Source organism: Microbacterium sp. 4R-513 (assembly GCF_011046485.1).
Lineage (GTDB): Bacteria > Actinomycetota > Actinomycetes > Actinomycetales > Microbacteriaceae > Microbacterium.
In genome coordinates this window covers 1-229,563 of sequence record NZ_CP049256.1, presented here as the reverse complement: position 1 = coordinate 229,563, position 229,563 = coordinate 1, and the positions used below count along the sequence as shown (strand labels likewise).

At 70.1% G+C, this 229,563-nt stretch carries 212 protein-coding genes, 1 tRNA gene, 3 rRNA genes and 8 pseudogenes; 160 read left to right on the top strand and 64 right to left on the bottom strand.

Features of this window, described 5'->3' with window-relative positions; translation table 11 throughout:
* The first annotated feature begins 112 nt into the window (after positions 1–112).
* Positions 113–1,054, top strand: a complete 942-nt coding sequence (locus G5T42_RS01115; protein ID WP_165124280.1) for a hypothetical protein — start codon at positions 113–115, stop codon at positions 1,052–1,054.
* 77 nt (positions 1,055–1,131) lie between these two features.
* On the opposite strand, the gene G5T42_RS01110 is transcribed toward G5T42_RS01115, so the two are convergent.
* Entirely contained in the window at positions 1,132–2,454 is a 1,323-nt protein-coding gene (locus G5T42_RS01110; protein ID WP_165124277.1) for a bifunctional o-acetylhomoserine/o-acetylserine sulfhydrylase, read from the bottom strand.
* A gap of 135 nt (positions 2,455–2,589) precedes the next feature.
* Between G5T42_RS01110 and G5T42_RS01105 the strand changes: the two genes are divergently transcribed.
* A complete protein-coding gene (locus G5T42_RS01105; protein ID WP_206535687.1) occupies positions 2,590–3,375 on the top strand; it encodes an SDR family oxidoreductase in 786 nt (261 codons plus the stop codon).
* Positions 3,372–4,238 (top strand): metal-dependent hydrolase, encoded by an 867-nt coding sequence (locus G5T42_RS01100; protein WP_165124274.1) that lies wholly within the window; start codon positions 3,372–3,374, stop codon positions 4,236–4,238. Before G5T42_RS01105 ends, G5T42_RS01100 begins: the two co-directional genes overlap by 4 nt.
* A gap of 210 nt (positions 4,239–4,448) precedes the next feature.
* Here the strand turns inward: G5T42_RS01100 and G5T42_RS01095 are convergent, their stop codons facing one another.
* Positions 4,449–5,966: an MFS transporter gene (locus G5T42_RS01095; protein WP_241245907.1), complete on the bottom strand. Its 1,518-nt coding sequence runs from the start codon at positions 5,964–5,966 to the stop codon at positions 4,449–4,451.
* Between the two features lie 100 nt (positions 5,967–6,066).
* Between G5T42_RS01095 and G5T42_RS01090 the strand changes: the two genes are divergently transcribed.
* From G5T42_RS01090 to G5T42_RS01080, 3 genes are read left to right on the top strand one after another with little or no spacing between them, the layout of a single operon-like run.
* Positions 6,067–6,579, top strand: a complete 513-nt coding sequence (locus G5T42_RS01090; RefSeq protein ID WP_206535686.1) for a phosphoribosyltransferase — start codon at positions 6,067–6,069, stop codon at positions 6,577–6,579.
* A gap of 4 nt (positions 6,580–6,583) precedes the next feature.
* Positions 6,584–7,276 (top strand): uracil-DNA glycosylase, encoded by a 693-nt coding sequence (locus G5T42_RS01085; protein WP_165124269.1) that lies wholly within the window; start codon positions 6,584–6,586, stop codon positions 7,274–7,276.
* Between the two features lie 10 nt (positions 7,277–7,286).
* Positions 7,287–7,898, top strand: coding sequence for a GNAT family N-acetyltransferase (locus G5T42_RS01080; protein WP_165124266.1), 612 nt, complete (start codon positions 7,287–7,289; stop codon positions 7,896–7,898).
* A gap of 11 nt (positions 7,899–7,909) precedes the next feature.
* Here the strand turns inward: G5T42_RS01080 and G5T42_RS01075 are convergent, their stop codons facing one another.
* The 8 genes from G5T42_RS01075 to G5T42_RS01040 form a co-directional block, all read right to left on the bottom strand.
* Positions 7,910–8,260, bottom strand: a complete 351-nt coding sequence (locus G5T42_RS01075; protein WP_165124264.1) for a protealysin inhibitor emfourin — start codon at positions 8,258–8,260, stop codon at positions 7,910–7,912.
* Positions 8,232–9,308 (bottom strand): M4 family metallopeptidase, encoded by a 1,077-nt coding sequence (locus G5T42_RS01070; RefSeq protein ID WP_165124261.1) that lies wholly within the window; start codon positions 9,306–9,308, stop codon positions 8,232–8,234. Before G5T42_RS01070 ends, G5T42_RS01075 begins: the two co-directional genes overlap by 29 nt.
* Positions 9,309–9,442: 134 nt before the next feature.
* Positions 9,443–10,258: an ATP-binding cassette domain-containing protein gene (locus G5T42_RS01065; RefSeq protein WP_165130018.1), complete on the bottom strand. Its 816-nt coding sequence runs from the start codon at positions 10,256–10,258 to the stop codon at positions 9,443–9,445.
* 41 nt (positions 10,259–10,299) lie between these two features.
* Positions 10,300–11,088, bottom strand: coding sequence for an ABC transporter ATP-binding protein (locus tag G5T42_RS01060; RefSeq protein WP_165124259.1), 789 nt, complete (start codon positions 11,086–11,088; stop codon positions 10,300–10,302).
* A complete protein-coding gene (locus G5T42_RS01055; protein ID WP_165124256.1) occupies positions 11,085–12,068 on the bottom strand; it encodes an ABC transporter permease in 984 nt (327 codons plus the stop codon). Before G5T42_RS01055 ends, G5T42_RS01060 begins: the two co-directional genes overlap by 4 nt.
* Before the next feature lie 474 nt (positions 12,069–12,542).
* On the bottom strand, positions 12,543–13,493 hold the full coding sequence (locus tag G5T42_RS01050; protein ID WP_165124253.1) for an ABC transporter permease: 951 nt from the start codon (positions 13,491–13,493) through the stop codon (positions 12,543–12,545).
* Positions 13,490–15,001 carry an ABC transporter substrate-binding protein gene (locus G5T42_RS01045; RefSeq protein ID WP_165124250.1) on the bottom strand — a complete coding sequence of 504 codons (1,512 nt, stop codon included), beginning with the start codon at positions 14,999–15,001 and terminating at the stop codon, positions 13,490–13,492. Before G5T42_RS01045 ends, G5T42_RS01050 begins: the two co-directional genes overlap by 4 nt.
* 137 nt (positions 15,002–15,138) lie before the next feature.
* A complete protein-coding gene (locus G5T42_RS01040) occupies positions 15,139–16,077 on the bottom strand; it encodes an alpha/beta hydrolase (protein ID WP_165124247.1) in 939 nt (312 codons plus the stop codon).
* A gap of 62 nt (positions 16,078–16,139) precedes the next feature.
* Here G5T42_RS01040 and G5T42_RS01035 point away from each other — a divergent pair, with 62 nt between their 5' ends.
* The 4 genes from G5T42_RS01035 to G5T42_RS01020 all read left to right on the top strand — a co-directional run bounded on the left by G5T42_RS01035 (position 16,140) and on the right by G5T42_RS01020 (position 18,299).
* Complete coding sequence (locus G5T42_RS01035; RefSeq protein ID WP_165124244.1) at positions 16,140–16,616, top strand: carboxymuconolactone decarboxylase family protein; 477 nt, start codon at positions 16,140–16,142, stop codon at positions 16,614–16,616.
* Positions 16,613–17,332, top strand: a complete 720-nt coding sequence (locus G5T42_RS01030; protein ID WP_165124241.1) for a tyrosine-protein phosphatase — start codon at positions 16,613–16,615, stop codon at positions 17,330–17,332. The genes G5T42_RS01035 and G5T42_RS01030 overlap by 4 nt, the downstream gene beginning before the upstream one ends.
* Before the next feature lie 51 nt (positions 17,333–17,383).
* Positions 17,384–17,848, top strand: coding sequence for an SIP domain-containing protein (locus G5T42_RS01025; protein ID WP_165124238.1), 465 nt, complete (start codon positions 17,384–17,386; stop codon positions 17,846–17,848).
* Positions 17,849–17,987: 139 nt separating this feature from the next.
* On the top strand, positions 17,988–18,299 hold the full coding sequence (locus tag G5T42_RS01020) for a hypothetical protein (RefSeq protein ID WP_165124235.1): 312 nt from the start codon (positions 17,988–17,990) through the stop codon (positions 18,297–18,299).
* Positions 18,300–18,347: 48 nt separating this feature from the next.
* On the opposite strand, the gene G5T42_RS01015 is transcribed toward G5T42_RS01020, so the two are convergent.
* From G5T42_RS01015 to G5T42_RS01000, 4 genes are all read right to left on the bottom strand, one after another.
* Positions 18,348–18,815: a Fe-S oxidoreductase gene (locus G5T42_RS01015; protein WP_165124232.1), complete on the bottom strand. Its 468-nt coding sequence runs from the start codon at positions 18,813–18,815 to the stop codon at positions 18,348–18,350.
* Positions 18,812–19,633, bottom strand: a complete 822-nt coding sequence (locus tag G5T42_RS01010; protein ID WP_165124229.1) for an arginase family protein — start codon at positions 19,631–19,633, stop codon at positions 18,812–18,814. Before G5T42_RS01010 ends, G5T42_RS01015 begins: the two co-directional genes overlap by 4 nt.
* Before the next feature lie 97 nt (positions 19,634–19,730).
* On the bottom strand, positions 19,731–20,492 hold the full coding sequence (locus tag G5T42_RS01005; protein ID WP_165124226.1) for a PspA/IM30 family protein: 762 nt from the start codon (positions 20,490–20,492) through the stop codon (positions 19,731–19,733).
* An 85-nt stretch (positions 20,493–20,577) separates the two neighbouring features.
* Positions 20,578–22,620: a TPM domain-containing protein gene (locus G5T42_RS01000; protein WP_165124223.1), complete on the bottom strand. Its 2,043-nt coding sequence runs from the start codon at positions 22,618–22,620 to the stop codon at positions 20,578–20,580.
* A 159-nt stretch (positions 22,621–22,779) separates the two neighbouring features.
* On the opposite strand from G5T42_RS01000, the gene G5T42_RS00995 reads away from it, so the two are divergent.
* The 6 genes from G5T42_RS00995 to G5T42_RS00970 all read left to right on the top strand — a co-directional run bounded on the left by G5T42_RS00995 (position 22,780) and on the right by G5T42_RS00970 (position 29,670).
* Entirely contained in the window at positions 22,780–23,613 is an 834-nt protein-coding gene (locus G5T42_RS00995; protein ID WP_165124220.1) for a DUF3097 family protein, read from the top strand.
* 142 nt (positions 23,614–23,755) lie between these two features.
* Positions 23,756–24,502, top strand: a complete 747-nt coding sequence (gene trmB, locus G5T42_RS00990) for a tRNA (guanosine(46)-N7)-methyltransferase TrmB (protein ID WP_165124217.1) — start codon at positions 23,756–23,758, stop codon at positions 24,500–24,502.
* 126 nt (positions 24,503–24,628) lie between these two features.
* Positions 24,629–25,840 (top strand): MFS transporter, encoded by a 1,212-nt coding sequence (locus G5T42_RS00985; RefSeq protein ID WP_165124214.1) that lies wholly within the window; start codon positions 24,629–24,631, stop codon positions 25,838–25,840.
* Complete coding sequence (locus G5T42_RS00980) at positions 25,841–26,770, top strand: CPBP family intramembrane glutamic endopeptidase (protein WP_206535684.1); 930 nt, start codon at positions 25,841–25,843, stop codon at positions 26,768–26,770.
* A gap of 5 nt (positions 26,771–26,775) precedes the next feature.
* On the top strand, positions 26,776–27,810 hold the full coding sequence (locus G5T42_RS00975) for an NAD(P)-dependent oxidoreductase (protein WP_277601760.1): 1,035 nt from the start codon (positions 26,776–26,778) through the stop codon (positions 27,808–27,810).
* A gap of 261 nt (positions 27,811–28,071) precedes the next feature.
* Positions 28,072–29,670 (top strand): M20/M25/M40 family metallo-hydrolase, encoded by a 1,599-nt coding sequence (locus G5T42_RS00970; RefSeq protein WP_165124208.1) that lies wholly within the window; start codon positions 28,072–28,074, stop codon positions 29,668–29,670.
* A 67-nt stretch (positions 29,671–29,737) separates the two neighbouring features.
* On the opposite strand, the gene G5T42_RS00965 is transcribed toward G5T42_RS00970, so the two are convergent.
* The 3 genes from G5T42_RS00965 to G5T42_RS00955 all read right to left on the bottom strand — a co-directional run bounded on the left by G5T42_RS00965 (position 29,738) and on the right by G5T42_RS00955 (position 31,965).
* Positions 29,738–30,676 (bottom strand): hypothetical protein, encoded by a 939-nt coding sequence (locus tag G5T42_RS00965; RefSeq protein WP_165124205.1) that lies wholly within the window; start codon positions 30,674–30,676, stop codon positions 29,738–29,740.
* 95 nt (positions 30,677–30,771) lie between these two features.
* Positions 30,772–30,954: a hypothetical protein gene (locus tag G5T42_RS00960; RefSeq protein WP_165124202.1), complete on the bottom strand. Its 183-nt coding sequence runs from the start codon at positions 30,952–30,954 to the stop codon at positions 30,772–30,774.
* A 39-nt stretch (positions 30,955–30,993) separates the two neighbouring features.
* A complete protein-coding gene (locus G5T42_RS00955; protein ID WP_165124199.1) occupies positions 30,994–31,965 on the bottom strand; it encodes an SDR family NAD(P)-dependent oxidoreductase in 972 nt (323 codons plus the stop codon).
* A 157-nt stretch (positions 31,966–32,122) separates the two neighbouring features.
* Here G5T42_RS00955 and G5T42_RS00950 point away from each other — a divergent pair, with 157 nt between their 5' ends.
* Complete coding sequence (locus G5T42_RS00950; protein WP_165124196.1) at positions 32,123–32,452, top strand: hypothetical protein; 330 nt, start codon at positions 32,123–32,125, stop codon at positions 32,450–32,452.
* 27 nt (positions 32,453–32,479) lie between these two features.
* Here the strand turns inward: G5T42_RS00950 and G5T42_RS00945 are convergent, their stop codons facing one another.
* Positions 32,480–33,145 (bottom strand): SDR family oxidoreductase, encoded by a 666-nt coding sequence (locus tag G5T42_RS00945; RefSeq protein ID WP_165124193.1) that lies wholly within the window; start codon positions 33,143–33,145, stop codon positions 32,480–32,482.
* Positions 33,146–33,231: 86 nt separating this feature from the next.
* On the opposite strand from G5T42_RS00945, the gene G5T42_RS00940 reads away from it, so the two are divergent.
* Positions 33,232–33,304, top strand: a tRNA-Arg gene (locus G5T42_RS00940).
* An 87-nt stretch (positions 33,305–33,391) separates the two neighbouring features.
* Here G5T42_RS00940 and G5T42_RS00935 read toward each other — a convergent pair.
* Entirely contained in the window at positions 33,392–34,180 is a 789-nt protein-coding gene (locus G5T42_RS00935; protein WP_241245905.1) for an SGNH/GDSL hydrolase family protein, read from the bottom strand.
* A 172-nt stretch (positions 34,181–34,352) separates the two neighbouring features.
* On the opposite strand from G5T42_RS00935, the gene G5T42_RS00930 reads away from it, so the two are divergent.
* From G5T42_RS00930 to G5T42_RS00870, 13 genes are all read left to right on the top strand, one after another.
* A complete protein-coding gene (locus tag G5T42_RS00930; protein ID WP_165124190.1) occupies positions 34,353–35,216 on the top strand; it encodes a transglutaminase family protein in 864 nt (287 codons plus the stop codon).
* Positions 35,217–35,484: 268 nt separating this feature from the next.
* On the top strand, positions 35,485–36,504 hold the full coding sequence (locus G5T42_RS00925; RefSeq protein WP_165124187.1) for a hypothetical protein: 1,020 nt from the start codon (positions 35,485–35,487) through the stop codon (positions 36,502–36,504).
* Between the two features lie 186 nt (positions 36,505–36,690).
* Positions 36,691–38,358 (top strand): arginine--tRNA ligase, encoded by a 1,668-nt coding sequence (gene argS / locus G5T42_RS00920; protein WP_165124184.1) that lies wholly within the window; start codon positions 36,691–36,693, stop codon positions 38,356–38,358.
* Between the two features lie 3 nt (positions 38,359–38,361).
* Positions 38,362–39,186: a DUF2993 domain-containing protein gene (locus G5T42_RS00915; protein WP_165124181.1), complete on the top strand. Its 825-nt coding sequence runs from the start codon at positions 38,362–38,364 to the stop codon at positions 39,184–39,186.
* Positions 39,187–39,350: 164 nt separating this feature from the next.
* Complete coding sequence (gene lysA, locus G5T42_RS00910) at positions 39,351–40,832, top strand: diaminopimelate decarboxylase (RefSeq protein ID WP_165124178.1); 1,482 nt, start codon at positions 39,351–39,353, stop codon at positions 40,830–40,832.
* Complete coding sequence (locus tag G5T42_RS00905) at positions 40,829–42,178, top strand: homoserine dehydrogenase (RefSeq protein WP_165124175.1); 1,350 nt, start codon at positions 40,829–40,831, stop codon at positions 42,176–42,178. Before lysA ends, G5T42_RS00905 begins: the two co-directional genes overlap by 4 nt.
* 5 nt (positions 42,179–42,183) lie before the next feature.
* Positions 42,184–43,275, top strand: a complete 1,092-nt coding sequence (gene thrC / locus G5T42_RS00900) for a threonine synthase (protein WP_165124172.1) — start codon at positions 42,184–42,186, stop codon at positions 43,273–43,275.
* A complete protein-coding gene (gene thrB, locus G5T42_RS00895) occupies positions 43,272–44,234 on the top strand; it encodes a homoserine kinase (RefSeq protein ID WP_165124169.1) in 963 nt (320 codons plus the stop codon). The genes thrC and thrB overlap by 4 nt, the downstream gene beginning before the upstream one ends.
* A gap of 180 nt (positions 44,235–44,414) precedes the next feature.
* A complete protein-coding gene (rho, locus tag G5T42_RS00890; protein WP_241245904.1) occupies positions 44,415–46,511 on the top strand; it encodes a transcription termination factor Rho in 2,097 nt (698 codons plus the stop codon).
* 50 nt (positions 46,512–46,561) lie between these two features.
* Positions 46,562–47,641, top strand: a complete 1,080-nt coding sequence (gene prfA, locus G5T42_RS00885) for a peptide chain release factor 1 (RefSeq protein ID WP_165124166.1) — start codon at positions 46,562–46,564, stop codon at positions 47,639–47,641.
* Between the two features lie 72 nt (positions 47,642–47,713).
* The gene (locus G5T42_RS00880; RefSeq protein ID WP_165124163.1) at positions 47,714–48,115 is read left to right on the top strand and encodes a phage holin family protein; all 402 of its coding nucleotides are present in this window, start codon (positions 47,714–47,716) and stop codon (positions 48,113–48,115) included.
* A gap of 3 nt (positions 48,116–48,118) precedes the next feature.
* The gene (locus G5T42_RS00875) at positions 48,119–48,949 is read left to right on the top strand and encodes an alpha/beta hydrolase (RefSeq protein ID WP_165124160.1); all 831 of its coding nucleotides are present in this window, start codon (positions 48,119–48,121) and stop codon (positions 48,947–48,949) included.
* A gap of 31 nt (positions 48,950–48,980) precedes the next feature.
* Positions 48,981–49,547 (top strand): toxin, encoded by a 567-nt coding sequence (locus G5T42_RS00870; RefSeq protein ID WP_165124157.1) that lies wholly within the window; start codon positions 48,981–48,983, stop codon positions 49,545–49,547.
* Between the two features lie 53 nt (positions 49,548–49,600).
* Here the strand turns inward: G5T42_RS00870 and epsC are convergent, their stop codons facing one another.
* From epsC to cysK (G5T42_RS00855), 3 genes are read right to left on the bottom strand one after another with little or no spacing between them, the layout of a single operon-like run.
* A complete protein-coding gene (gene epsC / locus G5T42_RS00865; protein ID WP_241245903.1) occupies positions 49,601–50,179 on the bottom strand; it encodes a serine O-acetyltransferase EpsC in 579 nt (192 codons plus the stop codon).
* Positions 50,176–51,129, bottom strand: coding sequence for a cysteine synthase A (cysK, locus tag G5T42_RS00860; RefSeq protein WP_165124154.1), 954 nt, complete (start codon positions 51,127–51,129; stop codon positions 50,176–50,178). The genes epsC and cysK (G5T42_RS00860) overlap by 4 nt, the downstream gene beginning before the upstream one ends.
* A gap of 26 nt (positions 51,130–51,155) precedes the next feature.
* On the bottom strand, positions 51,156–52,094 hold the full coding sequence (gene cysK / locus G5T42_RS00855) for a cysteine synthase A (RefSeq protein ID WP_165124151.1): 939 nt from the start codon (positions 52,092–52,094) through the stop codon (positions 51,156–51,158).
* Positions 52,095–52,299: 205 nt separating this feature from the next.
* Between cysK (G5T42_RS00855) and prmC the strand changes: the two genes are divergently transcribed.
* The 13 genes from prmC (at position 52,300) to yaaA (ending at position 63,379) form a co-directional block, all read left to right on the top strand.
* The gene (prmC, locus tag G5T42_RS00850) at positions 52,300–53,181 is read left to right on the top strand and encodes a peptide chain release factor N(5)-glutamine methyltransferase (RefSeq protein ID WP_165124148.1); all 882 of its coding nucleotides are present in this window, start codon (positions 52,300–52,302) and stop codon (positions 53,179–53,181) included.
* Positions 53,182–53,228: 47 nt separating this feature from the next.
* Positions 53,229–53,927 carry an L-threonylcarbamoyladenylate synthase gene (locus tag G5T42_RS00845; RefSeq protein WP_165124145.1) on the top strand — a complete coding sequence of 233 codons (699 nt, stop codon included), beginning with the start codon at positions 53,229–53,231 and terminating at the stop codon, positions 53,925–53,927.
* Entirely contained in the window at positions 53,924–55,078 is a 1,155-nt protein-coding gene (locus tag G5T42_RS00840; protein WP_165124142.1) for an MraY family glycosyltransferase, read from the top strand. Before G5T42_RS00845 ends, G5T42_RS00840 begins: the two co-directional genes overlap by 4 nt.
* Positions 55,075–55,557: a hypothetical protein gene (locus G5T42_RS00835; protein WP_165124139.1), complete on the top strand. Its 483-nt coding sequence runs from the start codon at positions 55,075–55,077 to the stop codon at positions 55,555–55,557. The genes G5T42_RS00840 and G5T42_RS00835 overlap by 4 nt, the downstream gene beginning before the upstream one ends.
* Positions 55,558–55,718: 161 nt before the next feature.
* The gene (atpB, locus tag G5T42_RS00830) at positions 55,719–56,507 is read left to right on the top strand and encodes a F0F1 ATP synthase subunit A (RefSeq protein ID WP_347104449.1); all 789 of its coding nucleotides are present in this window, start codon (positions 55,719–55,721) and stop codon (positions 56,505–56,507) included.
* Positions 56,508–56,551: 44 nt separating this feature from the next.
* Positions 56,552–56,791, top strand: coding sequence for an ATP synthase F0 subunit C (gene atpE / locus G5T42_RS00825; RefSeq protein ID WP_165124136.1), 240 nt, complete (start codon positions 56,552–56,554; stop codon positions 56,789–56,791).
* Between the two features lie 30 nt (positions 56,792–56,821).
* On the top strand, positions 56,822–57,400 hold the full coding sequence (locus G5T42_RS00820; RefSeq protein WP_165124133.1) for a F0F1 ATP synthase subunit B: 579 nt from the start codon (positions 56,822–56,824) through the stop codon (positions 57,398–57,400).
* A complete protein-coding gene (locus G5T42_RS00815; RefSeq protein ID WP_165124130.1) occupies positions 57,400–58,191 on the top strand; it encodes a F0F1 ATP synthase subunit delta in 792 nt (263 codons plus the stop codon). The genes G5T42_RS00820 and G5T42_RS00815 overlap by 1 nt, the downstream gene beginning before the upstream one ends.
* 75 nt (positions 58,192–58,266) lie before the next feature.
* Entirely contained in the window at positions 58,267–59,907 is a 1,641-nt protein-coding gene (atpA, locus tag G5T42_RS00810; protein WP_165124127.1) for a F0F1 ATP synthase subunit alpha, read from the top strand.
* 22 nt (positions 59,908–59,929) lie between these two features.
* Complete coding sequence (locus G5T42_RS00805; protein WP_165124124.1) at positions 59,930–60,823, top strand: F0F1 ATP synthase subunit gamma; 894 nt, start codon at positions 59,930–59,932, stop codon at positions 60,821–60,823.
* A gap of 21 nt (positions 60,824–60,844) precedes the next feature.
* On the top strand, positions 60,845–62,293 hold the full coding sequence (atpD, locus tag G5T42_RS00800; RefSeq protein WP_165124121.1) for a F0F1 ATP synthase subunit beta: 1,449 nt from the start codon (positions 60,845–60,847) through the stop codon (positions 62,291–62,293).
* A 1-nt stretch (position 62,294) separates the two neighbouring features.
* Positions 62,295–62,555 carry a F0F1 ATP synthase subunit epsilon gene (locus tag G5T42_RS00795; RefSeq protein WP_165124118.1) on the top strand — a complete coding sequence of 87 codons (261 nt, stop codon included), beginning with the start codon at positions 62,295–62,297 and terminating at the stop codon, positions 62,553–62,555.
* Between the two features lie 74 nt (positions 62,556–62,629).
* A complete protein-coding gene (gene yaaA / locus G5T42_RS00790) occupies positions 62,630–63,379 on the top strand; it encodes a peroxide stress protein YaaA (RefSeq protein ID WP_165124116.1) in 750 nt (249 codons plus the stop codon).
* Positions 63,380–63,397: 18 nt separating this feature from the next.
* Here yaaA and G5T42_RS00785 read toward each other — a convergent pair whose 3' ends face one another.
* The gene (locus G5T42_RS00785) at positions 63,398–63,955 is read right to left on the bottom strand and encodes a DUF4282 domain-containing protein (RefSeq protein ID WP_165124113.1); all 558 of its coding nucleotides are present in this window, start codon (positions 63,953–63,955) and stop codon (positions 63,398–63,400) included.
* A gap of 171 nt (positions 63,956–64,126) precedes the next feature.
* Here G5T42_RS00785 and G5T42_RS00780 point away from each other — a divergent pair, with 171 nt between their 5' ends.
* The 7 genes from G5T42_RS00780 to G5T42_RS00750 all read left to right on the top strand — a co-directional run bounded on the left by G5T42_RS00780 (position 64,127) and on the right by G5T42_RS00750 (position 75,374).
* The gene (locus G5T42_RS00780; RefSeq protein WP_206535683.1) at positions 64,127–64,948 is read left to right on the top strand and encodes a DUF5684 domain-containing protein; all 822 of its coding nucleotides are present in this window, start codon (positions 64,127–64,129) and stop codon (positions 64,946–64,948) included.
* Positions 64,949–65,066: 118 nt separating this feature from the next.
* The gene (locus G5T42_RS00775; protein ID WP_165124111.1) at positions 65,067–66,053 is read left to right on the top strand and encodes an aldo/keto reductase; all 987 of its coding nucleotides are present in this window, start codon (positions 65,067–65,069) and stop codon (positions 66,051–66,053) included.
* 149 nt (positions 66,054–66,202) lie between these two features.
* A complete protein-coding gene (locus G5T42_RS00770) occupies positions 66,203–67,936 on the top strand; it encodes an ABC transporter ATP-binding protein (protein ID WP_165124108.1) in 1,734 nt (577 codons plus the stop codon).
* A 29-nt stretch (positions 67,937–67,965) separates the two neighbouring features.
* Positions 67,966–69,984: an ABC transporter ATP-binding protein gene (locus G5T42_RS00765; protein ID WP_165130013.1), complete on the top strand. Its 2,019-nt coding sequence runs from the start codon at positions 67,966–67,968 to the stop codon at positions 69,982–69,984.
* A gap of 65 nt (positions 69,985–70,049) precedes the next feature.
* Positions 70,050–70,853 (top strand): protein phosphatase 2C domain-containing protein, encoded by an 804-nt coding sequence (locus G5T42_RS00760; protein WP_206535681.1) that lies wholly within the window; start codon positions 70,050–70,052, stop codon positions 70,851–70,853.
* A gap of 66 nt (positions 70,854–70,919) precedes the next feature.
* Complete coding sequence (locus G5T42_RS00755) at positions 70,920–73,754, top strand: ATP-binding protein (protein WP_165124106.1); 2,835 nt, start codon at positions 70,920–70,922, stop codon at positions 73,752–73,754.
* Between the two features lie 54 nt (positions 73,755–73,808).
* Positions 73,809–75,374 carry an APC family permease gene (locus G5T42_RS00750; protein WP_165124103.1) on the top strand — a complete coding sequence of 522 codons (1,566 nt, stop codon included), beginning with the start codon at positions 73,809–73,811 and terminating at the stop codon, positions 75,372–75,374.
* A 60-nt stretch (positions 75,375–75,434) separates the two neighbouring features.
* On the opposite strand, the gene G5T42_RS00745 is transcribed toward G5T42_RS00750, so the two are convergent.
* The 3 genes from G5T42_RS00745 to G5T42_RS00735 are packed head-to-tail and all read right to left on the bottom strand — an operon-like array spanning position 75,435 to position 77,961.
* Positions 75,435–75,818, bottom strand: coding sequence for a DUF5655 domain-containing protein (locus G5T42_RS00745; protein ID WP_241245901.1), 384 nt, complete (start codon positions 75,816–75,818; stop codon positions 75,435–75,437).
* A gap of 4 nt (positions 75,819–75,822) precedes the next feature.
* Positions 75,823–76,938, bottom strand: coding sequence for an alanine dehydrogenase (gene ald / locus G5T42_RS00740; RefSeq protein ID WP_165124100.1), 1,116 nt, complete (start codon positions 76,936–76,938; stop codon positions 75,823–75,825).
* Positions 76,939–76,971: 33 nt separating this feature from the next.
* Positions 76,972–77,961, bottom strand: a complete 990-nt coding sequence (locus G5T42_RS00735; RefSeq protein WP_165124098.1) for an asparaginase — start codon at positions 77,959–77,961, stop codon at positions 76,972–76,974.
* 54 nt (positions 77,962–78,015) lie between these two features.
* On the opposite strand from G5T42_RS00735, the gene G5T42_RS00730 reads away from it, so the two are divergent.
* Positions 78,016–78,495 (top strand): OsmC family protein, encoded by a 480-nt coding sequence (locus G5T42_RS00730; protein WP_165124095.1) that lies wholly within the window; start codon positions 78,016–78,018, stop codon positions 78,493–78,495.
* 34 nt (positions 78,496–78,529) lie between these two features.
* On the opposite strand, the gene G5T42_RS00725 is transcribed toward G5T42_RS00730, so the two are convergent.
* Positions 78,530–79,243, bottom strand: a complete 714-nt coding sequence (locus G5T42_RS00725; protein WP_165124084.1) for a lysophospholipid acyltransferase family protein — start codon at positions 79,241–79,243, stop codon at positions 78,530–78,532.
* A 175-nt stretch (positions 79,244–79,418) separates the two neighbouring features.
* On the opposite strand from G5T42_RS00725, the gene G5T42_RS00720 reads away from it, so the two are divergent.
* Both G5T42_RS00720 and dxr read left to right on the top strand, forming a co-directional pair.
* The gene (locus G5T42_RS00720; RefSeq protein ID WP_165124082.1) at positions 79,419–80,372 is read left to right on the top strand and encodes an FKBP-type peptidyl-prolyl cis-trans isomerase; all 954 of its coding nucleotides are present in this window, start codon (positions 79,419–79,421) and stop codon (positions 80,370–80,372) included.
* Positions 80,373–80,454: 82 nt separating this feature from the next.
* Complete coding sequence (dxr, locus tag G5T42_RS00715) at positions 80,455–81,540, top strand: 1-deoxy-D-xylulose-5-phosphate reductoisomerase (protein ID WP_165124080.1); 1,086 nt, start codon at positions 80,455–80,457, stop codon at positions 81,538–81,540.
* A gap of 9 nt (positions 81,541–81,549) precedes the next feature.
* Here the strand turns inward: dxr and G5T42_RS00710 are convergent, their stop codons facing one another.
* The 3 genes from G5T42_RS00710 to G5T42_RS00700 all read right to left on the bottom strand — a co-directional run bounded on the left by G5T42_RS00710 (position 81,550) and on the right by G5T42_RS00700 (position 84,820).
* Positions 81,550–83,205: a UDP-N-acetylmuramoyl-L-alanyl-D-glutamate--2,6-diaminopimelate ligase gene (locus G5T42_RS00710; protein ID WP_165124078.1), complete on the bottom strand. Its 1,656-nt coding sequence runs from the start codon at positions 83,203–83,205 to the stop codon at positions 81,550–81,552.
* Between the two features lie 133 nt (positions 83,206–83,338).
* Entirely contained in the window at positions 83,339–84,064 is a 726-nt protein-coding gene (locus G5T42_RS00705) for a DUF1775 domain-containing protein (protein ID WP_165124076.1), read from the bottom strand.
* Positions 84,065–84,178: 114 nt separating this feature from the next.
* Entirely contained in the window at positions 84,179–84,820 is a 642-nt protein-coding gene (locus tag G5T42_RS00700) for a hypothetical protein (RefSeq protein WP_165124074.1), read from the bottom strand.
* Positions 84,821–84,891: 71 nt separating this feature from the next.
* On the opposite strand from G5T42_RS00700, the gene G5T42_RS00695 reads away from it, so the two are divergent.
* The 3 genes from G5T42_RS00695 to G5T42_RS00685 all read left to right on the top strand — a co-directional run bounded on the left by G5T42_RS00695 (position 84,892) and on the right by G5T42_RS00685 (position 87,917).
* Positions 84,892–86,211, top strand: a complete 1,320-nt coding sequence (locus tag G5T42_RS00695) for a M50 family metallopeptidase (RefSeq protein WP_165124072.1) — start codon at positions 84,892–84,894, stop codon at positions 86,209–86,211.
* 93 nt (positions 86,212–86,304) lie between these two features.
* Complete coding sequence (locus tag G5T42_RS00690) at positions 86,305–86,673, top strand: YciI family protein (protein WP_165124070.1); 369 nt, start codon at positions 86,305–86,307, stop codon at positions 86,671–86,673.
* Positions 86,670–87,917, top strand: a complete 1,248-nt coding sequence (locus G5T42_RS00685) for a DUF6596 domain-containing protein (RefSeq protein ID WP_165124068.1) — start codon at positions 86,670–86,672, stop codon at positions 87,915–87,917. Before G5T42_RS00690 ends, G5T42_RS00685 begins: the two co-directional genes overlap by 4 nt.
* A 34-nt stretch (positions 87,918–87,951) precedes the next feature.
* Here the strand turns inward: G5T42_RS00685 and G5T42_RS00680 are convergent, their stop codons facing one another.
* Both G5T42_RS00680 and G5T42_RS00675 read right to left on the bottom strand, forming a co-directional pair.
* On the bottom strand, positions 87,952–89,880 hold the full coding sequence (locus tag G5T42_RS00680) for a chorismate-binding protein (protein WP_165124065.1): 1,929 nt from the start codon (positions 89,878–89,880) through the stop codon (positions 87,952–87,954).
* Between the two features lie 189 nt (positions 89,881–90,069).
* Positions 90,070–91,305: a low temperature requirement protein A gene (locus G5T42_RS00675; protein WP_165124063.1), complete on the bottom strand. Its 1,236-nt coding sequence runs from the start codon at positions 91,303–91,305 to the stop codon at positions 90,070–90,072.
* 87 nt (positions 91,306–91,392) lie between these two features.
* Here G5T42_RS00675 and ispG point away from each other — a divergent pair, with 87 nt between their 5' ends.
* A complete protein-coding gene (gene ispG, locus G5T42_RS00670) occupies positions 91,393–92,544 on the top strand; it encodes a flavodoxin-dependent (E)-4-hydroxy-3-methylbut-2-enyl-diphosphate synthase (protein WP_206535680.1) in 1,152 nt (383 codons plus the stop codon).
* A gap of 155 nt (positions 92,545–92,699) precedes the next feature.
* Positions 92,700–94,500, top strand: a pseudogene (locus tag G5T42_RS00665) (proline--tRNA ligase).
* Between the two features lie 6 nt (positions 94,501–94,506).
* Here G5T42_RS00665 and G5T42_RS00660 read toward each other — a convergent pair.
* The gene (locus G5T42_RS00660; RefSeq protein ID WP_165124061.1) at positions 94,507–95,007 is read right to left on the bottom strand and encodes a pyridoxamine 5'-phosphate oxidase family protein; all 501 of its coding nucleotides are present in this window, start codon (positions 95,005–95,007) and stop codon (positions 94,507–94,509) included.
* Between the two features lie 121 nt (positions 95,008–95,128).
* Here G5T42_RS00660 and G5T42_RS00655 point away from each other — a divergent pair, with 121 nt between their 5' ends.
* The gene (locus G5T42_RS00655; RefSeq protein ID WP_165124060.1) at positions 95,129–96,964 is read left to right on the top strand and encodes a lipase family protein; all 1,836 of its coding nucleotides are present in this window, start codon (positions 95,129–95,131) and stop codon (positions 96,962–96,964) included.
* On the opposite strand, the gene G5T42_RS00650 is transcribed toward G5T42_RS00655, so the two are convergent.
* On the bottom strand, positions 96,924–97,811 hold the full coding sequence (locus tag G5T42_RS00650) for a DUF1206 domain-containing protein (RefSeq protein WP_241245900.1): 888 nt from the start codon (positions 97,809–97,811) through the stop codon (positions 96,924–96,926). The two genes, G5T42_RS00655 and G5T42_RS00650, sit on opposite strands and share 41 nt — an antisense overlap.
* Positions 97,812–98,002: 191 nt before the next feature.
* Between G5T42_RS00650 and nusA the strand changes: the two genes are divergently transcribed.
* The 4 genes from nusA to rbfA all read left to right on the top strand — a co-directional run bounded on the left by nusA (position 98,003) and on the right by rbfA (position 102,692).
* A complete protein-coding gene (nusA, locus tag G5T42_RS00645) occupies positions 98,003–98,992 on the top strand; it encodes a transcription termination factor NusA (protein ID WP_165124058.1) in 990 nt (329 codons plus the stop codon).
* A 45-nt stretch (positions 98,993–99,037) separates the two neighbouring features.
* Positions 99,038–99,310 carry a YlxR family protein gene (locus G5T42_RS00640; RefSeq protein WP_165124056.1) on the top strand — a complete coding sequence of 91 codons (273 nt, stop codon included), beginning with the start codon at positions 99,038–99,040 and terminating at the stop codon, positions 99,308–99,310.
* A gap of 57 nt (positions 99,311–99,367) precedes the next feature.
* Positions 99,368–102,187 carry a translation initiation factor IF-2 gene (gene infB / locus G5T42_RS00635; protein WP_241245898.1) on the top strand — a complete coding sequence of 940 codons (2,820 nt, stop codon included), beginning with the start codon at positions 99,368–99,370 and terminating at the stop codon, positions 102,185–102,187.
* 70 nt (positions 102,188–102,257) lie between these two features.
* Positions 102,258–102,692 (top strand): 30S ribosome-binding factor RbfA, encoded by a 435-nt coding sequence (gene rbfA, locus G5T42_RS00630; RefSeq protein ID WP_165124054.1) that lies wholly within the window; start codon positions 102,258–102,260, stop codon positions 102,690–102,692.
* A gap of 174 nt (positions 102,693–102,866) precedes the next feature.
* Here the strand turns inward: rbfA and G5T42_RS00625 are convergent, their stop codons facing one another.
* Entirely contained in the window at positions 102,867–103,733 is an 867-nt protein-coding gene (locus G5T42_RS00625) for an A/G-specific adenine glycosylase (protein ID WP_165124052.1), read from the bottom strand.
* A gap of 83 nt (positions 103,734–103,816) precedes the next feature.
* Between G5T42_RS00625 and G5T42_RS00620 the strand changes: the two genes are divergently transcribed.
* From G5T42_RS00620 to G5T42_RS00610, 3 genes are read left to right on the top strand one after another with little or no spacing between them, the layout of a single operon-like run.
* Positions 103,817–104,503: a uridine kinase gene (locus G5T42_RS00620; RefSeq protein WP_165124050.1), complete on the top strand. Its 687-nt coding sequence runs from the start codon at positions 103,817–103,819 to the stop codon at positions 104,501–104,503.
* The gene (gene truB / locus G5T42_RS00615; RefSeq protein ID WP_165124049.1) at positions 104,503–105,402 is read left to right on the top strand and encodes a tRNA pseudouridine(55) synthase TruB; all 900 of its coding nucleotides are present in this window, start codon (positions 104,503–104,505) and stop codon (positions 105,400–105,402) included. The genes G5T42_RS00620 and truB overlap by 1 nt, the downstream gene beginning before the upstream one ends.
* Positions 105,399–105,767, top strand: coding sequence for a hypothetical protein (locus tag G5T42_RS00610; RefSeq protein WP_165124048.1), 369 nt, complete (start codon positions 105,399–105,401; stop codon positions 105,765–105,767). Before truB ends, G5T42_RS00610 begins: the two co-directional genes overlap by 4 nt.
* Before the next feature lie 3 nt (positions 105,768–105,770).
* Here the strand turns inward: G5T42_RS00610 and G5T42_RS00605 are convergent, their stop codons facing one another.
* On the bottom strand, positions 105,771–106,991 hold the full coding sequence (locus G5T42_RS00605) for a peptidoglycan DD-metalloendopeptidase family protein (protein ID WP_165124046.1): 1,221 nt from the start codon (positions 106,989–106,991) through the stop codon (positions 105,771–105,773).
* A 193-nt stretch (positions 106,992–107,184) separates the two neighbouring features.
* Between G5T42_RS00605 and G5T42_RS00600 the strand changes: the two genes are divergently transcribed.
* The 13 genes and pseudogenes from G5T42_RS00600 (at position 107,185) to G5T42_RS00540 (ending at position 119,717) form a co-directional block, all read left to right on the top strand.
* Positions 107,185–107,640, top strand: a complete 456-nt coding sequence (locus G5T42_RS00600; RefSeq protein WP_165124045.1) for a hypothetical protein — start codon at positions 107,185–107,187, stop codon at positions 107,638–107,640.
* Positions 107,637–108,602: a bifunctional riboflavin kinase/FAD synthetase gene (locus G5T42_RS00595; RefSeq protein ID WP_165124042.1), complete on the top strand. Its 966-nt coding sequence runs from the start codon at positions 107,637–107,639 to the stop codon at positions 108,600–108,602. Before G5T42_RS00600 ends, G5T42_RS00595 begins: the two co-directional genes overlap by 4 nt.
* A gap of 58 nt (positions 108,603–108,660) precedes the next feature.
* Positions 108,661–109,035 (top strand): hypothetical protein, encoded by a 375-nt coding sequence (locus G5T42_RS00590; RefSeq protein ID WP_165124040.1) that lies wholly within the window; start codon positions 108,661–108,663, stop codon positions 109,033–109,035.
* Between the two features lie 83 nt (positions 109,036–109,118).
* Positions 109,119–110,126: a deoxyribose-phosphate aldolase gene (gene deoC / locus G5T42_RS00585; protein ID WP_165124038.1), complete on the top strand. Its 1,008-nt coding sequence runs from the start codon at positions 109,119–109,121 to the stop codon at positions 110,124–110,126.
* Positions 110,127–110,134: 8 nt separating this feature from the next.
* On the top strand, positions 110,135–111,577 hold the full coding sequence (locus G5T42_RS00580; protein ID WP_165124035.1) for an aldehyde dehydrogenase family protein: 1,443 nt from the start codon (positions 110,135–110,137) through the stop codon (positions 111,575–111,577).
* A complete protein-coding gene (locus tag G5T42_RS00575; protein ID WP_165124033.1) occupies positions 111,574–112,437 on the top strand; it encodes an aldehyde dehydrogenase family protein in 864 nt (287 codons plus the stop codon). The genes G5T42_RS00580 and G5T42_RS00575 overlap by 4 nt, the downstream gene beginning before the upstream one ends.
* A 114-nt stretch (positions 112,438–112,551) precedes the next feature.
* On the top strand, positions 112,552–113,454 hold the full coding sequence (locus G5T42_RS00570; RefSeq protein ID WP_165124031.1) for a glycerophosphodiester phosphodiesterase family protein: 903 nt from the start codon (positions 112,552–112,554) through the stop codon (positions 113,452–113,454).
* A 35-nt stretch (positions 113,455–113,489) separates the two neighbouring features.
* A complete protein-coding gene (locus G5T42_RS00565; RefSeq protein ID WP_165124028.1) occupies positions 113,490–114,128 on the top strand; it encodes a hypothetical protein in 639 nt (212 codons plus the stop codon).
* Between the two features lie 204 nt (positions 114,129–114,332).
* Positions 114,333–116,490, top strand: a pseudogene (locus G5T42_RS00560) (DEAD/DEAH box helicase).
* Positions 116,491–116,599: 109 nt separating this feature from the next.
* Positions 116,600–116,770, top strand: coding sequence for a hypothetical protein (locus tag G5T42_RS00555; protein WP_165124026.1), 171 nt, complete (start codon positions 116,600–116,602; stop codon positions 116,768–116,770).
* Between the two features lie 28 nt (positions 116,771–116,798).
* Entirely contained in the window at positions 116,799–116,996 is a 198-nt protein-coding gene (locus G5T42_RS00550; protein WP_165124023.1) for a hypothetical protein, read from the top strand.
* Between the two features lie 170 nt (positions 116,997–117,166).
* The gene (locus G5T42_RS00545; RefSeq protein ID WP_165124020.1) at positions 117,167–118,195 is read left to right on the top strand and encodes a 6-phosphofructokinase; all 1,029 of its coding nucleotides are present in this window, start codon (positions 117,167–117,169) and stop codon (positions 118,193–118,195) included.
* Between the two features lie 730 nt (positions 118,196–118,925).
* Positions 118,926–119,717, top strand: a complete 792-nt coding sequence (locus G5T42_RS00540; RefSeq protein ID WP_165124017.1) for a hypothetical protein — start codon at positions 118,926–118,928, stop codon at positions 119,715–119,717.
* A 411-nt stretch (positions 119,718–120,128) separates the two neighbouring features.
* On the opposite strand, the gene G5T42_RS00535 is transcribed toward G5T42_RS00540, so the two are convergent.
* Positions 120,129–122,267, bottom strand: a complete 2,139-nt coding sequence (locus G5T42_RS00535; RefSeq protein ID WP_206535679.1) for a S9 family peptidase — start codon at positions 122,265–122,267, stop codon at positions 120,129–120,131.
* A 178-nt stretch (positions 122,268–122,445) separates the two neighbouring features.
* Here G5T42_RS00535 and G5T42_RS00530 point away from each other — a divergent pair.
* The 7 genes and pseudogenes from G5T42_RS00530 (at position 122,446) to G5T42_RS00500 (ending at position 128,737) form a co-directional block, all read left to right on the top strand.
* Positions 122,446–123,682: pseudogene (locus G5T42_RS00530) on the top strand (inorganic phosphate transporter).
* Positions 123,679–124,014, top strand: a complete 336-nt coding sequence (locus G5T42_RS00525; protein WP_165124014.1) for a peptidase — start codon at positions 123,679–123,681, stop codon at positions 124,012–124,014. The pseudogene G5T42_RS00530 and the gene G5T42_RS00525 overlap by 4 nt, the downstream one beginning before the upstream one ends.
* A 43-nt stretch (positions 124,015–124,057) precedes the next feature.
* Positions 124,058–125,029, top strand: a complete 972-nt coding sequence (locus G5T42_RS00520) for a phosphodiesterase (RefSeq protein WP_165124011.1) — start codon at positions 124,058–124,060, stop codon at positions 125,027–125,029.
* Between the two features lie 62 nt (positions 125,030–125,091).
* A complete protein-coding gene (locus tag G5T42_RS00515) occupies positions 125,092–125,499 on the top strand; it encodes a MerR family transcriptional regulator (RefSeq protein ID WP_165124008.1) in 408 nt (135 codons plus the stop codon).
* Positions 125,496–126,473, top strand: a complete 978-nt coding sequence (locus tag G5T42_RS00510) for an aldo/keto reductase (RefSeq protein ID WP_165124004.1) — start codon at positions 125,496–125,498, stop codon at positions 126,471–126,473. The genes G5T42_RS00515 and G5T42_RS00510 overlap by 4 nt, the downstream gene beginning before the upstream one ends.
* Positions 126,474–126,632: 159 nt before the next feature.
* Positions 126,633–128,171: an aspartate ammonia-lyase gene (locus G5T42_RS00505; protein WP_165124001.1), complete on the top strand. Its 1,539-nt coding sequence runs from the start codon at positions 126,633–126,635 to the stop codon at positions 128,169–128,171.
* 92 nt (positions 128,172–128,263) lie between these two features.
* Positions 128,264–128,737, top strand: a complete 474-nt coding sequence (locus tag G5T42_RS00500) for a DUF4190 domain-containing protein (protein WP_165123998.1) — start codon at positions 128,264–128,266, stop codon at positions 128,735–128,737.
* Positions 128,738–128,792: 55 nt separating this feature from the next.
* Here G5T42_RS00500 and G5T42_RS00495 read toward each other — a convergent pair whose 3' ends face one another.
* A complete protein-coding gene (locus G5T42_RS00495) occupies positions 128,793–129,659 on the bottom strand; it encodes a fumarylacetoacetate hydrolase family protein (protein WP_165123995.1) in 867 nt (288 codons plus the stop codon).
* Positions 129,660–129,700: 41 nt separating this feature from the next.
* Between G5T42_RS00495 and G5T42_RS00490 the strand changes: the two genes are divergently transcribed.
* A complete protein-coding gene (locus G5T42_RS00490; RefSeq protein WP_241245897.1) occupies positions 129,701–130,921 on the top strand; it encodes a PrsW family intramembrane metalloprotease in 1,221 nt (406 codons plus the stop codon).
* Between the two features lie 173 nt (positions 130,922–131,094).
* Positions 131,095–131,463, top strand: coding sequence for an FKBP-type peptidyl-prolyl cis-trans isomerase (locus G5T42_RS00485; protein ID WP_133545400.1), 369 nt, complete (start codon positions 131,095–131,097; stop codon positions 131,461–131,463).
* Here G5T42_RS00485 and G5T42_RS00480 read toward each other — a convergent pair.
* Complete coding sequence (locus G5T42_RS00480) at positions 131,460–132,407, bottom strand: DMT family transporter (protein WP_165130005.1); 948 nt, start codon at positions 132,405–132,407, stop codon at positions 131,460–131,462. The two genes, G5T42_RS00485 and G5T42_RS00480, sit on opposite strands and share 4 nt — an antisense overlap.
* 255 nt (positions 132,408–132,662) lie before the next feature.
* Between G5T42_RS00480 and G5T42_RS00475 the strand changes: the two genes are divergently transcribed.
* Positions 132,663–133,229 carry a YceI family protein gene (locus tag G5T42_RS00475; protein WP_165123992.1) on the top strand — a complete coding sequence of 189 codons (567 nt, stop codon included), beginning with the start codon at positions 132,663–132,665 and terminating at the stop codon, positions 133,227–133,229.
* A 63-nt stretch (positions 133,230–133,292) separates the two neighbouring features.
* Here G5T42_RS00475 and G5T42_RS00470 read toward each other — a convergent pair whose 3' ends face one another.
* Positions 133,293–134,624: an MFS transporter gene (locus G5T42_RS00470; RefSeq protein ID WP_241245896.1), complete on the bottom strand. Its 1,332-nt coding sequence runs from the start codon at positions 134,622–134,624 to the stop codon at positions 133,293–133,295.
* A gap of 193 nt (positions 134,625–134,817) precedes the next feature.
* Between G5T42_RS00470 and rpsO the strand changes: the two genes are divergently transcribed.
* Positions 134,818–135,087: a 30S ribosomal protein S15 gene (gene rpsO, locus G5T42_RS00465; protein ID WP_005048780.1), complete on the top strand. Its 270-nt coding sequence runs from the start codon at positions 134,818–134,820 to the stop codon at positions 135,085–135,087.
* A gap of 367 nt (positions 135,088–135,454) precedes the next feature.
* Here rpsO and G5T42_RS00460 read toward each other — a convergent pair whose 3' ends face one another.
* From G5T42_RS00460 to G5T42_RS00450, 3 genes are all read right to left on the bottom strand, one after another.
* Positions 135,455–136,477 carry an isopenicillin N synthase family oxygenase gene (locus G5T42_RS00460; protein WP_165123989.1) on the bottom strand — a complete coding sequence of 341 codons (1,023 nt, stop codon included), beginning with the start codon at positions 136,475–136,477 and terminating at the stop codon, positions 135,455–135,457.
* Between the two features lie 68 nt (positions 136,478–136,545).
* A complete protein-coding gene (locus tag G5T42_RS00455; protein ID WP_165123986.1) occupies positions 136,546–137,352 on the bottom strand; it encodes a DUF2510 domain-containing protein in 807 nt (268 codons plus the stop codon).
* 131 nt (positions 137,353–137,483) lie between these two features.
* The gene (locus G5T42_RS00450) at positions 137,484–138,695 is read right to left on the bottom strand and encodes an acyltransferase family protein (RefSeq protein WP_165123983.1); all 1,212 of its coding nucleotides are present in this window, start codon (positions 138,693–138,695) and stop codon (positions 137,484–137,486) included.
* A gap of 105 nt (positions 138,696–138,800) precedes the next feature.
* Here G5T42_RS00450 and G5T42_RS00445 point away from each other — a divergent pair, with 105 nt between their 5' ends.
* The 3 genes from G5T42_RS00445 (at position 138,801) to G5T42_RS00435 (ending at position 141,702) form a co-directional block, all read left to right on the top strand.
* Positions 138,801–139,685 carry an alpha/beta fold hydrolase gene (locus tag G5T42_RS00445; RefSeq protein WP_165123980.1) on the top strand — a complete coding sequence of 295 codons (885 nt, stop codon included), beginning with the start codon at positions 138,801–138,803 and terminating at the stop codon, positions 139,683–139,685.
* 150 nt (positions 139,686–139,835) lie between these two features.
* Positions 139,836–141,035, top strand: a complete 1,200-nt coding sequence (locus tag G5T42_RS00440) for an LLM class flavin-dependent oxidoreductase (RefSeq protein WP_165130003.1) — start codon at positions 139,836–139,838, stop codon at positions 141,033–141,035.
* A gap of 1 nt (position 141,036) precedes the next feature.
* Positions 141,037–141,702 carry an FMN reductase gene (locus G5T42_RS00435; protein WP_165123977.1) on the top strand — a complete coding sequence of 222 codons (666 nt, stop codon included), beginning with the start codon at positions 141,037–141,039 and terminating at the stop codon, positions 141,700–141,702.
* Between the two features lie 3 nt (positions 141,703–141,705).
* Here G5T42_RS00435 and G5T42_RS00430 read toward each other — a convergent pair whose 3' ends face one another.
* On the bottom strand, positions 141,706–142,524 hold the full coding sequence (locus G5T42_RS00430) for a DNA/RNA non-specific endonuclease (protein ID WP_165123974.1): 819 nt from the start codon (positions 142,522–142,524) through the stop codon (positions 141,706–141,708).
* Positions 142,525–142,587: 63 nt separating this feature from the next.
* On the opposite strand from G5T42_RS00430, the gene G5T42_RS00425 reads away from it, so the two are divergent.
* The gene (locus tag G5T42_RS00425; protein WP_241245895.1) at positions 142,588–143,361 is read left to right on the top strand and encodes a fructosamine kinase family protein; all 774 of its coding nucleotides are present in this window, start codon (positions 142,588–142,590) and stop codon (positions 143,359–143,361) included.
* A gap of 39 nt (positions 143,362–143,400) precedes the next feature.
* Here G5T42_RS00425 and G5T42_RS00420 read toward each other — a convergent pair.
* Positions 143,401–144,083 (bottom strand): annotated as a pseudogene (locus G5T42_RS00420) (response regulator).
* Entirely contained in the window at positions 144,080–145,372 is a 1,293-nt protein-coding gene (locus G5T42_RS00415) for an ATP-binding protein (protein WP_241245894.1), read from the bottom strand. Before G5T42_RS00415 ends, G5T42_RS00420 begins: the two are co-directional and overlap by 4 nt.
* A gap of 141 nt (positions 145,373–145,513) precedes the next feature.
* On the opposite strand from G5T42_RS00415, the gene G5T42_RS00410 reads away from it, so the two are divergent.
* Positions 145,514–146,962 carry a cation:dicarboxylase symporter family transporter gene (locus G5T42_RS00410; RefSeq protein WP_165123968.1) on the top strand — a complete coding sequence of 483 codons (1,449 nt, stop codon included), beginning with the start codon at positions 145,514–145,516 and terminating at the stop codon, positions 146,960–146,962.
* Between the two features lie 53 nt (positions 146,963–147,015).
* Here G5T42_RS00410 and G5T42_RS00405 read toward each other — a convergent pair whose 3' ends face one another.
* From G5T42_RS00405 to G5T42_RS00395, 3 genes are read right to left on the bottom strand one after another with little or no spacing between them, the layout of a single operon-like run.
* Positions 147,016–147,195, bottom strand: a complete 180-nt coding sequence (locus G5T42_RS00405; protein WP_165123965.1) for a hypothetical protein — start codon at positions 147,193–147,195, stop codon at positions 147,016–147,018.
* A 1-nt stretch (position 147,196) separates the two neighbouring features.
* Positions 147,197–147,427, bottom strand: coding sequence for a hypothetical protein (locus G5T42_RS00400; RefSeq protein WP_165123962.1), 231 nt, complete (start codon positions 147,425–147,427; stop codon positions 147,197–147,199).
* Positions 147,428–147,457: 30 nt separating this feature from the next.
* Positions 147,458–147,640, bottom strand: coding sequence for a DUF5302 domain-containing protein (locus tag G5T42_RS00395; protein ID WP_165123959.1), 183 nt, complete (start codon positions 147,638–147,640; stop codon positions 147,458–147,460).
* 303 nt (positions 147,641–147,943) lie between these two features.
* Here G5T42_RS00395 and G5T42_RS00390 point away from each other — a divergent pair, with 303 nt between their 5' ends.
* The 4 genes from G5T42_RS00390 (at position 147,944) to G5T42_RS00375 (ending at position 153,245) form a co-directional block, all read left to right on the top strand.
* Positions 147,944–150,223: a polyribonucleotide nucleotidyltransferase gene (locus tag G5T42_RS00390; RefSeq protein WP_165123956.1), complete on the top strand. Its 2,280-nt coding sequence runs from the start codon at positions 147,944–147,946 to the stop codon at positions 150,221–150,223.
* Positions 150,224–150,509: 286 nt separating this feature from the next.
* The gene (locus tag G5T42_RS00385) at positions 150,510–151,550 is read left to right on the top strand and encodes an aldo/keto reductase (protein ID WP_165123953.1); all 1,041 of its coding nucleotides are present in this window, start codon (positions 150,510–150,512) and stop codon (positions 151,548–151,550) included.
* Between the two features lie 84 nt (positions 151,551–151,634).
* Complete coding sequence (locus G5T42_RS00380; RefSeq protein ID WP_165123950.1) at positions 151,635–152,237, top strand: histidine phosphatase family protein; 603 nt, start codon at positions 151,635–151,637, stop codon at positions 152,235–152,237.
* Between the two features lie 48 nt (positions 152,238–152,285).
* Entirely contained in the window at positions 152,286–153,245 is a 960-nt protein-coding gene (locus G5T42_RS00375; protein WP_165123947.1) for an NADP-dependent oxidoreductase, read from the top strand.
* A gap of 6 nt (positions 153,246–153,251) precedes the next feature.
* On the opposite strand, the gene G5T42_RS00370 is transcribed toward G5T42_RS00375, so the two are convergent.
* On the bottom strand, positions 153,252–153,746 hold the full coding sequence (locus G5T42_RS00370; protein WP_165123944.1) for a GNAT family N-acetyltransferase: 495 nt from the start codon (positions 153,744–153,746) through the stop codon (positions 153,252–153,254).
* Positions 153,747–153,843: 97 nt separating this feature from the next.
* Here G5T42_RS00370 and G5T42_RS00365 point away from each other — a divergent pair, with 97 nt between their 5' ends.
* Together G5T42_RS00365 and G5T42_RS00360 are read left to right on the top strand one after the other, a co-directional pair.
* Positions 153,844–154,656: a dihydrodipicolinate reductase C-terminal domain-containing protein gene (locus G5T42_RS00365; RefSeq protein ID WP_165123941.1), complete on the top strand. Its 813-nt coding sequence runs from the start codon at positions 153,844–153,846 to the stop codon at positions 154,654–154,656.
* Complete coding sequence (locus G5T42_RS00360; protein ID WP_165123938.1) at positions 154,653–155,105, top strand: tetratricopeptide repeat protein; 453 nt, start codon at positions 154,653–154,655, stop codon at positions 155,103–155,105. Before G5T42_RS00365 ends, G5T42_RS00360 begins: the two co-directional genes overlap by 4 nt.
* Positions 155,106–155,116: 11 nt before the next feature.
* Here the strand turns inward: G5T42_RS00360 and G5T42_RS00355 are convergent, their stop codons facing one another.
* The 4 genes from G5T42_RS00355 to G5T42_RS00340 form a co-directional block, all read right to left on the bottom strand.
* Entirely contained in the window at positions 155,117–156,043 is a 927-nt protein-coding gene (locus tag G5T42_RS00355) for a TIGR01777 family oxidoreductase (RefSeq protein ID WP_165130001.1), read from the bottom strand.
* A 19-nt stretch (positions 156,044–156,062) separates the two neighbouring features.
* Entirely contained in the window at positions 156,063–156,488 is a 426-nt protein-coding gene (locus G5T42_RS00350) for an OsmC family peroxiredoxin (protein ID WP_165130000.1), read from the bottom strand.
* Between the two features lie 117 nt (positions 156,489–156,605).
* Positions 156,606–157,145 (bottom strand): DUF4395 domain-containing protein, encoded by a 540-nt coding sequence (locus G5T42_RS00345; protein ID WP_165123935.1) that lies wholly within the window; start codon positions 157,143–157,145, stop codon positions 156,606–156,608.
* The gene (locus G5T42_RS00340) at positions 157,129–157,572 is read right to left on the bottom strand and encodes a thioredoxin family protein (RefSeq protein ID WP_165123932.1); all 444 of its coding nucleotides are present in this window, start codon (positions 157,570–157,572) and stop codon (positions 157,129–157,131) included. The genes G5T42_RS00345 and G5T42_RS00340 overlap by 17 nt, the downstream gene beginning before the upstream one ends.
* A gap of 94 nt (positions 157,573–157,666) precedes the next feature.
* Between G5T42_RS00340 and thyX the strand changes: the two genes are divergently transcribed.
* The 3 genes from thyX to G5T42_RS00325 all read left to right on the top strand — a co-directional run bounded on the left by thyX (position 157,667) and on the right by G5T42_RS00325 (position 160,308).
* Complete coding sequence (gene thyX, locus G5T42_RS00335; protein ID WP_165123929.1) at positions 157,667–158,410, top strand: FAD-dependent thymidylate synthase; 744 nt, start codon at positions 157,667–157,669, stop codon at positions 158,408–158,410.
* A gap of 2 nt (positions 158,411–158,412) precedes the next feature.
* Entirely contained in the window at positions 158,413–159,177 is a 765-nt protein-coding gene (locus G5T42_RS00330) for an SDR family oxidoreductase (RefSeq protein ID WP_165123926.1), read from the top strand.
* Positions 159,178–159,795: 618 nt separating this feature from the next.
* Positions 159,796–160,308 (top strand): DUF559 domain-containing protein, encoded by a 513-nt coding sequence (locus G5T42_RS00325; RefSeq protein ID WP_165123923.1) that lies wholly within the window; start codon positions 159,796–159,798, stop codon positions 160,306–160,308.
* Between the two features lie 109 nt (positions 160,309–160,417).
* On the opposite strand, the gene G5T42_RS00320 is transcribed toward G5T42_RS00325, so the two are convergent.
* A complete protein-coding gene (locus tag G5T42_RS00320; RefSeq protein WP_165123920.1) occupies positions 160,418–161,998 on the bottom strand; it encodes a Na+/H+ antiporter in 1,581 nt (526 codons plus the stop codon).
* 92 nt (positions 161,999–162,090) lie between these two features.
* On the opposite strand from G5T42_RS00320, the gene dapA reads away from it, so the two are divergent.
* The 13 genes from dapA to G5T42_RS00255 all read left to right on the top strand — a co-directional run bounded on the left by dapA (position 162,091) and on the right by G5T42_RS00255 (position 175,136).
* The gene (dapA, locus tag G5T42_RS00315) at positions 162,091–163,068 is read left to right on the top strand and encodes a 4-hydroxy-tetrahydrodipicolinate synthase (RefSeq protein ID WP_165123917.1); all 978 of its coding nucleotides are present in this window, start codon (positions 162,091–162,093) and stop codon (positions 163,066–163,068) included.
* A gap of 79 nt (positions 163,069–163,147) precedes the next feature.
* Positions 163,148–164,824, top strand: coding sequence for a ribonuclease J (locus G5T42_RS00310; protein ID WP_165123914.1), 1,677 nt, complete (start codon positions 163,148–163,150; stop codon positions 164,822–164,824).
* A gap of 44 nt (positions 164,825–164,868) precedes the next feature.
* Positions 164,869–165,363 (top strand): GNAT family N-acetyltransferase, encoded by a 495-nt coding sequence (locus G5T42_RS00305; RefSeq protein WP_165123911.1) that lies wholly within the window; start codon positions 164,869–164,871, stop codon positions 165,361–165,363.
* An 82-nt stretch (positions 165,364–165,445) separates the two neighbouring features.
* Positions 165,446–168,136: a DNA translocase FtsK gene (locus G5T42_RS00300; RefSeq protein WP_165123908.1), complete on the top strand. Its 2,691-nt coding sequence runs from the start codon at positions 165,446–165,448 to the stop codon at positions 168,134–168,136.
* A gap of 2 nt (positions 168,137–168,138) precedes the next feature.
* Positions 168,139–168,717 carry a CDP-diacylglycerol--glycerol-3-phosphate 3-phosphatidyltransferase gene (pgsA, locus tag G5T42_RS00295; protein WP_165129999.1) on the top strand — a complete coding sequence of 193 codons (579 nt, stop codon included), beginning with the start codon at positions 168,139–168,141 and terminating at the stop codon, positions 168,715–168,717.
* Between the two features lie 5 nt (positions 168,718–168,722).
* Positions 168,723–169,277 (top strand): CinA family protein, encoded by a 555-nt coding sequence (locus tag G5T42_RS00290; protein ID WP_165129998.1) that lies wholly within the window; start codon positions 168,723–168,725, stop codon positions 169,275–169,277.
* A 175-nt stretch (positions 169,278–169,452) separates the two neighbouring features.
* Positions 169,453–169,770 carry a helix-turn-helix transcriptional regulator gene (locus G5T42_RS00285; RefSeq protein WP_133545471.1) on the top strand — a complete coding sequence of 106 codons (318 nt, stop codon included), beginning with the start codon at positions 169,453–169,455 and terminating at the stop codon, positions 169,768–169,770.
* A gap of 42 nt (positions 169,771–169,812) precedes the next feature.
* A complete protein-coding gene (locus G5T42_RS00280) occupies positions 169,813–170,037 on the top strand; it encodes a DUF3046 domain-containing protein (protein ID WP_165123905.1) in 225 nt (74 codons plus the stop codon).
* 239 nt (positions 170,038–170,276) lie between these two features.
* Positions 170,277–171,329, top strand: a complete 1,053-nt coding sequence (gene recA, locus G5T42_RS00275) for a recombinase RecA (RefSeq protein ID WP_165123902.1) — start codon at positions 170,277–170,279, stop codon at positions 171,327–171,329.
* A gap of 62 nt (positions 171,330–171,391) precedes the next feature.
* Positions 171,392–172,123: a regulatory protein RecX gene (locus G5T42_RS00270; RefSeq protein WP_241245893.1), complete on the top strand. Its 732-nt coding sequence runs from the start codon at positions 171,392–171,394 to the stop codon at positions 172,121–172,123.
* 85 nt (positions 172,124–172,208) lie between these two features.
* Entirely contained in the window at positions 172,209–173,774 is a 1,566-nt protein-coding gene (gene miaB / locus G5T42_RS00265; protein ID WP_165123899.1) for a tRNA (N6-isopentenyl adenosine(37)-C2)-methylthiotransferase MiaB, read from the top strand.
* A 4-nt stretch (positions 173,775–173,778) separates the two neighbouring features.
* Positions 173,779–174,699 (top strand): tRNA (adenosine(37)-N6)-dimethylallyltransferase MiaA, encoded by a 921-nt coding sequence (miaA, locus tag G5T42_RS00260; protein WP_165123896.1) that lies wholly within the window; start codon positions 173,779–173,781, stop codon positions 174,697–174,699.
* Positions 174,696–175,136 (top strand): GNAT family acetyltransferase, encoded by a 441-nt coding sequence (locus G5T42_RS00255; protein ID WP_165123893.1) that lies wholly within the window; start codon positions 174,696–174,698, stop codon positions 175,134–175,136. Before miaA ends, G5T42_RS00255 begins: the two co-directional genes overlap by 4 nt.
* A gap of 13 nt (positions 175,137–175,149) precedes the next feature.
* Here the strand turns inward: G5T42_RS00255 and G5T42_RS00250 are convergent, their stop codons facing one another.
* Positions 175,150–175,623: a MarR family transcriptional regulator gene (locus tag G5T42_RS00250; protein ID WP_165123890.1), complete on the bottom strand. Its 474-nt coding sequence runs from the start codon at positions 175,621–175,623 to the stop codon at positions 175,150–175,152.
* Positions 175,624–175,651: 28 nt separating this feature from the next.
* Between G5T42_RS00250 and G5T42_RS00245 the strand changes: the two genes are divergently transcribed.
* Both G5T42_RS00245 and dapF read left to right on the top strand, forming a co-directional pair.
* The gene (locus G5T42_RS00245; RefSeq protein ID WP_165123886.1) at positions 175,652–176,032 is read left to right on the top strand and encodes a nuclear transport factor 2 family protein; all 381 of its coding nucleotides are present in this window, start codon (positions 175,652–175,654) and stop codon (positions 176,030–176,032) included.
* Between the two features lie 103 nt (positions 176,033–176,135).
* Positions 176,136–177,008 carry a diaminopimelate epimerase gene (gene dapF, locus G5T42_RS00240; protein WP_165123883.1) on the top strand — a complete coding sequence of 291 codons (873 nt, stop codon included), beginning with the start codon at positions 176,136–176,138 and terminating at the stop codon, positions 177,006–177,008.
* 11 nt (positions 177,009–177,019) lie between these two features.
* On the opposite strand, the gene G5T42_RS00235 is transcribed toward dapF, so the two are convergent.
* The gene (locus G5T42_RS00235; protein WP_165123880.1) at positions 177,020–177,661 is read right to left on the bottom strand and encodes a methyltransferase; all 642 of its coding nucleotides are present in this window, start codon (positions 177,659–177,661) and stop codon (positions 177,020–177,022) included.
* 221 nt (positions 177,662–177,882) lie between these two features.
* On the opposite strand from G5T42_RS00235, the gene hflX reads away from it, so the two are divergent.
* The gene (gene hflX, locus G5T42_RS00230) at positions 177,883–179,400 is read left to right on the top strand and encodes a GTPase HflX (protein ID WP_165123877.1); all 1,518 of its coding nucleotides are present in this window, start codon (positions 177,883–177,885) and stop codon (positions 179,398–179,400) included.
* A 16-nt stretch (positions 179,401–179,416) separates the two neighbouring features.
* Here the strand turns inward: hflX and G5T42_RS00225 are convergent, their stop codons facing one another.
* Entirely contained in the window at positions 179,417–181,327 is a 1,911-nt protein-coding gene (locus G5T42_RS00225; protein ID WP_165123874.1) for a prolyl oligopeptidase family serine peptidase, read from the bottom strand.
* Positions 181,328–181,582: 255 nt separating this feature from the next.
* On the opposite strand from G5T42_RS00225, the gene G5T42_RS00220 reads away from it, so the two are divergent.
* Both G5T42_RS00220 and metE read left to right on the top strand, forming a co-directional pair.
* Positions 181,583–182,545: a methylenetetrahydrofolate reductase gene (locus G5T42_RS00220; RefSeq protein WP_165123871.1), complete on the top strand. Its 963-nt coding sequence runs from the start codon at positions 181,583–181,585 to the stop codon at positions 182,543–182,545.
* Positions 182,542–184,878, top strand: a complete 2,337-nt coding sequence (gene metE / locus G5T42_RS00215) for a 5-methyltetrahydropteroyltriglutamate--homocysteine S-methyltransferase (RefSeq protein WP_165123868.1) — start codon at positions 182,542–182,544, stop codon at positions 184,876–184,878. The genes G5T42_RS00220 and metE overlap by 4 nt, the downstream gene beginning before the upstream one ends.
* Here metE and G5T42_RS00210 read toward each other — a convergent pair.
* The gene (locus tag G5T42_RS00210; protein ID WP_165123865.1) at positions 184,868–186,457 is read right to left on the bottom strand and encodes a hypothetical protein; all 1,590 of its coding nucleotides are present in this window, start codon (positions 186,455–186,457) and stop codon (positions 184,868–184,870) included. The genes metE and G5T42_RS00210 overlap by 11 nt on opposite strands.
* A gap of 176 nt (positions 186,458–186,633) precedes the next feature.
* The gene (lexA, locus tag G5T42_RS00205) at positions 186,634–187,314 is read right to left on the bottom strand and encodes a transcriptional repressor LexA (protein ID WP_165123862.1); all 681 of its coding nucleotides are present in this window, start codon (positions 187,312–187,314) and stop codon (positions 186,634–186,636) included.
* 257 nt (positions 187,315–187,571) lie between these two features.
* Here lexA and G5T42_RS00200 point away from each other — a divergent pair, with 257 nt between their 5' ends.
* The 7 genes from G5T42_RS00200 to G5T42_RS00170 all read left to right on the top strand — a co-directional run bounded on the left by G5T42_RS00200 (position 187,572) and on the right by G5T42_RS00170 (position 193,475).
* Positions 187,572–187,949 (top strand): LysM peptidoglycan-binding domain-containing protein, encoded by a 378-nt coding sequence (locus G5T42_RS00200; RefSeq protein ID WP_165123859.1) that lies wholly within the window; start codon positions 187,572–187,574, stop codon positions 187,947–187,949.
* A 39-nt stretch (positions 187,950–187,988) separates the two neighbouring features.
* Positions 187,989–189,074 carry a histidinol-phosphate transaminase gene (locus tag G5T42_RS00195; protein WP_241245892.1) on the top strand — a complete coding sequence of 362 codons (1,086 nt, stop codon included), beginning with the start codon at positions 187,989–187,991 and terminating at the stop codon, positions 189,072–189,074.
* Positions 189,071–189,673, top strand: a complete 603-nt coding sequence (hisB, locus tag G5T42_RS00190; RefSeq protein WP_165123853.1) for an imidazoleglycerol-phosphate dehydratase HisB — start codon at positions 189,071–189,073, stop codon at positions 189,671–189,673. Before G5T42_RS00195 ends, hisB begins: the two co-directional genes overlap by 4 nt.
* Complete coding sequence (gene hisH / locus G5T42_RS00185) at positions 189,670–190,320, top strand: imidazole glycerol phosphate synthase subunit HisH (RefSeq protein ID WP_165123850.1); 651 nt, start codon at positions 189,670–189,672, stop codon at positions 190,318–190,320. Before hisB ends, hisH begins: the two co-directional genes overlap by 4 nt.
* A 54-nt stretch (positions 190,321–190,374) precedes the next feature.
* Entirely contained in the window at positions 190,375–191,121 is a 747-nt protein-coding gene (gene priA / locus G5T42_RS00180; protein ID WP_165123847.1) for a bifunctional 1-(5-phosphoribosyl)-5-((5-phosphoribosylamino)methylideneamino)imidazole-4-carboxamide isomerase/phosphoribosylanthranilate isomerase PriA, read from the top strand.
* Entirely contained in the window at positions 191,105–191,929 is an 825-nt protein-coding gene (locus G5T42_RS00175) for an SseB family protein (protein WP_165123844.1), read from the top strand. The genes priA and G5T42_RS00175 overlap by 17 nt, the downstream gene beginning before the upstream one ends.
* 91 nt (positions 191,930–192,020) lie before the next feature.
* Positions 192,021–193,475, top strand: a complete 1,455-nt coding sequence (locus G5T42_RS00170) for a pyridoxal-dependent decarboxylase (RefSeq protein WP_206535677.1) — start codon at positions 192,021–192,023, stop codon at positions 193,473–193,475.
* On the opposite strand, the gene G5T42_RS00165 is transcribed toward G5T42_RS00170, so the two are convergent.
* Positions 193,468–193,887 (bottom strand): DUF1844 domain-containing protein, encoded by a 420-nt coding sequence (locus tag G5T42_RS00165; RefSeq protein ID WP_206535676.1) that lies wholly within the window; start codon positions 193,885–193,887, stop codon positions 193,468–193,470. The two genes, G5T42_RS00170 and G5T42_RS00165, sit on opposite strands and share 8 nt — an antisense overlap.
* 240 nt (positions 193,888–194,127) lie before the next feature.
* On the opposite strand from G5T42_RS00165, the gene infC reads away from it, so the two are divergent.
* From infC to pheT, 10 genes and pseudogenes are all read left to right on the top strand, one after another.
* Positions 194,128–194,823: a translation initiation factor IF-3 gene (gene infC, locus G5T42_RS00160; RefSeq protein ID WP_165123842.1), complete on the top strand. Its 696-nt coding sequence runs from the start codon at positions 194,128–194,130 to the stop codon at positions 194,821–194,823.
* 71 nt (positions 194,824–194,894) lie between these two features.
* The gene (gene rpmI, locus G5T42_RS00155; protein ID WP_133545519.1) at positions 194,895–195,089 is read left to right on the top strand and encodes a 50S ribosomal protein L35; all 195 of its coding nucleotides are present in this window, start codon (positions 194,895–194,897) and stop codon (positions 195,087–195,089) included.
* Positions 195,090–195,118: 29 nt separating this feature from the next.
* Complete coding sequence (gene rplT / locus G5T42_RS00150; RefSeq protein ID WP_165123839.1) at positions 195,119–195,502, top strand: 50S ribosomal protein L20; 384 nt, start codon at positions 195,119–195,121, stop codon at positions 195,500–195,502.
* A 123-nt stretch (positions 195,503–195,625) separates the two neighbouring features.
* A complete protein-coding gene (locus G5T42_RS00145; protein WP_165123836.1) occupies positions 195,626–196,432 on the top strand; it encodes an RNA methyltransferase in 807 nt (268 codons plus the stop codon).
* A gap of 81 nt (positions 196,433–196,513) precedes the next feature.
* Positions 196,514–197,306 (top strand): annotated as a pseudogene (locus G5T42_RS00140) (amino acid ABC transporter ATP-binding protein).
* 127 nt (positions 197,307–197,433) lie between these two features.
* Positions 197,434–198,351, top strand: a complete 918-nt coding sequence (locus G5T42_RS00135; protein ID WP_165123833.1) for a glutamate ABC transporter substrate-binding protein — start codon at positions 197,434–197,436, stop codon at positions 198,349–198,351.
* A gap of 76 nt (positions 198,352–198,427) precedes the next feature.
* Positions 198,428–199,075 carry an amino acid ABC transporter permease gene (locus G5T42_RS00130; protein WP_165123830.1) on the top strand — a complete coding sequence of 216 codons (648 nt, stop codon included), beginning with the start codon at positions 198,428–198,430 and terminating at the stop codon, positions 199,073–199,075.
* A complete protein-coding gene (locus G5T42_RS00125; protein ID WP_165123827.1) occupies positions 199,072–200,007 on the top strand; it encodes an amino acid ABC transporter permease in 936 nt (311 codons plus the stop codon). Before G5T42_RS00130 ends, G5T42_RS00125 begins: the two co-directional genes overlap by 4 nt.
* 47 nt (positions 200,008–200,054) lie before the next feature.
* Complete coding sequence (pheS, locus tag G5T42_RS00120; RefSeq protein ID WP_165123824.1) at positions 200,055–201,095, top strand: phenylalanine--tRNA ligase subunit alpha; 1,041 nt, start codon at positions 200,055–200,057, stop codon at positions 201,093–201,095.
* Positions 201,095–203,626, top strand: coding sequence for a phenylalanine--tRNA ligase subunit beta (gene pheT / locus G5T42_RS00115; RefSeq protein ID WP_165123821.1), 2,532 nt, complete (start codon positions 201,095–201,097; stop codon positions 203,624–203,626). The genes pheS and pheT overlap by 1 nt, the downstream gene beginning before the upstream one ends.
* Before the next feature lie 184 nt (positions 203,627–203,810).
* On the opposite strand, the pseudogene G5T42_RS00110 reads toward pheT, so the two are convergent.
* Positions 203,811–204,775 (bottom strand): annotated as a pseudogene (locus tag G5T42_RS00110) (IS481 family transposase).
* Between the two features lie 399 nt (positions 204,776–205,174).
* Here G5T42_RS00110 and G5T42_RS00105 point away from each other — a divergent pair.
* The 16 genes and pseudogenes from G5T42_RS00105 (at position 205,175) to G5T42_RS00035 (ending at position 220,480) form a co-directional block, all read left to right on the top strand.
* Positions 205,175–205,489: a GIY-YIG nuclease family protein gene (locus tag G5T42_RS00105; protein ID WP_165123818.1), complete on the top strand. Its 315-nt coding sequence runs from the start codon at positions 205,175–205,177 to the stop codon at positions 205,487–205,489.
* A gap of 272 nt (positions 205,490–205,761) precedes the next feature.
* Positions 205,762–206,511, top strand: coding sequence for a dienelactone hydrolase family protein (locus tag G5T42_RS00100; RefSeq protein WP_241245891.1), 750 nt, complete (start codon positions 205,762–205,764; stop codon positions 206,509–206,511).
* Positions 206,508–207,485, top strand: a complete 978-nt coding sequence (locus tag G5T42_RS00095; protein WP_165123815.1) for an NAD-dependent epimerase/dehydratase family protein — start codon at positions 206,508–206,510, stop codon at positions 207,483–207,485. The genes G5T42_RS00100 and G5T42_RS00095 overlap by 4 nt, the downstream gene beginning before the upstream one ends.
* Before the next feature lie 243 nt (positions 207,486–207,728).
* Complete coding sequence (locus tag G5T42_RS00090) at positions 207,729–208,862, top strand: NAGSA dehydrogenase family protein (RefSeq protein ID WP_165123812.1); 1,134 nt, start codon at positions 207,729–207,731, stop codon at positions 208,860–208,862.
* A pseudogene (gene argJ / locus G5T42_RS00085) lies at positions 208,859–210,018 on the top strand (bifunctional glutamate N-acetyltransferase/amino-acid acetyltransferase ArgJ). The gene G5T42_RS00090 and the pseudogene argJ overlap by 4 nt, the downstream one beginning before the upstream one ends.
* Positions 210,015–210,917 (top strand): acetylglutamate kinase, encoded by a 903-nt coding sequence (argB, locus tag G5T42_RS00080; RefSeq protein WP_165123809.1) that lies wholly within the window; start codon positions 210,015–210,017, stop codon positions 210,915–210,917. The pseudogene argJ and the gene argB overlap by 4 nt, the downstream one beginning before the upstream one ends.
* Complete coding sequence (locus G5T42_RS00075) at positions 210,914–212,134, top strand: acetylornithine transaminase (protein ID WP_165123806.1); 1,221 nt, start codon at positions 210,914–210,916, stop codon at positions 212,132–212,134. Before argB ends, G5T42_RS00075 begins: the two co-directional genes overlap by 4 nt.
* Positions 212,131–213,054, top strand: a complete 924-nt coding sequence (gene argF / locus G5T42_RS00070; RefSeq protein ID WP_165123803.1) for an ornithine carbamoyltransferase — start codon at positions 212,131–212,133, stop codon at positions 213,052–213,054. Before G5T42_RS00075 ends, argF begins: the two co-directional genes overlap by 4 nt.
* Positions 213,055–213,149: 95 nt before the next feature.
* Positions 213,150–213,485, top strand: a pseudogene (locus G5T42_RS17525) (acyltransferase); the annotation flags it as partial.
* A 23-nt stretch (positions 213,486–213,508) separates the two neighbouring features.
* The gene (locus tag G5T42_RS17520; protein ID WP_241245890.1) at positions 213,509–214,174 is read left to right on the top strand and encodes a DUF418 domain-containing protein; all 666 of its coding nucleotides are present in this window, start codon (positions 213,509–213,511) and stop codon (positions 214,172–214,174) included.
* On the top strand, positions 214,171–215,601 hold the full coding sequence (argH, locus tag G5T42_RS00060) for an argininosuccinate lyase (protein ID WP_165123800.1): 1,431 nt from the start codon (positions 214,171–214,173) through the stop codon (positions 215,599–215,601). Before G5T42_RS17520 ends, argH begins: the two co-directional genes overlap by 4 nt.
* Before the next feature lie 68 nt (positions 215,602–215,669).
* Positions 215,670–216,314, top strand: coding sequence for a SatD family protein (locus G5T42_RS00055; protein WP_165123797.1), 645 nt, complete (start codon positions 215,670–215,672; stop codon positions 216,312–216,314).
* Complete coding sequence (locus G5T42_RS00050; RefSeq protein WP_165123794.1) at positions 216,311–217,228, top strand: hypothetical protein; 918 nt, start codon at positions 216,311–216,313, stop codon at positions 217,226–217,228. The genes G5T42_RS00055 and G5T42_RS00050 overlap by 4 nt, the downstream gene beginning before the upstream one ends.
* A 53-nt stretch (positions 217,229–217,281) precedes the next feature.
* Entirely contained in the window at positions 217,282–218,229 is a 948-nt protein-coding gene (locus G5T42_RS00045; protein WP_241245889.1) for an aldo/keto reductase, read from the top strand.
* Between the two features lie 94 nt (positions 218,230–218,323).
* Positions 218,324–219,610: a tyrosine--tRNA ligase gene (tyrS, locus tag G5T42_RS00040; protein ID WP_241246023.1), complete on the top strand. Its 1,287-nt coding sequence runs from the start codon at positions 218,324–218,326 to the stop codon at positions 219,608–219,610.
* Positions 219,611–219,643: 33 nt separating this feature from the next.
* Entirely contained in the window at positions 219,644–220,480 is an 837-nt protein-coding gene (locus tag G5T42_RS00035) for a DUF4184 family protein (protein WP_165123788.1), read from the top strand.
* Positions 220,481–220,487: 7 nt separating this feature from the next.
* Here G5T42_RS00035 and G5T42_RS00030 read toward each other — a convergent pair whose 3' ends face one another.
* Both G5T42_RS00030 and G5T42_RS00025 read right to left on the bottom strand, forming a co-directional pair.
* On the bottom strand, positions 220,488–221,621 hold the full coding sequence (locus G5T42_RS00030; protein ID WP_206535675.1) for an NAD(P)/FAD-dependent oxidoreductase: 1,134 nt from the start codon (positions 221,619–221,621) through the stop codon (positions 220,488–220,490).
* 56 nt (positions 221,622–221,677) lie between these two features.
* Entirely contained in the window at positions 221,678–223,021 is a 1,344-nt protein-coding gene (locus G5T42_RS00025; RefSeq protein ID WP_165123783.1) for a CoA transferase, read from the bottom strand.
* Between the two features lie 57 nt (positions 223,022–223,078).
* Here G5T42_RS00025 and G5T42_RS00020 point away from each other — a divergent pair, with 57 nt between their 5' ends.
* The 4 genes from G5T42_RS00020 (at position 223,079) to rrf (ending at position 229,508) form a co-directional block, all read left to right on the top strand.
* Complete coding sequence (locus G5T42_RS00020) at positions 223,079–223,714, top strand: UdgX family uracil-DNA binding protein (protein WP_165123781.1); 636 nt, start codon at positions 223,079–223,081, stop codon at positions 223,712–223,714.
* Between the two features lie 533 nt (positions 223,715–224,247).
* A 16S ribosomal RNA gene (locus G5T42_RS00015) occupies positions 224,248–225,767 on the top strand.
* Between the two features lie 416 nt (positions 225,768–226,183).
* Positions 226,184–229,289: ribosomal RNA gene (locus tag G5T42_RS00010) — 23S ribosomal RNA — on the top strand.
* Positions 229,290–229,391: 102 nt separating this feature from the next.
* Positions 229,392–229,508, top strand: a 5S ribosomal RNA gene (rrf, locus tag G5T42_RS00005).
* Together the 16S, 23S and 5S rRNA genes form the textbook arrangement of a ribosomal RNA operon.
* Positions 229,509–229,563 lie beyond the last annotated feature (55 nt).

Below are 229,563 nucleotides of genomic sequence, written 5' to 3'. Positions count from 1 at the left end.
CTCGGCGCAGCGGGATACCGCGCCCTCGACATGGAAGAGGGGATGCCGCGCCCCCTGATACCTGCGGCCGGCGTCGGGGCCGATGTCCCAGCGGGGGAGTACGGTGCACCGCATGGATGTCATCGAGTACCTGATGGACGGCGACCCCGCGATCCGCTGGCAGGTCATGCAGGACCTGTCCGGCGCACCGGCCGACGAGGTCGCGGCGGAGCGCGCCAAGGTCGCCACAGAGGGCTGGGGGGCGAAACTCCTGTCGCTGCAGGCCGAGGACGGGCAGTGGGACGGCGCCGCCTACCGGCCGGCGTGGGCCGACGAGTACGCGACGTTCTTCGACGTGTGGTCCACGACGCACTTCAGCCTCGACTCGCTCGTCGACCTGGGACTCGACCCCGACAGTCCCGAAGCGCGATCGGCGGTCGACCGGGTCGCGGAGAACGTGCGGTGGGACTACAACCAGGAGCTGTACTTCGAGGGCGAGGTCGAGCCGTGCATCAACGGCCGGGCTCTCGCCATCGCCACCTACTTCGGACGCGAGGCGCCCCGCATCGCCCAGACCCTCCTCGAGACGCAGCTCGACGACGGAGGCTGGAACTGCTGGGTCGAGGACGGCAACGGCGTCGGGTCCTTCCACTCGACGATCTGCGCGCTCGAGGGCCTGCGCGACTGGGAGCTCGCGACGGGAGGCACGCCCGAGTCGAAGGAGGCGAGGCTGCGCGGCGAGGAGTACCTGCTCGAGCGCCGGCTGCTCTTCCGGGCCTCGACGGGTGAGGTGATCGACCCGCGATTCGCGATGCTCTCGTTCCCGACGCGCTGGTACTACGACGTCCTGCGCGGGGCCGACTACTTCCGCGTCGCCCGTCCCGACCGCGATCCGCGGTGCACCGACGCGGTCGATCTCATCCGCTCGAAGGCGCTGCCCTTCGGCATGTGGAAGATCGAGAACGAGCACCAGGGCGCCTCGCAGCTGCGGTTCGACCAGGAGGCCGAGGGCTTCCCGAGCCGCTGGGTGACCCTCCGGGCGCTGCGCGTGCTGCGGTGGTGGGACGCTGCCTGACCCGATGAGACGAGGAAGCCTCGACCCGCGTGGGCCGAGGCATCCGTCGTTCCGCCGGCGCAGCCGGTCGGCGTTGGTCAGGCGCGAGCCGCCTCCGAGACCCGGCGCGCGGCCGCGAGCGCCTGCTCCAGGTCGGCCTTCAGGTCGTCGATGTTCTCGAGGCCGACCGAGAGGCGCACGAGGCCCGGCGTGACGCCGGTCGTGAGCTGCTGCTCGGGCGTGAGCTGCGAGTGGGTGGTGGAGGCGGGGTGGATGACGAGCGAGCGCACGTCGCCGATGTTGGCGAGGTGGCTGAACAGCGTGAGGCTGTTGACGAACTCGCGTCCGGCCTCGACGCCGCCCTTGAGCTCGAACGAGAGGACCGCACCGACGCCCTTCGGTGCGTAGTTGTTGGCGGCGGCGTACCAGGGTGAGGTGGGCAGGCCCGAGTAGTTCACCGAGGCGACGTCGGAGTGGTTCTCGAGCCACTCCGCGATCTCCTGCGCGTTCTGCACGTGGCGCTCGACGCGGAGCGAGAGGGTCTCGATGCCCTGGATGAGCAGCCACGCGCTGTTCGGGGCGATGGCCGAGCCGAGGTCGCGCAGCAGCTGGACGCGCGCCTTGATGATGTAGGCCAGTCCGTCTCCGACGGCGGCCGTGTACGAGGCGCCGTGGTACGAGGGGTCCGGAACCGTGAGGCCGGGGAACCTGTCGACGTTCTTCGACCACTCGAAGCTTCCGCCGTCGACGATCACGCCGCCGATGGTCGTGCCGTGGCCGCCCAGGAACTTCGTCGCCGAGTGGATGACGATGTCGGCGCCGTGCTGGAAGGGCTTGATGAGGTACGGCGTCGCGATGGTGTTGTCGACGATGAGCGGCACGCCGCTCTCGTGGGCGATGTCGGCGACGGTGCGGATGTCGAGCACGTTGATCTTCGGGTTGCCGATCGTCTCGGCGAAGAAGAGCTTCGTGTTCGGGCGCACCGCGGCGCGCCACTCCTCGGGGTCGTCCTGGTTCTCGACGAACGTCGTCTCGATGCCCAGCTTGGCGAGGGTGTACTTGAAGAGGTTGTACGTCCCGCCGTAGATCGAGGACGACGAGACGATGTGATCGCCGGCCTCGGCGATGTTCAGGATGGCGAAGGTCGAGGCAGCCTGGCCGCTCGCGAGGAGGAGGGCGCCGGTGCCCCCTTCGAGCGCCGCAAGACGCTCCTCGACGACAGCCTGCGTCGGGTTCTGGATGCGCGTGTAGATGTTGCCGAACTCGGCGAGCGCGAAGAGGTTCGCCGCGTGCTCCGTGTTGTCGAAGACGTACGACGTGGTCTGGTAGATCGGGGTGGCGCGGGCCTTCGTGACCGGGTCGGGCTGCGCGCCCGAGTGGATCTGCTTGGTCTCGAAACGCCAGTTCTCGGGTGCCGACATGACTGCTCCTGCGGGTATGGGGGGCGCGCGGCGGGCGTCGCGGCCTCGTCCGAGAGTAGGGATGCCCAGCGCTGTCAACAACGCGCGGGAAATGTTACGTAATGGACCCGGTGCCACCCCGGCTAGCGTGGAGGCATGACACGACGTGCGGTGGTGACGGGCGCGAGCTCGGGAATCGGTGAGGCGACGGCGCGGGCACTCCGCGCGTCGGGATGGGACGTCGTCGCGGTCGCGCGACGCGCCGAGCGGCTGCAGGCGCTCGAGGCCGAGACAGGCGCCGTGGCCTTCGCAGCCGACCTCACGAGCCCCGCCGACGTCGATGCGCTCGCCGCGTGGCTCGACGAGAGCGGACCCGTGCACGCCCTCGTGCAGATCGCGGGCGGCGCCCGCGGCACCGACCGCATCGAGGACGGAAGCCCCGACGACTGGCAGTGGATGTTCGAGGTCAACGTGCTCAGCAGCCAGCGGCTCGTCGCCGCGCTCCTTCCCCTTCTCCGCCGGGCGGCTGCGGGGGGCCACGCCGACACCGTCTTCGTCACGTCGACGGCGGCGCAGACGGCGTACCCCGGGGGCGGCGGATACAACGCCGCGAAGGCCGCGGAGTCGATGCTCGCCCATGCCCTGCGCCTCGAGCTGAACGGCGAGCCGATCCGCGTCGTCGAGATCGCGCCCGGGATGGTCTACACCGAGGAGTTCACTCTCAACCGCCTCGGGGGCGACCGCAATGCGGCCGAGCGGGTGTACGCGGATGTCGAGGCGCCGCTGACGGCGGACGATGTCGCCGACGTCATCGCCTACGCGCTCAACGCTCCCGGCCACGTGAATCTCGACCTCGTCACGATGCGCCCGGTGGCCCAGTCGGCGCAGCACCTGCTCGCTCGCGGGCCGCTGCGACCGCGCGGTGACGCGGCCCGCCCGTGATCTCCGCCGCCGGAACCTCGATCACCTACCCAGCGGGCGCGACGACGTCGACGGGCACCGTCGTGCACGTCGCCGACGCCGGCCAGGGCCGCTTCGCGGTGCTCCTCGATGAGACCGCATTCCACCCCGTCGACACCGCGTGGCCGGACCAGCCCGCCGACCGCGGGGTGCTCCGGGTCGGCGACGCCTCGTGGGACGTCGTGGACGCCGTCGTCGGTGCGACCCAGGGCGGGGCCCTGCTGCTTGGTCGGGACGTGCCCGTGCGCACCGGGAGCGAGGGCTGGACCTTCGTGGTCGCGCACCTCGTCGAAGGTGAGCCGCCCGCCGAGGGCGTCGCCGCCGAGGTGGTCGTGGACGCCGAGAACCGTGCCGCGCTGTCGGCCGGTCACACGGCGTGCCACCTCGCCTCGCTCGCGCTGGATGCCGCGCTCGCCGGTGCGTGGACGAAGTCCGTGCCGGACGACGCCCTGGGCGCGCCGGCCTTCGACTCCCTCGCGATCCAGGAGTCGCGCATCCACCCCGACGGCTCGACCGACACCTATCGCATCGGCAAGTCCCTGCGCCGCAAGGGGTTCGATCCGGCCGCGCTCGACGACCTCGACGGCCTCGCGGGCAGGATGGACGCGCAGCTCGCGCAGTGGATCGCGACGGGCGGCGCCGTGCGCATCGAGACGTCGGGCGCCGCGCTCGCCGACCGGCGCACGTGGGTGTGCGAGCTCCCCGAGGGGGAGGCGCGGATCCCCTGCGGGGGCACTCACCTCACGTCGCTCGCCGACCTCGCGTCGGCGACGGTTGCGTTCGAGCGCAGTCAGGTCGAGGGTGGCCTCGAGCTCGTCATGAGGACGACGGCCGTCCGAGTCTGAGGCGCCTCGTCGGCTCGGGGCGTTCGTCTCGCTTCGCTCGCTCAACGACCGGGCGGCGGGGGCGGCTCGGGGCGTTTCGTCTCGCTTCGCTCGCTCAACGACCGGACGGGAGGCCGGGCGGGCGAAGTCCCGGTCGTTGAGCGGAGGCGCGAAGCGCCGCAGACGAAACGCCCTGGACCGTCGGGAGCGGCCGGGTGAAGGCATCCGTCCTCAGATGATCTGAGCCTCGCCCGCGGTGGCTTCGGCCGCCCGGTCGGAGTCCGGCCCGTCGGAGTCCGCGAAGGCGACCTTCGGGACGAAGAAGAGCAGGATCGCGGCGAGGAAGCCGCCGCCGGCGCAGATCGCCCACACCGCCATGTAGCCGCCGAGCGAGGCCGCCGTCTGGCTGGCGACGGCCCCCGCCCCGGCCGCGAGGACGACGCCGAACACCGCCGACGCGAAGGTCCCGCCGATCGTCTTCGTCGTGTTCGTGAGGGCCGACGCGATGCCGGTCTGCCCGCGGGGTGCGGCGGCCGCGGCCGCGGCGGGAAGCGCCGCGACGAGCGCTCCCGACCCGACTCCCGCGATCGAGAGGTTGAGCAGCACCTGCCACAGCTCGAGGTGTAAGGGCAGGAAGAGCGTGTAGCCGACGCCCACCAGAGCGCTCGCGCCGATCAGGATGACGCGGGGGTTCGCCCGCCGGGAGGTCACGGCGAAGAGCACGGCGCCGACGATGAGCGAGACGAGATAGACGCCGATGACGTTCGACCGTGCCGTGGCATCCAGTCCCAGACCGTACCCGAGCGACGAATCGGTGCCCGCGTACGTCGACAGGGGTCCCTGCGCGCCGAGCAGGCTGATGCCCACGAGGAACGCCGTCGCCTGCACGGGCCACATCTCGGGCTTCCGGAGCACGCGGATGTCGATCGCCGGGTCGTCCTGGCGCAACTCATAGCGGACGAACCACACGAAGACGGCGATTCCGGCGAGGAGGAGCCCGACGACCCACCACCACGCCCCGGCCCCGAGCGAGAGTTCGCCGATCATGCGCATGTAGACGAGGGCGCCGGTGACGAGGAGGAGTCCCCAGGCGAGGATGACGAAGCCGCCGGTGTCGAGCGTCCGGCCGGGAAGCGGCTCGGACTCGGGCACGCCCAGCCAGATCACGACGGCGATGAGCGTGACGGCGATCGCCGGCACCATGAGCGTGACGGGAAGGTTGCCGCCCGTCGCGGCGAAGATGCGGCCGGCCGCGAGCGCGCCGATGATCGCGCCGGCCTCGAGGCCGACGACGAGGAGACCGGCCGCGCGGCGCGTCGTCGAGACACCCCGGTTCTGCCGGCGCCCCCGCTCGAAGATGAGCGCGATCTCGAGCGGCAGCCACACGACGTAGAAGCCCTGAAGCGCCCACGCGACGAGGAAGCTCCAGAAGTCGCCCGCGAACGCGAGCCACCAGCTGGCCGCCGCGGTGAGGATCGCCGCGGCGAGAAGGATCTTCTTGTGCCCGTACATGTCGCCGAGCTTGGCGAGCACGGGCAGGACCAGCGCCGACAGCAGCAGCTGCGCCGCCTCGAACCAGTTCACGTCGGAGTCGTGGATGCCGAGCTGCGTCACGATGTCGCTGAAGAGGGGGACGTAGAACCCCTGGAGGATGCCGCTCGTCAGCTCGACGAGGATGAACCAGCCGATGAGACCAGCGGTGACGCCGAGCGCGGAGCCGCGCAGGCGTTCGGTGGGCGACGTTGACACGAGGGGGAGGATAACACCGGGATTCCCGCTCCTCGGCGCGGTCGGCACGGGCTGTGGGCGGCGCGGGCGGCCCGCGGCCGCCCGTCCTAATCTGGAGGGCGTGACGGATGCATCGGCTGAGCGCGAACGACTGACGTGGGACGGCTTCGGCGAGGCATCCCGAGACATCGCGCGGGCGGTCATCGCCGACGGATTCAACCCGAAGGTGGTCGTCGCGATCGCGCGCGGGGGCCTTCTGCCGGCCGGCGCGATCGCCTACGGACTCGGGATCAAGAACTGCGGCGCCATCAACGTCGAGTTCTACACCGGCATCGGCACCGTGCTCGACGCGCCCGCCGTCCTGCCGCCCGAGCTCGACATGAGCTACCTCGACGGGCGGCGCGTGCTCCTCGTCGACGATGTCGCAGACAGCGGCCGCACGCTCGATCTCGCGGTCAAACTCCTTGTCGAGCAGGGCGCCGACGTGCGCTCGGCCGTCATCTTCACCAAGCCCACGACGATCGTGCAGCCCGACTACTCGTGGAAGGCGACGTCGCTGTGGATCGACTTCCCGTGGTCCTGGCAGGGCTCTGTCGAGCAGGAGGACGCCGGCGCCGCGGAGAGGTCGGCCTGACGGCATGGCGATGACGCTGCCGCAGCTGGCCGAGGCGGGGCTCGTCGATCCGGACTGGGCCATGGCGCTCGAGCCGGTCGGTCCCGACATCGCCGCGCTGGGCGATCGCCTGCGCGCCGAGGTCGCGGCGGGGCGCCACTACCTCCCCGCCGGCGACCGCGTCCTGCGCGCGTTCCAGCGGCCGCTCCGCGACGTGCGGGTGCTCATCGTCGGTCAGGACCCGTACCCGACACCGGGGCATCCCATCGGGCTGTCGTTCGCGGTCGACCGTCAGGTGCGACCGCTGCCGCGGAGCCTCTCGAACATCTACCAGGAGCTCGACGCCGATCTCGGCATCCCCCCCGCCCCGCACGGGGACCTGTCGGGATGGAGCGATCAGGGCGTCATGCTGCTCAACAGGGTGCTCACCGTCGCCCCGGGCGCCTCGGCATCCCATCGCGGCTGGGGCTGGGAGAAGGTCACCGAGCACGCGATCCGCACGCTCGCCGCCCGCGACCAGCCTCTCGTGGCGATCCTGTGGGGGAGGGATGCCTCGAACCTCCGCCCGCTCCTCGGCGAGACGCCGGTCATCGAGTCGCCGCATCCCTCGCCGCTGTCGGCGAGCCGTGGATTCTTCGGATCGCGACCCTTCTCCCGTGCCAACGCGCTCCTCGAGCAGCAGGGCGCCCCCGGGATCGACTGGGCGCTGCCCGCGTAGGCTGGACGGCATGCTGGAGGAGGAGTACGAGAAGACGCGCCGCCGTCTTCCGCAGCATCTCCAGAAGCCGCCCGAGCCGGAGCGGCCGTTCTCGTACGCGATCCGTCCCGTCGAGGACCGCGACATCCCCGATGTCCGCGAGATCTACAACTACTACGTCACCAACTCGGTCGTGACGTTCGACGAGAAGGCGTGGACGATCGCGCAGTGGCGCGAGAAGCTCGCGCATCTGCGCAAGCTCAAGATGCCGTTCCTCGTCGCCGAGTCGCCCAGCGGGCAGATCCTCGGCTACGCCCTCGTGCAGCCGATGTCGACCAAGAGCGCCTACCGCTTCTCGGTCGAGAACTCGATCTACCTCGGTCAGGCGGCGGCGGGCAAGGGCCTCGGGCGCGCCCTCCTCGAGGCGCTCATCACGGCGTGCGAAGAGGCCGGGATCCGAGAGATGGTGGCGGTGATCAGCGACAAGGGGGCCGAGGCATCCATCGCCCTCCACGAGAAGCTCGGCTTCGTCGAGGTCGGTCGCATGGGCCGCGTCGGATTCAAGTTCGGACGCTGGCTCGGCACGATCTACCTGCAGAAGCACCTCAAGCCCGTCAAGAAGAAGGGCCTCTTCGGGCGCTGAGCGCTGCCGGTTCAGCCTGCGCCGTTGCCGTCGCTCCAGTCGCGCACCGCATCCACGAGCTCCCGCCACGGTCCCGTGAGGGCACGGTCGGGAAGCTCGGCCTCGCGATCCTCGTCGGGACCGCAGCGCGCGTGGATGTTCCACTGGAAGCGGTCCGCTCCGCGCGAGTCGCCATCGACCGGCTCGTCCCAGGGGCAGCGCGAGATGAGGGTGACCCAATCGGATGCCTCGTCCTCGCGCGGCTCGGCGGTCCACTCCTTCGTGAGCCCCGCGAAGCCGCCCGTCCTCTTGACGGCGACCACGAGGAGCGGTGAGCCGGCGGACGATCCTCCGTCACGCCGCGGGCTTCTCGATTCGCTCATCGCCGATGACGCCGACCTCGGTCCACGCGTCGCGGACGGCCGACACCTCCTCCGACTCCACACCGTACTCCGCTTCGGCCGTCGCGATGGTGGCGGCCGCGAAGTCGGCGAAGTCGGCGGTCGGGGAGAGCTTCCCCGACGTGACCGTCTGGTACCAGATGCGGCCGGCGCGCTCCCAGGCGTGGCCGCCGAGTGCGAGCGCCAGCAGCGTGAAGGCACGGTTCGGGATGCCGGAGTTGATGTGCACCCCGCCGTTGTCGTTCGTCGTCTCGACGTAGTCCTTCATGTGACCCGGCTGCGGGTCTTTGCCCAGCACGTCGTCGTCGTACGCCGTGCCCGGGTCCTTCATCGACCGGAGTGCGCGGCCCTGCACAGCGGGCGTGAAGATGCCCTCGCCGATGAGCCAGCTCGCCTCGTCGGCGGTCTGGCCGCGCTGGTGCTGCTCGGCGAGCGCTCCGAAGACGTCGGAGATGGACTCGTTGAGCGCCCCCGACTGGCCCTGATACTCGAGGCCGCCCGAGACCTCGGTCACGCCGTGCGCGAGCTCGTGCGCGATGACGGTGAGCGAGTTGGTGAAGCCGGTGAAGATGTCGCCGTCGCCGTCGCCGAACACCATGCGCTCGCCGTTCCAGAACGCGTTGTCGTAGTCCTCGCCGTAGTGCACGGTGGCGAGGAGCTCGCCGCCGCCATCGTCGATGCTGTTGCGCTGGTAGGCGTCCCAGAAGAAGTCGAAGGTCGCCCCGAGCCCGTCGAACGCCTCGTCGGCGGCCTCGTCGCCCGTGGGCGGGTCGTCCTCGCTGCGGACCCGCACTCCGGGCAAGGTCTCGCGACCCCGTGCATCCGAGATCGTGCGGTCGGGCGCCGGTCCGGTCTCGGCCACGAGGCTGCCCGCCTCGTCGATCGAGAGGCGCAGTCGCGAGCGCCCCGGCCGGTAGTCCCGATCACCCGCGAGCGTCGCCCGCGCAGCCTCGGCGGCACGCGCGAGGTGCGGCTCAGTCGCGGCTGCGATGCGAGCGAGCAGGTACGGCGGGACGATCGCGTGCCTCATGGTCCGAGGCTAACGTTCGGCCACGACATCCCCGCGTGCCGCGCGTCGGAGATTCGCGCGAACCTCGGACGATCCGTGGCGAGCCCTCCGAGGTTCGTGCGTTCCTCCGAGGCTCGTGACGATCAGGAGGAGGGTCAGGATGCCGCAGGCCCGGGGTCGATGATCGGGATCGAGGCGAGGAGCCGGCGCGTGTACGCGACATGGGGCTGCAGCAGCACCTTCTCGGTGGGACCCTCCTCGACGATCCGCCCGTCCTTCATGACGACGACCTGGTCGCAGAGGTTCTGGACGACGCCGATGTCGTGGGACACGAGCACGAGCGTGAGGTCGCTTCGGCGGCGCAGCTCGGCGAGGAGCTCGAGGATCTGCGAGCGCACCGTGACGTCGAGGGCGGACATCGGCTCGTCGCCGACGAGGAGCCTCGGCCGGTGCACGATGGCGCGGGCGATGGCGATCCGCTGACGCTGGCCCCCTGAGAACTCGTGGGGGAAGCGGTCGGCCATATCGGGCTCCAGGCCGACATCGAGGAGCACCTCGTGCACGCGCTCTCGCCGGCCGGCGCCGCCCGGCTCGCCGTCTCCGCCGAGGCCGAGCGCCCACAGGGGCTCGGCGACGATCCGGCCCACGCTCATGCGCGGGTCGAGCGATGCGTACGGGTCCTGGAACACCATGCCCGTGTCGCGTCGCAGCCAGTGCAGCGCGCGGGCGCCGGCCGAGGCATCCACTTGCCGTCCGTCGAACTCCACGGAGCCCGCGGTCGGGGCGTCGAGGGCGAGGAGGAGGCGGACGAGCGTCGACTTGCCGGAGCCGGACTCCCCGATGATGCCGACGGCGCTGCCGGGGAAGACGTCGAGGTCGGCGTCTTCGAGGGCCGTCGAGGTTCGGGCCTTCTCGAAGAGGGTCGCCTTCGGGACCGGGAAGCGCCGGGTGAGGCCCCGTGCGCGCAGCAGCGGTGCCGCGGCGGTCGCGGGGTGATCGGAGCGGAGGGCGGTCACGAGAGGCCCCCCGGTCGCCAGAGGGTCGCGGTCGCATCGCGCAGGAGTCCCTGCGTGACGACGGACGAGGGCGCTGTGAGGAGGGTCGACACCGGCGCCTCTTCGACGACACGGCCGTCCTCGAGCACGATGCCGTGGGTCGCGATGCGCGAGAGCACCGCGAGGTCGTGCGTGATGAACACGAGGGACATGCCGTCGGTCTCGACGAGCGACAGCAGCAGATCGAGGATCTCGGCCTGGATCGTCACGTCGAGCGCGGTCGTCGGCTCGTCGGCGATCAGCAGCCGCGGTCGGCAGGCGAGCGCGGTCGCGATCGCGACCCGCTGTCGCTGCCCGCCCGAGAGCTGGTGCGGATAGCGGGCGACGATCCGCTCGGGGTCGGGGAGGGCGACGCGCCGGGCCTCTTCGACGGCGCGCGCCTTGGCCTCGGCGCGCGTCACGCGCTGGTGGATCCGGACGGACTCCGCGATCTGGCGGCCGACGGTGCGGATCGGGTTGAGGGCTGTCCGCGGCTCCTGGAAGACGATGCCGATGTCGTCGCCGCGCAACTGCGCCAGTTCTCTGTCCGGCAGCCCGAGCAGCTCGCGGCCGTTCCAGCGGATGGAGCCGCCGGCCGTCGCTCCGTCGGGCAGGAGCCCCATGATCGCCAGGGCCGTCAGCGACTTGCCCGAGCCCGACTCGCCGATCAGGCCGACGCGGGCCCCGTCGGGCACGTCGAACGAGATGCCGTCGACGACGCGGCGGTCGGCGATGTCGATCGTGAGGTCGCGCACCTCGAGCGTCACGAGACCACCTCCGGCACGTGCGTGCGGGCCTGTCGCGCCGCACCGCCGCGGCGCGACAGCGTCGGGTCGGTGGCTTCGCGGAGGCCGTCGCCGAGGAGATTGAGGCCGAGCACGGTGAAGGTGATGGCCAGACCCGGCCAGACGACGGAGAGCGGGTAGACCGTGATGAACTGCTGCAGCTCGGCCAGCAGGAGCCCCCACGACGGCTCGGTCACCGGCGCCCCGAAGCCGAGGTACGACAGCCCGGCCTCGGCGAGCACGGCGACGGCCATCGCCCACGACAGCTGCACGATGAAGACGGGCGCGACGTTCGGCAGCAGATGGCGCAGGAGGTTCTGCCACGGCGTGAGCCCCGCCATCCGTCCCGCGAGCACGAAGTCGCTGTGGAGCACCCGGCGCAGCTCCGGCCGCGTGACGCGCGCGATGTTGACGCCGAAGCCGATGCCGACGGACCAGATCACGACCCACAGCGAACCGCCCCAGACGGCCGAGATCATCATCGCGATGATGAGGACGGGGAAGGCGATGAGGATGTCGACGAAGACCGCGACCGACTCCCGCACCCACCGCGCCGTGAGCGCCCCGAGCGCCGCGAGCGCGATGCCGACGACCGTCGCGATGATCCCCGCGCCGACCGCGACGATCACGGTCGTGCGGGCGCCGGCCATGACCAGGCTCAGGATGTCGCGGCCCGACCCGTCGGTGCCGAAGAGGTGGGGGAGGCCGGGGAGCGCCCAGCGCCCCCGGACGTCGACCCTCTGCGGGTCGAACGGCGTCCAGAAGGTGGCGACGATCGCCGTGGCGACGACGACCGCCACGACGATGAGGCCGAACCGGCCCGTCGACAGCGCCCACAGCCGGCCGAGCCACGCCCAGCGTGACGGCCGGCGGCGGCGCGGCCGTCGTCGGGGCCGGGCCGCGGCATCCGTGTCCCGAATCTGGCCGCTGCGGCCCCCGCTTTCCGGCGAACTTCGGGACATGCTCTGGGGGGGCCTGGCCGGTTGGCGCTTGTGTGTCCCGAATTTGGCCGGTTCGGCGGCGGCTTTCCGGCGAACTTTGGGACATGTCATCAGGGGCGGGGACGAGGCCGGACATGCTACCGGGCGCCTGGTCTGTCGGAAGTTCTGTGTCCCGAGTTTGGCTGGTTTGGGGGCCGCTTTCCGGCGAACTTTGGGACATCCTGCCGGGCGCCGGGCCGGTTGGGGGTTGTGTGTCCCGATTTTGGCCGGTTTGGGGGCGGCTTTCCGGCGAACTTTGGGACATGCCATCGGGGGCCGGGCCGAGATCGGGGGCCGGGTCGCGGCCAGGCACAGCGCCGGGGCCGGGGCCGGGGCCGGCATCGCGGCCAGGCACAGGGCCGGGGCCGGGGCCGGCATCGGGGCCAGGCACAGGGCCGGGGCCGGGGCCGGCATCGGGGCCAGGCACAGACCCGGGGCCTGGGACCGAAGGGTCGGTCATGACGCCTCCCGCTGCCGGGGGTCGAGGGCGCGGTGGACGAGGTCGACGACGAAGCCCACGACGAGCACGAAGCCCGTCAGGGCCAGAAGCTCGCCCTGCACCTTCGGCAGGTCGCGGGCGCTCACGTCGGCCACGAGCATCCGGCCGATGCCGGGCAGGCTGAAGAGCTGCTCGATGACGACGGCTCCGACGATGATCCCGGCGACCTGCAGGCCGAGCACCGTGACGACCGAAAGGCCGACGTTGGGCAGCCCATGGCGGATCAGCGCGGCATCCCGGGTCAGGCCCTTTGCGGCGGCGGTGCGGACGTAGTCCTGCCCGACGGCCTGCAGGGTAGCGCTCCGCACGAAGCGGAGGAGCATGGCCCCCTCGACGATCCCGATCGTCAAAGCGGGGAGCACGAGCGCGCGCACCGCCGCGGCGGGGTCGGACCATCCGGCGCGGGGGAAGCCCTGCGCGGGCAGCCACCCGAGCCACACGGCGAAGACGACGACCAGCATCATGCCCGCCCACACGACCGGCACCGCCGCGAGGCCCTGCGAGCCGACGCTGATCGCGGTCCCCGAGGAGCGGCCGCGGCGCATCGCCGAGATGACCCCGAGCGGGAGGCTGAACGCGAGGGCGATCGTCAGGGCGAGGATGCCGAGCGGCACCGTGACCTGTGCTTTCTGCACCAGCTCGTCCGTCACGCTCGACCCGGTCAGCAGCGACGTGCCGAGGTCGCCGCGCAGCACTCCACCGATCCAGTCGACGTACTGTGCGACGAGCGGCTCGCCGAGGCCGAGCCTCTCGCGGATGGCGTCGGCCTGCTCGGGCGTGCTGTTGGTCCCCGCGATGAGCTGCGCGACATCACCCGGAAGCACGCGGAGGGTCAGGAAGATCAGCACGCTGGCGACGAACAGCCCGAGCAGAAGCAGGGCCAGACGCGTCAGCGTGTATCGGATCACCCGTTGCTCTTGGCCAGCTGCGCGAGATTGAGGCGCTCGTTCACATTGATCGAGGGCATACCCGTGATGTTAGTGCCGACGGCCACGACCGAGGCTCCGTTGAAGAGCCAGTCCCCCGCGGCATCCTCCGACACGATCTTGGCGGCCTTCTTGAGGAGGTCTGCGGCCTCGTCGGGATCGGTCGCTGCGACCGACTCCTTGTACAGCTCCTGAACCTCGGGGTTGTCGTAGGTGAAGTAGTAGTCGGGGTTCGCCCAGTTCTCGAAATCACGGGCCTCGGTGTGCAGGACGTAGCTCAGGTCGTAGTCCTTGTTGACGTAGACGTCGTTGAGCCAGGTGGGGAAGTCCACCGAGTCGACCTTCAGCGTGATCCCGACCTCGTTGAGGTCCGAGACGAGGATCTGCGGAATGGTCGTCGAGTAGAAGTTGGGGATCTTCAGGGTCAGCGTCAGGTCGTCGACACCGGCCTCCTTCAGGAGCGCCTTGGCACCCTCGGGGTCGTAGGGCGCGACATCGGCGAGATCCTCGTATCCCGGATCGAGCGAGGGGATCGGACCGTAGAGCGTCTCACCGGATGCCGCGGCCTCGATGAACGCCTCGTGGTCGATCGCCTGGCGGATGGCCTGGCGCACCCGCTTATCGGCGAGCGGTCCCGACGCCTGATTCATCGCGAGCGTGCCCTTGTCGGTCGACTTGCCGAGCACGAGCTCGAAGTCGCCGTTCGCCTCGACCTGGTCCTTGAGGTTGGCGTCGAAGCCCGTCACCACGTCGACCTCGCCGGCGAGGGCCGCATTGAGGGCCGCCTGGTTGTCGGGGATGTAGTCGAAGACGACCTCGCCGACCTGCGCCTTGTCGCCCCAGTAGGCGTCGTTGCGCGCGAACGTGATGCTGTCCCCCTGCCGCCAGGTGTCGAGCACGAAGGGGCCCGTGCCGTTCGCCTTCGTCTTGTAGTCGACGGTGTCGCCCTCTTTGAGGATGAGCCCGGCGCGGCCGGTGAGGTTCCACAGCAGCGTCGAGTCGGGGGCGCTCAGCGTGAGCGTGATGGTCTGGCCGTCCGCCGCGATCGTCTGGACGTTCGCGAGCCTTGCCGAGTCCGACCACTCCGGGGTGTTCTTGCGCGTCGTGAGCGACCAGACGACATCCTGCGGGGTGAGGGGCTGGCCGTCGTGGAAGGTGACGCCCTCGCGCAGAGTGAAGGTGTAGGTCAGGCCGTCGTCCGAGACCTCCCAATCGCTCGCGAGCGCGGGCACGATGTCCTGCTCCGGCGTGCGCGCGACGAGGCCCTCGTAGATGTTGTCGACCAGGATCTGGTCGAGGGCCGCCCCCGCGGTCTGGCGGATGTCGAGGTTGCTCGGCTCGAGGACGAGGCGGATCACCGCCGAGGCGTCCGGGTCCGGGGTGCCCGTGCTGCTCGGCGTGTTGCTCGCGCCGCCGCTCGTGCACGCCGACAGGAGCAGAGCTCCGGCGGCGAGAAGGGCGGTCGCGGCGAGTGCGGTGCGGCGGAGCATGCCTGTCCTTTCGGGAGCATCCGGGATGCGGAGGGACGCGATGTCGAGCGCGTCGGGACGCGATCTCGTGCAAGAGACCAGCCTAGGCAACCCGCGAGCGCCCCGAGCGCGGTGCTACCCACAACGAAACAGAAGCGTTAACCCTTCCCCGCGAGGTCGCGGACCAGCCGGGCGAGCTCGACGGGGCGCTCCTCCTGCACATTGTGTCCGGAGTCCATTTCGACGACGGATGCCGCGGGCACCCGCTGCCGGAACACCTCGGTGTCGGCATCCGTCAGATATCCCCGCGTGCCGCGCACGAGCGTGAGGGGAGCGGTGATCTCGGCGAGGTCTGTCCAGCCGCTCTCGGAGAGAACCGAGGCGAGGGCGTCCTGCTGCACGGCGGCGGCGTCGGCGAGCTCGGGGGAGGCGGCCATGGCGTTCGCGAGGTGCGCGAAGTGGTGCTTCCACTCCACGCGGCCATCGGGCCGGACGCGGCTGTTGTGGTACACCCCCCGCTCCGCCGCCCTGCGCGATCCGCCGAGCCCGAACGCGAGCGCCCGCTCAACCAGCTCATCGCGCGAGGCCCAGTCGGTCGGTCCGGCGAAGAACTCGCGCAGCTGAGCCGCGCCGCCGTCCGGATCGAGCCCCGGCGTGATGTCGACGACGACGACCCCGCGGACGAGTTCGGGACGGGATGCCGCGACCGCCGCCGCCGTGAGCCCGCCGAGCGACTGCCCGACGAGGAGCTGCGGCCGGTCGGTCCACTCCTCGATGCCCAAGGCCACGTCGGGCGCCAGGGTCCCGCCGGTGTACGCGAGGTCGGTGCGCCACGACGAGTCGCCGTGACCGGGGAGGTCGATGGCGAGGGCGGGAATCCCGAGCGCGAGGATCGTCGTGTCCCACGTGTGGGCGTTGAGGCCCGCCCCGTGCAGGAAGGTCACCTCCGGCGACCCCTCGCCGAACCGCAGGGCGCTCAGCGTGCGGCCGTCCGGCAGGGCGAGAGAGAGGCGCTCGCCGGAGGGGATCGGGCCGTCGAGGCCGATGTCGGCGGCCTGGTCGCGGAGGAACGAGAACTCGTCGAGAGGGTCGGTCACCCGGCCATTCTGCCGCGCGGCCGGGGAGCCGAGGCATCCGTCCGCGCCATAGAGTGAAAGACATGAGCGAAGAACGTCGCGTCCACCTCTCGCGCTCCGCCCCGGACGCCTACAAGACGCTCGACGCCTTCTCCAAGACCGTCGGCCGGATCGCCGACGAGGCCGGCATCGAGCCGCGCTTCAAGGAGCTCGTGCAGATCCACGCCTCGCAGCTGAACGGCTGCGCCTTCTGCGTGCGCGTGCATGTCGACCGGGCGGTGAAGGAGGGCCTCGACGCCGACGTCATCGCCCAGCTGGCGACGTGGCGGGACTCCGGCGTCTTCACCGAGCGCGAGCGCGCGGGCCTCGAGCTCGCCGAGGCGTTCACCTTCATCCATGACGGGGGAGTACCCGACGAGGTGTACGACCACGTCGGGGGCATTCTGAGCGAGGACGAGTACGTCGCCCTCAGCTGGATCCTCGTCTCGATCAACGCCTTCAACCGCGTCGCGATCGCCGGCCGCTATCCCGTGCCCCCGCGCGCGAGCGGCAAGGCATGACGGACCCCCATATCCCGGGTGCCGTCAACCTCCGCGACGTCGGGGGTCTGCCCGCGGGCGCCGGCCGCACCCGGTCGGGCGTGCTCTACCGCTCCGGCAACCTCGCGCAGCTCGAGACGCCCGGAGTGGAGGCGCTGGGCGCGCTGGGGCTGCGACGAATCATCGACCTGCGCGACGACGAAGAGGTGACCGCGGCGCCGAGCAGGCTCGGCGACCTCTCGATCCCGACGCAGCGCGCTCCGCTCTTCCTGGGCTCCGTGGCGTCGTTCTTCCAGGACGACATCCCGCTCGACGAGATGTACCGGCGGATCGTCGACGACTCCGCCGAGCGGGTCGTCGACGTGGTGCGTGGCGTCCTGGCCGATCAGCCCGTGCTCGTCCACTGCACCGTCGGCAAGGACCGCACCGGCGTCACCGTCGCGGTGACCCTCGCCGCCGCCGGCGTCGACCTCGACGCGGTGGTCGCCGACTACGCGCGCACCGAGGGCCTCCTTCCCGAGTGGCGCAATCAGCGCATCGTCGAGAAGCTGCGGGAGCTGCACCCCGAGGCCCGGCACCTCGAAGACCTCGCCACGCGGTCACCCGCTCCCGTCATGGCGGGACTGCTCGACGACCTCACGGCGCGGTACGGGTCGCCGTCGGGCTACCTGCTCGCGCACGGGATGACGGATGCCGAGCTCGCCGCGCTGCGCGACGTCCTGGTCGCCGTAGCCTGAGGTCATACTCAGGTTAGGCAACCCTATCCTCACGGTATAGTGGGGACCGAGATGACCGACCAGACCGAGCACAACGCCGCAGCCTGCCGCGCGTCGCGGCACACGCGGGTCCAGCACCTCATCACGGCCGACGAATCGTCGCTCACCGACCTGGAGGCGCTGCTCGCGACGCTTCCGATCTGCTCGACGGGTCGCGTCTTCATCGAGATCCCGGATGCCTCGTGGCACGCGCCGATCACCGCTCCCGCTCGCATGGTCGTGACGTGGCTCGACCGCTCGCTCCGCAGCGGCGATCCGGGCACGGGCCGGGCGTGCGCCCCCGGTCAGGCGCTCACCCGCGCCGTCACCGCCTGGGCCGACGAGATGCTGTGCGCGGACGACGACCACACGCGCATCCACCTGCTGGGCGGCTACCTCGGCACGGCGGACATCGTCGATCACCTCACCGAGCGCCGTGGCATCCCCGCGTCGTCGATCCACGCGCCCTCCGAGTACAACCTCACGAACGTCGCCTGACGGAGGCCTGTCGCCTCTGCGCGTTCGGCTTCGGATCCGGGCCGATGGGGCGGCATCCGCTTGACGCGTTCCACGCACAGGAGTTCGATGGGCGCCGACGGGCGACGATGCCCGCCAACTCATGTGCAAAGGGGAAAACATGCGCAAGAAGTTGATGTTGGGTATTGCCGTGGGGACGATGCTCGCACTCGGAGGCGCCGGCGGCGCTTTCGCGGGCGAGATCGGCGGCAATGGACAGGACACGCAGGGCCCGGCCCATGCGAGGTCTCTGTGCGTGTTCTCGGGACTCGAGGACGGCTCCGAGGGCGGTCCCTCCGGACCGGGCGTCACGCAGAACTGGGGTCAGATCCCCCACGAGATGCGCAAGATGTTCAGCGATCGCGGGGCGGCCGTGGTGAGCACGCCGTTCGGCGAGGAAGGATGCAACGCCCACCTCTTCCCGAACAAGTAGACGTCGAAGGAGGTGCGGCCGGTCTCGACCGGCCGCACCTTCGGCGTTTCAGCGCGAGGTCGGGCGCCGTCGCGGCACGTAGTTCCCCGCTTCGAGTCCGGCTTCGATCTCGAAGCGGTTGCGCAGCGGGTCCCGCCCGGCGAAGAGGTAGAGCACCGGCATGAGGAACCCGTAGCGCCGCCACTGGCGCGCATGCACGGCCTCGTGCTCCAGCAGCCGGTCGGACGGGTTGGCGTCGCCGGTGAGGAAGCATCCGCCGACGCAGACGCCGCCGCGGGCGAACGCCCAGCCGGGCAGCCCGCGGAAGACCCACAGGCCGTTGCGCTTCTCGACCCGACCCGTGCTCCAAAGGGTTCCCCAGATCCAGCCCACCGCCGTGCCGTACCAGTAGCCGACGCGGCTGACGGGGGAGTCCAGGAGGAAGCGCGGGATGCTGCGGTCGAACCGCCGACCGCGGGCGACGGCGAGCTCGGCGCGTCCCTCCCAGCCCGGAGGCGGCGTGGGGATGGGACTCATGCCAGAGCTCCGACGACCCGGAGGATCGCACCGAGGTCGTCGCCTGCGGCCGCGGGCGAGCTCGGCGCGAAGCCCGCGATCGTCGCACCGGCGAGCGGCGCGACGCCGCGCACAGCGCCGATCGCCGCGACGAGCTGGGCGACGGTGAGGCCGAACGGGACGGGAGCGGTGACCCCGGTCAGCGACGACGGGTCGAGCACATCCAGGTCGACGTGGATGTACACGGCGGTCGCCTGCGTCGCCTGCAGCGCGGCGACGAGCGCCTCCGTGCTCTCGAGCTCGGGCGCATCGAGGATGGCGATGCCGACCTCGTCGGCCCGCGTCTCCTCCTCCGCGTCGTAGTCGCGGGCCGCCGCCAGGATGACCCGCTCCGCCGGCACGAGCCCCGGCGCGAGCGAGAGTGCGTCCGGACCCTCGCCCAGGACGGCGCTGAGCGCCATGCCGCCGAAAGCGCCCGAGTGCGACGACGACGACGTGTGCAGGTCGGGGTGGGCGTCGAACCACACGACCGCGAGGCGCTCCTCACGTTCGGCGGCGATCCCGATGGCGCCCACGCTCACTCCGCAGTCACCGCCCACGACGATGACGGGTGCAGCCGCGCCCGAGAGCTCGGCGACGAGCGCGTCGTGGGTGCGGATCAGCGAGCTGTAACGGTGGATGCCGGTCTCGAGCGCCTCGCCCGCCTCGAGCGGGACGTCGATGAGCGTGCACGCGGCGCGGGGGAGATCACCGGCGATCGCCTGGGCGCCGTCGATGAGCTGCATCGCTCGTGCCGACGAGGAGCCCTGCCACTGAGGGACGATCACGAAGCGCGCCATCCTCACATCATTGCCCAGCGCGAGGGCGGAGGCGTCCGCCGTAAGCGAAAGGGCGCCGCGACCAGGTGGTCGCGACGCCCTTTCGAGCGATTTCCGCTTACGGCGTATACGGCGCGCTCGGCGCGTCGATGGCCGCCTGTGCGGGCTGCTGGCCGCCCTTGAGGGCCGCGAGGCGAGCCTCGACCTCGGTCAGCTCGCCGACGTCCTCGAGCTGGTTGAACTGGGCGTCGATGCTGGATGCCGCGAGCTCCTGCTTCCCCTGTGCGAGAGCCTCCTGGCGCCGGATCTTGTCTTCGAAGCGCCCGAGCTCGCTCGTGGGGTCGAGCACGTCGATCGACTTGACGGCGTCGTGCACCTTGATCTGCGCCTCGGCGGTCTTGGCGCGGGCGAGGAGCTCGGAGCGCTTCGACTTCAGCTGCTCCAGCTTCTGCTTCATGCCGTTCAGGCCGTCCTTGAGCTTGTCGACCACCTCGGTCTGCGACGCGATCGTCGGCTCGACGGCCTTCGCCTGGTTCTCCTCGCTGATCTGGCGCTGCAGCGCGATCTTGGCGAGATTGTCGAACTTGTCGGCGTCGGCGGTGTTGCCCTGGCCCCGCAGCTGATCGGCCTTGCGCGACGCTGCGAGGGCCTTGCTGCCCCACTCCGCTGCCGCCTGGACGTCTTCCTGGTGATCCCGCTCGAGGAGCCTCAGGTTGCCGATCGTCTCGGCGATCGCGGACTCCGCGTCGGCGATGCTGTTGGTGTAGTCGCGCACCAGCTGGTCGAGCATCTTCTGCGGATCCTCGGCGGAGTCGATGAGCGCATTGACGTTCGCTCGGACGAGCGTGGAGATGCGACCGAAGATGGACTGCTTTGCCATCGGTTGTTCCTTCCTATCGAAGTGTGATCTGCCCTATCGAAGTGTGATTTCCGGATGCCGGGGGTCGGCGCCGTTCGAGGGGTGGTCAGAATCGTCCTCCTCCGCGACGGGCGCGCGTGCCCCCGCCACCGAAGCTTCCGGGGTTGAAGCCGCCCCCGGACGGGAACCCGCCTCCGCCGCCGAAGATGCTGCCGCCGCCCATGCCCCCGGAGCGGCCTCCGCCACCGCCCAGCATGGAGTTGAGGACGATGCCGCCGAGGACGGCGCCGAGCATTCCGCCGCCGCCGCCGGAGCCGCCCATGCCGCCCATGCCCCCCGACGGGGCGAACATGCCGCCTCCGCCGCCGAAGGAGCCGACGTCGTTCTGCGCGTACTCGATCGCCTGCCCGGCGAGCTGATCCGCGCGCTGCGCGTACTGCAGAGCGCGCTGCGGGTCGGCGGCCTGCAGCTGCTCGGCCTGAACGAGCGATGCTCCGGCCTCGGCGAGGCGCGTGCGGGCCTCGGCTCCGACGGCTCCGCGGCGTGCGGTGATGTAGTCCTCGGCGGCGGAGACCTGCGCGCGCGCCTGCAGAATCGTCTGGCCGAGCATCTGCTGCGTGCGCTGGGCCTGGGCCGCGGCATCCCGGACTCCCGCGATGACGGCGTCGATCTGGCGGTTCGCGCCTTCGAGCGCCTGCAGCGCGGCCAGCGGACGTCGTTGCGAGGACCCGAGAAGGGCGCGGGCGGCGTCGAGCTGCTGGCGCGTCGCGGTCACCGTCGCGGCGACGTGGCCGTCGGGATCGGGAAGAGCGGATGCCGCGGCGATGTCCTGCTCCAGCTCGGCGACGAGCGCCTGAGCGCGCTGCTCGCCCTCGACGAGGTCGCGGCCGAGCTTGTCGATCGCGTCCTCCAGCAGCTTCGCCTGGCCGACCGCCTCCTCGGCCGCGCGGATGCTGACGGCCGCCTGGCCGCCGTCCCCGGCCCCGATCGCCGTCTGCGCGGCGGTGAGCTGCTCGTCGGCGAAGGCGATCCGGTCCCGCGCCTGGTCGGGGTTGTCTGCGACGGTCGAGAGCGCCTCGGGAGCGTAGGACTGGCCGAGCGTCGCGAGGCGCTGCGCCGCCGCATCCACGCCGTTCGCGGCCTCGGAACGCTGCTCCTGCACGCGGGCGAGGGCCTCGGGCGCGTTCTGCTCCAGCTTGCGCAGCTCGTCGAATGCCTCGGCCTTCTCGTCGAGACCCCGGTTGGCGTCCTCGAGCAGGCTGAGGATCTGCGTGTTCCACGCCCGCACCTGCTCCTCGGTGTCGGGGACCGCGTCGTCGAGCTGCTGCTGCAGCGTGAACGCCTTCGTGAGGTTGCCCTTCGCCGTCTCGAGGGCCTGCGCGAACTCGGTGGTCGCGGCATCCCCGAACTGCGCCTTGGCGAATCCGAGCTCCTGCTCGCTCGTCTTGACGGCGTCGTCGGTCTCGACGAGTGCCGCCGAGGCCTGCCGCGCGAGCTCCTCGGTGCTCACCTGCGGAACGGTCGGCTGCCCCGGAGCGCCGCCGGGCACCTGCGCCCGGCGCCGCCGGCGGCGGACGAGGAGCCAGATGATCACGCCGACGATGGCCGCGATGAGGACGAAGACCAGGAGACCCGGAAGCAGACCGCCGCCGCCGCTCGCGCCGCTGCTGCCGCCGCCCGCGGCCGACGTCAGTCCGTCGGCGGCCGCGTCGACAGCTCCGGCCCAATCGCCGGCTTTGAGCTCGGGCTGGATCTGCTGCTGCTCGATCGATGCCAGCTCGTCCTCGCTGACCGGTCCGGACGAGTCGCCCGACAGGTAGTACTGGCGTCCGTCCACCGCGATGGCGAGGAGGTACTGATTGGGGCCGAGCCCGTTCGCGGTGGCCGTGTCGTTCGCCCAGCTCCCGGCATCCGAGGGGTTCGTGAATTCGTCGACGAACACGACCCAGAGGTCGACGTCGGTCTGGTCCGACAGCTGCTGCAGACGCGCCTCGGCGGACTGCTCTTCGGAGCTCGACAGGGTGTCGGTCTGATCCACGACATAGGTCGAGCCGAGCGTGACGGGATCGGTGGCGGAGGCAGCATCCGCGCCGCCGATGAGCAGCAGCGAGAGAGCTGCCGTGAGCGCGAGTATGCGTCGCGCGGGCATCGCGTCCCCCCTCCTCGGGAGCCGTGGTGCCGCCCCCGGAGCCGAGTCTATTCACGCCCCGGCATGCATCGGTAGGGGAGCGGCCGGGCCTTGACAGGGGCGGGTCGCTGCCTCCGCTCGCTCGCCGCCGCAGGTACGCTGACCGCTTCGGGAGGGCAGATGGACGATCGATACGGCACGGACGTGCTGGCGGCCGGGTGGAAGAAGCAGTTCCAGCGCGAGCTGCCGCGTGTGCCCGCGGAGAGCGACCTGGTGGTCGAGGTCGCCGACGACGGGTTCTGCGGCGCGGTGACCGGCGTGCGCTCGGGCACAGTCGAGCTCGAGGACCGCCACGGTCGCCGTCGCCTGTTCCCGCTCGGCGCCGGGTTCCTCGTCGACGGCGAGGACGTCGTCCTCGTGCCGCCTGCCCCGACCGTGCCGAAAGCACCCGCCCGCACGGCGTCGGGGTCGTTCGCCGCTCCCGATGCCCGCGCCCGCGTCGCGCGGGCGAGCCGCATCTTCGTCGAAGGCCGTCACGATGCCGAGCTCGTCGAGAAGGTCTGGGGCGACGACCTGCGGGTCGAAGGCGTGGTCGTCGAGTACCTGCAGGGCGTCGATCTGCTCGAGGCGGCGCTGGAGGCGGAGCCGCCCACGGCCGAGCGCCGCTACGGCGTGCTGGTCGACCACCTCGTGCCCGGCTCCAAGGAGTCGCGCATCGCGGAGGCGATCCTCCGCGGCCCCCACGGCGCCCATCTCAAGATCGTCGGCCACCCCTATATCGACGTGTGGCAGTGCGTGACGCCGCGTGCTCTCGGGATCGCCGCCTGGCCCGAGGTTCCCCGGGGCATCGAGTTCAAAGTGGGCGTGTGCCGCGCCCTCGGCTGGCACGCGCGCGACCAGGCCGACATCGCGCGCGCGTGGCAGCGGATCCTGGGCGCCGTGAAGACTTACCGCGACCTCGAGCCGTCGTTCCTCGGCCGCGTCGAGGAGCTCATCGACTACGTGACGGCGTAGCGCGCGCCGCTTCGGCCGGCCGGCCACGGCCCCTCGGGTCGCCGAGATCGCAGGGATCACGGCCGGGACGAGGCATCCGTCGTCATCCGTGCGCTCTCGAGGCCCACCGGGTGGCGACGCCCGGATTCGTTAGCCTGGGGAGGTGCCCGACCCCGCCGACACCCCCGCCGAAGCCCGCCCGTTCCGCGATCGCCCGGTGTCGTTCGTGCGGCGCAGCGGCCGCATGTCGGAGGCGCAGGAGCGTGCGTGGTCCGAGCTCGCGCCGCACTTCCTGCTGACGGTCGAGCGGGATGCCGCCGCCACGAGCGTCCGGCGGGGTGTCAGCGTCGTCCCTGCCGAGGTCTGGGGGCGCGAAGCGCCGCTCGTCGTCGAGATCGGATCGGGTCAGGGCCACGCGATCGTGCACGCCGCGGCATCCGCTCCCGACCGCGACTTCCTCGCGATAGAGGTGTTCAAGGCGGGGCTCGCCCGCACGATGCTCGACGCCGACAAGGCGGGCGCGCGCAACCTGCGTCTCGTGGAGGCGAACGCACCCGAGGTGCTCGAGCACCTGCTGCCCGAGGCATCCGTCGACGAGCTCTGGGTGTTCTTCCCCGACCCCTGGCACAAGAAGAAGCACACGAAGCGCCGGCTCGTGACGCCCGAGTTCGCCGCGACCGCCGCGCGCGCGCTGCGCGACGGCGGCACGCTGCGGCTCGCGACCGACTGGGAGGAGTACGCGCACCAGATGCGCGATGTCCTCGATGCCGCGGCCGGGTTCGAGCGCGTATTCGAGGGCGAGTGGGCCGACCGCTTCGCCGGGCGCGTGCTCACGGCGTTCGAACGCAAGGGCGCGCGCGCCGGACGGTCCATCCGCGACCTGACCTACCGGCGCCGGGCACGCGCGTGACCTCGCCCGCCGATCCGTACGGCGGAGGGCTCGAGCGGGCCCCCGCCGACGACACCGACTCGGCGGCTCCGCCGGAGCGCGATCGGTGGCGTTTCGTGCGCCCCCCTCGCGCACCGCGACTTCCGGATGCTGTTCTCCGCCGTCGTGCTGTCGATCTTCGGCGCCGGGATGTGGGCCGTCGTCATGGTCTACACCGTCATCGACTCGGGCGGCGGCCCGGTCGAGCTCTCGCTCGTCGCCGCGTGCAACGCCGTCGGGCTGCTCGCGTGCGCGATCCCCGGCGGGATCGTCGCGGACCGCGTCTCGCGGCGGCTCATCCTCCGCCTCGTCGAGCTCGTCAACGTCACGGCCGTCACCTCCGTCGCGGTGGCCGGTGCTCTCGGCGTCGTGACGGTGCCACACCTCGCGCTCGTCGCCTTCGCGCTCGGCGCCGGCGCGGGATTCTTCTTCCCCGCGTACAGCGCGATCCTGCCGCGCATCCTCCCGCCCGCACAGCTGCTCGCCGCGAACGGCCTGGAGGGCGCGATCCGCCCCGCTCTGCAGCAGGCGGCGGGGCCGGCGGTCGCGGGCGTCGTCGTCGCGGCCGTCGTCGCCCCGGCTCATGCGGCGTGGGTCATCGCAGCGGCGCACGCGGTGGCGCTCGTCCTTCTGATCTTCGTGCGGCCGGAGCCCGCGACCGACGCGCCACCTGAGCACGAGGCGTCCACGAGCCGCAGCGTCTTCCACGACCTGCGCGAAGCGGTCTCGTTCACCGTGCGCACCCCGTGGCTGCTGTGGACGCTCCTCTACGCGACGATCTGGGTGCTGGTCTGGATGGGTCCCGAAGAGGTGCTGCTGCCGTTCATCACGCGCGAGCGAATCGGCGACGACCCACGCTGGTTCGGCTTCCTGCTCGCCGCCTACGGGCTCGGCGGCGTGCTCGGGTCGGTCGTCGTCTCGTCCTTCCGCCTCCCTCGGCGTTACCTCACGGTGATGATCGCCGTGTGGGGGTTCAGCACGCTGCCCTTCATCGTCGTGGGGTTGACCGACGTCTACTGGCTCATGGTCGCCGCCCTCTTCGCCGTCGGTTTCGGCTTCAGCTACGGCAACGTCATCTGGGGCACTTTGCTGCAGCGGCGCGTGCCGACGCAAATGCTCGGGCGCATCTCCAGCCTCGACTTCTTCGTGTCGCTCGCGCTCATGCCGGTGTCGATGGCACTCGCAGGACCCCTCGCCGAGGTCGTGCCGATCCCCGTCATCTTCCTCGCGGCAGGTGTCGTCCCCTTCGTGCTGTCGTTCCTCGTCATCTGGATCGCCCGCATGCCGAGGGACGAGATCGCCCACCCGCTGGGGGACTGAGTGCCCGCGCATCCCTCCCTCCCGCTGCCTCCGCGACCGGCGTGGTCGTGGGCGCTCGTGCCCGCCTTCCTCGCCTGCCTCGCAGCGCCGGCGTTCTTCGTCCTGCGCATCCCGTGGCTGGGCTGGGCTCTCCTCGCGGCAGCGCTCCTGGCCGCGCTCGTGCTCGAGCGGCGCCGGGCGAGGGGGACGGATGCCGCGCCCGCCGGCGCACGCGGGCTGCCGGTCGCGGCGAGCCTCGGAACGGCGCCGGCCGTCGGCATCCGTCGTCCGCCCAGCCTCGTGCGCGACCTGTCGCTCGTCGCGGCGGGTCTGCTCGTCGTGAGCGCCATCCCGCTGAAGGCCGAGCTCGACGACTTCGCCTTCGTGCGCTTCGGGCTGGGGCTCGGGGGAGCGGTGGCCGTGCCCTACGTCGTCTCGCGCTGGGTCTACCGCGACTACGCGATCCGGTTCCCGTGGCGCGGCGGCGGACGGTGGACGCGCTTCCAGTGGACGTGGCTGGTGCTGGTCCTCGCGCTCGGCTGGCTGATCCTGCCCTTCTACTTCATCACGTCGGGCGTCTACACGAACTGGCCCGTCGTCGACACCCCTCAGCTCATCGCCCGCCTCTTCGTCGGAGTCGGTTCGGTCGGCATCTGGGACGAGCTCTTCTTCATCTGCACGGTCTTCGCACTGCTGCGTCGGCATTTCCCCGACTGGCAGGCCAACGCCCTGCAAGCGATCGTCTTCGTCTCGTTCCTCTGGGAGCTGGGCTACCAGGCGTGGGGACCCTTCCTCACCATTCCGTTCGCGCTGCTGCAGGGCTTCATCTTCATGGTGACCCGCTCGCTCGGGTACGTCGTCACGGTGCACCTGCTGTTCGACGCGGTCGTCTTCCTCGTACTCGTGCACGCCCACAACCCCGGACTGCTCGATGGGCTGTTCCTCGTCTGACGACGGTGCCGGCGAGTGACGGCGGTGACGGCGGTGTCGGATGCCGCGGGCTTCGCGGTGGCCCGGCCCGAGGCATCCGTCTCCGACGTCGGAGGTGGTTCACTCGGGAGGGAATGAGCGAGGGGATCGGCATGAGCGGCGCCCAGCGGGTCGGTTTCGTGGGACTGGGAGTCATGGGGCAGCCCATGGCGATGAACCTCGCGCGGGCCGGCGTGTCGTTGACCGTGTGGAATCGCACAGCCGTCCGCGCAGAGCCGCTGCGGCGGGCCGGTGCGGCGGTCGCCGGCACTGTCGACGAGGTCTTCGCCGGCTCGGATGTCGTCGTCGTCATGCTGTTCGACGAGCGGGCGACCGACGAGGTGCTCGGCCGCGGCACGAGCCGGTTCGCCGACCTCGTGCGCGGGCGGCTGCTCGTGCAGATGGGCACGGTGTCGGCCGACTATTCGATCTCCCTGGAGCGGGACGTCGAAGCGGCGGGCGGCCGTTTCGTGGAGGCGCCCGTATCCGGGTCGCGCGGTCCGGCTGAGCAGGGCGCGCTCGTCGGAATGCTGGCGGGCCAGCCCGCCGATGTCGCCCTCGTCGCCGAGCTCATCCGGCCGCTGTGCGCCGAGATCGTCCCCTGCGGCCTTCCGCCGGCGGCCCTGGCCATGAAGTTCTCGGTGAACGTTTTCCTCATCACGATGGTCACGGGACTCGCCGAGTCCTACAACTTCGCGGAGCAGCACGGCCTCGACACGGCCGCTCTCGCACGCATCCTCGATGCCGGTCCGATGGCGTCGTTCGTCTCGAGGGGAAAGCTCGACAAGCTGCAGCGCGACGACCTCGCGCCCCATGCCGCCATCTCGGATGTGCTGAAGAACTGCCGTCTCGTGACCTCCGCCGCCCGCTCCGCGGGGGCAGCCGCGCCGCTGATGGACGCGAGCGAGGAGCTCTACCGCGAGGCCGTCGAATGCGGCGAGGGCGGCGACGACATGATCGGCATCGTTGCATCGCTGCGGCGCCGGAGCATGTCTCATCCCTCAGGTTCATCCTCACGGTGAAGCGAGTTGAGGAGGCCCCCTTGACGTCGTGCGCGGCCGGAGTATCTTCGGTTCTGCAGACGGAAAACAGAAACCATACTTCGGAAACGAAGTGAACACAGAGACCGCAGTCCGCATTGATGATCGCCCCGAGGCTCCGGCCTCGAGGCGATCTTCATTTGTGGGACCGGATGCCGTAGATCCCCTTTCCTCCGATGCGATGCCTGGATAGCGTCGAAGGGCGCGGTGACACTGGGGTCGCCGCGCTGAGAGGAAAATGTCATGTCGTCTACGAGACGTCGGGCACTCGCCGCGCTTGCGGCGGGGGCCCTGGCAGTGTCCGTCGCGTATGCCGTACCGGCCTACGCGGCACCGAACAACAATTCGGTGAAGAAGATCACGAAGGCCGTCACTCTCGAGGGGGTGATGAACCACCTCGAAGCGCTGCAGGACATCGCGGACGCGAACGGCGGTGACCGCGCCGTCGGCAGGCCGGGATTCCGGGCATCCGTCGACTACGTCGTCGGCCAGCTCACGGCAGCGGGCTACACGCCGCAGGTGCAGGCGTTCCCCTTCGAGTACACGGAAGACAACTCGCAGCTCATCCGGGTGACTCCTCAGCCGCGCACCTTCGCCGAGGGTACGGACTTCCTGCGCAATGGGTTCGACTCCGGCACTCCGGAGGGGACCGCGACCGGCACTCTGGTCCCGGTCGACCTCGTCATCAACCCCGCCGGCCCCGCGAACAGCAGTTCGAGCGGCTGCGAAGCCGCCGACTTCGCGGGCTTCCCCGCAGGCGGGATCGCGCTCGTCCAGCGCGGTACGTGCGGATTCAACGTCAAGGTGCTCAACGCCCAGGCCGCAGGAGCCGCCGCCGTCATCGTCATGAACGAAGGACAGCCGGGTCGCACCGGGCTCGTCACCATGATCGGCGATGCGACAGGCCTGACGATTCCGGCGGTGTTCGCCACCTTCGCCGCCGGCGAGAACCTGGCTTCCACGCCCGGCGCGACGGTGACCGTGACGGTCGACTTCCTCTCAGAGGAGCGGACGGCGTGGAACGTCATCGCGCAGACGGCGTCGGGCAACCCCGACAACGTCGTGATGGCCGGCGCCCACCTCGACAGCGTGCAGGACGGCCCGGGCATCAACGACAACGGCTCGGGCAGCGCCGCGCTCCTCGAGACGGCGATCCAGATGCAGAAGGTCAAGCCCAACAACGCCGTGCGCTTCGCCTGGTGGGGCGCCGAGGAAGAGGGCCTGCTCGGCTCGACCTACTACGTCGACCAGCTGTCGGAGACGGATGCCGCGAAGATCGCGCTGTACCTCAACTTCGACATGATCGCCTCGCCGAACTACACCCAGGGCATCTACGACGGCGACGACTCGAGCGGCACCGCGCCGGTCGACATCCCCGAGGGATCGGCCCAGATCGAGGATGTCTTCCAGGCGTACTACACGAGCGTCGGCGAGCCGTACAAGGACACCGACTTCTCGGGTCGCTCCGACTACGGGCCCTTCATCGCGATCGGCATCCCGGCCGGCGGTCTGTTCACCGGCGCCGAGGTCCCGAAGACCGTCGAGGAGGCCGGCATCTGGGGCGGAGTCGCGGGTGCGCAACTCGACCCGTGCTACCACCAGCCGTGCGACAACCTGACGGGCGAGGGACACGACGACGCGCTCTTCGCGCAGCTCGCCGAGGACTACAACCTCGTGGGCAACATCAACACCGACGCGCTCGACGTCAACGCGGATGCCGTGGCAGCTGCCATCGTCACCTTCGCGTTCGACACGTCGGCCGTCAACGGTGTCCGTTCGCCGGGCAAGTCGCACGGCGCGGGCAAGAGCATGGACGCGTTCACCGATCGGGCGGCTGCCTAGGCATCCGTCCCGGGAAGAACCACGGAGCGGTCGTCCCGGAAGGGGCGGCCGCTTCGTGTGCGCGGGCTCAGTCGGTGGCGACGGCGCCGGCGGGGGAGCGGCGTGTGAGCGCGCGCACGACGAGCCCGCACGCGGCGACGAGGATCGCCACGAGGAGAGGGGGCAGGGCGACCTCGGGCAGGGTCAGGGCCGCGAAGAAGACGCTGACTCCGAAGTCCCGCATCTCATCGAGGTCGTTGGCGAGCACGCGGCTGCCGGCGGCGTTCCCGATGCCGGTCTGGATCGCCGGCACGATCCACACGAGGAGGAGTCCGACGAGTGCTCCGAGCACCCTGCCGACCGTGTTCACCCCGCCCCACGCGATCGCGAGGCCGACGAGCATGGGCGGCACCCAGCGCAGGTATCCGAGGAACGCGTACACCTCGTCCGTGGCGGCCGTGCCGAACGGCACCACGAGCCCGTTCAGCCAGGGTCCGAGCGCCAGCGCCGCCATGCTCAGCCCGACGACCGCGCCGCCGCGAGGCGCTTTCGCGATGAGCACGAAGGTCAGGATGCTGAAGCCGGCCGAGAGGACGGCCACGGCCATGAGCGCGCCGAGGTAGAACCCCGACCCGTCGCGGTCCTTCAGACCGCTCGCGACGACGGCCGACGTCTGGACGATCGCGGTGAACTGCACGGCCACGACGCCGACGAGGATGAGCCATACGCCGGGGCGCGGCATCCGCTCCCGGAGCAGCCTCGCGGCGAGCCCGCCCAGCCCCGCGCCGACCACGAGCAGCCCGATGATGAGCGTGATGGCGTACTGACTGAACGGCAGCATCACGACCGGCATGTCGCCCGGGAGCGTCTGCGCCGTCCACAGGTTCTGCAGCGGAAGCCGCATGCCCGTGACGAGCCAGGGAAGCAGGCCGAGGACCGCCGCTCCGATCCCGATCAGCACTGCCGCCCACCCCGGCAGAGTCCGGGTGGTCGTCGCGGCATCCGGGGTCGTTCGCTCGGTCGTCACGGACCGCTCCTCTCCGCGCCCGGGCGGAGGCGCACCGACCACACGCTACGGGCCGGAGGGGGCGGCCGGGGACGGTCAGGCGGCGAGTCAGCGGATCACGGCTGGTCGCCGTCCGCCTGTTCGTCCTCTTCCGGCTCGAAGGTCGACTGCTCGCCGGTGTGCCCGGCGGCGACCCCGTCGGGGTCGGGCGGGATCGTCCCGTCCTGGCCGAGCCCGCCGTCCTTCGGCGTTACGTCCTGGTCGTCCGATCCCGACTGCGACTGCGTGCCCGAGTCCATGTCTGCTCCTCATCTCGTGGGGACGGATGCCCCGCCTGCTCAGTGCCGCGCGGACTTCCGGTGGTGCCGGGCGTCTTCCTCGCGACCGTGGCGCGCTTCGTCCTCGCGCTCCATGCGCTCCCGCACCGTGCCGCTGACGGTCGTGCCCGCGACGATCGGCTCGTAGATGGCGCCGGTCGTGTGCGCGACAGGCGTGCCCCTCGCCGACTCGGCTTCGGCGATCTTGGCCGATACGCGCTCGGTGAGGTCGGGGAACAGCCGGTGGGCGAGATTCGTCCCCCGCGCCTTGCCGCCGACCGGCTGCTCCTCTTTGGGATCCACGCACGCCGAGACGATGGCGTCCACGACGACCTGCGGATCGTCGAGGGCGGCCATCCGAGGAGTGCGGCCGGTGTAGTTCGCCGCGTGCACCCACCAGGGCGTGTCGACGGCCCACGGCATGATCGTCCCCACCTTGATGCGATCGCTCTCGCCGACGATGCGCAGCTCTTCGTTGAGCGACCGGCTCATGCTGAGCACCGCGGCCTTCGAGGCCGCATAGCTCGTCTGGTACGCGAGGGGCACTTCGCTCTCGACCGAGCCGATGTTGATGAGGGTGCCTTCGCCCTGCGCGCGGAACTGCCGGAGCGCGGCGTGCGCTCCGTACATGAGCCCCTTGACGTTGACGTCGATGACGCGCGCGTGATCGGCGATCGGGACGTCCCAGAATATGCCGAGGGCGCCGATCCCGACGTTGTTGACCCATACGTCGATGCGCCCGAACCGTTCGACGGCCGCGTCGGCGAGGCGCTGGACGGCGAGGGGATCGCTGACGTCCGTCTCCACGGCGAGCGCCGCGGAGCCGGCTGCCGCGATGTGCGCCACGACCTCGTCGAGGACCGCGCCGCGGCGCGCAGCGACGACGACGTTGGCGCCGAGTTCGCCGAGCCGCTCCGCCGCGCCGCGACCGAAGCCGCTCGACGCCCCGACGACGACGATCGTCTTGCCCGCGACATCCTTCTCTTCACCCATCCGGCCATGGTCCGCGGGCGGGCGAACCGCTCCTACCCCCTTGCCAGCTCCTACCGGATTCGCTATCCCGGTCGCCGGAGGGTTTGCGCATGTAGTCGCTCAGCCGCGATATGGCAACCCCGAGTGGCGTTCGGGCGGGATGGGTTACGAATGGAGGGTGAAGGTTCTGGCGTATGCGGGTGGTCATTATCTGACCGGTGACGACATCGCCGTGGCGCTGCTCGAATACAGCCGGGCCCTGGCCGATGTCGGGTCGGCGGCGAGCGTCGAGATTCCCATCCTCAGCGACGACGGCAGCCGTGAGGAGGCCACATTCCTCGTGGGGCCGGCGAGCCAGATCGTGGTGACGCACGCGGATGCCTCCGTCGACGAGCTCGTCGACGCCGAGACGGTCAATCGACTGAAATCGCTGACCCGGGCGCTTCATCCGATCGCCATGCCCGTCGAGGCCGAGGACCGGGTGCAGGACTTCGACACCGGCATCTGACCCGACACGAGGGATGGGCCGGACGCTTCAGTAGCGCGCCGAGAACCCGCCGTCGGCGTGCAGCAGCTGACCCGAGATCCATCGGCCGTCCGGCGACACGAGGAATGCGACGACTCCCGCGATGTCGTGCGGGGTTCCGAGGCGACCGAGCGGATGCCGCGGCACGAGCGCCTCGCGGATGCCCGCGTCCATCCAGCCGGTGTCGATGGGGCCGGGGTTGACGGCGTTGGCCGAGACGCCCAGCGGACCGAGCTCGCGCCCGGCCGAGATCACGATCCGGTCGAGTGCGCCCTTCGAGGCGCCGTACGGCAGATTCCCGGTCGTGTGGTCGCTGGTCAGCGCGACGATCGCCCCGCCGTCCGCCGGCACTTGCCGCGCGAAGGCGGCGATGAGCAGCAGGGACGCCCGCGCGTTGACGGCGACGTGCGCGTCGAAGCTCTCGGCCGTCGTGTCGAGGATGCCGGACTCGACGTCGTACGCGTGACTGAGCACGAGTGCCGAGATCACCCCCCGGTCCGATCGGACCGCCTCGATCAGCTCGCCCGGACCCTCATGCGTCGAGAGGTCGCACGGATAGTCGGCATCGCGCAGATCGCTGGTCGCCACATCCCAGCCATCGGCGCGGAGTCGCGGCACGACGCCCGCGGCGATGCTGTTCGCCCGCGCGGCACCGGTGACGAGGGCAAGGGGCATGTCAGGACACTAGCGGTGGGAACGGATGCCGGGGCATCCGGCGCCGTCCGGGCGGTGCGCTGCGCGGTGATACCCTCGATCGGTACGCCTCCGTAGCTCAGGGGATAGAGCGTTGGTTTCCGGTACCAAAGGTCGCAGGTTCGATTCCTGTCGGGGGCACGTGCGTGAAGGCCGCCCCGTGAGGGGCGGCCTTCAGCCGTCTCCGCGGGGGATCGGCGATGCCGCGGATCGTGCCGGCGCCGGCTCTCAGCCGGCGTCGGCGGTGACCCCGTTGCCCTCGGCGAGGCGCTGCAGGTCGTCGGCGAGTCGCTGCGCCAGGTAGGCGTGCCCCTCCGTCGACGGGTGATCGCGGCCGATCTCCGACGTGTCGATGACCGTGGCGTAGTTCGCCTCGGTGATCCAGTCCTCGGCGATGGGGGAGACGTACGACCAGCCCCGGGCGCTCGCGAGGTCGCGCAGATCGCCGTCGATCGCGGCGGTCGGCTTCTCGACCGGAAGAACCTGGGGCGCGGGTCCGAGGATCACGAACTGCGCGTCGGGGTAGAGTCCGGCGAGCGCGTTCCACGCGGCGGTGACCGCTTCGCGGTACCCGGTGGGGTAGAGGCGCCGGTCGTTGATCGACCCCTCGACGATCACGAGATCGGGATCGAGGGCCGGGTCGAGCTGCGCGATGCGCTCGCCGAAGCTGCCGCCGTCGAGGCCCGGCTTGAGGTAGCCGCTTCCGCGGACGCCGTCGACGACGGTGTTCCACCCGAGCGTCTGCCCGAGGAGATAGGCGTACCCGAGCGTCGGCACGGTGGCCGCGGAGCCGTAGGTCCAGGAGTCGCCGAACACGAGGACGGTCGGATCGTCGGGCAGCGAGAGGGGTGCGGGGGTGATGGCCACGGCCTCGGCCCGCGCGACCGGAGCGACCGGTTCGACGGGGTTGGCCCACGCTCGCCAGGCGCCTACCGCGCACACGACGGCGACGGCGGCCAGGAGGCCGCAGACGAGCCACACCGGACGCCGCGCGCGGGGGCGTCCGTGCGGGTTCACGCGGGCGAGTGTACGTCAAGTTCACAAGATCGCCACATCGGCGGTTCTCCCGCGGAAAACCGCCGGTCAGAGGCATCCGTCCCCTCCCGTGCGGAACCGCTCCCAGCAGCCGCCCGGCAAGCGTTCAACAGCCCCGCAGAAAGGGGTCTGTCCGGCGTGCGAGGATACTTCGGTGCAACGCCTCGTGACCGCTGAACTCGACCTCGAACTGGGGTCGTCCGTCGACCTCATCTTCCAGATCACGGCCGCCCAGCAGGTGCCCGTCGTGAGCGAGGAACTGACGTTCACACAGGGCGATCGCGTGTACACGCCGACCGAGATCGTCGACCAGTCCGGCAGTCGTCTGCACCGCCTCACGGGCGAGGCCGGGCGTCTCGAAGTGCGTTATCAGGCGACCGTCGAGGGGCAGATGTCGGCGAGCCGCACGAGCGACCTCGAGGCCATCACGTACCTCCGTCCGAGCCGCTACTGCCAGTCCGACGAGGTCTTCTCCCAGGCTCGCCGGCAGTTCAAGGGGCTTCACGGCTACGACCTCATCGCAGCCGTCAGCGACTTCGTCGCGACGAGCACGACGTACACGCCGGGGCTCAGCCAGGGCACCGACAGCGCCGTGACCACCCTCATGACAGGGCAGGGCGTATGCCGTGACTACGCGCACGTCGTGATCGCGCTCCTGCGGGCGATGGACATGCCGGCCCGCTACGCCGCGTGCTTCGCACCGGGTCTGCGGCCGATGGACTTCCACGCCGTCGCCGAGGCGTACTGCGACGGCGCCTGGTACGTCATCGACGCGACGCGCCTCGCGAACCGGCGTTCGCTCGTGCGGATTGCAACGGGTCGGGATGCCGCGGACTGCGCCTTCCTCAGCTACCACGGCGGCTATGTCGGCCTCAAGCGCATGCGCGTCGACGCGATGGTCATGCCGGATGACGCGTCCGGCGACGGCCTCGAGGGCGAGGCGCCCCGCGAGCCGCTGTGGGCCGAGGCATCCGATCCCGCGGCCGACGACCCCGCCGCCCTCGTCCAGCTCGCCTGACACACCCCTCCTGCCCGGCGCGCTCTGGCCCGCGCCCCGGTCGCCGAAAACCACCCATCCGCGCCCCAGACGCCCTTCGCATCCCGCTTGAGTGCAGCGGGTGGCGCATCGACGTGTGGGTTCGGCGCCGGAGGGGCGGCGGACCGGGCACGGAAGGGCGGCGGACCGGCCACGCGTGGGGTCCTCCACAGGACGGGGCTGCCGACGCCGGCGCACAGGACCGACCGGTTCGCCCGGCCAAACGACTGTCCCCGCGCAGACTCGCGGGATGGATGTCGACCTCGTCGGGGCGCGGATTCTGTCCGCGGCGGCGTTGCGGATGCAGCGCGGCATGGGGCGCGATCGCCTTCGGGCGGCGGTCGCCGACGGGACGATGATCGTCGCGCACCGCGGGTGGTACGTGGATGCCGCGACCTGGGCCGGATGGTTCATCGAGCAACGGCACGCCGCCCGGGCCATCGCGACCGCGCGGGCCATGCGTGAGGGCGACGTCGTGCTCTCCCACACTTCGGCGGCGGTGCTGTGGGGACTGCCTCTCTACCGATACCACCCGCAGCGCGTTCACGTCTCCGGGCCGACCGCGCACGGTGTCGTCGCCGGAAGGGCCGTCGCGCGCCACGACCTCAGCGTCGAGGGCGATCGCGACGCGGTGAGCGGGATCCCCGTCACCGGTCTGGCTCGCACTGTCGCCGACCTCATCGGCCGGCTTCCACTCCAGTCGGCTGTCGCACTCGCCGATGCAGCCCTGCACCTGGTGGCCTGGGATGACTCGGTGCGGAAGTACGACGACATGGCGGCCGAGTTGCTCCGGGTCGAGGTCGGCACTCGATCGGCGTTGCGCAATGGTGCGCGCGGCGTGATCCAGGCGCGGTGGGTGCTGGGATTCGCGGACGGTCGCGCCGAGTCGACCCTCGAGAGCGTGAGCCGCCTCAACCTTCACCTCCTGGGCTTCGCACCGCCGCGGCTCCAGGTGCGTGTCCCGCATGACTGCGGGTACTACGACATCGACCTGGGCTTGGACGACGTGGACGTGTGGGCGGAAGTCGACGGCAAGGCCAAGTACGCCGATGCCGCTCAGCCCGACGGAGCAGACGCGCGCGCGGTGGTGCTCGCCGAGAAGCGGCGCGAGGACGACATCCGCGGACGCACCGGCCGCCGCGTCATCCGCTGGGATGCGGACGATCTACGCGATCTCGAAGCCTTCCGCCGACGGCTGGCTTCCTTCGGCGTCCGGCCGCCCGGCGGCCCCGTCGTGCCGCCTCCCACCTTCTCGCGGGGCCGACCCTAGGCGGGATGTGCCCCGAACCCACTCATCCGCGGCCGAGCCGCTGTGTGGGGAGGGGGTGGATGCAGCGGCTGAGTCGTGAGTCGGTGGTTTCGGCGGCCGAGCGAAGGGGAGGGGAGGGGAGGCGGGGGAGGGGAGGGGAGGTGGGGAGAGGGGGCGGCGCGCGCTCGCCCGTAGAATTGGCGGGCTATGACTCCTGACGAACTCTCCGCCGCCCTCGCCGCCGTCATCGTCCCCCTCGCGGAGGCGCGACGCCCCGGTTCCGGTGAGGGCGTCACGGCGTCGGAGCTGCCGCTCGAGCGGCCCAAGAACCGCGACCACGGCGATTGGGCATCCAATGCGGCGCTCAAGCTGGCGAAGGTCGTCGGAGCCAACCCGCGCGAGTTCGCGGCCGAGATCGCCGGGCGGCTCGCCGAGACCCCCGGCGTCGCGAGCGTCGAGGTGGCCGGCCCCGGATTCATCAACATCCGCCTGGATGCCGCGGCCGCCGGCGCCCTGGCCAAGACGATCGTCGACGCCGGCGCCGCCTTCGGCACGAACGACAGCCAGCGGGGCAACACGATCAACGTCGAGTTCGTGAGCGCCAACCCGACGGGTCCGCTTCACATCGGCCACACGCGGTGGGCGGCGCTCGGCGACTCCATCGCCCGCCTGCTCCTCGCCAGCGGCGCGACGGTGGCGCGTGAGTTCTACATCAACGACGCCGGCGCGCAGATGGAGCGCTTCGGCAGGTCCGTCCTCGCGGCCGCGAAGGGCGAGCCCACCCCCGAAGACGGGTACGCGGGCGCCTACATCGACGAGCTCGCGCGTCGCGTACTGGCCAAGCGCCCCGACCTCCTCGACCTCGCGGCCGAGGAGCAGCTCGTCGTCGCGCGCGACCTCGGGTATGAGTTCCAGCTCGGCGAGCTCCAGTCCTCCCTCGAGCAGTTCAACGTGCACTTCGACGTGTGGTTCTCCGAGCGGGAGCTGCACGCCAAGGGATCGAACGGCGAGCCGAGTCTCGTCGACGAGGCGGTCGACCGCCTCCGCGCGCAGGGCCACGTCTTCGACGACGAAGGCGCCGTGTGGGTGCGCACGACCGACTTCGGCGACGACAAGGATCGCGTCATCCGTCGCTCCAACGGCGAGTACACGTATTTCGCCGCGGACGCGGCCTATTACCTCAACAAGGGCGACCGGGGCTTCGCGCACAAGATCTACCTGCTGGGCGCCGATCACCACGGGTACGTGCACCGCCTGCGGGCGCTGGCGGGCGCCGCGGGCGACGACCCGGACAAGGACATCGAGGTGCTCATCGGCCAGCTCGTGTCGATCAACGGCGCGCGGCTCTCCAAGCGTGCGGGGAACATCATCGAGATGGACGATCTGCGCGAATGGCTCGGCACCGACGCGCTGCGCTACTCGCTCGGACGCTACCCGGCCGACTCGCCCCTCACGCTCGACCCCGAGCTGCTGCGCAAGCGGACGAACGACAACCCGGTCTTCTATGTGCAGTACGCGCACGCCCGCACCCACAACGTCACGCGCAATGCGGAGGCATCCGGCGTCGACCGCTCGGAGTTCGCGCCCGAGCTGCTCGACCACGAGACCGAGTCGGCACTCCTCGGCGCGCTCCAGGAGTTCCCGCGCATCGTCGCGTTCGCGGCCGAGCTGCGGGAGCCGCACCGTGTCGCCCGCTACCTCGAGGAGCTCGCGGGCCTCTACCACCGGTGGTACGACAACTGCCGGGTCATCCCCCAGGGAGACGATCCGGTCGAGACCGTCCACCGCACACGCCGGTGGCTCAACGACGCGACGGGTCAGGTGCTGCGCAACGGCCTGGACCTGCTCGGCGTCCAGGCACCGGAACGGATGTAGGACATGACCGTCGGCGACACGCAGCCCACCCAGCCTCTGCCGGATTGGACGACGGCGCCGCCGGAGCCTCGACGTCGGCACCGGGCGTGGCCGTGGATCCTCGCCGCCGTCATCGTCGTGGGCCTCGCCGTCGCGGCGTGGTTCATCGGCGAGAGCATCGCGCGCGGGCTCGTCGAGAAGACGATCCGCGACCAGATCGTCACGAACCTGGCCCTCCCCGCCGACCAGGAGGTCGACGTGGACGTGCAGGGCACCGTGATCCCGCAGCTCATCGCGGGCAAGCTCGACGACGTCACGGTGTCGTCCGACGACGTGTCGGTCGGCCAGCTGCAGGGCGACGTCACGGTCCACGCGCAGGGCATCGCCTTCCGGGGAGATCCCACCGCCGACGCCGCGACGGCCACCGTCCGCCTCGACCAGGAACAGCTCAAGTCCCTCCTGGCAGACGTACAGGACTTCCCGGTCGACTCGCTGGCCCTCGCCGCACCCGATGTCACGGTGTCGACCGAACTGACGTTCCTCGGGATCACCGTGCCCGTCGGAGTGTCGCTGACCCCCTCTGCAGCCGACGGCGACATCGTGCTCACTCCGTCGCGCCTGCAGCTGGCGGGGGCGGAGGTCTCGGCCGACGACCTGAAGTCCCGCTTCGGCTCGATCGCCGACACGGTGCTCAAGGACTACACGGTGTGCATCGCCGAGTACATCCCGGCGGGGCTGACGCTCACCGAGGTGAAGGTCGACGGCGACCAGGTGGTGGCAGATTTCGACGTCGACGGGCGCATCGCGAGCGACCCCGCCCTGCAGGCGAACGGCACCTGCAGCGCCTGAGCGCCGGCGCCTCCGACCCGCCCCGAAACACAGGCCAGGCGCGGCATACGCGGTGCCCTAGACTGCAAGGACTGCCCGGCGCGTGAGTCCACCGGCCGCGGCATCCGTCCTCCGGCCCGGCCCGGGAGACGTCGCGCCGAAGCCCCCACCGATTGGTACCCGCTGTGTCCGCCGCCCCCCAGAGCCGAGCCACTCCGTGGCCGGCGGTCCCGGATGACGTCAATTCGCTCGCGGTCAACGTCTGGCCCCAAGCGGCCGACCGCGACGAGCACGGAGTGCTGCGCCTCGGCGGCATCCCCGCCACGACGCTGCGCGACCGCTTCGGCACTCCGCTCTACGTCCTCGACGAGGACGAGGTGCGCGACCATGCGCGACGCACCCTCGCGGCCTTCCGGTCCGCCGCGGCCGCGCACGGCGTGCAGGCGCGCGTCTACTACGCCGGCAAGGCCTTCCTCTCGACCGAGCTCGTCCGCTGGGTGACCGACGAGGGCCTGGCCGTCGACGTCTGCTCGGGCGGCGAGCTCGCCGTGGCCCTGGCCGCGGGCGCCGATCCCGCACGCCTCGGCTTCCACGGCAACAACAAGAGCGTCCCCGAGCTCGAGCGCGCCGTCGAGCTCGGCATCGGCTCGATCGTCATCGACAGCTGGATCGAGCTCGAGCGCCTCGCCGCGATCGTCGAGCGTCGCGACGCGCAGCAGGCCGTTCTCGTCCGCGTCAACAGCGGCGTCCATGCCGAGACGCACGACTTTCTCGCGACCGCTCACGAAGACCAGAAGTTCGGATTCACGCTCGAGGATGCCGCGGCCGCCGTCGCCCGCATCCGCGAGCTGGACGGGCTCTCGTTCGTGGGCCTGCACTGCCACATCGGCTCGCAGATCTTCGGCACGGCCGGCTTCCGCGAATCGGCCGCGCGCGTCGTCGAGCTGCACGCCGAGCTCCTCGCGGGCGGCGACATCCCGGTCCTCAACCTCGGCGGCGGCTTCGGCATCGCCTACCGGCCGGAGGACGATCCGACGCCCATCGAGACCCTCGCGACCGGCATCGTCGACGCCGTCGCACAGGAGTGCGCGGTGCGCGGCATCCCGATCCCGAATCTCGCCTTCGAGCCGGGCCGCGCCATCGTCGGCAAGGCCGGCGTGACCCTGTACGAGGTCGGCACGACCAAGCCCGTCGAGGTCGACGAGAGCTTCACGCGCCTCTACGTGAGCGTCGACGGCGGCATGAGCGACAACGCGCGGCCGGCGCTCTACGGTGCGCAGTACTCCGCGCGCCTCGCGTCACGCACGAGCGACGCCGAGCCTGCCCTCTCGCGCGTCGTCGGGAAGCACTGCGAGTCGGGCGACATCGTGGTGGATGCCGAGTACCTGCCGGGCGACGTCGCGCCGGGCGACCTCCTCGCGGTGCCTGCCACCGGGGCCTACTGCTTCTCGCTGTCGAGCAACTACAACTTCGTCCCTCGGCCGCCCGTCGTGGCGCTGCGCGGGGGAGAGGCGCGCGTCATCGTGCGGGGCGAGACGGTCGAAGACCTCCTCGCGCGCGACGCGGGCCTCACCGCCATTCCGATGGAAGGGAACGACATGCCGGTACTGGACGAGCGGCGATCGTCGAGCGAGACGCACGCGCGACGAAACGCGGAGGCGAAGTGACCGACTACCGCCGTCTGCGCGTCGCACTGCTGGGGGCTGGAGCCGTGGGCTCGCAGGTCGCGGCGCTCTTGCTGCGCCACGGTGACGAGCTCGCCGACCGTGCCGGCGCGACGCTCGAGCTCGCCGGCATCGCCGTGCGCGACCTGGACGCGCCGCGGGACGTCGACCTGCCCCGGGAGCTGTTCACGACCGATGTCGAGCCCCTCATCGTGGGCTCCGACATCGTCATCGAGCTCATGGGCGGCATCGAGCCGGCTCGCACGTACCTCCTGCAGGCGATCAACTCGGGGGCGGACGTCGTCACGGCGAACAAGGCGCTCCTCGCGACGCACGGACCCGAGATCTTCGACGCCGCCGACCAGGTCGGCGCGGAGGTCTACTACGAGGCCGCCGCCGCCGGTGCCATCCCCATCATCCGGCCGCTCCGCGACTCGCTGGCCGGCGACCGCGTGCAGCGCATCATGGGCATCGTCAACGGCACGACGAACTACATCCTCGACCGCATGGACACCGAGGGCGCCGAGCTCTCCGACGTCCTCGCCGACGCTCAGCGGCTCGGCTACGCCGAGGCCGACCCCACCGCCGACATCGAGGGCTACGACGCCGCGCAGAAGGCGGCGATCCTCGCGAGCCTCGCCTTCCACACGACCGTCCCCCTCGAGTGCGTCCACCGCGAAGGCATCACCGGCATCGACAAGTCGATGATGGATGCCGCGCGCCACGCCGGCTACGTCGTCAAGCTCCTCGCGGTCTGCGAGCGCCTGGCGGGGGCATCCGGCGAGTCGATCTCGGTCCGGGTCTACCCCGCACTGATCAGGCGTGAGCACCCCCTGGCGAGCGTGCACGGCGCCAACAACGCGGTCTTCGTGCAGGCCGAGGCCGCCGGCAACCTCATGTTCTACGGCGCGGGCGCCGGCGGCGTGCAGACGGCGTCGGCCGTGCTCGGCGACGTCGTCTCGGCGGCGCGCCGGCACATCGCCGGCGGCGTCGGCGTGGGGGAGTCCACCCTCGCGAACCTCCCGATCGTCGAGATCGGCCGCGTGACCACGAGCTACCAGATCACGCTCGAGGTCGACGACGAGCCCGGCGTGCTGGCGCGGGTCGCCGGCATCCTCAGCGAGGGCCGCGTCTCGATCGCGACCCTCGAGCAGACGGTCGTCCACGACGCCTCGACGGGCTCGGCCGCCGATCCGTCCACCCGCGGCGACGACCTGGGCGGAGTCGCGCGACTCGTCATCGGAACCCACAAGGCCCTGGAACAGGACCTCAGCGAGACCGTCGAACGGCTCGCCGCGAGCGGCGTCGTGGAGCGCGTCGTCTCGGTCCTGCGTGTAGAAGGAGACTGACCGACATGGCAGCACACGTCTGGCGCGGAGTCCTCCGCGAGTACGCCGATCGTCTGGGCGTCACGGATGCCTCGACCGTCGTCACCCTCGGCGAGGGCGGCACCCCGCTCCTCCCCGCCCCGGCTCTGTCGCGCCGCACCGGCACCGACGTCTGGGTCAAGTTCGAGGGCATGAACCCGACCGGCTCATTCAAGGACCGCGGCATGACGGTCGCCGTCTCGCGCGCGATCGAGCACGGGGCGAAGGCCGTCATCTGCGCCTCGACGGGCAACACGTCGGCCTCGGCGGCCGCCTATGCGGCCCACGCCGGCATCACGGCCGCCGTCCTCGTGCCTGAGGGCAAGATCGCGATGGGCAAGCTCAGCCAGGCCGTCGCGCACAACGGACGTCTCATCCAGATCCGCGGCAACTTCGACGACTGCCTCGAGATCGCGCGCGAGCTCGCCGACAACTACCCGGTGCACCTCGTGAACTCGGTCAACCCCGACCGCATCGACGGTCAGAAGACCGCGGCGTACGAGATCGTCGAGCAGCTGGGCGACGCTCCCGACTTCCACTTCATCCCCGTGGGCAACGCCGGCAACTACACCGCCTACACCCGCGGCTATACGGAAGAGGCCGAGGCCGGCGTCTCCACGCGCGTGCCGCGCATGTTCGGCTTCCAGGCCGAGGGCTCGGCTCCGCTCGTGACCGGAGCGGTCGTGAAGAACCCCGAGACCGTCGCGAGTGCGATCCGCATCGGCAACCCGGCATCGTGGCACCTCGCCCTCGACGCGCGCGAGGCGACCGACGGCTACTTCGGTGCGATCGACGACGACCGGATCCTCGCGGCGCAGAAGCTCCTCGCGGGCGAGGTCGGCATCTTCGTCGAGCCGGCGTCGGCGATCAGCGTCGCGGGCCTCCTCGACCGCGTCGAGGCGGGCATCGTGCCGCAGGGATCGCGCGTCGTGCTGACGGTGACCGGCCACGGCCTGAAGGACCCGCAGTGGGCTCTGCGCAACGCGGACGGCACGACGGTCGAGCCGACCGTGGTCGACGCGACGACGTCGGAGGTGGCATCCGTCCTCGACCTCGTCCCCGTCGGGGCGACCGAGTGAGCGCAGCCCTCTCCGAGCCGGTCCGGCAGCCCGTCGAAGGGCGCGCGGTCGTCGTGCGTGTGCCCGCGACGAGCGCGAACCTCGGTCCCGGCTTCGACACGCTCGGCCTCGCGCTGAGCGTCTACGACGAGCTCGTCGTCACGGCGCTGCCGGACGACCGCCTCGAGATCGAGGTCGCGGGCGAGGGAGCGGGCGACGTGCCGCGCGACGCCTCGAACCTCGTCGTGCGCTCCATCGCCCACGCGTTCGAGGCGGCGGGACGACGGATGCCGGGGCTCCGCCTCGAGGCGCGCAACGTCATCCCGCACGGCCGCGGCATGGGCTCGTCGGGCGCGGCCGTCGTGTCGGGCCTGCTCGCGGCCAAGGGGCTGCTCGACGGGGACGTCGCCTTCGGCGACGACCGGCTCCTGGCGCTCGCGACCGAGCTCGAGGGGCATCCCGACAACGTCGCCCCCGCCCTCTTCGGCGGCCTCACGATCGCCTGGATGGACGAGAACGGCCCCCAGCACAAGAAGCTCCTCGTGCACCGCGGCGTGGCACCCCTCGTCTTCGTGCCCGAGTCCACGATGTCGACCAAGCTCGCGCGCAGCCTGCAGCCGTTGCAGGTGCCGCGGGAGGACGCCGTCTTCAACGTCTCCCGCTCGGCGCTGCTCATCGCGGCACTCACGCAGAGCCCCGAGCTGCTGCTCGCCGCGACCGAGGACAAGCTTCATCAGAACTACCGCGCGCAGGCGATGCCCGGCACCGACATCCTGGTGCGGGCGCTGCGCGAGCGCGGGTTCGCGGCGGTCGTCTCCGGAGCCGGTCCGAGCGTCCTCGTGCTCGCCGACGGACCGGGTCAGCGCCTCGAAGCGGCCGACGTCGCAGCCCGCGCGACCGACACCCCGTGGGAGGCGCTCATGCTCGCCGTCGACTTCAAGGGTGGTACAGTGAGGGAGTACGCGGAGGGTTCCACGTAAGCACGTGAATCTGGCCTCCGTCGCATTCTGCGAAACCCTGGCACATCCCCGCCTGATCGACCGCTGAGCGGCCACCCGGTTGTCTGAGCAGTCCATCCAGGCCCGCGCGGGCTGATTTTTCCGCCGCGCGCGGCGACTGTGCCGTCGTGCATATTCCATTCGTTTCACAAGGGAGAACTCGTGGAGTCCATCTCCGAGATCCACAACGTCGACACGCCTGCCGAGGAGCGCACCGAAGCGCCCGAGGGCGTCGAGAACGTGACCGCCGGCGAGACCGTCGCCGACACCGCCGAGGCCGCCGTCGAGGCGCCGGTCGAGCCCGCCGAGCAGGCCGACGAGCCCGCCGCCGAGGACGTCGAGGACGCTGACGCGCCGGCCGAGCCCGAGGCCGTCGAGGCGCCGGCCGAGCCCGAGGCTCAGGCCGAGGCGCCCGCCGAGGTCGAGGTGCCCGCCGAGCCCGAGGCTCAGGCGGAGACGCCGGCCGAGCCCGAGGCCCCGGCCGAGCCCGAGGCCCCGGCCGAGCCCGCGGCGGTCGAGAAGGCCCCGCGCAAGCGCGCCCCCCGCCGCGCGAAGAGCACCGGCGCGAAGGCCGACGCCGACGCTGCGGCTGCCGCCGCTGCCGAGGCCGCCGCTGCAGAAGCCGCCGCCGAACCCGCCGCTGCCGAGACGCCGGCCGAAACCGCGACCGACGCTCCTGCCCAGACCGCCGAGGAGGCTCCCGTCGAGGCGCCGGCCGAGGCCGAGCAGCCGGCCGAAGCCGCCGAGCAGGGCGAGTCGGCCGAAGCCGACCAGACCTCCGACGAGGCGCAGGGCGCCGAGGGCGAGGCATCCGGAACCGAGTCCTCGGGTGAAGAGACCCCGTCGCGCTCGCGCAGCCGTTCGCGCAACCGCAACCGCAACCGCAATCAGAACGGCGGCCAGGGCAACGGTCAGGCGCCGAAGGACCAGAACGCCCAGGGTGCCCAGGCCGCAGCCGCAGCTCCGCAGCCCGCCGAGCAGGACGACGAGCAGGGCCAGGGCGCCGGGCGCAACCGCCAGCGCAACAAGCGCCGCGGCCAGACCACGGGGGACGAGTTCGAGACCGAGATCGGCGAGGACGACGTCCTGATCCCGATCGCCGGCATCCTCGACGTCCTCGACAACTACGCGTTCGTCCGCACGACGGGCTACCTCCCGGGCACGAGCGACGTCTACGTTTCGCTCGGCCAGGTCAAGAAGTACAACCTCCGCAAGGGCGACGCCGTCGTCGGCGCGATCAAGCAGCCTCGCGAGGGCGAGCAGTCGAGCCGCCAGAAGTACAACGCGCTCGTCAAGGTCGACTCGGTCAACGGCCTGTCGGTCGACGACGCGGCGACGCGCGTCGAGTTCGGCAAGCTCACGCCGCTCTACCCGCAGGAGCGTCTGCGTCTCGAGACGGCGCCTGAGAAGCTCACGCAGCGCATCATCGACCTCGTGGCGCCCATCGGCAAGGGTCAGCGCGGCCTCATCGTCGCACCGCCCAAGGCCGGCAAGACGATCGTCCTGCAGCAGATCGCGAACGCCATCGCGATCAACAACCCCGAGGTCCACCTCATGGTCGTGCTCGTCGACGAGCGCCCCGAAGAGGTCACCGACATGCAGCGCACGGTGCGCGGCGAGGTCATCGCCTCGACCTTCGACCGTCCCGCCGAAGACCACACGACGGTCGCCGAGCTCGCCATCGAGCGCGCGAAGCGCCTCGTCGAGCTCGGCCGCGACGTCGTCGTGCTGCTCGACTCGATCACCCGACTCGGCCGCGCCTACAACATCTCGGCGCCCACCTCGGGTCGCGTCCTGACGGGCGGCGTCGACGCGTCGGCGCTCTACCCGCCGAAGCGCTTCTTCGGCGCTGCGCGCAACATCGAGAACGGCGGATCGCTCACGATCCTCGCGACGGCGCTCGTCGAGACCGGCTCCAAGATGGACGACGTCATCTTCGAGGAGTTCAAGGGCACGGGCAACAGCGAGCTGCGCCTCAGCCGCCAGCTCGCCGACAAGCGCATCTTCCCGGCTGTCGACGTCAACGCGTCGAGCACCCGCCGCGAGGAGATGCTGCTGAGCCCCGACGAGGTCAAGATCACCTGGAAGCTCCGTCGCGCGCTCGCGGGCCTCGACCCGCAGCAGGCCCTCGAGGTCGTGCTCGGCAAGCTCAAGGAGACCCAGTCGAACGTCGAGTTCCTCGTGCAGATGCAGAAGTCGATCCCGACTCCCGCGCACGGCGGCGGGCACAGCCACGCGCACGACAACAGCATCCGCTGAGTCTGTCGGACCGTGACGATGTCGGCCCCTGAGCCTGTCGAAGGCTCGTAGTGTTCGAGTCCGTCAAAGGGCTGATCGACGAGCACAGGGCGGTTCAGGAGGAGCTCTCCGACCCCGCTGTGCACGCCGACGCCGCCCGTGCGAAGCGCGTCAACCGACGCTACGCGGAGCTGTCGCGGATCGTCGCGGCCCACGACGCGTGGCTCGCGGCCTCCGATGATCTCGATGCCGCACGCGAGCTCGCCAAAGAGGACGACGCGTTCGCCGACGAGGTGCCCGTGCTCGAGGAGCAGCTCGCGCAGGCGCAGGAGCGGCTGCGGCGCCTCCTGATCCCGCGCGACCCTGACGACGCCCGCGACGTCATCATGGAGATCAAGCAGGGCGAGGGCGGCGCCGAGTCGGCGCTCTTCGCCGCCGACCTGCTGCGGATGTACCTGCAGTACGCGGCGTCGAAGGGCTGGAAGACCGAGCTGCTCGAGCGCAACGAGTCCGACCTCGGCGGCTACAAGGACGTCCAGGTCGCGATCAAGGGCTCCAGCTCCGACCCCGCGCAGGGCGTGTGGGCGCACCTCAAGTACGAGGGCGGCGTGCATCGCGTGCAGCGCGTGCCGGCGACCGAATCGCAGGGACGCATCCACACCTCGACGACGGGCGTCCTCGTCTTCCCCGAGGTGGACGAGCCGGAAGAGATCCAGATCGACCCGAACGACCTGAAGATCGACGTCTTCCGCTCGTCGGGCCCGGGTGGCCAGTCGGTCAACACGACCGACTCCGCCGTGCGGATCACGCACGTCCCGACGGGGATCGTCGTCTCGATGCAGAACGAGAAGTCGCAGCTGCAGAACCGCGAGGCGGGCATGCGCGTGCTGCGGGCCCGTCTGCTCGCGAAGCAGCAGGAGGAGCTGGATGCCGCGGCATCCGACGCCCGTCGCTCGCAGATCCGCGGCATGGACCGCTCCGAGCGCATCCGCACCTACAACTTCCCCGAGAACCGCATCGCGGACCACCGCACCGGGTACAAGGCGTACAACCTCGATCAGGTGATGGACGGCGCCCTCGAGCCCATCATCGAGTCGGCGATCCAGGCCGACGAGGAGGCGCGGCTCGCCGCCCTCGGCGCCGACGACTGAGCGCCCGGCCCTCTCACCACTCGTGGGCGATAGCGCCGCTCGTCGGCGGCCCCGCTCGCCTACCCTGAGCGCGTGATCACGTTCTTGATCCGCGCGGCGATCTTCCTCGTGTCGGCCTTCGTCGGGCTCGTCGCTGCAGACCTCATCCTGCCCCGGTTCTACCTGCACTGGGACGACTGGTGGGGGATCCTCCTGGCGGTCGTGATCTTCGCCGTGCTGCAGAGCATCCTGGCCCCGTGGCTGCTCAAGGTCACCCGACGGCATGCCGAGGCCCTCATCGGCGGGATCGGTCTGATCTCGACGTTCGTCGCGCTCCTCATCGCGGTGCTGATCCCGGCGGCCGGCATCGGCGTCGATGGACCCGTGGCGTGGATCATCGGCACCCTGATCGTCTGGCTGGTCACCGCGCTCGCGTCCTGGCTGCTGCCCCCGCTGTTCCTCAAGAAGAAGGCCGCCGAGCGCAGGGGCTCGTGACGGATGGCTCCCCTCGCCCTCGCTGATCCGCCGACGCGCCGCGTCTCGGCCAGTTCGTCCGCGTCGATCGCCTACGAAGTGCACGGCGACGGCATCCCCCTTCTTGCGCTGCACGGCGCGTATTCGAGTCGTCGGGAGGTGCGCGGCTTCCTCGAGCCCATGCTCGAGGACCGGGCGATCCGCCGGATCTATGCGGATCTCCCGGGTCACGGCGAATCGCGCCCGTCGTCCGACGTCGCCTCGCCGGATGCCGTGCTCGACCTCCTCGACCTCGTGCTGCAGGCCGAGGCCGAGACCGGGTCGTTCCTCCTCCTCGGCCACTCCTACGGCGGGCATCTCGCCCGCGCCCTCGCGGCGAGGCATCCGTCCCGCACGGCGGGCGTCGCGGTGCTGTGCCCGGTCATCCCCGGGCCGTGGGACACCGCGGCCGCGGGCAGCGTCGTGCGCGACGACGGCGTCGGCGCCGACCTCGACGAGCGGGAGCGGGAGGAGTTCGAGGGGTACTTCGTCGTGCGGACGGCCGACACGCTCGACCGGTTCCGGCGCGACGTCGTGCCGGCGACGGGCGAGGTCGACGACGACACGCTCGAACGGGCCATCGGGGCGGGACCGCACGCGATCGACCCGGACCGGGTCGTCATCACCGCGCCCGTCCTGATCGTCGCGGCCCGGCAGGACCGGTACGTCGGCTGGCACCGCCAGCAGCGGCTCGCCGACCGCTGCCCGCACGCCACCGTGGCGACCGTCGCCGATGCGGGGCACGCCCTGCCGCACGAGAGGCCGGCGCTCGTGGCCGCGCTCCTGGCCGACTGGCTCGACCGCGCCGGGATCTGAGGGCTGTTCCGCCCGCCTCTAGGGTGGAGGGATGCCTCTGCCCGACCGGCCCCGCCGCATCCGCGTCGTCGGCGTCTCGGGCTCCGGCAAGTCGAGCCTGGCCGCGAAGGTGGCCGACGTCCTGGACCTCCCGAGGCTGGAGCTCGACGCCGTCTTCTGGGACGCGGACTGGACGTTCCGCGATCTCGCCGAGGCGCGTGGAATCGTGCGCGAGTTCCTCGCCGCTCACCCGCACGCGTGGGTCGTCGACGGCAACTGGCTGTCGAGGCTCGACGGGATGCTCGACCCGGGCAGTCCGGACGGTCCGGACACCGTCGTGTGGCTCGACCATCCGCGGTCGGTGGTCATGCGGCGGATCATCTGGCGCACGCTGCGACGCGGCATCCTCCGGCAGGAGCTGTGGCACGGCAACCGCGAGCGGCCGACGTCGTGGGTGCGGCTGGATCCCGACGCCAACATCATGGTGTGGTCGTGGACGCAGTACGCCCCGATCCGCGGCGGCTGGCGCGAGCGCGCTGAGGCGGGCTGGCCCATCCTGCGGCTGTCGGGTCAGCGCGAGGTGGACGCCTGGCTCGCGCAGCTGACGACAGGCGACTGACGAGCGGCAGAGCGGGAGCGGGGCCGGATCGCCGGAAGCCGCCGGAGCCGTCGCTAGATGTGGTACTCCGGGGCCGTCAGCAGCGCCCGGGTGTCTTCTCCGTCGCGCCGGGCGCGGGGCTTCGCCGGGATGCCGACGAGGACGCTGTCGGCCGGGGCATCCTTCGTCACGACGGCGTTCGCGCCGATGACCGATCCCGCGCCGATCGTGATGGGTCCGAGCACCTTCGCGCCCGCACCGACCGCGACCCCGTCGCCGAGCGTCGGGTGGCGCTTGCCGCCGTCCCGCGTGCGGCCGCCCAGCGTGACGCCGTGGTACAGCATCACGTCGTCGCCGACCTCGGCCGTCTCGCCGATGACGACGCCCATCCCGTGATCGATGAAGAACCTGCGGCCGATCGTGGCGCCGGGGTGGATCTCGATCCCCGTGATCCAGCGCGTGATCTGCGACCCGGCCCGCGCGAGGAAGCGGAAGCCGCGCTGCCAGAGCCAGTGGTCGACGCGGTGCGCCCAGATGGCGTGGAGCCCCGGGTACAGGAGCGCGATCTCGAGGCCGCTGCGCGCGGCGGGGTCCCGCAGTTTGGCCGCGACGAGATCTTCCCGGACCCGGCCGACGATGCCCGCCGCGATCACGACTTCGCCGCCTCGGGCTCGCGCAGGTGCTCGTAGAGCGCCGTCGACAAGTAGCGCTCGCCGGAGTCGGGGATGATCACGACGATCCGCTGACCGTCCGCCCCCGGTCGCGCGGCGATCTGCAGCGCCGCCCAGACGGCGGCTCCTGCCGACATCCCGCCGAGGATGCCCTCCTCGGTCGCCAGCCGGCGCGCGACGTCGATGGCGTCGTCGAACTCGACATCGAAGATCTCGTCCACGATGCTGCGGTCGAGCACCTCGGGGACGAAGTTCGGGCCGATCCCCTGGATGCGATGGCCGCCAGCCCTGCCCTCCGTCAGCACGGGGGAGTCCTTCGGCTCGACGAGCACGGCCCGCAGTGCCGGGTTGCGCTCCTTGAGCACCTGCGCCACCCCGGTGATCGTGCCGCCCGTGCCGGACCCCGCGACGAACCAGTCGATGCGGCCGTCGGTGTCGCGCCAGATCTCCTCGGCCGTCGTGCGGCGGTGGATCTCGGCGTTGGCGGGGTGGTCGAACTGGCGCGCGAGGATCGCGCCGGGGGTCTCGGCCACGATCCGCTTCGCGGTGTCCACCGCCTCGGTCATGCCCTTATAGGGGTCGGTGAGGACGAGTTCGGCCCCGTACGCCTTCAGCAGCGTCCGGCGCTCCTTCGACATCGAGGCCGGCATCGTGAGGATGACCTTGTAGCCGCGCGCCGCGCCGATGAGAGCCAGCGCGATGCCGGTGTTCCCGCTCGTCGACTCGACGATCGTGCCGCCGGGCCGGAGCTCACCCGATGCCTCGGCCGCCTCGATCAGGGCGAAGCCCAGACGGTCCTTGACCGAAGAGCCCGGGTTGTAGAACTCGAGCTTCGCGAGCACCTCCGCGCCGAGGCCCTCCGTCAGACGGTTGAGGCGCACGAGCGGGGTGTCGCCGAAGGCGGTCGTGATGTCGGCGTGGATGCGGGGCACGAGGCTTCTCTCGACGATGGAGCGGTTCAGCCCTCTCGCAGGTCTTCGTACAGCACCGTCGAGAGGTAGCGCTCTCCGAACGAGGGCACCACGACAACGATATTCTTGCCCGCCGCCTCGGGGCGCGCCGCCACCTGCAGCGCCGCCCAGATTGCGGCGCCGCTCGAGATGCCGACGAGGATGCCCTCGCTCGTGCCGACCTCGCGCGCGACGCGCAGGGCGTCGTCGAGCTCGACATCGACGACCTCGTCGATGACGCCCTGGTCGAGGATCGCGGGGATGAAGTTCGGCCCGATGCCCTGGATCTTGTGGGGTCCGGGGGTGCCCTTGGTGAGCAGCGGCGAGTCGGCCGGCTCGACGGCGACGACCTTCGCCTCGGGAACGCGCTCCTTGAGCACCTGACCCACGCCCGTGATCGTCCCGCCCGTGCCGATGCCCGCGACGAAGTAGTCCACCTTGCCGTCGGTGTCGCGCAGGATCTCCTCGGCCGTGGTCTTGCGGTGGATGGCCGGGTTCGCCTCGTTCTCGAACTGGCGGGCGAGGACCGCGCCGGGGGTCTCGGCGACGATCTCCTCGGCCTTGGCGACGGCGCCCTTCATGCCGCCGGCGGGGTCGGTGAGGATCAGCTCGGCGCCGTACGCCTTGAGCAGGATCCGGCGCTCGACCGACATCGACGACGGCATCGCGAGGATGACCTTGTAGCCGCGTGCCGCGCCGACCATCGCGAGGGCGATGCCCGTGTTCCCGCTCGTCGCCTCGACGATCGTCCCGCCGGGCTGCAGCTGACCGGATGCCTCTGCGGCGTCCACGATCGCGATGCCCAGGCGGTCCTTGACGCTCGACGCGGGGTTGTAGAACTCGAGCTTGGCGAGCACCGTGCCCGGCAGGCCTTCCGTGACGCGGTTGAGGCGGACGAGCGGGGTGTCGCCGAACGCGCTCGTGATGTCGGAGTGGATGCCGGGCATTGTCGGACGGCCTTTCGATCAGGTCGGGTGTGGCTGGTATGCGTGCGCGGGCGCCTCGGCACCCGATGGGGATCAGCCTAGGAGAGCGGCCCGTGCGGATTACGGCATGTGACGCCCGGGCTCGCGCGACACGGCGCGGGCGCTCCCGCGGGCCCCCGACGCTCCGCGCACGGCGCGGCGGGGCCGCACGTAGGCTGAGGGCGCCATGTCGCCCGATCCTGCGTCCTCCGCCCCGCTCTCCGGCCTCCTGCGAGCCGCCGCAGAGACGCTCGCCCGAGCCGGCGTGCCCGACCCGCAGGTGGATGCCGAGCTGCTCGCGGCCCACGTCCTCGGGGGAGGACGCGGCGAGGTCCAGGCGCGCGCGCTGCGCGGAGACGGTGTCGCCCCGGACGATGTCGAGCGCCTCGACGCACTCGTCCGGCGCCGCGCGACCCGCGAGCCGCTCCAGCACCTCACCGGCCGCGCGCCCTTCCGTCACCTCGAGCTTCATGTCGGTCCGGGCGTGTTCGTGCCGCGGCCCGAGACCGAGATGGTCGCGCAGCTCGGCATCGACGCGCTGCGGGCCGCGGCATCCCCTTCTCCCATCGCGGTGGATCTCGGAACCGGAAGCGGCGCGATCGCCCTCGCTCTCGCGACCGAAGTGCCCCACGCCCGCGTGTACGCCGCCGAGAGGTCGACCGAGGCCTTCGCCTGGGCCGAGCAGAACTTCCGCGAGGTCGGGGCCGAGAACGCCCGCCTCGCGCTCGCCGACCTCGAGCACGCGTTCCCCGACCTCGACGGGACGGTCTCGGTGCTCGTCTCGAACCCTCCGTACGTCCCGGATGCCGCGATCCCGCGCGACCCCGAGGTGCGCCTGTTCGATCCGCCGGCGGCGCTGTACGGCGGTGAGGACGGCCTCGACGTCGTCCGGGTCCTCAGCCATGTCGGCCTGCGGCTGGTCCATCCGGGAGGCACGATCGTGATCGAGCACGGCGAATGGCAGGGGGCGCCCATCCGCGACATCCTCACCGCCGACGGCTGGCGGGCGGCCGCGACCCACCCGGACCTCACGCTGCGCGACCGTGCCACGACGGCCCTCCGGCCCTGACCGGCCTCACGGGGCGCGACGGGGTCGCGGGTAGACTGGCGGGCGACATGTCCTCCCTCTTCGACTGCCGCGACGAGGCGCAGCTCCTCCCCGGTATGCGCCAGGCGCGCCAGGCGATCGGTCGCGGCGAACTCGTCGTCATGCCCACCGACACGGTCTACGGCGTCGCGGCCGATGCCTTCAGCGCCCGCGCGGTGCAGCGCCTGCTCGACGCGAAGGGTCGCGGCCGCCAATCGCCGCCCCCGGTCCTGGTGGCCGGCCTGACGACGCTGCGGGCTCTCGTCGCCGAGGTTCCGGCCCCGGTGGAAAAGCTCGTCGAGGAGTTCTGGCCCGGCGGGCTCACGATCGTCCTCCCCGCCCAGCCGTCCCTGTCCTGGGACCTGGGCGACACGCACGGCACCGTCGCGGTCCGCATGCCGGCGCACCGGATCGCGCTCGAGCTCCTCGAAGAGACCGGGCCCCTCGCCGTGTCGAGCGCCAACCTCACCGGCCGGCCGGCCGCGGTGCGCGTCGAGGACGCGCAGGAGATGCTCGCCGAGAGCATCGCCGTGTATCTCGACGACGGCCAGTCGCAGACCGGGATCTCGTCGACCATCGTCGACGCCACGAGCCTGGTCGGCGGCAGCGAGCCGCGCATCCGAGTGCTCCGCGAAGGGGCGATCACCCGGGCGCGGCTCCGCGACGTCCTCGGCGATCTCCTCGAGGACGATCCGGAGCCCGTGGGCGCCGACGGCGGCGGCGCGTGAAGCAGTATCTCTTCACGGCGCTGTTCACCGCCATCGTGACGTTCGCCCTCTCCTGGGCGGTGTGGCGGCTCAGCACCAAGTACAAGCTCTATCCCGGCATCCGCGAACGGGACGTGCACAAGACGCCGACGCCCCGGCTGGGCGGGATCGCGATGTTCTTCGGGGTGGTCGCCGCGATCGGCGTCTCGGCCGCCAACCCCTACTTCGCGATCGTGTGGAGCGTGCCGCAGCAGGTCTACGCGATCCTCGCCGCGACCGTGATCATCGTGATCGTCGGCATCTGCGACGACCTGTGGGATCTGGACTGGTTCATCAAGCTCGGGGCGCAGTTCCTCGCCGCGGGCATCATCGCGTGGTTCGGCGAGCTGCAGATCTACTCGCTTCCCATCGGCGGGCTCACGGTCGGCTCGGGGTGGGTGAGTTTCACGCTGACGGTCTTCGCGATCGTCATCGTGATGAACGCCGTCAACTTCATCGACGGCCTGGATGGCCTCGTTGCCGGGGTCTGCCTCATCGCGAACGCGGTGTTCTTCGCCTACTCGTACATGCTCTCCCGCGACTTCACGGCGAGCAACTTCTCGCTGGCCACCTTCCTCGCGACGGTCCTGATCGGCGCGTGCCTGGGCTTCCTCCCGCTCAACTGGAGCCCGGCGAAGCTCTTCATGGGGGATGCCGGAGCGCTCATGCTGGGCCTGCTGATGGCCTGCTCGGCCATCGCGATCACGGGCCAGCTCGACCCGACGGTGCTCGACCCCGAGGACTTCGGGCGCTCGCAGCTCCTCGGTGCGTTCCTCCCGATCCTGCTGCCCGTCGTGATCGTCCTGCTCCCGCTGCTCGACTTCGGGATGGCCGTCCTCCGCCGCATGCAGGCCGGCAAGTCGCCCTTCTCGCCCGACCGGAAGCATCTGCACCACCGCATGCTCGACATGGGCCACAGCGACCGCGACGCCGTCCTGATCTTCTACGCCTGGACCGCCATCGTCGGGCTCAGTGTGCTCCTGATGTACATCGGCACGACCGCGGGCTGGCCCGGGCTCTACATCCCGGGGGTCGTCTACCTCATCGTGGGGGCCGCTGCCTGCCTCGTCCTGACCTTCCTGCCCTCGCGCCGCACGGCGGTGCGCCATCCCGTCCCGGAGACCGCCCCATGACCCCCACCCCTGTATCGAGCACCCCGATCCTGCGGACGACGCTCCAGTGGTCCGCGATCGTGACGGCTGTCCTGGCGGTCCTGGCGGGTGTCATCGGCTTCCTGGTCGCCGGCACCACGGGGCTGTGGAGCGCGCTGGCCGGCGTCCTCATCGCGGCGGTGTTCCTCGGGATCACGGGTGCAAGCATCCTGATCGCCAACCGCTGGTACGGCGACGACCTCTATGTGCCGATCTTCTTCGGGATCGTGCTGGGCGGCTGGATCCTCAAGTTCGTCATCTTCATCGTCGCGCTCCTGATCCTGCGCGGCCAGCCGTGGATCGACCCGACGGTCTTCTTCGTCTCGGTCGTCGTGAGCGTGCTGGCCTCGCTCGCGGTCGACGTCGTGGTGATGCTGCGCATGCGCATCCCGCACGTGAGCGATGTGGAGCTGCCCGACGACCCCGAGGCGGGGGAGAGGTCAGACCACACGTCCGCCTAGTCCTGGAGCGGATTCCGCAGGCTTCCGAGTTTGATAGGGTGGGTTCTGCGCCCGCCCGCTCTCTGAGAGCGCTTGCGGAGTGACGCTCATCGACCATCGTCGCAACGGTTCACCCCGATGCCCCGAAGCTGGAGCCAGCGCTGTTCACTCAAGCTGCGACCCTGATCGCCAAAACCGCTGAAGACGGCGGCGGATTCCACGCGCCGTCGATCTTCGAGTTCTTCCCCGACGTGGTCACGACGGTCTTCGGCATCCCGATCACCCGGATCCACATCATCCAGTTCCTCGCGACGCTCGCCGTCGTGCTGGTCTTCTGGCTCGGCACCCGGAAGATGAAGGTCGTCCCCGGCCGCTTCCAGAGCCTGACCGAGATGGGCCTGGGCTTCGTCCGCACCAACATCGCGTACGACCTGCTGGGCAAGAAGGACGGCGAGAGGTTCCTGCCGATCCTCACGACGATGTTCTTCATGATCCTGTTCATGAACATCACGGGCGTCATCCCGTTCCTGAACATCGCCGGCACGTCGATCATCGCGGTGCCGCTGACGCTCGCGGTCGTGAGCTACGTCACCTTCATCTATGCCGGCGTCAAGAAGAGCCCGAAGAACTTCTTCAAGAACTCGCTCTTCCCCTCCGGCGTGCCGTGGCCGATCTACTTCATCGTGACGCCGATCGAGTTCATCTCGACGTTCATCATCCGGCCGATCACGCTGACGCTCCGACTCCTCATGAACATGATGGTCGGCCACCTGCTGCTCGTCCTCTTCTTCTCGGCCACGTCGTTCTTCCTCCTGACGGCCGGCGGATGGTGGAGCATCCTCGCCGCGGGCAGCCTCGCGTTCGGCTTCGCCTTCACACTCTTCGAAATCCTCGTGGCCGTCCTCCAGGCCTACGTCTTCGCTCTCCTCACCGCGGTCTACATCCAGCTCGCGGTCGCGGAAGAGCACTGAGCGGGTCGGCTGACTGCCGCCCATAACCGAAAGGAAACACCCCCGTGGACGCAACTACGGTTCTCGCCGAGGTCACCGGCAGCATCGCGACCGTCGGCTACGGCCTGGCAGCGATCGGCCCCGCCATCGGTGTGGGCATCGTCGTGGGCAAGACCATCGAGGGCGTGGCTCGTCAGCCCGAGCTCGCGGGTCGTCTGCAGGTCCTCATGTGGATCGGTATCGCCTTCACCGAGGCGCTCGCCTTCATCGGCATCGCGACCGCCTTCATCTTCGGCTACGCCTGATCCGCATCCACCTCGAGCTAAGGAGACAGGATGCTCAGCGCTCTTGTCACATTCGCCGCTGAAGAGGGTGAGACCCCGAATCCGCTCCTCCCGGCCTGGTACGACATCATCTGGTCGTCGGTGTGCTTCGTCGTCATCCTCTTCATCTTCTGGAAGGTCGCGCTCCCGCGACTGAAGAAGCTGCTGGATGAGCGAGCCACCGCGATCGAAGGCAACATCGCGAAGGCCGACGAGGCACAGCGACGCGCCGAAGCGGCCCTCGAGGAGTACACGGCGCAGCTCGCCGGTGCCCGCCGGGAGGCCGGTGAGATCCGCGACGCCGCCCGCGAGGACGGCCGCAAGATCATCGCCGAGGCGAAGGACTCCGCCGCGGCGGAGGCCGCCCGGATCACGGCATCCGCTCACTCGCAGATCGAGGCGGAGCGCCAGTCGGCGCTCGTGTCGCTGCGCAGCGAGGTCGGCACGCTCGCGATCGACCTCGCCGGCGGCGTGATCGGCGAGTCGCTCGCCGACGACGTCAAGGCCCAGAGCGTCGTCGACCGCTTCCTCGCCGAGCTCGAGGCCTCCGAGGCCGCTGCCGCGGCCTCGCCGGACGGGCAGAGGGCGTAATGGGAAGCGCGACCACGCAGGCGCTCGCCGCGACGACGGCGGTGCTCGACCGTGCCGCCGGGATCGACCTGACGGTGGCCGGCGAGCTCTTCGCCGCCGCGCGCGCGCTGGGCGGCTCGCCGCAGCTCGCCGGCGCGCTCGCCGACTCCGCGGCGTCGACCGACGCCCGCGCCCGTGTGGTCGCGGACGTCTTCGGCAAGGCGCTCTCACCGACATCGGTGTCGTTCCTGACGACCGCCGTGCAGCAGCGCTGGTCCTCGTCATCCGACCTCATCGACGCGATCGAAGAGCTCGCCGTCCGCGCCGCCGCGCGCGCGGGAGAGGGCTCCGACATCGAGGGCGAGATCTTCCAGTTCTCGCGCACGGTGTCGGCCAACCCGCAGCTCGAGCTCGCGCTCGGCAGCCGTCTCGGCGACGACGCGGCCAAGGGCACGCTCGTGCGGTCGCTCCTCGCGGGTCGCGCCGGCGAAGCGACGACGCTCATCGTGTCGTCGCTCGTCCAGCAGCCCCGCGAGCGTCGCGTCCGCCAGCTGCTCTCGCGGGCGATGGACCTCGTCGCCGACCAGCGCGGCCGCACCGTGGCGACGGTCGTCTCGGCGGTGCCGCTGAACGCGGCGCAGGCCGAGCGTCTCGCCGGCGCGCTCTCCAAGCGCTACGGCACCGACGTGTCGATCAACTCCGTCGTCGATCCCTCGGTCGTCGGGGGAGTGCGCGTGCAGATCGCGGATGACGTCATCGACGCGAGCGTCTCGTCGCGACTCGCCGAACTCCGGCAGCGCCTCGCCGGCTAGCAAAGACTTCCCGCCCGCAACGGGCGGAGGCTTCGGGACCGATCGGAAGACGGTTCCACTGAACGAAGGAAGACAATGGCAGAACTCTCAATCAGCCCCGACGTCATCCGTGACGCGCTGAAGGACTTCGTCGCCGCGTACGAGCCCTCGGGGGCTGCGGCCACCGAGGTCGGCACCGTCATCGACGCCGCCGACGGCATCGCCCACGTCGAGGGCCTGCCCGGCGTCATGGCCAACGAGCTCGTGACCTTCGAGGACGGCACGTCCGGCCTCGCCCTCAACCTCGACGAGCACGAGATCGGCGTCGTCGTCCTCGGCGAGTTCTCGGGCGTCGAGGCCGGCCAGCAGGTCACCCGCACCGGCGAGGTGCTCTCGGTCCCCGTGGGCGACGGCTACCTCGGCCGCGTGGTCGACCCGCTCGGCAACCCCATCGACGGACTCGGCGCCGTCGCCACGACGGGTCGTCGCGCACTCGAGCTCCAGGCGCCCGGCGTCATGCAGCGCAAGAGCGTGCACGAGCCGCTGCAGACCGGCATCAAGGCGATCGACGCGATGATCCCGGTCGGCCGCGGCCAGCGCCAGCTCATCATCGGCGACCGCCAGACGGGCAAGACGGCGATCGCGCTCGACACGATCATCAACCAGAAGGCCAACTGGGAGTCGGGCGACGTCAACAAGCAGGTCCGCTGCATCTACGTCGCCATCGGCCAGAAGGGCTCGACGATCGCCTCCGTCAAGGGCGCGCTCGAAGACGCCGGAGCGATGGAGTACACGACGATCGTCGCCGCTCCGGCCTCCGACCCGGCCGGCTTCAAGTACCTCGCCCCCTACACCGGATCGGCGATCGGCCAGCACTGGATGTACGAGGGCAAGCACGTCCTCATCATCTTCGACGACCTCACCAAGCAGGCCGAGGCCTACCGCGCCGTCTCGCTCCTTCTTCGCCGCCCGCCGGGCCGCGAGGCGTACCCCGGTGACGTCTTCTACCTGCACTCGCGCCTGCTCGAGCGCTGCGCGAAGCTCTCGGACGAGCTCGGTGCCGGATCGATGACGGGTCTGCCGATCATCGAGACGAAGGCCAACGACGTGTCGGCCTACATCCCGACGAACGTGATCTCGATCACCGACGGCCAGATCTTCCTGCAGTCCGACCTCTTCAACGCCAACCAGCGTCCCGCGGTCGACGTCGGCATCTCGGTCTCGCGAGTCGGCGGCGACGCGCAGGTCAAGTCGATCAAGAAGGTGTCCGGCACGCTCAAGCTCGAGCTGTCGCAGTACCGCTCGCTCGAGGCGTTCGCGATGTTCGCGAGCGACCTGGATGCCACGTCGCGGCGTCAGCTCGCCCGTGGTGCGCGCCTCACCGAGCTGCTGAAGCAGCCGCAGTACTCGCCGTACCCGGTGGAGGAGCAGGTCGTCTCGATCTGGGCCGGCACGAAGGGCAAGCTCGACAGCATCGCCGTCGAGGACGTCCTGCGCTTCGAGCGCGAGCTGCTCGACTACATCCGTCGCAACACGACGATCCTCGACACGCTCCGCGACACGAACGTCCTGGACGACGACACCACCGTCGAGCTCGACCGGGTCACCGACTCGTTCGTGCTCGAGTTCCAGGCCGGCAAGGGCGGTCAGGCGATCGCCAACCCGGGCCACGAGGAGTTCGGGGCGGCCGCCGCCGAGGACGTCAGCCAGGAGAAGATCGTCAAGGGCCGCCGCTGAGCGGCACGCCTGGACAGGGACCATGGGCGCACAACTGAGGGTCTACAAGCAGAAGATCGCTTCTGCTCAGACGACCAAGAAGATCACGAAGGCGATGGAGCTCATCGCGGCTTCGCGCATCCAGAAGGCGATGGCGCGCGTGCGCGCGTCCGCGCCGTTCGCGCGCGCCGTGACGCGTGCCGTCTCCGCGGTGGCGACGCACTCCAACGTCGACCACCCTCTGACGACGGAGCGCGAGGTCATCCGCCGGTCGGCGGTCGTGATCTTCGCCTCCGACCGCGGGCTCGCGGGTGCGTTCAACTCGCAGATCCTCCGCGAGGGGCTGGAGCTGGCAGAGCTGCTGCGTTCGCAGGGCAAGGAGCCGGTGTTCTACCTGGTCGGCCGCAAGGCCGTCGGGTACTTCCAGTTCCGCCGCATGGACAGTGCCGCGCAGTGGACGGGTGACACCGACACGCCGCACTTCCACACGGCGGAGGAGATCGCCGGCGTCCTCCTGGACGCGTACGACCGCGGCGGCGACGGCGGCGGCGTCGACGAGATCAACCTCGTCTACAACCGCTTCGTCAGCATGATGACGCAGTCGCCCGAGACCGTGCGTCTCCTCCCGCTGGAGGTCGTGGAGGCGGATGCCTCGAGCGCGACGGTGTACCCGCTGTACGAGTTCGAGCCCGAAGCGGGCGTCGTCCTCGACGCGCTCCTGCCGGTGTACATCCAGAGCCGCGTCTTCAACGCCCTCCTGCAGTCCTCCGCGGCCAAGCACGCCGCGACGCAGAAGGCGATGAAGTCGGCCAGCGACAACGCCGACAACCTCATCACCGACTACACGCGCCTGCGCAACAACGCGCGCCAGGCCGAGATCACGCAGCAGATCGCCGAGATCGTCGGCGGCGCCGACGCTCTGGCGTCGGGCAAGTAGACAGACGAAAGAGAAGAAGCCATGAGCCTCACCGCTGAGAAGACGCAGGCCCCCGCAGTCGGGCGCGTCGCCCGCGTCACGGGCCCCGTCGTCGACATCGAGTTCCCGCACGACTCGATCCCCGACATCTACAACGCGCTCAAGACGAGCGTCACCGTCGAGGGTGTGACCACCGAGTTCACGCTCGAGGTCGCGCAGCACCTCGGCGACGACCTGGTCCGCGCCATCGCGCTCAAGCCGACCGACGGCGTCGTCCGCGGTCAGGAGGTGCGCGACACCGGCGAGCAGATCACGGTCCCCGTCGGCGATGTCACCAAGGGCAAGGTGTTCAACGTCACGGGCGAGATCCTCAACGGCGAGCCCGGCGAGACCGTCGAGATCACCGAGCGCTGGCCCATCCACCGCAAGGCGCCGAACTTCGACCAGCTGGAGTCCAAGACCCAGATGTTCGAGACGGGCATCAAGGTCATCGACCTGCTCACGCCCTACGTGCAGGGTGGCAAGATCGGCCTCTTCGGCGGTGCGGGCGTCGGCAAGACGGTCCTCATCCAGGAGATGATCCAGCGCGTCGCGCAGGACCACGGTGGTGTGTCGGTGTTCGCCGGCGTCGGAGAGCGCACGCGTGAGGGCAACGACCTCATCCACGAGATGGAAGAGGCCGGCGTCTTCGACAAGACCGCCCTCGTCTTCGGCCAGATGGACGAGCCGCCGGGGACGCGACTTCGCGTCGCCCTGTCCGCTCTGACGATGGCGGAGTACTTCCGCGACGTCCAGAAGCAGGACGTGCTCCTCTTCATCGACAACATCTTCCGCTTCACGCAGGCGGGCTCCGAGGTGTCGACGCTTCTCGGCCGCATGCCCTCGGCGGTCGGCTACCAGCCGAACCTCGCCGACGAGATGGGCGTGCTCCAGGAGCGCATCACCTCGACGCGCGGTCACTCGATCACGTCGCTCCAGGCGATCTACGTCCCTGCCGACGACTACACCGACCCGGCCCCGGCGACGACGTTCGCCCACCTCGACGCGACCACCGAGCTCAGCCGCGAGATCGCCTCGAAGGGCCTGTACCCCGCGGTCGACCCGCTGTCGTCGACGAGCCGCATCCTCGACCCCCGCTACATCGGCGAGGACCACTACCGCGTCGCGACCTCGGTCAAGCAGATCCTCCAGAAGAACAAGGAGCTGCAGGAGATCATCGCCATCCTCGGTGTCGACGAGCTCTCCGAAGAGGACAAGGTGGTCGTCGCCCGCGCGCGCCGCATCCAGCAGTTCCTCTCGCAGAACACCTACATGGCGAAGAAGTTCACCGGCGTCGAGGGCTCGACGGTCCCGATCAAGGAGACGATCGAGTCCTTCGATGCGATCGTCCGGGGTGACTTCGACCACGTCGCCGAGCAGGCGTTCTTCAACGTCGGCGGCATCTCCGACGTCGAAGAGGCCTGGGCGCGCATCCAGAAGGAGAACGGCTGACATGCCGCTGAAGGTCAACCTCGTCTCGGCGGAGTCCGAGGTCTGGTCGGGTGAGGCGACGCTCGTCGTCGCCAAGACCGTCCTGGGCGAGATCGGCTTCATGCCCGGGCACGAGCCCGTGCTCGCCGTCCTCGCGGAGGGTCAAGTGCGCATCACGCAGACCGACGGCTCCAAGATCACCGCGAACGCGCAGGACGGCTTCCTGTCGATGGACGGCGACGAGATCTCGATCGTGGCCGGCAACGCCGCGCTCATCGCCTGACCGGTTCCTGAACCTGTCGTAATACGCACGCCGCCCGGACCCGTCCGGGCGGCGTGCGCCTTTTCGGAGCCTCCATGCTGATCCTCCTTCCGCCGTCCGAGACCAAGCGGCCCGGCGGCTCCGGCCGCCCGCTCGACCTCGACGGCCTCGCCCTGCCCGGGCTCACCCCGCAGCGCGAGCAGGTGCTGACGGCTCTCGAGCACCTGGCGACGGATGCCGAGGCATCCGCCCGCGTCTTGAAGCTCGGTGCGACGCAAAGGCATGAGATCGACCACAACGCCCGTGTGCGCACGACGCCCGCGATCCCGGCCGTCGATCGCTACACGGGAGTGCTCTACGACGCGCTGGACGCGGCATCCCTCGACCCGGCCGGCCGCTCATGGCTCGGGCGGCACGTCCTCATCCACTCGGCGCCGCTCGGACCGGTCGGTGCTCTGGATCGCATCCCGGTCTATCGGCTGGGCGCGTCGACGTCCCTCCCGGGTGTCCCGCCCCTCCGGCGACTGTGGGCGGGGGCCGTGACGTACGCCCTCGCGGAGGCCGGTGCTCCGTTCGTGCTCGACCTGCGCTCCGAGGCCTACGCGGCACTCGGGCCTGTTCCCGCGACTCTTGCATCGGCGTATGTGCGCGTCGTCGCGGAGGGTGAGGGCGGCGCCGTCCGGGCGCTCAACCACTTCAACAAGCACGCCAAAGGCGCGCTCGTCCGCAGGCTCGCGGTCGAGCGACCGCGCATCCGTTCGCGCGAGGGATTCCTGCGATGGGCGGATGCCGCCGGCCTGCGGGCGCGCCCCGGCCGAGGCCAGGAGCTGGAGCTCTTCGCCTGACCGCGGCGGGCGGCTTTCTCAGCGTTCGGTGTTGTCGGCCGTCTGCTGCGTGTTCTCGGCGATCGCGATGAGGGCGACGACGGCCTCGATGATGAAGCGCAGCACCACGATCGCCAGGAACGTCACGATCGGCACGATGATGAGCGTCGCCACGAGCAGCGAGACGCCCGCACCCGTGTTGTAGGGCATGATCCCGATCGACCGCACGATCCCGCCGATGAAGTAGACGAGGAAGCCGATGCCGATCGCCACGAGTCCGACGACGTAGAAGGCGCTCGCGAGCCGGCGCGTGATGAACGTGCGGAACGAGATGTCGAAGAGGGCGCGGATGAACCCGCGCCCGACGTCGGACGCATCGCCCACGGCCGGCGGCACTCCGGTGTCGTCGGGATCGGCTGCGGGGTTGTAGTTCCGCGTCGTGCTCTCCGCCGCGGGACCGGCGCCCGTCGGATAGGTGTCCGAAGCCGCGGGTCCGGGCGAGGAAGCCGCCTGCCTCGACCCGGCGGCGTCCGCCGCGGCCTGGGAGGCCGGCTGCTCGGGGAGCGGCGGAGGAGGAGGGGGAGTGGTGTTGCTCATCGGGGTTCCTTCCGCTGTTCTTCCCGCCAGGCTATCGCCGGGAAGCGGCCGACAGCGGTAGCCGTGTCGATGACTGACACGCGAGTACGGGCATCGCTACCATGTGACTCGACGGGGCGGAGGTTCTCGTCGGCGTGGCGACACGTCCCTCATGTTCCGGAAAGGGACACGATGTACGACTATCCCGACAGCGCGGGGCTCGCGGCAGTGCTCGCCGTGCTCGGCTTCCTCTCGTTCATCTTCTTGATCGGCTTCTACGTGCTCAGCTCGTGGTTCCTCATGAAGATCTTCGACAAGGCCGGTGTGCAGGGTCGGTGGCGGGCCTGGGTGCCCGTCTACAACTACATGGTCTTCGCCAAGCTGGGCGACCTGAACCCCTGGCTGGTCCTCATCGGGCTGGGCGCCGGCATCGTGCTCAGCTGGGTCCCCGTCATCGGGTGGCTCCTCAGCCTCGCGACCTTCGTGCTGACGCTGCTCGCCGCGTGGCGTGTCGGCCTGAAGCTCCAGAAGGAGGCGGTGTGGCTCATCCTCTACTTCTTCCTCTCGATCGTGTGGCTCGGCATCCTCGCGTTCGACAAGTCCCGCTGGAACACCGCCGTCCCGGCCGCACCCTGGGCGGGCAACGGGTTCCTCAGCGACCGCACCAACTGGCGCGGCATCCCCGCCCAGACGCCCGCCGGCGGCTACCCCGCGAACCCTGTGACGCAGCCCGCCTACCCCGCTCCCGGCGCCTACCCGCCGCCCGCGGGCTACGACGCTCCGCCCGCCGGCTACTCGGCGCCGCCCGCAGGGTATTCGGCTCCGCCGGCCGGATACACGCCGCCGGCACCCTCGGAGCCGCCGGCCGGCTACACGCCGCCGCCCGCTGCGGCGGCCCCCGCGCCGTCGTCGCCTGAGCCGCCCGCGGCAGCACCCTCCGAGCCGGCGCCGCCGGTCACCCCCGAGCCGCCCACCGCACCCGGGCCGGAAGACCCGAACGCACCGCGTCCGTAGAGTGCTCGACCAGGAACCCCCGCCCAGCGCGGGGGTTCCTGCATTACCGGCCGCGCGCATCCCGTCGCGGTCAACGACCGGGTCTCGACGTGCCCGATGGGCGATTAGCGTTGACGACATGACCTCCGCTTCCGTTCCCCTGCGCCGAGTCGGCGCCTCCGGCCTTCTCGTCTCGTCCGTCGGCCTGGGCTGCAACAACTTCGGGCGCAAGGACACCCGCACGGAATCCCTCGAAGGCACGAAGGCGGTGCTGGATGCCGCGATCGACGCCGGAGTCACGTTCCTCGACACCGCGGACATCTACGGCAAGGAGCCGGGCCTTTCCGAGACGCTGATGGGCGAGGCGCTCAAGGGTCGTCGCGACGAGGTCGTGCTCGCCACGAAGTTCGGGCACGCGGACTTCGCTCCGGCCGTGCTCGGCGGATCGAAGGCGTCGCGCGTTCATGTACGGCGCGCGGTCGAGGCATCCCTCCGTCGTCTGCAGACCGACTGGATCGACCTCTACCAGCTGCACACGCCCGACCCCGAGACGCCGGTCGAAGAGACGCTCGACGCCCTCGGCGACCTCGTGCGCGAGGGGAAGGTGCGCTACATCGGCCACTCCAACCTGTCCGGCTGGCAGATCGCCGAGGCCCACTTCGTCGCCCGCGAGCGCCGCTCGGTGCCGTTCGTGTCGGCCCAGAACCAGTACAGCCTGCTTGCGCGGGGCGCGGAGCGGAACGTCCTTCGCGCGGTCGAGCGCTACGGCCTGGGGTTCTTCCCGTTCTTCCCGCTCCACAACGGCCTGCTGACGGGCAAGTTCACCCGGGATGCCGCGCCCGCCGACTCCCGCATCATGCGCCAGCGCCCGCATCTCTACGAGAACGCACCGTGGGAGGCGCTCGAGGCGTATCAGGCGTTCTGCGACGAGCGCGGCATCACGATGCTCGACGCGACGTTCGGATGGTTCCTCGCGCAGCCGGTGGTCTCGAGCGTCATCGCGGGTGCGACGAGCCCCGAGCAGGTGCGGGCTAACGGGGCCGCCGCGTCGGCGTGGACGCCGACGGCCGCCGATCTCGAGGCCGTCGACGCCATCTTCCCCGCGGTGTCGCCGTCCGACATCTGAGGTCCGGCCGCGGGGGCCGCGGCATCCGCCGACCGGTTCGCTATCAGCGCACGCCACGCGTTTGTACGACGTCGCAGGGCAGGCGTAGCCTCGTTCGACGTGCGCGGCCGCCTCGGTGCGGATGTCGTCGCGCGACGAAAGGACCCCTCGTGCTCGGCAAGCTCCTGGTGCGCTACCTCAGCCCGGCGTGGCTGCTCATCATCGCCGTCGTCGTCTTCCAGCTCGCCCAGTCGATCGCCTCGCTCATGCTGCCGACGCTCAACGCCGACATCATCGACAAGGGCGTCGTCACCGGCGACATCGACTACATCTGGCAGACCGGCGGGGTGATGCTCGTCGTCAGCCTCGTCCAGGTGGTCTGCGCGATCATCGCCGTCTACTTCGGCTCGCGGCTCGCGATGGGGATGGGCCGTGACGTGCGCGGCGACCTGTTCCATCGGGTTGTCGCGTTCTCGCAGCGCGAGGTCGGTCAGTTCAGCGCCCCGTCGCTCATCACGCGCAACACGAACGACGTGCAGCAGGTGCAGATGCTCGTGCAGGTCTCGGCGACCCTCATGGTGTCGGCGCCGATGCTCGCGATCGGCGGCATCATCATGGCGGTGCGCGAGGACGCGGGCCTGTCGTGGCTCATGGCGGTCGCGATCCCGATCCTCCTCATCATCGTGGGGCTCATCGTGTGGCGCATGGTGCCTGCGTTCACCCAGATGCAGAAGAAGATCGACCGCGTCAACCAGATCATGCGCGAGCAGCTCACCGGAATCCGCGTCATCCGGGCCTTCGTGCGCGAGCGCGAGGAGCGCGTCCGCTTCGCGACCGCGAGCGAGGACGTGATGGCGACGGGCCTCAAGGCCGGAAACCTGATGGCGATCATGTTCCCCGCCGTCATGCTCGTCATGAACGTCTCGAGCGTGGCCGTCATCTGGTTCGGCGCCTTCCAGGTGCAGGACAACGGCGTGCAGATCGGCACGCTCATCGCCTTCCTGAGCTATCTGATGCAGATCCTCATGGGCGTGATGATGGCGACCTTCATGTTCGTCATGATCCCGCGCGCCGCCGTGTGCGCGAACCGCATCGGCGAGGTGCTCGAGACCGAGCCCTCGGTGGTCGCTCCCGCCGACCCCAAGGCCGCTCCCGAGGCTCTCGGGCGCATCGAATTCGACCACGTCGACTTCGCGTACCCGGGCGCCGACGAGGCGGTGCTGCACGACCTCACGTTCTCGGTCGCTCCGGGCACGACCACGGCGATCATCGGCTCGACGGGTGCGGGGAAGACGACCCTGGTCGGTCTCGTGCCCCGGCTCTTCGATGTGACCGCCGGCACCGTCCGCGTCGATGGAGTCGACGTGCGCGACTATGAGCCCGATCTGCTGTGGAAGCGGATCGGTCTCGTCCCGCAGCGCGCCTTCCTCTTCTCGGGCACCGTCGCCTCGAACCTCCGCTATGGCGACGAGGACGCGACCGACGAGGAGCTCTGGCGCGCGCTCGAGCTCGCGCAGGCGAAGGATTTCGTCGAGGAGATGCCGGGCGGGCTCGAGGCCCAGATCGCGCAGGGCGGCACGAACGTATCCGGAGGCCAGCGGCAGCGGCTCGCGATCGCGCGGGCGCTCGCCAAACAGCCGGGCATCTACGTCTTCGACGACTCGTTCTCGGCATTGGATCTGAGAACGGATGCCGAGCTCCGCCGCGCGCTCGACACGCATCTGCCCCACGCCACGAGGCTCGTCGTGGCGCAGCGCGTGTCGACGATCCAGCATGCCGACCAGATCATCGTGCTCGACCACGGGCGCATGGTGGGCGTCGGAACCCACGAAGAACTCGTCGAGACGAACGACACGTACCGTGAGATCGTCGATTCGCAGCTCGCGGCGGAGGCGACGGCATGAGCGGCTCGCAGACTCAGGCGCCCCGGCGGATGCCGATGCCCAGGGGCCCGATGGGCCAGGCCGGTCCCGGCGAGAAGGCGCAGAACTTCGGTCCGAGCGCGAAGCGGCTCCTCGGCACGCTCCGCACCGACATGCCGCAGCTCATCGTCGTGCTCGTCCTCGGTACTCTCAGCGTCGCCCTCTCGGTCATCGGGCCGAAGCTGCTCGGCAATGCGACGAACGTGGTGTTCGCGGGCTTCGTCTCGCTGCAGATGCCGGCGGGGGCGACGAAGCAGCAGGTCATCGACGGCCTCGTCGCGCAGGGCGATCAGCAGCAGGCCGACATGCTCTCGACGATGGACTTCGTGCCCGGCGCGGGCATCGACTTCCAGCAGCTGGCCATGATCGTCATGGCCGTGCTCTTCGTGTACGTCTTCGCGAGCATCTTCGGCTGGCTGCAGGCCCGCATCCTCAACGGGGTCGTCCAGCGCGCCATGAACCGGCTGCGCATGCAGGTCGAGGACAAGATCCAGCGCCTGCCCCTCTCGTACTTCGACAAGGTGCAGCGCGGCGAGCTCCTGAGCCGCGTGACGAACGATGTCGACAACATCGGCCAGACGATGCAGCAGACGCTGTCCCAGGTCGTCATCTCGCTGCTGACGGTCATCGGCGTGCTCGTGATGATGTTCGTCATCTCGCCGCTCCTCGCCCTCATCGCGCTCGTCACGATCCCGCTGACGCTCGTCGTGACCGTCTTCGTCGCGAAGCGCTCGCAGAAGCTCTTCGTCGCCCAGTGGAAGGCCACCGGCATCCTCAACGCGCGTGTGGAGGAGACCTTCTCCGGGCACTCGATCGTGAAGGTCTTCGGTCACCAGAAGGAGGTCGAGGCGAACTTCCGCGACGAGAACGAAGAGGTCTACCGCGCGAGCTTCGGCGCGCAGTTCATCTCGGGCGTCATCATGCCCGCCATGATGTTCATCGGGAACCTGGTCTACGTGGCGATCGCCGTCGTCGGCGGGCTGCAGGTCGCGGCGGGTCTGATGTCGATCGGCGATGTCCAGGCGTTCATCCAGTACTCGCGGCAGTTCACCCAGCCCCTCAGCCAGCTGGGGTCGATGGCGAACCTCCTCCAGTCCGGGGTCGCGAGCGCCGAGCGCGTGTTCGAGCTGCTCGACGAGGCCGAGGAGACAAGCGATCCGGATCCTGCCCGGACCGCGCCCGAGTCGGCGAGCCACCTCGCCTTCGAAGACGTCTCGTTCAGCTACAGCCCCGACAAGCCGCTCATCGACGGACTCGTCCTCGAGGCGCACCCGGGGAGCACCGTCGCGATCGTCGGTCCGACGGGCGCCGGTAAGACCACCCTCGTGAACCTCATCATGCGGTTCTACGACGTCGACTCGGGCCGGATCACCCTTGACGGCGTCGACACCCGCACGATGACCCGCGACGACCTGCGCGCACGCACGGGCATGGTGCTGCAGGACACGTGGCTCTTCGCCGGGACGATCCGCGAGAACATCGCCTACGGACGTCCGGATGCCTCGGACGAGGAGATCGTCACCGCAGCGACGGCCGCCTACGTCGACCGGTTCGTGCACGCGCTTCCGGACGGCTACGACACGATGCTGGACGACGAGGCGACGAACCTCAGCGTCGGCGAGCGGCAGCTGGTCACGATCGCCCGCGCCTTCCTCGCCGATCCGCGGATCCTCATCCTCGACGAGGCGACGTCCTCGGTCGACACCCGCACAGAGCTGCTCATCCAGCGCGCGATGTCGCGTCTCCGCGCGGATCGCACGGCGTTCGTCATCGCGCACCGGCTCTCGACGATCCGCGACGCCGACCTCATCCTCGTGATGGAGAACGGATCGATCGTCGAGCAGGGGTCGCACGAGGAGCTGCTGCGAACGCGCGGCGCCTACTGGCGGCTGTACAACGCCCAGTTCGAGGGCGCGATCGGCGATGAGGAAGCGGAAGAGCCTGTGCTGGTCGGCGCTCCGCCGGTCCCTACCACGGCGACGATCCTCGCCGCCAGCGCTGAGGAGGACTTCGAAGCCCTCGAGGGGTAGTCGACTAGGATGTGAGCACGTCGGCGGCCCTCCTGGGCCGCCTTGGTTCCATGGGAGATAGCGGCGTGCCGGAAGTATCCACCCAGCATCGCTCGGTGCACATCGGCGATCGCTCGAAGGGCGAGACGATCGAGCTCGCGTGGGCGGGTGCGACTCACACGGGGCGACGTCGCGACGCCAATCAGGATGCGCTGCTCGCGGAGTATCCGCTCTTCGTCGTCGCCGACGGCATGGGCGGTCACCTGGGCGGCGAGATCGCGAGCTCGAGCACGGTCGACCGCTTGCGCGGAGTGGTGGATGCCGGGAGCGTGACGCCGAAGACCATCGAGAAGGGCCTCGCGCGAGCCGTCAAAGACATCGCCTCCCATCCCGAGACCACCGACGACGGGACCGGCACGACGCTGACGGGCGTGTACCTCGACACGAGCGAGGATCCGCCCCACTGGGTCACGCTGAACATCGGCGACTCGCGCGTGTACCTGCTGCGCGACGGTGCGATCGCCCAGGTCACGACTGATCACTCCGTCGTCCAGGAGCTCGTCGCCGCGGGCCGGCTGAGCCCGGAAGAGGCCGAGAACCACCCGTATGGCAATGTCATCACGCGCGCCGTAGGTCCGAGCGAGAGCGTCGCGCCCGACTACGTGCGCCTCGAGGTGACCGACGGAGATCGATTCGTCATCTGCTCCGACGGACTGACGAAAGAGCTCACCGACTACGGCATCCAGCACTTCCTCGCCGAGAACGCCGACCCGGCCGATGCGGTCTCGTCGATGCTGGATGCGGCTCTCGAGAACGGCGGCCGCGACAACATCACGGTCATCGTGCTCGACGTCGCCGTCCCCGGCGCCTCCTCCACAGCCACGGGCTGACGCCGGCTTCTCCACCTTCGCCTTCCTCGAGGCGGTTCCGCGCCCCGCGCGCGCTTCACTGGCGTCGTGGCCTCCTTCGCTTCGCTGCTCGACCCGTCCCTCGAGGCGCTCGACGAACCGCTGACCCTCCCGCCAGAGCCGACGCCGCCGAAGCGCCCGTCCATCCCCCTCCTCGCGACGGCCGTCCCCGTCCTGGGGGCGGTCGGGCTGTGGCTTCTCACAGGCTCGGTGCTGTCGCTCTGGTTCGCGCTCCTCGGTCCCCTCGTGGCCGCCGCGACGCTGCTCGACGGCCTCCGGACCGCTCGCCGGGAACGCCGGCGGGCGGAGCAGGAGACGGATGCCGCGCACGTCCGGGTCGAGGCATCCGTCCGGGCACGCCACGACCGCGAGCGCGACCGGCGACGCACGCGGCATCCCGACGTCGCGGGGTACCTCACTCGCGAGACCGAGACGTGGCGCGCCGTGCCGGGGCGGTCGGAGGTGCTTGTCGTGGGGAGGGGCGATGCGCCGAGCGGACTCCACGTGACGGGAGGCGGCTCGGACGCTCGGAGCGTCGCTGTCCGCAGGACGGCGCTCGTGCTGACCGATGCGCCGGTCGTGGTGCCGGCGGCAGGCGGGATCGCCGTTGTGGGACCGCCGGTCCTCGCGGCTGCTGTCTGTCGCGGCCTCGTCTTGCAGGCGTGTCTGGCGTCGCCGCCCGCCGAGCTGCGGATCATCGGCCCTCTGGGCGTGGCAGATCGGTGGGTGGAGGGCTTGCCGCACCGAGGGGCGGCAACGGGCCGGACGCTCGCCGTGGTGGGCGAGGGCGCGACCGTGCCCGCGGACGTCGAGTCCTATATCGTCCGGGTTCCCCTCGGCGGACCTGTGCCCCCGGGCTGCGACACGGTCCTCACCGTGCACGCGCCGGACCGAGCCTCGGTCGATACCGGGGGAGAGGTCCACGAGGTGGCGATCGAGGGACTCTCCGCCGCGCAGGCGCTGCACGCCGCTGCCGCGATCACGGCTCTCGCGGCCGACCTCCCCGGCGCGGGGGCGGCGACAGCCGGGCCGATCCCGCTCGGCCCGCTGCTCGTCGACGCTCCGTCCAAGGCGCTCGCAGCCCGGATCGGCCGGGAGGGCGGCAGCCCCTCCGTCATCGATCTCGTCGCCGACGGACCTCATGCCGTCGTCGCCGGGATGACCGGAAGCGGAAAGAGCGAGCTCCTCGTCACCTGGGTGCTCGCACTCTGCGCCACGCGATCGCCGCGAGAGGTGAGCTTTCTCCTCGCCGACTTCAAGGGCGGCACGGCCTTCGACGCGCTTGCCGCGCTGCCTCACGTGGCCGGAGTGATCACGGATCTCGACGGGGCCGGCGCTCGACGGGCGATCGAGAGCCTCCGGGCCGAAGTCCGCTGGCGTGAGGCGGAGCTCGCGCGCGTCGGCGCGAGGGACGTCACCGATCCGCGGGTCGAGCTTCCCCGGCTCGTCGTGATCGTCGACGAGTTCGCGGCGCTGCTCGGCGATCACCCGGAGCTGCATGCCGTGTTCACCGACATCGCCGCCCGGGGCCGGGCGCTGGGGATGCACCTCATCCTCGGGACGCAGCGCGTCTCGGGCGTCGTGCGCGAGGCTCTGCTCGCGAACTGCCCGCTGCGGGTCAGTCTCCGGGTCGCCGACGCCGCCGACAGTCGCGCGGTGGTCGGCACCGACGAGGCGGCACGGCTCCCTGGTGGTGAGAGCGCACGGGGCGTCGCGCTCGTCCGGGGAGCGGGGGATGCCGCGCCCCGCCGCGTCCAGGTCGCTCTGTCCTCGCCTGCCGACCTCGCGCGCATCGCCGAGGCATCCGACCCGCATCGCCCGCGACGGCCCTGGCTGCCCGACCTGCCGGAGCGGCTGCATCTGGCGGATCTGGCTCGCCCGAGCGCGGGTGGCGACATCGTGCTCGGTCTGGCCGACGAACCGGATCAGCAGCGGCAGGTCCCCGCGGTGCTGAGCAGAGAAGACCGGGGAATGCTCGTCGTCGGGGCCGCGGGAACCGGCAAGACGACCGCGCTGCGCACGATCGCGGCCCAGGTCACCCAGCCCATCTCAGTGCCCTCCGACCCCGAGGGGGCGTGGGATGCCGTGCACGAGTTGTGGGACGACCCGCCTCCGCGCGGGTCGGTGCTGCTGATCGACGACCTCGATGCACTTGCGGCGCGCCTGCCTCCCGACTACGCGCTCGAACTCACAGAACGACTCGAGCGCATCGTGCGCGGAGCAGGGGACCACGGCCATCTCGTCGTCGCCTCGGCGCAGCGGCTCTCGGGAGCGGCGTCCCGGATCGCCGAACTGCTTCCCCGTCGGGCGCTCCTGGCCGCTCCGTCGCGCGCCGAGTACGTGGCGCTCGGCGGCGAGCCGCGCCACCACGTGCCCGATCAGCCGCGCGGGCGGGCGCGTATCGACGGCCGAGCAGTCCAGTTCGCCGTGCCTCCGCCCATCCAGGCCGTCGCCGAGCGGGAGCTCCCGCCCTGGTTCCCGTCCACCGCCATCACCGGGTTCGCCGCTCGGCGATCGTCGGCGAGCCGTGCGATGCTCGGCCTCTGGGAGGAAGCCGGCGCACAGGTCATGACGGTGGCGCAGGTCGCCGCGGTGGGTCTCGACGAGGCCGCACAGCGAGACGAACTCGTCGTCGTGGTCGGCGACGCGGAGGACTGGCAGCGGCACTGGCACGTGCTCACCGCCGTCCGCGACGACCACTCGCTGGTCATCGACCCATCCGTCGGATCCGACTTCCGCGCGCTGAGCGCCGACCGCGCGCTGCCGCCGTACTGCGCGCCGGGGCGATCACGGGCGTGGCTGTGCCGGGACGGTCTGCCGCCCGAGCGCATCGCGCTTCCTCGGCCACCCGAGACGCAGCGGGGCCTGACCCCGGGAGGGTGAGCGTGACCGGATCGTTCCTTGACCGCCCACGACGGCGGCCCTACGTTTCACCTTGTGTCTACTACCCCTATCGACCTGAACCGGCCCGACGGCAAAGGTCTCAAGGCGGGGGCTCTCGGACTGTGGGGTTCCACGGTCATCGGCCTCGCCTCGACCGCTCCCGTCTACTCCCTCGTCGCGACCCTCGGCTTCGTGGTGCTCGCGGTCGGCGCACAGGCGCCGATCGCCTTCGTCATAGCCTTCGTGCCGATGCTCTTCATCGCCTTCGCCTACCGAGAGCTCAACAACAAGATCCCCGACTGCGGCACCACCTTCACGTGGGGCACGAAGGCGTTCGGGCCCTGGGTGGGCTGGCTGGGCGGCTGGGGCGTCGCGGTCGCCGGCACGGTGGTGCTCGCGAACCTCGCGCAGATCGCAGCGATCTACTTCTGGGCGCTCGTCGACGGAATCGTCGGCACCTCGGAGGATGCTCTGCTCTCCGACAATGTGCCGCTCGTGACGGCGACCGGCGTCGTCTTCATCGCGGCGATGACGTGGGTCAGCTGGCGCGGCGTCGAGATCGGCGAGCGCATCCAGAACGTGCTGCTCGGCATCCAGTACCTCGCCCTCGCGGTCTTCGTGATCGCAGCCCTCTGGCAGTTCTTCGCCGGCACGGCTCCGGACCCGACCCCCTTCGACCTGTCGTGGTTCAACCCCTTCGCCTTCACCGACTGGTCGGGCTTCATCGAGGCGATCCTCTTGGCGATCTTCATCTACTGGGGCTGGGACACCTGCCTCGCCCTCAACGAGGAGACGAAGGACCCGAAGCGCATCCCGGGTCGCGCGGCGCTGCTCACGACCGTCATCCTCCTCGTCACCTACGTGGGCGTGACGGTGGCCGCCATGATGTACGCCGGACTCGGCGAGACCGGCACCGGACTCGGGAACGAGGCGAACGCCGACGACTTCTTCCTGGCGATCAAGGATGGTCTCCTCGGGCCCGTCGGCTGGGTGCTCGTCGTCGCCGTCATGATCTCGGCGATCTCCTCCACTCAGACGACGATCCTGCCGACCGCACGCGGAACGCTGGCGATGGCGGCGTACAAGGCGCTGCCGAAGAAGTTCGCCGACGTCCACCCCGAGTACAAGACGCCGTCCTTCTCGACGCTGGCCATGGGCATCGTCGCGAGCGTGTACTACATCGGCATGACGCTGATCAGCGACAACATCCTGCAGGACTCGATCCTGTCGCTGGGGCTCGCGATCGCGTTCTACTACGCGATCACCGGGTACGCGTGCGTCTGGTACTTCCGCAGCGAACTCTTCACCTCGACGAGGAACTTCTTCTACAAGTTCCTCTTCCCGCTGGTCGGGGCGCTCATGCTGACGTACGCGTTCGTGCAGTCCGCGATCGACATGTACGACGTCGACTACGGCTACACGGTGCTCCTCGGCATCGGGGGAACGTTCGTCATGGGCATCGGCGCGCTCGCGTTCGGCGTGCTGCTGATGTTCCTGTGGTACTTCTTCCCCCGCGCGAAGCCGTTCTTCCGCGGCGAGAGCCTCAACCGCGAGACGCCGGTGCTGGTGCCCGAGGATCCCGCGGACTACGCCCGCTCGATCGACGGCGGCCTCGCCTAGGCCGGCCCACCGGCGGTCCGCGGGTGAAGCCCCGCGAACCGCCGGAGCGGGGGTCCGCGCTCAGCGGCGCAGGTGCGCGCCGTTGCCCACGGCGTAGGCCTCCTCGAGCCAGCCGACGAACTCGGCGTCGAGGTCCGAGGCATCCGTCACCGTGAAGTGGTGCACGACCAGGTTGCGGTCGAAGCGCGACGCACTGCGCACCCGGCGGTCGGCGGGAAGCTCGCGCATGAGATCGAAGTAGCCCACGAGCGCCTCGGCTGTCGGCCGGGCGCCCGCGAACCCCCGCCGCGAGCCCTTGAAGGTCACGGTGGTCTTGCTGACCGACAGGGTGGTCGGCCCGAACCCCTCCAGGATCGAGGCGAAGCGGTGCCACAGGGCGACGGTTCGCTCATCGCCCTGTGCGAGATGGTCCTCGACGGTCCAGACGGCGTCGGCCATCAGCATCGATTCAGGCGAGAACGCCCGCGAGCGGCGACAGTTCGAGGCCGTGCGCTGTCGCGACGCCCTCGTTGGCGACGGTGCCGTCCACCGTGTTGAGCCCGGCGGCGAGGGCCGGATCCCGGCGCAGAGCGTCCTTCCATCCCGATCGCACGATCTGACGGATGTACGGGAGGGTGGCGTTCGTCAGCGCCGACGTCGACGTGTTCGGGACGGCGCCGGGCATGTTCGCGACGCAGTAGAAGATGCTGCCGTGAACCGGGAAGGTGGGATCGGCGTGCGTCGTCGGGCGCGTGTCTTCGAAGCATCCGCCCTGGTCGACCGCGATGTCGACGAGGACGCTTCCGGGCCGCATGCGGCTCACCATGTCGTTCGTGACGAGCTTGGGCGCCTTCGCACCCGGGATGAGCACCGAGCCGATCACCAGATCCGAGTCCGTGACCGCGCGGTCGAGATCGAGCGGGTTGGATGCCGCGGTCTTCACGCGGCCCTGAAAGTGGTCGTCGAGGTAGCGCAGGCGCTGGACGTTGGTGTCGAACACCGTGACGTCGGCCCCGAGCCCGACCGCGATGACGGCGGCGTTCGCGCCGGCGACTCCGCCGCCGATGACCGTGACGCGCGCGGGACGCGTGCCGGGGACTCCGGACATGAGGAGTCCGAGCCCGCCCGCCGAGCGCATGAGCGTCGCAGCGCCGACGGTCGGCGCCAGTCGGCCCGCAACCTCGCTCATCGGCGCGAGGAGGGGGAGCCCGCCACCCGGGAGCTGGACGGTCTCGTAGGCGATGGCGGTGACGCGGTCAGCGACGAGGCGCTCTGTGAGCGGGCGGTCGGCCGCGAGGTGCAGGTAGGTGAACAGCACGAGGTCGTCACGGAAGTAGCCGTACTCGCTCTCGATCGGCTCCTTCACCTTGAGGAGGAGTTCGGCCCTCGCCCAGACCTCGGCAGCGTCGTCGAGGAGCGTCGCACCGGCTGCCTCGTACTCGGCGTCCGGCATCGACGATCCCTCGCCCGCGCCGCGCTGCACGAACACCTCGTGCCCGGCGGCGGCGAGGTCGTGCACGCCGGACGGGGTGAGCGCGACGCGGTACTCGTTGTTCTTGATCTCGGTAGGGACGGAGATCCTCATTGATCGTTCCTTTCCGCTCCTTGTGGGAGCTCGCTAGAAAGCGGGGCGGATGGCCCCGACATCTCGGCCGCCGCCGGTCACCGACAGCGGGAGCTTCTGCATGGCGTCCGCGACGTCCGCCGACGTGAGCGCGCCAGCGCGCTCGAGCAGCCGCAGCGCGACGGCCGTGGCCGCCCGGCTGCTGCCGTCGAGCATCTTGAGCGTCACCGTGGTTCCGTCAGGAGCGACCATGACGAGCACGCCTTCGGCACCCGTCTTCGCGAAGACGCCCAGCCGCTCGATCGCGATCGTATCGGGCCGTCCGGGGCCGTCGATCGCCCACGGATCGGCGCGAACCGCGCGGACAAGTGTGCCCGCCTGACGGTGGAGCGCGAACGGCGAAGTCTGGGATGCCGTGCCGATGCGGTGGATCGCCTTGGACAGGCCCATGAGGCTCATCGCGTAGACCGGCGCGCCGCACCCGTCCACCGCCGTCGCTGAGACCTTCTCGCCGATGAGACGCTCGATGACCTCGCGGATGTGGACCTGGAGGGGATGCTCGGGCTCGAGGTAGCCGCGCGGATCCCACCCCGTCGTCGTGCAGGTGAGGAGCATCGCCGCATGCTTGCCGGAGCAGTTCATGCGGATGCGGGCAGGCTCGGCGTGATCCCGGACCATCTCGTCGCGGGTCGCCTGATCCAGCGGCCACGCCGGGGGGCAGCCGAGGTCTTCTTCGCCGAGACGCGCGGCGTCGAGGATGTCGCGCACGACGGAGACGTGGCGGTCGGTGCCGGAGTGGCTCGCCGCCGCGAGCACGAGCATCTCGCCCTCGAGGGGGGCGCCCGCCGTGAGGCACGCGAGGGCCTGGAGCGGCTTGAGGCTCGACCGCGGCAGGATCGGCGACTCGACATCGCCGAGGCGCTCGACCACGACGCCGTCCGCCGAGAGAACGACGGCAGCGCCGGAATGCCGCGACTCGACGAAGCCGCTGCGTTCGACGACGGCGAGCTCGACGGCGTCTGCGGCGGCGAAGGTCTGCGGCACCACGCCAGCCTACCGCCGGGCCGAGGCCGCTCCTGCGCGTGGAAGACTGGGCGCATGTTCGGCGAGCATCGATACCGTCTGCACTCCACCTGGACGGGCAACCGGGGCACCGGCACGACGGGGTACCGGGACTACGACCGCTCCACGACGATCGAGATCGAAGGCAAGCCGACGATGCTCGCGTCGGCGGACAAGCCCTTTCGCGGCGATCCCGCCAAGTGGAACCCCGAGGACATGCTCCTCGCCTCGCTGAGCCAGTGCCACCTGCTGTCGTACCTGCACGCGTGCGTCCAGGCGGGAGTCGTCGTCGTCGCCTATCACGACGAGGCATCCGGTCTCATGATCGAAGACGGACGCGGCGGCGGCCGATTCACGGAGGTGACACTGCACCCCCACGTGACCGTCGCGGATGCGTCGATGACGGATGCCGCGATGAAGGCGCACGAGCAGGCTCACGCCTGGTGCTTCATCGCCAACTCGGTGAACTTCCCCGTGCTCCACAAGCCGAAGATCGAGGTCGCGCAGCCGGCCTGAGCGCTCGGCGCCTGAGCGCTCCGCCGCGCGGCGGCTAACGGCGCTCGTGCGGCAGGACTTGCTTGATCCGGTCGATGCCGTGCGCCGGCGACTCGTTGTACGCGTTGGCGAGCTCCTGACCGGAGAGCGCGTGGATCGCCGCCATGATCTCGTCGGTGGCGAGGCGACGGGCGCGGCCGGATTCGGCGGTGCCGTGATGCGAGACGTCGATCGGCTTGCCGAACCGCACAGAGACGCGCTCGCTGAGCGAGGGCATCTTGGCGCCGACCGGCATGACCTTGTCGGTGCCGATCAGTCCGACCGGAACGACCGGCGCCCCCGTCTGCAACGCGAGGAATGCGACGCCGGTCCGCCCCTTGTATAGGCGCCCGTCGAGCGAACGCGTGCCTTCGGGATAGAGGGCGACGGCCTTGCCTTCCTCGAGGAGCCGTCGCTGCTGATCGAGGGCATCCAGTGCGGCCTGCCCGGCGCCGCGCTGGACGGGGATGGCTCCGATCGCCGTGAAGAACTCGCGCGACGCCCAGCCGGAGAGGCCCTTGCCGTCGAAGTAGCTCGACTTGGCGAGAAAGTGTACGGGCCGCGGCGCGGCGACCGGGATCGCGATGGAGTCGATGAAGGAGAGGTGATTGCTCGCGAAGATGACCGGTCCGCTCTTCGGCACGTTCGCCTTGCCCTCGACATGCGGCCGATACACGAGCCGGCCGAGCGGCGTGATGATGAATCGGCCGAGCGCGTACGTGGCGCCCATGCGGGTCGCAGGAGCCTCCCCCGTCGGTGGACGGCGCGGCGGACGGCTCCGGGAATGTCACCCGTCGAGGGTACTCCGGGTCCCATTCCGTGACGCGCATGACCTCCTCTCAGCGCGCTCAGAAGAAACTTAGGGAAAGATGGAGTCTCCGCTTCCCCTTTCTCAGAGGTCTTCTGTGCGCACTCGTTCGCTCGCTCTCCTGTCCCTTGCCGCGATGTCGGCCCTCGTCCTCGCCGGTTGCACCGCCGCGCCGTCGGAGTCGGAGTCGTCGCCGTCGGCCACCGCGGCAGCCGACCTGTGCTCCGCTCAGGTCAAGTCGGGCGAGGCATCCGATTCCGTGAAGATCGACGGTGCCGTCGGCACCGAGTCGACCGCGACCTTCACCTCGCCGCTCGATGTGGCGGAGCTGCAGTCGACCCTCGTGGACGAGGGCAAGGGCGACGCCCTCGCGTCGGGCGATCTCGTGCAGTTCGCGCTCTCGGCCTATGACGCCTCGACGGGCGAGAAGCTCGGCGCGCAGGGCTACAACGACGACCTCCTGCCGCAGCAGATCTCGCCGGACGGCGTACTGGGTCAGGTCGTCGGCTGCGCCAAGCCCGGCTCGCGCTACGTCGCGGCGTTCCCTGCGTCGACCGACCAGGGCACGCCCGCGCAGGTGTACATCATCGACGTCCTCGGCACCGCCCCGTCCGCCGCGTGGGGCGAGCCGCAGGAGCCCGTGGACGGCATGCCGACCGTCGAGCTGGATTCCGACGACTCCCCGACCGTCACCCTGCCGGAAGGCGACATCCCCACCGAGTTCAAGAAGGCCACCCTCAAGAAGGGCGACGGCGCCGTCGTCGAGGCCGGCGACTCTGTGCTCGTGCAGTACCACGGGGTCTCGTGGAACTCGGGCGAGGTCTTCGACGAGTCGTGGGGCAAGCAGCCCTTCACCTTCACGGTCGGAAGCGGCGTCGTCCAGGGCTTCTCGGACGCCGTGACGGGCGAGACCGTGGGCTCGCAGGTCATCGCCGTCCTGCCGCCCTCGGTCGCGTACGGCGAGGGCGACATCAACGAGTCCGACCTGAAGGGTCAGACGCTGGTCTTCGTCGTCGACATCCTGGCCGTGGCCAAGGCGCCGGCGCAGTAGAGCCTCGATCCGAAAGGGCCCGTCACCTCGCGGTGGCGGGCCCATTCGCATTCCGGCGGGGCGCCCCGTCTAGGCTGACGAGGTGCGGCGCATCCTCATCCTCGGCTCCACCGGTTCGATCGGCACCCAGGCCCTCGACGTGATCCGCGCGAACCCGCGCCGGTTCGAGGTCGTGGGCCTTTCCGCGGGCTCGAATCGAGCGCTCCTCGAGGCTCAGGCCGCCGAGTTCGACGTGGATGACACGGCGCTCGGCGCCGACGAGGCCGAGCAGCTGGTCCGTGATGTCGAGGCCGACGTCGTGCTCAACGGCATCACGGGATCGGTGGGCCTCGGACCGACCCTCGCAGCGCTCGAGTGCGGGCGGACGCTCGCCCTGGCCAACAAGGAGTCGCTCATCGTCGGCGGGGACCTCGTCACGGCCGCGGCGAAGCCCGGCCAGATCGTGCCCGTCGACTCCGAGCACTCCGCGATCGCGCAGGCGCTGAGGTCGGGTTCGAGCGAAGAAGTGCGCCGGCTGGTGCTGACGGCGTCCGGCGGGCCGTTCCGCGGCCGGAGCCGCGAGTCGCTCGCCGACGTCACGCCCGCCGAGGCGCTGGCGCATCCCACGTGGGACATGGGGCGGGTCGTCACGACGAACTCGGCGACCCTCGTGAACAAGGGCCTCGAGGTGATCGAGGCGCACCTGCTGTTCGACGTGCCGTACGACCGCATCGACGTCGTGGTGCACCCGCAGTCGATCGTGCACTCGATGGTGGAGTTCACCGACGGCTCGACGATCGCACAGGCCTCGCCGCCCGATATGCGGCTGCCGATCTCGCTCGGCCTCGACTGGCCGCACCGGGTGTCGGGCGTCGGGCGTCCGATCGACTGGACGGTCGCGGCATCCTGGACCTTCGAACCCCTCGACGACGCGGCCTTCCCCGCGGTCCGCCTCGCGAAGCACGTCGGGCGGGCTGGGGGCACCTATCCGGCCGTCTTCAACGCGGCCAACGAGCAGGCGGTCGACGCCTTTCACGAGGGAACCCTGCCCTTCCCGGGCATCGTCGAGACCATCCAGCGCGTGGTGGATGCGCACGAAGCGCCGGCCGGGCTCACACGTGAATCGCTCGCGGCCGCCGAAGCGTGGGCGAGAGACGCCGCTGATCGCGCGATCGCGGCGCGGCAGTGACCCGCGTCCTCAGTCGATAGGCCGCGTGGGGTCGGACGGCGGTGTGGAGTCGCTCGGGTAGGGAACGGGCCAGTGCGGGTCCGGCACGGGCCAGCCCGCCGCCGAGAGCGCCCGACGGGCGAGTTCGCGTGCCGAGTAGGGGGCGCGCACGCCGCGGATGTCGCGGTAGTCCTGGTGCCCGGGACCCGCCCACAGGATCGCGTCACCGTCGCCGACGAGCTTCACGGCCTCGATGATCGCGCGCTCCGGGGGCGAGAACTCCAGGATCTCGGCATCGGGCCGCGCGCGGCGGGCACCCTCGATGAGGGTGGCGCGGATCGAGTCCGGGTTCTCGAAGCGGGGGTGGTGGTCGGTGATGATGAGGATGTCGCTGCCTTCGACAGCCGTGCGTCCCATGTCGTGGCGCTTCGTCGCGTCGCGATCGCCGTCGGCGCCGAACAGCATGACGACCTTGCCCGGCGTGACGTGGCGGACCGCGGCGAGCGTCTTCTCGAAGGCGTCGGGGGAGTGGCCGAAGTCGACGTACACGGCCGGGCCGCGGTCTCCCGAGACCCGCTGGGTGCGGCCGGGGAGATACGCCTCGATGGCACCGCCGTCGAGCGTCGCCACGATGTCGTCCCACGAGTAGCCGCCCTCGAGGATCATGACGATCGCGAGGCCCGCGTTGGCGGCCATGTGGCGGCCGATCACCGGCACCACGGTCGTGAGGGAGCGTCCGTCCTTCGCGCGCAGCACGAACTCCGTGCCGGACTGGCGTTCGTCGACGATCTCGACCGTCCAGTCCGCGCCGGCCGCGGCATCCGGGTCCGCCGCGATCGCGGGCGTCCCGACCGTGACGTACGGCACCTCGCAGCGGTCGACGACCTCGAAGCCCGGAGTGGAGTCGAGTGAGATCACGGCGCGGCGCGAGCGATCCGGGCGGAAGAGCGGCAGCTTCGCCTCGAAGTACTCCCGCATGTCGGCGTAGTCGTCGAGGTGGTCGTGCGTGAGATTCGTGAAGCCGGCGACGTCGAACACGATGCCGTCGACGCGGTGGCGGCTGAGCGCCTGTGCGCTCACCTCCACCGCGACGGCCTCGACTCCCCGCTCCCGCATGAGCGCGAGGAGGGCGTGGAACTCGGATGCCTCGGGCGTCGTGAGCCTCGACACGATGACCTCGCCCGCGATGTGCCGCTCGGCGGTCGAGGACAGCCCCGTCACGACGCCGAGCTGCTCGAGGATGCCGTCCAGCAGGTGCGAGACGCTCGTCTTGCCGTTGGTGCCGGTCGTGCCGAAAAGGAGCGGGATGTCGTCGCCGGGACCGGTGCCGTAGACCCACGCCGACAGCTCGCCGAGGAGCGCCCGGGGGTCGTCGACGACCACGACGGGAAGGCGGGCCTGCTCGGCGAGGTCTGCTCCGGCGGCATCCGTCACGATCGCGACGGCGCCCTTCTCGGCGGCGACGGGGGCGAACTCGGCGCCGTGGCGGTTGACGCCCTGGATGGCGACGAACGCCTCGCCCCGGCGCAGATCCGCGGTCGCGAGGGTCACGCCGGTGAGCTGCAGTCCGCTGACGTCGCCTCGCACCTCACGGGCGAACCGCTCCGCGAGGTCGGCGAGGGAGCGGGCGGGCGGGTTCTCGGGGCGGAGGACGGGCGGCAGGTTCGAGGGGGTGTCTGTCGGCATGGCCCATCAATCCTCTCATCGAGCGCCCGACAGGCCCATCCGAAGGGGCCGCGAGTGTGGACGGAGGCCGATCGGCGGACGCCGCCGACCTCCGGCCGCCACCCGCGGCCGTTCTGGTGGATCCCGTAGTGCGTCAGACCTGGCGACGTCCGCGCACGAGCAGGACGACGAGCGCGGCGAGGCCGGCGACGAGTGCGCCACCGGCCATCCCGCGGGCGACGGGATCGGCCGTGCTCACGTCGGTCGCCGCCGGCGCGGTCGCAGCCGAAGCTTCGCCGTCCGTGGAGTCCCCCTGCGGCGCCGTGCCTTGCCCATGCTCCTCGGCCTCGGCGACTGCGCCCACGGCGACGACGGGGGCGGGCGCTTCGAGCGTCTCAGGGTCGGCGCCGTCCGTGGCGACCTCGGTCCAGGCCGTCGAGCCTGTGACGCATTCCTGTGTCACGGGGAACGCGACGTCGGAGTAGGCGGCCTCCTCCGAGAACGTGATGACGAGAGCGACGGATGCCTGGATGCCCGACTCCACCGAGGTGTCTGCCGTGAAGGTCACCCGTGTGGGCTGCTCGTCGGGGCCGAGGTCTCGCTGGATGGTCCAGCCGCCCTGCGACACGGGCGTCGTCGTGGCGACCGTCTCTGGGATGTCGATCACGATGGCCGACGTCGGAGATCCTTCGCACCCGTGCGCGAACGAGAAGGTCAGGGTCTGGGGCGTGCCGGCCTCCGCCGTGGCGGGGTCGACGTGGACGTGTGCGGATGCCGCGAGCGGCGCCGCCATCGCGAGAGCTGCCCCCGCGACGAGACCGCCGAGGACGACGGCGGTACGTCGCCGGAGGAGGTGAGGGGTCTGCGAAGAGTGGTTCATGAGTGTTCTTTCGTCTTGGGTGCGCGCGGCGGATCGCCCGCCGTGCGGATGAAGAGACGACGATCGGATACCGGTGCGGCCGTTCCGATGTCGAGGGGTCGCGAGGGCCCGCGCTCAGAGCACGGGCGCGGCCCGCGGCGGACCCCGCGTGGGTTTCTCCGACGAGAGGATCGATGAGCGCAGGTCCGGCACGTTGGCGAGGACCGGGCTGACGCTGCGCGGGGACGCCGGTGTCGGGATCTCCACCACGCGCCCTACCAGCCCCCGGACGCCGCGCGCGAGAGCGCGCAGCATCCGTTCCCCCCGATGGAGCGCCAAGACGGTCACGATCGCCGCGACGACGTGTCCCGCGACCATGAGCGGGGCGGGCGGCCACGCGACCGAGGCGGTGGGCGTGTGCACCCACGCCGGGCCGACGAGATGATGCGCGTGCGCTGGGGCCGGCTCGCCCGTGGCACCCGCTGCGATGGCGAACGACATGTGGAAGAGCACCTGGCTGACGAGCACGGTGAGCGCGAGGCGCCACAGCGCGAGTGAACGTCCGGCCAGGGCGACGGCGACGGGGGAGGCGAGCAGGATCACGACGGCGACGAGGACCGGCGGAGGGGGCCCGCCGCCCGCGAGCGTGTGCGCTGTCGCCGCGACGACGGTGGCGACGGATGCCGCGGCCACTCCGCGGACGGCCCGCACCTGTCGCGCGGGCCGGGACGACGCCACCGCGGCGGAGAGCCGGTGCGGGGGATCGGCGGTCGGCATCGCTCCCATCCTCTCATCGGCCGCCCCGCGTCCACGGCCAACTCAAAGGCACGCGCGAGTACCTTTGGGCTGTGACCGCCATCGCGTTCCTCATCGGCGTCGTCGTGCTCGTCGTCGGCCTCGCCGCGTCGATCGCGCTCCACGAGCTCGGGCACCTGCTGCCCGCGAAGAAGTTCGGCGTGCGCGTCGGCCAGTACATGATCGGCTTCGGCCCGACGATCTGGTCGCGCCGGCGCGGCGAGACCGAGTACGGCTTCAAGGCCATCCCGCTCGGCGGCTACATCTCGATGGCGGGCATGTACCCGCCCTCGCCGAAGGAGCGCGCAGCGGTCGCGGCCGGCTCTCGCGAGGGACGTGCGGGCGGCGGCTTCTTCGCGACGATGGTGCAGGATGCGCGGGCCGCGAACGACGAGACGCTCAAGGGCCACGACGACGATCGCGTCTTCTACAAGCTGCCGGTCTGGCAGCGGGTCGTCGTGATGCTCGGCGGACCGGTCATGAACCTCCTGCTCGCGATCGTGCTCTTCACGATCATCTTCAGCGGCATCGGCGTGCAGACGGCGACCACGACGGTCGCCGGGCTCTCGGAGTGCGTCCCCGCCGCCGGCTCCACCCAGTGCACCGCCGACGACCCGCCTGCGCCCTCCGAGGCGGCGGGGATCGAGCCGGGTGACGTCATCGTGTCGGTCGACGGCACGCCGGTATCCACGTTCGCCGAGGCATCCGCGATCATCCGGGAGTCCCCCGGAGAACCGCTGACGATGGTCGTCGAGCGCAGCGGCGAGGAGCAGACGCTCACGGTGACCCCTGCGACGGTGGAGGCGAGCGCGACGGGCGCGACCGGCGAGAACGCCTCGGCAGAAGTCGGCTTCGTCGGCATTCGTCCGACCGTCGAGTACGTGCGCCAGCCGATCTGGACGGGCGCGCAGACCGCCTTCGAGAACGTCGGCGCCGTCGCCGGGATCATCTGGCAGCTGCCGGTCAAGGTTTACGACGCCGCCGTCTCGCTCGTGACGGGTCAGGAGCGGGACCCGAACGGGCCGCTCAGCGTCGTGGGGGCGGGGATCCTCGCCGGGGAGGTCTCGGCCGCCGATGCGCCGATCCTCAATCGTGTGTCGGGGATGCTCGGCCTCCTCGCCTCGCTCAACATCGCCCTCTTCGTGTTCAACCTCATCCCGCTGCTGCCCCTCGACGGGGGCCACGTGGCCGTGGCGCTGTGGGACGGGCTGAAGCGCGCGTGGGCGCGATGGTTCAAGCTCCCCGAGCCGAAGCCGGTGGATGCGACGAAGCTCGTGCCGGTCACCTTCGTCGTCGTCATCGCGCTCGTCGTCATGGGCGGCGTGCTGATCCTCGCGGACATCTTCAATCCGATCTCGATCCTGGGCCCATAGGACGTCGAGAACTTTTTCCGGCCGTGTGTCGAAATCGGGGTTGTCCGTTCGCTGATGAGGTGAAACGGTTCCCCTGACGAAAGGACCACGACCGTGAAGTACGTGATCATGTTCACTTCGACACCAGAGCTCGACGATGCGGTGCCGCCCGAGCGCGCGCAGGAGGTCTACACGCGGGTCTGGGACTGGTTCCAGAAGTACGACGCCAAGATCTCCGACGGCGGCGCCGAACTGCAGCCGGTCACCACCGCGACGACCGTGAAGCACGGCTCGGAAGGACCCGTCGTCGCCGACGGCCCCTTCTCCGAGGCCAAGGAGGTCATCGGCGGCTTCAGCGTTCTCGATGTCGACGACCTCGACGAGGCCATCGGGATCGCGCGCACCTGGCCCATGCTCGACCTGCCGGGGACCTCCGTGGAGATCCGGCCGATGGTCACCGACTACAGCCAGTTCGAGCAGTGACGACACCGGATGCCGCGTCCCCGGGCGACTTCGCCCGCGAGGGCGCGGCATCCGCGTCGCCGGACGCCGCACTCGCCCGCATCGTGCGCGAGGAGTCGGGGCGGATCGTCGCCGCGCTCACGGCATCGCTCGGGAACCTCGACCTCGCTGAGGAATCCGTCGCGGAAGCCGTGGAGGAGGCGCTGCGGGAGTGGCGGGGCCGCGGCATCCCTCCCCGTCCCGGCGCGTGGCTCACGCAGGCCGCCCGGCACAACGCGCTCGACCGCATGCGGCGCGAGAAGCGGTACCGGGAAAAGCTCACGCTGCTCGCCGAGGAGCCGGTGGGCTCCGGTCTTCGCGAGATCGACGAGCGGCTTCCGCTGCTGTTCGGATGCTGCCACCCAGCGTTGTCTCCAGACGCCCAGCTCGCGCTGACGCTGCGGGCGGTGTGCGGACTCACGACGGCTCAGATCGCGAGAGCCACCCTCTCGTCGGAGCCCACCGTCGGCCAGCGGATCGTCCGCGCCAAGCGCAAGATCGGCGCCGCCGGCATCCCGATCCGGGTTCCCGAGGGCAGCGATCGCGCCGAGCGGCTCGACATCGTGCTGACCGTCGTCTCGGTCATGTACAGCGAGGCGCACCTGGTGCCCGGAGGCGACGCGTCGGCGGACCGCGACCTGGCCGACGACGCCGTCTGGCTGGCCGGCGTCATCGCGGCGGCGCTGCCGCGGGAGGCCGAGGCCCACGGCCTGCGCGCGCTCTTGCTCTTCCATCGCGCGAGGGAGCACGCGCGAGCCGTCGACGGCGAGCTCGTGCTGCTCGGTGACCAGGACCGGTCCCGCTGGGACCGGCGGCTGCTCGCCGAGGCGCACCGGTCGCTCGAGCGGGCCGCGATGCTGCGCAGGCCCGGACGCTGGCAGCTGCACGCGGCGATCGCGGCGTGTCACGCGGATGCCTCGACATCGGGCGACACCGACTGGCTGCAGGTGCTGACGCTCTACGACATGCTGCTCCGCTACGACCGATCGCAGCTCGTGCGGCTGAACCGGGCGGTCGCCCTCTCCGAGGTGGAGGGGACGGCTGCCGCGCTCGCCGAGGTGGATGCGCTCGACCTGTCGGGGTACTACCTCTGGCACGCCGTCCGCGCGCACCTGCTGCGCCGGCTCGGGCGGGACGCCGAGGCGACGGCGGCCGACCTGCGCGCGCTGGAGCTGACGGCGAACCAGGCCGAGCGCCGCCTGATCGCCGCGCGCCTCGGCGGCTGAGCGGTGCCAGCCGGACGGGTCGCCCTTGGGCTGCCTAGGCGCCGACCGGCGTGAGCGCGTGGCTCACGAGGCGCTCGAGGGTCGTCATCCCATCCCGCGACAGGATCGACTCGAGGTGTCCCTGCACGGACGCTAAGCCCGGCCCGCGGAGCGCGTACACATCGCCCGTCCGGGCATCGGCCGAGACCTCCGTCTCGCCGATCGTCGTCGTGCCCGGTGCGACGCGCGCCGTGAAGGTGTTGTAGAAGCCGATCGACGCGGGCTCGCCGAACACGTCCACGGTCTTCTGCAGCCCCTGGTGAGGGCGGGCGAGAGGCGCCAGGTCCATCCCGAGCGAGTCGGCCAGGATCTGGTGGCTCAGGCACACCGTGAGAAGGGGGCGGCCGGAGGAGCGCCGCCGTGCGACGACATCGTGCATGCGACGGATGCGGCGGCTCGACGTGTCGCGCGGGTCGCCTGGTCCCGGCCCGCAGACGACGAGCTCCGCCTCGTCGACCTGCGCGTCGGTGACCTCGCTCCAGGGGACGATCCCGACCTCGAGGCCGAGGTGCCTCAACTGGTGCGCGAGCATCGTCGTGAAGCGATCCTCGACGTCGACCACGAGGGCGGAGCGTCCCGCGAAGGGGCCTTCACCCGCGGCATCCTGCGGATTCAGCCAGAATGCGGCGAGACGTGCGTTGCGCGACTCGAGGAGCGCGGCGATCTCGGGATCGTCGGCCAGACGGACCGGCTCGGCAGCCGGGGCATCCTCGTCGATCTCATCGATCACGATCGGCACGGGGGTGTCGCGGGCGATCGCGCCGATCGCGCCGAGCACTCCCGCGGCCTTGCCGTGCGTCTCGCCGACCTCGCCGTACGGGTCGGAATGGCGCACGAGGGTCGCGCCCACCGGGACGCGCAGCCGGCCGTCGACGAGGTAGGCGGTTCGGATGAGGATCGGCGCATCCAGATCGTGAGTCGGCTCGCCGGGAGTCGCGGCCTGCGCTCGCGGGGTGAACAGCGCCGCGACGCCCGAGTAGTACCCGCGCGGGGTGCGCTCGTGGCGCGTGATGACGGTGCACGCGTTCTGCATGGGCGAGCCGGTGACCGTCGGGGCGAACATCGTCTCGCGGAGGATGTCGCGCGGGTCGAGGCGGCTGCGGCCGCGCAGCACATACTCGGTGTGCGTGAGCCGCGACATCTCCTTCAGGTGCGGGCCGGTGATGCGACCGCCGTCCGAGCAGACGGCGCTCATCATCTTGAGCTCCTCGTCCACGACCATGAACAGCTCTTCGGTCTCCTTCGTCGACTCGAGGAACTCGCTCAGCGTCTCGGGCGTCGCGCCGCCCTCCGGATGGCGGAATGTGCCCGAGATCGGGTTCATCGTCACGACGCCCGCGCGCGCACTGACATGCGCCTCGGGGCTCGCACCGACGGCGATGTGACGGGGCGTGACGATGGCGAACGTCCAGTACGCCCCCCGCTCGTACTCGAGCAGGGCGCGGAACCAGGTGAGGGCGGTCGTCCGGGCGTCGGCGTCGACGGCGGCCGTGAAGTCGCGGCGGATCACGAAGTTGGCGCCCTCGCCCCGGCCGATCTCGTCGGCGATGACCGTGCGGACGATATCGGCGTAGTCCTCGTCGGAGATGTCGAACCCGGCGTCCTGAAGGGGCACGGCGTCGGTGGGGAGCGCGTCGAGCGCGTCGTCCCGCGAGAACGCCTCGTGCCCTTCGACGACGAGGCAGCGCAGCGGCGCGCCGTCGTCGTGGCATTCGAACCCGCGCTCGACGACCTGGCGGAATGGCACGAGTGCGAGCACCTCGCGCAGTGCGCCCGAGGGATCCGCGAGCGGGATGTCGGCGAGCCGCTCGACATCGACGACGTCCCCCGTCAGCAGCTCGACGGTGAGTCCGTCGCGCGCGATGAGCGCGAAGGATTCCGCCTCCGCGAGCGCCGCAGTCAGAGGGGAGGGGCTCGGTGTCATCGCCGGCCTTTCATCGGGTCGGACGGTCGCTCAGACGAGAAAGACCGCCCTCGGGCGGTCTGTGATCTGGGATCGCGAACACACCGCCGTCAGCGGGCGGGCCACCAGGAGGTGAGGTTCGCGGACATGCGGTCACGATAGCAGAAGGACGGATGCCCCGGTCCCGGCCGGTGCTCGTCGAGGCGTCACTCAGTCCCTCAGAGCGCGAGCGAGCATCTCCTGCCCGTGACGCCAGCCGACCGTCTCGTATCCGACGACCACGACGACGGGGGAGCAGGCGATGATCAGGATGCCGACTGCCAAGGATGCGCCCAGCGCGACCGCCGCCACGCCCAGGGCGAGCACCGCGATCACGCCGAGGTAGAGCCAGACGTGGAAGGTGTCGACCTGCAGGAGGAGCAGCGAATACAGCACGAAGAGGAGCGTCTCGTAGAGCAGCACGGGGATGGCGATGGACAGCGCCGCGAAGGTGGCATCCACGTGCGCGACCCCCTCGATGACGTATGCCGCCACATGCAGCCCCGCGCCGACCGCGACGAGCGAGCCGAAGACGAAGATCTGCAGGTAGCCCCATGCCCACGCGCGATCCCGGTGCCGTTCCAGAACCGCGCCCCACGGTATCGAGAAGTAGACCCACCACATGCCGAAGGCGAGGGCGACGCCGCCGAAGGCGACGGCGCCCGTCTCGACGGACCAGCCCTGGTGCTCGACGATGGCCGAGATCGCGAGGATCGTGCCGAGGATCACCTCGCCGAGCGTGATGATGACGAGCAGCCCGTAGCGCTCGGCGATGTGGTGCGGATGCCAGGGCGTGCGGCCGAACCGCATCTCGGCGAACAGCGGACCGGCGAGCTCGAACAGCTGCAGGAACGTCGCGACGGCGATCGTCAGCCCGACGGGCAGGTTGAGGAAGATGAGGGCGATCCAGCCCACCTGCGCGATGGAGATGTTGACGGCGTACGCGATCGCGGTCTTCCTGCCCTTCGGATCGTCCCTCGCCACCCGCAGCCACAGCGTGATCGTCGCGATGCGCATGATGACGTAGCCGGCGACCATGACGCCGTTGTTGAGATAGACGCCGTCGTCGATCGAGTGGAAGACATCGGGCACCCCGAGCGCCACGACGATGACCCCGATCATCACGACCATCGTCGCGATGCGGAAGAAGACGTCGTCCGTGTCGTAGGCGGAGGCGAGCCAGGAGTAGTTGATCCACGCCCACGCGACCGCGAATGTCGCGAACCAGCCGCCCAGGAGCGCCGTCGAGAGGTGGCCCAGCTCGAGGTAGTGCGCCACCTGCGAGCCGATCTGGCTGAACGCGACAACGAAGACGAGGTCGAAGAGCAGCTCGAGGGGCGTGGCCGCCCGGTGGCGCTCGTGCGGGTCGCGCCCCGTCATCCGCGCATAGACGTGGTTCACGGTCATGCCGGGCAAGATACCAGCGCGGGGCGGCGCGTCGGCGCGGCATCCGCTCCCAGCCTCGCGCCATGAGCGCGGCGTAGGCTGTCAGCCGTGCCTGCTGTCAATATCGGGATGCCGAAAGTCCCCGAAGTGCTCGCCCCTCGACGGAAGACCCGGCAGATCCGCGTCGGCAAGGTGCTCGTCGGCGGTGATGCACCGGTCAGCGTCCAGTCGATGACGACGACCCCCACGACGAACATCAACGCGACGCTGCAGCAGATCGCCGAGCTGACGGCGTCGGGCTGTGAGATCGTGCGCGTGGCCGTGCCGTCCCAGGACGACGCAGATGTGCTCCACATCATCGCGAAGAAGAGCCAGATCCCGGTCATCGCCGACATCCACTTCCAGCCGAAGTACGTCTTCCAGGCGATCGACGCCGGCTGCGGCGCCGTGCGCGTGAACCCGGGCAACATCCGCAAGTTCGACGACCAGGTCGGTGCCATCGCCGCCGCCGCGAAGGCGGCGGGCGTGTCGCTGCGCATCGGCGTCAACGCAGGCTCCCTCGACCGCCGCCTGCTCGAGAAGTACGGCAAGGCGACGCCCGAGGCGCTCGTCGAGAGCGCGGTGTGGGAGGCGTCCCTTTTCGAGGAGCACGACTTCCACGACTTCAAGATCTCGGTCAAGCACAACGACCCCATCGTGATGGTGAAGGCGTACCGCCTCCTCGCCGAGCGAGGCGACTGGCCGCTGCACCTCGGGGTCACCGAGGCCGGTCCCGCGTTCCAGGGCACGATCAAGTCGGCGACGGCGTTCGGCATCCTCCTCGCGGAAGGGATCGGCGACACGATCCGCGTTTCGCTCTCGGCCCCGCCCGCCGAAGAGGTCAAGGTCGGGCACCAGATCCTGCAGTCGTTGAACCTGCGGGAGCGCAAGCTCGAGATCGTCTCCTGCCCGTCGTGCGGCCGCGCGCAGGTGGACGTCTACTCGCTCGCCGACAGCGTCACCGAGGGCCTCAAGGACATGACGGTCCCGCTCCGGGTCGCGGTCATGGGATGCGTCGTCAACGGCCCGGGGGAGGCCCGCGAGGCCGATCTCGGTGTCGCGTCGGGCAACGGCAAGGGACAGATCTTCGTCAAGGGCCAGGTCATCAAGACGGTGCCCGAGGCCGAGATCGTCGCGACGCTCATCGAAGAGGCCAACCGCATCGCCGCCGAGCTGGGCCCCGACGCCCCGATCGGCACGGCGCAGGTCGTCACCGCCTGACCGGCACTCGCCGCACCGCGCGGCCGTCCGCACGGTCGAGCGACGACACGCCGCCTCGGCCGCGGCCGAACCCGGCGTGGCGTCAGCGCATCGTGCGGACGGCTCCTCCGGGTGCGGCGGGGGCGCGGCATCCGCCCGCCCTAGACTTGACCCTCGTGGTCACCCGTCTGTCGCACTTCTTCCTCCGCACGCTCCGCGAAGACCCGGCCGACGCCGAAGTCACGAGCCATCGGCTGCTCGTGCGCGCCGGGTACATCCGGCGTGCGGCGCCCGGCATCTTCACATGGCTGCCGCTGGGGCTCAAGGTCAAGGCTCGGATCGAGGCCGTCATCCGCGAGGAGATGGCGAACGCGGGCGCCTACGAGGTGCACTTCCCGGCGCTTCTGCCGCGTGACCCCTACGAGCAGTCCGGCCGCTGGACCTCTTACGGCGACGGCATCTTCCGCCTTCAGGACCGCAAGGGCGCCGACTACCTCCTCGCCCCGACGCACGAGGAGATGTTCACGCTCCTCGTGAAGGACCTCTACTCGTCGTACAAGGACCTGCCGCTGGCGATCTACCAGATCCAGGACAAGTACCGCGACGAGGCGCGTCCTCGCGCCGGCCTGCTCCGCGGGCGCGAGTTCACGATGAAGGACGCGTACTCCTTCGACTACACCGACGAGGGTCAGGATGCCTCGTACCAGGCGCAGCGCGACGCGTACGAGCGCATCTTCCAGCGCCTGGGACTCGAGTACGTCATCGTCGCGGCCGACAACGGCCTCATGGGCGGAGCGCGCAGCGAGGAGTTCCTGCACCCGACCCCGGTGGGGGAGGACACCTTCGTGCGCTCGGCTGGCGGGTACGCAGCCAACGTCGAGGCGTACACCACGACGGTCCCCGACGCGCTGCCGTTCGACGGCCTCGGCGAGCCCGTGATCTTCGACTCGCCGAACACCCCGACGATCCAGACGCTCGTCGACCACTCCAAGGCCCATCTCGACGCGCCCGCCGCGGGGATCGCCGGACCGGCGACCGACGAGGCGACGGAGTGGACCGCGGCGCACACGCTCAAGAACGTCGTGCTGGCCCTCACCCACCTCGACGGCACGCGCGAACTCGTCATCGTCGGCGTGCCGGGTGACCGGGATGTCGACGACAAGCGCGTCGAGGTCGCCTTCGCCCCCGCGGCCGTCGAGCCGGCGACCGAGCAGGACTTCGAGGACAACCCCCTTCTGGTTAAAGGGGTACATCGGCCCGTGGTCGCCGACCGGGCCCGTCCTCGGCGAGGAGTCCGCGACCGGTATCCGCTACCTCCTCGACCCGCGTGTGGTCGACGGCACGAGCTGGATCACCGGCGCCAACATCGACCAGAAGCACGTGCACACGCTCGTCGCCGGCCGAGACTTCACCGGCGACGGCTTCGTCGAGGTGGCGACCGTCCGCGAGGGCGACCCCGCGCCCGACGGCTCCGGCCCGGTGCACCTCGCGCGCGGCATGGAGATCGGACACGTCTTCCAGCTCGGCCGCTTCTTCGCCGAGACGCTGGGCCTCAAGGTCCTCGACGAGAACGGCAAGCTCGTCACGGTGACGATGGGCTCGTACGGCATCGGCGTCACGCGGATCCTCGCGATCATCGCCGAGCTCAACAACGATGACAAGGGTCTCGTCTGGCCCGAGTCCGTGGCGCCGTTCGACGTGCACGTGGTCGCGACGGGGAAGGATGCCGCGGCCTTCGACCTCGCCGAGTCGGTGTCGGCGCAGCTCGAGGCATCCGGTCTCGACGTCCTCTACGACGACCGCGCGAAGGTCTCGCCCGGTGTGAAGTTCGCGGACGCCGAGCTCGTCGGCGTGCCGCGGATCCTCATCGTCGGGCGGGGCGCCGCCGAGGGCCAGGTCGAGCTCTGGGACCGTCGCACCGGCGACCGCGAGGTCGTCGCGGTCGCCGACGCAGTGGCTCGGCTCACGGCCCGCTGACGGGCCTCAGTCGCTGAGGCGGCCGTGCGACATCGTGTCGTCCGGCGTGTCGTGGGTCACGAGGGACTTGACCATCTTCGCGGCCATGACGATCTTGCCCTGCGCGGGCTCCCAGAACTCCGCCTCGACCGGCGTGACGCGCAGCAGCGCGATGCCGGGGGTGTCGAGCCCGTCCTCGAACCAGATGTCGAGCGAGGGGGTGTAGAGCTCCTGCATCTTCGCCTGGTCGTGCACGACTCGGGCGGTGCCGGCGACCGACACGAACCGCATGCCCTTCGCATCGAGGTACGACAGCGCGACGTCGTGATCGGCCTCCACCTCGTCGACCTTCTTGGTGTGATCGGACGTGAAGAACCAGATGTCGCCGTTCTCGTCCATCTGGCGCGTGCTCATCGGGCGACCGACGAGATTGCCGTCGGCATCGATCGTGGTCAGCATCGTGAAGTCGATGTCCTCGACGAGGTCCTTGATCCGTGCGTTCGCTTCTGTTCCGGTGACTTCGGTCATGCCTCGAGCCTCGCCGATCTCCCCACGCCGGCACAGGGGTTGACAGTCCGTCCGGGGCGGCCCCGCCCGGCGCGTGCGAGCACGCACGGCGCCGCGGACGGCGCCTGCGTACCATGACCCGATGAGCGAGTCGGCGCGGGCGGGGCGGAGGTGGCTGCGCTGGAGCGTGCTGCCTCGAGTCCTCGCCGGTGCGCCCGCGCAGCTCCTGCTCGTCGTGGGCGTCCTCATCGTGACGCTCGCGCTCCTCATCGTCGCCCGGCCGCTCACGTCGCTCCTCCTTCTGGGGCTCTACGTCGGTGTGAGCGCCATCGTCTCGGGGGTCATCGAGCTGGGGACGAGGCATCCGTCGCCCTCGTGGTGGACGCGAGTCGTCTCGGTGCTCTGGATCGCCCTCGGCCTGGCGGTGATCGTGTGGCTCGGCCGCAGCCTCGAGCTTCTGCCGGTCGCGCTCGCCGTGCTGCTCGTCGCGGGCGGCCTCGCCTCGATCGGCGACGCGATCTCCGGCGGGCGGGCCAGCCAGCGCGTGCTCTCGGCGTGCTGGGGCGTCGCTCAGGTGGGGTTCGGCATCCTCGCGCTCACGTGGCCGGTCGTCACGGTGCTCGTGGTCGCCGTCGTCTTCGGAATCCGGATGCTGGTCTTCGGCGGCTCGCTCGTCGTCCGGGGCGTGCGGATGCTCGCCGGACGGCGATCCGAGCTCGACGGGGGCATCGCGGCGGAGCCTTCGCGACGAGCCCGTGCCTGGGCCGCCGCCGGTCGATACGCGCTCGCCGTGCTGCTCATCGCCACGACGGCGGTCGGATGGTGGGTCGACGATTGGCTCGAGCGCGGAGCACCGGTCGTGGACGCGTTCTACGACCCGCCGGCAGAGGTGCCGCGCGGCCACGGGGAGCTCATTCGCGTCGCCGGCTATCCCGGTCAGTCACCCGCCGGGGGAGAGGTGAAGCGCATCCTGTACACGACGCGCGACGCGATCGGCCGGCCCGCCGTGGCCAGCGCGCTCGTGATCGTGCCGACGCGACCGCACTCGGGGCCGCGCCGCGTCGTGTCGTGGAATCACGGCACGACGGGTGTGGCGCGCGGGTGCGCACCGAGCCTGCGGGACGACGCTGCCACGAAGTGGGCGATCCCGGCGCTGGAGGATGCGCTGGCGCGGGGCTGGGTCGTCGTCGCGTCGGACTACGCGGGGCAGGGGGCGCCGGGCGTCTTCCCCTATCTGATCGGCGCCGGCGAGGCGAAGTCGTCGCTGGACGCTGTTCTCGCGGCGAGCCGGATAGACGGGCTCTGGCTCTCCCGCGAGATCGTGGTCTGGGGTCATTCCCAGGGCGGCCATGCCGCGCTGTGGGCGGAACCCGTGGCGGCCGACTACGCGCCGACGCTGCGGATCCGCGGGACGGCGGTGCTCTCACCGGTGACCGACACCGCGGCCCTCGCCGACGAGCTCACGAAGGGCGACACGAACGCGCTCCTCTCGGTCGTGATCGCATGGGTCCTCGTGCCCTACGCCGACACCTACCCCGAGATCGACCTCGGGGACTACGTGGCACCCGGCGGCCGGCTGATCGTCCGGGAGCTCACCCAGCGGTGCCCCTCGGAGCCGGGCGCGCTGGTCTCGGTCGTCGCTGCGCTGGGCGTGTCGGAGACGACGCCGCTGTACACGGGCGATCTCACGGCGGGCCCGTTCGGCCGCCGTCTCGCGCAGAACGAAGCGAAGGGGCCGTGGCAGGCACCGGTCCTGCTGACCTGGGGCACCGCCGACGAGGTCATCCCCCCGGACCTTCAGGAGGACTTCGTCGAGAAGGCGTGCGCGCAGGGGACGAGGCTCCGCTGGGTCGTCATGCAGGGCTCGGACCACCTCGGCGTCCTGCTCCCGCCATCGCGCTTCCTCCCCACGCTCGTGCGGTGGACGGATGCCCGCTTCACGGACGCCGACGATCCCGTCGACGACTGCGGCCGCTGACGGGAGGACCGTCGATCCGGGCGTAGCGGGCGCGGAACCCGCAGAACACCGCGTACGCGAGGAAGCCGATCCCGACGAGCCCCGCCAGCCAGGGGCCGATGGGGAGGCGGAGGATCGCCTGAATGGCGCCGTCGAGGCCGCCGGCCGCCTTCGGGTCCAGGCGGACCGCGGCGATCACGAGGATGACACCCAGGACGAGAAGCGCGATCCCCTTGGCGACGAATCCCACGATGCCGAGCAGCTTGATCGCGGCTCCGAATCCGCCGTCCGGCAGATCCATCTGCTTCTCGAAGCTGCGCAGGATCCCCATGACGACGAAGGTGATGCCGCCGATGCCGATGCCGATGCCGATGAGCCCGAGCACGAGCGGCCCTCCCGGGACGGTGAGCAGACCCCGGCTCGCGCTCTCGGCGGCCTTCTCGCCGTTCGGACGCGCTCCGAGCGCGACGGCTGACGCGAAGATGCCCAGTGCGACGAAGACCACCGCCTGCCCCCACTCGGCCAGGCGACGGCCCCATTTCCTGAGCGCGCCGCCCGTGCCGCCCTTCGGGTTCGGAGCGAGCAGCCCCTCGGCGGCGTGCCACGCGCCGAGCGCCCACAGCGCCACCGCGAGGGCCCACAGTGCGGCGAAGCCCACGGGAGCCGAGGCGATCGCCTTGAACGCGCCCGCCTGGTCGCTCTCGCCGCTGCCGCCGAAGGCGAGGATGAGGACGATGATGCCGACGAGGGCATGGACCACGCCGTTGGCGACGTACCCGGCGCGGGCGAGCCACCGCAGAGCCGGGCTGGACTCCACCTTGCGAGCGGCCTCCTTCGCGTCGGCCTTCACCTCGCTCGGAGTGTCCACACGGCCAGCCTAGGAAGCCGCAGAGGGGTCCGGGAGGGGTTGACGCACGGGCCCGCGGGGGCACCCCGCCGGCCGCGATCGACCGCCAGCCCGCTCCCAGCCCTCGGGACGAGGCATCCGGTAACGTAGTGGGGATGCCGAGGGGCGTGATGCCCTCGGTGAGAGCTGAATAGGGAAGAGGAGAGATCACTGTGGACATCGATCTCGGACTGCTGCGGACCGTCGAGCGCGAGAAGGAGATCCCCTTCGATGAACTCGTGCGGATCATCGAGCAGGCGATCCTGACCGCCTACGCCAAGCACACCTCTCCCACCGGCGAGCTTCCCCCGGGTGCGCGCGCCGAGCTCGATCGCAAGACCGGCCATGTCGCCGTCTTCATCCCGCTCCTCGACGACGAAGGCGCCGCCATCGGCGAGGAGGAGTCGACTCCCGAGGACTTCGGCCGCATCGCGGCCTTCGCCGCGAAGCAGGTCATCAGCCAGCGCCTCCGCGACATCGCCGACGACGCCGTGCTGGGCGAGTTCCGCGGCAAGGAGGGCGACATCGTCGCCGGCGTCGTGCAGCAGGGTCCGAATCCCCGCATGGTGCACGTCGACCTCGGCACCGTCGAGGCCATCCTGCCGCCGGAGGAGCAGGTGGCGGGGGAGCAGTACCCCCACGGATCCCGGCTGCGCGTGTACGTCACGTCGGTCGCAAAGGGGACGAAAGGGCCGCAGATCACCGTCTCGCGGACCCATCCGGGCCTCGTCCGCAAGCTCTTCGCTCTCGAGGTGCCCGAGATCGCCGCGGGTCTCGTCGAGATCGTCTCGCTCGCCCGCGAAGCCGGCCACCGCACCAAGATCGCCGTCAAGGCGAACGACCCGACGATCAACGCCAAGGGCGCCTGCATCGGCGAGCTCGGCCGGCGGGTCCGCGCCGTGACCGAGGAGCTGGGCGGCGAGAAGATCGACATCGTCGACTACGACCCGGAGCTCGCGAAGTTCGTCGCGAACGCGCTGTCGCCCGCGAAGGTCACGTCGAGCTTCGTGCTGGATGCCTCCAGCAAGGCCGTGCGGGCGCTCGTGCCCGACTACCAGCTGTCGCTCGCGATCGGCAAGGAGGGTCAGAACGCCCGCCTCGCCGCCAAGCTCACGGGCGCCAAGATCGACATCCAGCCGGACAGCATCCTCGAGGACGCCTGATCGGCCGCTGCCCCGGTCGCTGAGTCCCCTTCGGCGAGGTGTAGAATGGAACCTGTACGAACGTGCGTCGGATGTCGCACGCGTGCTTCCCGCTCCTCCCTGCTCAGGGTGGTCGCCATCGATTCCGTTCTCGTCCCCGACGAGCGCGCGGTGATGCCGGGCAGGGGCGCGTGGGTGCACGAGACGCGCGAGTGCATGGATGCCGCACTCCGGCGCCGCGCCTTCGTACGGGCACTCCGTGTGTCAGGCCCGCTTGACACGCAGACCATCGAGAAACGGCTGAACGGCTATGGAAACAAAGTGAACGGCTCGAAATGAGACCCGTCCGCGACTAATGGTCTGTCCTGTCTGGGCAGACCCCAGACAGGAGAATTTGTGGCTGCCAAACCACGCGTGCACGAGATCGCCTCGGAACTCGGCGTCGACAGCAAGGTCGCTCTGGCCAAGCTGAAGGAGCTCGGAGAGTTCGTCAAGAGCCCCTCGTCCACTATCGAGCCCCCCGTGGCTCGCAAGCTTCGCGCTGCCCTCGAGGCGGACGGGGCTGCCAAGCCTGCTGCTGCCTCTGCGCAGACGCCGGCTCCTTCCGCGCGCCCCGCGGGCCGTCCCGGCCCCGTGCGCCCCGCTGCGCCTGCAGCACCCGCCGCTCCCGCGGCATCCGCTCCTGCGGCTCCGGCTCGCCCGGCCGCCGCTCCGGCGCCCGCCCCCGCAGCTCCGGCACCGGCCCCCAAGCCGGCGGAGCCCGCCGCTCCCGCAGCGCAGGCGGCCCCGGCGCCTGCTGAGACGGCTCCGGCGACTCCCGCTGCCAAGGCCGGCGGTCCCAAGCCCGGCCCGGCTTCGCCGACGCCGCAGCCGCCGCGGCCCGGCGGCACGCCGCGTCCCGGCAACAACCCCTTCGCGTCGAGCCAGGGCATGGGTCAGCGTCCCGGTGGCCCGCGTCCGGGCAACAACCCCTTCGCGTCGAGCCAGGGCATGGGCCAGCGGCCCACCCCGGGCAACATCCCGCGCCCGCAGGCACCGCGCCCCGGCGCACCGCGTCCCGGCGCCCCCCGCCCCGGTGGTGCGGGTCGTCCGGGCGGCGGCGGTCGTCCCGGCGCGCCCTTCCAGCAGCGTCCCGGCGGCCCCGGTCGTCCCGGCGGCGCAGGCGGCGGCTTCCAGCGTCCCGGTGGAGCGCCCGGTGGCGCCCCCGGTGGTGGCTTCGCCGGTCGTCCCGGTGGCGGCGGCGGTCGTGGCCGCGGCCCCGGCGGTGGCACCGCGGGTGCCTTCGGCAAGGGCGGCGGCAAGTCCAAGCAGCGCAAGTCGCGTCGCGCGAAGCGTCAAGAGTTCGAGATGCGGTCGGCGCCGGTCGTCGGCGGCGTCAACGTCTCGAAGGGCAACGGCGAGATCATCCGCCTGCGCCGTGGCGCGTCGATCGCCGACTTCGCCGACAAGCTCGAGGCGCTGCGCGGCTACACCGTGCAGCCCGGCACGCTCGTGACGATCCTCTTCAACCTCGGCGAGATGGCCACGGCCACCGAGTCGCTGGATGAGGCGACCTTCGAGGTGCTCGGCGCCGAGCTCGGCTACAAGATCCAGATGGTCTCGCCCGAGGACGAGGACAAGGAGCTCCTCGAGGGCTTCGGTCTCGACCTCGAGGCCGAGCTTGAGGCGGAGGACGAGGACGACCTCGAGATCCGGCCTCCCGTCGTGACCGTCATGGGTCACGTCGATCACGGTAAGACGCGACTGCTCGACGCCATCCGCCAGACCAACGTGGTCGCGGCCGAGGCCGGCGGCATCACGCAGCACATCGGTGCGTACCAGGTCTGGACCGAGCACGACGGCATCGAGCGCGCCATCACGTTCATCGACACCCCGGGTCACGAGGCGTTCACCGCCATGCGTGCCCGTGGTGCGCAGGTCACCGACATCGCGATCCTCGTGGTCGCGGCCGACGACGGCATCATGCCGCAGACGGTCGAGGCGCTGAACCACGCCCAGGCGGCCGGCGTTCCGATCGTGGTCGCGGTCAACAAGGTGGACAAGCCCGAGGCCAACCCCGCCAAGGTGCGCCAGCAGCTCACCGAGTACGGCCTCGTCGCCGAGGAGTACGGCGGCGACGTCATGTTCGTCGACGTCTCGGCGCGCCAGAACACCGGCATCCAGGAGCTCCTCGACGCCGTGCTGCTCACGGCGGATGCGGGTCTGGACCTCACGGCGAACCCGAACAAGGACGCCCGAGGCGTCGCGATCGAGGCCAAGCTCGACAAGGGCCGCGGCTCTGTCGCGACGGTGCTCATCCAGTCGGGAACGCTGCGCGTCGGCGATGCGATCGTCGCGGGCACCGCGTACGGCCGCGTCCGCGCCATGATCGACGAGAACGGCGATGCGGTCGAAGAGGCCTACCCGTCCCGTCCGGTCCAGGTGCAGGGACTCAACTCGGTCCCGCGCGCCGGCGACACGTTCATCGTCACCGAAGAGGACCGCACGGCCCGCCAGATCGCCGAGAAGCGTGAAGCGGCCGAGCGCAACGCCCAGCTGGCCAAGGCCCGCAAGCGCATCTCGCTCGAGGACTTCACCCGCGCTCTCGAAGAGGGCAAGGTCGAGTCGCTCAACCTCATCATCAAGGGCGACGTGTCGGGTGCCGTCGAGGCGCTCGAGGAGTCGCTCCTCAAGATCGAGGTCGACGAGTCGGTGCAGCTGCGGATCATCCACCGCGGCGTCGGCGCGATCACCGAGTCCGACATCAACCTCGCGACGATCGACAACGCGATCGTCATCGGGTTCAACGTCCGTCCCGACACGAAGGCGCGCGAGCGCGCCGCTCGCGAGGGTGTCGATGTCCGGTTCTACTCGGTCATCTACAACGCGATCGACGACGTCGAGCAGTCGCTCAAGGGTCTGCTCAAGCCCGAGTACGAAGAGGTCCAGTCCGGTGTGGCCGAGATCCGCGAGGTGTTCCGCTCCTCGAAGTTCGGCAACATCGCGGGTGTCATCGTCCGCTCCGGCACGATCACCCGCAACGCCAAGGCTCGCGTCATCCGCGACGGCGTCGTCATCGCCGATGGCCTGGCCATCGAGTCGCTGCGCCGCTTCAAGGACGACGTCACCGAGGTCCGCACGGACTTCGAGGCGGGCATCGGCCTCGGCAAGTACAACGACATCCAGATCGGCGACGAGATCGAGACGACCGAGCTCGTCGAGAAGCCTCGCGGCTGATCGCATCCGGTGAGGGGCGCCTGTGTGCAACCGGCACAGTGCGTCCCTCACCTGTCGAAAGGAACCTCTCATGGCCAGTGAACGTCAAGCACGCCTCGGCGACCGCATCCGCGTGATCCTGGCGGAGCGCCTCGAGCGGGGTCTGCGCGACCCGCGGCTCGGCTTCGTGACGATCACCGACGTGCGCGTCACGGGCGACCTGCAGCACGCGTCGGTGTTCTACACCGTGCTCGGGTCTGAAGAGGAGCGCAGCGCTTCGGCGGAGGCCCTCAAGGCCGCGACCGGGATGCTGCGCAGCGAGGTCGGCAAGCACCTCAACGTGCGCCTCACACCCTCGCTCGAGTTCATCCCCGACGCGATCCCCGAGAACGCCGGGCACATCGAAGACCTCCTGCGCGAGGCGCGTGAGCGCGACGAGCAGGTCGCGGGCATCGCGGCGGGTGCGAACTACGCCGGCGAGCCCGACCCCTACGTCAAGCCGCGCGAACTCGACGACGAGGACTGACCCACGTCGCCACAGCGTCGGCGATCACCACAGCGTCGGACCGGAACAGCGTTCCGCGTCCGACGCTGTGCTTTTCTCCGACGTTGTGGCTGACCTCGACGTTGTGGCTGACCTCGACGTTGTGGCTGACCCCGACGCTGTGGCTGCCCACGACGTTGTGGCCGGCGGTCGACGTCAGCGGGGGAGGCGGAGCAGTCCGTCGGATGCCTCGGCGAGGCCGTCGGCGATGAGCGAGTCGATCGCGCGATCCCGCTGGCGGGCATCCGGCCAGTCCGGCACGACGTCGTCGAGCGCGACGGCGTGGGACGAGGCATCCCGAAGCACCTTCAGCACGGCGCCCCGCGCCTGACGATCGCTGCCCTCGTACCGCGCCTGCCGGCGTCGCGTGTCGCCCGTGTCGGGGTAGCCGGCCCGCCTCCACGCGCACCGGTCGGCGAGCGGGCACGCGTCGCACCGCGGCGCCCGCGCCGTGCATACCGTCGCGCCGAGCTCCATCGCCGCCGCGTTGACGACGGCGGCGTCCGCGTCAGCGTCCGGCAGGATCTCGTCCATGGCGGCCAGATCGCGGCGTGACGGCGGGCCCGGCTGCGACCTCCCGCCGACCGCCCGGGCCAGCACCCGCCGGGTGTTCGTGTCGACGACGGGATGCCTCTCGCCGTAGGCGAAGACCGCCACAGCCCGTGCCGTGTAGTCGCCGATGCCGGTCAGCGCCAGAAGGGCGTCGACGTCGCTCGGCACGACACCGCCGTGCCGATCCCGGATCTCGACGGCCGCGCGGTGGAGCCAGAGCGCCCTTCGCGGATAGCCGAGGTTCGCCCACTGCCGCACCGCCTCGGCGGGAGCATCCGCCGCGAGAGCGGACGGCGTGGGCCAGCGCTCGAGCCACGCCTCGAGGTGCGGGATGACGCGGTTGACCGGCGTCTGCTGCAGCATGAACTCGCTGACGAGCACGCCCCACGAGCCGAAGCCGGGCTCCCGCCACGGCAGGGTCCGCGCATTCTCGCGGTACCACTCGATCAGCGGTGCGGCGAGGGCGGGCATGCCGTTCAGCCTAGGTCGGCCGCAGGCCGCCTCGCGCCGTCGCGGCATCCGTTCGGCTCCGCCGCCCGCCGTAGGCTGGAGGCATGCGCCTGCCCACGACGCCCGCCACGACGCTCTGGCGGGAACTGCGTGACGAGGTGCGCCGGCAGTACCGGGCCGGTCGGGTCATCGTCGCGGTCGACGGGCGGGACGGCGCGGGCAAGACGATCTTCGCGGACGGACTGGCGGCGGCCTTCGCCGAGGACGGGTCGGCCGTCTTCCGCGCCACGATCGACGACTTCCATCGTCCGCGCGCCGAGCGCTACCGGCGCGGGCGCACATCTCCCGAGGGCTTCTACCGTGACTCGTACGACTACGCGACGTTCCGCCGAGTGCTGATCGACCCGTTCCGGGACGGCCGCCAGACGGCGGGGACGACCGGCTTCCAGCTCTCGGCCTTCGACCTCGCGCGGGACTCGCCGGTCGCCTCCTCGTGGGTCACGGCGCCGCGCGACGCCGTGCTCATCGTCGACGGCATCTTCCTCCACCGGCCCGAGCTCCGCGGGCTCTGGGACTGGTCCGTGTGGCTGGACGTCCCCATCGACGTCGCATACCGGCGCATGGCTGAACGGGACGGCGGCGATCCCGACTTCCTCGCGCCCGCCAATGCGCGCTACCGCGAGGGACAGGAGCTGTACCAGCGCGACGCCGACCCGCGCCGCGCGGCGTCGGCGATCGTCGACAACATAGACCTCGCCCATCCGCGGCGCGTGCACGAGGACGTCACGTGATGCCGGGCGCGACCGCAGCGCCCGGCATCCTCCTCGTCGACAAGCCCGGGGGGATGACGAGCCACGACGTCGTCGCCCGTGCGCGACGCGCGTTCGGCACCCGCAAGATCGGGCACGCTGGCACGCTCGATCCCATGGCGACCGGGCTGCTCGTCCTCGGGATCGAGGGCGCGACACGACTCCTGACCTACGTCGTCGGGCTGGACAAGACATACGAGGCCACGATCCGCCTCGGCGTCTCGACCGACTCCGACGACGCGGACGGCGCGGTGACGCAGGCGACGGATGCCTCGTCCCTCGCCACCGACAGCATCCACGCCGCCATCCAGCCCCTCCGCGGTCCGATTTCGCAGGTGCCCAGCCGGGTCTCCGCGATCAAGGTCGACGGCAAGCGCGCCTACGCGCTCGTGCGCGAAGGCATCGAGGTCGAACTGGCGCCCCGGGACGTCGTCATCAGTCGCTTCGAGGTGCTCGCCGAGCGCCGAGAGGATGGCGTCATCGATCTCGACGTCGTGGTGGACTGCTCGAGCGGGACCTACATCCGCTCCCTGGCTCGCGACCTCGGCGCGGCGCTCGGCGTCGGAGGCCACCTCACCGCTCTGCGACGGACCCGTGTCGGTCCGTTCGACGTGGAGGGCGCGGCATCCCTCGACGATCTCACCGGGGTCCCGCTGCTCTCGCCCGCAGCCGTGGCCGAAGTCGTGCTCGGCCGGTTCGACGTCAGCGCCGAGGAGGCGCGGGACCTCCGCCACGGCAAGCGCCTCGGGGGAGCGGCCCCGCGGCTCGAGGGCCCGCTGTCGGCGGCGATCGATCCCGACGGCGTGCTGGTCGGTGTCGTCGAGCGCCGGGGTCCCGACGTCAAGAGCGCCATGAACATGCCCGAGGAGCGGCCTGCATGATCCTGTGGTTCACCTACTTCGAGGTCGCGGTCGCGGTGATCGCGGGTCTCCTGTGTCTCGTCCTGGGGCTCATCGGGCGCCGTCCCAGCGACTGGACGGTGGGATCCCTCGCGTTGGTCGAACTGCTGCTCATCGTGCAGGTCGTCGTCGCGATCGTCTCGCCGCTCGCCGGGAACCCGCCGACGGGATCGCTCCTCGAGTTCTGGGTCTACCTCGTCTCGGCGGTCCTCCTGCCACCGCTCGCGGTCGGCTGGGCGCTCGTCGAGCGCAGCCGCTGGAGCACCGTCATCATGGGCGTCGCGGCCCTCGCGATCGCCGTCATGGTGTGGCGGATGCAGGTCATCTGGACGATCCAGGTCGCCTGACGCTCAGCGCTGAACGAGGTAGGCCGAGTGCACCCAGCCCGTCTTGCCCCCGTACGTCACCTTGCGCCACACGTCGCTCGTGGCGAGGATCGGTCCGACGTTCGCGCCCTGCGGGATGACCAGCAGTATCGCGGCCGTGGTGGACGGCGCGGATCTGAGCCGAAGGGGCGCCGTCGTGACGTACGTCGCCGGGGGAGGCGGTGGAGGGGTCGGTGAGACGTAGCTCGCGGAGACCCATCCGGACTCCGCGCCGACGCGCACGGGGAGGAAGCCCGCCGAAACGGTGCCCGGCACGTGCGTCACGGCCGTCCCCTGTGGAAGCACCCGGATGACCGAGGCCGTCGTGGACGGTCCGGTGCGGAAGTTGAGGGCGGTCACCGCGTAGTAGGTGCACGTCGCGGGCGCCGGCGTCGCTGTGACGGCGATCGCCGACGCGTACAGGTCGACGCCTCGCGGCTGCAGGAAGGTAGCGGCGTTCTGCGGCTCCGACCCGCTCGCGGTGGCCTTCCAGAGCTCGAGGTGGAGATGGTTACCGGACGACACGCCGCTGCTGCCGACCTCGCTGATGCGCTGTCCCGCCACGACGGTCTGTCCGACGGCGACCTGCGTCGTCGCCGACCAGATGTGCATGTACACCGACGTGTACTGCACTCCCTCGATCATGTGACGCACCGAGATGTAGCCGGCTTGCGAGGCCGTGCCGCTCACCGTGGCGGTCACGACACCGTCGGCGATGCTGTAGATCGGCGTCCCTGCGCCGGCGGCGAGGTCGACTCCGTAGTGGAAGGTCGATGCGCCTTGGACCGGGATGCAGCGCGGGCCGAAGAACGACGTCACGTAGTAGGTCTTCGCCGTGATCGGCTGTTGGAAGGCCGCCGCCGCCAGCGGTGCGATCGTCAGCGGTGCGGGTGCGGGTGCGGGTGCGGGTGCCGGTGCGAGCGGCGCGGGCGCCGCCTGGGTCGGAGTCGGGGCGGGAGCCGGAGCAGGCGCCGTGGTCGGCGCTGGGGTCGGCGCCTGGGTGGCAGTCGGCGCCGGCTTCGGTATCGGAGCGAGCGTGGACGTGGGGGTCGGCGTCGGGGTCGGTGCCGGTGTCGGCGGAGGGGTCGTCGCGGTGGAGGCGACCCCCGCACCGGTGGGCGGGGCGGCGAAGGCGGCGGTGACACTACCGAGTGTGAGAGCCGCTGCCACCAGCCCGGCGAGCAGCGGAATACGGATCGATCGCATTGTGGTCCGTTCGTGAGAGGGGCGGACGGTGAAATCGCGGTCGGGTTCCGTTGCTCAGCATGCTGTCACTTAATCGCGTGGCTATCTACCGTCTCATCGACGAACGTGGTGTCGCCTTGGGCCTGGCCGCCGGGGCGGCCCCGCCGGGGTCCCGCGGCTGGGCGCACGCCGACGCGAATACAATGGACGCGCGATGTCTTCCCCCACCACACGCACCCGTCGCATGACGGGCGTCGGCCGCGTCCTCGTCGTCGTCTACGCGATCATGGCGCTCGGTGCCACCGGCCGCTCCTTCGTCCAGATCGTCGAGAAGTTCGATCAGGCACCCCTGGCGTACACGCTCTCGGCCCTCTCCGCCGTCGTCTACATCGTCGCGACGCTCGCCCTCGTCTTCGCGGGCAGCCGCCGGTGGTATCTCGTCGCCTGGATCGCGATCGGCTTCGAGCTCGTCGGCGTGCTCGTGATCGGCACGCTGAGCCTGCTGCTGCCCGAGCTGTTCCAGCATCCGACCGTCTGGTCGCTCTACGGCTACGGCTACCTCTTCATCCCACTCGTCCTCCCGTTCTTCGGCATCTGGTGGCTTCTGACCCACCCGCCGGTCCGAGACGGTGAGAAGACGGATGCCGCCCCCACCGCGGTGACGCGATGATCGTCTTCCACGACCCGGCCGAGGTGCCGGCCGGCTTCGGCCCCTCGGTCGTCGCGATCGGCAAGTTCGACGGCGTCCACGCCGGTCATCGCGCCGTGCTCGAGCGGGCGAAGGTGGACGCGGCGACGGGCGGCGCCAAGGTCGTCGCGGTGACGTTCGACCGCAACCCGCTGAGCCTGCTGCGGCCGGAGGTGTGCCCGGAAGACCTCATCGGCGTTACGCAGAAGGTGCAGCTCCTCGCGGGCACCGGCATCGACGCGACCCTCATGCTGCGGTTCGACCAGTCGCTCGCGTCGCTCACGCCGCGGGAGTTCGTCGAGCGCATCCTCGTCGCGGCGCTGGGCGCCCGGACGGTGCTCGTGGGACTCGACTTCCGGTTCGGTCGCGGCGGCGCCGGCAACCCCGACGTGCTGCGGGAACTCGGCGAGGAGCTCGGCTTCCGCGTCGACGTCGTGGACGACGTCCGCTCGCTCGACAGCGACCGGCGCGTCTCGTCGACCTGGATCCGGGAGCTGCTGGCGGCGGGCGACGTCGAGACTGCGGCCAAGCTCCTCGGCCGGCCGCACGCGGTGTGGGGCGAGGTCGTGCACGGCGCGAAGCGCGGACGCGAGCTCGGGTACCCCACCGCCAACCTGTCGCCCGATCTCGAGGGCTTCGTCCCCGCAGACGGCGTCTACGCGGGCTGGCTGGTCGACGAAGGCACCGCCGAGCCGGGCGACCCCCGGCGCTCGACGCGGTATCCGGCCGCGATCAGCGTCGGTTCCAACCCCACGTTCGACGACGTCACGGCGCGTCAGGTCGAGGCCTACGTGCTCGACGAACGCGATCTCGACCTGTACGGACGGCTCGTCGAGGTGCAGTTCACGGCGCGCGTCCGCGGCATGGTCGCCTTCCAGGGCGTCGACGCGCTCATCGAGCAGATGGGCGACGACGTGAGCCGCGTCCGGGCGCTCCTCTCCTGATCGCCCGGGCCTCGCCTCCTCCGTAGACCCCGCGCAAGGCCCGCCCTACGATCGATCCGTGGATGCCGCAGCCCTTCTCGCCGCCGCGGACACGTCGGCGGCTCCCTCGGTGAATCTCTGGGGCGCGCTCGGATGCGCCGTCGCCTACTCGGCGTCGCTCCTGGCGACACTCGACGCCTTCGCCGACCTGATCCTCGCCCGCGACGACTCGCCCGCCGGCAGGCTCACCCCGGCGGTAGGCTTGAAGTTCGGATCGAAGATCGCGGCCGCCGCGATCGCCGTGATCGCAGCTGCGATCGTGCTCGCGCTGGACGAGAACTGGTTCGCGTTCACGAGCCTCTCGATCGCGTTCGTGATCGTCGTCGCGATCGGACTCGTCGTGCTCGTGCGCCAGGCGAAGGTGACAGCGGCTGCGACACCGCCCAGCGGATGACGACCTCACCGCGGCGAGCAGATCCGAAGGCGAGCGCCGCTCCCACCCAGAGAGCGCGACCCGACGCAGAGAATGAGGAAACCATGAGCCGCACCGAGCTGCAGACGCTTCCGCAGCGCGCCGTCGAACTCCTCGGCGGAGAACCCGACGACACGACGCTCCGTCGCTACCTGCACGGCCTCCCGGGCGTCGACGCCGTGGGGCTCGAGCAGCGCGCGACCGCCCTCGGCACGCGCTCCATCAAGACGACGTCGAAGGCGTGGGCGCTCGACAAGATCATCGAGCTCATCGACCTCACGACGCTCGAGGGTGCGGACACCCCGGGCAAGGTGCGCTCGCTGGTCGCCAAGGCGCTGAATCCGGATGCCTCCGACCCCACCTGCCCGCGCGTGGCCGCAGTCTGCGTCTACGGCGACATGGTGCCCGCGGCGGTCGAGGCGCTCGGCGCGGCGCACGGCGACCCCGATGACGGACTCGTCTCGGTCGCCGCCGTCGCGACCGCGTTCCCCAGTGGTCGCGCCTCGCTCGACATCAAGCTCGCCGACACGGCCGCGGCCGTCGCCGACGGTGCCGACGAGATCGACATGGTCATCGATCGCGGCGCCTTCCTCGCCGGGCGGTACGGCCTCGTCTTCGACCAGATCGCGCGCGTCAAGCAGGCGTGCCGACGCGACGACGGCACCTACGCGTCGCTCAAGGTCATCCTCGAGACCGGCGAGCTCAACACGTACGACAACGTCAAGCGCGCCTCGTGGCTCGCGATCCTCGCAGGCGGCGACTTCATCAAGACGTCGACCGGCAAGGTGCAGCCCGCCGCCACACTGCCCGTCACGCTCCTCATGCTCGAGGTCGTGCGCGACTGGCACCGCGCGACGGGCGAGAAGATCGGGGTCAAGCCCGCCGGCGGCATCCGCACCTCCAAGGACGCCATCAAGTACCTCGTGACCGTCGCCGAGACGGTGGGCGAGGAGTGGCTGCAGCCGCACCTCTTCCGGTACGGGGCATCCAGCCTGCTCAATGACGTGCTGCTCCAGCGGCAGAAGCTCAAGAGCGGCCACTACTCCGGCGCCGACTACGTGACGATCGATTGAGGACTGAGATGAGTTTCCTGGAGTACGCACCCGCGCCCGAGTCGCGCAGCATCCTCAAGCTGCGCGACGAGTACGGCCTCTTCATCGACGGCGACTTCCGTCCCGGTTCGGGCGAGGCGTTCACCACGATCTCGCCGGCCGACGAGAAGGAGATCGCGACGATCGCCGCCGCGACTGACGCGGATGTCGATGCCGCCGTCGCGGCCGCGCGCCGCGCCTACGACAAGACCTGGTCGAGGATGAGCGGTCGCGACCGCGGCAAGTACCTCTTCCGGATCGCCCGGCTCGTGCAGGAGCGGGCACGTGAGCTCGCCGTGGCCGAGAGCCTCGACAACGGCAAGCCCATCAAGGAGAGCCGCGACGTCGACGTCCCGCTCGTGGCCGCCTGGTTCTTCTACTACGCCGGGTGGGCCGACAAGCTCGACTACGCAGGGCTCGGCGCCGACCCCAAGGCGCTCGGTGTCGCGGGCCAGGTCATTCCCTGGAACTTCCCGCTGCTCATGCTCGCGTGGAAGGTCGCACCGGCGCTCGCCGCCGGCAACACCGTCGTGCTGAAGCCCGCCGAGACGACTCCGCTGTCGGCCCTCATCTTCGCCGAGATCCTCCAGCAGGCCGATCTCCCGCCCGGTGTCGTGAACATCGTGACGGGCGCCGGCGCCACGGGAGCCGCCGTGGTGCGGCATCCCGATGTCAACAAAGTCGCCTTCACGGGTTCGACCGCCGTCGGACGCGAGATCGCGAAGGCCGTCGCCGGCACCGATAAGAAGCTCACACTCGAGCTGGGCGGCAAGGCCGCCAACATCGTCTTCGAGGATGCCCCGATCGACCAGGCGGTCGAGGGCATCGTCAACGGCATCTTCTTCAACCAGGGGCACGTGTGCTGCGCGGGCAGCCGGCTGCTCGTGCAGGAGTCGATCCACGACGAGGTCGTCGACCGTCTCAAGACGCGCCTGTCGACGCTCCGCCTCGGCGATCCGCTCGACAAGAACACCGACATCGGCGCGATCAACTCGCGCGAGCAGCTCGACCGCATCCGCGAGCTCAGTCGCATCGGCGAGGAAGAGGGCGCCGAGCGCTGGAGCGCCGATTGCGTCATCCCCGACAGCGGCTTCTGGTTCGCCCCGACGATCTTCACCAACGTCCAGGCATCCCACCGGATCGCCCGTGACGAGATCTTCGGGCCCGTCCTGTCGGTCCTCACCTTCCGCACGCCGGCCGAGGCGATCGAGAAGGCCAACAACACCCCCTACGGCCTCTCGGCGGGCATCTGGTCGGATAAGGGATCGCGCATCCTCGCGGTCGCCGACCGCCTGCGCGCCGGCGTCGTCTGGGCCAACACCTTCAACCGCTTCGACCCGTCGTCGCCCTTCGGCGGCTACAAGGAGTCCGGCTACGGCCGCGAGGGCGGCCGGCACGGCCTCCTCGCCTACCTGAAGGGGGGCCGCGCATGAGCAAGCGGCTGACCGTTCCCAAGACGTACAAGCTCTACGTCGGCGGAGCCTTCCCGCGCAGCGAATCGGGGCGCACCTACGAAGTGCTCTCGCCCCGCGGCGAGTTCCTCGCCAACGCCGCGCTCGCGTCCCGCAAGGATGCGCGCGATGCCGTCGTCGCGGCTCGGGGAGCCGTCAAGGGCTGGTCGGGTGCGACGGCGTACAACCGCGGCCAGGTGCTCTACCGGGTCGCCGAGATCCTCGAGGGGCGCCGTGCCCAGTTCGCCGATGAGATCACGGCGCAGACCGGGGCATCGCGCTCGGCCGCCGAGGCCGAGGTCGACGAGTCGATCGATCGCTGGGTCTGGTACGCGGGCTGGTGCGACAAGTTCGCTCAGGTGGCGGGCAACGGAAACCCCGTCGCGGGTCCGTACTTCAACATCTCGGTGCCCGAGCCGACTGGCGTCGTCGGCGTCATCGCGCCGCAGGACACGGCGCTCGTGGGGATCGTCTCGGCCATCGCCCCCGCCCTCGTGTCGGGCAACTCGGTCGTCGCGGTGGCCTCCCAGCGCTACCCCCTCTCCGCCATCAGCCTCGCTGAGGTACTGGCGACCTCCGACGTCCCCGGTGGCGTCGTCAACGTCCTGACGGGATCGCCCGCCGAGCTCGCGCCATGGCTCGCTTCCCACCCGGACGTGCAAGGACTCGACCTCGTCGGCGCCGGCGACCTCGACTGGATCGACCTGCAGGTCGCGGCGGCCGAGACGCTCACGCGGGTGCTCCCGCCGGAGCAGGGGACGGATGCTGCGGCCCCGAGCCTGCAGCGGATCGCGGCGTTCACCGAGACGAAGACCGTGTGGCACACGAAGTCGCTCGTCTGACTCCACGGTCCGGGGACCGGCGCGACACGGCCGAAAAGGTAACGGAACGGTAACGGCGCATGTAGTGTGGTCGGCACGTCGAAGACGACGTGACCCCGCCGGAGGACATGCCCGATGCCCACCTCGCCGGCATCCGACGACGCCCGCGATCGGATGCACGCCCTCGTGACGATCTGTGTGCTCGCCCTCGCGAGTATCGTCATCGCCTTCCTCGGCGCCTCGCCGGCGCGGGTGAGCGCGACCGAGCTCCTCGGCGACGCACGCGTGTCGGAGGAGCCCGCGTTCGTCGTGAGCCACCGCGGCGGGGGAGCGCTGGCGCCCGAGAACACCATTCCCGCCGTCGAGGCGGCGCTCGAGGCGGGCTTCGAGTGGGTCGAGGTCGATGTGCGGCTCACCGCCGACCGCGTGCCCGTCCTCCTGCACGATGCGACCGTGGACCGCACGACGGACGGCACCGGGCGCCTCGCCGACCTGACGCTCGCGCAGGTGGAGGCGCTGGATGCGGGCTCGTGGTTCGGCGCCGCGCACGCCGGAACGCGCGTGCCGACCCTCGAGGAGTTCCTCACGGTGCTCTCCGCGTCGCACGGCCGGGCCGTCATCGAGTTGAAGGGGGAGTGGGATGTCGAGGCCGGCGCCGCTCTCATCGCCGCGCTGCAGGCCCACGGCCTCGAGCGACGGGTCGCGCTCGCGAGCTTCCACCCCGGCACCCTCCTGTCGACCAGTGAAGCGTCGAGCCTCGCCTTCCGACTCCTCATCCTCAAGCGCCTGCCGCGTGACATCGAGCAGGTGGTCTCGGGCGCCGATGCGAGGGGTGTCGTCGTCGACTGGGCGGCCGTCGCACGCCGTCCCGAGGTCGTCGACGAACTGCACGAGCTTGGGCTCCGCGTCGTCGTCTACACCGTGAACGACGACGTCGACTGGGCGGAGACGATGGACGTCGGCGTCGACGGCATCGTGACCGACGAACCGGTGCGGCTCCGGGAGTGGCAGGCCGACATCGCGCGCACCGATCGGTAGGGTCGAGCACACCGGCAGACCGAGAGGACCGTTCCGTGATCCGATTCCGCTCATCCGCCGCCGCCCTCGCAGCGGTCGCCCTCGCTCTCACGACGCTCACCGCGTGCGCTCCCGAGCCGACTGCGCCGTCCCCCTCGGCGACCGCCTCCTCTCCGGTGGCCTCGCCCTCCTCCACTCCGTCCGCGACCCCGAGTGCGACCGCGACGGCGGGTGCGGATGCCGACATCGAGCTTCCCGCGTCGTGCGAGCAGATCTACTCGGCATCGATGCTGGCCTCGCTCAACGCGGCGAATCCGCCGCTCAACCACCCCGACGTGACGATGCACTCGACGCAGAACGCGGAGCTGCTCGAGACGCTGACCTCAGGCATCCCGACCCTCCGCTGCTCGTGGGGCACTCCGAGTGAGTACGGGCTCGCCACGAACGTCTCCACGGTCGACCCGGCCCAGTCCGCCGCGGTCCTGTCGGCGCTCAACACCTCGGGATTCGGATGCGAAGACGCGATGGGCGGCACCATCTGCCGGATCGAGCAGAAGACGATCAACCTCGACGACAAAGAGGTCACCTTCGGCGAGACCCACTTCCTGCGCGGCAACGGATGGGTCTCGACGGCGTGGATCAATTTCGCCCCCGAGGGATACACGGAAGACATCGTCGCAACCCTGTGGGGATGAGCGGCCCACGTCGCGCTAGACTGTTGCGCGGGGATCCCGACTCCGACGCCGCGTCTCGCTGAAGCGAGTCCCAGTGGCGCCGAGTCGGTTCATCCCATCCCGCGTCCGTGACGGCGCCGGCGCCGCCCGCGGGAGCTGTGCAGACCAGCCGGTCGCTCGACCGGTCGTCGCCGGAGCATCCGGCACCCTACGCTCAGGAGGAGCATGCCGCCCACGGCATCCGCCGCTCAGACTTCGACGCGGCGCAGGAAGCCTTCGCCGTCGCGCCGCGACGATGAAGCGCCCATCATCCCGATCCTCGCCCGCAAGGTGCGCGAGGTCGAGGCCAAGGCCCAGCGCGGCAAGCTGGGCCCGACCAACCGGGTCAAGTTCCAGGTCATCGCGTTCCTCGTCCGCGAGGAGCGCGCCCGCGTGAAGTCCGACACGGCGATCGCCGACGGCACGCGGGCCGAGCTGCTCAAGCGTCTCGACGGCGTCGCGACGATCCTCGCGAAGACCGCCGCCCGCGACACGAGCCTCATCCAGCTGCTCGAGGTCGACCAGGCCGCGTCGCCCGTCGCACGGCGCATGCGCCGCGACTGGCTGCTCGAGTCGGGGGCCGAGCTCCCGCCCGACGAGCTCATCATCACCGACACCGCCCCCGCGGCCGCTCCGGTCGTGCCGGCGGCACTCGCCGAGCGCCAGGTCGTCCCGCCGCAGGTCGAGTCGCGCCTCGAGTCGAACCCGTTCCTCGCGCCCGACCTCACCATGCGCGTGCAGAAGGAGGTGCCGCGGCGCCGCCTCGACGGATGGGAGCTCATGGGCCCCCTCTACAAGGCGTTCGAGACCGGCGCGGGCGGGGGCTCGGCCACGATGGAGCTCCCCGAGATCCCCGAGTTCGACCGCCTCTCCCCGAGGGGGGCTCGAGGTCATGCCCCACCAGTCGCGGTTCCTCGAGGCCGTCCGCGACGGGCACCGCACTTTCCTCCTGGCCGATGAGCCTGGCCTGGGCAAGACGGCGGAGTCGGTGCTCGCGGCATCCGTCGCCGGCGCGTACCCGCTGCTGGCGGTCGTCCCCAACGTCGTGAAGATGAACTGGGCACGCGAGGTCGAGCGGTGGACGCCGCAGCGACGCGCGACGGTCATCCACGGCGACGGCGAGAACATCGACGCGTTCGCGGACGTCTTCATCGTCAACTACGAGATCCTCGACCGGCACCTTTCGTGGCTCTCGACGATCGGCCTGAAGGGCATGGTCGTCGACGAGGCGCACTTCATCAAGAACCTCACGTCGCAGCGCTCGCAGAACGTCCTCGCCCTGGCCGCCCGCATCCGCGAGCAGGTGCGCAACCCGCTTCTGCTCGCCCTGACGGGTACGCCGCTCATCAACGACGTCGAGGACTTCGACGCGATCTGGCGCTTCCTCGGCTGGACGAACGGCGAGAAGCCCGGTCCGGCGCTCATGGAGAAGCTCGACGAGACCGGCCTGACGCCCGCCGACAAGGCCTTCTATCCCGAGGCGCGCGACGCCGTCATCTCGATGGGTATCGTCCGCCGCAAGAAGAAGGATGTCGCGGCCGACCTGCCCGACAAGCTCATCGCCGACCTTCCGGTCGAGCTCGACGACGAATTCGGCCGTTCGATCCGCCAGGCCGAGCGCGAGTTGGGCGAGCGCCTCGCGGCGAAGTACCGCCGGATCATCGACGCCCGCGGCGATCGCGGCCTCGCGCCCGGCGAGATCGACGACGACATCGTCCGCCTCGTCGCGCACAACGAGCTCGAGGAGTCGAAGGCCGCCGGAACCGGCGCCGAGAACGTCTTCACGATGGTCCGCAAGATCGGCCAGGCGAAGGCCCAGCTCGCGGCGGACTACGCCGTGCAGCTCCAGCGCTCGGTCGACAAGGTCGTGTTCTTCGCCAAGCACATCGACGTCATGGACCAGGCCGAGGCGCACTTCGCCGCGGCGGGCATCAAGACCGTGTCGCTTCGCGGCGACCAGGCGACGACGGCACGCCAGGCGGCGATCGACGCGTTCAACAACGACCCTTCGGTCGGCATCGCCGTCTGCTCGCTCACGGCGGCCGGCGTCGGCGTGAACATGCAGGCGTCGTCGAACGTCGTCCTCGCCGAGCTGTCGTGGACGGCGGCCGAGCAGACGCAGGCGATCGACCGCGTCCACCGCATCGGGCAGGACGAGCCGGTCACGGCGTGGCGCATCATCGCCGCGCACACGATCGACACGAAGATCGCCGAGCTCATCGACTCCAAGCAGGGGCTTGCAGCCCGCGCGCTCGACGGCGAGGCCGTCGACCCGCAGTCGAGCGACTCGGTGCAGCTCTCGGCGCTCATGCACCTGCTGCGCCAGGCGCTCGGCGGCGACTGAGGCGCAACGCCCGATCGAAGGGGCTTGCACGGGGCGGATGCCTCGGCAAGCCCCTTCGTCGTGTCCGGGCGGCGTCCTATCGTCGCGATCAGAGTGAGAGGAGCCGATCATGACCGATCCAAGCAACCTGGAACGCGACGCCAAGCCGTTCGGCGCGATCCGCGACGACGACGAGCAGCCCCTCGACCAGGATGTCGACGACAACGCCGTCGACAGCGCCGACGCCGACGAGCGCGCCGCGCGCGAGGGGACGAAGGGCGAGGTCGACGACCGACCCTAGCCTCACCGCAAACAGCGAGGAGTGAATGATGACCATTCCCGGAAGCAATCCGGAACGCACTGTCATCCCCCTGGGCGCCGCCGCCATCGGCAACGCCGAGGACGACGGTCTCACAGAGGAGGGTCCCCTCGACCAGGACATCGACGACAACGCCGTCGACAGCGCCGACGCCGACGAGCGGGCGGCGCGCGAGGGGACGAAGGGCGAGGTCGACGACCGGCCCTGACCGATGACCGATGGCGAGCCCCGGATGCCGGGGCTCGCCGTCCGCTTCGTGTGGTGGTCCACCGCGGGGTGGGGCGGGGCCGAGGGGGCCGTGTGGCAGGCCGGAGGCATCCGGCGATAGTGTCGGAGGCGGCAACGGCGCCGATTCGTCACCCGACCTAAGGACCACACATGAAGATCGGCATCCTCACGAGCGGCGGCGACTGCCCGGGACTGAATGCGGTCATCCGCGGCGTCGTGCTGAAGGGGACCACGACCTACGACCTCGAGTTCGTCGGCATCCGCGACGGATGGCGCGGGGTCGTCGACGGCGACTTCTTCCCGCTCACGCGGCACGAGGTGAAGGGCCTGTCGAAGGTCGGCGGCACGATCCTGGGGACCTCGCGCACCAATCCCTACGAGGGTCCGCGCGGCGGAGCCGACAACATCTCGAAGACCCTCTACGGGCACCGGATCGACGGCATCATCGCGATCGGCGGCGAGGGCACCCTGGCGGCGGCGGAGCGCCTCTCGAAGGACGGCATCAACGTCCTCGGCGTCCCGAAGACCATCGACAACGACCTTCGCGCGACGGACTACTCGTTCGGCTTCGATACCGCCGTGAACATCGCGACCGATGCGATGGACCGGCTCCGCACGACCGGCGATTCCCACCAGCGCTGCATGGTCGCCGAGGTCATGGGCCGGCACGTGGGCTGGATCGCGCTGCACGCCGGCATCGCCGCGGGAGCCCACGTCATCTGCATCCCCGAGGTGCCTCTGTCGATCGATGAGATCGTCGACCAGGTCACCAAGGCGCACGACCGCGGCCGGGCGCCGCTCGTCGTCGTGTCCGAGGGCTTCACCATGACGGGCATGGACGAGGCCTACAGCGACAAGGGCCTCGACGCCTTCAACCGCCCGCGCCTGGGCGGCATCAGCGAGGTGCTCGCGCCCGAGATCGAGCGACGCACCGGCATCGAGACGCGGGCCACCGTGCTCGGACACATCCAGCGCGGCGGATCGCCGTCTGCGTTCGACCGGGTCCTCGCGACCCGCCTCGGCCTGCACACGGCCGACGCGGTCATGGACGGCTCGTGGGGACAGATGGTCGCGCTCCGCGGCACCGACATCGTGCGGGTTCCCTTCGCCGACGCGCTCGGGGAGCTCAACAGCGTCCCCCAGTACCGCTACGACGAGGCCGCCGCCCTCTTCGGCTGACCCGGCCGGCCGGCCGGGCCGGCGCTGCGCCGCCGGCGCCCCGGCCGCGCCCGGGCCCCCGGCTGCGCGCTCGGTGCCGTCGCCGAGCCATCCACCGTCCCTTCTCCTCGGCATGTCCCGAAGTTGGTCGCTCCGGCGCCGCCGAAGCGGCCAGCATCGGGACATCAAACGCTGAGCCGGGGCCTCTGCTCCTCGCTCCTCTCGGGCATGTCCCCAAGTTGGCCATTCTGGCGTCGCCAATACGGCCAACTTCGGGACACCAAACGCGGAGCCCCGCCCTGGCGTCATGCGCTGGCGTCGCCCGCCGGGCGAGGCATCCACCGTCCCCGCTCTTCTCCTGCATGTCCCGAAATTGGCCGCTATACCGCCGCCGAGCCGGCCAACTTCGGGACATCAAACGCTGAGCTAGGCCTCTGCTCCTCGCTCCTCTCCTGCATGTCCCGAAATTGGCCGCTATAGCGCCGCCGAAGCGACCAACTTCGGGACACCAAACGGTGAGCCGGGGCCTCCTCCACACAGCGTGGGGCCGACGCGGATCGCACCATCGATGCCCGAACGCCCGGGTGAGCCCGAGGGGCGAAGACAGAGTGGCCGGGTGCGTCATCCTGTTCTACTTCCTGCGGAACTTCCCTCCGTCTTCAGCGTTCCTTCAGCACTTGCTCTCGGCGTCTCCCGGAGCCGGTTGCGCCGATCAGACCTCCGCGCACCGTTCCACGGCCTTCGAGCGGCGGTGACCGAGCCGGCAGCCGAGGATCTCCTCGAGCGCTGCCTCGAGTACGCGCCGCGCCTGAAGCCGTGGCAGTTCTTCAGCCACGACACAGCGCTCGGCCTACTCGGCGCGCCTCTGCCCGAGTGGCCGTATCGAGTTCGCCTCCACGTATCGGCACACCGCCCCGCGCGCGAACCACGCACGGAAGGGGTGGTCGGGCATCGGCTTCAGCTCCGCGAGGCGGAAGTCGGGTTGGGGCCCGCCGGTCTTCCCGTCGAGCACCCGGTCAGAGCGTGGCGTCAGGCCGGCTGCCTCTGGAGGCTCGAGGACCTCATCGCCGCTGCCGACTTCCTCGTCGCGGGCGAGTCGCCTCTCGCGACGGTCGACCAGCTCCGGGAGGAGATCGCGGTCATGGGCGACGTGCCCGGGAGGCTGCTCAGCCGCGCCGTTCCGCACATCCGGACCGGTGTGCGCTCACCCCGGGAAACCCGACTGCGCCTGATGCTGGTACGCGCCGGACTACCCGAGCCAGAGGTGGCGTGGATCCTGCGAGACGCCTCTGGTCGGCAGATCGCCGAGCTCGACCTGGCCTATCCACGGTGGCGGGTCGCGCCCGAATATGACGGCCGCATCCATGCCGACGATGCCGCCCAGTTCGCCAAAGACGGCGACCGCTGGGACGCCATCCGCGCCGAGGGCTGGGATCACGTCCGCATCATGAAGCATCACATGCGCGGCGGCGGCGGCATAGCCGTTCAGAAGGTGCGGGCCGCCCTGCTCCGCGCCGGCTGGTCACCGACGCGCGACCGTTGAACAGTTTGATGTCCCGAAGTCGGCCGCTTCCGCGCCGCCGGCGCGGCCATTTCGGGACATGCAGGCGGGGGAGGGATGTCTCAGCCAACGCCGCACCGCCGAACAGTTTGATGTCCCGAAGCTGGCCGCTTCCGCGCCGCCGGCGCGGCCAATCTCGGGACATGCGCGTGGGGGAGGGATGTCTCAGCCGACGCCGCACCGCCGAATCGTTTGATGTCCCGAAGCTGGCCGCTTCCGCGCCGCCGGCCCGGCCATTTTCGGGACATGAAGTTCGGGGGCGGGATGCCTCTGCCGACGCCGCACCGCCGACGAGGTTATGTCCCGAAGTTGGCCGCTTTCGCGCCGCCGGAGCGACCAACTTCGGGACATGCAAGTGGGGGGAGGATGCGTCAACCGCCGGAGGCGGCAAACTCAGGCGTCGGCGAGGCCCAGGACGTCGAGGAGCCAGGCCAGCTCGAACGCACGCTCGCGCCACGCGTTGTAGCGGCCCGAGACGCCGCCGTGGCCGGCGACCATCTCGCACTTGAGCAGCGCGTCGGCACCGACCTCGCGCAGCCGCGCGACCCACTTCGCGGGCTCGACGTACAGCACCCGCGTGTCGTTGAGCGACGTGACGGCGAGGATCCTCGGGTACGAGGCATCCGTCCGCACGTTCTCGTACGGCGAGTACGACTTCATGTAGGCGTAGACGTCCGCGTCGTGGAGCGGGTCGCCCCATTCGTCCCACTCGATCACCGTGAGCGGCAGCGAGGGGTCGAGGATCGTCGTGAGGGCGTCGACGAACGGCACGTCCGCCAGGATGCCGGCGAACAGCTCCGGCGCGAGGTTCGCGACGGCGCCCATGAGCAGGCCGCCCGCCGAGCCGCCCTCCGCGACGAGCTGCGACGGCGACGTGTAGTCGTTATCGACGAGGTGCCGGGCGCAGTCGACGAAGTCGGTGAAGGTGTTGCGCTTGTGGAGGAGCTTGCCGTCCTCGTACCACTGGCGTCCCATCTCGCCCCCGCCGCGGACGTGCGCGACGGCGAAGACGACGCCGCGGTCGAGCTCGGACAGACGCGGCACCGAGAGGCCGGGCTCGATCGAGTGCTCGTACGACCCGTAGCCGTAGAGGTGGACCGGCCGGGGCGCGGAGCCGGGGTCGCCGAACGAGCGCTTCCAGACGAGCGAGATCGGGATCTGGGTCCCGTCCTGCGCGGTCGCCCAGACGCGCTCCTGTCCGTAGTCGGAGGGCTCGTAGCCGCCGAGGACCGGCTGGCGCTTGCGCAGCAGCAGCTCACCCGTCGCGATCTCGTAGTCGTACACCGTGCTCGGCGTCGTGAACGACCCATAGCCGATGCGCAGCAGGGGAGGAGCCCACTCGGGGTTGCCGCCGCCGCCGACGGCGTAGAGCGGCTCGTCGAACTCGAGCTCGGTGACCGAGCCGCGGGCGTAGTCGAGCAGGCCGAGGCGCGCGAGGCCCCCGCGTCGGTAGGCGACGACGCCCCAGTCGCGGAAGGTCGACATGCCGAGGATCCGCCGGCCCGGTTCGTGCGGGACGACGACCTCGCGAGCACCGGCCGGATCGGATGCCGCGACCCGCACGACTTCGAAGTCGAGGGCTCCGTCGTTGTGGACGACGTAGAAGACGCCCTCGCCGTCGACGACGGCGTCGTGCACCTCGTACTCGACGCCCTCGCGCCGCGGCCACACGACGCGCGGCTCACCGCGCAGGTCGTCGGCGTCCAGGATCCACTCCTCAGAGGTGATCGACGAGCCGAGCCCGATCACGAGGTAGCGATCGCTGCGCGTGAAGCCGGCGCCGACCCAATACCGCTCGTCGGGCTCGTGGAAGAGCTTGGCGTCATCGGCCACGGGCGTGCCGAGCTCGTGCAGCCACACGGTGTCGGGGCGCCACGCATCGTCGACGGTCGAGTAGACGATGAAGCGTCCGTCGGGGGAGAAGCCGGCTCCCGCGAAGGTGCCCTCGATGACATCGGGCAGCTGCTCGCCCGTCACGAGATCGCGCACGCGGATCGTGTAGCGCTCGTCGCCGGCGACATCGACGCCGTACAGCATGAGACGGCCGTCGTTCGAGACCTCGAAGCTCCCCAGCGAGAAGAACTCGTGCCCCTCCGCCTCGATGTTGCCGTCGAGGAGGATCTGCTCGCCGGGCACCTCGGTGTCGGGGGAGAGCTCGGGCGGGGTCCAATCCTCGGCCGAAGCCAGCGGCGCCCGGCACTGGATGCCGTACTGCTTGCCCTCGACCGTGCGCCCGTAGTACCACCAGTCGCCGTGGCGGCTCGGCACCGACAGGTCTGTCTCGAGGGTGCGGCTCTTGATCTCATCGAAGATGCGCTCGCGAAGCCCCGCCAGGTGCGCCGTGCGCGCTTCGGTGTAGGCGTTCTCAGCCTCGAGGTGCTCGATGACGTCGGCATCCTCCTTCGCCCGGAACCACTCGTACGGGTCCTCGAACGCGTCGCCGTGGTGGGTTCGCGAGACGGATCTGCGCGCCGCGACGGGGGGAGTCGAAGGGGGGATGGATGCCGCGCCGGGCGTGTCCTGAACAGTCACGTCACCACGCTATCCGAGGCGCATCCGGAGGGGTCGCGGCAGGGTTATCCGATATCCGAAGGATGTGCGAGGATACCTCCTGGCTCGGTTAACGGAGCATGAAACCCCGCCGAACTTTTCGTTCGCACGCCGATCGCGTCGGCAAACCCTTCTGAAGCAACTCTACGGAAAGCGAACGGTGGAAACCGCAGCCCTGCTCGTGGTGCTGGTCATCGCACTGGCACTGTTCTTCGACTTCACCAACGGATTTCACGACACGGCGAACGCGATGGCGACGCCGATCGCGACCGGCGCCCTCAAGCCCAAGGTCGCCGTGCTCCTGGCCGCACTCCTCAACCTCGCGGGCGCGTTCCTGTCGACCGAGGTCGCCAAGACGATCTCCGGCGGGATCATCTACGAGGATCAGATCTCGTCCTCCCTGTTCCCGGCGATCATCTTCGCGGGGCTCATCGGCGCCATCACGTGGAACATGCTGACGTGGCTTCTGGGGCTGCCCTCCAGCTCTTCGCACGCGCTGTTCGGCGGACTCATCGGCGCCACGATCGTCGGCGTCGGCTTCATGGCGATCGACTTCAGCGTCGTCTTCTCCAAGGTCGTGCTTCCCGCGATCATCGCCCCCCCTCACCGCGGGGATCATCGCCTTCGCCGCGACGAAGCTGGCCTACGTCATCACGCGGCGCTACGACGGGCGGCCCGACGGGCGCGACGGCTTCCGGGTCGGCCAGATCTTCACCTCGTCTCTCGTCGCGCTCGCCCACGGCACGAACGATGCCCAGAAGACGATGGGCATCATCACGCTGCTGCTCATCGCCGTCGGCTGGCAGACGAGTCCCGAGCCGCAGACGTGGGTGATCTTCGCGTGCGCCATCACGATCGCGCTCGGCACCTACACGGGCGGTTGGCGGATCATCCGCACGCTTGGCAAGGGGCTCACCGAGGTCAAGCCGGCGCAGGGCTTCGCGGCCGAGGCATCCACCGCGGCGACGATCCTCTCGTCGAGCGCCCTCGGCTTCGCCCTCTCCACGACGCAGGTCGCGTCGGGCTCGGTCATCGGCTCGGGTCTGGGCCGACGCGGTTCGAAGGTGCGGTGGCGCACCGTCGGCCGCATCGTGGTGGGCTGGCTCCTCACGCTCCCCGCGTCGGGCGCCGTCGGCGCCTTCGCGGCGCTCCTGGTCGTCTGGCTCGGCGGGTGGGGCATCGCGATCGACGCGGTTCTCGCCTTCGCGGTCGTCGCGGGCCTGTTCCTGCGCTCGCGCCGCAACGAGGTCAACGCCGCCAACGCGATGAGCGAGGTGGCCGACTCCGTCGCCGCCGTCAAGGTGAAGCGCAATCCGCCGCCCACGCGCCGGCAGCGGGCACTGCAGCGCATGCAGGAGCGGGAGCAGGGACGGCAGGACAAGGGGGCGCCGAAGTGAACATCACGATCGACTGGATCGCGTTCGTCCAGGTCTTCATCGCCGCGATGATCGCCTCGGTGCTCGTCGTCGGCTTCTACGCGCTCGGACTTCGCCTGCTCGTCCGCGCCGGGCGAGCGCCCGTCGTCGCTCCGGCGGAGTTCACCGACGCCATCGCCGTCATCACCGAGAAGCAGCGCGCCCGCGCCGCGAAGGCCGCGGCCAAGGCCGCGAAGAAGAGCCCGCTCAGCGACGGACAGAAGCGGTTCGCCCTCGTGTGCGCCTACGCCTCGTTCGCCGTGTGCGCGCTCGCCGTGCTCGGCGGACTGCTGCTCATCCTCTTCAACCACTGACCGGCTCCGCGGAACCGTCTGACCCCGGCCGTAGGCTGGGCGTATGGTCCCCACGACCCCAGCAGCCGCGGCCGGCACCCCGCCGGAGCCGACCGGACACGTGGAACCCACGGCATCCGTTCAGTTCGGCCAGCACCCGCAGGCCCGGCGGACGATCCTGCACCTGAGCGACACGCACTTCCTCGCGGGCAATCGGCCCCTGGCCGACCGCTACGACACGGCGGCGAACTTGGGCCGCACGCTCGAAGCCGTCGAGCGGCTCGGGCTTCGGCCTGACGCCATGGTCTTCACCGGCGACCTCACAGACCTCGGCGAGCCCGAGGCCTACGCCGCGCTCAGAGAAGCGGTTCATCCCGTCGCGGACCGGCTGGGTGCGCCCCTCGTGTGGGTGTCGGGCAATCACGACGAGCGCCCCGCCCTGCGCCGCGACCTCCTCGGCCTCGACGCGACCGAGGAGCCGGTCACCGGCGTGTGGGACCTCGGCGGGCTCCGTCTCGTCGCGCTCGACACATCGGTCCCCGGCTGGCATCACGGCGACCTCGACGCGGCGCAGCTCGACTGGCTGCGAGGCATCCTCTCCACCCCCGCGCCGCTCGGCACGATCCTCGCCATGCACCATCCGCCGCTGCCGAGCCACGTGCCGCTCTTCGACATCCTGGAGCTCCGCGACCAGGGGCGGCTCGCCGATGCCATCGCGGGCACCGACGTGCGGGCGATCCTCGCCGGCCACCTGCACTACTCGACCAGCGGCACGTTCGCCGGCATCCCCGTGAGCGTCGCGGCGGCGACCTGCTACACGATGAACCTCACTCGCCCGGCGGCCGACGTGAACGGGATGGATGCCGGACAGTCGTTCCATCTCGTCCATGTGTACGACGACACGATCACCCACGCCGTCGTGCCGGTGCTCGATGCGCCCACGGGCGACTACTTCTCGGCGGAGTGGGTCGAGCGGATGTCGCGGCTCACTCCCGAGGAGCGGCTCGAGGCCTTCTCGCGCAAGCCCGGGCGGTGACCGGAGGAAGCGGTCCAGGCCCGGGTTGACTTAGAGCGCGCTCCAAGTTCTACCGTGGGCACATGACCCTCCTCCACGAAGGCGTCTCGATCTCGGAGGCGGCGGCTGCGACCGGACTCTCGACGCACTCGCTGCGCTACTACGAGCGCGCCGGGCTCATGCTCGAGCCCATCGACCGCGCGACGTCGACCCATCGCCGTTACAGCGAGGCTGACATCGGCTGGGTGCAGTTCCTCACTCGGCTGCGCTCGACCGGGATGCCGATCGCCACGATCCGCCGGTACACCGAACTCGCGCGGCGAGGCGACTCGACGGTCGCCGAGCGACACCAGCTGCTCGTCGACCACCGCACCGCGGTCCTCGCCCAGCTGGACGACATCAGGGCGAGCCTCGCCGCCATCGACATCAAGATCGCCATCTACGAGCAGCTTCACGAACAGCTCCCCGAGAAGGAAGAAGCATCCGCATGAAGAACATCACCCTGGGCACCGACGGACCCGTCATCGGAAGGATCGGCCTCGGCCTCATGGGCATCAGCGCCTTCTACACCGGCGCGAAGCAGGACGATGAGGGCGGCATCCGCACCATCCACCGCGCCCTCGAACTGGGCGTGAACTTCCTCGACACCGCCGAGATCTACGGTCCGTACGTGAACGAGGAGCTCCTCGGGCGTGCGATCGCCGACCGGCGGGACGAGGTGGTCATCGCGACCAAGTTCGGCACCATCCGGCACACGCATGGCGACCAGCCCGGCCTCGATGGCGGTCGCGAGAACGTGCGGCTCTCGGTGGAGGGATCGCTCCGGCGGCTGGGCACCGACCACATCGACCTCTACTACCAGCACCGCATGGATCCGGGCACGCCCATCGAAGAGACGGTGGGCGCCCTCGCCGAGCTCATCGCGGAGGGGAAGATCCGCCACTACGGGCTCTCGGAGGCCGCGCCGGCGACGATCCGCCGCGCCCACGCCGTCCACCCCGTGACGGCGATCCAGACCGAATACTCCCTCTGGAGTCGCGATCCCGAGGCCGAGGTCCTCCCGACGGTCCGCGAGCTCGGCATCGGCTTCGTGCCCTACTCGCCCCTCGGACGCGGGTTCCTCACCGGGTCGATCCGCTCGCTCGACCAGCTCGACCAGAGCGACTTCCGGCGCAGCAACCCGAGGTTCGCGGACGGCAATCTGGACGCGAACATGGCGATCGTCGAGCAGGTGGCGGCGGTCGCCGACGAGGTCGGTGCCACGCCCGCGCAGGTGGCGCTGGCGTGGCTGCTCGCGCAGGGTGACGACATCGCACCGATCCCCGGCACGCGGCGGGTCGAGCGCCTGGAGGAGAACGTCGGCGCCGACGCCGTGGTGCTGTCGGACGAGCAGCTGGCGACTCTGGGGAGCCTGGATGCCCCGGCCGGCGACCGCTACGCGGACATGACTCCGCTCAACCGCTGAGCGGATCCCGAGGGGGCTACGAGCGCAACCCGGCATCGCCGCGACGTACAGCCGCGGCGATGCCGGTATCCGCCGTGTACGGGGAACCTCGAGGGTCCCGCGAGTAGTGTCGAGGCAGCCCCCCACACCGCCGTGACCCACCCACGAGGACTCCGAACCATGGCTCAGGACGCGAAGACGCGCACCCGCACCGAGACCGACTCCCTGGGATCTCTCGAGATCCCCGCCGACGCGTATTGGGGCATCCACACCGCCCGCGCGCTCGAGAACTTCCCCATCTCCAACCGGCCGATCTCGGTCTACCGGGACCTCGTCGTCGCTCTCGCGATGGTCAAGCAGGCGTCCGCACGGGCGAACCACGAGATCGGCGTCCTCGACGATGAGCGGGCCGACCTCATCGACCGGGCCTCGCAGCTCATCATCGACGGGCAGTTCCACGACCAGTTCGTCGTTGGCGTCATCCAGGGCGGCGCGGGCACGTCCACCAACATGAACGCGAACGAGGTCATCACCAACGTCGCGCTGGAGCTCGCCGGCCGCCCCAAGGGCGACTACGCCTTCCTGTCTCCCATCGACCACACCAACCGCAGCCAGTCGACGAACGACGTCTACCCGACGGCCATCAAGATCGGCCTGAGCCTCGACCTCAAGTCGCTCCTCGAGGAGCTCGACCTGCTGCGCAAGTCGTTCCTGGCGAAGGCCGTCGAGTTCCACGACGTGCTGAAGATCGGGCGCACGCAGCTGCAGGACGCCGTGCCCATGACGCTCGGGCAGGAGTTCCACGGCTTCGCGACGACCCTCGGCTACGACTACCAGCGCCTCAACGAGAACGCCTACCTCCTGTACGAGGTGAACATGGGGGCGACGGCGATCGGCACCGGCATCACGACGCACCACGACTACGCGGCAGCGGTCGTGCGCCACCTGCGAGAGATCTCCGGCCTCGACCTCGCAACTGCCGACGACCTCGTCGAGTCCACGAGCGACACGGGATCGTTCATGTCGTTCTCGGCATCGCTCAAGCGGAACGCGATCAAGCTGTCCAAGATCTGCAACGACCTGCGGCTGCTCTCCTCCGGGCCGCGGGCGGGCTTCGGCGAGATCAACCTGCCGGCGCGCCAGGCCGGATCGAGCATCATGCCGGGCAAGGTCAATCCGGTCATCCCCGAGGTCGTCAACCAGGTCGCGTTCGCGGTCGCCGGTGCCGACCTGACGGTCACGATGGCGGTCGAAGGCGGGCAGTTGCAGCTCAACGCGTTCGAGCCCGTCATCGCGCACTCGATCTTCCAGTCGATCACGTGGATGCGCCGCGGCATGCGGACGCTGCGCATCAACTGCGTCGACGGCATCACCGCCAACCGCGAGCGTCTCGGGGCGATGGTCGGCTCGAGCGTCGGCGTCATCACCGCGCTCACGCCCTTCATCGGCTACGCCGCCGCGGCCGCCCTCGCCAAGACGGCGCTCCTCACGGGGCGCAACGTCGCCGACCTCGTGGTCGAGGCGGGACTCATGTCGCGCGACGAGGTGACGAAGCAGCTGTCGCCCGCGCGGCTCTCGGGCCTTGAGACCGTCACGGCCGCGATCCCGATCGTCGCGCCCGACGCGGCTCGGGCGGACGCCGACGAGGCCGCTCTCGACGAGGCCCTCGCCGCCGTGGATGCCCGGACCACAGGGGTGCGCGCCGTCGATCGCCCCTGACCGCGGGTCGACACGCACCCGGTTCGACCCCGCGCGGGCGGGGCGGAACCGCTACCGTCGGAGAGACAGTCGCACCGACCAGGAGGCTCCGCATGTCCACACCGCCCGCCGACGGCTCCCAGCCGCCCGCCTACAACCCGCCGCCCGCCTACAACGCGGGTGATGCGGGCGCGCCCCAGTACGGCTCCGCACCGCCGCCCGCCCCTCAGTACGGCTCCGCACCGCCGCCCGCGCCCCAGTACGCGGCGGCGCCTCCGGAGCGCCCGGGACGGACGCTCGGCATCGTCGCGTTCATCCTGTCGTTCTTCGTGCAGCTCATCGCCCTCATCCTGGGCATCGTCGCCCTGGTGCAGAGCCGCAAGGCGGGTCAGAAGAACGGCTGGGCGCTCGCTGCGATCATCATCAGCGCCGTCCTGATGATCCTCGGCGTCATCCTGTTCTTCGCCATCGTCGTCCCGCTGCTGACCTTCTCGTCCGAAGTGCTGCAGGCGTGCCAGGCGGTGGACTTCTCGGGCACCGTCGAGGTGCGCGGCATTCCGGTCGACTGCTCGACCGTCTCGCGCTGACAGGTTCCGACGGCGGGCGACTCCACGGGAGCGCCCGCCGTCGTCGTCTGCGTTGTCAGTCGGTGATGCGGCAGTGGGTCGTGAGCTCGCCGATGCCGTCGATCCCGACGGTCACGGTGGAGCGATCGCGAAGGAACACCTGGGGATCGCGGGAATAGCCGGCGCCGCCCGGGCTCCCCGTCGAGATGAGCGTACCGGGCAGGAGCGTCGCGGACTTGGACAGATGCGAGATGAGCGTCGCGACCGGCCGGACCATCTGCCCGGTGCTGGCGTCCTGCAGCGTGTGGCCGTCGAGGACGGTCCAGATGTGCAGATCCTGGGGGTCGGCCACCTCGTCGGCCGTCACCACGTAGGGTCCCGTCGGCGTGAACCCGTCGAAGGACTTGCAGCGCGACCACTGCGCCTCGGAGTACTGGATGTCGCGCGCCGTGATGTCGTTGACGACGGTGTACCCCCACACGTGGTCGAGCGCCGTCTCGGGCTCGACGTCCTTCGCGGGGCGGCCGATGATGACGCCCAGCTCGGCCTCGTAGTCGACGGATTCGCTGAGCGACCTCGGCCACGTCGTCGTCGCGTCGTGCCCCGAGAGGGAGTTCGGCCAGAGCACGAACACAGTGGGCGTCGAGTCGGTCTTGAGGCCCAGCTCGCTCGAGTGCGCCGCGTAGTTCAGGCCGATGGCGAGGATGACAGGCGGAGCGAGGAGGGCCGACGCGAACGGGAGTCCCGAGACCGGATGCCCCGCACCGGCGGTGGCCGAGGCATCCCGAACCTGCTCGAGCAGCTCGTCGCCGCCGGCGATCAGGTCCTCGAGGAAACGCGGCGCGCCGGGGAAGAGCTCTTCGACCACGAGGGCCTCGTCATCGCGGATGACTGCGAGTCGCGGCTCGGCCGCCCCGGGCGGGGTCACATGGGCGAAGCGCATCCTTCAACGCTACATGGGCCGCCGATTTGTAGGCTGTTCGCATGATGCAACCCGGGTTCGACTCCTCCGACCGAGCGCGCACCCCCGGGAGCTTCCCCTCACCTCTCGCGCAGCCGAGCCTGACGCCTCCGGCGCCGATCGCGACGCCCACCGTGTCGCCCGCGCCGCTGCAGGCCGCCGCGCCGGCTCGCTCGGGCCGGAGCGCACCGATCTGGATCGGCGGCATCCTCGTCATCCTGCTGATCGCGCTGGTCGGCTACTTCCTCACGTTCATCGGCACCGGTGCGTCGCTTCTCGGTGCGATCCTGGCGCTCATCCCGCTCGCGGGGGTGCTGCTCGCCATCCGGCTCATCGACCGCTGGGAGCCCGAACCGCGCGGGCTCGTCATCTTCGCCCTCGCGTGGGGCGCGATCGCCGCCGTCGCGATCGCCCTGGGAGCCGACCTGCTGATCGCACTCGTGGTCGGTCCGCGGGACACCTACGCCGCCGAGGTGTTCCAGACCGTCGTGCAGGCTCCGATCGTCGAGGAGTTCGCCAAGGGGCTGGGCGTGCTCATCGTGTACGCGATCGGTCGGCGCGCATTCGACGGGCCTGTGGACGGCATCGTCTACGGCGCGCTGGTCGGAGCGGGGTTCGCGTTCACCGAGAACATCCAGTACTTCGCCGTCAGCTATCTCGAGGGCGGGGTGGGCGAGGCATCCACGACCTTCTTCGTGCGCGGGATCATGTCGCCGTTCGCACACGTGATGTTCACGAGCGTCACGGGCTTCGCTCTGGGACTCGCGGCACGCCGCGGCGCCACGACAGGTCAGGCGATCGGGCCGTGGCTCATGGGCCTCGCGGGCGCGATCCTGCTCCACGCCTTCTGGAACGGCTCGGCCGTCTTCACGGATTTCTTCTCGGTCTACCTCATGCTGCAGGTGCCGCTGTTCATCCTCTTCGTGATCGGCATCCTCGCCCTCCGCCGCGAGGAATCCCGGCTCACCCGCACGAGGCTCGGGGAGTATGCGGCCGCCGGGTGGTTCACTCCGCAGGAGGTCGACATGCTGGCGACCCCCGCCGGGCGCAAGGCGGGCCTCAACTGGGCCCGGACGCTCCAGGGCGACCGCACGCCGGTGATGAAGAGGTTCATTGCGGATGCCACGTCCCTCGCGATGGCGCGCCAGCGCGCCGTCACCGGCCGCGACCCGCGCGCCGGCGAGGAGGAGCGAGAGCTGCTCGGCCGGACGGCCGCCGCCCGGCAGGCACTGCTGTCGCGCTAGCAAAACTCAGCGCTCGGTGCCGCGGCGATGCCTGCGTGTCTACCGAGCGCTGAGCTGGTCCTGACACCAGGGTGCTATACCGCGCGAGTGGGCGTCAACCCCCCCCCGTCGGCGCGTCGGTCCGATGCGCCCGCGCCTTTGACCCGCCCCGCCCCGTCGGGTTGGATGGACTCATGACTGATGACCGCACCAAGCCCGACATCGACGCTCCCGTGGGTCCTGCGCCCGACGAGCTCGTCATCCGCGATGTGATCGTGGGCGAAGGCGCCGAGGCGAAGCCCGGCGACACCGTGACCGTCCACTACGTGGGCGTGGAGTACGAGTCGGGCGAGGAGTTCGACTCGTCCTGGAACCGTGGCGAGAGCATCCAGTTCCCCCTCCGCGGCCTGATCCAGGGCTGGCAGGACGGCATCCCGGGCATGAAGGTCGGCGGCCGCCGCGAGCTCGTCATCCCGCCGGACCTGGCCTACGGCCCTGCCGGTGGCCACTTCCTCGGCGGCAAGACCCTGATCTTCGTGATCGACCTGATCTCGGTCGGCTAGAGCGAGCGAGAGACGATCCGGGGGGCGGATGCTGCGGCATCCGCCCCTTCTTCGTTCACGGCGGGACGCGGGCGGCGTCGCAGGCGGTCCTGCGCGAGAAGGATGCCGAGGAAGACGACGAGGGCGCCGGCGGGCTCGTTCCAGCTGAGCTCTTCGCCGAGGATGAGCACGCCGAGCAGCACGCCGACGAGCGGCGTGATGTAGGTCACCGTCGAGGCGCGGGTCGGGCCCCACGCGCGGACCGTGTTCTGGTTCCAGATGTAGGCGACGCCGGTGCCGAGGCATCCGAGCAGGACGACGCTCGCCACGATCCAGGGATCGAGGGTGACCGGCGTGATGACGAGCACCGGACTCAGGACCACCATGATGGCCGCCGCGATGCCGATGTTGAGGAACGAGAACATCAGCGCGCTCATGCCCGAGTCGGAGACGAACCGGCGCATGTACGCCAGGCTGAAGCCGTAGCAGGCGGTGGCGCCGAGGATCGCGAACTGTGCGACGAGGCCCTGCGAGAAGTCGAGGCCCTGCCACGGCGCGATGATGACGACCACGCCGAGGATGCCGAGCACGATGCCGGCGACCTGGACCGGCTTGAGCTTCTCGACGCGGAAGAGGAGTCCGGCCATCACCGCGGTCATGATGGGCGTCGTCGCGTTGTAGATGCTCGCGAGTCCCGACGTGACGTGCTGCTGCGCCCACGAGAACAGCAGGAACGGGACGACACAGAACGACACGGCGAGAACCGTCATGTGCCCCCACACCACCGGCCGGCGGGGGAGCGCCTCGCGCCGGATCAGCACGAAGAGACCGAGGGTGAGCGCGCCGAGGACGAGGCGCGACCAGGCGACCTGCGCGGGCGAGAGGCCCCCGAGCGCGACTTTCATGAAGAGGAAGCTCGACCCCCAGATGATGCCGGTCAGCACGAACCCGATCGCGACCGACAGCTGCACCCTTTTCGGGGCGCGTGCGGGAAGGGTGGGATCGGTGGGAGTCACGCGGCGACTCTAGCCCCGGCATCCGACGTCCTGAGCGGATCCAGGATGCGACGTCCGAAATCCGCCGATGAGTGGCCGGAAGGGTGCACGTCCGGCGGTCGTCGAATGAATTTGTATTCACGGGAATAGATGAAGAAGACTCGAGCGTTGACACCCGTAAGCCGCCGGTACCGTGCCGGCCCCCAGACGAAGGACACCAGCCTCATGACCGACACCCTCTCGAAGATCGACGTTCCGGGCTACCGCGCAGGCACGTGGGTGCTCGACCCCGCTCACAGCGAGGTCGGATTCACCGTGCGCCACATGATGATCTCGAAGGTGCGCGGCCACTTCGCGATGAAGAGCGCGACGCTGATCGCCCCCGAGAACCCGCTCGACGCCAAGGTCGAGGCGCACGTCGACGCCACATCGCTCGACACCAAGGATGCGGGCCGTGACGCCCACCTTCGCTCCGCCGACTTCTTCGACGTCGAGACCTACCCGTCGATCGACTTCGTCTCGACGGGCGTGCGCGTCGAGGAGGGCCAGATGCTCGTCGACGGCGACCTCACGATCCGCGGCGTGACCAAGCCGGTCACGTTCGACTTCGACTTCGGCGGCTTCGGCGCCGACCCGTGGGGCAACTACAAGGCCGGTGCGACGGCGACCACCGTGATCAACCGCGAGGACTTCGGACTCACCTGGAACGCGGCCCTCGAGACCGGCGGCGTGCTCGTCGGCAAGGACGTCGCGATCACGCTCGACCTGCAGGGCGCGCTCCAGCAGGACTGACAACGCAAGACGGAGAGCGGATGCCTCGGCCCCCGGGCCTCGAGGCATCCGCTCTTCGTCGTCTCACGGGACGGGATTCTCGGCGTCGTACGCGCGGAAGCGCGGGCTGAGCCGCACGAGGAGTGAGACCAGTCCGATGATGACGAAGCCCCCGAGGAGCGGCGGGAACCACAGAGCCGTGAGCGTCGCAAGCGTGCCGGCGTAGAGCGCGCCGACGCGCGGACCGCCGGCCACGACGACGATGAAGATGCCCTGCAGGCGTCCGCGGATCGCGTCGGGCACGGCTGCCTGCACCATCGTGTTGCGGTAGATCGAGCTGACGTTGTCGGAGGCGCCCGAGACGGCGAGGCACACGGCCGCGAGGACGATGAGCGGGACGTTCGGCGAGGCCGGGCCGACGGTCTCGGGCGCGAACACCCCCAGTGCGGCGAGTCCGAGCACGGCGCCGAGGCCGGCGATCGAGACGCCGTAGACCTGAATCGAGCGTTCGATGCCGAGCCCCTGCCGACGCACGCGCCCGATCGGGCCCGAGAAGAGGCTGGACAGGAAGGCGCCCGCGGCGATGGAGGCCGTGAGGAGTCCCGTCGTGATGGGGCCTCCGCCGAGGAGCACCGCTCCGATCGCCGGGAAGAGTGCGAGCGGCTGGCCGAAGGTCATCGCCGTGATGTCGAGGATGAACTGCAGCCGGATGTTCGCCGCCTTCTTGAGGAAGCGCGCACCGTCGCGAAGAGACTCCAGCCCCGGCCGCACGACCTCGCCCTCGGGCCGGATGGACGGAAGCGTCCACAGGCCGAGGAACAGCGAGGTCATGAGCACGACGTCGAGCGAGTAGGTCCACGCGTAGCCGGCGAACGCGACGAGCACGCCCGCGAGCGCGGGCCCGACCATGACCATGATGCCGACCGTGATCCCGCCGAGCGCGGAGGCGGCGGGCAGCAGCTCGCGGGGGAGCAGGCGAGGCACGATGGCCTGCCGCGTGGCGAGCACGATGGAGTTCGCCGACGAATTGACGATGCTGAGCGCGTAGAGCCACCACACCGTCTCGAGCTGCCCCCATGCGAGCACCGCGAGGAGGAGCGTCGAGGCGAAGGTGACGGATGCCGCGATCAGCGCCACGCGCCGCCGATCGAAGGCATCCGCGAGCATGCCGCCGTACAGGCCGGCGAAGATCATGGGCACGAGACCCGCCACCGCGATCATCGACACGGCGAACGTCGATTGCGTGAGGTCGTACATGTGGAGCATGACCGCGACGATGGTCAGCTGGCCGCCGAGGCCCGCGAGCGTCGAGCCGATCCACATGCGCGTGAACGCGGGGCTCACCCGGAACGGGGTCAGGTCGATGAAGTGGTCGCGGCGGAGCCGAGGCATCCGGCGGGGCTTGTCAGTCGTCATGACGGATCCTCGCAGCGCACTCTTTCGAGGCTACCGCCGCTGGGATCGGGCCGGCTTCGCCGAGCCCCCGCGGGTTCCTGAGCTTGTCGAAGGGCTGGTAGACTCTTGAGGTTGCCGTTGGATCGGCCGCGGAGAAAGAGAGCTCGCACATCGGGTGACGGGCACCGCGCAACAAGGAGAGAGGGGATCACCTATGGCACTGGAAGCAGACGTCAAGAAGGCGATCATCGAAGAGTACGCGACGCACCCCGGTGACACCGGATCCCCCGAGGTGCAGGTCGCGATGCTGACGCAGCGCATCAAGGACCTCACCGAGCACCTCAAGGAGCACAAGCACGACCACCACTCGCGTCGTGGGCTGTTCCTGCTCGTCGGTCAGCGCCGCCGTCTCCTGGGCTACCTCCAGGACATCGACATCAACCGTTACCGCTCGCTCATCGAGCGCCTCGGCCTCCGTCGATAAGGCAGAGCGAACCAGCGTTCAATCGCGCAAAACATTCTTGAGAAGGCCTCCCCACGGTGTGGGGAGGCCTTCATCGTTCCCGCGGCGCTGCGCCCCGGCATCCATGTCCCAATTCTGGCCGCTCAGCGAAGCGCAGAGCGGCCAGATTCGGGACATGCAGGAACTTCGGGACATTCGAGGCCGGGCCACAGCATCCGTGTCCCGAAAGGGGCCGCTCAGCGAAGCGCAGAGCGGCCAGATTCGGGACATGCAAGAACTTCGGGACATTCGAGGCCGGGCCACAGCATCCGTGTCCCGAAAGGGGCCGCTCAGCGAAGCGCAGAGCGGCCAGATTCGGGACATGCAAGGGGAGTCGGGGGCGAGAACCTCAGACGGATGCCGCGGCCCGCGCCGCGAGCAGGTCGGCGTGGTGGATCTCGGCCACGTCGGGGTGCGCGCGCAGGCGCGACTTCAGCGCGTTCTGGCCGTACAGCGAGTGGATCGGGTTCGTCGGGTCCTGCGTCACGCCACGCGCCTGCGCGGCGAGCTCGGCCGGCAGCTCGATGATCGGCAGCTGCGTGTCGAGGGCCGGGTTGAAGAAGAACGGCACCGAGATGCGGTCGTCGGGGTAGGCCGGCGAGATCACGCGGTGGTTCGTCGCGATGAGATAGCCCTGCGTCGCGTACTCCAGGAGCTCACCGATGTTGACGACGAAGGCGCCGGGGACGGGCGGCGCGTCGACCCACTGCCCGTCGCGCTCGACCTGTAGACCGCCCTTGCCGGGCTCGATCCAGAGGAGGGTCAGGACGCCCGAGTCCTTGTGGGCGCCGACGCCCTGCTGCGGCGTGGGGTCCTCCTTGCCGGGGTAGCGGATGATCTTGATGAGAGTCGAGGGCTCGCCGAAGTGATCGTCGAAGTACGACTCCTCGGCCCCCAGCGAGAGAGCCCACGCCCGCAGGAGCTTGCGCGCGACGATCGAGAGCTGCGCGTGCCACTCGGCGACGACGTCGCGCAGCTCGGGCTGTGCGGCGGGCCAGAGATTCGGTCCGATCAGCCGTGCGAAGTCCGGGGCATCCGCATCGGTGATCGCCTCCCGCTCGGGCCCGATGTCGATCTGCTCGCGCCAGTCGACCTTGCCCTGCGTGCGCTCGCCGCCGACTCGCGTGTACCCGCGGAAGTGCGGGCTCTTGACGTTCTCGATGGCGAGCTTCTCCTCCTCGGGGAGCGCGAAGAAGTCTCGCGCCGCGGTGTGGAGCCGTCGCTCGAGCTCGGGTGTGACACCCGAGCCCGTGAGGTAGAAGAAGCCCACGTCGTGGGTGGCGGCGCGCAGCTCGTCGCGGAACCGCGCAGCCGCGTCGGGGCCCTGGTCGAGCAGAGACAGGTCGAGGATGGGGAGGTTCAGCTCGCTCATGCCCCGAGGCTAGGCGGGGGCGCGGCATCCGTCGTCGTTTGTTGCCGACCGTTACCGCTCCCGCGATCTCATCCGGCGGGCGATTCCCGACGCGCCTGCCGGGCCGCCCGGAGCCGTCGGCGGTCCTCGTCGGTCGAGGCCGCTGCGGCCTCGAGCGCTTCCCGCGAGTCGCGCGCGAGGACGACGAAGCAGGCGCCCACGACGATGGCGGTGACCCCCGACACGCCGATCCCGGCCGTCGACGACAGCACGTTGGCGACCACCGTGAGGATCGCGAACGCGAGGACGACCAGGCGGAAGCCGCGCGGGAGCAGGGGATTGCGCCATGTCGCGACGACGAATGCGATCGTGAGCGCGCTGCCGACGAGGCTCGTGATCAGGAGGACGGCCTGCCACGAGCTCTCGCCGGTGAGGCCGAGCATCACGATGAGAGCGAGCATCACGAGGAAGGTCAGCGAGAGGCCATACAGCACGACGGCCATGCCGGGACCGTGGTGCGGGAATCCGGCGTAGGCGAAGACGAAGAAGGTCGCGGCGAGGCACGCGTAGTAGACGACGAAGGCGAACAGCGTCGCGATCGCGAGTTCGAACGACAGCGGCGAGGTCCATTCGCCGAAGGATGCCGCGATCCCGCCGACGATGAGCAGTGCGCCCGCGAGGGTCATCGACGGCGAGCGGCGTCCTGTCGCCGCCGGCGCCGACGGGGGCGGAGCCTGGACAGGTTCCGCGGCGGGACGCCGCAGCTCGGTCCAGGAACGGCCGTTCCAGAAGCGGAGCTGTTCATCGGGGTCCGCCGGGTCGGGGAACCAGCCGGCGGGCGCGGCCGTCCGATGGGGTCGGGGCCGCTGCGCGGCCTGATCCGGGTCATCGGTCATCTGTCGCCGCCTCGTCCGGTCCGACGCGAGGGGTATGCGGCCAGTCTGCACCGACGGTGAAACGCCTGTCGAGGTCTGGACAGCAGGCGCGTGCCATTGCCGCGCGCCCGGACCGAAGCCCCGGCGGGGGATCAGCCGTTCTGCCTCGGGTCGGCGTGCCGTGGTCCGGCGGGCCGCGGGATCTCGCGCGGACGTCGGGACCCGGTCGGGTCCGACCGATGACCCTCACGACGCGCGAGCGTCGGATCGGCGAACAGCCACCCCGGGCGCGGCTCGATGAGCGGCCGGAACACGGTGCGCACGGGCTTCGTCGCGAGGCCGACCGCAATGAGCACCGAAGCGACCATGACGATCGGCAGCCAGAGCCACGTGGGTTCGAGGCCCCGGAGCAGTCCCGACTCGCGAAACGGATAAAGCACGAACGAGTGGAGGAGATAGACGTACATCGTGTACTGCCCGAAGTGCGTCCACCAGTGCGAGCCCCGCGGCACGAGAGCGAAGAACGCCGCCGACAGGACCACCGCGACGATCATGAGCGCCAGGCGCACCCCACCTGCCCACCACTGCGTGCCGCCGAGGGCCGAGTAGTTGTCGTCGTAGAAGAGCCACTCCTTGAGCTGCATCGCGCGCCAGTCGTCGACGAAGAACCACGCCGAGAATCCTGCGGCGGCGAGCAGCGCGATCGAGGCCGCGAACACCCACCACTGGCGCCGGGCCAGCAGACCGAAGCGATCGATGATCCGATGTTCGTTGAGCCACCAGCCGAGCGTGAAGAACGGCAGGAGCCCGAGTGTGCGCGAGAGCGACAGCGTCGAGTCGATGTTGGGGAAGTAGCCCGCGCTGATCGAGATGACGACGGTCCACAGCAGGGGCCAGCGCAGGAGGGCGAGGTAGGGCAGCACGAGCCGGAACATCCCGAGCGCGAGCAGGAACCAGAGCGTCCACGACGGCTTCGTGAGGTTCGGCGAGGCGCTGCCTTCCACGATCCACTTCGTGAGCGTCCACAGCGCTTCGAAGATGACGTAGGGCACGAGGATGTCGGTGATGACGCGGGCCATCTGGCGGCGGGTGGGCGAGCCCCCCTTCGAGAAGTACCCCGAGATGATCGCGAACGCCGGCATATGGAAGGCGTAGATGAGCAGGTAGAGGCTCAGTGCTATGTCGGAGTCGTACGTCAGCCGCTGGGTCGCATGGCCCAGCACGACGAGCACGATGCATGCGAAGCGCGCGTTGTCCCAGAACGGCACGCGGCGCTTCGCCCGTTGCACTCCGACTGCCCCCGTCGCCGGCGGAGCGGGGGAGGAGGATGCCGCGGCAGCGGTCGGGGCGCTCGAATCAGTCATGGCGGGCGAACGCCACCCTATCCCGCGGGCCCCCGTCGCGCCCTCAACACCCGCCGGACGCGGAACTGCTCGACGGCCCTTTTCGGCGGTAGTCTCTTCGGCGCCATGACGACGATCGACGACGCACTCGAGCGCGATCGGGCGATCCCCGATCTGGATTGGCGCGCCTTCCCGGAGGGCACCGTCCGTGACCTCTTCACGGCTCCGAGCGGCACTCTGGCGCGCGTGACGCTCGGCGAGCCCGTCAAGGGACGCGTCATCCTGCTCCCGGGGGTGACGGGGTCGAAGGAGGACTTCACCCTCATGCTCCCGCTCCTCGCCGATGCGGGGTACCGCGTCGAGTCCTACGATCTGGCGGGGCAGTACGAGTCCGCGGGGGCGGGGCCCGAGAACCTCTCCCCGGCGCGGGTCCGCTACGACTACGACCTCTTCGTCGACGACCTGTACGCCGTGCTGGAGTCGGCCCCCGGTCCCGCCCACGTCCTCGGCTACTCCTTCGCCGGGCTCGTCGCGCAGCTGGCTCTCGCCCGCCGCCCCGAGCTCTTCGCGAGCCTCACGCTGCTGTCGGTGCCGCCCGCGACGGGGCAGGTCTTCCGCGGCGTCAAGCGCATCGGCCGCTTCAGCGGCGTCACGTCGGCGCGGCAGGGCGCGGCGCTCCTGCTCTGGGGCATCCGGAACAACCTCAACCGCGTGCCGCCCCGGCGTCTGGCGTTCGTGCGCGAGCGCTTCGCGCTGACGCGTCGATCGAGCATCGACGACATCGTGGGCCTCATGATGGCGACGCCGAGCTTCGCGCCGGCCGTGCGCGAGGCATCCATCCCGAAGCTCGTCGCCGTGGGCGCGCACGACCTGTGGCCGATCGAGCAGTATTCGTCCTATGCGCGGCGGATCGGCGCGCAGCTCGCGGTCTACGCGACAGGTCACAGCCCGTGCGAGACGGCCCCGCATCAGCTCGTGCGGGACATGCTGCGGCTGTTCGCGAGCGCCTGATCCATGCCCTCTCACAGGGCTCCAGCAGGCGTCGGGAATAACCTGGCGGCGCATACGTTGCACGAGATACATTCACTTGCATAGAAACGGATGCCACGAGCATCCGGGAAGCGGGAAGAGATCGTGAGCGAGACCACAACGTGGCCCGGTATGCAGTTCGGCATCTTCACGGTGAGCGACATCACCCAGGACCCGACCGACGGCACCACCCCCAGTGAGGCGGAGAAGATCCGCAACACCATCGCCATCGCGAAGCACGCGGAGGAGGTCGGTCTCGACGTCGTCGCCATCGGCGAGCACCACAACCCGCCGTTCTGGTCGTCGTCGCCCACGACGACCCTCGCGTACATCGCGGCCCAGACCGAGCGGCTCATCCTCTCGACCGCCACGACGCTCATCACGACGAACGACCCGGTGAAGATCGCCGAGGACTTCGCGATGCTCCAGCACGTCTCGGGCGGTCGCGCCGACGTCATGCTCGGCCGCGGCAACACCGGTCCGGTGTACCCGTGGTTCGGCAAGGACATCCGTCAGGGCCTGCCGCTCGCGATCGAGAACTACAACCTGCTCCACCGTCTGTGGCGTGAGGACGTCGTGGACTGGGAGGGCAAGTTCCGCACCCCGCTGCAGGGCTTCACCTCGACGCCCCGCCCGCTCGACGGCGTCGCGCCTTTCGTCTGGCACGGCTCCATCCGAACGCCCGAGATCGCCGAGCAGGCCGCCTACTACGGCGACGGCTTCTTCGCGAACAACATCTTCTGGCCCAAGGAGCACTACCAGCGGCTCATCGCCCTGTACCGCCAGCGCTATGCCCACTACGGACACGGCACGCCCGAGCAGGCGATCGTGGGTCTCGGCGGCCAGGTGTTCATGGCGGCGAAGTCGCAGGACGCGGTCAACCAGTTCCGCCCGTACTTCGACAACGCGCCCGTCTACGGTCACGGCCCGAGCCTCGAGGACTTCAGCGAGATGACCCCGCTCACGGTGGGCTCCCCGCAGCAGGTCATCGATCGGTACGCCGCGATGCGGGACTACTACGGCGACTACCAGCGCCAGCTCTTCCTCATCGACCACGCGGGACTCCCGCTCAAGACGGTGCTCGAGCAGCTCGACATCCTGGGCGGCGAGGTCGTGCCGGTGCTCCGCAAGGAGCTGGCGAAGAACCGTCCGGCGGAGGTTCCGGATGCCCCGACCCACGCGAACCTCGTGGCGAAGGCCTACGGCGGCGAGGCCCCTCGTGAGGCTCGTCCCAACGCCAACCGCGGCGACAACCTGACCGTGGGCTCGCCCTATCAGGACACGCCGGCCCCCGCGGGCGCCGCGTTCGGACTCAGCCGGAAGGAGGCCTGAGATGACCACGGCACGCCGTCTCGCCGTCGTCTCGGCGGGACTGTCGAACCCCTCGTCCACCCGCATGCTGGCCGACCGGCTGTCCGCCGCCACGGTCGCCGCTCTGCAGAAGCAGAACGGTCCCGATGGCCAGCCCCTCGAGGTGGAGGTCGACGTCTTTGAGCTGCGCGACTACGCGCACGACATCACGAACAACCTCCTGACGGGCTTCGCGCCTCCGGCTCTCGAGTCGATGGTCAACGCGGTCGTCTCAGCGGACGCGCTCATCGCAGTGACGCCGATCTTCTCCACGAGCTACTCGGGCCTCTTCAAGTCGTTCATCGACATCCTCGATCCGGACGCCCTGACGGGGAAGCCCGTGCTCATCGGCGCGAACGCCGGCACGCCGCGGCACTCGCTCGCGATCGACTACGCCATCCGCCCGCTCTTCACGTACCTCCACGCCGAGCCCGTCTCGACCGGTGTGTTCGCGGCGTCGAGCGACTGGGGCGGATCGGGCGACCAGGTGGCTCCGCTCGGAGAGCGCATCGAGCGCGGCGCGCGTGAGCTCGCCGAAGCCGTCGCGCGGCGGGCGCCCGAGGCATCCGTCGACCCGTTCGATCCGTCGAGCTACCTCGGTGAGGGCCGCTCGTTCGGCCACCTCCTCGGCGGCCTCGCGGGGGAGTAGCGGCTACCCCAGGTCGATGTCGGACGGCGCGTCCAGCGGCACCCATGCCGCGGGGCGCGCCGTTTCTCTCGCGGTCAGCACGTCGGCCTCCACGAGGGCGCCGAGGTCGACGCCCGCGAGCGGCTCGATGTCGGCGATCGGCACCTGGAACGTGCGGAAGGCGCCGAGCGGCGGAACCGCCCGCTGCATCGCCGCATCGAGGAGCTGGGTCTGGTCGAGCACGAACCCGGCCGCGGCGAGCACGCCGTCGGACCCGGGCGACCACGCGGCGACCTTCCAGAACCTTCGCGGGATGCGGATGCCGCGGTACGGCGGGTCGTCGGGGGCGAGGACGGGCGCCGTGAAGACCGAGATGCGCTGATCGGTGGCGTCGGCGTAGGTGAGGACGTGGTCCTCGAGCCCGAGCCAGAGCTCCTTGGACTGGTTGAAGCCGGCCGCCTGGGGCGCCGCGTTCGTGTAGAAGAAGGTGGCCGCCGTGGCCTCGCGGGCCTCGGCCACCGTTCCCCAGCCGGGGTCGCGCCGGCGGACGAGATGGCCGCGGTCGAGGTCGTTGTCGGTGTAGACGCCCGGGCCCGCCTGTTCGCCGGCCGGGATGCGGTCGTCCAGGTCCCACATGCCGCGGCGCTCGAGGTCGTGCAGCGTCGCCCCGTCGATGTTGACGCCGGTCACGACCGCGAACCTCCGCGACGGCTCGAGCACCACCGTGAACCGCGGATAGCGGAGCTCGCGCACCTCCTCGTCGCCGAGCGTCATGGGGAGGGGCAGCGGGATGCCGAGGAAGTCGTCGTCGTATCCGGTCCAGTCATCGCTCGGCTCGGCCATGCCTCCATCCTGGCGTGCCCCGGTGACACGGCGGTGAACCACCCGGGGGGCAGGATGGACCACGTGGACGAACCCGTTGTCAAGACCAAGCCCGGTGCACCGCCGCTCTTCTTCGAGGCGGAAGCGGCCGGCCTCCAGTGGCTGGCGGCGGCGGAGGCATCCGGGGGCGTCCGCATCGCGCGCGTCCTCGACGTGGCACCCGGGATGATCGCGCTCGAGCGGATCGGGGGCGGCAGACCGGATGCAGCGGCCGCGGCGGCATTCGGACGCGCCCTCGCCGCGACGCACGACGCCGGGGCTGCGGCGTTCGGCGCACCGCCCGACGGCTGGAGCGGACCGCTGTTCATCGGGCGCCTTCCTCAGCCGGCCGCGCGTGAGGAGTCGTGGGGCGTCTTCTACGCCCGTGACCGCGTGCTTCCCTTCCTCGACCCGGCGGTCACGGCCGGAAATCTGTCGGCCGGTGACGCCGCCCTCGTGCGCGAGGCATGCGCGCTCATCGCCCAGGGAGCCTTCGACGATGAGGAGACGCCCGCACGGCTGCACGGCGACCTGTGGAACGGCAATGTGCTGTGGTCGCCGGAAGGTGTGGTGCTCATCGACCCGGCCGCGCACGGCGGTCACCGCGAGACCGACCTCGCGATGCTGCAGCTCTTCGGCTGCCGGTTCCTCGACGTCGTGCTCGACGCGTACGACGCGGCTCACCCACTCCGGCCGGGATGGCGCATGCGCCTGCCGGTCCATCAGCTGCACCCGCTCGCGGTGCACGCCGTCGGGCATGGCCCGTCCTACGGCCGGGCGCTCGTCGACGCAGCGCGCCAGGTGCTCGCGCTCGGGTGACCGCAGCCCGAGCCTCGGCCCCCGCCTGCCTGCTCGGGGTCAGGTCCGCCAGCGGTACTCGGTCTGGGGGCGCCCGGGCGTGCCGTAGCGAGGAGAGCGTTCGACCCGGCCGGCATCGACGAGGTGCTCGAGGTACCGGCGGGCCGCGACGCGTGACATCCCGAGACGGTCGCCCGCCTCGCTCGCCGTCAGCGCCCCCTCCTCGCGCACGGCTCCGCTCACGCGCTCGAGGCTCTCGGGGAGAGCCCCTTGGGCAGCTCGGCATGCCCGGCGGGGCGCATGGCGCCGAGCATGGCGTCGATCTCGGCCTGCGTGGCGGGGCCCGAGGCATCCATCGCCCGTTGCCGGAACTCGCGGTACTGCTCCAGCCGCTCGCGGAAGACGGCGAAAGAGAACGGCTTGACGAGATACTGGGCGACGCCGAGCGAGGCCATCTGCCGCACGACGTCGGCGTCCCGCACGCCCGTCACGGCGATGACGTCGACGTCTGTGGCGTGCGCCCGCACGTGGCGGAGGACGTCGAGACCCGTTCCGTCCGGCATCGTCATGTCGAGGAGCACGAGGTCGATGCCGCCGGCCGGCGGCGACTCGAGGAGCGCCGTCACGGCGGCTCGCGCCCCCGTGCACTCGGCCGCGACCTCGAACCCGTCGAGACGCGCGAGATACGAGCGGTGCAGCTCGAGCGTCAGCGCATCGTCGTCCACAAGCAGCACCGAGATCACCGACGTCTCCTCGGCAGCGTGACCCGGAAGGCGGTGGGGGATGCCTCGACCTCGATGGTGCCGCCCGCGCCCTCGACGATCGACTTGACCAGGGCGAGCCCCACGCCGCGCCCGGCGGCGTCGGCGGGCTTCGTCGAGAAGCCGTGCTCCCAGACGCGGTCGGCGAGCTCGGGCGGGATGCCGGCGCCGCTGTCGGAGACGACGATCGACAGCGCCCCGCCGGCCGCGGGCGCGAGCTCCACGCGCACCCATCGCGGCTCCACACCGGACGCCGCCGCGTCGAGGGCGTTGTCGATGAGGTTGCCGACGACCGAGACGGCATCGACAGGGGCGAGCGTGCTCCGCGGTGCGGCGGGGTCGATGTCGACGATCCAGTCGATGCCGCGCTCGCGTGCCTGCGACGCCTTGCCGAGGATCAGCGCGCCGACCGTCGGGTCGCCGTCGCGTCGCGCCGTCACCTGGTCGACGAGGGTCTGACTCTGGCGCGAGGTCTCGGTCAGGATCTCGATCGCCTCTTCGGTGCGGCCCAGCTCGAGGAGTGCGACGGCCGTGTGCATGCGGTTGCCGTGCTCGTGCGTCTGAGCCCTCAGGGCCTCGCCCAGCGTCCGCACCGATTCGTACGACGACACTGCGTCGCGCACGCTCCCGGCGGGGAGGTCGCCCGTCACGCGTTTCGTCACCCGTCCCGCGGCCCACGCACCGACGAACCCCGCCGCGACGACGGCGAGCGCGATGACGATCGCGAAGGGCAGCCGGGGGAAGAAGGCCGACGACAGGGACTGGACGGTCACGCCGACCGACGCCCAGCCGACGAGCCGTCCGCCGACCTCGACGGGAGCGATCGTGCGCACCGAGGGGCCGAGCGTCCCGGTGAACTCCTCGGTCAGCGTCTGCGGAGCGGCGGGGATCGTCCCGATGTAGTGCCGTCCGATCTCGTCGCGGTCGCGGTGCGTCACGCGGATCCCGTCCGGCGTCATGATCGTGATGAAGTCGACCCCGGTCGCGGCCATGAGCCGCTCGGCATAGGGCTGCAGCTCGTCGGACGCGTCGCCGGAGGACAGCGCCGTGCCCACGGCATCCGTCGCGGCGATCGTCTCGGCGAGCGCCCGTGTGACGCGCTCTGCCTCGGCTCGCACGGCGCGCTGCGCCTCGAAGACGAGGAGGAGTGCGACGACGGTCCCGACGATGACGACCGCCCCGAGCAGCACGAGGAAGACGCGCGAAGCCGCGCTCGTCGTCCCTCGCCGACCCGCCATCGCGTCGCTCCTCTCGAGCTGCCGTGCGTCCATCCGACCACACGAACCGCTTCCGCGGACCACGCTCGCCGGGACCAATACGACCACAACTCCGCGCCGTGTCGAGCGGCGCGCACTCTGGCATGACCGCCATGGTGGCGGCATCCGGCGACGGAGTTCACCCAGGAGGCGACGATGGCTCTTTCGACTCGAACGACATCCTTCAAACTGCCCGGCTACAACTGGCGGCGCGGCAAGCAGGCGTGGGACAAGCACACGTGGCTGTACCTCGCGGTCATCGCCGCGGTCGTGCTCGGCGCGACGGTCGGACTCGTCTGGCCCGAGGTCGGCGTCGCCCTGAAGCCGCTGGGCACCGCCTTCGTGGCCCTGATCAAGATGATGATCGCGCCGATCATCTTCTGCACGATCGTGGTGGGGGTCGGCTCGATCGCGAAGGCCGCGACGGTCGGCAAGATCGGTGGCCTCGCGCTGCTGTACTTCATGGTCATGTCGACGTTCGCCCTCGCCATCGGCCTCGTCGTCGGCAACGTGCTCCACCCCGGCGAGGGCCTCAACATGGCGAACTCGACCTACGAGGCGACGGCCGAGGCCCAGACGACGGAGGAGTTCCTCCTCGGCATCATCCCCCTGACGTTCTTCTCCGCCTTCACCGGTGAGAGCGTGCTGCAGGTGCTCTTCATCGCCCTCCTCGTCGGCTTCGCTCTGCAGGGCATGGGCGAGAAGGGCCAGCCCATCATGAACGCCGTGAAGCACCTGCAGGCGCTCGTGTTCCGGATCCTCGGCATGATCCTCTGGCTCGCGCCGATCGGCGCCTTCGGAGCGATCGCGGCGGTCGTCGGCGCGACGGGGGTCTCGGCGATCTGGAGCCTCGGCCTGTTGATGTTCGCGTTCTACGTGACGTGCTTCGTCTTCATCGTCGGAATCCTCGGCACTCTGCTCTTCGCGGTGACGCGGATCAACATCTTCTCGCTCATCAAGTACCTCGCGCGGGAGTACCTGCTGATCGTCGGCACCTCGTCGTCGGAGTCGGCGCTGCCCCGCCTCATCGCGAAGATGGAGCACCTCGGCGTATCGAAGCCCGTCGTCGGCATCACGGTGCCGACCGGCTACTCGTTCAACCTCGACGGCACGGCGATCTACCTGACGATGGCGTCGCTGTTCATCGCCTCGGGGATGGGGGCGCCGATGTCGATCCCGGAGCAGATCGGGCTGCTCGTCTTCATGATCATCGCCTCGAAGGGCGCCGCGGGCGTCACGGGGGCCGGCCTCGCGACCCTCGCCGGGGGCCTCCAGGCGTATCGCCCCGACCTCGTCAACGGCGTGGGCGTCATCGTCGGGATCGACCGGTTCATGTCCGAGGGCCGCGCCGTCACCAACTTCACGGGGAACGCCGTGGCGACGGTGCTCATCGGCACCTGGACGAAGGAGTTCGACGCCGGCCGGGCCCGCCGTGTGCTGAGCGGCGAGCTGCCGTTCGACGAGACCACCATGGTCGGCGACCACGACGGCATGTCCCCGGCCCCCGACGCCGTCGGCACGCAGGGCCTCGAAGAGGCCGCGATCACCGAGGCGGCGGCAAAGGAGGAGCGGGCGCGGGCGCGCGAGGCATCCGTCACCCGCTGATCAGCACGACGACACGGGGCCGACCGCGCGAGCGGCGGCCCCGTGCCATGTCGTCAGGGCTCGATCTCTCCGGACTCGATAGCGGCCTCGCGCTCCTCGTCGAGGAGCGGATCCGCGTCATCCTCGACCGCCTCCAGGGGGTCCAGCGTCGCCGGGGGCAGCTCGAGCTCGTCCTCGTCGTCGATCGGCACTTCCCGTTCGTCGTCGGGCACGCGTTCGCGGAAGTCGCTCATGTCACTCCTCGCCGTACGGCGGAAGGTCATCCGCCGGCAGCACGTCCGTGAGGAGCGCGGCCTCCGCCTCGCCCTCGATCACGTCGTCCTGCCGTTCGTCGGTACGGTCGGCGGATGCCTCGGCGATGCCGCCGTCGGGATCTGAGACGTCGGAGTCACCCGGCCGTCCTGCGAGGTCGGGGAGCTTCTCGGCCTCTTCGTCGATGCTGTGAAAGGTGGGGTCGAAGACCATCGCCTTGCTCCTCTCAAGCGTTCGTGAGGGTCAACCGCTCTTGCGACGGAACTCCCGCTTCGTGACGGCGCCGTGCGTGCCGTGGACGGGCGAGTCGCCGTCCAGGTGGGCCTCGCCTTCGCGGTGCTGGGCGTTCTTCTTGTCGAGAGCCTCTTTGAATTTGCGCTTCATCTCGTCGGATGCCGCGGTCGCCGGCTTATCGTCGGTGCTCATGCCCCCACCCTAGGCGCGGGGGTGCCGAGCCGCCAGAGAAAGGCCGATCCGGGCCCGACTGCTAGGATCGACGAGGTTGCCCTGTGGCATCCGCTCAATTTCACACTGAGCTCATGGAGCAGGCCCGGCAGAAAGCTGGTCCCCTGTGGTGGGTTCCCGTCTCGGACGGTGATCTTCGACTGGTGGCCAGCGCAGGCGGACCTCGCGATCTCTTCGCGCGCCCATATCTGCCTGTTCCTGCTCCTTCGCACAACCTCGCGCTCGATTCGCGCGCGCGAGGCTAAACAAAGAAGGAGAGACCTCTTGGAAGGTCCTGAAATCACCGCCGCCGAAGCAGTCCTCGACAACGGACGCTTCGGCACCCGCACGGTCCGGTTCGAAACCGGACGCCTCGCCCAGCAGGCGCAGGGCGCCGTCGCCGCTTACCTCGACGAGGAGACGATGCTCCTCTCGGCCACGAGCGCGAGCAAGCAGCCCCGCGAGGGCTTCGACTTCTTCCCGCTGACGGTCGACGTCGAGGAGCGCTCGTACGCCGCCGGCAAGATCCCCGGCTCGTTCTTCCGCCGCGAGGGCCGCCCCTCGACCGAGGCGATCCTCGTCTGCCGTCTCATCGACCGCCCGCTGCGCCCCTCGTTCGTCGAGGGCCTGCGCAACGAGGTGCAGATCGTCGTGACCGTGCTGTCGATCACGCCGGGCGAGTTCTACGACGCGCTCGCGATCAACGCCGCCTCGGCGTCGACGCAGATCTCCGGCCTGCCGTTCTCGGGTCCGATCGCCGGTGTGCGCCTCGCGCTCGTGCCGGGGCACGGGGAGCACGCCGACCAGTGGGTCGCGTTCCCGAACGCCAAGGTCCTCGAGGAGGCCGTGTTCGACCTCATCGTCGCGGGCCGCGTGCTCGACGACGGTGACGTCGCGATCATGATGGTCGAGGCCGAGGCCACCGAGCACTCGTGGAACCTCATCAAGGCGGGCGCCACCAAGCCGAGCGAAGAGGTCGTCGCGCAGGGCCTCGAGGCCGCGAAGCCGTTCATCAAGCAGCTCGTCGAGGCGCAGAGCCAGCTCGCGCAGACCGCTGCGAAGGAGATCCAGTCGTACCCCGTATTCCTGCCCTACAGCCAGGAGACGTACGACTTCGTCGCGGGCCGTGCCTACGACGAGCTCGTCGGCGTCTACCAGATCGCCGACAAGCAGGAGCGTCAGAACGCCGACGACGCGATCAAGGACCGCGTCAAGGGCGAGCTCGTCGCCGCCGTCGAGGCGGGGGAGCTTCCCGCCGTCGCGACGATCGAGTTCTCCGCGGCATACAAGTCCGTGACGAAGAAGATCGTCCGCGGCCGCATCCTGTCCGACGGCGTCCGCATCGACGGCCGCGGGCTTGCGGACATCCGCCCGCTCGACGCCGAGGTGCAGGTCATCCCGCGCGTCCACGGCTCGGCGATCTTCCAGCGCGGTGAGACGCAGATCCTCGGCGTCACCACGCTGAACATGCTCAAGATGGAGCAGCAGATCGACTCGCTGTCGCCGGTCACGCACAAGCGCTACCTGCACCACTACAACTTCCCGCCGTACTCGACCGGTGAGACCGGCCGCGTGGGCAGCCCCAAGCGTCGCGAGATCGGGCACGGCTTCCTCGCCGAGCGCGCCCTCGTGCCGGTGCTGCCGGGCCGCGAGGAGTTCCCGTACGCGATCCGCCAGGTCTCCGAGGCGCTGAGCTCGAACGGCTCGACGTCGATGGGCTCGGTCTGCGCGTCGACCCTCTCGCTCCTCAACGCCGGTGTGCCCCTGCGCGCGCCGGTCGCGGGCATCGCGATGGGTCTCGTCTCCGACGAGGTCGACGGCCAGACGCGCTACGCCGCGCTGACCGACATCCTCGGCGCCGAGGACGCGCTCGGCGACATGGACTTCAAGGTGGCCGGCACGTCGGAGTTTGTCACGGCGATCCAGCTCGACACGAAGCTCGACGGCATCCCGTCGTCGGTGCTGTCCGCTGCGCTGCAGCAGGCTCACGACGCCCGCATCACGATCCTCGGCGTGCTCAACGCCGCGATCGACGGTCCGGACGAGATGGCCCCGACGGCTCCGCGCGTCATCAGCGTGCAGATCCCGGTCGACAAGATCGGCGAGCTCATCGGCCCCAAGGGCAAGACGATCAACGCGATCCAGGACGAGACCGGCGCCGACATCTCCATCGAGGAGGACGGCACCGTCTACATCGGCGCCGTCGACGGCCCGTCGGCCGAGGCCGCGCGCGCGCAGGTCAACGCGATCGCCAACCCCACCAACCCCGAGGTCGGCGAGCAGTTCCTCGGAACCGTCGTCAAGATCGCGACGTTCGGTGCGTTCATCTCGCTCCTTCCCGGCAAGGACGGCCTGCTGCACGTCAGCGAGGTCCGCAAGCTCGCCGGCGGGAAGCGGGTCGAGAACGTCGACGACGTCCTCTCGGTCGGTCAGAAGCTCCTCGTGCGCATCACGAAGATCGACGACCGCGGCAAGCTGTCGCTCGAGCCCGTGCTCGAAGAGGCCGCCGACCAGGAGGGTCGTGCCGCAGCCAGCGAGGGCCCCGAGGCTCCCGCCGAAGGCTGAGAATCGCCGGGCGACGGATGCTGCCGCCCGATCGTTGTCCGGATGCCCGTCCCTTCTCCGGAAGGGGCGGGCATCTGCCGTCGCACGGCGCGATGTCCGCCGAACGGCGGACTGGGAGCGTTCCCGCGCGTCTTCGTGATGAAAGCGTTATGCAATGTTCGCCGACAGGTCGCCTCATTGGCGTGTTCTGTCCGCTGCCTGGCCTACCCTCTAAGTACCGCGCCGGGGGGTGCGGAAGAAGCGATCACGAAGATCTCCTCTTGGAATCCTCGTGAGGGGGTGGCACATGTCTCTCTTCGGCGTTGGCTCGAGCGTCTCCTCGGCGAGCCCTGAGACGAAGGTCGCCAACGTCCCCGCGACGCATCCGTCGGCTCCGATCCCGGTGCAGGGGCCGCCGCTCGGCAAGAGTCTCCGCGTGCCGCTGGGCGAGTCGGGCTTCGACGTCTTCCCTCTCATCCTGGGCGGCGCCGAGTTCGGCTGGAACGTCGATCTCGAGTCGAGCCACGACATCCTCGACGCCTACGTCGAACTCGGCGGCAACGCGATCCACACCGCCGACAGCTTCGCCGGCGGACGCAGCGAGCACATCATCGGCCAGTGGCTCTCGTCGCGCGGTCTGCGCGACGAGATCGTCCTGGCCGTCCGCGTCGGCGGCCACCCCGACAACCCGGGTCTCGGCCCCGTCAACCTCGTGCGCGCCGTCGAGGCGTCGCTGACGAGGCTGGGCACCGACCGCATCGACGTGCTCTACCTCGACGCCGTCGCCGACACCGGCACGGCGATCGAAGACACCCTGGCGACGGCCGAGTGGCTCGTCGAGAGCGGCAAGGCGCGCGCGCTCGGCGCGGTCGGCTACACGGCGGCGCAGCTCGTCGAGGCCCGCATCTTCGCCTCGGCCGGATACCCGCGCATCACGGTGCTCGACGTGCCGTTCAACGTCCTGCGCCGCCACGAGTTCGACTCCGACCTCCGGCTCGTCGCCGGCGCGCAGGGTGTGGCGGTCACTCCGTCGCACGCGCTCGAGCACGGCTTCCTCTCCGGCCGCCACCGCACACGCGTCCGCGGCAGCCTCTCGGTGCGCGGCGCGCAGCTGGCGGCGAGCCTCAACCGCCGGGGCACCCGCACGCTGCGCGCTCTCGACGCCGTCGGCGCCGAGCTGGGCGTTCCCGATGCCGCGGTGGCGGTGGCGTGGCTCCTGGCCCAGAGGATCGTCACGGCGCCGATCGTCAACGCCTACGCGGCGGCGCATGTCGAAGAGCTGGTGCAGGGCGTCGGCGTGCGGCTCAGCCGCGGTCAGCTCGCCGACATCGCCCGCGCCTCCGAGTGACGCGGGCGGGGCATCCGCGCCGCTGACGTAGGGTGGAAGGGTGCCCTCAGAGCGCGCGCCGACCTCCGACGAAGTGAGCTTCCGTTGACGCACTACCTGTACCTCGTGAGGCATGGCGAGCATCAGGATGCCGAGCACGGCCTCGTCGACGGGCCGCTGTCTCCGCGTGGCCGGCGCCAGGCATCCCTCATCGCCGACAGGCTGTCGGGAGTTCCCCTCGCCGCCGTATGGCACTCGCCCCTCGAACGTGCTGCCCAGACCGCGCGCGCCGTGGCCGACCGGCTGCCGTCGGTGTCTCCCGAGCCCACGGCCCTGCTGTTCGACTGCGTGCCGACCGGCATGACACCCGAGACGCCGGCTTCGTTCGAGCCGTTCTTCGGCGCCGTCACCGAGGCCGAGGTCGAAGCGGGGCGCGCCCAGATGTCCGACGCTGTGGGGGAGTTCCTCGCCCGCAAGCCCGGCGAGGTGCACGAGCTCCTCATCACGCACAACTTCGTGATCGCGTGGTTCGTGCGCGAGGTCCTGGGTGCGCCCGAGTGGCGCTGGATGACCCTCAACCAGGCGCACTGCGGCCTCACGGTGCTCGCGCAGAAGCAGGGGCGTCCCTGGACGCTCGTGTCGCACAACGACCTGGCCCATCTGCCGGTCGAACTGCGCACGGGGCTTCCCGAGCAGTACCCGGTCTGACTCCGTCAGACCGGCCCTGCGCCACCTCGGACGGCGCAGGATGGATGCATGGCTCAACGGTGGATCGCGACGGATTTCGGTGACCTCGACGTGCTGCGGCTCGAGGAGTACGAGCCTCCGGCTCCCGGCCCGGGCGAGGTGACGATCGCTGTGCGGGCCGCCGGGGTCAATCCCGCCGACTACAAGCACATCCGGAGCTCGCGGGCACCGGGCAGCGAAGAGCTCCCCATCCCGATCGGCTACGAGGTCGCCGGGGTCGTCACGGCGATCGGCGGGCCGGATGCCGGGGGTCAGCCCACCCGGATCGGCTCGGGCGACGTCGCCGTCGGCGACGAGGTGCTCGCCTTCCGCGTCACCGGCGGCTACGCGACCGACCTCACCGTGCCGGCGCGCGACGTGTTCGCCAAGCCCGCCGCGATCTCGTTCCCGGAGGCCGCCAATCTTCTGCTGGCGGGCTCGACCGCGGCCGAGATGCTGCACGTCACGCGCGTGCGCGAAGGCGACACGATCCTCGTGCACGCGGCGTCGGGGGCGGTGGGCGTCAGCGTGCTCCAGCAGGCGCGCCTGCTCGGCGCCCGGGCGATCGGCACCGCGAGCAGGGGCAGCTTCGACGTCGTCGAGCGCTTCGGCGGCACGCCGGTCGAGTACGGCGACGGGCTCGCGGGCCGCGTGCGCGAACTCGCTCCGGATGGCGTCGCCGCCGCTCTCGACGGCATCGGGACGGACGAGGCGATCGAGGTCTCGCTCGAGCTCGTCGCCGACCGTTCGCGGATCGTCACCATCGTGGCCGGTCAGCGCGCGAAGGAGGACGGCTTCGTCATCATCGGCGGCGCGATGCCCGCGAGCAAGGCGTACCGCGACGAGGTGCGGGCCGAGCTGGTGCGGCTGGCCGGCGCCGGGGAGCTCGTCGTGCCGATGGCGCGCACGTATCCGCTCGCCGAGGCCGTCGAGGCGCTCGAACTCGTGCGCACGGGCCACCCGGGCGGCAAGGTCGCACTCATCCCGTAGCGGGGGTCAGAGGGTCTCGCCCTCCGCCGCGGGCGAGAGCCGGAGGCCGTACCAGCGCGTGGCGTTCGGGTTGTCGTTGTACGGCTCGATCTCGCGGAAGCCGGCGCTCGCGTACAGGCCGCCTGCGGCCTCGAGCGTGTGATGCGTGTCGAGCACGAGCTCCGCGGCATCCCATCCCCGCGCACGCCGCTCGAGGTCGTCGAGAAGCAGGCGTCCCCAGCCGCGGCCGCGCGTCTCGGGGCGCAGGTAGAGATGCTTGACCTCGTAGCGAGGACCGTACGGACCGTCGGCGACGTGGCGGATGCCTCCGCACCCCACCGCGAGATCGCCGTCGTCGTAGAGCACGACGAAGACGCCCTCCGGCGGGGTGAACGCCTCCACGCCCGGGAAGACCGTCGTGTACGCGTTGCCCGGAAAGGTCTGGGCCCGCAGGGCGAAGTACTCGGTCAGCAGTCCGCGGGCGACCGGGTCGTCGACGGGGACGGGGCGCAGTTCGACCATGCCCCGAGCCTAATCGCGGGGCTCACCCAGGACCGCTGGTTGCTCGCCCGCCGCCCGACCCGCCGGCGTCCCGGCGAGCCGCATCTAGGCTGGATGCATGACGACGCGCGTGGCCCTCGTGGGCGGCACCGGCAAGCTCGGCGGCATAATCCGCGAGGTGCTCGAGGCCGAGGACGACTTCGAGCTCGTGGCGACGCTGTCGTCGCGATCGTCCCTGTCCGACCTGGACGGTGCCGATCTCGTGGTCGACGCCTCGACTCCGGCCGTCTCGATCGACGTCGTGCGCGCCGCGATCGAGCGGGGCATCAACGTCCTGGTCGGCACTTCGGGCTGGTCCGCCGAGCGCATCGCGCTCATCCGCCCGCTCGTGAAGGCGGCCGACACCGGCGCCGTCTTCATCCCGAACTTCTCGCTCGGCTCGGTCGTGGGGTCGGCGCTCGCCGCTGCGGCCGCTCCCTTCTTCCCCTCGGTCGAGATCGTCGAGGCGCATCGCGAGACGAAGATCGACTCGCCGAGCGGCACGGCGGTGCGCACGGCGGAGCTCATCGGCGCCGCGCGAGCGGAGGTCGGACCGGTCGAATCCCCCCACGTCGACCAGCGCGCCCGCGGGCAGCAGGTCGCGAGCGTCCCCATCCACTCCCTCCGGCGGCCCGGAGTCGTGGCGCGGCAGGAGACGATCCTCTCGGGGCCGGGGGAGTCGCTCACGGTCGTGCACGACACGATCGAGCCGGCGCTCGCGTACGGCCCCGGCATCCGGCTGGCCCTCGCCGCCGCGCGTGACGCGAAGGGCGTCGTCGTCGGCCTCGACAGCTTCCTCGACATCGGCCTGCGACTGCCGGGACAGGGCGACGACACCCCGGTCGCGGAGGGCGGCGTGCCCGGCCAGGTCGCACGGGTCACGAGCGCGTGAGCGCACGCATCGGCGTCGCCGTCATGGCGGTGCTCCTCGCCCTCTATATCGTTCTCGTCGGACAGCGAGGATGGCTGCTGCTCATGAGCGGCGACCCGGTCGGCATCGCCATGGGCGTCGCGCTCTTCGTCCTGCCGCTTCTCGCGGTGTGGGCGCTCTGGCGCGAGCTGTGGTTCGGCGTGCGCGCGGAGCGCGTCGGCCGCCGGCTCGAGGCCGAGGGCGGCCTCCCCGACCAGGAGGTCGGCGTGCGGCCCAGCGGGCGTATCGTGCGGCAGGACGGGGATGCCGTATTCCCGGCGTTCCGCTCCGATGTCGAGTCGCACCCCGACGACTGGCGCGCCTGGTATCGCCTCGGCCTCGCCTACGACGGCGCCGGCGACCGCCGGCGGGCGCGCGAGGCCGTGCGCAAGGCGATCGCCCTCGAATCGGCGGAGCGCCGGCGGGCCTAGCGCCCGCGCGCTCAGCCGCCGAGCGCGAGGGTGGCCGGCTCCGCCGCGGGCACGGCCGCTGCGACGGCTTCTTCGACGGTCGGATGCCGGAAGTCGAAGCCCGAGGATTCGAGCACGTTCGGCCGCGCATCGGCATCGGTCGCCAGCAGCGCGTCGGTCGCGTCGGCGCCCAGGACCGGCCTGATCGCCCAGATCGGGGCGGGGAGCAGGAACGGGCGGTTGAGCCGCACGGCCAGCGCGAACCCGAGATCGTTGGCGTGCGCGGGGGTCGGCCCCGTGAGGTTGACCGGCCCCTCGATCTCACGAGCGATGATGTGACGGATCGCGGCGATCTCGTCGTCGAGCGATATCCAAGGCCAGATCTGTGTGCCGCGGCCGATCGGCCCGCTCACGCCCAGCTTCGTCAGCACCATGAGCGGCGCGAGCACGGCCTTCGGGTGCACGATCGGCGCCGTGCGGAGGAGTGCGACGCGGGCGTGCGGACCGGCGGAGCGCGCCGCCTCCTCCCACTCGCCGCAGAGGTCGGCGAGGAAGGTGTCGCCGCGGGGCGACTCCTCGGTCAGGATGCGGCCCGGCGCCGAGCCGTAGTAACCGACCGCCGAGGCGGAGACGAAGGCCGGGGCATCCGTCCCCAGTTCCCGCACGGCGCGCGCGAGTGTCTGCGTGGGGGTGATCCGCGACCACACCAGCGTGTGCTTGTACGACGAGGTCCACGGGAAGCGCCCGATGCTCGCGCCGTTCAGCCCCACGACGGCATCGGCGCCCTCGAGCACCGCGGGATCGAGGGGTGCGGCATCCGTCAGCCACTCGACCTCGTCGGCCGAGCGCGCCGGGCGTCGCACGAGCGTCGTGACCGCCACGCCGTCGGCGCGGAGGCTCTCGACGAGCGTCGACCCGATGAGGCCGGATGCTCCCGCCACGACGACGCGGCGAGGCATCCGCACCCCGTCGGAAGGTTCAGGCAAGCGATGCCTCGAGTGTGATCTCGATGCCGGCGAGCGCCTGCGACACGGGGCAGTTGGCCTTCGCGTCCTGGGCGATCGTCGCGAAGTCCTCGGGGCTCAGACCGGGCACGACAGCCTCGACGTTCAGGTGGCTGCCCGTGATGCCCTTGCCCGGGATGAAGGTCACGGATGCCGTGGTCTCGATGCTCTCGGGCGGCGTTCCGTTCTGGGTGAGGCCGTTCGAGAGCGCCATGCTGAAGCACGACGAGTGGGCGGCCGCGATGAGCTCCTCAGGAGTCGTGACGGAGGTGGAGCCTTCGCTGCGGGCCTTCCAGTTGACGGGGAAGGGGCCCTGGTTGGAGCTCTCGAGGGCGACCTGGCCCGATCCCTCCGTGAGGCTGCCCTTCCACGAGGTGCTGGCTTCGCTCGTAACGCTCATCGTGTCCTCCGTGTCGGCGATCGTGGGCCGGGAGAGGCCCACGCGGTCAGCCTAACCGGGGGCCAGGCGGGAGGGAACGACTTGACCCCGGTCGCTGCACGCGGCGGAGATGCGTCGTCAGACCGTCGCGACGCGACGGCGGCCGACGATGCCCACGCGCTGCAGCACGAGGTACAGCTGGCACCCGAGGCACAGGCCGAAGGCCGCGTTGAGGAACGCGGCGACGAAAGCGGCCGCGGCCGCGATCGGGAGCGCCCAGGGCACACCGAGGAGCTGAAGCACGAGTCCGACGCCGACGACGAAGAAGCCGAGCCCCTGCGCGAACCGCGGAGGACGCGGGTCTTCGAGCTCTGCCGGCGCTCCGAGGCGCGGCTGCACGATCTTGCGATAGACGACGCTCCATGGCGCCGTGCGCGGCGACACGCAGCCCCAGAGGAAGAGCAGGGCCGTCGCGAGCAGGAGGAGGAAGGCGGGGTCCAGGACCCGCTCGGTGAGGGATGCCTCGGCGAGCGCCCACGACCCGTCCGGGTTCCGCTCGGCGGAGAGCCCGGTGAGACCGAGGAACACGTCGACGAGGAGCAGCAGCGACGTGATGCCGGCGGCGAAGCGCAGACCCCGCGGGTCGACTCCTTCGAGGCTGTCAGGGCTGGCGGACATCTGCTTCCTCCGTGAGGCGGTTGAGTTCCAGTTCGAGCACGTCCCGGCTGGGAACGCCCCCGAAGCGGGTCTGGATCACGCCGTCGCGGTCGAGGATGAGCGTCGTCGGCGTCTGCAGCACGTGGAAGTGCCGCGCGATGTCGGGGCGGTGGGTGAGGTCGATGTCGAGGTGGCGCACACCCGGATGGGAGTCCGCGACCGACGAGAGGGTGCGATGCACCCCGGGACAGCGCGCGCACAGCTCGGTGCTGAACTGCAGGAGCGTCGCCGTCTCGCCGAGCGAATCGGCGCCGAGGCGCTCGGGCTGCACGACCTCGTGAGGGATGTCGCGGTGGGGTCGGTTCTGCTGCCAGCGCAGGTACGCGCCGATGGCGATCGTCGCCGTCAGCAAGACGGCGAGCACGATCGTTGCCCCCAACAGACTCACAACAGATCACAGTAACCCTTTTCACCTGAATAGACACCGAAACCGGTGATTCGGCGTACTCGTCGTCGCAATGCGACTCGGTAGGGTGGCAGGCGTGAGTGACGCCGCAGAGACTCCCGATATCGAATTCCGCAGCGACGTGACGGTCGAGCTGGTGCGGGCGAGCGCGTCGGACTCCGACGTCCTCTTCGCCGCCCGGGTCTCGACGCAGGGCGAGCAGACACTGGATGCCGCGGCCTCCGGCGCCGAGGCGACGGGGCGCGATCGGGGCCTCATCAACTACCTCATGCGCGATCGGCACGGCTCGCCGTTCGAGCACAACTCGATGACGTTCTACGTGCAGGCGCCGATCTTCGTCTTCCGTGAGTTCATGCGCCACCGGATCGCCTCCTACAACGAGGAGTCGGGCCGTTACCGCGAGCTGCGCCCCGTCTTCTACGTGCCGGCGCGCGAGCGCAACCTCGTGCAGGTCGGCAAGCCCGGCGCGTACGAGTTCCTCCCGGGCAGCGACGAGCAGTTCGAGACGGTCGACCGCGCGACGCGCGAGGCATCCGTCCAGGCGTTCGCCGCCTACCAGCGCATGCTCGAGGCGGGGGTCGCCCGCGAGGTCGCCCGCATCGTGCTGCCGCTCAACATCTACTCGTCGATGTATGTGACGCTCAACGCGCGCTCGCTCATGAACTTCCTCTCGCTGCGGACGAAGGTCGAGGGGACGCACTTCCCCTCCTTCCCGCAGCGCGAGATCGAGATGTGCGCCGAGAAGATGGAGACGTTCTGGCGCGAGCGGATGCCGCTCACCCACGCCGCCTTCAACGCCAACGGCCGGGTCGCCCCCTGACGATGGGTAAGACCGCCCTCGTCACGGGCGCGAGCTCGGGCCTCGGCGCCGAGTACGCGCGGCAGCTCGCCATCCGCGGATTCGATCTCATCCTCGTCGCGCGCGATCGCGACCAGCTCGAGCACCGCGCGGCCGACCTGCGCTCGCGGTTCGGGGTCGCAGTGGAGGTGCTCGCGGCCGACCTCCTCAAGCCGCGTCAGCGCGAGAAGGTCGAGCGTCGCATCGCGGCTGACGAGCGGCCGGTCGACATCCTGGTCAACAACGCCGGCTTCGGACTGCCGCTCGACTTCGCGCGCAACGACATCGAAGACGAGGTGCGCCACCTCGAACTGCACGTCGAGGTGCCGATGCGCCTGACGCACGCGGCCCTCGGACCCATGCTGCGCCGCGGCCGAGGCCGCATCATCAACGTCGCCTCCGTCGCGGCGTTCATGCCGCGCTCGACGTACGGCGCCTGCAAGCGGTGGCTCGTCGAGTTCAGCCGCTGGGCGAACGCGCAGTACGGACCGCGCGGGGTCACCGTGACGGCGGTGTGCCCTGGCTTCACGCACACGAGCTTCCACGAGCGGATGGGGCTTGCGCCGGGCCAGGAAGGCATCTCGGACTTCCTCTGGCTCGAGGCATCCACCGTCGTCGCCGACTCCCTGCGTGACGCGGCGCGCGGCAAGGGCGTCTCGATCCCCTCCCTCAAGTACCAGGTGCTGACCCGCCTCGTGCGGGTGCTGCCGGCGTCGGTCTCGGCCCGGCTGGGCCAGCGCGGGCGCTGACCCGGCCGGCTGGTGCGTCCGGCGCGGACCCGGCCGGGCGTGTGCGTCCGGCGCTGATCAGGCCCGCGCCTTTGCGCAGTGCCGTCCGCACGACCTGAGGATGACACGCCGCCGGCCCCCCTCTGTCCGTCGGCGTGTCGCCGGGGCACCGTGCGGACGGCCGATCCTCCCCAGCGGCCCCGGGAGGCGAAGGCTCCACGGGACCGGACCGAACGAAGAGGTCGATCTCTGGCCGGGCTGATCCTCGTGGGGTGTATGAGTCGCTGGATGCCGCGTGCCGGACGCTGGGTGGAACCGCCACCACGGGACAGCTGCGGGCTCGCGGCTGTTCGAGAGCGCTCCTTTCGGCCGCGGTTCGGACGGGGGGCCCTCCTCAGACCGCGGAGGGGGACGTACGCCATCCCCGATCTTCCGCTGCCGGCCCTGCGTGCCCTCGCGCACGGCGGCCAGGTGTGCTGCGCCTCGGCGGCGCGGCTGCACGGTCTCTGGGTCCTCGAGCCTGACGGCCCGGTCCATGTGTGGCTCGGGCCTGACGGTCGAAGTCATGGGCACCCCGACTGCACATGCATCCCCCACCGCGACGCCGCTGCACGTCGTCCGGGTGCGCTCGTCGGGATCGTGCACTGCCTCCAGCAGATGATCGGATGCCTCGGCCACGAGGCGTTCTTCGCCGCGTTCGAGTCGGCTCTGCGGCAGCGCAAGCTCACACCTGCCCAGCGAAGCGACGTTCGCCGAGGCATCCCGAAGCGATATCGATGGCTCGTGGACTTCGCTAGAGACGATGCCGGCAGCGGACTCGAATCGCTCGTGCGACTGAGGCTTCATCGAGTCGGCATCTCGGTGGCGACGCAGGTCCGCCTCCCCGGGGTCGGAGTCGTCGACTTCGTCATCGGCGACTGCCTCATCCTGGAGGCCGACGGAGAGACGCATGGCGGTGAGCACCGGCATCGTGATCTGGTGCGAGACGCGGTCGCCTCGTGCCTCGGCTTCGTCACCCTCCGATACGACTACGCCCTGATCGTCCACGAATGGGAGCTCGTCGAGGCGGCGATCGTCGCCACCGTCGAGCGCGGCCTCCACCGATCTGCAGCGGGGCTGAGGGCCGAGGCATCCGTCGCCGTCCCGGTGTGAGGAAGCTGTCGTGTCGTCCGTACGATCAAGCGCGCGACACGCCGTCCGGGCGATGGATGCCTCGGCGTGTGTCGGGTCGCTCGTGCGGACGGCAGCGGGGTGCGATGAGCTACTCCACCTCGCGGCCGGTCAGGCGGATCTCCTCCAGGTCGAGCTGTGCCTGGAGGGCCCGGACCACGGTGTCGTCGATGCGGCGCTCGTCGCGGAGCTTCAGCACGGCGTCGCGCTTGACCTGCATCGCGGCCAGACGGAGCCGGACGTACTGCTCCTTCGTGTGGGCCGACTCCTGGGCCTCGTCGGAATCGCCGTCGGCCGCGAGCAGCGCGAGGTGCTCCTCGGTCTCGGTCGCGACCCGCTCTCGCACCTCGTCGTCGATCCCGAGCGACTCCGCGAGCTGCGGCAGCGCCTCCAGCGCCGCTTGCGCCGCCGTCGTCTGGGCGAGGCGCCGCTCGTCGCGCTGCTGATCGTCCGTCGGGAGGTGAGCCCAGCGGATGAGCGCGGGCAGGAGCGGCCCCTGCACGGCGATCGTCAGGACGACCACGACGGCCGTGACGAAGACGACGAGGTCCCGCATCGGGAAGGGCGCGCCGTCCCCGATCGTGAGAGGGATGGCGAGGGCCGCCGCGAGCGAGACGGCACCGCGGTAGCCGGCGAACGCGTTCAGGACGAGCGCGCGGGTCGGGGCTCGCAGGGTCCGCTGGTACGGCCGGCGATCGACAGTGCGGATGATGCCCGTCACGACGAAGGTGAAGACGAGGCGCACCACGATGAGGGCGAGCCAGACGATGACGCCGAGCAGGATGCCGAACCCGAGGTCGCTCGACTCGAGGTCGCGCACGACGACCTGCAGCTCGAGGCCGATCAGCACGAAGAGGGCGCCGTTGAGGATGTAGGTCGTCAGGGTCCAGAACGACATCACCTGGTCGCGGGCCTCGGCTCGGGCGACGCGCGGGCCGCGCCAGCTCATGAGAAGACCGCAGACGACGACGGCGAGGACGCCGGACGCGTGCACGAGCTCCGCCGCGAGGAAGGCGATGAACGGCGTCACGATCATGCCGACGTTGCTCGCGAGCGTGTTCGGGATGCGGCGCAGATACGTCCCGAGAAGGCCGACGAGGAGCCCGATCACGACGCCGCCGACATACGAGACCGTGAGGTCCCACGCGACGGAGAGGGGCGTGAGCACCTCGGAGCCCACGGCCACCCCGACCGCGAGGCCGTAGATGACGAGCGCCGTCCCATCGTTGATGAGGCTCTCGGTGCGCAGGACGGTCCGCTGCCGCAGCGGCAGATCCCTGGCCAGGTTGCCGACCGCCGTCGCGTCGGTGGGGGCGAGGGCGGCCCCCATGACGAGCGCGATGGCCCACGGCATCCCGGCGAGAGATCCCACACCGGCGACGGCGAAGGCCGTCACGAGCACGAGGACCGTGCCGTTGATCAGGATGACGCGGACGAACCGGCGGCTCTCGCGCATCGACGTCGTGAGGCTCTCCGCGAAAAGAATGGCGGGGAGGAACAGCAGCAGCACGGCTTCCGAGGGCAGCTGGACGTCTCGGAGCGCGGGGATGAACCCCAGCAGCAGACCGGCGACGACCTGGACGAGCGCGAGCGGGACGCGCAGCCGGCCGGCGACGACGGCCGACACGACGAGGGCGACGCCGATCGCGACGATGGCTTCGAGTGCGAGCAAAGGGGAGACCTCCTCGGGCGAAGGGGGACTGGCCGCCAGCGTAGCGACACCGGGGGGAGTGGCGGAGGCCACCCGACCGATAGCCTTAACGCATGACGCACACGGGCAATCCCTTCGGACAGGTGCTCGTCGCGCTCGTCACCCCGATGACGGCCGACGGCGAGGTCGACTGGCCCGCCGTCGAGAAGCACATCGACGACGTCATCAACGCGGGTGCCGACGGCATCGTCGTGACCGGTACGACCGGCGAGACGAGCACGCTGACCGACGCCGAGAAGATCCGCCTCGTCGAGGTGGGGAAGGATGTCGCGGCCGGCCGCGCCGCGATCATCACGGGCGGCGGATCCAACGAGACCGCCCACGCGATCGAGCTCTACAAGGCGAGCGAGAAGGTCGGCGCCGACGGCATCATGATCGTCACGCCGTACTACAACAAGCCCACCCAGGCCGGCATCCTCACGCATTTCCGGCTCGTCGCGGACGCCACCGACCTGCCGGTGATCCTGTACGACATCCCCGGCCGAACGGGCGTGCCCATCCGCTACGAGACCATCCTGCGCCTTGCGAAGCACCCCAACATCCTCGCGATCAAGGATGCCAAGGGCGACTTCAGCGAGGTCAGCCGCGTGCTCAACCAGACCGACCTGATGTACTTCTCGGGCGACGACGCCAACGTGCTGCCGCACCTCGCGATCGGCGCGGCCGGGCTCATCGGCGTCACGGCCAACATCGCGGCGCAGCCTTACCGTGCGATCGTCGACGCCGTCAACGCGGGCGACCTCAAGACCGCGACCGCCGCGCACCAGCAGCTCGAGCCGCTCGTGCGAGCGGTCATGACCCACGTCCCGGGCACCGTCTCGGCGAAGTACATCCTGCACGGCCTCGGCCGCATCGGCAGCCCGCGCGTGCGGCTGCCGCTCGTCGGACCCGAGGAGTGGGAGGCCGCCAAGATCGAGGACGAGCTCGCGCTCGTCACCGACGTTCCGGGGGCGGACTTCTCGAACTTCCGCCCCGACCGCAACGCCGCCGCCGGCGGCGCGCTGCCCAAGGTCTCGGGAACCACGAGATGACGTGCGCCGCGGCCGCCGGGTAGGCGCCGCGGCTCACTAGACCGCCGCGCCGACGCGCGGCATCCGGAGGAAGGCCACCATGCCCAGCACCGTCTACGACCCGCCCGAGCTCGAAGCGGGGACGCTCCGCGTGACGCCGCTCGGGGGCCTCGGCGAAGTCGGCCGCAACATGACGGTCTTCGAGTACGGCGGGAAGCTGCTCATCGTCGACTGCGGCGTGCTCTTCCCCGAGGAGCACCAGCCCGGGGTCGACCTGATCCTTCCGGACTTCGAGCCGATCAAGCACCGGCTCGACGACATCGTCGCGGTCGTGCTGACCCACGGTCACGAAGACCACATCGGGGCGGTCCCGTACCTCCTGCGGCTCAAGCCCGACATCCCCCTCGTGGGCTCCGGCCTGACCCTCGCCCTCGTCGAGGCGAAGCTCAAGGAGCACCGGATCAAGCCGTACAGCCTCACCGTGCAGGAGGGTCAGGTCGAGCGCCTCGACCCCTTCGAGCTCGAGTTCGTCGCCGTGAACCACTCCATCCCCGACGCGCTCGCCGTGGCGATCCGCACGCCGGCCGGCATGGCGCTGGCGACGGGCGACTTCAAGATGGACCAGCTGCCGCTGGACGGCCGCCTGACCGACCTGCGCGCGTTCGCCCGCCTCGGCGAGGAGGGGGTCGACCTCTTCCTCGTCGACTCCACGAACGCCGACGTGCCGGGCTTCACGACGCCCGAGCGGTCGATCGGGCCGGTCCTGGACCAGGTGATCGGCAAGGCTCCGCGGCGGGTGATCGTCGCGAGCTTCTCGAGCCACGTCCACCGTGTTCAGCAGGTGCTGGATGCCGCGGCCGCCCACGGTCGCCGGGTGGCGCTCCTCGGCCGCAGCATGGTGCGCAACATGACGATCGCCGAGGAGCTCGGCTATCTGCACGTGCCCGAGGGCATCCTCATCGACTACAAGAAGGCCCGGGAGCTCCCCGACGACCAGATCGTGTACATGTCGACGGGGTCGCAGGGCGAGCCGATGGCCGTGCTGAGCCGAATGGCCAATCTCGACCACGAGATCGAGCCTGGCCCCGGCGACACGGTGATCCTGGCGTCGAGCCTCATCCCCGGCAACGAGAACGCCGTCTACCGGGTCATCGACGGCCTCACCAAGCTCGGCGCGAACGTGGTGCACAAGGGCAATGCCCAGGTGCACGTGTCGGGCCACGCCGCCGCAGGCGAGCTGCTCTACTGCTACAACATCCTCCAGCCCCGCAACGTCCTGCCGGTGCACGGCGAGTACCGGCACCTCATCGCCAATGCGCGCCTCGCCCAGGACACCGGAATCGCGGAGGACCGCACGCTCATCGCCGAGAACGGCACGGTCATCGACCTCCGCGACGGCACAGCCCGCGTCGTGGGACAGCTCGATCTCGGATTCGTCTACGTCGACGGCTCGACCGTCGGTGAGATCACGGACGCCGACCTCAAGGATCGGCGGATCCTCGGCGAGGAGGGTTTCATCTCGGTCATCGTGGTGGTCGATGCGGCGACGGGCAAGATCATCTCCGGCCCCGACATCCACGCCCGCGGGTTCGCCGAGGACGACGCCGTCTTCGAGAGCGTCAAGCCGAAGATCGCGGCGGCGCTCACCGAGGCGGCGCAGTCCGGCGTCCGCGATCAGCACGCCCTCTCGCAGGTGGTCCGGCGCACGATCGGCCGGTGGGTCAACCAGTCGCTGCGCCGACGGCCCATGATCGTGCCGCTCGTCATCGAGGCGTAACGGCGCCGACACCCGGCATCCCGAGCCCGTCGGTAAAATCGAGCATGCCCTCGACGTTCCGCGTGCGCCCGGCCGAGCAGGCCGACGGCGCCTTCCTGGGCGACATGGTCGTGGAAGCGGCGAACTGGCGCAGCGGGGGAGTGCGACCGCGGCACGAGGTGCTCACGAGCGCGGAGCACAGCCGCTACGTCGCCGGCTGGATGCGGCCGAGCGACGCGGGCTTCGTCGCGGTCGACGACCACGGCGAGCCGATCGGCGCCGCGTGGTACCGGATGCTGCCGCGCAGCGACCCGGGCTTCGGGTACGTCGGCACCGGGGTGCCCGAGCTCATCATCGGCGTGCGGCCCATCTGGCGCGCCCACGGCGTCGGCCGCCTCCTCCTTCAGCGCCTGTGCGACGAGGCGCGGGCGCGGGGGTTCGGCCGCATCAGCCTGAGCGTCGAGCGCGGCAACTTCGCCACGACCCTCTACCGCAGCGAGGGCTTCGCCGTCACGCAGAGCGGCTTCGGACGCGACACGATGGTCAAGCGGCTGCGCTGACGACGGATGCCGCGGCCGCGCCTTGCCTCGCGCACCCGCGTCGCTCCCGGCCGAAGTCGGGGGTTCGCCGTAGCGTGGAGGGATGGCCAGGAGCTCCAGCCCGACCGCGAATGGTCGCGCGCCCGCGAAGGGCTCGTCGTCGCGCGCCCGCAAACCGGAGCCCGCTCCCAAGCGCTACGTCGGCGACACCGACAAGCCGCCCGTCATCGCCCGCGCCTGGCTCGGCCTCGCCCACGCCACGGGCGGCCTCTTCCGGGCGTTCGGGCCTGAGACGCTCGAGAAGGAGCAGCGCCGCGACGGCTTCCCGTTCCTGCTCGTCCTCCTCGCGATCGTGGGCGCCGTCGTCGAGTGGTTCTTCATCGGCTCCGACGTCGCCAAGACGATCAGCGCCTACTCCGCCGGCGGGCTCGTCGGGCGCGTCTCGTTCGTGCTGCCGGTGCTGCTCATGCTCCTCGCGGGCTGGCTGTTCCGGCATCCGTCGTCCGTCCACGACAACGGCCGCATCGGCATCGGCTTCGGCCTGTTCGTCCTCACGATCGCCGGCTTCTGCCATGTGCTCGGCGGCCGGCCCCAGCCGAAGGCCGGGCTCCCCGCGCTGAGCGAGGCGGGCGGCGTGCTGGGCTGGATGGTCGGCGAGCCGCTCGCGCTCCTGCTGACGCAGGTGGGGGCGTGCATCGTGCTCGGCCTCCTCGCCGTGCTCAGCATCCTGATCCTCACCAAGACGCCGCCGAACCGCATCGGCAAGCGGCTCGGCGACCTCTACGCGTGGATGTTCGGCGACGAGCGCCCCGAAGGCGCGGCGGAGCAGGCATCCGTCGCCCCTTCGCAGGGCGAGCAGGCGGATGCCTCGCTCCCGTGGTGGCGACGCAACAAGTCGGGTCGGGAGCAGGACCCCGAAGACGGCATCGGCTCGCAGGATCTCACCGAGCTCCTGACCCCGGGCGCCTCGCAGGGCGGGTTCGAGCAGGCGATCACGCCTCCGACGCCCGCTCCGCCCGCCGTCGCCGAACCCGACGCGCTGACCGAGATCTTCGATCCGGCGGCGATGGCCGGTCTCACCAAGGGCCGCAAGGCCGACACGACGCTGCGCGACGACGACGGCGGTGCCGACGGCGAGCTCCCGGGTCTGTCCGGGATCGGGACGGATGCCTCGCACTCCGCGCCCGCCCTTCCTTACCGCCTTCCGTCGGTCAACGCCCTCGCGGCCGGAACGCCGCACAAGGCGCGCTCGGCGGCGAACGACGAGGTCGTGCGAGCCATCACGAGCGTGCTGCAGCAGTTCTCGGTCGACGCACGGGTCACCGGCTTCTCGCGCGGCCCGACCGTCACGCAGTACGAGATCGAGGTCGGTCACGGGGTCAAGGTCGAGCGCATCACGGCCCTGCAGAACAACATCGCGTACGCCGTGGCGTCGAACGAGGTGCGCATCCTCGCCCCGATCCCCGGGAAGAGCGCGATCGGCGTCGAGATTCCCAATGCCGACCGCGAGATCGTGACACTCGGCGACATCCTGCGCTCGCCGGCAGCGCAGCAGTCGACGCACCCCATGACGATCGGCGTCGGCAAGGATGTGGGCGGCGGGTATGTCGTCGCCAACCTCGCCAAGATGCCGCACCTCCTCGTCGCCGGCTCGACGGGCTCGGGCAAGTCGAGCTTCGTCAACTCGATGATCACGAGCCTGCTCATGCGGGCGAAGCCCGCAGACGTGCGCATGGTCCTCATCGACCCCAAGCGCGTCGAGCTCACCTCCTACGCGGGCGTCCCGCACCTCATCACCCCCATCATCACGAACCCGAAGAAGGCGGCCGAGGCGCTGCAGTGGGTCGTGAAGGAGATGGACATGAGGTACGACGACCTCGCGTCATTCGGCTTCCGGCACATCGACGACTTCAACCGCGCCGTCGTCGCGGGCGAGGTCACGGTGCCGCCGGGGAGCCAGCGGGTACTCAAGCCGTACCCCTATCTGCTCGTCGTCGTCGACGAGCTCGCCGACCTCATGATGGTCGCCCCGCGTGACGTCGAGGATTCGATCGTCCGCATCACGCAGCTCGCGCGAGCGAGCGGCATCCATCTCGTCCTCGCGACGCAGCGGCCGTCGGTCGACGTGGTCACCGGCCTCATCAAGGCCAACGTGCCGTCCCGGCTCGCGTTCGCCGTGACGAGCGTGACGGACTCGCGCGTCATCCTCGACCAGCCCGGAGCCGACCGGCTCATCGGCCAGGGCGACGGCCTCTTCCTGCCGATGGGCGCCTCCAAGGCGATCCGCGTCCAGGGGGCGTGGGTCAGTGAGCCCGAGATCGAGAAGGTCGTCAAGCACGTCACGCAGCAGGCGCGGCCCGAGTATCGCGATGACGTCGCGGCGGTCGCCGAGAAGAAGGAGATCGACGCCGACATCGGCGACGATCTCGAGCTCCTCCTGGCCGCCGCGGAACTCGTGGTCTCGACCCAGTTCGGCTCGACCTCGATGCTGCAGCGCAAGCTGCGGGTGGGCTTCGCCAAGGCCGGCCGTCTCATGGACCTCCTCGAGTCCCGCGAGATCGTGGGTCCCTCCGAAGGGTCGAAGGCGCGCGACGTGCTCGTCACGGCCGAGCAGCTCCCCGGGGTCCTCGCTCGGCTCCGCGGCGACGAGCCGGCGGCGTCGGCCGCGGCATCCGCAGACGACGCTTCCCCTCGGGACTACGGCTCCGACGCCGTAGAGTCGCAGTACGAGGGCTATCCCGTGGTCGAGAGCGACGGCGATGAGGATGCCTGGGGTCTGACGGGACGGGACTGATGATGGCGATTCCGCCGCAGCTGCCGAATGCCATCACCATCATCCGCATCCTGTGCGCACCCGTCTTCCTGTGGCTGCTGCTCGCCGACGGCGGAGCCGACGGCCCCCTGCGCTGGTGGGCCGCGGTGCTGTTCATCGTCGCGATCGCGACGGACGGCATCGACGGCTACCTCGCCCGCAGGCACGACATCGTCACGAATCTCGGCAAGCTTCTCGATCCGATCGCCGACAAGGTCCTCACCGGTTTCGCGTTCGTCGGCCTCTCGATCCTCGGTGAGCTGCCGTGGTGGGTGACGATCGTCGTGCTCATCCGCGAGATCGGCATCACGGTGTACCGCTTCATGGTCGTGAGCGACCATGTCCTCGCCGCCGCGTGGATGGGCAAGCTCAAGACGCTCGCCCAGGGCGTCGCGCTCTCCCTGGCCCTCCTCCCGCTTTGGACGCTCGTCGGCGACTGGATCTGGTGGGTCAACGGCATCACGATGACGATCGCGGTCATCCTCACCATCGCGAGCGGTATCGACTACGTGGTGAGCGAGGTGCGCGCCGCCCGTTCCAAGCGCGAAGGGAGCGGACGGTGAGCCCGATGCGGTCGCCGGGCGGAGAGCTGCCCGAGGAGGCGGAGATCACCCTCGCGCGTGAGCGGCGCTCCGACCTCCAGCGGCGCTCCGACCCGCAGAGGCTCCTCGACCGGCTGGGAGAGCTGGGGTGGACGGTCGGCGTCGCCGAGTCGCTGACGGGAGGGCTGGTCGTCTCGGCGCTCGTGGGCGTACCGGGCGCCTCGGCCGTCGTCCGAGGGGGCATCGTCGCCTACGCGACGGAGCTCAAGCACTCGCTCCTCGGAGTCGACCCGGCGCTGCTCGACGCCCACGGGCCCGTGCACCCGCGTGTCGCCCGCCAGATGGCCGAGGGCGTCCGCGTCCGGCTCGCTCTCGCCGGCGATCCGTGCGACGTCGGCATCTCGACGACGGGCATCGCGGGGCCGGACTCGCCCGACGGCCAGCCCGTCGGGACGGTTCACATCGGCATCTCGACACCGCTCGGCACGAGCGTCTCGTCGCTCGAGCTGCGCGGAACGCGCGACGAGATCCGCGCCGAGACGGTCCGCCGGGCGGTGCGGACCGCGCTCGAGGCGCTCTGACCGTCGATCCATAGGTGTCGGCGAGTCGCTTCGTGACACCGGGAATGCACGACGTTTCGAGTCGGTTACATTCGGTGATTCCCACCCGTTACCCAGCGCACAGGATTAGATTGGCCGTAATCGGTGTTGTACTGTTGTCCACCCGGATGACGGCGGAAGTGAAGAGGGGGCCCGCATGATCCTGGTTCGTCACGAGATCGGCGAAGTCCTGCGCGACTTCCGCCTGCAGAAGGGCCGCACGCTTCGTCAGGTCGCGAGCCGCGCGAGCGTGGCCCTCGGCTACCTCAGCGAGGTCGAGCGCGGGCAGAAGGAGGCCTCGAGCGAGATCCTGGCCTCGGTCGCCGATGCGCTCGATGTCCCCATCTCCACGATCATGCGCGAGGTGGGCGACCGCATCTCGGTCCTCGAGGGACTGCAGACCTTCCCCGACGTCGTCCCCGACGACCTCGCCGGTCTCGACTCCGACCTGCAGCCCGAGCTGTCGCTCCGCTGACCTTCGACATCGCTCAGGTAGCCGCTTCACCGATGTCCTCCCATGCGCCGCAGTGAGTTCGAGCGCGCCGTCGCGGCGGAGTTCGGTCCGCGCGCCGGCGCGCTGATGGCCGACCTGGTGCTGCCCTCGCTCGGCGACCGCACCGCCAGGCAGGCGATGGATGCCGGCATCCCACCCCGCGAGATCTGGCTCGCGCTGTGCGAAGAGACCGATGTGCCGGCGGAGCGCCGCTACGGCGCCGGTCGTATGGAGCCGCGCCGCCGCTGATCGCCGGGTTTTCCTTCGGCGTGTCATCGAACGTCCGTTCGATTGTGGCATAGGCTCCTGCACAGCAGGTGTCGAAGACCGCCTGTCCACGGACCGGGAGGGAGCGACGGCCGATGTCGGAGCCCCTCTCTAGCGTGGACAGCGTCGAACGACACCTCACGCCTTGTCGCAGCATCCGTCCCACCGGGGTGGAGCGCGACAGCCTACAGGCGACGGAACGCGAGCATTAGGAGCACGCCATGCCATCAGCAGTTGACCGCGAGAAGGCTCTCGAGTCGGCTCTCGCCCAGATCGACCGGCAGTTCGGAAAGGGCTCGGTCATGCGGCTGGGCAGCGATGAGCGGGCTCCCGTCGAGGTGATCCCCACGGGCTCCATCGCGCTCGATGTCGCCCTCGGCATCGGCGGTCTGCCGCGCGGCCGCATCATCGAGATCTACGGCCCGGAGTCGTCGGGTAAGACGACGCTGACGCTGCACGCGATCGCCAATGTCCAGCGCGCCGGCGGCATCGCCGCGTTCGTCGACGCCGAGCACGCGCTCGACCCCGACTACGCGCAGAAGCTCGGGGTCGACATCGACCAGCTCCTCGTCTCGCAGCCCGACACGGGTGAGCAGGCGCTCGAGATCGCCGACATGCTGGTGCGCTCCGGTGCCATCGACCTCGTCGTGATCGACTCCGTCGCCGCTCTCGTGCCGAAGGCCGAGATCGAGGGCGAGATGGGCGACTCGCACGTCGGTCTGCAGGCGCGCCTCATGTCGCAGGCCCTCCGCAAGCTCACCGGTGGTCTCAACCAGACCAACACCACGATGATCTTCATCAACCAGCTGCGCGAGAAGATCGGTGTGTTCTTCGGCTCGCCCGAGACCACCGCCGGTGGAAAGGCGCTCAAGTTCTATGCGTCGGTCCGCCTCGACATCCGTCGCATCGAGACCCTGAAAGACGGTGCCGACGCCGTCGGAAACCGCACGCGCGTCAAGGTCGTCAAGAACAAGATGGCACCGCCGTTCAAGCAGGCCGAGTTCGACATCCTCTACGGCGTGGGCATCTCACGCGAGGGAAGCCTCATCGACTTCGGCGTCGAGCACGGCATCGTCAAGAAGTCCGGCGCCTGGTACACCTACGACGGCGAGCAGCTCGGTCAGGGCAAGGAGAACGCCCGAAACTTCCTCCTCAAGAACGAGGATGTCGCGGCCGACATCGAGTCGAAGATCAAGGAGAAGCTCGGCATCGGCGTGCCGCGCGGTGCTGAGGCGCCCGCCGAAGACGAGCTCGCGAAGCGCCGTCCGGCCTGATGTCTCGGCGTGACGGGGACGAGCCCCGAGAGCCCGGTTCGCGGGACTCCGGGCTCGCCCCCGTGATCCCGCTGTTCGGCGGCCCGGCGCCGGTGCGGCCGGTCGACCCGCTCGACGAGTTCGATCGGATGCCGGGCGCGGACGCCTCTGACACCGCGCTCGCGGCTCTCGGTCGACTGCGCGAGGTGCGCCAGGACGACCCCGGCGATGCAGGCGACGCGCCCGCAGCGGATCCCGAGGGAACCGATTGGCATCCCACCTGGGTGTCAGATCGCCAGGTGCGCGCGGACGACGATCCGGCGACCCCCGCCGCTGAGCTCGCCGAGAAGGCGCTGCTCAAGAAGCTGCGCACCCGGTCGCTGTCGTTCGCAGAGGCGCGCGCCTTGCTGCGCGAGTATCAGCTCGACACCGCCGCCGCAGAAGGCGTGCTCGCATCGCTCGAGGAGTACGGCTACCTCGACGACACCGCGCTCGCTGAGCAGCTCGTCCACGCCGGAGCCGACCGGAAGGGACAGGGGCGTCAGGCGATCGCGCAGACTCTCGCCAAGCGGGGCATACCCCGCGATGTGGCCGATGCCGCACTGGGAGCTCTGCCCGACGACGATCTGGAGCGGGCGCTCGAGTTCGCGCGGTCGAGGGCCCGCTCCATGCGGAGTCTCGATCGCGATACGGCTCTCCGCCGCCTGTCAGGCCAGCTGGCGCGGCGGGGGTACGGCGGGTCGCTGGCGGTGACGGCCGCGCGCATGGCCCTCGACGAGTCACCCGGGGGTTCGACAGGGGTGCGCTTCCACTGACCGCGAGGCGGGCGTTGACACGCGGGTGGTTGCGGCATCCGTCCTCAGAACGCCCGCATGCGGCGGCTCGTAGAATATGCAGATCATGTCTTCCCCTTCCTCCGCGCCGACGCTCATCGCGCCCTCGCCCGCCGCGACGACCGCCGACGGTCGGCTGCGCACGTACGAGGTGCGAACCTTCGGCTGTCAGATGAACGTCCACGACTCCGAGCGCCTGTCGGGCTCGCTCGAGAGCGCCGGCTACGTGCGCGCCGAGCTCGGTGAAGAGGCTGATGTCGTCGTCATCAACACGTGCGCGGTCCGCGACAACGCCGCCGGCAAGCTGTACGGGACCCTCGGTCACCTGAAGTCCCGCAAGGACCATCACGACGGCATGCAGATCGCCGTCGGCGGCTGCCTCGCCCAGATGGACAAGCAGGCGGTCCTCGAGAAGGCGCCGTGGGTCGACGTGGTCTTCGGCACGCACAACATGGGCTCGCTGCCGAGCCTCCTCGAACGCGCCCGGCACAACGGCGAGGCCGAGCTCGAGATCCTGGAGTCGCTCGAGGTGTTCCCGTCGACGCTCCCCACGAAGCGCGACGCCGTCCACAGCGGCTGGGTGTCGATCTCCGTCGGCTGCAACAACACCTGCACGTTCTGCATCGTGCCGAGCCTCCGCGGCAAGGAGAAGGACCGCCGGCCCGGCGACATCCTGAACGAGATCCGCCTGCTCGTCGACGACGGAGCCATCGAGGTCACGCTCCTCGGGCAGAACGTCAACTCGTACGGCGTCGAGTTCGGTGACCGGCAGGCGTTCGGCAAGCTTCTGCGGGCCGCGGGCGAGATCGAGGGACTGGAGCGGATCCGGTTCACGAGCCCGCACCCGGCCGCCTTCACCGATGACGTCATCGACGCGATGGCCGAGACACCCGCCGTCATGCCGCAGCTCCACATGCCGCTGCAGTCCGGCAGCGACCGCATCCTGCGCGCGATGCGCCGGTCGTATCGCAGTGAGCGGTTCCTCGGCATCCTCGACCGCGTCCGCGAGAAGATGCCCGATGCCGCGATCACGACCGACATCATCGTGGGCTTCCCGGGCGAGACCGACGAGGACTTCGAAGAGACGATGCGCGTGGTCGAGGCATCCCGCTTCTCGAGCGCCTTCACCTTCCAGTACTCGATCCGGGAGGGCACCCCCGCCGCGACGATGGAGGGGCAGGTCCCGAAGGCCGTCGTCCAGGAGCGCTACAACCGTCTGATCGCGCTGCAGGACCGCATCTCGCTGGAAGAGAACCACACGCAGCTCGGTCGCGAGGTGCAGGTGCTCGTGTCGACCGGAGAGGGCAAGAAGGATGCCGAGACCCACCGTCTGACGGGTCGCGCCGAAGACAACCGGCTCGTCCACTTCGAGGTGCCGGCCGGATCGGCGATTCCGCGGCCCGGCGACGTCGTGAACGTCACCGTGACGCACGCCGCCCCGTTCCACCTGCTCGCCGACGCACCCGACGGACAGCCCCTCCGCATCCGTCGCACCCGTGCAGGCGACGCATGGGACCGGTCGCTGGCCGAGTCGTGCGCCGTCCCATCCGCTCCCGTGGACGGTTCGACGAGCTCGGCGGGCGCGAAGCGGTCGGTGTCGCTCGGGCTGCCCACGCTCCGCGTCGGCGTCTGATCCGGTGACGCGGGCGCCCGCCCTCTGGGCCCTCGTCGGTGCGACCGGCACCGGCAAGACGGCGCTGTCGCTCGACCTGGCCGAGGCGCTGCAGCGCCGTGGTCGGCCCGCCGAGATCGTCAACGCCGACGCGATGCAGCTGTATCGCGGCATGGACATCGGCACGGCCAAGCTGCCCCAGAGCGAGCGGCGAGGCATCCGTCATCACCTCTTCGATGTGCTCGAGGTGACCGATGACGCGGCCGTCGCCTGGTATCAGGATGCCGCGCGCACCGCCATCGCCGACATTCATGCGCGCGGAGCCGACGCTGTGCTCGTCGGAGGCTCCGGACTCTACGTCTCGGGCGTGCTCTTCGACTTCCGCTTCCCGCCGCGGGACCCGGCGCTCCGCGAGACGCTCGAAGCGGAGCTCGACGAGCAGGGGCCCGGCGTCCTCTATGCGCGCCTGCAGCAGCTCGACCCTGCGACGGCCGAGCGCATGGATCCGCGCAACGGCCGGCGCATCGTCCGGGCGCTCGAGGTCCTCGCGACGGGCTCCGCCACCCACGGTGCGGCGCTCCCCGACGAACCCGTGCTGTGGCATCCGGAGACGCGCATCGTGGGAGTCGCCGTGCCGCGCGAGGAGCTGGTTGCCCGCCTCGACCAGCGGGTCGAGGGCATGTGGCGCGACGGATTGCTCGACGAGGTGGCCACGCTGCGCGACCGCGGTCTCGAGCGCGGCGTGACGGCCCGGCGCGCCATCGGGTATGCGCAGGCGCTGGCCGAGCTTCACGGCGAGATCAGCCGGGCCGAGGCGATCGCGCAGACGCAGCAGCTGACGCGCCGCTACGCGCGACGCCAGGTGTCGTGGTTCCGGCGCTACGAGGATGTGCACTGGGTGGACGCGGGGCACGCGGCATCCGATCTCGTGAGGGAGCTGTCATGACGATCGAGGTACGGCCGTTCGACATCGGCGAGACGGACGAAGTCGTGAGGCTGTGGCACGCCGCCGGGCTCACCCGGCCGTGGAACGATCCGCACCTCGACATCGAGCGCAAGCTCCGCGTACAGCCCGAGCTCTTCCTCGTGGCCGCGGACGGCCAGGCCGTCGTCGGCACGGTCATGGCGGGCTACGACGGGCATCGCGGATGGCTGTACTACCTGGCATCGGCGCCCGAACGACGCGGGGAGGGCATCGCCCGCCTCCTCGTCGCAGAGGCCGAGCAGCGCCTTCTTGCGATGGGCTGCCCCAAGGTGCAGCTCATGGTCCGTCCCGGGAACGAGGCCGCCCGGGGGTTCTACGACGCGCTGGGCTACGAACCGTTCGACACGTGGACCACCGGCAAGCGACTCATCCCGGACGGCCCCGCCGCGGCATCCTGAACAGGGCCCTCGCTCACCCGGACGGGTCGGGCACAGAGCGGCTCCGGATCTGCTCGCCGATGCCGAGCTCCGCGAGCAGGGCTTCGAGGGTTTGGTGCGCGGCGGCCAGCCGATCGTCCCCGACGGCCGTCCGCACGGCCTTCTCGAGGCGTGCGCGAGACGTGCGGGCCGCCTCGATCGCCTCGCGTCCGCGCTCGGAGAGCGCGAGAGTTCGGCGTCGCGCGTCGGACGAGTCGACGGATGCCTCGACATAGCCGAGCGACGTCAGCTCGGCGATCGTCTTCGACATCGCCTGTTGGGTCACCCCGAGGCTGCGAGCGAGGTCGGTGATGGTCGTGGGCGCCACGAGCAGGCGCTGGAAGACATAGCCGTGCCGCACGCGCAGCCCCGGGAAGCCGGCGTCGTCGAGCGCTTTCGCAATGACGGCGTCGGAGGCTCCGCCGGCGAGCGAGACGAGGTCGACAAGAGTCGGGCGGAGTGCAATCACACAACCATAGTTGTGTATCATCGGCGCCATGGCAACCACTGAAGAAGTCGTCCGGCGATACTTCGCGATCGTGGCCGACCTGACATCGACGGCAGAGGACCTCCGAGAGGTCATCGCGCTGGACGCGGTGTTCACCGAGCTCCCGAATCCCATCTCGCCCGAGGGTCACGTGCGGTCGGTCGACGAGACGGTCGACGGGTTCCGGGCGGGTAAGAGCCGTCTGTCGGCTCAGTCCATCGAGATCCACGAGGTCCTTGTGGATGGCGAGCGGGCCGCGGTGCGATCGACCTGGCGGGGAAGGGTCGGCGACACCGAGATCGTCGCCCACATGGGCGGGTTCCTCACGGTGCGGGGTGGACGCATCGCGGCGCACGAGACGTACGACTGCTACGAGCCCTTCGCGCTCTGAGGCGCGACGGCGCGCCCTGCGCGTGCGCCGGTGGGCATGCCCGGAACCGGCCTCGGCCGATCCCGCGCGCCGGTCTCGCCCGCAGCGTCCGTAGAATCGAGGGATGCCGCTCGTCCCGTTCACCAAGGGCCACGGGACGGGCAATGACTTCGTCATCGTGCCCGACCCCGATGGCGAACTCGATCTCTCCGACGACCAGATCGCCGCGCTCTGCGACCGGCGGTTCGGGATCGGCGGCGACGGCGTGCTGCGGGTCGTGCGCACGACGGCGATCGACGAGGGGGCGGATGCCGCGGCATCCGGAGCCGAGTGGTTCATGGACTACCGCAACGCCGACGGGTCCAAGGCCGAGATGTGCGGCAACGGCATCCGCGTCTACGTGAGGTACCTGCTCGAGGCGGGACTCGCAACGCTCGACGAAGGCGCCGAGATCCTCATCGGCACGCGCAACGGACCCCTTCCGCTCACCCGCAGCGAACTGGGCTTCGAGGTCGATCTGGGCCAGTTCCGGATCGAGGATGCTGAGACCCTCGTGCGCGCGAAGGGCCTTTCCGTGCCCCGTCCGGGGCTCGGCATCGACGTCGGCAACCCCCACGTCGTCGTGGCGCTCTCGGTGCCCGGGGAGCTCGACGTTCTCGACCTGTCGGTGAGGCCGCAGCTGCAGCCCGAGCCGGCCCGCGGCGCGAACATCGAGTTCGTCGTGCCCGACGATCCGCTCGTGCGCGACGGCGTGGGAGCGATCCGCATGCGGGTGTTCGAGCGCGGGGTCGGCGAGACCCTCAGCTGCGGAACGGGCGTCGCCGCGTCAGCGCTCGCCGTGCGGCACTGGGCCGGCTCGGCCGCGCCGGACCGATGGATCGTCGATGTTCCGGGCGGGCGCCTGGGAGTCCGCGTCGCGCAGGTAGACCATGAGCGACACGTCTTCCTCTCCGGCCCCGCGACGCTGGTGTTCTCGGGCGAGGTGTCGCTGGCCTGAGCGCTCCCGGGTCAGGGCAGGGGCACGGGCCCCGTCGGAGGCGTGCCGTGGCGGCGCACCTTGATGACGCGGAAGCCGCGTCCCGTCGCGGCGCGATGGACGCTGTAGCCGTCCTCGAACGTCGCCGACAGCCACCGCTGCAGCGAGTCGGAGCCGAGGTTGCGCTGCACGACGAGCCACGCGTCCGACCGCTCGTCGAGCCGCGGGATCCAGCGCTCGAGCAGGCCGTGCAGCTCGTTCTTGCCGACGCGGATCGGCGGGTTGGAGCGGATGGTGCGGAAGATCACGTCGTCGGGAACATCCTCGGGCAGGACGGCGTTGACATTGGTGACGCCGAGGGAGTCCGCATTGCGCCGGACAAGGTCGAGTGCCCGCTCGTTGACGTCGACGGCCCACACCGTCGCGTGCGGCGAGTCGAGTGCGAGCGTCAGCGCGATCGGTCCCCAGCCGCAGCCGAGGTCGAGCAGGTTCCCGCCGGGCGGAGGCGGGGGAGTGTTGGCCAGGAGCACGCCGGTGCCCGAGTCGACGTGGTCGGGGCTGAAGACGCCGCCCGCGGTCGTCATCTCGACGTCGCGGCCGGCAAGGCGGACCCGGATGCGTCGGAGGTTCTCGGGACTGGCGGGCGACGCGCTGAAGTAGTGGTCCCCCGTCATGGCGTCGAGCGTAGCGGAGGTCGTCCCCCGCGCGGGAGGGGGCCGCGGCGGAGCCCGCTGACGAGCGGCGGAGCGTCGTCCCAGGAGGCTCCCTGGGACGTGATAGCGCGTAGAGTTTACGGATCCCTCGGCCAGGATGATGCGCCCGATCGGGGCGCGGGCGGGCACATCACGGATCACGCGGAGCCCGAACCTGAGTCGGGGAATCCCGGAAGGAACACATGACAGACACCACGACACCCCAGAGCACGGACGAGACGCCGGTGGACCCGGTGGATCGCGTGCTGGCGCGCGCCGACGCGCGCTCGGGCGTGCGGGTCTTCAGCGGCGCCCAGGCGCTTCAGGATGAGACGACGATCGCCCGCGGCGACACCGACGGCGAGCAGTGGGATCGAGAGGAGCGCGCGGCGCTTCGACGCGTCCCCGGACTCTCGACCGAGCTCGAAGACGTCACCGAGGTCGAGTACCGCCAGTTGCGACTCGAGAACGTCGTGCTCGTCGGGGTGCACGCCCAGGGCGAGACGGAGGATGCCGAGAACTCGCTGCGCGAGCTGTCGGCCCTCGCCGAGACGGCCGGCGCGGTCGTGCTCGACGGCGTGCTGCAGCGGCGTCCCCACCCCGATCCGGCCACCTACGTCGGACGAGGCAAGGCGGAAGAGCTGCGCGACATCGTCGCGTCGGTCGGAGCGGACACGGTCATCGCCGACACCGAGCTCGCACCCAGCCAGCGGCGTGCGCTCGAGGACGTCGTGAAGGTCAAGGTCATCGACCGGACGACCGTCATCCTCGACATCTTCAGCCAGCACGCCAAGAGCCGCGAGGGCAAGGCGCAGGTGGAGCTCGCCCAGCTCGAGTACCTCCTCCCGCGCCTCCGCGGCTGGGGCGACTCGATGAGCCGGCAGGCAGGTGGACAGGTCGGCGCCGGCGGCGCCGGCATGGGCTCCCGCGGTCCCGGTGAGACGAAGATCGAGCTGGATCGCCGCCGCATCCGCACCCGGATGGCGCAGCTTCGCAAGCAGATCCGCGACTTCGCGCCGGCGCGCGACGCCAAGCGGGCCGAGCGCAAGCGCAACACGATCCCGTCGGTCGCGATCGCGGGCTATACGAACGCAGGCAAGTCCTCGCTCCTCAACCGCCTCACGCGGGCGGGAGTGCTCGTCGAGAACGCGCTCTTCGCGACGCTGGATGCCACGGTCCGTCGCTCCGAGACGGCCGACGGACGCACGTACACCCTGACCGACACGGTCGGCTTCGTGCGGAACCTCCCGCACCAGCTCGTGGAGGCGTTCCGCTCGACGCTCGAAGAGGTCGGCGACGCCGACGTCATCCTGCACGTGGTCGACGGGTCGCACCCCGACCCGGCCGCACAGCTCAAGACGGTGCGCGACGTCATCGGCGATGTGGGTGCGCGCGACACGCGCGAGCTCGTGGTCTTCAACAAGGCCGACCTCCTGACCGAGGACGAGCGGATGCTGCTGCGCGGCCTGGAGCCGCAGGCGCTGTTCGTCTCGTCCCGCACCGGTGAGGGCGTCGACGAGCTGCGCGCTGCGATCGAGGCGGCGCTGCCGCTTCCCGAGGTCGAGGTGCGCGCGCTCGTGCCCTACGACCGCGGAGACCTCGTCTCAGCCGCGCACGAGACCGGTCACATCGTTGCCCAGTCGCACGAGGCCGAGGGGACGGCGCTGCACGCGTACGTTTCGCCGCGCCTCGCGGCGGAGCTCGCGCCCTTCAGCAAGTGACGTCGGCGCCCGCCGGCTACGCGAGCTCGATCGGCGGCACGCCGGGCGTCTCGAATCCGTAGACCGCGCCCAGGAAGGCGTAGGACTTCTCGAGCACGTCGACGACCGTCTCCGCCCGGCGGAACCCGTGCCCCTCGCCTTCGTACAGCACGTACGCGTGGGGCACGCCGTGCTGTGAGAGGGCATCGCGGATCGCCTCGGACTGCGACGGCGGAACGACCTCGTCGTCGGCGCCCTGGAGGAGGAGCAGCGGCACCCGGAACCGGTCCGGCCGGCTCAACGGCGACCGCTGCACGTAGGTCTCCTCGGCCCGGGGCAGCGGTCCGATGAGCCCGTCGAGGTAGTGCGCCTCGAAGTCATGCGTGTCCTCCGCGAGAGCGCGGGCATCGCCGACGCCGTAGCGCGAGATGCCGGCCGAGAAGGCGTCGGTGCCGACGAGCGCCGCCAGGACGGTCCAGCCGCCGGCCGACCCGCCCTCGATCGCGATGCGGGCCGGATCTGCGCGCCCTTCCGCGGCCAGTCCTGCGGCGGCGGCCGCCACATCGTCGACGTCGACGACGCCCCACTGGCCGCGCAGGCGCTCCCGGTAGTCCCGGCCGTAGCCCGACGAGCCGCCGTAGTTGACGTCCAGCACGCCGATGCCCCGGCTCGTCAAGTACGCGATCTTGCCGGATGCCGCGCCCGCCACGTGCGATGTCGGCCCGCCGTGCACCAGCACGACGTAGGGCGGAAGCGCGCCCTCTGGCGCCGCGGCGTCGGGGTTCGTCGGCGGGAAGTCGAAGGCGTGGACGGGTCCGTGCGGGCCGTCGTACGTCACGGCGCGGGGTCGCGGCATCCACTCGGTCCCCCAGGGGGATTCCGAACCTGCGATGCGCTCGGAGACGCGGGTCTCGACGTCGACGAGCCAGATCCCCGGCGGTGACGCGGCGCCCGAACCGGACAGCAGCACGCGCGGGCCGGCGGCGTCCTCGATCACGACGTTCGCCGTCGCCTCCACGCTGAGCGACTCCGAGACGCCCGATCGCGGATCGATGAGGACGACGTCGTCCGACCCGTTCGTGCGGACCGCGACGATGCGGCCGTCGTCGAGGGGCGCGTACCAGCGCGATCCGAGCACCCAGAGCGGCCCGCCGGTGTCGGCGTCGGCGGGGGCGACGTCCTCGTGATCGAGATCGGCGTCGAGGCGGAGCCGCCAGATGTTCCACCGCCCCGTCTGGTCGTCCAGATAGAGCAACTCGTCGGAGTCCACCCACGCCGGCTGGAGGCTGGAGGTGGCGCCGCTCGTCACGGCCGTCCACTCGACGACGATTCCCGCCTCGAGGCGCCCCACCCGGAGTTCTGTGCGGTCCCACGGCATGTCGGGGTGGTTCCACGCGATCCACGCAAGATGGCGGCCGCCCGGAGAGAGCGCGGGCTGGGCGACGAAATCACTGTCGGCCGCCATGTCGACGACGCGCCACAGGCCTGTCGTCGCGATCGACACGACATCGCGCTTCGGCATGCGCCTCTCGCCGTGCACCTCGCGGATGCCGAGCAGCACGCCCTCCTGGAAGGTCAGCCCCCCGAACCGCACGCCCGGCTCCACGCCGGTGAGCGGCACCGGTGGTTCCCCGGGCCACGCCGCCCACACGCGCTGGTCGCTCTTCTCGACGAAGAAGAGGCGTCCCTCGTCCGACGCCGCCCAGGAACCGCCGCCGTACTCGTGCACGCGCGAGCGCGCGTTCCACGGCGCGGGAAGCACGTCCTCGACGTAGCCGTCGGCGCGTCGCCGGCGCACGGTCGTGCGTCCGCCGTCCTCCGGGACGCTCTCGCCCCACCAGATCTCATCGCCGACGAAGCGCGCTCCCTCGATGCGGGGCGAAGCCGCCGAGACCGCCGCCGCGGTGATGGGAGACGACCACGATCCGTAGGGAATCTCGGGCTTCATGACCCCCACCGTACGCCGCGCGGCGATCCCTATCGAGATATGCCTTCGGCGTTATGGACCTCGAAACAGTCGGTCACACAGGTGGTTCCGCCGCCCGTGCCTCCTCTACCGTGGTCGCATCATCGCCCCGGACAACACCGGGGCGTGGAGCGACAGCCGAGCCCGGCACCCGCCCGCGATGACACCGTGCCCCCGCAGGGCGTGCACGGCGCCGCGGCCGACCGGCCAGATCCGTCCCTCATCCGATTGCACGCCATGCCTGCTGACTCGAGCATCACCGACACGGTGCCGTTCTCGTTCGAGCTCTACCCGCCCCGCTCCGACGCGGCGGCGGCCGAGCTGCTCGAGACGATCCGCGCGCTTGCGGAGGCCGGTCCTCGATTCATCTCGGTCACCTACGGCGCCGGCGGCTCCACGGGCGGACGCTCGCTCGACATCCTCCGACACGTCCGGGCGACCGGCGTTGAGGCTCTCGCCCACCTCACGTGCGTCGGCAACACCTACGAGGGAGCGGCGCGGCTCATCCGGGAGTTCCTCGACGCCGACATCACGAGCTTCCTCGCGCTGCGCGGCGACCCACCGGCCGGCGTCTCAGAGGACGACATCTTCCTCGGCGACCTCGAGAGCGCGGCGCAGCTCGTGCAGCTCATCGACCGGGTGCAGGCCGAGCGGTCCCCGTACACAGAGGCCTCGATCCCGGGGGTGCCGGGGGCCGTCCGGGTCGAGCGACGGCGACGGGTCGACATCGCGGTCGCGGCATTCCCCAACGGGCATCCCCGGTCGCGGCATCCGCGCGAGCACATCGACGCGCTGCTGGCGAAGCAGGCGGCGGGGGCCACGTTCGCCATCTCGCAGGTGTTCTTCCACGCCGACGACTATCTCTGCTTCGTCGAGCGCGCCCGCCAGGCGGGCGTCGGCCTCCCGATCCTCCCCGGCATCATGCCGATCGTCTCGCCCGTCCGCCTGCGCCGCGTGCTCGAGCTGACGGGCGAGGAGCTGCCGGGGGAGCTCGCCGTCGCGCTCGAGGTCGAGCCGACACCCGAAGGACGCCGAGCCGTCGGCATCGAGCACGCCGCGCGTCTCGCCCGTGACGTGATCTCCGGGGGAGCACCCGGCGTCCATCTCTACGCGTTCAACTCCCACGACGCCGTCCTCGCGGTCCTCCGCGCGGCCGGCATCCTCTCGCACCACCCATCCGAACTGGAGGCCGCACGATGACCGACACCACTTCCGCCTTCCCGGCGGGCACGATCCTGGGGTACCCCCGCATCGGCCGGCGCCGCGAGCTCAAGCGCGCCGTCGAGGCGCACTGGGCCGGCACCGTCGACGAAGCCGCGCTCGAGGCGACGGCGGCCGAGCTGCGCCGCGCGACGCGCGAGCGTCTGGCCGCGCTCGGCCTCGGCCGCGACGACTCGTCGATCCCCGAGTCGTTCTCCTTCTACGACCAGGTGCTGGATGCCGCGGCAGCCGTGGGGGCCCTCCCCGAGCGGTTCGCCCACCTGCGCGAGGCCGACGGCACCGTCGGGCTCGCGGCATACTTCACCGCCGCCCGCGGCGCGGGCGAGCTGGCCCCCCTCGAGCTCACGAAGTGGTTCGACACGAACTACCACTATCTCGTTCCCGAGATCGGTCCCGAGACGACGTTCGCGCTCTCGACCGACCGCTTCGCGCGGCAGGTCGCCGAAGCGCGCGCCGAAGGCTTCGTGACGCGTCCCGTCGTCGTCGGCCCGGTGACCCTCCTCGCTCTGGCGAAGGCGACGGATGCCGCACCCGACGGCTTCCGACCGCTTGACCGTCTCGCGGAGCTCCTGCCGGTCTACGTCGAGCTGCTCGCGTCGCTCCGCGCCGCCGGTGCCGAGTGGGTGCAGCTCGATGAGCCCGCGCTCGTGAGCGAGAGCCTGCCCGTGTCGGCGGACGAGCTCGCCGAGGCCGCTGCCCGCGCCTACGCCGTCCTGGGCGGCGGCGCGGACCGCCCCGAGATCCTCGTCGCGGCGCCCTATGCGCAGCTCTCCATTGCGGCGTGGGCGGCGCTCGCCGCTGCCCCGATCGAGGCGCTCTCCGTCGACCTCACGCGCGGCAGCGTGCCGTCTCCGGTGGAGGGGCTGTCCGACAAGGTGCTCGTCGGCGGCGTGGTCGACGGCCGCAACGTGTGGCGCGGCGACCAGGAGTCCGCGTGGCAGAAGCTCGAAGACCTCTCCGCGCTCGGCGCGCAGGCCGTCGCGGCAGGAACGTCGACGTCGCTGCAGCACGTTCCGCACGATGTCGCCGACGAGCCCGACCTCGAGCCTCGCCTCGTCTCGTGGCTCGCCTTCGCCGATCAGAAGGTCGCTCAGGTCGTGACGCTCGCCCGGGGTCTCGTCGAGGGGCACGGTGCCATCGCCCGGCAGCTGGCCGAGGCATCCGTCGCCCTCGCCGATCGGCAGAGCGCCCCGGGAGTTCGCGACGGCGCGGTGCGCACCCGCGCGGCGACGCTCACCGCCGATGCCCGCGACCGCGCAGACTACGACGCCCGTCTCGCGGCCCAGGAGGCGGCGCTCGGACTCCCCGTGCTGCCGACGACGACGATCGGCTCGTTCCCGCAGACGGCCGACATCCGACGCCTGCGCGGACAGCACGACCGCGGCGAGATCACGACGGCGGAGTACGAGCAGCTCCTGCGGCTCGAGATCACGGCCGTCATCGGGCTTCAGGAGGAGCTGGGCCTCGACGTCCTCGTGCACGGCGAGGCCGAGCGCAACGACATGGTGCAGTACTTCGCCGAGAACCTCGACGGCTTCGCGGTGACCCGCAACGGCTGGGTGCAGTCGTACGGCTCGCGGGCGACGCGTCCGTCGATCCTGTGGGGTGACGTCTCGCGGCCGGCGCCCATCACGGTGCGCTGGGCTGAGTTCGCCCAGTCGCTCACCGAGCGCCCGGTCAAGGGCATGCTCACGGGTCCGGTGACGATCCTCGCGTGGTCCTTCGTGCGCGACGATCAGCCGCTCGCCGAGACGGCCGACCAGGTCGCCCTGGCGCTGCGCGACGAGATCGCCGACCTCGAGGCGGCGGGCATCGGCATCGTGCAGGTGGATGAGCCGGCGCTGCGCGAGCTGCTGCCGCTCAAGGCAGCTGACCAGCCCGCCTACCTCGACTGGTCGGTGGGCTCGTTCCGCCTGGCGACCGCGGGCGCGGCGACGGCGACGCAGGTGCACACGCACCTCTGCTACTCGGAGTTCGCCGTCGTCATCGATGCCATCGCGGCCCTCGACGCGGACGTCACGTCGATCGAGGCGGCGCGCAGCCGGGGCGAGGTCATCACCGACATCGCAGAGTCGGGCTTCTCGCACGGCGTCGGGCCCGGGGTCTACGACATCCACTCCCCGCGCGTGCCGTCGGTGAGCGAGGTCGCCGACCTCCTGCGCCGCGCCGTCGACGAGCTGCCGTTGCGCCAGGTGTGGGTGAACCCGGACTGCGGCCTCAAGACGCGCGCCTACCCCGAGACCGTCGCCTCGCTCCAGAACGTCGTGGAGGCGACGCGCCTCGTGCGCGAGGGGATCGAAGTCACCGTGTAGGGCGCGGCTTCTTCGCGGTCACCGATGCCTCGGCCCCGCCCCCTTCGGAGGGTGGGGCCGACGCCGTTCCCGGCAGTGTCGACGTGCCGGCGGTCTGCGCGACGAGCTCCTCGTCCGAGACGCCGTCGGCGGACCCGGCGTCGCTCCACGCCTGAAGGGCGGCGGCGGATGCCTCGGCATCGGCGGCGGCTGCTTCCGCGTCCGCCGCGGCGGCCTCGGCGTCGGCCAGGGTCTCGTCGATCGTCGGGGCGGCGAGCTCGTCGGGGCGCTTCTGCAGGAGCTCGAGGATCCAGGCGACGGCGAAGGCGACGATGAGCACCAGGAAGACGTCACCGGCCGACAGCGGTCGCAGGGCGTAGAGCCAGATCACGGCGAGAACGGCGATCACGACGCGGACGGGAACGCGGTAGCGCGCGAGCCAGAGGCCGAACGCGCCGGTGTTCAGGCCCATGCCGGCGAAGGAACGGCGCGCCGAGGAGTTCAGGCCGCCCACGAACTGGCGCGAGCGGACGGCGGGCGTCGAGCCGCCCATCACCCACCCGAGCACCGCGATGAACACGCCCAGGAGGGCGACGATGACAGCGGTCTGCTGCATCGAGCCGATCATGTCGCCGTAGATGACGTCGAGGGCGGCGACCGACAGATCGAGCTGCACGGCGGTCTGGCCGATGACGGGGTAGCCGATGGCGAAGGCGAGTGCGAGCGCGCCACCGCCCACCGCGAAGCCGATGCCCGTGCCGACGACCGCGACGCTGCGCTTGCGCGCGATGAGGATGCCGAGGGCGAAGAGCGCCAGCGTGATGACCGGCAGCCACCAGCCGAGCGTCGACGCGAGGGCGTAGGTCGTGCGGATCGCGACGAGCGTGTCGCCCGTGCCGATGATGACGACCTTGTCGACGGCGGGGATGATCTGCGCGACGCCGATGCCCCGGTCGACCAGGTTCTCCTTGACGCGCTCGACGATGGCGCCGAGCTGGATGCCGACGCCGTCATCCGTCATGACGACGATGCCTCCGCCGTCCGATGTCGCGGCCGCTGTCAGTGCGCGGTGCGCGGCGCGGGTCGCGGTCGCCCACACGTCGGCGAACTGGTCCGACTGCACGACGCGGGTCACCGCCGTGTTGACGAGGTTCTCGAGGCCCTGCGCCGCGGGCGCCTGCAATGTCTGCAGCGCCTGCTCGGCGCGCGGCGGCAGGCCGAGCTGCGCGATGCCGTCGAAGACGTCGGATGTCAGCTGGGTGAAGTCCACCTGCGCGTTGACGGCATCCATCGTCTCGTCGATGAGCATGTTCTGCACGGCCGGGTCGTCGGCGAGCGGAGCGAGGGTGTTGACGAACTGCTCCTCGTCGACGAGCTCTGCTCGCGCCCACGCAGTGACGATCGAGACGGGGACGAGGATCGTGGCGATCACGATGAGGAGCGCGGAGACGAAGGCGCGCCAGCGACCGGGCCTCCGCGCGGGCGGCGCGGACGCCGTGGCCGGAGGGAGCGGGTCGACGGGAGTCGTGCGAAGCGAGTCGTTCTCGGAGCGCAGCCGCTCCACCTCCGCGCGCAGGTCGTCGATCTCGGATGTGGCCATCTTCCGCACCTCTCATCGAGACGGACCCCCGCCGCCTTGCCGCCATTGTGCCCGTGCGGTGCGTGCATTGACCACGGCAGCGCGGCTCTCCTCGCCCTCAGCGGGCGAGGGTGGACCGAAGGCCCACGATCGCCGCAGACGGCGCGTCCGGGCGACTGGGCCGGGACGGAAGCGGCTCAGACGGCGCGCAGGACCGCCACGACCTTGCCGAGGACGACGGCCTCGTCGCCGAGGATCGGCTCGAACGCCGAGTTGCGGGGGAGCAGCCAGGTGTGGCCGTCCCGCTGGCGGAACGCCTTCACGGTCGCCTCGCCGTCGAGCATGGCCGCGACGATGTCGCCGTTGTCGGCGGTCGCCTGCGAGCGCACGACGACCCAGTCGCCGTGGCAGATCGCGGCGTCGATCATCGACTCCCCGACGATCTTGAGCATGAAGAGGTCGCCCTTGCCGACGAGCTGGCGGGGGAGCGGGAAGATCTCCTCGATCTGCTGGTCCGCCGTGATCGGCACGCCGGCCGCAATGCGGCCGACGAGCGGCACGAGGGCGGCGTCGCCCACGGCGGGCGCGGTGTCGGCGGGGTTCTCGGCGGCGGCGCCCGGGAGGTCGATCAGCACCTCCATCGCGCGCGTCTTGCCCGCGTCGCGACGAAGGTAGCCGCTCAGCTCCAGCTGGTTGAGCTGGTGTGTGACGCTCGAGAGCGACTTGAGCCCCACGGCGTCGCCGATCTCGCGCATGCTCGGCGGGTAGCCGTGCCGGGCGATCGAGCGCTGGATGACCTCGAGGATCGCCAGCTGCTTGTCGCTCAGGCTCTTCCGTCGCCGGGTCTGAGGCCTGTCGCGGCCGCTCGCATCGCTCATCTCGCAGCTCCTGTCTCGCGCCGGGGAGGGCAGCGGTCTTCGAATGTCGGAGGCCCGTGGTGGGGTGTTTCTGTCGAAACCGTATCCGGTCGATGACGCGTTCGCGAGCAGCCAGCCCGCGTGTCGCGTTCGATGGTTGGAGCCGCCGAGACCTTCTTGACATCGGATTCTATCGAAGATAACTTCGGAACGCAGATTCGCATCCCGCCGCTCCCGGCCGAGTGGCGGATGCGAATCTCTTCTCCCAGGAGGACACAATGACCGCGATCAGCATCACGAGCCCCGCTCTGACGGCACCCGGCGCCGCGCCGACGCGCCTGCGCCTCACGGTGCGAGGTCGCCGCGTCCTCGCCCTCCTGGCCGCGCTGCCGGCGCTCGTCGCCCTCGCTGTCGCGGTCTTCCTCGGCGGTTCGTCGGCCCTCGCCGCCCGAGAGGGCGGCGCCCCGGCGGGCACCTTCGAGACGGTCACCGTCACAGCGGGCGACTCGCTGTGGTCGATCGCCCAGGAGGTCGCGCCGGGGGCAGACCCGCGCGACGTCGTCGACGCGATCGTCCGCCTCAACGCGCTCGACGGCGTGGCGGTGTCGTCCGGTCAGCGCCTGGCCATCCCGGCGGAGTACTCCGCCGGCTCCTGAGCCCGGTCCGACGCTCGCCTGCCGCCTACGATGGGAGGGGTGAGCAGCAGTCTCGACCAGCTTCCCCTCCGCGACGACCTGCGCGGCCTGACGCCCTACGGAGCGCCCCAGGCACCCCTTCCGGTGGCGCTCAACGTCAACGAGAACACGCATCCCGTTCCCCAGGAGGTGGCGGACGACATCCTGGATGCCGTCGCCCACGCCCTTCGCGACGTCAACCGGTACCCCGACCGCGAGTTCACCGATCTGCGCGACGGCTTCGCCGACTACCTCGGTCATGGGCTCACGCGCGAGCAGATCTGGGCGGCCAACGGCTCCAACGAGGTGCTGCAGCACGTGCTCCAGGCCTTCGCCGGTCCCGGCCGCACGGCCTTCGGGTTCGCCCCCACCTATTCCATGTACCCGCTCCTGACACGCGCGACCGGCGCGACGTGGATAGCCGGTGACCGTGGACACGACTTCGTCGTCGACGCCGAGAGCGCGGCATCCCAGGTCGCAGATGCCTCGCCGGACGTCGTGTTCCTGTGCGCGCCCAACAACCCGACCGGCACCCCGATGGGGCTCGACGTGATCGAGGCCGTCTACGAAGCGACCGACGGCGTCGTCATCGTCGATGAGGCGTACTTCGAGTTCGCGCCCCGCGATGAGCGCTCCGCCCTGACACTCCTCCCGGGGCGGGAGCGCCTCGTCGTCTCGCGGACCATGAGCAAGGCCTTCGCCTTCGCGGGCGCCCGCGTGGGGTACCTCGCCGCGGATCCGTCCTTCATCGACGCGCTCCGGCTCGTGCGGCTGCCGTATCACCTCAGCGCCCTCACGCAGGCGGCCGCGACGGCCGCGCTCCGGCACGCGCCGGTCATGCTGCGGATGGTCGACGAGATCGTGGCGCAGCGCGACCGGATGTCGGCGACGCTCGACGCCCTCGGCTACGAGCCGCACGAGTCCTGGACCAACTTCGTCCTCTTCGGCGGCGTGGACGACCCGGCGCGGACGTGGCAGGAGCTGTACGACCGCGGCATCCTCATCCGCGACGTCGGCATCCCGCACCACCTGCGGGTCACCGCCGGCACCGAGGCCGAGACGACCGCATTCCTCGACGCACTGGCCTCGATAGACTCGAACGCATGACCGCACGCACCGCGTCGCTCCGACGGGCGACGAGCGAGTCCAGCGTCGAGCTCGACCTCGATCTCGACGGCACGGGGCGCAGCCACATCGACACGACGGTGCCATTCTTCGACCACATGCTGACGGCGTTCGCGAAGCACTCGCTCACCGACCTCACGGTCCGCGCGTCGGGTGACACCGACATCGACGCCCACCACACGGCCGAAGACGTCGCCATCGTGCTCGGCCAGGCGATCCGTGAGGCGCTCGGCGACAAGGCCGGGATCTCGCGCTACGGCGACGCCCTCGTCCCGCTCGACGAGGCCCTCGCGCAGGCGGTCGTCGACATCTCGGGCCGCCCCTACCTCGTCCACTCGGGCGAGCCGGCGGGCTTCGAGCACCACCTGATCGGCGGCCACTTCACCGGATCGCTCGTCCGCCACACCTTCGAGGCCATCACGTTCAACGCGGGGCTCACGGTCCACGTGCGCGTGCTCGCCGGCCGCGACCCGCACCACATCGCCGAGGCCGAGTACAAGGCCTTCGCCCGTGCCTTCCGTCAGGCCAAGTCGCTCGATCCGCTGGTCGAAGGCATCCCGAGCACGAAGGGCGCCCTGTGACGCGACCCGTCGTCGCGGTGCTGGACTACGGTTCGGGCAACGTGCACTCCGCCGTCAAGGCGCTCGATGCGGCCGGCGCCGACGCCCGCCTGACGTCCGATCGCGCGCTGATCCTCGAAGCCGACGGCCTCGTCGTGCCCGGAGTGGGGGCCTTCCGTGCGGTCATGGACGCGCTGCGCGCGAGCCGGGGCCACGAGCTGATCGGCCGGCGCCTCGCCGGCGGCCGTCCGGTCCTCGGCATCTGCGTCGGCATGCAGGTGCTCTTCGAGCGCGGCGTCGAACGCGGGGTCGACACCGAGGGCATGGGGGAGTGGCCCGGCACCGTCACCGAGCTCGACGCGCCCGTGCTTCCGCACATGGGCTGGAACACGGTGGACGTCGGCGAGGGCAGCAGGCTCTTCCGCGGCATCGAGGACGAGCGCTTCTACTTCGTGCACTCCTTCGGCGCGCAGAAGTGGACGCTCGACGTGATCCCGCCGTTCCCCTCGCCGAGCCTCACGTGGTGCTCCTACGGGGCGACGCCGTTCCTCGCCGCTGTCGAGAACGGGCCCCTCTCGGCGACGCAGTTCCACCCCGAGAAGTCGGGGCGGGCGGGCATCCGGCTGCTGTCCAATTGGATCGACGGCCTGGGCGCCGCTAACCTCTGAACTCGTGCCTACCGCGGGGCCGACCCTGCGACCACGATCACGCACTGAGGATTCATGAACGATTTCGCCTCCCGGCCCGAACTGATCCTGCTGCCCGCCGTCGACGTCGCCGACGGCAAGGCCGTCCGCCTGACGCAGGGCGAGGCGGGCTCCGAGACGAACTACGGCGATCCCGTCGACGCCGCCGTCGAGTGGGCCAAGCAGGGCGCGCGGTGGATCCACCTCGTCGACCTCGACGCCGCGTTCGGCCGCGGAACGAACGCGCCGATCCTGCGCAAGGTCATCAAGCAGGTCAAGGGCGTGCAGGTCGAGCTCTCCGGCGGGATCCGGGATGACGCGAGCCTCGAGGCCGCGCTGGACTCCGGCGCAGCCCGGATCAACCTCGGGACGGCCGCCCTCGAGAACCCCGAATGGGCCGCCGATGTCATCGGCCGCTACGGCGACGTCATCGCGGTCGGTCTCGATGTCCGCGGCACGACGCTCGCCGCGCGCGGCTGGACCCGCGAGGGCGGCGACCTCTGGACGGTGCTCGACCGTCTCGAGGCGGCCGGGTGCAGCCGTTATGTCGTGACCGATGTCACGAAGGACGGGACGCTCCGCGGCCCCAACGTCGAGCTGCTCCGCGAGGTCACGAACCGCACGCCCAAGCCGGTCGTCGCGTCGGGCGGTATCTCGAGCCTCGACGACATCGCGGCGCTCCGCGACCTCGTCCCTCTCGGCGTCGAAGGCGCGATCGTGGGCAAGGCCCTGTACTCGGGCGCGTTCACCCTCGCCGAGGCGCTGGATGTCGCCGGAGACTGACCCCCTCGACGGCCAGGGCCACCGCGGCGATCGGGGTGACCACGGCGATCACGGGCATCACGGTGCCGACTCGGCCGGTGTGCCGTGGGAGGGCCGGAGCTTCCAGTCCAACCCTCATTCGGGTGACGACGGCTCGGCCGACCCACGCCTGCTCGCGGCGCTCCTCGCCTTCCACGAGGGCACCGGCGACCCTGTCGCGGTCGTCGAGGCCTACCGCACCGCGCGCCTCCTGATCCCCCTCGTCGCCGAGAAGGGCGACGAAGGGGTCGGCGCCCACGGCCTCGCGGTCGACAAGACGCAGGAGCTCTCCATCGTCACCGTCGCAGCACCCGACGGTCGTCGGGTGCTGCCGGTGTTCACGTCCGTCGACGCGCTCGCCAGATGGGATGCCGCGGCCCGCCCCGTGCCGGCGGACGGCGTCCGCACGGCTCTCGCGGCGGCGGACGACGACACCGACCTCATCGTCATCGACCCGACGTCGCCGACCGAGTTCGTGCTCCGCCGTCCGGCGCTCTGGGCCATCGCGCAAGGCACCCCGTGGGAGCCCAGCCACCGATCGCCCGAGGTCTTCGCCGGCCTCCAGGAGAGCATCGGCGGCGAGCTCGCCGTCCTCGACCTGTCGGTGGCCGCGGGCGACCCGTCGGGCCGCCTGCGCGGCCCGGAGCTCATCGTCCGCCTCGAGCTCATGCCCGGCCTCGACCAGGCGGAGCTCGACGCCGTGCTCTCCCGACTCGCGAAGCGCTGGGCAGCCGACGACCGCATCGCCGTCCTCGTCGATTCGCTCACGGTCAAGCTCGTCCGCGGCTGACCGGTTGCCGCTCCTTTCCCACCGGCCCCTTGCGACTCTCCGGCGCGAGGGCGGATGATCGGCTCGGCGACGGGGCCGGGGAGGCGCACGGATGAGCGACGACACGCGGGAGCACAACACGACGCACGTCTGGGCTCGGCATGACGCCGAGGCTCGCGACTCCGAGTCGGCGGCGGCCGAGTATCGCCGGCCGCTGCATCTCGCACACCGGCGCGCGATGGAGTGGCTCGCGTCCGTCGAGGAGCGTCCCATCCGGCCCGAGCTCGATGTCGACGGCATCCTGGGCCGCCTCCGCCAGGACCTGCCCGACGAGGGGGAGGACGCGGCATCCGTCGTCGAAGAGCTCGCGGAGGCGACCGAGCCCGGTCTCATGGCGATGGGATCGTCGCGCTTCTACGGTTTCGTCATCGGTGGTGCGTACCCCGCGGCGCTCGCCGCGGACTGGCTCGTCTCGGCGTGGGATCAGAACACCGGGTCCCGGCAGCCGACTCCGGCGACGGCCGCCGTTGAAGAGACCGCTGCCCGCTGGCTGGTCGACCTGCTGGGGCTGCCGCCGGGCAGCGGCGTCGGCTTCGCGACCGGTGCCACGAGCGCCAACCTCGCGTGCCTCCTGACCGCGCGGGACGCCGTCATCCGCGAGCGGGGCGTCGACCCCACCCTCGGGCTCCAGCACGCGCCGCCGGTGCGCTTCTTCGCCGGCGGCGCGGTGCACACCTCGGTCGTGCTGGGCGGACGGATGTCGGGGCTCGGAGGTCCCGTCACGGTCGGCGCCGACGACCAGGGCCGCATCGACGTCGCAGGACTCGAGCGGGCGCTCCACGAAGACGACGGGCCGGCGATCGTGGCGCTGCAAGCAGGTGACGTGCACTCGGGTGCCTTCGACGACTTCGCCGCAGCGATCGACGTCGCGCATCTCGCCGGCGCGTGGGTCCACGTCGACGGCGCCTTCGGGCTCTGGGCCGCGGCATCCCCTCGGCTCCGCCATCTGACGGCGGGGCTCGAACATGCCGACTCGTGGGCCACCGACGCGCACAAGACGCTCAACGTCCCCTACGACTGCGGAGTGGCGATCGTGCGCGACGAGGCCGCGATGGCGGCGGCGCTCGGCGCGCATGCCGCGTACCTCCCCGAGGTCGCGAGCATCCCCGATCCCTACGACCGGGTGCCCGAGCTGTCGCGCCGGGCGCGGGGGGTGCCGGTGTGGGCCGCGCTCCGCTCGCTCGGGCGGTCCGGCGTCGCCGGCCTCGTCGAAGGACTCGCGGATGCCGCGACCGCCCTGGCCGACGGCTTCCGGGGAATCCCGGGGCTCAGCGTCATCAACGAGGTCGTCTTCACGCAGGTGTGCCTCGCGGCGCCCACCGACGAACAGACCGCCGCGCTGGGGGAGTGGCTGCGCGCCGAAGGCACCGTATGGGCCTCGTCCTCGCGGTGGCAGGACCGCACGGTCGTGCGCTTCGCCGTGAGCAACCGCGGGACGGATGCCGAGGCCGTGCGCCGCACAGTCGACGCCGTCTCGCGTGGCGCGGCGGCGGTCGGGATCAGGTGACCGGGCCGGTCCACTTCTCGCCAGGGCCCTTGCCGATCGGGTCGGGGATGACCGAGGCCTCGCGGAACGCGAGCTGAAGCGACCTCAGGCCGTCGCGGAGCGACCGGGCGTGCATGTCGCTGATCTCGGGTGCGCCCGCGGTGATGAGGCCGGCGAGGGCGTTGATCAGCTTGCGCGCCTCGTCGAGATCTGTCTGGCTGGCAGGGTCGTCGGCGAGGCCGACCTTGACGGCCGCCGCGCTCATGAGGTGCACGGCAGTGGTCGTGATGACCTCGACGGCGGGGACGTCGGCGATGTCGCGGGTAGCGGATGCCGCGGCCCGCTCCTGGTCCTCCCAGCGGGAGAGGCGCTCGGCATCCGTGTCGTCTCCCGCGAAGCCCTGATCGCCCTGGTCGCCCTGAATCGTCTCCACGCCACTCTCTCTGCTAGACTATGGCGGGCTCCGGAGCGCTCTGCTCCGGAACGAAAGAGGATCACATCCCACCCGCGCTTGCCGCTCCAGGCTACCGGGTCCACGCACTCCGCCCCGTCCGCTTGCGTCGGGGTAGCCCGCGATGCGAAGCATGGCGGGAAAGGGTGAGAACGAAGCCGGCGCTCGAGCGTCGAGCGAGTGGCGTGAGTCTCTTCCGCCCGCGACGCACCCCGTGTCGCGGTGACCACCACCCGCACGAATGAGGAGTTCCGCATCAGCGATCCCCGCACCAATGAGCGCATCCGCGTGCCCGAGGTCCGACTCGTCGGTCCCAACGGCGAGCAGGTCGGCGTCGTCCGCATCGAGGTTGCGCAGCGTCTGGCCCAGGAGGCCGATCTCGACCTGGTCGAGGTCGCACCCAACTCGAAGCCGCCCGTCGTCAAGATCATGGACTACGGGAAGTTCAAGTACGAGGCCGCGCAGAAGGCCAAGGAGGCCCGTCGCAACCAGGCGAACACGGTCCTCAAGGAGGTCCGCTTCCGCTTGAAGATCGAGGCTCACGACTACTTGACCAAGCTCAAGCGTGCCGAGGGCTTTCTTCAGTCGGGTGACAAGGTCAAGGCCATGATCCTGTTCCGCGGTCGCGAGCAGTCGCGTCCCGAGCAGGGTGTCCGCCTTCTCCGCAAGTTCGCGGAGGACGTCGCGGAGTTCGGCACCGTCGAGTCGAACCCCACGATCGACGGCCGCAACATGACCATGGTGGTCGCACCGCACAAGAACAAGTCCGAGGTGAAGACCGAGCAGAACGCTCAGCGCGCCGCCAACAAGGAGGCGGCTCGCTCCGCCCGTACCGGCGCGCCCTCGGACGAGCCCGAGACGGGGGCGGCCGAGCCCGAAGCGGGATCGGCCCAGCCCGAGGCGGAAACCGCCGAATAGGGCCCCACAGACTCCCGCTCCGGCGGGACCGCAGCTCCCGCCTGGGCGGGATACACAACGAAGGAAGAAAGATGCCGAAGCAGAAGACCCACTCGGGTGCCAAGAAGCGTTTCAAGGTGACCGGCACCGGCAAGCTCAAGAAGCAGCAGGCGAACCTCCGCCACAACTTCGAGGGCAAGCCCACCAAGCGCACGCGCCGCCTGTCCGCGGACAAGATCCTCTCCCCGGGTGACGCCAAGGTCGCCAAGAAGCTCCTCGGCATCTGAGCGCCGACGCACGTTAGGAAGTAGAAGAAATGGCTAGAGTCAAGCGGGCCGTCAACGCCCACAAGAAGCGTCGTGTCATCCTCGAGCGCGCCTCGGGTTACCGTGGCCAGCGTTCGCGCCTGTACCGCAAGGCGAAGGAGCAGGTCACCCACTCGCTCGTCTACGCGTACCGCGACCGTCGCAAGCGCAAGGGCGACTTCCGTCGCCTGTGGATCCAGCGCATCAACGCTGCGAGCCGCCAGAACGGCATCACGTACAACCGCTTCATCCAGGGCCTCGGCCTCGCGGGCGTGCAGGTCGACCGTCGCATCCTCGCCGAGCTCGCCGTGAACGAGCCCGCCGTCTTCGCGTCGCTCGTCCAGACCGCCAAGGACGCTCTTCCCGAGAACGTCAACGCGCCGAAGTCCGCGTAAGCAGCGGCATCCGTCGTCCGAAGGGGCGTCCTCCACACGGAGGGCGCCCCTTCGTCGTGCTCGGGGCGTGCTCCGGGCGAGTGCCTGCCGAAACGGGATGCCCCGGCTCTATATGCTGATTCCGTGCTCGAGAACCCGCGTTCGCCGCGCGTGCGCGCCGTCGCCAAGCTCGTCAAGCGCAGCGCTCGGCAGGAGACCGGCCTCTTCCTGCTCGAGGGGCCGCAAGCCGCCAGAGAAGTGCTCGCGTACCGCCCCGACACGCTGGTCGAGGTCTTCGCCACGCCGACCGCGATGGAGAAGCACGGCGACATTCGCGACGCCGCGCGCGACGCCGGCATCGAGGTCGAGTTCACGACCGAGGCGGTCCTCGATGCGATGGCCGACACCGTGACGCCGCAGGGCATCGTGGCGGTCGCGCGGCAGTCGCCGACCTCGCTGCGCGACGTCTTCGCCGCGCAGCCCACGCTCGTCGCCATCTGCGAGGAGGTGCGCGACCCGGGCAATCTCGGCACCATCATCCGGGCTGCGGATGCCGCCGGCGCCGACGCCGTCGTCCTCACGGGCCGCACGGTCGACCCGTACAATCCCAAAGTCGTCCGCGCGACGACGGGGTCTCTCTTCCACCTCCCCGTCGCGGTGGGCATCGATCTCGCCTCGACGGTCGAGCGTGCGCACGCGGCCGGCCTGCGCGTCATCGCCGCCGACGTCGACGGGAAGGACTTCCTCTCGCATCGAGACCTGCTCGCGGAGCCGACGGCGTGGCTCTTCGGCAACGAGGCGCGCGGGCTCGACGAGGCATCCCTCGTGCATGCGGATCTCTCGCTGCGGCTGCCCATCTACGGGTCGGCTGAATCGCTCAACCTCGCCACCGCCGCCAGCGTCTGCCTGTACGAGAGCGCCTTCGCGCAGCGCGCAGTGAATGCGCAATGACGCCCTCCGGCTCTGTTACAGGTCGGTAAAGCTCGGGGCAACCACTGGCACAGCGTCATAGGTGACTCCTAGGGTGCCAATATGGCGACACTCGATGGCGATGCCCCGAAAACGTCGAACATCACTGTGCGCAGAGGCGACCCGCTCGTGGTCGTCTCCGACGTGCAGAAGCATTACGGCGACTTCCAGGCTCTGAAAGACATCGACCTCACGGTCAATCGCGGTGAGGTCGTCGTCGTGATCGGCCCCTCGGGCTCGGGCAAGTCGACGCTCTGCCGCACGATCAACCGACTCGAGACCATCACGAGCGGCACGATCAGCATCGACGGCAAGGAGCTTCCGAAAGAGGGGCGTGCCCTCGCGGAGCTGCGCGCCGACGTCGGCATGGTCTTCCAGTCCTTCAACCTCTTCGCCCACCTGACGATCCTCGACAACGTGACGCTCGGGCCGATCAAGGTCCGCAAGATGAAGAAGGCGGATGCCGAGCGCGAGGCGAAGGTCCTGCTCGACCGCGTCGGGGTCGGGCAGCAGGCGAACAAGCTCCCCGCACAGCTCTCCGGCGGTCAGCAGCAGCGTGTCGCGATCGCCCGCGCCCTCGCGATGAACCCGAAGGTCATGCTGTTCGACGAGCCGACGAGCGCCCTCGACCCCGAGATGATCAACGAGGTCCTCGACGTCATGGTGAACCTCGCGCAGGAGGGCATGACGATGATCGTCGTGACTCACGAGATGGGCTTCGCCCGCAAGGCGGCCGATCGTGTCGTCTTCATGGCCGACGGCCAGATCGTCGAGGAGACGACGCCCGAGCAGTTCTTCACGAACCCCCCAGTCGGCGCGCGCCAAGGACTTTCTCTCCAAGCTCCTGACGCACTGAAGCGGCAGGTGACCCCCGCACCGAAGGAAGGACCAGCGAGCAGCAACACAGCGATGCATCCGGACGGACCCGAACGTCGGATACGGAACCAGCACGAAACATGCGCAATCACGGAGGAGAACACCACATGCGAAAGTCACGGATCATCACGGCGCTCGGCCTCGCGGCCGCGGCGGCCCTCACTCTCACGGCCTGCAACAGCGGCACGCCGGGAGGCTCCCCGACGACCGAGTCGTCGGGCGACGCGGAGGAGAGCGGCACGTGGTTCACGGTCGCCGACAACGTGGATCTGGAGGGCAGCCCCACGTACGACGCGATCAAGGAGCGCGACAGCGTCAAGGTCGGAGTCAAGGAGGACCAGCCGGGTCTCGGCTACCTCGACCCGACGACGGGTGACCGCACGGGCTTCGACGTCGACATCGCCCGGTGGATCGCGGCATCCCTCGGCTACGACGAGGACAAGATCGAGTTCACGGCGATCCCGTCCGCGAACCGCGAGCAGGCGATCGTCAACGGCGACATCGACTACTACGTCGGCACGTACTCGATCACCGACAAGCGCAAGGAGCAGATCTCCTTCGCCGGGCCGTACTTCATCACAGGTCAGGGCCTGCTCGTCGCCGCCGACAACGACGACATCGCGGGGCCGGACGACCTCGCGGGCAAGAATGTCTGCTCGGCGACCGGCTCGACCTCGATCCAGCGGATCAAGGACGAGTACCCCGACGCCAAGACGACCGAGTTCGACACGTACTCGCAGTGCGTCGAGCAGCTCAAGAGCGGCCAGGTCGACGCGGTGACGACGGATGAGGCGATCCTCATCGGCTACGCCGCGCAGGACCCCGACAACCTCAAGGTCGTCGGCGACGTCTTCAGCGAGGAGCGCTACGGCGTGGGCATCGCGAAGGGCGACACCGCGCTGCAGGAGTTCATCAACAAGATGTTCACCGACGGCGGCGACATCTGGCAGGCGATCTTCGACAAGAACCTCGGCTCGGCCGGTGTGACGGGCGAGCAGCCGCAGCCCGACGACGCCGACAGCTGATCGATGAAGGTGGCGCCCGCCGCGGGCGGGCGCCACCTTCCTCACCCGATGGACACGTGAGGAGGCGGATGCCGCGGTGAATCAGATCATCGACTATCCCGACATATGGCTCGGGGCGCTGTGGGGCACGCTCGTGCTCTTCGTCGGGGGCGGTGTCATCGCTCTGATCCTCGGGGTCATCGTGGGCGCCATGCGCGTGTCGCCCGTCCCGATCGCCCGCACGGTCGGCGCCGTGTACGTGAACTGGATCCGCAACACGCCGCTCACCCTCGTGATGTTCTTCTTCGCGTTCTGCGTGCCGCTCCTGCTGCCCGGTCGCGCGAATTTCCTCGTTCTGGCGGTGTGGGCGCTCGGGATCTACACCGCGACCTACGTCGCCGAGACGATCCGGTCGGGCGTCAACACGGTCCCCGTCGGCCAGGCCGAGGCCGCTCGCGCGCTCGGCTTGACGTTCGGACAGGTGATGTCGCTCGTCGTGCTGCCGCAGGCGGCGCGCTCGGTCATCCCGCCGATGATGAGCGTGTTCATCGCGCTCCTCAAGAACACGACGGTCGCAGCGGGCTTCGCGGTCGTCAACCTCGGCAACATCCGTGCCGACATGAGCGAGAAGGGCGAGAACCAGCTCGTGACGATCCTGCTCGTGATGCTGATCTTCGTGATCATGGTGTTCCTGCTCGCGTGGGTTCAGCGCCTCTTCGAGCGGAAGTGGAGGATCGCACGATGAGCACGAGCTCCGTCCTCTACGACGTGCCGGGTCCGCGGGCCGTCGTCCGCAACCGCATCATCGGCGCGGTCACGATCCTGGTCGTCCTGGCGATCCTCGGATTCGTCATCTATCGCTTCTGGGTGACGGGTCAGTTCAGCGCCGAGAAGTGGTACGCCTTCACCTTCACGCGCATCTGGGAGCAGTTCGGTCTCGCGACACTGAGGACTCTGGCGGCCTTCGCCGTCGCGGCGGTGGGGTCGATCGTGCTGGGCTTCCTGCTCGCGATCGGACGGCTGTCGGATCACGCCTGGGTACGCGTGCCGGTCACGGCCGTCATCGAGGTCTTCCGAGCCATCCCCGTGCTCGTCTTCATGATCCTGCTGTACTACGGCCTCCCCGTCATCGGCATCAAGATGCCGTCGTACTGGGCGGTCGTCATCGCGCTCGTCGCCTACAACGGATCGGTGCTGGCGGAGGTCATCCGGGCGGGCGTCGAGTCGCTGCCACGGGGACAGCGCGAGGCCGGCTTCGCGATCGGGCTCCGCAAGTCGGGGGTCCTCCGGTTGATCCTCCTGCCGCAGGCGATCCGCGCGATGCTGCCGGTCATCATCTCGCAGCTCGTCGTGTGTTTGAAGGACACGGCGCTCGGGTTCATCATCACGTACCCCGAGCTGCTCTACTTCGCCCGCACGCTGGGCTCGAACGCCCCGCTGGGCTCGCCGCTCATCCCCGCGGCGCTCGTCGCCGGTGCGATCTACGTCGTGCTGTGTCTCGCGCTCTCGTACACGGCGTACGTCGTCGAGAAGCGTCTGCGCAGCTCCCCGCGGACCGTCGCGGTCGCCGGGGCGGGGATCGGACCGGGAATCGGCAACGCGCCGACGACCGACACGGAGCTCATCGCGGCTCAGCAGGAGCTCAACGTCATCGAACGCGACGCCGGGGGCTCGTAGCCCCGGCGTCCGGGAGGGGCATCCGCCCGCCGGTAGACTCGACCCTCGTGTCTGACGTACTCGAGATCACGCCCGAGGCGGTGGAAGACGCGGTCGCGGCGGCCCTGGCCGCGATCGCCGACGCCGCCACGACGGCCGACCTGAAGGCGGCCCGCAGCGCGCACAGCGCCGACGGCTCGCCGCTCGCGAAGCTCAACGCGCGTCTGCGCGATGTCGCCCCGGAGCGGAAGGCGGAGTTCGGCAAGCTCATCGGCCAGGCGCGGGGTCGTGTGAACCAGGCGCTCGCCGCCCGCGAGACCGAGGTCGCGGCGGCCGAGACGGCCGCACGGCTCGAAGCGGAGCGCGTGGACATCACGGCGCTCGCCCAGCGGGCGCGCGTGGGGGCGCGGCATCCCATCTCCCTCCTCCAGGAGGAGGTCGCCGACATCTTCGTCGGGATGGGCTGGGAGATCGCGGAGGGTCCCGAGCTCGAGCACGAGTGGTTCAACTTCGACGCCCTGAACTTCGACGAGGACCACCCTGCCCGCCAGATGCAGGACACGTTCTTCGTAGACCCTGTCGAGCGCCACCTCGTCATGCGCACGCACACCTCGCCCGTGCAGGTCCGGTCGATGCTCGAGCGCGACCTGCCGATCTACGTGCTGTGCCCGGGCCGTGTGTACCGGACCGATGAGTTCGACGCGACGCACCTGCCCGTCTTCACCCAGTTCGAGGGACTCGTGATCGACAAGGGCATCACGATGGCGCACCTCAAGGGCACGCTCGACCACGCCGCGCGCGTGCTCTTCGGCCCCGAGGCCAAGACCCGCTTCCGCGCCAACTACTTCCCCTTCACCGAGCCCTCCGCCGAGCTCGACCTGTGGCACCCGACCTTCAAGGGCGGCGCCCGCTGGATCGAGTGGGGCGGCTGCGGCATGGTCAACCCGAACGTCCTCCGTGCCGCCGGCATCGACCCGGAGGAGTACTCCGGCTTCGCGTTCGGCATGGGCATCGAGCGGACGCTGATGTTCCGCTCAGACGTGCAGGACATGCGCGACATGGCCGAGGGCGATGTCCGCTTCAGTGAGCAGTTCGGAATGGTGGTCTGATGCGCGTCCCGCTCTCCTGGCTGCGTGAGTACGTCGATGTCCCGACGGATGCCTCGGCGGACGACGTCCTCGCGGCGCTCGTGCGCGTCGGCTTCGAGGAGGAGGACGTCCACCGCTTCGACCTCCAGGGCCCGATCGTCGTGGGCGAGGTGCTCGAGTTCGTCGAGGAGCCGCAGTCCAACGGCAAGACGATCCGCTGGTGCCAGGTGCGGGTCGCTCCCGACGGCGAGCCCGCCGCCGACGGCGGCCCGGCCGTCCACGGGATCGTCTGCGGCGCGCGCAACTTCTTCCCCGGCGACAAGGTCGTCGTGACGCTTCCCGGCGCGGTGCTGCCAGGGCCGTTCCCCATCGCGGCGCGCAAGACCTACGGGCACGTCTCGGACGGCATGATCGCGTCAGCCAAGGAGCTCGGGCTCGGCGACGAGCACTCGGGCATCCTCCGCCTCGTCGAGCTCGGCATCGACGCTCCGGTGGGCACCGACGCCATCGCCCTCCTCGGGCTCGACGACGTCGCGGTCGACATCAACGTGACCCCCGACCGCGGGTATGCGCTGTCGCTGCGGGGCGTCGCCCGCGAGTACTCGCACGCGACCGGCGCGGCCTTCCGCGACCCGGGTCTGCGCGCGGACGCGGACGTCGATCTGGCAGACGACACGGCCTTCGCCGTCGCGGTCGACGACCGGGCGCCGATCCGCGGGCGCGACGGCGCGACGGAGTTCGTCGCACGGATCGTGCGTGACGTCGATCCCACCAAGCCCACGCCCGCCTGGATGGTCGCGCGCCTGACGCTCGCCGGCATCCGGTCCCTCGGCGTGCTCATCGACATCACGAACTACGTCATGCTCGAGCTCGGGCAGCCGATCCACGGCTACGACCTCGACAAGCTGCAGGGCGGGATCACCGTCCGTCGCGCGACGGCGGGCGAGAAGCTCGAGACGCTCGACGGCAAGGTCCGCACGCTGTCGCCTGAAGACCTGCTCATCACGGATGCCTCGGGCCCCATCGGCCTCGCCGGTGTCATGGGCGGCGGCACGACCGAGATGAGCGCCTCGACGCGCAACGTCCTGATCGAGGCCGCCACCTTCGACACCGTGTCGATCGCGCGCACGGCCCGTCGGCACAAGCTGCCGAGCGAGGCATCCCGTCGCTTCGAGCGGGGCGTCGACCCTGCCATACCGTTCGTCGCGGCGGCCCGTGTCGCCGAGCTCATGGTGCAGTACGCCGGCGGCACAGACACGCGCGCGGGCGGCGCGCTGGGGAGCACCTTCGAGATCCGCGGGATCGAGCTTCCCTTCGGCTTCGTGCAGGGACTGATCGGCGTGGATTACACGTCCGGTGAGATCGTGAGCGCACTAGAGACGATCGGATGCCGCGTCGACGAGTCTTCGGGCTCGTGGCAGGTCACGCCGCCGTCGTGGCGCCCGGACCTCACCGACAAGTGGACGCTCGCAGAGGAGGTCGCCCGCATCGAGGGTTACGACCGCATCCCGTCGGTGCTGCCGCTCCCGCCGTCGGGCCGCGGTCTGACGCCGGCCCAGCGCGGCCGCCGCCGCGTCGCGAACGCGCTGGCTGCCGCGGGCTTCGTCGAGACGCCGTCGTTCGGCTTCACGACCGAGGAGCTCAACGACCTCCACGGCTCTCCGTCCGGCGAGCACCTGCCGTCGATCAAGCTCGCGAACCCGCTCGACGGGCAGTCGCCGTTCCTCCGGCGATCGCTCGTGCCCGGCCTCCTGCAGGTCGCGCACCGCAACCTGTCTCGCGGCTTCACCGACCTCTCGCTCTTCGAGAGCGGCACGGTCTTCCTCCCTGAGCCGGGCGTTCGCTACGGCACGTCCTTCGTCCCGCCCCTCGCGGTGCGCCCGGATGCCGCGACCCTCGCCGAGCTCGACGCATCCATCCCGCCCCAGCACCGCCACATCGCCGTGCTCCTCACGGGCGGCGTCGTCGCCAAGCAGCCCGGCCAGGCGCCTGTCGCGGCCGACCTCTCGGACGCTCTCGACGCGGTGCGCGTCATCGCCGTCGCTGCGGGCGTGACGATCGACGTCGCACAGGGCGAGCGCGCGGCACTGCACCCCGGACGGACGGGCGTGCTGTCCGTCGGGGGCACCGAGGTCGGCTACGTCGGCGAGGTGCTGCCGGCGGTGGCCGAGGCATCCGATCTTCCCGGCCGCGTGTATGTCGCGGAGCTCGACCTCGATCTCATCCTCTCGCTCGCCGGCGAGAAGGTCGTCGCGGGGTCGCTCTCGACGTTCCCGGCTGCGACGCAGGACGTGTCGCTCGTGCTTCCCGCCGAGGTTCCGGCTGCCGCCGTGCGCGCCGCGCTGGTCGAGGGGGCGGGCGAGCTCCTCGAGTCCGCGCGTCTCGTCGACGACTACCGCGGTCAGGGTCTCGCCGACGGGTCGAAGAGCCTGACGTTCGCGCTCCGCTTCCGCGCCCCCGACCGCACGCTCACGGCGGCCGAGGCGACCGAGGCGAAGCTCGCCGGCGTCGCCGCCGCCGGGTCTCGTTTCGGCGCCACCCTCCGCGAGTAGCGCGCCTCCGTCTCGCCTCGCCGGTCCCTGAGCTTGTCGAAGGGTCGTCCGCCCTTTCCGGTCCCTGAGCGTGTCGAAGGGTCGTCCGCCCTTTCCGGTCCCTGAGCTTGTCGAAGGGTCGTCCGCCCTTTCCGGTCCCTGAGCTTGTCGAAGGGTCGCACGCCTTCCGCCTAGCTGTACCGGGTCAGTACGTTGGTGTCAGTCGGCTGATCGGGGGCTGACCTCCGAGGGCTGAGTGGCGTCGTCCAGTGTTGTAGTGCTCGAGCCAGGGATCAAGGGCCGCGGTGCGGGCATCGTTTGAGGCGAACGCTTGTCGGTAGGCCCACTCGGTTTGCAGCGTGCGATTGAACCTCTCGACCTTGCCGTTCTGCCAGGGGCAGTGAGGCTTGATGAACTTCTGTCGGATGTGGTGAGCCGCGCAGACCTCACGCAATGAGTACCGGTATGCCCAGGCGTTGTCGGTGATTAGCCGCTCGATACGAGCGATGCCATGCGCGGCGAAATATCCGACCGCGCGTTCCAGAAACGCGGCGCAGGTGGGTCCCTTCTCGTCGGGCAGAACTTCGGAGTAGGCCAGTCGGGAATGGTCATCGACGACCGAGTGGACGTAGTCGTAGCCGGTTCCGTGCCGGCGATCACGGTTATCTCCGACGCCGCGGCCGAGCGCCTTCCAGCCGCCGCCGCTGGGAATCCGCCCGAGCTTCTTCACGTCCATGTGGACCAGTTCGCCCGGCCGCTCACGCTCGTAACGGACCGCGGTGGTCTTGGACGCGCGGATCCGTTCCCCGGTCATCGGATCCAGATCGGCCAGCCGTGGCAGGCCCGCCCGGGCGATGATCCGCGACACCGTCCGGGCCGGCACCCCGGTGCGCGCGGCGAGCTCGTCACGACCGAGCCGCTCCTTCTTGCGCAGGATGACCACCGCCGCGGCCTTCGTATCTGGGGTGCGGTTCGCGATGTGGTGGGGCGCGAGGACCGGTCGTGCAACCCGGCCTCGCCCTCAGCCCGGTAGCGGTCGATCCACCGCTTCACACAACGGCGGGACACGCCCATCGCAGCGGCGATATGCGCTTGCTTCCACCCATCGCGGGCACGTTCAACGATCAACAGCCTGCCCCGCACGGTCAGGCGGGCATTAGCGTGGGACATCGAGGACCTCCGGTCAGTAGAGACTTCAGACATCTCCACTAAGCCCGGAGGTCCTCACCGTTCACAAGAGCACCGAAGCCACCAACCTCATGGCCAGGTACACCTAGCCGGTCCCTGAGCTTGTCGAAGGGTCGCACCCCTTTCCGTTCCCTGAACGTTTCGAAGGGTCGTCCGCCCTTCCCGGTCCCTGAGCGTGTCGAAGGGTCGTCCGCCCTTCCCGGTCCCTGAGCTTGTCGAAGGGTCGCACGCCTTCCGCCTTCCCGGTCCCTGAGCTTGTCGAAGGGTCGAACACCGGACGCCTCAGCCCGCCGCTCCTCCCCATCCCGCGGCCGCGAGAATCACTGCCTCCATCGGTCGCCGGGCCGTCTCCCATCCGCATCGGTGGGCAACTCTCGTCGGATGGCGAGTGTCTACATCCTTCGATGCAGTGATGGCAGCTATTACTTCGGTTCCACGGATAAAGAACTCGAAGCCCGCGTGTGGGAGCACAACAACGACGAAGACATGTCTGCCCGCTACACGATCAAGCGCCGCCCCGTCGTGCTCGTGTACTCCGAGCAGTTCGACCGCATCCAAGACGCATTCGTGCGTGAGCGGCAGCTCCACGGGTGGAGCCGGGCGAAGAAGGAGGCGCTGATGGACGGGCGGATCGACGACCTTCGCGGTCTTTCTCGTTCGCGGGGTGATGCGTCGGTGCGGAGGCGACACTCGTAGGTCCAGCGTTCGACCCCTCGACAAGCTCGGGGACCGGAAGCGAGGAAGCGTTCGACCCCTCGACAAGCTCGGGGACCGGAAGCGAGGAAGCGTGCGACCCCTCGACAAGCTCGGGGACCGGAAGCGAGGAAGCGTGCGACCCCTCGACAAGCTCGGGGACCGGGGTCGGGGGAGGCGCACGGGGCCTCGACAGGCTCGGGAACCGCCGCCTCCGTCTCGTCCCCGGGCGCGCGCGGCGGGCGTAGGTTGGGAACCCCGAGCGGAGGAGAGCCGTGTCAGAGTCGATCGAGCTGAGAGCACCCGACGGCACCGAGTTCGAGGTGTATGTCGCCAGACCCGAGGGGACGCCGCTCGGCGGGCTCGTCGTGATCCACGAGATCTGGGGCCTCGTCGACCACATCCGCGACGTCGCCGACCGGTTCGCCGGTGAGGGCTGGCTCGTCGCGGCTCCCGACATCCTCAGCAAGGCCGGCGTAGGTCCGGAGCTCGGCTCGGAGCTCTTCGACCTCGTCAACAGCCCCGACGAGGCGGTGCGCACCGCTGCGCAGCCGCGCCTGCGCGACGCGATGTCCGAGATGCGCGCCCCGGGATACGCCGGGTGGGCGATCCCGGCCCTGCGCACGGTCGTCGACTGGCTCGAGCATCAGCCCGATGTCGACGGCCGCGTGGCCGTCACGGGCTTCTGCTTCGGCGGCACCTATGCCTTCGCGCTCGCCGCGTCCGACGAGCGTCTCCTCGCCGCCGTTCCGTTCTACGGCACGGCCCCGAGCCCCGACCGGATCGCGCAGATCAAGGCATCCGTCCTCGCCCTCTACGGCGAGCAGGATCCGACGCTCATGGATGCGCTGCCCGGCGTGCGCCAGGCGATGGCCGACGCGGGCGTCGACTTCGAAGCGGTCGTCTACCCCGGCGCCCAGCACGCGTTCTTCAACGACACGGGCAGCCGCTACAGCCCCGCGCACGCGATGGAAGCCTGGGCTCGGGTGCTCGCCTTCCTCGACGACAAGGTGGTGAACGAGTGACCTCGGTCCTCATCCTCGGCGGCACGGGCTGGCTGAGCGGCCACGTCGCGCGCGGATGGCTCGCCGAGGGCGCCGACGTCACGTGCCTCGCCCGGGGTGGACGCCCCGCCCCCGCGGGTGCGACGCTCGTCGAGGCCGACCGCGCCGAAGCCCACGCCTACCGCGATGTCGCCGGCCAGGACTGGGACGAGGTCGTCGACATCTCGTCCGACGCCGGGTTCGTGGCATCCGCTGTCGCGGCGCTCGCCGATCGCGCCGCACACTGGACCTACGTTTCGACCCTCTCCGTCTATGCCGACAGCGACGTCGAGGGTGCGGACGAGTCCGCGCCCCTGCTCGCGCCCGCGGAAGCAGGTGATGACTACGACTACGGCCGCGCGAAGGTCGCGGCCGAGGCATCCGTCCGCGCAGCGCTCTCGGACCGCGCCGCGATCGTTCGACCGGGACTCATCGTCGGCCCCGGTGACCCCTCCGACCGGTTCGGATACTGGGTCGCACGATTCGCCGCGGCAGGCGACGGACCCGTGCTCACGCCGCAGACGCAGGGGAGCAGCGCGCAGATCATCGACGTCCGCGATCTCGCCGCGTTCCTCGTCGAGGTGGGCGAGAAGCGCTGGACGGGCGTCGCGAACGCCATCGGCGACCCGATCCCCTTCGCCGACCTCCTCGAAGAGGCGCGCCGGGCGGCGGGTCACACCGGCGTCCTCATGGCCGCCGACGACGACTGGCTTCAGTCGCACGACGTGCAGTACTGGATGGGCCCGCGGTCGCTCCCCCTCTGGCTCCCCGCCGACATGCGCGGCTTCTCGACGCGCAGGAACGACATCTACCGCAGCGCGGGCGGACGCTTCCGCCCCCTCGCCGACACACTCCGTGACACCCTCGCCGACGAGCGCGAGCGCGGCCTCGACCGCGAGCGCCGATCGGGCCTCACTCGAGAGGAGGAGCAGGCGCTCCTCGCCGAACTCGCATGACGCCCGATTTGCGGATGCCTCGGCCCGGCCGCTATCGTCGCGGCATGCCTTCGGCAGCCCCGGGTCTCCAGACGCTCGTTCCGAGCGTCGTTCCCGCGCGCCGACGTCAGGGCGGACGCCGACTCTAGGCGACCCCGCGCGCGGCCCTGCTCTGGGCCCGGTGGGTGTCGCCGCCTCGCCCGATCCCGTCATACGGGACTCGGCTGAACTTCGTCCGCGCGCCCAGACCTTAAGGTGGAATCCATGACATATTCGGTCGCCGTCTCCGGCGCATCCGGCTATGCGGGCGGCGAGATCCTCCGGATCCTCGCCGCACATCCCGACGTCGAGATCCGCACCGTCACGGCGCACTCGAACGCCGGGCAGCCTCTCATCCAGCATCAGCCGCACCTTCGCTCGCTCGCGCACCTCACGCTCGACGACACGAAGCCCGAGGTGCTCGCGGGCCACGACATCGTCTTCCTCGCGCTTCCGCACGGGCAGTCGGGGCAGTACACGGATGCCTTGGCCGACGCCGCACTCGTCATCGACGCCGGCGCCGACCACCGCCTCACCTCGTCGGCCGACTGGGACCGCTTCTACGGCGGCACGTTCCACGAGCCGTGGGCCTACGGCGTGCCGGAGCTCCCGGTCGCCGGTGGCAAGCAGCGCACGAACCTCGTCGGCGCGACGCGCATCGCCGCGCCGGGCTGCAATGCGAGCACCGTCAGTCTCAGCCTCGCCCCCGGGGTCGCGGCCGGCGTCATCGACCCGTCGGACATCGTGACGGTCCTCGCCGTCGGCCCGTCCGGCGCGGGCAAGAGCCTCAAGACCAACCTCCTCGCGAGCGAGATCCTCGGCACCGCCAATCCGTACGCCGTCGGTGGCTCCCACCGGCACATCCCCGAGATCCGGCAGGCGCTCGCCGCCGCGGCGGCCGCACGAACCTCGGACCCCGGCGCGAACTCCGGACCGATCGGCGCAGAATCTCCGAACTCCGCGCAGAACTCCGAGGTTCGCGACGGAGGCAGCGGCATCCGCATCTCGTTCACTCCTGTGCTCGTCCCGATGGCGCGCGGCATCCTCGCGACGTCCACGGCGCCGATCGCGCCCGGTGCGACCGACGACGAGATCCGCGATGCATGGGAGTCCGCGTACGGCGATGAGACCTTCGTGCAGCTCCTGCCCGCCGGCGAGTTCCCGCGCACGGCCGACGTGATCGGCGCCAACACCGCCCTCCTCGGACTGGCGATCGACCGCGACGCGAACCGCGTGACCGTCGTCGCGGCCGTCGACAACCTCGTCAAGGGCACGGCGGGCGCCGCCGTCCAATCCATGAACCTCGCCCTCGGCCTGCCCGAGGACCGCGGCCTCAGCATCAACGGAGTGGCCCCATGACCGTCACCGCGCCGCAGGGATTCGAGGCCGCGGGAGTCGCGGTCGGACTGAAGTCGACGGGCAAGCCGGATGTCGCCGTCGTCGTCAACCGCGGACCGCTCAAGGTGGGCGCCGCCGTCTTCACGAGCAACCGCGCCAAGGCCAATCCCATCCTGTGGTCCCAGCAGGTCGTCCAGGACGGCACGGTCGAGGCGATCGTCCTGAACTCGGGCGGTGCCAACTGCTTCACGGGCTCCTTCGGCTTCCAGACGACGCACCAGACCGCCGAGAGGGCCGCTGAGCTGCTGGGCGCGAGCGCGGGCGACATCCTCGTCTGCTCGACCGGCCTCATCGGCACGGGCGACGAGACCTTCCGCGGGAAGGTGCTCGAAGGCACCGAGCGGGGGGGTCGCGCAGCTGAGCGCCGACGGCGGGGACGCGGCATCCGAAGCCATCATGACGACCGACTCGCGCCCGAAGCGCGCCGTCCGCACCGGCGACGGCTGGACGATCGGCGGCATGGCGAAGGGTGCCGGGATGCTGGCACCCGGCCTCGCGACGATGCTCGTGGTCCTCACGACCGACGCCGTCCTCACCGCCGAAGAGGCCGACGCGCACCTGCGCGCCGCGACCCGGGTGAGCTTCGACCGCCTGGACTCCGACGGCTGCATGTCGACGAACGACCAGGTCTCGCTCCTCGTGAGCGGGGCATCCGGCGTCACGCCCGACGCCGACGAGTTCCGGTCCGCGCTCGCCGAGGTCTGCACCGACCTCGCCCGACAGCTCCAGGGGGATGCCGAGGGCGCGAGCCACGAGATCACGATCGAGGTCGTGCACGCGGCGTCCGAAGAGGATGCCGTCGAGGTCGGCCGCTCGGTCGCCCGCAACAACCTCTTCAAGGCGGCCGTCTTCGGCAACGACCCGAACTGGGGTCGCGTGCTCGCGGCGATCGGTACGACCGAGGCGCCCTTCGACCCCTACGACGTGGACGTCTGGATGAACGGCGTCCGCGTGTGCTCGGCGGGCGGTCCCGACCAGCCGCGCGAGGCGGTCGACCTCACCCCCCCGCGCCACGAGCCTCGTCATCGACCTCAAGGTCGGCGAGGCGACCGCGACGATCCTCACCAACGACCTGACGCACGATTACGTCCACGAGAACAGCGCGTACGCGACATGACCGAGAAGCTCCAAGAGACCGACCCCGACGAGGCGAGCGCGAAGGCGGCGACGCTCATCGAATCGCTGCCCTGGCTGCAGCGCTTCAGCGACCAGATCATCGTCATCAAGTACGGCGGCAACGCCATGGTGTCCGAAGAGCTGCAGGATGCCTTCGCCGCCGACATCGCGTATCTCCGGTACGTCGGCATCAAACCGGTCGTCGTGCACGGGGGCGGACCCCAGATCTCATCGATGCTCGATCGGCTCGCGATCCCGAGCGAGTTCAAGGGCGGCTACCGCGTCACCTCGACAGAGGCCATCTCTGTCGTCCGGATGGTGCTGACCGGGCAGATCAACCCGCAGCTCGTCGCGAAGATCAACGCCCACGGCCCCCTCGCGGCAGGGCTCTCCGGCGAGGACGCCGGCCTCTTCGGCGGCCGCCGCCGCGGTGTCACGGTGGACGGGATCGAGCACGACCTCGGCCGCGTCGGCGACGTCGTCGAGGTGGATCCGCAGCCGGTGCTCGATCAGCTGGCCGCGGGCCGCATCCCCGTCGTCTCGAGCATCGCTCCCGATCTCGACAATCCCGGGCACTCGCTGAACGTGAATGCGGATGCCGCGGCCGCCGCCCTCGCGACAGCGCTCGGCGCCGCCAAGCTCGTCGTGCTCACCGACGTCCCAGGGCTCTATGCCGACTGGCCGAACCGCGACTCGCTGGTCGCGCACCTGACGTCGACCGAGCTGCGCGAGATCCTCCCGTCGCTCGAGTCGGGCATGATCCCGAAGATGCAGGCATGCCTCGATGCGGTCGAGGGCGGCGTCGACACGGCGGCGATCATCGACGGACGCGTGCCGCACTCGGTGCTCGTCGAGATCTTCACGAACAAGGGAATCGGAACGGAGGTGGTGGTCGGATGACGACGACGACGTGGCAGGACGACGCGGGGCGCGACCTCGTGCGCAGCTTCGGCGACCGGATGGCGCTCTTCACGCGCGGCGAGGGCGCCTATCTATGGGATGGTGACGGCCGACGCTACCTCGACTTCCTCGCGGGGATCGCGGTGAACTCGCTCGGTCACGCGCACCCCGTCTTCGTCGAGGCGATCGCCGCCCAAGCGGCGACGCTGGCGCACGTCTCGAACTACTTCGCGACGCAGCCGCAGCTCGACCTGGCGGCGCAGCTCAAGCGCCTCGCGGGCACGGGCCCCTCCGGCCGGGTGTACTTCGGCAATTCCGGAGCCGAGGCCAACGAGGCCGCGTTCAAGCTCGCGCGGCTGCACGGCGGTGCCGAGCGGCCGCGCATCCTTTCCCTGAAGGATGCCTTCCACGGCCGCACGATGGGCACGCTCGCCCTCACCGGCAAGCCGTGGATGCAGGAGCCGTTCCAGCCCATGGTCGGCGGCGTCGAGTTCCTCGACTCGACGGTCGAGGCACTCGAAGCGGCGATGGACGACCGCGTCGCCGCGCTCTTCGTCGAGCCGATCAAGGGCGAGGCCGGCGTCATCGAGCTGCCCGAGGGGTACCTCCGCGCCGCGCGCGAGCTGACCGAGCGCCACGGCGCGCTCCTCATCATCGACGAGATCCAGACCGGCGCTGGGCGCACGGGGGAGTGGTTCGCCTTCCAGCACGAGGGCATCACACCCGACGCGATCACCGTCGCGAAGGGCATCGGCGGCGGGTTCCCGATCGGCGCCCTCATCACGTTCGAGGCGGCGAGCGAGCTCTTCTACCCCGGCACGCACGGCTCGACCTTCGGCGGCAACGCGCTCGGCACCGCTGTGGCCGGCGCTGTCCTCGGCGAGATCGAGCGCGCCGGCCTGGTCGCGAACGCGGCCGAGCGCGGCACGCAGCTCCGCGCGGCGATCGAGGCGATCGGATCCCCGCTCGTCGACGGATGCCGCGGCAAAGGCCTGCTCATCGGCATCGCGCTGAAGCATCCCGTGGCGAAAGCCGTCGTCGCCGCAGCGATGGGGCACGGGCTCGTCATCAACGCGGCCAACGACGAGACGATCCGCCTCGCACCGGCCCTCAACATCGGCGACGTCGAGATCGACGAGTTCGCGGAGCTCTTCGCGGCTTCCCTGGCGACGGTCGCCGATGCGCTCGTCCTCGACGACTCGGAGGTCTCGGCATGACCCGTCACCTGCTGCGGGACGACGACCTGTCCCAGGCCGAGCAGGACGAGATCCTCGACCTCGCGATCGCGCTGAAGAAGGACCGCTGGAAGCTGAAGCCGCTCGAGGGTCCGCAGACGGTGGCGGTGATCTTCGACAAGTCGTCGACGCGCACACGCGTCTCGTTCGCCGTCGGCATCGCCGACCTCGGCGGATCGCCGCTCATCATCTCGACGGCGAACAGCCAGCTCGGAGGCAAGGAGACGCCGAGCGACACGGCCCGCGTCCTCGAGCGCCAGGTCGCCGCGATCGTGTGGCGCACCTACGCACAGGCCGGGCTCGAGGAGATGGCGGCCGGGACGCGGGTGCCGGTGGTCAACGCCCTGAGCGACGACTTCCACCCGTGCCAGCTGCTCGCCGACCTGCTCACGATCAAGGAGCACAAGGGAGAGCTGAAGGGCCTGACCCTCGCCTTCTTCGGCGACGGCCGCTCGAACATGGCCCACTCGTACATGCTCGCCTGCGTGACGGCGGGCATGCATGTCCGCGTCGCGTCGCCCGAGGACTACGCGCCGCGCGACGACGTCGTGGCCGATGCCGACCGTCGCGCCGCCGAGACCGGCGCATCGGTCACCCTGTACACCGACCCCAACGAGGCGGCCGCCGGTGCCGACGTCATCGTGACCGACACGTGGGTGTCGATGGGCAAGGAGGAGGAGAAGCTCGCGCGCCTTCGCGACCTCGGCGGCTACAAGGTGACGCAGGAGCTCATGGGCCTCGCGAAGCCGGACGCCATCTTCATCCACTGCCTGCCGGCCGACCGCGGGTACGAAGTGGATGCCGAGGTCATCGACGGCCCGCAGAGCGTCGTGTGGGACGAGGCCGAGAACCGGCTCCACGCGCAGAAGGCTCTGCTGGTGTGGCTGCTCCGGCAGGACTGACCGGCTCCTCCTGGCTCCGCTCCCGGTGGGAGCGGCTGAACCGCGCGCCACGTGTCACGGGGATCGACCTCGCACGCGGACTCGCCATCGTCGGGATGCTGACGGCCCACCTCGTCGAGTACCCCGACCTCGCGTGGCGGGATCCGTCGACCTACCTGGCGGTCGTCGACGGGCGTTCCTCGATACTGTTCGCGACCCTCGCGGGCGTGTCCATCGGTCTTGTCACCGGCGGCGTCGCGCCGCTCGAAGGTAGGGCGATGCGCACGGCGCGATGGCGGCTCGTCGTGCGTGCGATGCTGCTCTGGATCATCGGCATCCTGCTGATCGCGACCGGAGTCCCGGTGTACGTCATCCTCCCGGCGTACGCCGTGCTGTTCTTGGTGGCGATCGCCTTCACGCGGCTGTCGGCCCGCGCGCTCTTCACTGCGGCCGCAGTGCTCGGGCTCGTGATGCCGTGGGTCCAGGTGACCCTCGATCGGCTCCCCATCTGGACGACCGCAGGGGGAGCGACCTCGCGCTCATCCTCGGCTGGCACTATCCCTTCACGGTCTGGATCGCGTTCGTGCTCGCCGGTATGGGCGTGGCCCGCGCGGGCGTGCGGAGCCTCGCCGTTCAGGTCAGGACGCTGCTCGCCGGCGCGATCCTCGCGCTGGTCGGGTACGGTCTGCACGTCGCGACAGGCACCGGCGCGGAGGTCGATCCCGACTCGCCCGGTGCCGCCTGGACGGCGCTTCCGCACTCCAGCGGCGTGCTCGAGGTGGTCGGCTCGGGCGGCTTCGCCCTGGCGGTGCTCGGCGGCTGCCTGCTGTTGTGCCGCACGCCCGTCGTGTGGATCGTGCTTCCCCTTCGGGCGACGGGTGCGATGCCGCTGACGGCGTACGCCGCGCAGATCCTCGTGTGGGCTGCCTGGGCCGGCTCCGCCCTCGGAGACACCGGCGCTCTCACCGACTTCCGCGCGCTGGCGCCGTTCCTGCCGATCGCACTCGGGGTGATCGCCGGGTGCACCGCATGGGCGCTGCTCGTGGGCCGCGGCCCGCTCGAGTGGACGACCGATCGGCTGGCGCGGCTGCTCGTCCCGGGCCGAGCGCCCGCAACCGCCCCCGATAGGCTGGAGCGGTGAGCGACGCGAAGGGCGAAGGAACCAACGAAGGCGCACTGTGGGGCGCCAGATTCGCGTCGGGGCCGGCGCCCGAGCTCGCGGCGCTGAGCCGGTCGACGCACTTCGACTGGACGCTCGCGCTCTACGACATCGCCGGCTCCCACGCTCATGCCAAGGCGCTCGCCGCGGCGGGGTACCTGACAGCCGACGAGGAGCGTGCGATGCACGCGGGGCTCGATGTGCTCGCCCAGGGGATCCAGGACGGCACGCTGCGTGCCTCTCCGTCCGATGAGGATGTGCACGGCGCGCTCGAAGCGGCGCTCCTGCGCGAGGTCGGACCCGAGCTCGGCGGAAAGCTCCGTGCCGGACGAAGCCGCAACGATCAGATCGCGACTCTCGTGCGGATGTATCTGCTAGATCATTCGCGCGTCATCGCTCGCGACATCCTGCGCCTCATCGACGCGATCGTCTCGCAGGCCGAAGCCCATCCGGACGCCATCATGCCGGGCCGCACGCATCTGCAGCACGCCCAGCCCATCCTGCTCGCGCATCATCTGCAGGCGCACGCCTGGCCGCTCGTGCGCGACCTCGAGCGCCTGCGCGACTGGTCGGCGCGCGCAGCGGTGTCGCCGTACGGCGGGGGAGCCCTTGCCGGGTCGAGCCTCGGCCTCGATCCGGCGCTCGTCGCCCGCGAACTCGGCATGGCGCGTCCCTCCGAGAACTCGCTCGACGGGACGTCCGCACGCGACGTCGTCGCCGAGTTCGCGTACATCGCCGCGCAGATCGGGATCGACCTGTCGCGGTTCGCGGAGGACGTCATCCTCTGGAACACGCGCGAGTTCGGCTTCGTCACCCTGGACGACGGCTATTCGACCGGGTCGAGCATCATGCCCCAGAAGAAGAACCCCGACATCGCCGAGCTCGCGCGCGGCAAGGCGGGGCGACTGGTGGGCAACCTCGCGGGCCTGCTGACGACGCTCAAGGGCCTGCCCATCGCGTACAACCGCGATCTGCAGGAGGACAAGGAGCCGGTGTTCGACTCCGTCACGACGCTGGAGCTCGTTCTTCCCGCCTTCGCGGGCATGGTGGCGACGCTCGCATTCGACACCGAGCGGATGGCCGAGCTCGCACCGCTCGGGTTCTCGCTCGCAACGGATGTCGCGGACTGGCTCGTGCGGCAGGGTGTGCCGTTCCGGGACGCCCACGAGATCTCCGGGTCGCTCGTGCGTCTCTGCGAGGAGCGGGGCATCGAGTTGCATGAGGCCACGGACGAGCAGCTCGCGTCTGTTTCGCCGGCCCTGACCCCCGACGTCCGAGCCGTGCTGACGGTGGAGGGGTCTGTTGCGTCGCGTTCGGCATCCGGGGGCACGGCTCCCGACCGCGTCGCGGAGCAGCGGGTCGAACTCGTGAGCCGCGCGCAGTCGGCCGTGCATGCGCTCGGGTTGTAATCACTTATCAATTGAGAAAGATAAGCCGATCACTTATCTTCCTGCAAGATAAGTGATACCCTTATCCCATGGTCATCGCAACGATCGCCGACATCGTCGGCTCCCGGCGCCTGGTCGATCGGGCTGACGCGCAGCGGATGCTCGATACGACGATCGAGGAGATCGAGAAGGAGCTGCCGCTGGCTCTCGAGCCGCTCCGTCCGACGGTCGGCGACGAGCTGCAGGGCGTCTACGCGACACTCGACCACGCTCTGGCCTCGCTGCTCCTGCTCCAGCTCGCGTTGCCGGACGACGTCGGATGCCGTTTCGGGCTGGGCATCGGCCCGGTCGAGACCTTCGACTCGGCAAGCGGCCGCCTGCAGGACGGCCCCGGCTGGTGGGCGGCACGCGCCGCGATCGAGACGGTCCACGCGAAGCAGCAGCGCGCCGCGCCGAGCGCGCGCACGTGGGTTGTCGCATCCCCCGACGAAGATGCTGGAGTGCACACGGCCGCGGCGCTCGCCAATTCGTACCTCCTCGCACGCGACCAGCTCGTGGGGACTATGAACGAGCGCGCCCGCCGTCTGACGCTCGGGAGATGCCTCGGCCGGACGCAGCGCGACCTCGCCCGGCAGGAGGCGATCACGCAGCCCGCCGTGTCGCAGGCGCTCGCGAGCTCGGGTGCCGCTGCCGTCGTCGAGGGCTTCCTCGTCCTGCGGGCGGATGCCGCATGATCGCCGCGGGTCTGACGCTTCTCGCGGTGGGCGCGGCCGATCTGCTGCGCGCTTTCGTCGCTCCGGTCCGGCGGTGGATCGGACTCCTGATCGGCGCCGTCGTGCTGATCGTCTTCGGCGTGCTGTCCGACTCCCTCGTCGCAGCTCTCGGCGCGATCATCGTAGCCGCGCTGTGGGCGTGGCTCTCGCCGATCGGCGCCCGCGCCCGTGCCGGATTCTGGCCCGTCGTCGTCCTCGGGGCGCTGTGCGCGATCCTCGTCGCCGTCGTCCCGCCGCGTTCCGACGCGGGAGTCATCGGCGCGGTGTGGGCGCTCCCCACCCCCTTCGGGGTCGTCAGCCTCGACGCCATGGTTCTGGTCCTCGGAACCGTCGTGTTCCTGATGGAGTCGGCCAACGTCGTCGTCCGCACGGCCCTGCAGCAGGAGGACGTGCAGGTCGCGCGCACTCCCTTCGACGCCACGTCCGTCACCGGGGTCGAGGTGTCCGCACCTCCGGCCGGGCTCGCCCCGGACCATTCGACGACGGATGCCGCCACCCCCGCCGCAGGGTCCGCCACCCCCGCCGAGGCATCCGTCACCCCCGACGAGGCATCCGTCACCCCCGACGAGGTCTCTGAAGCGCCTTCCGCACCGTCCGTCGCCGAGGCGGTGCCCATCGCGGCGGAGCCGTCGTTGAAGGGCGGCCGGCTCATCGGCCCGCTCGAGCGCATCCTCGTCTTCGCGCTGACGCTCGCCGTGATGTATCCCCTCCTGGCTGCCGTGCTCGCGGCGAAGGGCATCGTGCGCTTCCCCGAGATCTCCCGCGACAGCGCGGCCGGCAATCGCGCCGAGTACTTCCTCATCGGCAGCCTCGTCAGCTGGGTCATCGCGCTCGCGGGCGCCTTCCTCGTGTGGTGGGCCTTCGCGACTCCGTGACGTCCAGGCTTGACTTCGAGCGAACTCCAAGATGCAGAGTTGCTCCATGACTTTTGCGACACCCCCCCACCACGCCCCTCGTCCTCGGCGCGATGATGTTCGGCACGACGATCGACGAGACGACGTCGTTCGCACTGCTCGACCGCTTCGTCGAGCGCGGCGGCGTCTGGATCGACACCGCGGACTGCTACAGCTTCTGGGCGAGCGACTCCGGCCAGGGCGGCGACAGCGAGCGCGTGCTCGGACGCTGGCTCGCGGCACGTCCGGACGTCCGCGATCGGGTGCGCGTCGCGACCAAGCTGGGCGCCGAGCCCCTCTGGGCGGGATCCTGGCCCGAGCGACGGGCCGGCCTGTCGCGCCGCGCCGTGCTCGACGCGTTCGCCGGCAGTCTCGACCGTCTCGGCGTGGAGTCGGTCGACCTGCTGTGGCTCCATCAGGAGGATCGCGCCGTCCCGATCGAAGAGACCGTCGAGGCGCTCGCCGAGCTCACCTCGCCCGGGCTGGTGCGGCGGGTCGGGGCATCCAACCACCCCGCGTGGCGCATCGAGCGAGCGCGGGCGCACGCGGGAGCGATCGGTTCGACACCGATCGACGCCCTCCAGCACAACAGCACCTACCTGCGCGTCCGCCCCGGTACCCGCCCGCCCGGAGTCGAGCACCGCTTCGGCGCGCTGAGCGACGAGCATCTGGACTACGCCGAGACGCACGGCCTCGAGGTCTGGGCGTACACGCCTTTGCTGGGCGGCGCGTACGACAACCCCGCCAAGGAGATTCCGGAGGTGTACGAGCATCCCGGCACCGTGGCGCGACTGAAGGCGCTGGATGCCGTGGCCGCCGAGCTCGATGCGACGCGCGGACAGGTCGTGCTCGCGTGGCAGGTGGCTCGCGGCATCCGTCCCATGCTCGGAGGCAGCAAGCTCGATCAGCTCGACAGCGCACTCGACGGTGTGCGGCTCGCGCTCGCGAGCGACCAGCTCGATCGCCTGAATACGCCTGCCTGAGCGGATGCCTCGTCCGGCCGTCCTCCGGAGGCCGGGGCGCGTGCACCCCGCTGATAGCCTGAAACGCGTGTCATCCGCCACCGCCGAACCCGCTGTGAGTGCGCTCGCGCCCGCGAACGACCCGACGTTCGACAACGTCTGGGACGAAATCGTCTGGCGCGGTCTCGTGCACGTCTCGACCGACCAGGACGCCCTGCGCGACCTCCTCGCCGGCGGCCCGATCACGTACTACTGCGGCTTCGACCCGACGGCGCCGAGCCTGCACCTGGGCAACCTCGTGCAGCTGCTGCTCATGCGCCGTCTGCAGCTGGCGGGCCACAAGCCGCTCGGCCTCGTCGGCGGTTCCACGGGTCTCATCGGCGATCCGCGCCCGAGCGCCGAGCGCACCCTCAACACGAAAGAGACGGTCGCCGAGTGGGTCGGCTACCTGCGCTCGCAGGTCGAGCGGTTCCTGAGCTTCGAGGGCGACAATGCCGCGCGCATCGTCAACAACCTCGACTGGACGGCGCCGCTCAGCGCCATCGACTTCCTCCGCGACATCGGCAAGCACTACCGCGTCGGCACGATGCTCAAGAAGGACGCGGTGAGCGCGCGCCTCAACTCCGAGGCGGGCATCAGCTACACCGAGTTCAGCTACCAGATCCTCCAGGGCTTGGACTACCTCGAGCTCTTCCGCACGTACGACTGCGTGCTGCAGACGGGCGGGTCCGACCAGTGGGGCAACCTCACGAGCGGCGTCGATCTCATCCACTACGTCGAGCACAGGTCGGTCCATGCCATCGGAACGCCGCTCATCACCAACAGCGACGGCACGAAGTTCGGCAAGAGCGAGGGCAACGCCATCTGGCTCGACCCCGCGATGTGCAGCCCGTACCGGATGTACCAGTTCTGGCTCAACACCGACGACGCCGATGTCATCACGCGCCTCAAGATCTTCACGTTCCTCACGCGCGCCGAGATCGAGGAGTACCAGCGGCTCGTCGACACCGAGCCCTTCCGCCGCGCCGCGCAGAAACGGCTGGCTCTCGAGGTGACCACCTTCGTACACGGGACGGATGCCGCGGCCGCCGTGGTGGCGGCATCCGATGCCCTCTTCGGTCAGGGCGATCTGACGGCCCTCGACGCCGGCACCCTGCGCGAGGCGCTCGACGAGCTGCCGAACGCCACCGTGCCGCAGGGCACCCCCGTCGTGCAGGCGCTCGTCGAAACGGGGCTCGTCGCCAGCCTGAGTGAGGCCCGCCGTGCGATCGCGCAGGGCGGCGTGTCTGTCGATGGCACGCGCGTCGACGACGATTCCGCCGTCGTGGCCGGATCGCTCCCCGGCGGAGTGTCGGTCCTGCGCCGTGGCAAGAAGACGCTCGCCGGCGTCTTCGTCGCCTGACGTCAGCCCGCGGCATCCCGTCCCGCCCCCAGCATGCCGTTCACTCCGAGCCACGCCGTCGTCGCGCTGCCCTTCCTGCGCACCCCGCTCGTGCCGGCGGCGATCGCGATCGGGGCGATGACCCCGGACCTCCCGCTCTTCGTGCGGTTCGGTCCCCTCGGCTACGGGCGGACTCACGATCTCGCGTGGCTCCCCGTCACGATGCTCGTGGCGCTCGCCCTTCTCCTGCTGTGGCGATGCGCGTTGCGCCCCGCGACGCGGGAGCTCTCGCCCGGCTGGCTGGCGGCGAGGCTTCCGCGGGAGTGGGACCGCGGCGCGGCGGGCGCCCTGCGCGACACGTTCGGCGTCCGTCCGGTCCGCGAGCACGGGCGGCCTCAGCGCTGGAGCGCTTCGTGGCCGGCGTTCCTCCTGCTTGCTGCGTCGCTGGCCATCGGCGTCGCGAGCCACATCGTGTGGGACCTGTTCACCCATGAGGGCCGTTGGGGCGTCGCCATGATGCCCGCACTAGAGAACCCGTGGGGCCCGCTCGCCGGCTACAAGTGGCTGCAGTACGGCTCGAGCGTCATCGGGCTGTCGGTGATCGGTGTCTGGGGCCTGCTGTGGCTCCGCCGCAGATCTCCACGGTTGCCCCCCGTCCGCGTGCTGCCGGCATGGGTGCGATGGGCATGGTGGCTGTCCCTCCCCGTCGTGCTCATGGCGGCTTGGCTCGCCGGGCTGGCTGCGCTGGGTCCCTTCGATGGCGCCTTCACCCCGCAGCATCTCGCGTACCGGGTGCTCCCGCCCGCATGCGCGGTGTGGGGGATGCTGACGCTTGCGCTCGCGCTCGCGGTCCAGGTCGTGCGGTCGACCCGTCGTCGGGTGCCCGCGTAGGTCGCGCTCAGTCCTCGCGCAGTTCGGCGGCGACGGCCTTGGCGATCGCCGTCGCATGCAGCCGGATCTGGAAGAGCTGGCCCTTGAGCGGGTTCGACATGCCGATGAACCTCAGCCCCGGCGCCTGAGGCAGTGCGCGGGGTCCGGTGGCGAGCGGACGTCCGCGCGGGTCGAGCACCCCCAGATGCGCCATGATCGGGTCGAGCCCGGTGGTGTAGCCGGTCGCGGCGATGACGGCGTCCGGTGCGAACCGCGACCCGTCGGCGAGGACCGCCTCTCCCGCGTCGAAGCACTCGAGCGCGGGCACGGGCGTGACGTCCCCGCGCCGCAGCGCGGCGACGAGCCCGACGTCGATCGTCGGTGTCACCTTCGTCCGGCGTGCCTGTTCCACGACCCCTGCCTCGGGCGCAGGCATCCCGAACCGCGTGAGATCGCCGAGCGCCCAGCGCTGGAGCAGCCGGTTCACGGGATCGACGAGGCGCGGGGGCGCGTGCTCCATCCCGATGGCCAGAACCGTTGTCGGGACGGGGCCCAGCTGCCGCGGGATGACGTTGGGCGGTGTCCGCACAGCGAGCCGCACGTCCCGGGCGCCGTGCTCGGTCAGATCGGCCGCGATCTCGGCTCCGGTGTTGCCCGCCCCGACGACAAGCACGCTCCGACCGGCGTACGGCATGGGGCTCGTGTAGTCCGCCGCGTGCACGATGTCACCGGGAAAGGATTCCTCGCCCGGCCAGAGCGGGCGGGCGGGGGAGTTGCTGTACCCGGTGGCGATCACCACCTGCCGCGCGGTCCAGCGCGTGTCGCCGTCCATGGCGACCCACCGGTCGCCGTCGCGATCGAGGCGCCGGAGCTCGGTGCCGAAGCGAGGGACGATGCCGTGGTGGCGTGCGTAGAGATCGATGTACTGGGCCATGTCGTCCTTCGATACCCAGCGCCCGAAACGACGGGGGATCGGGAGGTCCGGCATGCGCGACTGCGCGCGGGGCGTGTGCAGGTGCAGGCGGTCGTAGCGGGTGCGCCACGACTGCCCGGCCGCTTGGCCTCGGTCCAGCACGATCGTCTCGACGCCACGCTTTTTCAGGCATGCCGCGACCGCGAGCCCGGCCGGCCCTGCCCCCACGACGACCACGTCAGCGTCCACGGCCACCACCTCGAGGTCACGCTAGCGCCGGCCGGCCGCCCCGTCCACGCTCGAGGTCAGCGCGCGATCCATGACGCATCGTCCCGGCCCCACGGCCGCGGTGGCGCGAACCCGGTCGGGCCGCCGGCGAAGGCGACGGCCGGTGCCACGGTGGTGACGGCCGAGCCGTCGACCTCGAACGTCTGAGTGTGTGCGGCGGGATCGACGGGCGTGAACGTCGGCGCTTCTGCAGTACGCGGCATCCCGAGCAGTTCCGCTGCCACCCGGCGCAGCGACGTCTCGGCGATCCACGACCTGCCCTCCGCCTGACGCCGGAGGAGCAGCGCCGTGATCGAGGCCGCGAGCAGGTAGCCGGCGCTATGGTCGAGCGCCTGGGCCGGCAACGCTCCCGGCGCGGACCCATCCCGCGATTCGACCCACGAGATGCCCGATGCCGCCTGCACGATGCTGTCGAACCCGCGGCGATCGGCAGATCCCCACGCGGAGAGCTGGGCGACGATGATCCCGGGATGCCGCTCCACGAGCTCGCCCGGAGAGAGGCCGAGTCGCGCGAGCCCGTCCGGCCGGTACCCGAGCACGATGACGTCCGCCTCCGTCGCGAGACGGTCGAACCGCGCGCGGTCGCCGGGATCGGCGAGGTCGAGCAGCGCGGAGCGCTTGCCGTGGCCCGTGTCGAGGTGCTGCCATCCGATCTCGGCCAGTCTCGGCGAGTCGATCCTCAGCACGTCAGCGCCGAGGAACGCGAGCGTGCGCGTCGCGACGGGCCCCGCGATGACCCGCGTGAGGTCGAGGATCCGGACACCGGCGAGCGGCGCCGACGGCGCGGGTGCGAGCGATCGCGGCGGAGTGGTGCCGAACCCGGTGATGCGGACCAGGGGTTCCGCGCGCAGCGCCTGGTCGGCATCCGGGCGTTCGTGGAACACCGCCGACGCGATGCCGCCGCGCGCGGTGATCGCCTGCACCGCGACGCCCGCGGGCATGCCGGCGAGGGCGGCTGTGGCATCCTCGGCTCCCGCGTCCTCTCCGAGCCCCAGGCCGTCACGCAGCGCGCGGGCGTGGTGGGGGTAGTTGCCGTGGGTCCGCACCCAGCCGTCCGACGTGCGGAAGAACCCCGAAAGAGCGGCGAACGCCACCGGCGCCGCGCCGTCGACGCTGCCGTATCGCTCGCTCGCGTATGCGAGTGCGATGCGGTCAGGATCGAGCACGACCTCCGCGGCGCCTGCGACTGTCGCTGCGGCGAGCGATGCGGCACCGACGCTGGACCACGCCAGGTCGCCGACGGACAGGCGGGAGGCGAGCGGGATGGGATGCCTCGGCACCGCGACCGTCGCGGTCGGGACGATGCCCAACCCGCGCACGACATCCTCGGGGGACCGGCGGACCGGCGGCTCCACGCTCATGCCCGGACGATATTCCGGAGCCGAGTCCGGCGCGAGTGCCACGCCTAGACTCGTGGCATGGCCGAGCCGGAGCGTCCCGGCGCCGATCGCTGGGTGCCGGAGCATGCCGATGTCGCTGGTCTGCGCGCGGCGGTTCAGGGATGCCGCGGCTGCGAGCTGTGGGCGAATGCGACGCAGGCCGTCTTCGGTGACGGGGCCGAGGATGCCCGCATCATGCTCGTGGGAGAGCAGCCCGGTGATCGCGAGGACCTCGCGGGCGAGCCGTTCGTCGGCCCGGCGGGCCGCGTGCTCGATGAAGCCCTGGATGCCGCGGGGATCGACCGCCATTCGGTGTACGTGACGAACGCCGTCAAGCACTTCCGCTTCGAGCAGCGCGGCAAGCGGCGCATCCACGCCAAGCCGGCCGTTGCGCACATCGACGCCTGCCATGCCTGGCTCGCGGCCGAACTCGAGAGGGTGGACCCGTCCGTGGTCGTATGCCTCGGAGCGACGGCGGCGCGTGCGGTGCTGGGTCGCACGGTCCGCATCGGGGCTGAGCGCGGCCGGCCGATCCCGCACGGCGAGCGCACCGTCGTCATCACGACGCATCCGTCGTCCGTCCTGAGGCTTCGCGACCCGGGGGAGCGGCAGGCCGCACAAGCCTCTCTCGCAGCCGATCTCGCGCTGGCGGCGCGCGAGGCGAAATCGCCGTGATCGGCCCTCCACCGGGGCGACACGCCCGGGATGCGCCCTCGATTTGCCCGAGTGTCGGATCCCGCGTAACTTATTACTTGTTCGCCCCACAGGGAAGCGGAGAGGCCGAGAGCCTTACCCCCCTCAAGCGGAGAACCAAACCCCCATCTGAAACGTCGCTCAACTTGAGTGATCACCGCCCGTTGGGCTAGGATGGGGTGTTCCCACCACTCCTCGAATCCCGAGGTCTGATCGCGTGCCACGTGCACGTGCTGAAGCCGCGGACGTGCGAGAGACGACGTGGGGTCAGAGAAGTTGCCCTGCGGGCGAGGCTGAGAGGCTGAGTAGCAGGAGCATCCGATCCTTGAGAACTCAACAGCGTGCACTTGTCAAATGCCAAATAACCTCGTTCCAGCTTCGGCTGGGTGAGATTCCTTTGGATCAAATCGTCGGTCTTCGGGCCGGCGTACATGGATATGTCAGTAATGACATCCTATTTGGTCAGTTCAAACTCGCTGCTTCGACCTTATTCCGGTCGTTGTCGGCAACATTTCTTTATGGAGAGTTTGATCCTGGCTCAGGATGAACGCTGGCGGCGTGCTTAACACATGCAAGTCGAACGGTGAAAGGAAGCTTGCTTCCTGGATCAGTGGCGAACGGGTGAGTAACACGTGAGCAATCTGCCCCAGACTCTGGGATAACAGCTGGAAACAGCTGCTAATACCGGATACGAGACGTGAAGGCATCTTCAACGTCTGGAAAGAATTTCGGTCTGGGATGAGCTCGCGGCCTATCAGCTAGTTGGTGAGGTAACGGCTCACCAAGGCGTCGACGGGTAGCCGGCCTGAGAGGGTGACCGGCCACACTGGGACTGAGACACGGCCCAGACTCCTACGGGAGGCAGCAGTGGGGAATATTGCACAATGGGCGAAAGCCTGATGCAGCAACGCCGCGTGAGGGACGACGGCCTTCGGGTTGTAAACCTCTTTTAGCAGGGAAGAAGCGAAAGTGACGGTACCTGCAGAAAAAGCACCGGCTAACTACGTGCCAGCAGCCGCGGTAATACGTAGGGTGCAAGCGTTATCCGGAATTATTGGGCGTAAAGAGCTCGTAGGCGGTTTGTCGCGTCTGCTGTGAAAACCCGAGGCTCAACCTCGGGCCTGCAGTGGGTACGGGCAGACTAGAGTGCGGTAGGGGAGATTGGAATTCCTGGTGTAGCGGTGGAATGCGCAGATATCAGGAGGAACACCGATGGCGAAGGCAGATCTCTGGGCCGTAACTGACGCTGAGGAGCGAAAGGGTGGGGAGCAAACAGGCTTAGATACCCTGGTAGTCCACCCCGTAAACGTTGGGAACTAGTTGTGGGGTCCATTCCACGGATTCCGTGACGCAGCTAACGCATTAAGTTCCCCGCCTGGGGAGTACGGCCGCAAGGCTAAAACTCAAAGGAATTGACGGGGACCCGCACAAGCGGCGGAGCATGCGGATTAATTCGATGCAACGCGAAGAACCTTACCAAGGCTTGACATATAGAGGAAACGGCTGGAAACAGTCGCCCCGCAAGGTCTCTATACAGGTGGTGCATGGTTGTCGTCAGCTCGTGTCGTGAGATGTTGGGTTAAGTCCCGCAACGAGCGCAACCCTCGTTCTATGTTGCCAGCACGTAATGGTGGGAACTCATGGGATACTGCCGGGGTCAACTCGGAGGAAGGTGGGGATGACGTCAAATCATCATGCCCCTTATGTCTTGGGCTTCACGCATGCTACAATGGCCGGTACAAAGGGCTGCAATACCGTAAGGTGGAGCGAATCCCAAAAAGCCGGTCCCAGTTCGGATTGAGGTCTGCAACTCGACCTCATGAAGTCGGAGTCGCTAGTAATCGCAGATCAGCAACGCTGCGGTGAATACGTTCCCGGGTCTTGTACACACCGCCCGTCAAGTCATGAAAGTCGGTAACACCTGAAGCCGGTGGCCCAACCCTTGTGGAGGGAGCCGTCGAAGGTGGGATCGGTAATTAGGACTAAGTCGTAACAAGGTAGCCGTACCGGAAGGTGCGGCTGGATCACCTCCTTTCTAAGGAGCATTTGGAGCTCTTCGGGGCTTCCAGAGCCAGACTCGAGACGAATGTTCTCGACTGGTCAGCTCATGGGTGGAACATTTGACTTGGTGCCGAACGGGGGATCCCGGACTCAGTACGCTGCTTGCAGCTGGAAAGGTTCTGGTGACTCTGCCGGCACATGCACGCTGTTGGGTCCTGAGGGACCGGATGTGCTCGATCTGCGATCGGGCCGACCGAACCTCAGGACCTTTTCTGGCGCCGGCGATGCTGGCGCGCGGGAAGGGTACCGCCCGTACTTTGAGAACTACACAGTGGACGCGAGCATCTTCGAACCGGCTTCGGTCGGTTCGTTATAGATGATCTTAAAGATCATTAGTCAATTTCGAGTTGGACTTCGGTCCGATTCCGATTCTTGATGAAACTCATGTGATTTCAAGTCTTTAAGAGCAAACGGTGGATGCCTTGGCATCTGGAGCCGAAGAAGGACGTAGCAATCTGCGATAAGCCTCGGGGAGTGGATAAGCACACTTTGATCCGAGGATCTCCGAATGGGGAAACCCCGCTGGGCGGCGTGCCGACCCAGTGACTCCCGCCTGAATATATAGGGCGGGTAGAGGGAACGTGGGGAAGTGAAACATCTCAGTACCCACAGGAAGAGAAAGCAACCGCGATTCCGTTAGTAGTGGCGAGCGAAACCGGAACAGGCTAAACCGAGTACGTGTGATATCCGGCAGGAGTTGCGTATTCGGGGTTGTGGGACTTTTCGGGCTGTTCTGCCGAGCAGCCGGCGTTACAAGAAGGTATAGACGAACGGCATTGAAAGGCCGGTCAAAGAGGGTGCCAACCCCGTAGTCGAAATGCCTCCCTTGACGTGAAGAGTATCCCAAGTAGCACGGGGCCCGAGAAATCCCGTGTGAATCTGTCAGGACCACCTGATAAGCCTAAATACTCCCAGATGACCGATAGCGGACAAGTACCGTGAGGGAAAGGTGAAAAGTACCCCGGGAGGGGAGTGAAATAGTACCTGAAACCGTTTGCTTACAAACCGTTGGAGCAGCCCTAGCAGCTGTGACAGCGTGCCTTTTGAAGAATGAGCCTGCGAGTTAGCGATACGTGGCGAGGTTAACCCGAGTGGGGTAGCCGTAGCGAAAGCGAGTCTGAATAGGGCGATTCAGTCGCGTGTCCTAGACCCGAAGCGAAGTGATCTATCCATGGCCAGGCTGAAGCGACGGTAAGACGTCGTGGAGGGCCGAACCCACTTAGGTTGAAAACTGAGGGGATGAGCTGTGGATAGGGGTGAAAGGCCAATCAAACTTCGTGATAGCTGGTTCTCTCCGAAATGCATTTAGGTGCAGCGTTGCGTGTTTCTTGCCGGAGGTAGAGCTACTGGATGGCCGATGGGCCCTACAAGGTTACTGACGTCAGCCAAACTCCGAATGCCGGTAAGTGAGAGCGCAGCAGTGAGACTGTGGGGGATAAGCTTCATAGTCGAGAGGGAAACAACCCAGACCACCAACTAAGGTCCCTAAGCGCGTGCTAAGTGGGAAAGGATGTGGAGTTGCTCAGACAACCAGGAGGTTGGCTTAGAAGCAGCCACCCTTGAAAGAGTGCGTAATAGCTCACTGGTCAAGTGATTCCGCGCCGACAATGTAACGGGGCTCAAGCACGCCACCGAAGTTGTGGCATTGACATTATTGGTAGGCCTTCGTGGTCCAGCCGTGTTGATGGGTAGGAGAGCGTCGTGTGGCCAGCGAAGCGGCGGTGTGAACCAGCCGTGGAGGCTACACGAGTGAGAATGCAGGCATGAGTAGCGAAAGACGTGTGAGAAACACGTCCTCCGAAAGACCAAGGGTTCCAGGGTCAAGCTAATCTTCCCTGGGTAAGTCGGGACCTAAGGCGAGGCCGACAGGCGTAGTCGATGGACAACGGGTTGATATTCCCGTACCGGCGAAGAACCGCCCCAATCAATCCAGTGGTGCTAAGTGCCCGAATTCCTCTGTATCAATCCCTTCGGGGTGCGAACGTTGGAGCTAGCGCACGACCCCATGCTGGTGCGGTTAGCGTATTAACAGGTGTGACGCAGGAAGGTAGCCCAAGCCAGGCGATGGTTGTCCTGGTGCAAGTGCGTAGGCCGAGTGATAGGCAAATCCGTCACTCATACAGGCTGAGACACGATGCGGATGAAAAGTGGGTGATCCTATGCTGCCAAGAAAAGCATCGACGCGAGGTTCTAGCCGCCCGTACCCCAAACCGACTCAGGTGGTCAGGTAGAGAATACCAAGGAGATCGAGAGAATCGTGGTTAAGGAACTCGGCAAAATGCCCCCGTAACTTCGGGAGAAGGGGGGCCTTCGACGTATTAGGACTTGCTCCGAAAGCGTTTGGAGGCCGCAGAGACTAGTGGGTAGCGACTGTTTACTAAAAACACAGGTCCGTGCCAAGTCGCAAGACGATGTATACGGACTGACGCCTGCCCGGTGCTGGAAGGTTAAGAGGACGGGTTAGCCGCAAGGCGAAGCTCAGAATTTAAGCCCCAGTAAACGGCGGTGGTAACTATAACCATCCTAAGGTAGCGAAATTCCTTGTCGGGTAAGTTCCGACCTGCACGAATGGCGTAACGACTTCCCAACTGTCTCAACCGCGAACTCGGCGAAATTGCATTACGAGTAAAGATGCTCGTTACGCGCAGCAGGACGGAAAGACCCCGTGACCTTTACTACAGCTTGGTATTGGTGTTCGGTGTGGCTTGTGTAGGATAGGTGGGAGACTTTGAAGCGGTGACGCCAGTTACCGTGGAGTCGTTGTTGAAATACCACTCTGGTCACTCTGGATGTCTAACTTAGAACCGTAATCCGGTTCAGGGACAGTGCCTGGTGGGTAGTTTAACTGGGGCGGTTGCCTCCCAAAAAGTAACGGAGGCGCCCAAAGGTTCCCTCAACCTGGTTGGCAATCAGGTGGCGAGTGTAAGTGCACAAGGGAGCTTGACTGTGAGACTGACAGGTCGAGCAGGGACGAAAGTCGGGACTAGTGATCCGGCAGTGGCTTGTGGAAGCGCTGTCGCTCAACGGATAAAAGGTACCTCGGGGATAACAGGCTGATCTTGCCCAAGAGTCCATATCGACGGCATGGTTTGGCACCTCGATGTCGGCTCGTCGCATCCTGGGGCTGGAGTAGGTCCCAAGGGTTGGGCTGTTCGCCCATTAAAGCGGTACGCGAGCTGGGTTTAGAACGTCGTGAGACAGTTCGGTCCCTATCCGCTGCGCGCGTAGGAAGTTTGAGAGGATCTGACCCTAGTACGAGAGGACCGGGTTGGACGAACCTCTGGTGTGTCAGTTGTTCTGCCAAGAGCACCGCTGATTAGCTACGTTCGGGATGGATAACCGCTGAAAGCATCTAAGCGGGAAGCCGGCCTCAAGATGAGACTTCCATGCCTTCGGGCGAGAGGCTCCCAGCCAGACTACTGGGTTGATAGGCCGGATGTGGAAGCGTGGTAACACGTGAAGCTGACCGGTACTAATAAGCCGATGACTTGATAACACACCGTTTCTGGTGCTTGCGTCCACTGAGTGGTTCTCGATGTACGGTCGAGAACCGCACACCAAGAACTTTTTGTTGTGCAGACTGAAACATCAATAGTGTTTCGGCGGCCATAGCGAGAGGGAAACGCCCGGTCCCATTCCGAACCCGGAAGCTAAGCCTCTCAGCGCCGATGGTACTGCAGGGGCGACCCTGTGGGAGAGTAGGACACCGCCGGACTTCTTTCATGAAAGGGCCACCCAACGCTGGGTGGCCCTTTCACGTTAAGCCGCAC

Coding starts and splice junctions, on each gene's coding strand:
- G5T42_RS01115 (WP_165124280.1), top strand. CDS start 113: ATGGATGTCATCGAGTACCTGATGGACGGCGACCCCGCGATCCGCTGG.
- G5T42_RS01110 (WP_165124277.1), bottom strand. CDS start 2,454: ATGTCGGCACCCGAGAACTGGCGTTTCGAGACCAAGCAGATCCACTCG.
- G5T42_RS01105 (WP_206535687.1), top strand. CDS start 2,590: ATGACACGACGTGCGGTGGTGACGGGCGCGAGCTCGGGAATCGGTGAG.
- G5T42_RS01085 (WP_165124269.1), top strand. CDS start 6,584: ATGGCGATGACGCTGCCGCAGCTGGCCGAGGCGGGGCTCGTCGATCCG.
- G5T42_RS01080 (WP_165124266.1), top strand. CDS start 7,287: ATGCTGGAGGAGGAGTACGAGAAGACGCGCCGCCGTCTTCCGCAGCAT.
- G5T42_RS01075 (WP_165124264.1), bottom strand. CDS start 8,260: ATGAGCGAATCGAGAAGCCCGCGGCGTGACGGAGGATCGTCCGCCGGC.
- G5T42_RS01070 (WP_165124261.1), bottom strand. CDS start 9,308: ATGAGGCACGCGATCGTCCCGCCGTACCTGCTCGCTCGCATCGCAGCC.
- G5T42_RS01055 (WP_165124256.1), bottom strand. CDS start 12,068: ATGTCCCGAAGTTCGCCGGAAAGCGGGGGCCGCAGCGGCCAGATTCGG.
- G5T42_RS01045 (WP_165124250.1), bottom strand. CDS start 15,001: ATGCTCCGCCGCACCGCACTCGCCGCGACCGCCCTTCTCGCCGCCGGA.
- G5T42_RS01035 (WP_165124244.1), top strand. CDS start 16,140: ATGAGCGAAGAACGTCGCGTCCACCTCTCGCGCTCCGCCCCGGACGCC.
- G5T42_RS01030 (WP_165124241.1), top strand. CDS start 16,613: ATGACGGACCCCCATATCCCGGGTGCCGTCAACCTCCGCGACGTCGGG.
- G5T42_RS01025 (WP_165124238.1), top strand. CDS start 17,384: ATGACCGACCAGACCGAGCACAACGCCGCAGCCTGCCGCGCGTCGCGG.
- G5T42_RS01020 (WP_165124235.1), top strand. CDS start 17,988: ATGCGCAAGAAGTTGATGTTGGGTATTGCCGTGGGGACGATGCTCGCA.
- G5T42_RS01015 (WP_165124232.1), bottom strand. CDS start 18,815: ATGAGTCCCATCCCCACGCCGCCTCCGGGCTGGGAGGGACGCGCCGAG.
- G5T42_RS01010 (WP_165124229.1), bottom strand. CDS start 19,633: ATGGCGCGCTTCGTGATCGTCCCTCAGTGGCAGGGCTCCTCGTCGGCA.
- G5T42_RS01005 (WP_165124226.1), bottom strand. CDS start 20,492: ATGGCAAAGCAGTCCATCTTCGGTCGCATCTCCACGCTCGTCCGAGCG.
- G5T42_RS01000 (WP_165124223.1), bottom strand. CDS start 22,620: ATGCCCGCGCGACGCATACTCGCGCTCACGGCAGCTCTCTCGCTGCTG.
- G5T42_RS00995 (WP_165124220.1), top strand. CDS start 22,780: ATGGACGATCGATACGGCACGGACGTGCTGGCGGCCGGGTGGAAGAAG.
- G5T42_RS00985 (WP_165124214.1), top strand. CDS start 24,629: ATGCTGTTCTCCGCCGTCGTGCTGTCGATCTTCGGCGCCGGGATGTGG.
- G5T42_RS00970 (WP_165124208.1), top strand. CDS start 28,072: ATGTCGTCTACGAGACGTCGGGCACTCGCCGCGCTTGCGGCGGGGGCC.
- G5T42_RS00960 (WP_165124202.1), bottom strand. CDS start 30,954: ATGGACTCGGGCACGCAGTCGCAGTCGGGATCGGACGACCAGGACGTA.
- G5T42_RS00955 (WP_165124199.1), bottom strand. CDS start 31,965: ATGGGTGAAGAGAAGGATGTCGCGGGCAAGACGATCGTCGTCGTCGGG.
- G5T42_RS00945 (WP_165124193.1), bottom strand. CDS start 33,145: ATGCCCCTTGCCCTCGTCACCGGTGCCGCGCGGGCGAACAGCATCGCC.
- G5T42_RS00925 (WP_165124187.1), top strand. CDS start 35,485: ATGGATGTCGACCTCGTCGGGGCGCGGATTCTGTCCGCGGCGGCGTTG.
- argS (WP_165124184.1), top strand. CDS start 36,691: ATGACTCCTGACGAACTCTCCGCCGCCCTCGCCGCCGTCATCGTCCCC.
- G5T42_RS00915 (WP_165124181.1), top strand. CDS start 38,362: ATGACCGTCGGCGACACGCAGCCCACCCAGCCTCTGCCGGATTGGACG.
- thrC (WP_165124172.1), top strand. CDS start 42,184: ATGGCAGCACACGTCTGGCGCGGAGTCCTCCGCGAGTACGCCGATCGT.
- G5T42_RS00875 (WP_165124160.1), top strand. CDS start 48,119: ATGGCTCCCCTCGCCCTCGCTGATCCGCCGACGCGCCGCGTCTCGGCC.
- G5T42_RS00870 (WP_165124157.1), top strand. CDS start 48,981: ATGCCTCTGCCCGACCGGCCCCGCCGCATCCGCGTCGTCGGCGTCTCG.
- cysK (WP_165124151.1), bottom strand. CDS start 52,094: ATGCCCGGCATCCACTCCGACATCACGAGCGCGTTCGGCGACACCCCG.
- prmC (WP_165124148.1), top strand. CDS start 52,300: ATGTCGCCCGATCCTGCGTCCTCCGCCCCGCTCTCCGGCCTCCTGCGA.
- G5T42_RS00845 (WP_165124145.1), top strand. CDS start 53,229: ATGTCCTCCCTCTTCGACTGCCGCGACGAGGCGCAGCTCCTCCCCGGT.
- G5T42_RS00835 (WP_165124139.1), top strand. CDS start 55,075: ATGACCCCCACCCCTGTATCGAGCACCCCGATCCTGCGGACGACGCTC.
- G5T42_RS00820 (WP_165124133.1), top strand. CDS start 56,822: ATGCTCAGCGCTCTTGTCACATTCGCCGCTGAAGAGGGTGAGACCCCG.
- G5T42_RS00815 (WP_165124130.1), top strand. CDS start 57,400: ATGGGAAGCGCGACCACGCAGGCGCTCGCCGCGACGACGGCGGTGCTC.
- atpA (WP_165124127.1), top strand. CDS start 58,267: ATGGCAGAACTCTCAATCAGCCCCGACGTCATCCGTGACGCGCTGAAG.
- G5T42_RS00805 (WP_165124124.1), top strand. CDS start 59,930: ATGGGCGCACAACTGAGGGTCTACAAGCAGAAGATCGCTTCTGCTCAG.
- atpD (WP_165124121.1), top strand. CDS start 60,845: ATGAGCCTCACCGCTGAGAAGACGCAGGCCCCCGCAGTCGGGCGCGTC.
- G5T42_RS00795 (WP_165124118.1), top strand. CDS start 62,295: ATGCCGCTGAAGGTCAACCTCGTCTCGGCGGAGTCCGAGGTCTGGTCG.
- yaaA (WP_165124116.1), top strand. CDS start 62,630: ATGCTGATCCTCCTTCCGCCGTCCGAGACCAAGCGGCCCGGCGGCTCC.
- G5T42_RS00785 (WP_165124113.1), bottom strand. CDS start 63,955: ATGAGCAACACCACTCCCCCTCCTCCTCCGCCGCTCCCCGAGCAGCCG.
- G5T42_RS00780 (WP_206535683.1), top strand. CDS start 64,127: ATGTACGACTATCCCGACAGCGCGGGGCTCGCGGCAGTGCTCGCCGTG.
- G5T42_RS00775 (WP_165124111.1), top strand. CDS start 65,067: ATGACCTCCGCTTCCGTTCCCCTGCGCCGAGTCGGCGCCTCCGGCCTT.
- G5T42_RS00765 (WP_165130013.1), top strand. CDS start 67,966: ATGCCGATGCCCAGGGGCCCGATGGGCCAGGCCGGTCCCGGCGAGAAG.
- G5T42_RS00745 (WP_241245901.1), bottom strand. CDS start 75,818: ATGCTGATGGCCGACGCCGTCTGGACCGTCGAGGACCATCTCGCACAG.
- ald (WP_165124100.1), bottom strand. CDS start 76,938: ATGAGGATCTCCGTCCCTACCGAGATCAAGAACAACGAGTACCGCGTC.
- G5T42_RS00730 (WP_165124095.1), top strand. CDS start 78,016: ATGTTCGGCGAGCATCGATACCGTCTGCACTCCACCTGGACGGGCAAC.
- G5T42_RS00725 (WP_165124084.1), bottom strand. CDS start 79,243: ATGGGCGCCACGTACGCGCTCGGCCGATTCATCATCACGCCGCTCGGC.
- G5T42_RS00710 (WP_165124078.1), bottom strand. CDS start 83,205: ATGCCGACAGACACCCCCTCGAACCTGCCGCCCGTCCTCCGCCCCGAG.
- G5T42_RS00705 (WP_165124076.1), bottom strand. CDS start 84,064: ATGAACCACTCTTCGCAGACCCCTCACCTCCTCCGGCGACGTACCGCC.
- G5T42_RS00700 (WP_165124074.1), bottom strand. CDS start 84,820: ATGCCGACCGCCGATCCCCCGCACCGGCTCTCCGCCGCGGTGGCGTCG.
- G5T42_RS00680 (WP_165124065.1), bottom strand. CDS start 89,880: ATGACACCGAGCCCCTCCCCTCTGACTGCGGCGCTCGCGGAGGCGGAA.
- G5T42_RS00675 (WP_165124063.1), bottom strand. CDS start 91,305: ATGACCGTGAACCACGTCTATGCGCGGATGACGGGGCGCGACCCGCAC.
- G5T42_RS00660 (WP_165124061.1), bottom strand. CDS start 95,007: ATGACCGAAGTCACCGGAACAGAAGCGAACGCACGGATCAAGGACCTC.
- G5T42_RS00655 (WP_165124060.1), top strand. CDS start 95,129: ATGAGCGAGTCGGCGCGGGCGGGGCGGAGGTGGCTGCGCTGGAGCGTG.
- G5T42_RS00640 (WP_165124056.1), top strand. CDS start 99,038: ATGGAACCTGTACGAACGTGCGTCGGATGTCGCACGCGTGCTTCCCGC.
- rbfA (WP_165124054.1), top strand. CDS start 102,258: ATGGCCAGTGAACGTCAAGCACGCCTCGGCGACCGCATCCGCGTGATC.
- G5T42_RS00625 (WP_165124052.1), bottom strand. CDS start 103,733: ATGCCCGCCCTCGCCGCACCGCTGATCGAGTGGTACCGCGAGAATGCG.
- G5T42_RS00620 (WP_165124050.1), top strand. CDS start 103,817: ATGCGCCTGCCCACGACGCCCGCCACGACGCTCTGGCGGGAACTGCGT.
- truB (WP_165124049.1), top strand. CDS start 104,503: ATGCCGGGCGCGACCGCAGCGCCCGGCATCCTCCTCGTCGACAAGCCC.
- G5T42_RS00610 (WP_165124048.1), top strand. CDS start 105,399: ATGATCCTGTGGTTCACCTACTTCGAGGTCGCGGTCGCGGTGATCGCG.
- G5T42_RS00605 (WP_165124046.1), bottom strand. CDS start 106,991: ATGCGATCGATCCGTATTCCGCTGCTCGCCGGGCTGGTGGCAGCGGCT.
- G5T42_RS00600 (WP_165124045.1), top strand. CDS start 107,185: ATGTCTTCCCCCACCACACGCACCCGTCGCATGACGGGCGTCGGCCGC.
- G5T42_RS00595 (WP_165124042.1), top strand. CDS start 107,637: ATGATCGTCTTCCACGACCCGGCCGAGGTGCCGGCCGGCTTCGGCCCC.
- deoC (WP_165124038.1), top strand. CDS start 109,119: ATGAGCCGCACCGAGCTGCAGACGCTTCCGCAGCGCGCCGTCGAACTC.
- G5T42_RS00580 (WP_165124035.1), top strand. CDS start 110,135: ATGAGTTTCCTGGAGTACGCACCCGCGCCCGAGTCGCGCAGCATCCTC.
- G5T42_RS00575 (WP_165124033.1), top strand. CDS start 111,574: ATGAGCAAGCGGCTGACCGTTCCCAAGACGTACAAGCTCTACGTCGGC.
- G5T42_RS00570 (WP_165124031.1), top strand. CDS start 112,552: ATGCCCACCTCGCCGGCATCCGACGACGCCCGCGATCGGATGCACGCC.
- G5T42_RS00555 (WP_165124026.1), top strand. CDS start 116,600: ATGACCGATCCAAGCAACCTGGAACGCGACGCCAAGCCGTTCGGCGCG.
- G5T42_RS00550 (WP_165124023.1), top strand. CDS start 116,799: ATGACCATTCCCGGAAGCAATCCGGAACGCACTGTCATCCCCCTGGGC.
- G5T42_RS00545 (WP_165124020.1), top strand. CDS start 117,167: ATGAAGATCGGCATCCTCACGAGCGGCGGCGACTGCCCGGGACTGAAT.
- G5T42_RS00520 (WP_165124011.1), top strand. CDS start 124,058: ATGGTCCCCACGACCCCAGCAGCCGCGGCCGGCACCCCGCCGGAGCCG.
- G5T42_RS00515 (WP_165124008.1), top strand. CDS start 125,092: ATGACCCTCCTCCACGAAGGCGTCTCGATCTCGGAGGCGGCGGCTGCG.
- G5T42_RS00510 (WP_165124004.1), top strand. CDS start 125,496: ATGAAGAACATCACCCTGGGCACCGACGGACCCGTCATCGGAAGGATC.
- G5T42_RS00505 (WP_165124001.1), top strand. CDS start 126,633: ATGGCTCAGGACGCGAAGACGCGCACCCGCACCGAGACCGACTCCCTG.
- G5T42_RS00500 (WP_165123998.1), top strand. CDS start 128,264: ATGTCCACACCGCCCGCCGACGGCTCCCAGCCGCCCGCCTACAACCCG.
- G5T42_RS00495 (WP_165123995.1), bottom strand. CDS start 129,659: ATGCGCTTCGCCCATGTGACCCCGCCCGGGGCGGCCGAGCCGCGACTC.
- G5T42_RS00490 (WP_241245897.1), top strand. CDS start 129,701: ATGATGCAACCCGGGTTCGACTCCTCCGACCGAGCGCGCACCCCCGGG.
- G5T42_RS00485 (WP_133545400.1), top strand. CDS start 131,095: ATGACTGATGACCGCACCAAGCCCGACATCGACGCTCCCGTGGGTCCT.
- G5T42_RS00475 (WP_165123992.1), top strand. CDS start 132,663: ATGACCGACACCCTCTCGAAGATCGACGTTCCGGGCTACCGCGCAGGC.
- G5T42_RS00470 (WP_241245896.1), bottom strand. CDS start 134,624: ATGACGACTGACAAGCCCCGCCGGATGCCTCGGCTCCGCCGCGACCAC.
- rpsO (WP_005048780.1), top strand. CDS start 134,818: ATGGCACTGGAAGCAGACGTCAAGAAGGCGATCATCGAAGAGTACGCG.
- G5T42_RS00460 (WP_165123989.1), bottom strand. CDS start 136,477: ATGAGCGAGCTGAACCTCCCCATCCTCGACCTGTCTCTGCTCGACCAG.
- G5T42_RS00455 (WP_165123986.1), bottom strand. CDS start 137,352: ATGACCGATGACCCGGATCAGGCCGCGCAGCGGCCCCGACCCCATCGG.
- G5T42_RS00450 (WP_165123983.1), bottom strand. CDS start 138,695: ATGACTGATTCGAGCGCCCCGACCGCTGCCGCGGCATCCTCCTCCCCC.
- G5T42_RS00445 (WP_165123980.1), top strand. CDS start 138,801: ATGACGACGATCGACGACGCACTCGAGCGCGATCGGGCGATCCCCGAT.
- G5T42_RS00440 (WP_165130003.1), top strand. CDS start 139,836: ATGCAGTTCGGCATCTTCACGGTGAGCGACATCACCCAGGACCCGACC.
- G5T42_RS00435 (WP_165123977.1), top strand. CDS start 141,037: ATGACCACGGCACGCCGTCTCGCCGTCGTCTCGGCGGGACTGTCGAAC.
- G5T42_RS00430 (WP_165123974.1), bottom strand. CDS start 142,524: ATGGCCGAGCCGAGCGATGACTGGACCGGATACGACGACGACTTCCTC.
- G5T42_RS00415 (WP_241245894.1), bottom strand. CDS start 145,372: ATGGACGCACGGCAGCTCGAGAGGAGCGACGCGATGGCGGGTCGGCGA.
- G5T42_RS00410 (WP_165123968.1), top strand. CDS start 145,514: ATGGCTCTTTCGACTCGAACGACATCCTTCAAACTGCCCGGCTACAAC.
- G5T42_RS00405 (WP_165123965.1), bottom strand. CDS start 147,195: ATGAGCGACTTCCGCGAACGCGTGCCCGACGACGAACGGGAAGTGCCG.
- G5T42_RS00400 (WP_165123962.1), bottom strand. CDS start 147,427: ATGGTCTTCGACCCCACCTTTCACAGCATCGACGAAGAGGCCGAGAAG.
- G5T42_RS00395 (WP_165123959.1), bottom strand. CDS start 147,640: ATGAGCACCGACGATAAGCCGGCGACCGCGGCATCCGACGAGATGAAG.
- G5T42_RS00385 (WP_165123953.1), top strand. CDS start 150,510: ATGTCTCTCTTCGGCGTTGGCTCGAGCGTCTCCTCGGCGAGCCCTGAG.
- G5T42_RS00375 (WP_165123947.1), top strand. CDS start 152,286: ATGGCTCAACGGTGGATCGCGACGGATTTCGGTGACCTCGACGTGCTG.
- G5T42_RS00370 (WP_165123944.1), bottom strand. CDS start 153,746: ATGGTCGAACTGCGCCCCGTCCCCGTCGACGACCCGGTCGCCCGCGGA.
- G5T42_RS00365 (WP_165123941.1), top strand. CDS start 153,844: ATGACGACGCGCGTGGCCCTCGTGGGCGGCACCGGCAAGCTCGGCGGC.
- G5T42_RS00355 (WP_165130001.1), bottom strand. CDS start 156,043: ATGCCTCGCCGCGTCGTCGTGGCGGGAGCATCCGGCCTCATCGGGTCG.
- G5T42_RS00350 (WP_165130000.1), bottom strand. CDS start 156,488: ATGAGCGTTACGAGCGAAGCCAGCACCTCGTGGAAGGGCAGCCTCACG.
- G5T42_RS00345 (WP_165123935.1), bottom strand. CDS start 157,145: ATGTCCGCCAGCCCTGACAGCCTCGAAGGAGTCGACCCGCGGGGTCTG.
- G5T42_RS00330 (WP_165123926.1), top strand. CDS start 158,413: ATGGGTAAGACCGCCCTCGTCACGGGCGCGAGCTCGGGCCTCGGCGCC.
- dapA (WP_165123917.1), top strand. CDS start 162,091: ATGACGCACACGGGCAATCCCTTCGGACAGGTGCTCGTCGCGCTCGTC.
- G5T42_RS00310 (WP_165123914.1), top strand. CDS start 163,148: ATGCCCAGCACCGTCTACGACCCGCCCGAGCTCGAAGCGGGGACGCTC.
- G5T42_RS00305 (WP_165123911.1), top strand. CDS start 164,869: ATGCCCTCGACGTTCCGCGTGCGCCCGGCCGAGCAGGCCGACGGCGCC.
- G5T42_RS00300 (WP_165123908.1), top strand. CDS start 165,446: ATGGCCAGGAGCTCCAGCCCGACCGCGAATGGTCGCGCGCCCGCGAAG.
- pgsA (WP_165129999.1), top strand. CDS start 168,139: ATGGCGATTCCGCCGCAGCTGCCGAATGCCATCACCATCATCCGCATC.
- G5T42_RS00290 (WP_165129998.1), top strand. CDS start 168,723: ATGCGGTCGCCGGGCGGAGAGCTGCCCGAGGAGGCGGAGATCACCCTC.
- G5T42_RS00285 (WP_133545471.1), top strand. CDS start 169,453: ATGATCCTGGTTCGTCACGAGATCGGCGAAGTCCTGCGCGACTTCCGC.
- G5T42_RS00280 (WP_165123905.1), top strand. CDS start 169,813: ATGCGCCGCAGTGAGTTCGAGCGCGCCGTCGCGGCGGAGTTCGGTCCG.
- recA (WP_165123902.1), top strand. CDS start 170,277: ATGCCATCAGCAGTTGACCGCGAGAAGGCTCTCGAGTCGGCTCTCGCC.
- miaB (WP_165123899.1), top strand. CDS start 172,209: ATGTCTTCCCCTTCCTCCGCGCCGACGCTCATCGCGCCCTCGCCCGCC.
- G5T42_RS00255 (WP_165123893.1), top strand. CDS start 174,696: ATGACGATCGAGGTACGGCCGTTCGACATCGGCGAGACGGACGAAGTC.
- G5T42_RS00245 (WP_165123886.1), top strand. CDS start 175,652: ATGGCAACCACTGAAGAAGTCGTCCGGCGATACTTCGCGATCGTGGCC.
- dapF (WP_165123883.1), top strand. CDS start 176,136: ATGCCGCTCGTCCCGTTCACCAAGGGCCACGGGACGGGCAATGACTTC.
- G5T42_RS00235 (WP_165123880.1), bottom strand. CDS start 177,661: ATGACGGGGGACCACTACTTCAGCGCGTCGCCCGCCAGTCCCGAGAAC.
- hflX (WP_165123877.1), top strand. CDS start 177,883: ATGACAGACACCACGACACCCCAGAGCACGGACGAGACGCCGGTGGAC.
- G5T42_RS00225 (WP_165123874.1), bottom strand. CDS start 181,327: ATGAAGCCCGAGATTCCCTACGGATCGTGGTCGTCTCCCATCACCGCG.
- G5T42_RS00220 (WP_165123871.1), top strand. CDS start 181,583: ATGCCTGCTGACTCGAGCATCACCGACACGGTGCCGTTCTCGTTCGAG.
- metE (WP_165123868.1), top strand. CDS start 182,542: ATGACCGACACCACTTCCGCCTTCCCGGCGGGCACGATCCTGGGGTAC.
- G5T42_RS00210 (WP_165123865.1), bottom strand. CDS start 186,457: ATGGCCACATCCGAGATCGACGACCTGCGCGCGGAGGTGGAGCGGCTG.
- lexA (WP_165123862.1), bottom strand. CDS start 187,314: ATGAGCGATGCGAGCGGCCGCGACAGGCCTCAGACCCGGCGACGGAAG.
- G5T42_RS00200 (WP_165123859.1), top strand. CDS start 187,572: ATGACCGCGATCAGCATCACGAGCCCCGCTCTGACGGCACCCGGCGCC.
- hisB (WP_165123853.1), top strand. CDS start 189,071: ATGACCGCACGCACCGCGTCGCTCCGACGGGCGACGAGCGAGTCCAGC.
- priA (WP_165123847.1), top strand. CDS start 190,375: ATGAACGATTTCGCCTCCCGGCCCGAACTGATCCTGCTGCCCGCCGTC.
- G5T42_RS00175 (WP_165123844.1), top strand. CDS start 191,105: ATGTCGCCGGAGACTGACCCCCTCGACGGCCAGGGCCACCGCGGCGAT.
- G5T42_RS00170 (WP_206535677.1), top strand. CDS start 192,021: ATGAGCGACGACACGCGGGAGCACAACACGACGCACGTCTGGGCTCGG.
- rpmI (WP_133545519.1), top strand. CDS start 194,895: ATGCCGAAGCAGAAGACCCACTCGGGTGCCAAGAAGCGTTTCAAGGTG.
- rplT (WP_165123839.1), top strand. CDS start 195,119: ATGGCTAGAGTCAAGCGGGCCGTCAACGCCCACAAGAAGCGTCGTGTC.
- G5T42_RS00135 (WP_165123833.1), top strand. CDS start 197,434: ATGCGAAAGTCACGGATCATCACGGCGCTCGGCCTCGCGGCCGCGGCG.
- G5T42_RS00125 (WP_165123827.1), top strand. CDS start 199,072: ATGAGCACGAGCTCCGTCCTCTACGACGTGCCGGGTCCGCGGGCCGTC.
- pheT (WP_165123821.1), top strand. CDS start 201,095: ATGCGCGTCCCGCTCTCCTGGCTGCGTGAGTACGTCGATGTCCCGACG.
- G5T42_RS00105 (WP_165123818.1), top strand. CDS start 205,175: ATGGCGAGTGTCTACATCCTTCGATGCAGTGATGGCAGCTATTACTTC.
- G5T42_RS00090 (WP_165123812.1), top strand. CDS start 207,729: ATGACATATTCGGTCGCCGTCTCCGGCGCATCCGGCTATGCGGGCGGC.
- argB (WP_165123809.1), top strand. CDS start 210,015: ATGACCGAGAAGCTCCAAGAGACCGACCCCGACGAGGCGAGCGCGAAG.
- G5T42_RS00075 (WP_165123806.1), top strand. CDS start 210,914: ATGACGACGACGACGTGGCAGGACGACGCGGGGCGCGACCTCGTGCGC.
- argF (WP_165123803.1), top strand. CDS start 212,131: ATGACCCGTCACCTGCTGCGGGACGACGACCTGTCCCAGGCCGAGCAG.
- G5T42_RS00055 (WP_165123797.1), top strand. CDS start 215,670: ATGGTCATCGCAACGATCGCCGACATCGTCGGCTCCCGGCGCCTGGTC.
- G5T42_RS00050 (WP_165123794.1), top strand. CDS start 216,311: ATGATCGCCGCGGGTCTGACGCTTCTCGCGGTGGGCGCGGCCGATCTG.
- G5T42_RS00035 (WP_165123788.1), top strand. CDS start 219,644: ATGCCGTTCACTCCGAGCCACGCCGTCGTCGCGCTGCCCTTCCTGCGC.
- G5T42_RS00025 (WP_165123783.1), bottom strand. CDS start 223,021: ATGAGCGTGGAGCCGCCGGTCCGCCGGTCCCCCGAGGATGTCGTGCGC.
- G5T42_RS00020 (WP_165123781.1), top strand. CDS start 223,079: ATGGCCGAGCCGGAGCGTCCCGGCGCCGATCGCTGGGTGCCGGAGCAT.